The sequence below is a fragment of the Streptomyces sp. cg40 genome, from assembly GCF_050320165.1.
Lineage (GTDB): Bacteria > Actinomycetota > Actinomycetes > Streptomycetales > Streptomycetaceae > Streptomyces > Streptomyces hokutonensis.
On sequence record NZ_CP190128.1, the window covers coordinates 2690765 to 2921450 of the forward strand.

Below are 230686 nucleotides of genomic sequence, written 5' to 3' on the forward strand. Positions count from 1 at the left end.
GGCCATCCGGCGCACCATCCGCCGTACCTTGTCGCGGTCGAAGGCCTCCGGGGGCCCGCTCTGGAGAACGGCCCGGCGGACGAGTCCCTGGGCCTGCGGGGCGGCGAGCAGGGCGCCGGTGCTGATCGCGCCGGCGGACTGGCCGAAGAGGGTGATCCGGTCCGGGTCGCCGCCGAACGCCGCGATCGACTCGTGCACCCAGCGCAGCGCGGCGAGCTGGTCGCGCAGACCGGGGTTGGCGGGGGCGTCCGGGAAGAGGCCGTAACCCTCCACGCCCAGGCGGTAGTTGACCGAGACGAACACGACCCCGTCGCGGGCGAAGGCGTGGCCGTCGTAGACGGGGACGGCCGAGGAGCCCCGGGTGAGCGCGCCGCCGTGCAGCCAGACCATGACCGGCAGCCGGGCGCCCGGGCCGGGTTCCGGGGTCCACACGTTCAGGTTGAGGCAGTCGTCGCCGGGCACGACGGGGTCGGAGAGCAGTTTGGCGAAAGCCTCGGAGTACGGCGGTTTCGGCGGGGTCGGGCCGAAGGCGAGCGCGTCACGCACCCCGGTCCAGGGCTCGGGCGGGACGGGCGGGCGGAATCTGCGCGACCCGAAGGGGGGCGCCGCGTAGGGGATGCCCCGGAAGACCGCGACCCCCTTCTCGTACCGGCCTCGTACCGCCCCGTAGGGCGTGCCGACCACGGGGTTCGTCCGCTCTGCCGTCATCTGCCCACCAGCTCCTCACCGCGCTCGTGAACCATGCTCATCAGAGCATCACATCGCGGCCCGCTATTCCGGCGGACGAACTGCGCCGGCCGGGTCACGCGAAGATTGCGTCCTCCGTGCCCCCTCCCACCGATTGACCCCCGCTCCTCGGCAGATCTACGGTAGAAGACGCTTTCAGAAAACGTTTCCCAGCCCGTACTGGAGGGTCATGCCCAGCGCCCAGCCGCCGAGGGCCGTGTTCGCCATGGATCCGGTGCACCTGCCCCTGCTCTTCCCCCCACCCCTGATGGCACGGCTCCGGCAGACGGCCGAGATCGACCCCGGGCTCGTCGTACGCGACTTCGCCGACCCCGGGGCCGCCGGCGCCCTGGCCGGGGCCGAGGTCCTGATCACCGGCTGGGGCTGCCCGCACCTCGACGCCGACGCCCTCGCGGCGGCACCCCGGGTCCGTGCCGTGCTGCACGCGGCGGGCTCGGTCCGCTCGCTGGTCGGCGAGGCCCTGTGGGAACGCGGGGTGACCGTGTCCAGCGCGGTCACCGGCAACGCGCTGCCGGTCGCCGAGTACACCCTCGCGATGATCCTGCTCGCGGGGAAGGACACCTTCGCGCAGCGGGAGCGCTTCCGGCACGCGCACGCGTACCCGGCGCCCGCCGAGACCGCCGCGATCGGCAACCTCGGCCGCCGGATCGGCGTCATCGGCGCCTCCCGGGTGGGCCGCCGACTGCTCGAACTGCTGCGGCCCTACGACTTCGAGGTCCTGCTGCACGATCCCTACGTCAGCGTCACGGAGGCGGCCGTGCTCGGTGCCGAACTCCTGCCGCTGGACCACCTGTTGAGCAACAGCGACATCGTCAGCCTGCACGCCCCCGACATCCCCGAGACACAGCGCATGCTCGACCGGGGGCGGCTCGCCCTGATCCGGGACGGCGGGGTGCTGATCAACACCTCCCGGGGCGCCCTGATCGACCACGCCGCCCTCACCGACGAGCTGCTGTCCGGCCGGCTGACCGCGATCCTGGACGTCACCGAGCCCGAGCCGCTGCCCCCCACGTCCCCGCTCTACCAGCTGCCGAACGTCTTCCTCACCCCGCACATCGCGGGCTCGCTCGGCAACGAGCTGGCGCGGCTCGGCTCCATCGTCGTCGACGAGCTGGAACGGCTGGCCGCGGGCCTGCCGCCGGCCCACGAGGTGCGCCACGCGGACCTGGCCCGTGTCGCCTGACCCGGGCCGTCCACAGGGCCTCCTGCCTGGAACAACGATGGGATACGGTTTCCGGACCGGCGCGGGAGCAGGGCCTCGCGCGCCCGGTGGGGAAGCCGATACCGCGAAGGAGTCGCCACGGTGAGTCAGCGCAGGACGTCGGGCGACGTCGGCCGGGCCACGATCCGGGACGTGGCGGAGCGCGCCGGGGTCTCGGTGGCGAGCGTCTCGCGCGTACTGTCCGGCAACTATCCGGTGTCGGAGGAGCTGCGCCGCCGGGTGATGAAGGTCGTCGGCGACCTCGACTACGTCACCAACGCGCACGCCCGCTCCCTGGCCGGCGGCGGCACACCGACCGTGGCGATCCTCATCAACAACATCACCGGCGCGGCATTCGCCCATGTGGCCAAGGGAGTCGAGGGCGCGGCCACGCTGCGCGGCTGGCTCTCCCTGGTCGGCACCACCGGCGACGACCCGGAGCGCGAACTCGCGCTGGTCAACCTCATGCGCCAACAGGGCGTCGCCGCCGTGGTGTTGCTCGGCGGCGCCTACGACGTCGACGAGTACCAGCTGCGCATGGCCCGCTTCGCCCGCTCCCTCGACGCGGCCGGCTCGCACCTCGTGCTCGTCGGCCGCCCGCCGCTGGAGGGCGACGTACCGGCCACGACGGTCGACTACGACAACGAGGGCGGCGCCTACGCCATGGCCAGCCACCTCCTCTCGGCCGGCCACCGCCGGGTCCTGCTGCTGCCCGGACACGCCGAACTCACCACGGCACAGGGCCGGTTGAGGGGCGCGCAACGGGCCTTCGAGGCGTACGGCGTGCCGTTCGACCCGGGGATGGTGCGGCACGGTCCGTACGACTACGAGCACGGGTTCGAGGCGGTGGCGGAGAGCCTGAAGGCGGGGGTGGACTTCACGGCGGTGCTCGCGGGCACGGACGTGGTCGCCGCGGGTGCGATGCAGGCGTTGCGCGCGGGCGGTCTCCGGGTCCCCGAGGACGTGTCGATCGTCGGCTACGACGACATCCCGCTGGCCTCCCAGCTCACCCCTCAGCTGACCACCGTGCACGTCCCGTACGAGGAGATGGGCCGGGTCGCGCTGCGTGCGGTGGCGGACCGGCGCGAGGGCGGCGGCACGGGCCGGCGCAGGGGAAGCGACGGCGACCATCTGGTGCTGGGCACCCATGTCGTCGTACGGAACTCGGTGCGACCGCCCGCACGGCGGGACTAGTTCGACACACGGAAAGCACACGAAAAGCACACGGAACCAGGGCGTTACGTAACCGGTTTCTCTTCAAAATCCCAGGCCGGACGGGGTCTGTCCTGGGCTGTCGAAACAAGTCGCTGCACACCTCTTGCTCCGAACAGCGCCCGATGTCTACCTTCCAAGCAACCGGTTTCTACCTCTTCTCTTGCGAAGGAACACGGTCTGATGAACTTCACCAGCCCCCGGAGAAGGTTCGCTCGGGCAGCCGTCGCGGGCCTCGCACTGACAGGTCTGCTCTCCGCCTGCGGCGGATCCGGCTCGGGAGACAAGACGTCCTCCGGCCCGGTCACCCTCCCCTTCTGGGGCTGGGCCAACGGGCAGGACGCCGTAGTGAAGGCGTTCAACGCCGCACACAAGGACATCAAGCTCAAGTACACCAAGGTCACCGACCAGTTGACGATGCAGAAGCAGCTCACCAACGCGGTCAAGGCCGGCAACGCGCCCTGCCTGGTGCAGAACACGGCGGAGTACGTGACGACCTGGGTCTCGCAGGGCGCGCTCGCCGACATCACCAAGTACGTCTCCGCCGACAAGGACAAGTTCAACGCGGGTTCATGGGCCAGCGCGCAGGTGCAGGGCAAGTCCTATGGCGTGCCGACCAGTTCGGCCCCCGCCTTCACGATCTACCGCACCGACATCTTCCAGAAGTACAGCCTGAAGGCGCCCACGACCTGGGACGAGTTCATCGCCGCGGGCAAGGTGCTGAAGAAGCACGGCATCAAGATCACCAACTACGCCGGTGAGGACCCGAGCACCCTGGAAGTCCTCGCGATGCAGGCGGGCGCCCACTGGTACGCCATCGACGGCAACTCCTGGAAGGTCGACTTCCAGGACGCGGGCAGCCTCAAGGCCGCCAAGGTAATCCAGCAGATCATCGACAACGACCTCAACTCCAAGCTCTCTTTCGCCGACTACGCGGCCGTACAGCGCAACTACGACAACGGCGGCACCGCGACCCGGCAGATCTCCACCTGGCAGATGGCGGGCATGGTGCAGAACTTCACCAAGTCCGACGGGAAGTGGGCGCTGTCGCCCTGGCCGGCCTTCGCCGGCGAAGCCGCCAAGACGCCGGCCGGGACCAACCAGAGCGGTGGCGTCACCCTGGTGACCAAGCAGTGCGCGCACCAACAGCAGGCCGCCGAGGCCGCGTTGTGGATGTCGACGAACACCGGTGCGGTGAAGACGATGGCGAGCCCGACCACCGGCAACGGTGTGATGCCGGCCCTCGCGGACAGCAACGCGTATGTCGCCGAGGCGATCTCCGACAAGCTGCTCGGCACGAACTACGAGCCCGCGAAGAAGGTCGTCACCGACAGCCTGGGCACGGTCACCTCGGACTGGGTGTTCGGCCCGGACTGGACCGCCATGTTCACCGAACTCCAGACGGGCTGGGCGAAGGTGATGAACAAGGAGGAGAAGGTCACCGATCTGCTGGCGCACATGCAGGAGTGGACGGTCAAGGACCTGAAGTCCCGCGGTATCAGCGTCAAGGGCTGAGGCAGCACAGATGATTCGCTCCCAGCGCTGGAAGGGTGCCGCGTTCACGGTGCCCTTCCAGCTCGGTTTCGTGTTCCTCTACCTGATACCGATCGGGTACGCCGTCTACGAGTCGCTGTTCGTGGAGCACCAGTCGGGGCTCGGCCTCGGCGGCTCCACGGAGAGGTTCTCGGGTCTCCACAACTACCAACAGGGCCTGACCGACTCGGCGTTCATGAACTCGGTACTGCGCGTGGTGCTGTTCGCGTGCGTGCAGATCCCGGTGATGCTGCTCGTCAGCCTGCTCCTCGCGCTGTTCCTGGACGCGCTGTCCTCGAAGGTCGCGGGCCGCTTCCGCATCCTGCTCCTGGTGCCGTACATGATCCCCGGAGTGGTCGCGGCGATCGTGTGGATCAACCTGTACAGCCCGGACGTGGGCCCGTTGACCCCGCTGGGCAAGGTGTTCGGCCTGTCCTGGAACTTCTTCGCGCCCTCGATGGTGTGGCCGTCCATCGGCAACCTGCTGACCTGGCACGGCATCGGCTACAACATGGTCATCATCTACTCGGCGCTCCAGGGCGTGCCCCGCGACCTCTTCGAGGCCGCCCGGCTCGACGGCGCCTCCGAGTTCCGGGTCGCCCTCAGCATCAAAATCCCTTACGTACGCGGGGCGTTGGTGCTGACCGGGATGCTCTCGATCATCCAGATGCTGCAGATCTTCAACGAGCCGGCGCTGTTCCGCAACGTCACCCCGCAGACCGTCAACGACAGCTTCACCCCCATCATGATCATCTACAACCAGGCGTTCAACGCGGGCAACTACCACTACGCGGCAGCCCTTTCAGTCCTCCTCGCCCTCATCCTCGGCCTCGCCTCCTTCCTCTTCTACCGCCTCACCGCGAAGGAGGCCGACTGATGACTCTGACCGAAGAGCGCCGGAAGGCACAGCAGATCCGGCGCCTCAACAAGCCCGATCCGGCGGCCCGTTCACGCGGCGGCCAGCGTTTCCTGCTCGTCGGGCTGGTCCTTGCGAGCGCCTACAGCCTGTTCCCGGTGTGGTGGCTGATCGTCGCCGCCACCAAGAACCGCACCGGCCTCTACCAGAGCAACGGCCTGTGGTTCTCCGGCATGCACCTGTGGACCAACCTGCGCCAGGTCTTCACCTACGAGAACGGCATCTTCCTGCGCTGGACCGCCAACTCGTTCCTCTACGCGGGCGTCGGCTCCCTGGGCGGCACGCTCATCGCGCTCGCCACCGGCTACGGCCTCGCGCGCTTCGAATTCCCGGGCCGCAGCGCGGTGTTCGCGTGCGTGGTGGGTTCGTTCCTGATCCCGATCGCGCTGCTTACGCTGCCGCTCTACCTGATGTTCTCGAAGATCGGCCTGGTCGACACCCCCTGGGCGATGCTCATCCCCTGTCTGATCAACCCGTTCAGCGTCTACCTCGCCAAGGTCTACACCGAGGCCACGATCCCCTTCGAACTCCTGGAGGCCGCCCGCCTGGACGGCGCGGGCGAACTCCGCATCTTCTTCAGCATCGTGCTGCGGATGATGACCACGGGTGGCGCGACAGTGTTCCTGCTCGCGTTCGTGAACACCTGGAACGCCTTCTTCCTCCCGCTCACCGTCCTGCGCGGCGAGAACAACTGGACGCTCAACATCGGCCTCTACAACTGGTCCGGCAAACGCCTGGAGTCGGGCGTCGACCTCACCAGCCTGGTCCTGACCGGCGCACTCCTGTCCATCGTGCCGATGGCCGTGATGATGGTGGCGATGCGCCGGTACTGGCGCACGGGCGTCACCCTGGGAGCCCTCAAGTGACCGTGCTGCACAACCCCGTTGTCCGCGGCTTCGCCCCCGACCCCTCGATGGTCAGGGTCGGCGACTGGTACTACGTGGCGACCAGCTCCTTCGAGTGGTTCCCTACGATCCCGATCCACCGCTCGCGGGATCTCGCGCGCTGGGAGTACGCGGGCCATGTCCGGGGAGCGGTCCCCGGCGACTCCCTGGCCGGTGTCCCCGACTCGGGCGGCATCTGGGCGCCCTCGCTGAGCTGGGACGGCGAGCGCTTCTGGATGACGTACTCGATCGTCCGCTCGGTCGGCACGCCGTACTTCGACGCCGACACCTACGTCACCACGGCCTCGGACATCGGCGGAAAGTGGACCGTTCCACAACGGGTCGTGAGCCACGGTTTCGACCCGGCGCTGTTCCACGACGAGGGCAGGCTGTGGCTGCTCAACCTCCAGAACGACCACCGCCCCGGCGGCCGGCGCTTCGCGGGGATCGTCGCGACCGAGTTGGACCGCTCCACACTCGCCCCGGCCGGCTCGACCCATCTCCTGCTCCAGCACGAACGGCTCGTAGAGGGACCGAAGTTGGTGCGGCGTGGCGACTGGTACTACCTGCTGCTCGCAGAGGGCGGCACCGGGTTCGAGCACGGAGTGCTGGTGGCGCGCGGCCGTACGGTCACCGGACCGTACGAGGTCGACGACCGTCCCCTGCTGACGTCCCGGGACGATCCTTCGGTGCCCTTGCAGAAGGCGGGCCACGGCGAGCTGGTCGAACTGCCGGGCGGTGACTGGGTGTTAAGCCACTTGGCGGCACGGCCGGTCCAGACGCCCGCCGGACCTCGGTGCACCCTGGGCCGGGAGACGGCGGTCCAGGCGGTGACCTGGGACGCGGAGGGCTGGCCGAGGCTGCGGGACGGGGGCCGGCACCCGGCGGTGGAGGTGACCATGCCGACGCGTCCCGCCGCACCACCCGATCAAGTCGCTTACCCCGAAGGGCCGTTGGGGTGGCCTTGGAACGGTCCACGCGGATACCCCGACCCGACCTGGGCCGACGCCACCACCCGCCCCGGCTGGATCCGGCTGCGCGGGCGGCACGGGCCGGAGTCGCGGTGGGCGCACAGTCTGCTCGCCCGGCGGATCACGGAGCATCGGGCGGAGGCCGAAGTCACCGTGGAGGCCAGGCCGTCGACGTTCACGCAGGCGGCGGGGCTGGTGCTCTGGTACGGCGCCGACGCGTATCTGAGCCTGGACCTGACCTGGGCGGAGCCCGAGGGTGAGGGGCAGCGGGGGCAGCAGTGGCGGGACAGCGGCGGGCGTACGGTGTTGAGGCTCGTGGAGCGGGACGAGGACGTCACGCGTGAAGTGGCCGTCGTCGAGGCCGAGTTCGGGGCGCCGGTGACGCTGGGGGCGACGGTCGACGGAGCCGACGCGCGGTTCTGGCACGTCCGTGACGGTGAACGCGTGCCGGTGGGACCGGTGTTGGACTTCGGCCGGCTCTCGGACGACCACGGCTCGCGGTTGCGCTTCACCGGGTCGATGGCCGGGATCCATGCCGTGGATCTCGTCGGCGCGGAGTTCACCGCCGACTTCGGCGGCTTTCGCCTGGAGTGCACCCCGCCCCGCTGACCTGTTCGGGGTTTCGAAAGGTGAGGTCGCCGCCATCACGTGAATTCCCTGGTCTTCCCGCCGTGTTGACGCGCACCTATCGTAGGAAGCGCTTTCTGATCGGTTGGTGGCCGGGCCGTGGAACAGCGCTGGTCGAAACTTTCGATGGCCCTCGGGCGAGCTGGAGAGGTGGTTCCCGATGGTCCGTGCGGGGAGCGCGAGCGTGACGGCAGGGCCGACGCTGGCGGTGGTGGCCCGTGAGGCCGGGGTGTCCGTGCCGACGGCGTCGAAGGTGGTCAACGGCCGGGAGGACGTGGCGCCGGAGACCCGGCGCCGGGTGACGGAGGCGCTGGAGCGGCTCGGTTATGTGCGCAGGCCGCGCTTCGACGCGAACAAGGCGCCGGGGCTTGTCGATCTGGTCGTGCACTCGCTGGAGAGCTCCTGGTCGGGGGCGGTGCTGCACGGGGTGGAGGAGGCGGCGTACGAGGCCGGTCTCGAGGTGGTGGTGTCGGCCGGGCTGACCCGGACGCGGGCCGACCGGCCCGAACGGGGCTGGCTGGACAAGCTGGTTGGCAGAGGTTCCTCCGGAGTCCTGTTCAATCTGGCCGAGTTGACGCCGTCGCAGTACGCGTGGCTCGACCAGCACCGCATTCCGTTCGTGATGATCGACCCGGTGCAGGAGCCGCCGCCGGGTGTGGTGTCGGTGGGCGCGGCCAACTGGCACGGCGGGGTGACGGCGACCGAGCATCTGCTGTCCCTGGGCCACGAACGGATCGCCGTGATCGCCGGTCACCGGCACAAGATGTGCAGCAGCGCCCGCGTCGCCGGTTACCGCTCCGCGCTCGCCTCCGCCGGGGTACCCGTGCGCGCGGACTACATCCGCCACGGCGGCTTCGACCAGGCCATGGCCCGCACGCGGATGCGCGAACTCCTCGACCTGCCCGAGCCGCCGACGGCGGTCTTCGTCTGCTCGGACCGTATGGCGCTCGGCGTCTACGAGGCCCTGGCGGAACGGGAGTTGAGCGTCCCGGGCGACATCAGCGTGGTCGGTTTCGACGACCTTCCCGAGTCCCGCTGGGTGACTCCGGCGCTGACCACGGTCCGCCAGCCGCTGTCGGAGATGGCGGCCACGGCACTGCGGTTGCTGCTGCGGCTGATGGCCGGTGACCGTCCGGAGGGGACGCGGACGGAGTTGTCGACGCGGTTGGTGGAGCGGGCGAGTACGGGGGTGCCGCGGTGACCCACGAGGTGCTGGATCGTCGAGGTCATCTCTGGGTCACCGGCCAGACCGCCGCCGGGTCACAGTGGGCCGGGCACGCCAGCAGGTAGCCATCGATGCCGAGAAACAGCTGGTAGGTGCCGGAGGATGACGTACCGCCCACCTTGAAGGTCCGGGCTCCGACCCCTTCCTCATCGCCCGGTCGTCCCTGGCCGCGCCGCCCAGTCGATCCCGCCCAGCAGATGCGCGCGGAAGTCGGGGTCCTCGTACGCCTCCGCCGCGTGGCCGAGGGCCGTGTAGAAGACCCGGCCCGCGCCCTTGTCGTGGCACCACGCCAGGGGGTGGTCGGTGCCCATTCCGCCGCCGTCGTAGGAGGATTCGTCGGCGGTGAGGAGGACGTGGGTCGAACTCCGCGGGTTGGTGCGGAAGTCGTACCACTCGTCGGTGAACTGCCATACGGCGGGCAGGTGTCGGGTGGCCGGGTGGGTGCGGTCCTCGGTCACGGCCTTGCCGGGCTGGTGGGCGGGGTGCCGGTCGAAGCGGGCACCGAGGAGGTCGCCGTAGTACGGCCAGTCGTACTCCGTGCAGGCCGCCGCGTGGACGCCGACGAAGCCGCCGCCCGACTCGACGTAGGCCGTGAGGTGTTCGCGGCCCGCCGGGGTAAGTACCTCGCCGCTGGTGGAGAGGAAGACCACGGCCGCGTAGCCGTCCAGGGGGTGTTCGAAGGCGGCCGGGTCCTCCGTGGCGGTGACCTCGAAGGGGCCGAGGGTGCGCAGGGCGGTCACCGCGGCCGGGATGGAGTCGTGGCGGTAGGCGGTGGTGCGGGTGTACACGAGGAGGCGGGGTGCGGCGGCCATACGGGGCAGCCTATTTCACTCCTTGGGCTCAGCCTCCGTTCCCCGCACCGCGTAGCCTCGGTGGGGATGAACGCCGTTCCCGCACGCCTGGACCATCTCGTCCTCGCGACCCCCGAACTGGCGGCCACGGTCGCCGACTTCACCCTGCGCACGGGCATCGCACCGGTGGCCGGCGGTGCCCATGTCGGGCTCGGTACCCGCAACTACCTGGTGTCTCTTGGTGGTTCGCGTTACCTGGAGATCCTCGGGCCCGATCCGGAACAGGACGACCCGTCGGGGCCACGCCCGTTCGGCGTCGACGGGCTGTCCGTCGCCCGGACCGTGACCTGGGCGATCAGTCCGCCCGATCTGGACGCGGCGGTCGCCGCGGCCCGCGCCCAGGGGTACGACCCCGGGTCCGTGCGCGCGATGAGCCGCCGCCGGCCCGACGGCACGCTGCTGGAGTGGCGGCTCACGGACGGGAGCACGGCACACCCGTCCGGTCTGGTGCCGTTTCTGATCGACTGGAGCTCTTCGCCCCATCCCACGACCGCCTCGGGTCTGCCCGTCGCGCCCCTGCTGAAGCTGACCGCGACGGCTCCGACGCCCGACGAACTCCGCCCGCTGCTGTCCGCCGTGGGCGTGGAACTGCCGCTGGCCCAGGGGCCGGTGGGCCTCTCCTTCACGGTGAACACGCCTCGTGGAGCGGTGACGTTCTCATGAAGGGTTCCGGTGCTCCTTTCTCCGTAGGCACTCTCGACGAGGTGCGGCGGATGCCCTGGCGGGCCAGGAGGCGCCTGCTCGGAGTGCGGAGGAGCGGCGGGACGGGGGTTCTGCTGATCGCCGAGATCAGGGAGCCGGTTCGCAGCTTCACCGACAGGGCAGGTGTCGTTTCCCTTCGCGAGAACGGCCTGGAGATCTGCTCTCGGAGCCGCTTTGCCACGGCACCGAAGTTCGTCGAACTCGCGCCCGGTCCGCACGACATGGAGTTCACGGTCAGGCGTTGGAGGGCGAGCAGGACCAGCTCGTTCCGCAGAGCCGTGGAGCTGCGGGAGGGTGACGTCCTGGTCGCCCTGTGCGATCCGGTGCAGCCGAACACGTTCTACCGGAAGAGCCCGGTCGCGGACTCGTGGTTCGTCGGCATCCTTTCACCGGGCGATGACGTGTCCGATTCGTTCAAGACCCGCCGCCCGCCCCCGCCTACCGTGGCCCCATGACTCCACGATTCGACGCGATCGGCCTGGTCGTCTCCGACATGGCCGCCTCTGTCGCCTTCTACCGTCGGCTCGGCTTCGGTTTCCCCGAGGGTGCCGAGGACCAGCCACACGCCGAGTCCCAACTCCCCGGCGGGCTGCGGCTGTTGCTGGACACGGAGGACACCGTCCGCTCGTTCCACACGGGTTGGCAGCCGCCCACCGGAGGCAGTGGCAGGGCCGCACTCGCCCTGCTCTGCGACGATGCCGCCGAAGTCGACCGGGTGTATGAGGAGTTGGTCGGCGCCGGGCACCACGGCGAGCTCAAGCCGTGGGACGCGTTCTGGGGGCAGCGGTATGCCGTCGTGCACGACCCGGACGGCAACGGCGTCGATCTCTTCGCCCCGCTAAACCCTGCCTAGCCGGTCCGGCCGAGCAGCTCCCCCAGCGGCATCCCCGCGAACTCCTTGACGTCCCGGGCGAGATGGGCCTGGTCCGCGTAGCCGGACCGGGCCGCGGTCTCCGCGAAGGGGACTCCGGTGCGGGCCAGTGCGAGGGCGCGCTGGAGACGCAGCACACGGGCGAGCGTCTTGGGGCCGTAGCCGAAGGCGGTCAGTGAGCGGCGGTGCAACTGGCGGGCGCCCAGGCCGAGTTCGTCGGCGGTGGCGGCGACGGTGCGGCCGGTGTCGAGGGCCGCCACGAGGTGTCGTAGGAGTGGATCGGGTGCGGGGGTCTCTGTGGCGCGGTGCAGGGCCAGGTCCTCCAGTGCGGTCGCCGGGTCGGGGGCCGTGGCGAGGCGGGCGTGCAGGCGTCGTACCGTCGCGGCGGGCCAGAGGTCGGTGAGGTCGACTCGGCGGTCGCGGAGTTCGTGTGCGGGGACGCCCAGGTAGGTGGGGGCGGTGCCGGGGGCGAAGCGGAGGCCTGCCCAGCGGGCGGGCGCGGTCCCGGGGACGTACGCGCGGGTGTCGGGGCCGGCGACCAGCAGGCGGCCCTCGTTCCAGAGGAGGTCCATGCAGCCGTCGGGCAGGACGGGGTGGACCGGGCCTGCGACCGGGTCCTCGACGGTCCGGCTCCAGATCACCGCGCCGGGCAGCCGGGACGCCCTCTCCACGTACACACCGGAAAGGCTACGCCGACCGCGCGCGGGAGGCCGCGGCGGCGGGCGTCCGGAAGCCGTAGCGGAGCGTTACTTCACCGGCCCCGGTGTGTCCTCGCCGCTCTTGTGGGTGCTCTTGGCGTGGGTGCTCTTGGCGTGCGTGCGCAGCCTGGACGTGACGTCCTCGGGAGGCAGGAAGCGGGACCAGCGTTCCGGGAACTCGGAGGGCATGTCGCCGTCCTCGGGGTCGTCGAAGTCGTCGTCGTCCTCGCCGCCGTGGGTGCGGGCGGCGGCCATGCGGGCGACGTACTCGGCGGCCTGCTCCTCGTGCCGGCGTTCGTTGGCGGCGCGGGCGGCGGCGGTCGCGGCGGCCGGCCAGACCCGGTCGATGGCCGCGTTGACGGCGGCCCCGACGAGTACGGCGAACGCGGACACGCCGATCCACAGCAGGACGGCGACGGGCGCGGCGAGGGAGCCGTAGATGGTGGGGCCCTCGACCGTGCCGGTGAGGTAGATGCGCAGCAGGTAGCTGCCGAGGACCCACATGGCGAGGGCGACCAGGGAGCCGGGCACGTCCTCGATCCACGGGGAGCGGACGGGGACGGAGACGTGGTACAGCGTCGTGAGGAAGACGACGGACAGGACGATGACCACGGGCCAGTACAGGACCTGCACGACCGTCTCCGACCAGGGCACGACCTTCACCACGGCGTCCGGTCCGGCGACCATGAGGGGCAGCGCGACCGAGCCGATCAGCAGGGCCGCGATGAACAGCGCGAAGGACACGATCCGGGTCTTGACGATGCCGCGCACACCGTCGAGGCCGTACATCACGGTGATGGTGTCGATGAAGACGTTGACCGCGCGGGAGCCCGACCAGAGGGCGAACAGGAAGCCGATGGAGATGACGTCGGGCCGGCCGCCCTTCATCACGTCGTGCAGGATCGGCTGGGCGATCTCGTGGACGCCCTTGTCGGTGAGGACGGTGCGGGACGCCTCCAGGATGTTGTTCTCCAGGCCGGCGATGCTGTGGGCGCCGGTCCAGCTGTCGACGTAGCCGAGCAGGCCGATGAGGCTCAGCAGGAGCGGCGGGACGGACAGCAGCGTGAAGAACGCGGCCTCGGCCGCGAGGCCCAGGATGCGGTACTCCATGCAGGAGTTGACGGTGTCCTTGACCAGCAGCCAGGCGGTCCTGCGCTTGGAGACGTTCCGGTAGAGGGCACGCGCCCGGTGGAACCGGCCGGTGGGCCGCTCGGGGGTTTCACTTGCTGACTGCACGCCCTAAAGGTATCCGCCGTGCCGGGATGCACTCATCCCCCGGGGGCGTCGGCCGGGACGGGGTGCCTGCTGGAGCACCGTGTCATGCCCGCGCTGGCCGAAACTTTTCGGTCCGGAATTCGAATTGGCATTCGAGATTTTAATGGTCGTTTTGGAGAGCTTCCCGGTGAGGACTCCGTACGTCAATCCTGATTGACCTTGCCCGTACCCCGCGAAGTCGAAAAAGCGCCATTGACCAGAACGGCCTTGACCCGTTCCGGAATGTCCAGAAATAATCCGGACTGCATTCGTTGCGCGCGTTGGGACGACGTCAGCGCACACGACTCGGGGGAAAACACATTGGGTCCATGACCGGGACCCCGTCCCAGAAATTCACTTTCACCCCACCCGTTTCGCGTGTGCCGTTTTCGTCTTTGGCGATTTTGGCGTTTTTGGCAATTCAAAGACAATGATCAGCACCAAGGAGCCACGTGGTGGGAAAACCCGGCACCGGCACCGAGACCGTTCTCGCAGAGGTCCTGGCCGGTGTCGTACGCAAGGAAGCAATACCGCTCGACAGTCACTTCTTCGACGACCTGGGCGCCAACTCGCTGGTGATGGCGCACTTCTGCGCCCGGGTCCGGAAACGTGACGACCTGCCGTCGGTCTCGATGCGGGACGTCTACGGCAATCCGACGATCCGTAGTCTCGCGGCGGCACTCGCCGACACCGACGAGCCTTCCCCGCCGGCCGTCGCCGATCCCCCGCCGCCCGGCAGCACGGCCCGCTATCTGTTGTGCGGGCTGCTCCAGTTCCTCGTATTCGCGCTCTACTGCGCACTCGCCGGACTTGTCACCGGGCGCGGCTACGAATGGGTTTCCGGCGGTTCCGGAGTGGTACAGGTCTATCTGCGTTCCGCGATATTCGGCGGCGCGGTGTTCATCGGCGTGTGCACGGTGCCGGTGGTGGCCAAGTGGGTACTCGTCGGCCGCTGGAAGGAGACCGAGTTCCCGGTCTGGAGCCTCGCCTATGTCCGGTTCTGGACGGTCAAGGCGCTGCTGCACGCCAACCCGATGATCCTGTTCGCCGGCAACCCGCTGTACGTCCTCTACCTGCGCCTCCTCGGCGCCCGGATCGGCAGGGGCGTCACGATCCTGTCCCACTCCGTCCCGGTCTGCACCGACCTGCTGACCGTCGGAGACGGAACGGTCATCCGCAAGGACTCCTTCTTCCTCTGCTACCAGGCGCACGCCGGCCGTATCCGCACCGGCCGGGTCACGCTCGGCAGCGGTGTGTACGTCGGCGAGAAGACGGTCCTCGACATCGGCACGGTCATGGGCGACGGCGCCCAACTCGGCCACTCCTCCGCCCTGTACGACGAGGCGCGGGTCCCGGCGGGCGGCCGTGTGCACGGTTCGCCGGCCGTTGCCACGGACGTCGACTACGTCCGTGTCCCGGCGGCGGACTGTTCCACGGCCCGCCGCTTCGGCTACGGCCTGGCCGCGCTGCTCCAGATGGTGCTCGTCTACGTCCCGCTCGCGGTCGGCGGCACCTACATGGTGCTGACCGTGGTGCCGGCCCTCGACCACCTGCTCGACCCGAACAAGAAGGACCTCAACTCGGCCCGCTTCTACGGCGAGGCGCTGGGTCTGTCGCTGGTGGCGCTCGTCGCCTTCGTCGTGCTCGGCTTCGCCTCCGTGTCCCTGCTGCCGAGGCTGCTGCGTCCGCTGCTGCGCCCGGACCGGGTGTATCCGCTGTACGGCTTCCACTACTCGGTGCAGCGCGCGGTGGCCCGGCTGACCAACCTGAAGTTCTTCAAGTGGCTGTTCGGCGACAGCTCGTACATCGTCGGCTACCTGAAGGCCATCGGCTACGACCTCGGCGAGGTGGAGCAGACCGGCTCCAACTTCGGTACGGAGGTGCAGCACGAGACGCCTTATCTGGCCAGTGTGGGAAGCGGCACGATGGTCGCGGACGGGCTGTCGATCGTCAACGCGGACTTCTCCAGTACGTCGTTCCGGCTGTCGCGCACGACGATCGGGCCGCGCAACTTCCTGGGCAACAACATCGCCTACCCCTCGGGGGGCCGTACCGGCGACAACTGTCTGCTGGCGACGAAGGTGATGGTGCCGATCGACGGCGAACTCCGTGAGGGCGTCGGCCTGTTGGGCTCGCCCTGCTTCGAGATCCCGCGCTCGGTGGAGCGCGACAGCCGTTTCGACCATCTGCGCGAGGGCAACGAGCTGAAGCGCCGGCTGACCCTGAAGAACCGCGCCAACCTGCGCTCGATGGGCCTGTATCTGTTCGTGCGCTGGCTGCACTGGTTCGTGCTGACCGTGCTCGGCTTCGCCGCCGTCGACCTGTACGGGGGCGAGGGGATCGGCGGGGGGCTGCTGATCGGCGCGTCCCTGATGCTGGGGCTCGGCTTCACCGCCGGGTACTACGTGCTGGTGGAGCGCCTGGTCGGCGGATTCCGGCCGCTGGAAGCCAAGTTGTGCTCGATCTACGACCCGTACTTCTGGTGGCACGAGCGGCTGTGGAAGGTGCCGGACCACTACATCCAGGTGTTCAACGGAACGCCGTTCAAGAACCTGATCTGGCGGCTGCTGGGCGTGCGCATGGGCCGGCGGGTCTTCGACGACGGCGCCTACATCACCGAGCGCACGCTCACCGCGATCGGCGACGACTGCACGCTGTCGGCGCACACCAAGGTGCAGTCGCACTCGCAGGAGGACGGCACGTTCAAGTCCGAACTCATCACCATCGGCAACGGCTGCACCCTCGGGGTGGGTGCGCTCGTGCACTACGGGGTGTCGATGGGTGACGGGGCCGTACTCGCCGCCGACTCGTTCCTGATGAAGGGCGAGGAGATGCCCGCGCTGTCGCGGTGGGGCGGCAATCCGGCGGTGGCCCAGCGCGGCGCCGCCTCGCACATGACTCCCTGACGGCGTGGCCGCAGGGGGAAGGAAACAGGGGGGAAGAGAACGATGGAGATCATTCCGCGGTGGACGCTCGCTCCGGTGCCCGGTGTGGCGGAGTACGAAGTGTCCCTGCCCGACGGGCTGTTGATCGAGCCCGCCGATGTGAAGGCCGCCCATGCGACGGTGCTCGCCGCGCTCTCGGGGGAGAGTGTCGAGGAGGACCCTGCGCTGCAGGTGAGCGTCACGGGCCGCACGCTGCGTCTGCGGTACCGCACCGACGTCCTGGACGCCGAGGCCGCCGCCCGTGTCGCGGGCTATCACGTCACGGTCCTCACCGATCCGAAGCGGACGAGCCTGCTGTCCGAGGCCGAAGTCCGTTTCCAGCTGGAGGAGTTGGCGGGCCCGCGGCGGGAACTGCCGGACCGGCGGGTGCACGAGCTGTTCGAGGACATGGTGGAGGTGTGCCCGGACGCGGTAGCCGCCGCCCAGGGCGACCGGAGCTGGACCTATCGGGAACTCAACTCCCGGGCGAACCGGCTGAGTCGGGCACTGCTGGCCCGCGGCCTGACCCGCGAGGGTGTCGTCGCCGTGGTGCTGGAGCGGAACCTCGACTGGATGGCCGCCGTACTGGCCGTGTTCAAGGCGGGCGGGGTCTATCTGCCCGTCGAGCCGCACTTCCCGGCCGACCGGGTGGCGCGCGTCCTGGAGCGCGCCGGGTGCGAGCTGGTGCTGACCGAGCACGGCAGCGACGGTTCGCTGGACGCGTCGGACCACACTCTCTACGTCGACGAGGCCTACGCCGAGGGGCATCCGGACGGGAATCCCGGGATCGAGGTCACCCCGGGTCAACTCGCCTACATCTACTTCACGTCGGGCTCCACGGGTGAGCCCAAGGGCGCGATGTGCGAGCACGCGGGTTTCGTCAACCACGTCTTCGCCAAGCTCGACGACCTGGGGATCGGGGCCGGGCAGGTGGTCGCGCAGACCGCGCCCCAGTGCTTCGACATCTCGCTGTGGCAGCTGGTCTGCGCGCCGCTCGTGGGCGGGCGGACGCTGCTGGTGGAGCAGGACGTGATCCTGGACGTGCCGCGGTTCGTCGACACGGTCGAGGCGGGGCGGGTCAACGTGCTCCAGGTCGTGCCGTCGTATCTGGAGGCCGTACTGGCCGAGTTGGAGCGGCAGCCGCGTCAACTCCCGGACCTGCGCTGTGTGTCGGTCACCGGGGAGGCGGTGAAGAAGGAGCTCGTGGAGCGTTGGTTCGCGGCGCGGCCCGGGGTGCGGCTGGTCAACGCCTATGGCCTGACCGAGACTTCGGACGACACCAACCACGAGGTGATGGACCGGGCGCCGGACGGGCCCCGGGTGCCGCTCGGCCGGCCGGTGGGCAATGTGCGGGTGTACGTCGTCGACGAGGACCTGGTGCCGGTGCCGCTGGGGGCGCCGGGCGAGATCGTGTTCTCCGGAGTGTGCGTGGGCCGGGGGTACGTCAACGATCCCGAGCGGACGGCGGCGGCCTTCACCGAGGACCCGTACCGGCCCGGTGAGCGGCTGTACCGCAGCGGCGACCACGGGCGCTGGCGTCCCGACGGGAAGCTGGAGTTCCTGGGGCGCCGGGACAGCCAGGTGAAGATCCGCGGCTTCCGCATCGAGATCGGCGAGATCGAGAACGCGCTGCTGCGGGTGGACGGGGTCAGGGACGGCGCGGTGGTCGTCGTACGCGGGACGCAGCTGGTGGCGTTCTGCACGGGTGCGCGGCCGGTGACGGCCGACGCCGTGCGGGCCCGGCTCGCCGAGTCGCTGCCCGCCTACATGGTGCCGTCGGTCGTGCACTGGCGGGCTTCGCTGCCGCTGACCGCCAACGGCAAGACCGACCGCCGGACGCTCACCGCGCTCGCCGGGGACCTGGACGCGGTCGGCGAGGGGCCCGGCACGCCGGCCGAGCGCCGACTCGCCGACGCCTGGGCGGTGGTGCTGGGCATCCCGGCCGACCGGATCGGCCGCCAGGACCACTTCTTCGACCGCGGCGGCACCTCGCTGGCCGCGGTGAAGCTCGCGGTCGCCCTCGACCGGGCGATCAGCCTCAAGGACGTCACCCGACACCCGGTCCTCGCGGACCTGGCCGGACTGCTGGAACGGCCGGTCTCCTCCTGAGACCCGCCGCACCCCCGGCCGAACGATCGACAGCACCACCGAAAGGAACACCGAGATGTCGCTCTCATCCGCGACCCTTCTCCACGCCGTCACCCTGAGCCCGGACGGTCCGCCGCTGCTGCACGCCGACGCCGGCGCGGACCCGGTGGGCTGGGCCGACCGGCACCGTACGGCGCTGCGGGCCGTCGTCGCCGAGCACGGCTGCGTCCTGGTCCGCGGGCTCGGCCTCACCGACCCGGCCGGGACCGAGACCGTCTTCCGGCGGCTCACCGACTCCCTGATGGCCGACCGGGAGCCGTTCGCGCCGCGCCGCACCTACGCGGAGGGCGTGTACTCCGCCACCAAGTGGCCGACCGACCAGCCGATGTGCCTGCACCACGAGTCCAGTTACGCGCTGGACTTCCCCGGGCTGCTGCTCTTCGCCTGCCTCGACGCGCCGACCGAGGGCGGCGCGACCCCGGTCGCCGACGCCGAGGCCGTCCTGACCTCGCTGCCCACCACACTGGTGGACCGCTTCGAGCGCGAGGGCTGGCTGCTGACCCGGACCTACCACGAGGAGATCGGGGCGTCGGTCGCCGAGGCCTTCGGCACCGAGGACCGCAGTGTCGTGGAGCGCTACTGCCGGGCCCAGGGCATCGACTTCGCCTGGCAGTCCGACGGTTCGCTGCACACCCGGCAGCACCGCGCGGCCGTGCTCCGCCACCCGGTCACCGGCCGCCGCTGCTGGTTCAACCAGATCGCGTTCCTGAACGAGTGGACGATGGAGCCCGAGGTCCGCGAGTACCTGATCGACGTCTACGGCGCCGACGCGCTGCCCTTCAACACCCGCTTCGGGAACGGCGATCCGGTCGACGCGGACATCGTGTCGGCCGTCAACGGGGCCTACGACGCACACGTGAGGCGCACGCCGTGGCGCTCCGGTGACCTGCTGCTGGTGGACAACATCCGTACCGCGCACGGCCGGGACCCCTTCGAGGGCCCGCGCGAGGTGCTCGCCGGACTCGGCGACCCGGTACGGCTCACGGACTGCGCGCCGACAGGAGGGGTGAGGGCGGCATGAGCGGATTCACCAGGGACTTCGACACACCCTCGTTCGCGGTCGTCAGCGGCGAACAGGTCCAACAGGCCCTCGCCGGGCGGGAGTCGGAGATCGGCGAGCTGGTGGAGGCCACCTACCGGCTGCACGGCGCGGGCGACTCCGTGAACCCGCCGTCGTACTTCCTGCGCTTCCCGGACCGCCCCTCGTCCCGGATCATCGCGCTGCCCGCGTCGCTGGGCGGGCCGCTGCGGGTGGACGGTCTGAAGTGGATCTCCAGCTTCCCGGGGAACACCGGCTCGGGGCTGCCCAGGGCCTCGGCGGTGCTGATCCTCAACGACCCCGACACCGGCTATCCGTACGCCTGCCTGGAGAGTTCGGTGATCAGCGCGACGCGTACGGCGAGTTCGGCGGCGCTCGCGGCCGAGAAGCTCAGCCGGGGACGGACGCGTCCGCTGCGGGTCGGGTTCGTCGGGACGGGTCTGATCGCCCGCTACATCCACACCCATCTCCGGGCCACCGGCTGGGAGTTCGAGGAGACGGGCGTGTACGACCTGTCCGCGGACAGCGCGGAGGGGTTCCGGGGATATCTGGAGCGGTCGGGCGCGCAGGGGCGCATCACCGTGCACGACAAGGCCGAAGGCCTCGTCCGCTCCAGCGACCTGCTCGTCTTCGCGACGATCGCCGGCTCCCCGCACGTCCACGACCCGGCCTGGTTCGACCACCATCCGCTGGTCCTGCACGTGTCGTTGCGGGATCTCGACCCGGCGATCCTGCTCGCGTCCGCGAACTTCGTGGACGACGTCGAGCACTGTCTGAAGGCCGACACCTCACCGCACCTGGCCGAACAGGCCACCGGTGGGCGGGAGTTCATCGACGGCACGCTGGACGACGTGCTGACCGGGCGGGTGGCCGTACCGGCGGACCGCACGGTGGTGTTCTCGCCGTTCGGCCTGGGGGTGCTCGACCTCGCGGTCGGCAGGTTCGTCCACGACGAAGTGGCTCGGCGGGGCGAACTGCGCGTCGTCGACGGGTTCTTCCACGAGCTGCGCCGGTACGGCTGACGGCGATCGTGGCGCACCACAAGGGGGGAAATACATGGCTGTGATCTCCGATCCCTCGGAGTTCAACGAGGACGAGCTCTACGTCGACCTGCGGGCCTCGCTGGGCCTGCCGCTCTATCTGAAATGTGAGGGGTTCAACTTCGCCGGCTCGATCAAACTGAAGGCCGCCACCGAGATGGTGGACGCCGCCGAGCGGGACGGCGTCCTGCGGCCCGGCTCGGTGCTGGTCGAGTCGTCGTCCGGGAACCTGGGGGTGGCCCTGAGCGTGATCGCGGCGAGCCGCGGCTACGGGTTCCTGTGTGTGACCGACAGACGGTGCAACCTGCCGACGGTGCGGCTGATGGAGACGCTGGGCAGCCGGGTGCACATCATCGACCAGCCGGACGGGCACGGCGGTTTCCTGGGCGCCCGGATCGCGTACGTGCGCGCGCTGTGCGCGTCGGACGAGCGGTACGTATGGCTCAACCAGTACACCAACCAGGGGAATTGGCGGGCGCACTACCGCACCACGGCACCCGCCATCGCCCGCCGGTTCCCGCAGCTGGACGTGCTGTTCGTGGGGGCCGGCACCACCGGGACCCTGATGGGCTGCGCGCGCTGGTTCTGGCAGTGGCGGCGCCGGGTGCGGATCGTCGCCGTGGACGCGGTCGGCTCGGTCACCTTCGGCGGGGAGGCGGGCACTCGGTTGATCCCGGGGCTCGGCACCAGCGTGGGCTCGCCGTTCCTCGACGAGTCGTACGTCGACGACGTGATCCATGTCGAGGAGACCGACACCGTGCAGACCTGCCGCCGGCTGGCCGCGCGGGGCTTCCTGTTCGGCGGGTCCACCGGCACGGTCGTCAGCGGGGCCGGGCAGTGGCTCGCCCGGAACGGCTGGCCGGACCGACGGCACGGCCCGACCGCCGTGGCGATCGCCCCTGACCTGGGCGAACGCTATCTGGACACCGTGTACCGCGCGGGCTGGCTGGAGGAGGAGGCGGCGGGGACCGAGATACTGGCGGCCATGTCCCAGTCGGCCTGACGGCGGCGGCGGTGGCCGTTTCACCGCGGAGATCCGGACCACCGCCGTCCGCACGGGTAGGTTCCAGCCATGGCACGCACCACCCACACCGTGACGAACCAGCCTCCCCCACTGGTCGGCTACGACGTCTTCACCGCCGACCGCGTCCTGGCCTCGGCGGTCGAGCGGCACACGCCGCCCGGACTGTTCACCGAGGTACGGGACGACCTCTCCGCCCTGGGCCGGGCCGTCGGCTCGGCCCAGGTGCAGGAGTGGGGTGCGCAGGCCAACGACAACCCCCCGGGCCTGCGCACCCACGACCGTTTCGGCAACCGGATCGACGAGGTCGTGTTCCATCCGGCCTGGCACCGGCTGCTCGGCAAGGGCGTGGCGGCGGGGCTGACCAATGCCTGGCACCGCCCGGCCGGGCATGTGCGGCGGGCCGCCGGTTTCCTGGTCTGGACGCAGGTCGAGGCCGGCAACGGCTGCCCCCTGTCGATGACCCACGCGGCGGTGCCCGCCCTGCGCGCCGACCCCGCGCTCGCCGCCGAGTGGGAGCCCCGGCTGACGTCCATGGTCTACGACCGTGAGCTGCGGCCCGCCCACCTCAAGGCCGGGGCGGTCTTCGGGATGGGCATGACGGAGAAGCAGGGCGGCAGCGACGTCCGCGCCAACACCACGGCCGCGACACCGCTCGCCGAGGACGGGACGTACGGGCTGACCGGCCACAAGTGGTTCTGCTCGGCGCCCATGTCCGACGGTTTCCTGGTGCTGGCCCAGGCGCCCGGCGGGCTCACCTGCTTCCTCGTGCCCCGCGTGCTGGCGGACGGCACCCGCAACGTGTTCCTGCTCCAACGCCTCAAGGACAAGCTGGGGAACCGGTCGAACGCCTCCGCCGAGGTCGAGTTCGACGGGACCTGGGCGCGCCGGGTCGGGGACGAGGGGGACGGGGTGCGGACCATCATCGGGATGGTCGCGGCGACCCGGCTCGACTGTGTGCTCGGCTCGGCGGGACTGATGCGGCAGGCCGTCGCGCAGGCCGTCCACCACACCGCCCACCGCGAGGCGTTCGGCGGCAGGCTCCTCGACAAACCGCTGATGCGCAATGTGCTGGCCGACCTCGCCCTGGAGTCGGAGGCCGCCACCACGCTCGGGCTCAGACTCGCCGCCGCCTACGACGACGGCGGTGAACAGGAGCTGGCGTTCCTGCGGTTGGCAGTGCCGGCCGCCAAGTACTGGGTGACCAAGCGCTGTTCGACGGTCGCGGTCGAGGCGGCCGAGTGCCTGGGCGGCAACGGCTACGTGGAGGAGTCCGGACTCCCGCGCCTGGTACGGGAGTCACCGCTCAATTCGGTCTGGGAGGGCGCCGGGAACATCCAGGCCCTGGACGTACTGCGGGCGTTGCGGCGCGAGCCACGGGCACTGAACGCCTTCCTCGTCGAGGTCGGCGGGGTGCGCGGCGCCGATCACCGGCTGGACGGCGCGATGAAGAACCTGCTCGTCGAACTCGCCGACCTGGACGGCATCGAGGGCCGCGCCCGGCGCCTGGTCGAACGGATCGCCCTCGTGCTCCAGGGATCACTGCTCGTCCGGTACGCCCCTCCCGAGGTCGCCGACGCGTTCTGCGCGTCGCGGCTGGGCGGCGACTGGGGTGCCGCCTTCGGCACCCTGCCGCCGAGCCTGGATCTGACGTCGATCGTGGAACGCGCCCGGCCGACGGCCTGAACGGCACCGGCACAACGCGAGGGTGGTGCTGCGCCGACACGGCACCACCCTCGCAGCGTGGGACAAGTTTCAGACACCGTACGGCCGTTCACCAGGGTTGCAGAGGGTTGCAACTTGGTGGCCACTGTGTCCGGAGTGTCTCCCTCCGTCACCGAGGGGCGGCACTATGAGAACAACAGTCGATACGGGACCGGAGAGAAGGACCCATGGTGAACCCGCCGGCCGCCCCGACACAGCAGGCCACCGCCGACGCGGCGCGGACGGCACGGATGCTCGGCGACGCCCGGCACAGCACGCTCTCCGGACAGCGCGCCCGCACCCCTCCGCGCCCGGTGATCGAGGAGTCCTGGGAGCGCGCGTTACGCGGCGGGACGCACCCCGACCGCGATCTGCGCACCGGACTGCTCTCCCGCGAGGAGGTCGAACGGCGGCGCGGGGCAAGCCCGTTGCGGCACGTCCTGCCGGTGCTGCGGGAGGGCCTGGTGTCGGTCGCGGACGCCGCCCACCACATCGTGCTGATCGCGGACGACGAGGGCCGGGCGCTGTGGCGCGAGGGCAGCACGGCGGTGCTGCGCAAGGCCGACGAGGTCGGCATCGAGGTCGGCACGGACTGGCGCGAGGACGTCATCGGCCCGAACGGCGTGGGCACCCCGGCGGTCGTCCGGCGGCCCGTGCAGGTCTTCGCCGCCGAGCATCTCTCGCGCGCGCTGGCCGCGTTCACCTGCGCGGGCGCCCCGATCACCGACCCCAGGGACGGCCGGCTGATCGGTGTCGTCGATGTCAGCGGTCCACTGGAGACCCTGCATCCGGCGACCCTCGCCTGGGTCGACTCGGTGGCGAAACTCGCCGAGGCCCGGCTGCGCGAACTGCATCTGACCTCGCTGGAGCGGCTGCGCGCGGTGGCCGCGCCGATCCTGCCCAGGCTGGCCGGCCAGGCCCTGGTGGTGGACCGGGACGGCTGGACCGCGGCGGTCATCGGAATGCCGTATGCGAAGCGGATCGCGCTGCCCAAGTCGCCGTCGGCGGGACGTCGTTGGCTGCCCTCGCTCGGGCTGTGCTCGCTGGAGCCGCTGGCCGGGGGCTGGTTGGTGCGGGTCGCCGACGAACCGGGGCCGCGCGCCGCCACCCGGATCGTCCTCGATCTCGCGCTGCCGCGCCGCTGGTCGGTGACGGTGTCCGGCTGCGCCGGCTCCTGGACCCATGAACTGAGCCCCCGGCACGCCGAGTTGCTCTACCTCCTGGCCCTGCACCGCACCGGCCGCAGCGCGGCGGGCCTGGCCGAGGACATGTTCGGCGACCCGGGCCGCACGGTGACGGTACGCGCCGAGATGTCGCGGGTACGGCGCTATCTGGGGGCGTTCCTGGAGCACCGGCCGTACCGCTTCTGCGAGGACGCGGAGGTCGAGGTGGTGCTGCCGGACGACCCGCGGGAGTTGCTGCCGTACTCGACGGCACCGGCGGTGACCCGGGGGCGTGGGCCGGTCCCGACGCCGTAGCGGACAGGTGGCGCAAAAGACACGTCGAGCGGCATCTTCCGCATAATTGCAGGGTCTTGCCCATGGGGCGGCCTTGACTGCCGTAGCATCCCTCTACGGGCCACCCCACCTGCTCCCTGGTCAACGCACGGATCACCAGGCGCAGTTGGCTCGCTCCGGGAGGACACTTATGGGTGCACGTGGGCGACATCGCCGGCGCAAGCGGGGCAGGGCGCTGCGAGCGGCGCTGGCCGGGGCCGCGCTCGGCCTGACCGCAGCCGCGACGATGATCAGTGCCTCGCAGGCGACGGTCGGTTCCGATCCCGGGGCGCTGAAGCCGCTGACCTCGGCTTCCGAGCTGGGGAAGCTGGAGCTGCGGGAGACGCTGGAGCCGCAGCGTTCGCTGGACCGGCTGGCCTCCGCGATGGGACGTCCGGTGGGCGTCGACACGGTGCTGAAGAGCGCCGACCACACACTCCGCGACGCCGCCGACTGCACGGCGGACGAGAAGGCGGCGCTGCCGGTCGAACCGGAGGCGACCCGCGCGTACTGCTGGGACAGCGGCGACGCGGCCGACCCGGCCTGGACTCCCCGCTCGGTGACGACCTCGGGCGACGCCGACGAGGACGGCTGGTGGGGCTCGAACCGGGTGATCCTCTCCGGCTGGAGCGCGAACAGCAGCGGCCTGGCCAAGGTCGCCTTCGTGAACGCGGGCGACCCCGCGCATCTCACCTACACCTGGGCCCTCCTCGCCGTACCGACCGACGGCGGGCGCGACTACCGCGGGCTCGTCTCCAAGGTCTCCGGCATGGTCTGGTACCAGGACAAGCTCCTGGTCACGACCGGCAGCGGGAACCGCGAAGCGCTGTACGTGTACGACATGAACCGCATCCAGCGCGCCACGGTGACGGCCTCCGCGGTCGGCCGGGTGCGCGAGGGCTGGTCGGCCGCCGGGTACCGGTATCTGCTGCCGGCGATCGGGTCGTACCGGCTGACCGGTGGCAGCTCCGCCACCGGGCCCGTAGGACTCTCGCTGGACCGCAGCACGGTTCCGGACAGTCTGGTCGCGAGCGGCGGGAAGGTTCTGTGGCGCTATCCGTTCAGCCTCGATCCGGCGCGGCCGGGGCTGCTCGCCACGGACTCGGCGGGGCGCGCGGTGCCCGAGGAGGCGTACGCGACGAAGGTCACCGGCGTCGGGGCCGTGCTCGCGAACGGCACCTCCTGGTACCTGGGCGGCGCGGCCGGCGAGCAGAGCGGGCACGGCTCGCTCTGGCGGCAGGACGCGAAGGACGCGCAGGCCACCGAGTGCGGGGCCGACGAGACGCACCAGTGCTGGAGCGCGGGGACCGACTCGCTCTCGTACTGGCAGGAAACGGGCGAGGTCTGGTCGGTCTCCGGCCGGATGCTGTTCGCACTGCCACTGACCTCGATCGACCGCTCCCTCGACTGATCCACTGATCGACAGATCACCCGGCCGGATGATTCCCTGACGGGCATGACGAACACCCCCGTGACCACCTGGTCCCTGGAGCAGACCGACCCGCGCGACCTCCTCCCGGCCATCGCGCCGGACGGAGACGTGCGGATCGTCCGCTCCGAGGTGCCCTCCCCCGAGTTCAGCCGCTTTCTGTACGCCTCCGTGGGCGGGGACATCCTCTGGATCGACCGGCTCGGCTGGACGTTCGCCCGGTGGCGGGAGCACCTGGACCGGCCGGGCGTGGAGACCTGGGTCGTGTACGACCGGGGCACGCCGGCCGGGTACGTGGAACTGGAGCCGCAGGACGACGGTGTCGTCGAGATCGTGTACTTCGGACTGATCCCCGCCTTCCGCGGCCGGCGCCTCGGCGGCCACCTCCTCTCCCACGGCGCCGCCCGCGCCTGGGACCTGGCGGACCGCTGGCCGGGACGGGCGCCCACCAAGCGGGTCTGGGTGCATACGTGCAGCCTGGACGGGGTGCACGCGATGGACAACTACCAGCGCCGGGGCTTCAGGCTCTTCGACACGCAGGTCGAGGAAGTGGCGCTGGTGACCACGCCGGGCCCGTGGCCGGGGGCCTATCCGGTCTGACCTGCGCCGACAAGACCGCGCGCACGTCATGTGACTGACGACACCCTCGTCTCACATAGCGGGACCAGGGTGTCCGCATGGCGGACGAAGCTGGACTGTGTCCAGATCGCCGTGACACGCTTCCGTCATGTCTGGAACTGGGATTGCCTTGGTGAGTCGGCGGCACGTCGACCTCGGCCGCATGTCCAGCGCCATCTGTCCGGCGGGCTAGCCGAGCCGCAACCCCCCGGAATTCCCGTATCTGCCCCACCCTGCGCAAAGACGCGCACGTATGCCCGCATGCGCCCGTACGCGCAGGTCAGAGCCGATCACCCGCCTGTCCCGGAGGACGTAGAACCATGGCCGCCACCCCCGAGAACCCTGCATCCGCAGCGCCCCGCCGCAAGGTGAGCCGTCACCGCGGTGAGGGTCAGTGGGCCGCCGGACACTTCACTCCGCTCAACGGCAACGAGCAGTTCAAGAAGGACGACGACGGTCTCAATGTACGGACACGCATTGAGACGATCTACTCCAAGCGCGGCTTCGACTCCATCGACCCGAACGACCTGCGCGGCCGTATGCGCTGGTGGGGGCTGTACACCCAGCGCAAGCCCGGGATCGACGGCGGCAAGACCGCGATCCTGGAGCCGGAGGAGCTGGACGACAAGTACTTCATGCTGCGCGTCCGTATCGACGGCGGCCGGCTCACCACGGACCAGCTGCGGGTGATCGGCGAGATCTCGCAGGAGTTCGCGCGCGGCACGGCCGACCTCACCGACCGGCAGAACGTGCAGTACCACTGGATCCGCATCGAGGACGTGCCCGAGATCTGGAACCGCCTGGAAGCGGTCGGTCTCTCCACCACCGAGGCCTGCGGCGACACGCCCCGCGTGATCCTCGGCTCGCCCGTCGCGGGCATCGCCGAGGACGAGATCATCGACGGCACCCCCGCGATCGAGGAGATCCACCGCCGGATCATCGGCAACAAGGACTTCTCGAACCTGCCCCGCAAGTTCAAGTCCGCGATCTCCGGCTCGCCGCTGCTGGACGTGGCGCACGAGATCAACGACATCGCCTTCGTCGGCGTGAACCACCCCGAGCACGGCCCCGGCTTCGACGTCTGGGTCGGCGGCGGCCTCTCCACCAACCCGAAGATCGGCCAGCGCCTCGGTGCCTGGGTCCCGCTCGACGAGGTCCCCGACGTCTACGAGGGCGTCATCTCGATCTTCCGCGACCACGGCTACCGGCGGCTGCGCACCCGCGCCCGCCTCAAGTTCCTGGTCGCCGACTGGGGCATCGAGAAGTTCCGCCAGATCCTCGAGGACGACTACCTCGGGCGCAAGCTGATCGACGGCCCCGCCCCCGACCAGCCGGTCGCCCGCTGGCGCGACCACGTCGGCGTCCACCGCCAGCGGGACGGCCTGTTCTACGTCGGTTTCGCCCCGCGTGTCGGCCGCGTCGACGGCACCACGCTCACCAAGATCGCCGAACTGGCGCAGGCGCACGGCTCGGGCCGGCTGCGTACGACCGTCGAGCAGAAGATGATCGTGCTCGACGTCGAGGAGAGCCGGATCGACTCGCTGGTGGAGGGCCTGGAGGCACTGGGTCTCACCGCGAAGCCGTCCCCGTTCCGGCGCGGCACCATGGCCTGCACCGGCATCGAGTACTGCAAGCTCGCGATCGTCGAGACCAAGCAGCGCGGCATCACGCTCATCGACGAACTGGAGGGCCGCATCCCGGAGTTCGACGAGCCGATCACCATCAACATCAACGGCTGCCCGAACGCCTGCGCCCGTATCCAGGTCGCGGACATCGGTCTCAAGGGCCAGTTGGTCCTCAACGACCAGGGCGAGCAGGTCGAGGGCTTCCAGGTGCACCTCGGCGGTGCCCTCGGTCTGGAGGCCGGTTTCGGCCGCAAGGTCCGTGGCCTGAAGGTCACTTCGGAGGAACTGCCCGACTACGTCGAGCGGGTCCTCACCCGGTTCCAGCAGGAGCGCGAGGACGGCGAGCGCTTCGCCGCCTGGGCCACGCGAGCCAGCGAGGAGGCGTTGTCGTGAGCGAGCGCGCCGCCCCCTTCTACTGCCCCTACTGCGGTGACGAGGACCTGCGTCCCAATGAGCAGGGCCATGGCGCATGGGAATGCGCGGCATGCAATCGGGCCTTTCAGCTGAAGTTCCTCGGGCTCCTCGCCCGGGGTCTGAAGCAGACCGACGCAGGGGGAGAACAGATATGACGACGACTCAGAAAGCGCGCCCCACCGACGACTTGAAGGCCCTCGCCGAGCAGGCGGGGAAGGATCTTGAGGACGCCTCCGCCCTTGAGATCCTCCAGTGGGCGGTGCAGACCTTCGGCAAGCAGTTCTGTGTGACCTCCTCGATGGAGGACGCGGTGGTCGCCCACCTCGCCTCCCGCGCGATGCCCGGCGTCGACGTGGTGTTCCTCGACACCGGCTACCACTTCCCCGAGACCATCGGCACCCGTGACGCGGTCGAGGCCGTGATGGACGTCAACGTCATCACCCTCACCCCGCGCCAGTCGGTCGCCGAGCAGGACGCCGAGTACGGCCCGCAACTGCACGACCGCGACCCCGACCTGTGCTGCAAGCTCCGCAAGGTGCAGCCGTTGGAACAGGGCCTCACCAAGTACGCGGCCTGGGCGACCGGACTGCGCCGCGACGAGTCCCCGACCCGGGCGAACACCCCGGTCGTCGGCTGGGACGAGAAGCGCCAGAAGGTCAAGATCTCGCCCATCGCCCGCTGGACCCAGGACGACGTGGACGCGTACGTGGCCGAACACGGCGTTCTGACCAACCCGTTGCTGATGGACGGCTACGCGTCCGTCGGCTGCGCCCCCTGCACCCGCCGGGTCCTCGCGGGCGAGGACGCGCGCGCCGGCCGCTGGGCGGGGCGCGGGAAGACCGAGTGCGGGCTGCACGAATGACCATCACCGAGAAGGAGTCGCACGTGACGACCGGAGCCACCGTCTGGCTCACGGGTCTGCCGAGTGCCGGCAAGACCACCATCGCGTACGAGCTGGCAGGCCGGCTGCGCGAGGAGGGCCACCTCGTCGAGGTGCTCGACGGCGACGAGATCCGCGAGTTCATCTCGGCGGGCCTCGGCTTCAGCCGCGAGGACCGGCACACCAACGTGCAGCGCATCGGCTTCCTCGCCGAACTGCTCGCCCGCAACGGCGTCAAGGCGCTCGTCCCGGTGATCGCGCCGTACGCCGACAGCCGCGAGGCCGTCCGCAAGCGGCACCAGGAGAGCGGCGCCGCGTACATCGAGGTGCATGTGGCGACCCCGGTCGACGTGTGCTCCGTACGCGATGTGAAGGGTCTCTACGCCAAGCAGGCCGCCGGTGAACTCACCGGGCTCACCGGGGTCGACGACCCGTACGAGGAGCCCGAGTCGCCGGACCTGCGGATCGAGTCGCAGCACCAGACCGTGCAGGAGTCGGCAGCGGCACTCCACGCGCTGCTCACCGAGAGGGGACTGGCATGACGGCGACCGTCGCCAAGACCGACGAGGGTACGGACACGCCGTACGCCCTCTCGCACCTGGACGCTCTGGAGTCCGAGGCGGTGCACATCTTCCGTGAGGTGGCGGGTGAGTTCGAGCGGCCGGTGATTCTCTTCTCCGGCGGCAAGGACTCGATCGTCATGCTGCACCTGGCGCTGAAGGCGTTCGCGCCCGCGCCCGTTCCCTTCTCCCTGCTGCATGTGGACACCGGACACAACTTCCCCGAGGTCCTTGAGTACCGGGACCGTGTGGTCGCCGCACATGGGCTGCGCCTCCATGTGGCCTCCGTACAGGACTACATCGACCGCGGTGTGCTGCGCGAACGGCCGGACGGGACCCGCAACCCGCTCCAGACCCTGCCGCTGACCGAGAAGATCCAGGCCGAGAAGTTCGACGCGGTCTTCGGTGGCGGTCGTCGGGACGAGGAGAAGGCCCGCGCGAAGGAGCGGGTGTTCAGCCTTCGTGACGAGTTCTCGCAGTGGGATCCGCGCAGGCAGCGGCCCGAGCTGTGGAACCTCTACAACGGGCGGCACGCGGCCGGTGAGCACGTCCGCGTGTTCCCGCTGTCCAACTGGACCGAGCTGGACGTCTGGCAGTACATCGCCCGCGAGGGCATCGAGCTCCCGGACATCTACTTCGCGCACGAGCGTGAGGTGTTCAGTCGCGGTGGCATGTGGCTGACCGCCGGTGAGTGGGGCGGGCCGAAGGCGGACGAGACCGTGGAGAAGCGGCTCATCCGGTACCGGACCGTCGGTGACATGTCGTGCACCGGTGCCGTGGACTCCGACGCGGTGACGCTGGAGCAGGTCATCACCGAGATCGCGGCCTCCCGGCTGACCGAGCGGGGCGCCACGCGTGCCGACGACAAGCTGTCCGAGGCCGCGATGGAAGACCGCAAGCGCGAGGGGTACTTCTAACCATGAGCACCATCACGGAACTCACCGAGACGACCCTCCTGCGGTTCGCGACGGCCGGTTCGGTCGACGACGGCAAGTCCACGCTCGTAGGACGGCTGCTGCACGACTCCAAGTCGGTGCTGACCGATCAACTCGAAGCCGTACAGCGGGTGTCGGCCGACCGCGGCCAGGACGCCCCCGACCTCGCCCTCCTCACCGACGGCCTGCGCGCCGAACGCGAACAGGGCATCACCATCGACGTGGCGTACCGCTACTTCGCCACCCCCCGCAGGCGGTTCATCCTCGCCGACACGCCCGGCCACGTGCAGTACACCCGCAACATGGTGACGGGTGCCTCCACGGCCGAGCTGACGGTGATCCTCGTCGACGCGCGCAACGGAGTCGTCGAGCAGACCCGGCGGCACGCGGCGATCGCCGCGCTGCTGCGGGTGCCGCACGTGGTGCTCGCGGTCAACAAGATGGACCTCGTCGAGTACAAGGAGTCCGTGTTCGCCTCCATCGCCGAGGAGTTCACGGCGTACGCGAGCGAGCTGGGCGTCCCGGAGATCACCGCGATCCCGATCTCGGCGCTGGCCGGGGACAACGTGGTGGACCCGTCCGCGAACATGGACTGGTACGGCGGGCCGACCTTCCTGGAGCACCTGGAGTCGGTGCCGGTCGCCCACGACCTGAGTCACTGCCACGCGCGGCTGCCCGTGCAGTACGTGATCCGGCCGCAGAGCGCCGACCTGCCGGACTACCGGGGGTACGCGGGCCAGATCGCGGCCGGTACGTTCCGGGTGGGCGAGGCGGTGACGGTGCTGCCGTCGGGGCGGGCCACGAGGATCTCGGGCATCGACCTGCTCGGCAAGCCGGTGCGGACCGCCTGGACCACGCAGTCGGTGACCGTCCTCCTGGAGGACGACATCGACATCTCGCGCGGCGACCTGATCGTGCCCAGCAAGGACGCCCCGGCGACCACGCAGGACATCGAGGCGACCGTCTGCCATGTCGCCGACCAGCCGCTGACCGTGGGCCACCGGGTGCTCCTCAAGCACGGCACCCGCACGGTCAAGGCGATCGTGAAGGACATCCCGTCCCGCCTCACACTCGACGACCTGTCCCTGCACCCGCATCCGGGACAGCTCGTCGCCAACGACATCGGCCGCGTGAAGATCCGCACCGCGGAGCCGCTGCCGGTGGACTCGTACGCGGACTCGCGCCGTACGGGGTCGTTCATCCTGATCGACCCGGCGGACGGCACGACGCTGACCGCCGGCATGGTCGGCGAGTCGTTCGCGGCGCCGGAGCCCGTCAAGGACGGTACGGACGACGACGGTTGGGACTTCTGACATGACGTCGAGGGACTTCTACTCCACGTTCGCGAAGGAGGGCGGCCGGGTCGGCAGCGGCGCCCTCGGCAGCGGGCAGGGCGGAGTGGCGCGATGTGCGGGCTGACGTACGCGCACCGCTTGCGCGCCCCGTCCCCCCACCCGCCGTCCCGGACGCGACGAAAACGAAGACCTGCCGACCTCCCGGCCACGACCTGAGACCGTGACCGCCGGGCCAACGAGAGGAAACCCTCCCGTGCCTGCCATCCGCTCGACATTCCTGCGCCGCGGCATAGCCGTGGCCGCCGCGCTCCCTCTGCTCACCCTCGCCGCGTGCGGTTACGGGTCGGACTCGAAGAGCACCAACTCCAACGAGAAGGTCGCCGCCGGGTCCTCCAAGATCGACGGTCTCGCCTCCGTGAAGATCGGCTACTTCGGCAACCTGACCCACGCGACCGCGCTGGTCGGCCGTGAGCAGGGCCTGTTCCAGAAGGAACTGGGCGCCACCAAGGCCGAGTACGCGACCTTCAACGCGGGCCCCTCCGAGATCGAGGCCCTCAACTCGGGGTCCATCGACATCGGTTACATCGGTCCCTCCCCGGCGGTGAACGGCTACACCAAGTCCGACGGCAAGAGCCTGAAGATCATCGGCGGTGCGGCGTCGGGCGGCGTGAAACTGGTCGTGAACCCGAAGAAGGTCAAGTCCCTGGCGGACGTCAAGGGCAAGAAGATCGCGACGCCTCAGCTGGGCAACACGCAGGACGTGGCGTTCCTCAACTGGATCGCGGACCAGGGCTGGAAGGTCGACGCGCAGAGCGGCAAGGGTGACGTGACCGTCGTCCGCACCGACAACAAGATCACCCCGGACGCCTTCAAGGCCGGTTCGATCGACGGCGCGTGGGTGCCGGAGCCGACCGCGTCGAAGCTGGTCGCCGAGGGCGGCAAGGTACTGCTCGACGAGTCGACGCTGTGGCCCGACAAGAAGTTCGTGATCACGAACATCATCGTGTCTCAGAAGTTCCTCAAGGCGCACCCGAAGGTCGTCGAGGCCGTGCTGAAGGGCTCGGTCGCGGCCAACAAGTGGATCAACGCCAGCCCGACCGAGGCGAAGGCGGCGGCGAACAAGCAGCTGGAGGCCGACTCCGGCAAGGCGCTGCCCGCCAACGTCCTTGACCCGGCGTGGAGTTCGATCCAGTTCACCAACGACCCGCTGGCCTCGACCCTCAACACCGAGGCGGCGCACGCGGTGAAGGCGGGCCTGCTGGAGAAGCCCGACCTGAGCGGCATCTACGACCTCACGCTCCTCAACAAGGTCCTCAAGGCCGACGGTGAGAGCACGGTCGACGCCGCCGGTCTCGGCACGAGCTGATCGAGGGATCCCGATGACTTCCCAGGAGGTGACGACCATGGCCACGACCCTCGCAAGGGCGACCACCGAGACGGTCGAGCACGCGGCACGCCTTGAGCACGTCTCGAAGTCCTTCGCGACGCCGGGCGGGCAGCAGCTCGTCCTGGACGACATCACCATCGATGTCGCGCCCGGCGAGTTCGTCACCCTCCTGGGGGCCTCGGGCTGCGGCAAGTCCACCCTGCTGAACCTGGTGGCGGGCCTCGACAAACCCACCACCGGGTCCATCACCACGGACGGCCGCCCCGCGCTGATGTTCCAGGAGCACGCCCTGTTCCCCTGGCTCACCGCGGGCAAGAACATCGAACTCGCCCTGCGCCTGCGGGGAGTTCCGAAGGAGGAGCGGCGCGGCCGGACCGAGGAACTGCTCGAACTGGTCCGGCTGCCGGGCGCGTACGGCAAGCGGGTGCACGAGCTGTCCGGCGGTATGCGCCAGCGGGTCGCGATGGCCCGCGCGCTCGCCCAGGAGAGCCGCATCCTGCTGATGGACGAGCCGTTCGCGGCGCTCGACGCCATCACGCGGGACGTCCTGCACGACGAACTGACCCGTATCTGGGGCGAGACGGGCCTGTCCGTCCTGTTCGTCACGCACAACGTGCGGGAGGCGGTACGGCTCGCCCAGCGGGTGATCCTGCTGTCCTCGCGGCCCGGCCGGATCGCCCGCGAGTGGACGGTCGACATCCCGCAGCCGCGCCGCATCGAGGACGCGCCCGTGGCCGAACTGTCCCTTGAGATCACCGATGTACTGCGTGGGGAGATCCGCCGTCATGGCCAGCACTGAGACGACGACGGTCAAGGACGCCGGCAGCGTCGAGGCCGGCCTGGACGCTCTGGAGACCACGGTCACCGGCCGCCCGACCCTCCGGCAGACCTTCGTCAACAAGATCTTCCCGCCGATCGTCGCCCTCGCGGTGGTCATGGTCGTCTGGCTGATCCTGACCCCGATCGTCGACGACCCGAGCAAGCTGCCCTCGCCGGGCGCGGTCGGCACCGAGTTCAAGAACGCCTGGCTCCAGGGCGATCTCCTCGGCTACATCTGGACCAGCGTCTCGCGCGGTCTGCTGGGCTTCTTCTTCGCGCTGCTGATCGGCACCCCGCTGGGGCTGCTGGTGGCGCGGGTGAAGTTCGTGCGCGCGGCGATCGGCCCGATCCTGTCCGGCCTCCAGTCTCTGCCGTCGGTGGCGTGGGTGCCGCCGGCCGTGATCTGGCTGGGTCTGAACAACTCGATGATGTACGCGGTGATCCTGCTCGGCGCGGTCCCCTCGATCGCCAACGGCCTGGTCTCCGGCGTCGACCAGGTGCCACCGCTGTTCCTGCGGGCGGGCCGCACGATGGGCGCGACCGGCGTCAGGGGCATCTGGCACGTCACCCTGCCCGCCGCGCTCCCCGGCTATGTGGCAGGCCTGAAGCAGGGCTGGGCGTTCTCCTGGCGCTCGCTGATGGCGGCCGAGATCATCGCGCAGTTCCCGGACTTGGGCGTGGGCCTCGGCCAGCTGCTGGAGAACGGCCGCACCAACAGCGACATGGCGATGGTCTTCGAGGCCATCATCCTGATCCTGTTCGTCGGTATCGCCATCGACCTGCTGATCTTCAGCCCGCTGGAGCGGTGGGTGCTGCGCAGCCGCGGTCTGCTGGTGAAGAGCTGAGCTGATCCGCATGCACCAGAGGCCGGTCCTCCTCGTCATCGCCCACGGCAGCCGCGATCCGCGGCACGCCGCGACCGTCCACGCCCTCGTGCGGCGGGTACGGTCGCGGCGGCCCGGGCTGCGCGTGGAGACCGGCTTCCTGGACTTCAACGTCCCTTCCGTGCAGGGGGTGTTGGAGTCCCTGGCGGCGGAGGGCGTACGGGACGTCGTGGCCCTCCCCCTCCTCCTCACCCGCGCGTTCCACGCGAAGGCGGACATCCCGGCGGTCCTCGCGGGCGCACCGTCACGGCTCCGCATCCGGCAGGCGGAGGTACTGGGCCCGTCCCCGTTGCTGTTGCGGGCTCTCGAACGGCGTTTGCACGAGGCCGGGTTGACGCCCGCCGACAAGGCGTCGACCGGGGTCGTACTGGCCTCGGCGGGGTCGACCGACCCGGAGGCGATCGCGGTGATCGACGACCTGGCGCGGAAGTGGTGGCGGACGGGTTGGTGCGCCGTGCGGCCCGCGTTCGCGTCGGCGGCCCTGCCCCGCACCGAGGACGCGGTGCGTGAACTGCGGTCCCTGGGCTGCGAACGTGTCGCGGTCGCGCCCTACGTCCTGGCCCCCGGCTTCCTCCCCGACCGCATCGCGCGGGGCGCGGCGGAGGCGGATGTGCTGGCCGAGGTGCTGGGTCCGGCGCCGGAGGTGGCGCGGGTGCTGCTGGAGCGCTACGACGCGGCGGCCCTGGCTCCGGCGCTCGCGGCCGTCGGCGCGTAGCGTCTTCACGGTTCCCACCTGCCCGGATTCCCCGAAAGGGGTCTCCCCCGGCTCCCGGATCTGCTGGGATGGTGCCTCTGAGGGCTAGTGGGGAGCAAGTACAGGTGGCGGGTCAGGAGTTCGGGCATCGTGAAGGGCCTGCGCCGGCCCAGCTGCACTACGCTTCGGCGCCGTCCGGGGCCGAGGATTCCGGCCCCCGGTTCACGGCGGTCGGCGCTGAGGTGCCGCCCGGGGTGCTGCGGGAGGCCGAGCGGCTCCTCGGGTACGAGCCACCGCCCGACAGTCCGCAGCACGCCGACGCCGAGCAGCTCAAGAGATTCCCCACGGTCTTCAGCTTCAGCGAACTCACCGACGGCGAGCGGCTGTTGAGCCGCTCGGTGTGCACCGGCATGGACTGGGCCGGCGGTCCGCTCTCCTTCCACGCGCATGCCCTCCTGCTGCCCGCCGGGACCCGGCTGCCGGACGGTGTGCTGCCCATCTCCACCTGGGAGTCCCCGCGTTGGGCCGAGTCGACTCCCCCGGACGGCGGGGCCGGTCCCGTCGAGCGGGTCGAACCGTCGGGGCTGCTGCGCAAGGAGGCGCTGGTGCCGTTCGCGGTGTCCCGGGCCGAGCGGCTCGCCCCGTTCTTCGCCGATCTGCGGGCGGTGGCCGCCGACCCGGGCGCCGGGCAGATCGTGGTGGTGGAGCAGGACAGCGCCGACGTGGCCCGCTGGATCGCGCTCGCCTGTACGGTCCTGCCGCGCGAACAGGCGCACCGGCTCACCTTCACGACGTACACCCGTGACCCCCGGCAGGTCCGTCACCAGTTGGTCGGCGCGCTGCCGTCCTCCGAGACCGTCACCGACGACGGGCGCTACCGGGTGCACAACTGCACGGGCCGGAAGCCGTCCGGGCCGGTCACGGACACCTGGGCAGAGGTGTGCGCCCGCGTCTGGCGTGCGGGCCGCCCCGACCTGTTCCACAACGACCCCGAAAGCCTTGGCCCGTTGGCAGTGAGCGCCCTCGTCGCGGGGATCGACCTGCGTACGGACGCCCGTGCGGCGGCGGCGAGTTGGGCGGCCGGGCAGGTGGACGCGCTGCCGGACGACACGCTGACGGCGTTGGTCGCCGGGCTGTGCGGCGGACCGGTGCCGCACCTGGGCTCCCCCTCGGAGAGCCTGCCCGGTGCGGCCGAACAGGTCGCGCTGGCCGCGCTGTTGGCCCGGCTGGACGGACGGGTGACGGCTGCGGTGTCGGCGCCGCTCGCCGCGCGGGTGCTGGCGTCTGCGGTCCTCGCGCAGGGGCCGGTGCCCGCGCTGCGCGCCGGGTCCCTCACGGCGCGGGCCCACGACAGCCTGGCCCGCGACCTCGCGCCCGCCCTGCGGGCCGGAATCGCGGACAGGGCCGAGCCGGCCGCCGGACGGCCTCTCGCGCTGCTGCGGGCCGCCGACCTGCTCGACGTCGACTGCCAGGACGAACTGCCGGAGCTGGCCGAGCGGTTGGCGCGGGAGCTGGTGAACGCCCCGGCCGCGTCCCCGTCGAACGGCGGGACTCCTGACGCGAGTTGTCCGCCCGCGCTCCTCGACGCGGTGCACACCCACCCCGGGCTCAGAGTCGCGCTGTTCGGTTCGCTCGACACGCTCGCCGCCGCCGAACCGGCGCCCGCGGCAGGGGTGTTGAAGGGTTCGGGGCTGCCGCTGGACCTCCAGCAGTCCGGCTTCCCGCACTTGCGGATGTGTGTCGCGCCGGACGGGCCGGACGACCGGCTCGACCGGTTCCACGGTCTGCTCCGCACGGCCGGGGTCTCGCCGCACGCCGATCCGGTCGTGCTGCGCACGGCCCTCCGCCTCACCTGGCCCGGCGGTGACCTGCCGACCGGCGCGCAGGCGAGCCTGCTGCTGAAGGAACTGGGTTCCGACACCCACCGAGCCGCCGGCACCCGGGAGTTGCTGATCGAGGCGGCCCTCGCCGCTCCCCCGGACGACCCCGGCATACCGGCGCTCGCCACCGATCTGCTCCGCTGCTTCACCACGGAACTGGGGCCGGGCCGGCGCACCGCCCTGATCCTGCTGGAGTTCACCGGGCGGCTGGGCACCGGGAGCGAGGGCGAGGAGTGGGTCGGCCGGGTGCTCGACCTCACGGCCGGTACGGTCGCCGATCCGGTGCCGGACACCGTCGCCGAACGTGCCTTCCAGGCCCTGGCGTCACGGCTTCTGGCGGGAACGGCACCGGAGAACGAGCTGTACGCGCTGGCCCGTTCGGGCGAGCCGCGGCTGCTCGCGGCTTACGAGCGGGCGGCCCGCTCGGAGCGGGTGGGGGACCGGTTGCGGGCCGACCCGGCATATCTCGCCGACCGGTTCTGTGACTGGAGCGCGTTCCCCGGGACGTATCCCGGCTGGGACGAGACCCGTACCGCCCTGCTGACCAAGGTGCTGCGGCCGGCCGTGCGGGCGCTGTCGGCGCGGGAGCAGGGGGAGGTCGAGGCGGCGCTGGACCGCTCGGGTCGCGGCAAGCTCGACGCGTTCCGTGCCTGGAACCGCCCGGGCACGCTCGGGCGCCTCGCGGGACGGCTGTCGGGGCGGGGCCGGCGCGCGGAACATCCCGGCGGGTGACCGGCCCCGGCGACCGGTAGGGAGGCGCCGCCCGAAGTCCGGCACTCCCCTGTGATGTCGGACCCCGGACGGCCCGTCCGCAGCACGGCCCCCGCCGGCGTGAGCCTTGTCGCGGGGGTCGCTCTCTGTACTGCGTCACCCGCCGCGTTTCTGTCACTGGGCGACTTCAACTCGCCGGGTTCAGTCGAAGGACAGTCCTCCGGTACGCGTCCGCTTCAGCTCGAAGAGGTCGGGGTGGGTGGCCAACACCCGGAAGCTGTCGAAGAGTTCGGCCGCCTTCGCGCCGCGCGGAATGGCCCGCAGCACCGGTCCGAACCACACCGTCCCGTCGACGTGCAGGGTCGGCGTCCCCACGTATCCGCCCGACTCCTCCTCGACGCCCGCCTCGTGACTGCGGCGCACGGCGTCGTCGTAGGACGGATCGTGGGCGGCGTCGGCGAGGGCGGCGGGCAGGCCGAGTTCGGCCAGGGATTCGGCGATCACGGCGTCGAAGTCGTCGTAGCGCCGCTCGTGGATGCGGACGCCGAAGGCGGTGTACAGGTCGCGCAGGACCTTGTCGCCGTGTTGTTCGGCGGCGGCCACGGCGACGCGTACCGGGCCGATCGACTTGTCGACCAGCTCCCGGTACCAGTCCGGGAGTTCGTTGCCGATGTTGTGGAAGTAGAGACTCATCGCGTGGAAGCGGAGGTCGAGCGGGCGCTCGCGCTCGACCTCCAGCAGCCAGCGGGAGGTGATCCAGGCGAAGGGGCAGGCGGGGTCGAAGTAGAAGTCGACGCGGACGGCGGTGTCGGTGCGGACGGCGGGGTCAGTGCTCATACCGAGAACGCTAGCCATCGATTGGGCCGAGGCATCGACCCAATCAGGCGATTTCTCAGTGGTCCACTTTACCGACCGCCGTCTGCCGGGGGTCCCGTCCGCTGGCGGCGAGGGCCCGCTCGAACACCGGGGCGTCGTCCGGGACGGGCACGGGGTCGGCGAAGCCGTCGTACTGGCGGTAGAGCGCGCCGTGCTTGTCGACCACGTCGAGGACGAGGCGGGCGGCGCCGTCCGAGACGCGGTACTCCTGGCCGGTGGCCGTGGCGACGTCCCAGCCGTGCACCGCCAGCTCCTTGATGATCATCGGGGCGAGTTCACCGGCCGGCATCTTCGCCATGCCGAGGTCGATCTCGCCCTCCCACACCGCCGGGTCGGCCCAGGCGGCGACGGCCCGGTCCAGCTGGGCGGCGTAGGCCTTGGCCCAGTCCGGGTCGGCGGTGAAGTCGCGGGCGGTCAGCTCCTCGGAGAGCTGCTTGCGCAGCGCGCGGTGCTCCAGCCCGTGCGAGGTGTAGAGGACCCAGTGGTTGACCATCGCGCGGACGTCCCAGTCGGGACAGTGCGTGGGGTCGTCGAGCTGTGCCGCACGGACACCGCGCGCGACGCGGGCCGCCTCGGCGGCGCATTCGATCATGTACGGGTGCAGGTCGTGGTGGTTCGACCGGTCCAAGTGCAGGTCGTCGTTGCTCATGCACCCCACGCTAGGCAGCGCGCCGTCAGGACTCTTGAACAAACGCGACAGCCTCGTCGGCGAGGCGGACCAGCTCGTCGAGCGGCAGCGAACCGGCCGCCCGGCGCTCGCGCGCGAAGCCGTTCGCGAGCCGTTGCAGGAGGTCGTTGAGGGGGGTCGGTACGCCGTGCAGCCGCCCCAGCAGCGCGATCTCGCCGTTGAGGTAGTCGGCCTCGATGGTGCCGGTGCCCCGGTTCAGCGACTGCCAGGAGGAACCGCCGCCGCGGGCGACGCCGCCGATCTCCACCAGCTGGATCTTGTCGCCGCGGACCTCCTTCTCCTCCTCGGCGCTCGTGTACGCGACCCCGGCCGCGTCGAGCACGGCCACGCCCTCGGCCCGCAGCCGTCCGTAGAACGCGAAGCTCTCCTCACTGCCGAGCGGCCCGGAGACCGCCTCGATCGCGTTGGCGAGGTTGCCGAGCAGCTTGGAGTACTGCCAGCGCGTCACGTCGGGCACGACCGGCGCCTCGAACCTCGACTTCTCCAGGTCGGCCGCGATCAGCCGGGCGGTCTTGTCCGTGCCGTGCGGAAATCGGCCCAGGTGCAGGATGCCGGTGAGGGGAGCGCCCTCGGCGGCGACCACGCCCGGTTCGACGAAGGTCGCGGGCAGCCAGACGCAGACGCCGTACACCCGCCGGAAGCGGCGCAGGGCCAGGCGCTGGCTCTCCACGCCGTTCTGCGCGCAGACGACGGGCAGCCGTTCGGCCGCCGTACCGCCGCCGGCGACCGGTGCGGGTCCCCAGGCCGCGAGCGCGGCCTCGCTGTCCTGCGTCTTGACGGTGAGCAGGAGGACGTCGTCGGGCCTCAACTCGCCGAGTTCCACGGGCTCTTGGACGACCGGCAGCCGGTACGTCGACTCGCCGTCCGGCACCTTGAGCCGCAGCCCGTGCCCGGCCAGCGCCGCCCGGTGCGCACCCCGCGCGACAAGGACGACCTCGCACCCCGCCCCGGCCAGCCGGCCACCGACGGCTCCGCCGACCGCCCCTGCTCCGATGATGATGTAGCGCATGGGGACGAGCCTCGCACAGGGTGGATCTCTCCCTCCAGGAGGGATCTCAACCGCCGGTCAGCTCCACGAGTTTCAGCACGGTGTTCCAGTTGCGGGTGGTGGCGATCAGGCCTTTGTTCAGGCGCGGCCGGGCCAGTTCGACGGCGAGCCTGGAACGGCCGAGGCCCTCGGGGACGTAGAGGTACAGCGCGCGGTCGCCGAGGCGGAACTCCTCGGGGAGGAAGGCGGACCGGTCGAACTCCGCGAAGCGGTCCTCGGCGACCGACTGCGAGTAGTACGTGACGTGGAGCTGCTTGGCCTCCAACTCGGCGGCCGGGAAAGGGCAGTTGTCGGCGACGGCCTTGAGGTAGGCGTGGTCGCGGACGACGACGTCGACCGGGAAGCCGAAGCGCTCCTCGACGGCCCGGGCGATCTCCGCCGCGAGCGACTCCTCGTCGCCGTGGCCGCTCGTGAACACCGCCTGGCCGCTCTGGAGGTAGGTGCGGACGTCGCCGTGTCCGAGGCCTTCGAGGAGCGCGCGCAACTCGGCCATCGGGAGCTTCTTGTTGCCGCCCACGTTGATCCCGCGCAGCAGCGCCGCATACGTCGTCGTCATCCGCACACCATAAAGCGGCCGTCGTGCCCCGTGGGGGTGGGCACGACGGCCGCTTCGTGTGGTGCGCGGGTGCGCGGAAACTCTCGCGGATGAGGTGGCTCCGGATCAACAGTTATGGGCACACCTACAAGCACCTGTGACTTGTTCAACAAGGTTTCTTAATAACAAAGCGGACCCCTGCCGACGCATCGGACACCCTGACCACCACCCCCGAGGCGCCCGGATAGATGTAAGGGGCCGCGGTCCTCCCCAGTGGTGAGGGCCCGGGGTCCGTGCGGAGGAGCCGGGCCGCCGGTACTTCACCGGTCAGCACGAGGGGACGTTCTTATTCCGCGCATACCTTCGATCCATGAGGTGGCGGCAGGGGGCTGTCACCGTGCGCAAGGGGGCAAGCCCGTCATGGGGAACGGAGATTCGCGGGTGCGGGGCATCGCCGCCCGGGCGGGCGGCTGGAGTGCCCGGCACCGGTGGGCCGCGGTCGGCATCTGGGTGCTGTTCGTGGTGCTGGCGATGGGAATCGGTTCGGCGGCGGGCCGGGTGGACGTCGACGAGAACGACCAACTGAAGGGCGAGACGCACACCGCCGCGCAGATCATCGACGACGCCGGGATCAAGGAACCGGCCAGTGAGACGATCCTGATCCAGTCGAAGGACGCGTCGGTCACGTCGACGGACAGCGAGTTCCGCACCGCGGTCACCGCCGTCGTCAAGGCCGTCGAGGGGACCGGCAAGGTCACCGACGTCACCTCGCCGTACGACACGAAGACGATCTCGAAGGACGGCCGGAGCGCGCTCGTCCAGTTCGACATGCGCGGGGACTCGGACACCGCGGGCGACCGGGTGGAGCCGGTGCTGAACGCCGTCGCCGGGGTGCAGAAGGCCCATGACTCGCTGCGGATCGAGGAGATCGGCGGCGCCAGCATGGCGAAGCAGTACAAGGACGCGTTCGGCGACGACTTCAAGAAGGCCGAGTACTCCGCCGTACCCGTGGCCCTCGGCATCCTCCTCATCGCCTTCGGCGCGCTGGTCGCGGCGCTGCTTCCGGTGGCACTTGCCCTCACCGCGATCATCGCGACGATGGGTCTGATGGGCATCGTCAGCCACGTCCAGCCGATGAGCGACACCGCCAACTCCGTGATGCTGCTGGTCGGTCTGGCCGTCGGCGTGGACTACTGCCTGTTCTATCTGCGCCGCGAACGCGAGGAGCGCGAGGCCGGCCGGGACGCCGGGGCCGCGCTGCGGATCGCCGCGGCGACCAGTGGCCGCGCCATCATCGTCTCCGGTGTCACGGTGTGCGTGGCGATGGCGGGCATGCTGTTCACCGGGCTCGCCGAGTTCGAGGCGATGGGCCTGGCCTCGCTGATGGTCGTCGCGGTCGCCATGGTCGGCTCGGTGACTGTACTGCCCGCGCTGCTCTCGCTGTTGGGCGAGCGGGTCGAGAAGGGCCGTATCCCGTTCCTGCGCCGGCGCAGCCGCCGGGGCAACGGCGAGAGCCGGTTCTGGACCGCCGTCCTCAAGGGCGTCCTCGCCAAGCCGCTGGTCTCCGTCCTCGTCGCGGCCGGCGCGCTGCTGGCCATCGCCGCTCCCGCGGTCGGCATGAAGACCGAAAACCTCACCCTGGACCAGGAGTTCGGCAACTCCCTCCCGATCGTGGGGACTTACAACCGCGTCAACGACGCCTTCCCCGGCGGCTCCGAACCGGCCGAGGTCGTCGTCAAGGCGAAGGACATCAACGCGCCGGAGGTCAAGGAGGCTCTCGCCAACTTCAAGGCGGAGGCGGTCAGTTCGGGTGCCTCGCTGGGCCCGGTCGACATCAAGCTGCACGACGCGCAGAACGTCGCCTTCGTCTACGTCCCGCTCGTCGGCGGCTCCGACCAGGACAAGGCCGCGAAGAGCCTGGAGAAACTCCGCGACGACGTACGGCCCGCCACCCTCGGCAAGGTCGACGGGGTCCAGGCGCCGATCACCGGGAACGTCGCGGGATCGAAGGACTTCAACGACCAACTCCTGGGCTCCGTCGTCCCGGTCTTCGCGTTCGTGGTGGTCTTCGCCTTCCTGCTGATGCTGCTCTCGTTCCGCTCGCTGACGGTCGCGATCACCTCGATCGTCCTCAACCTCCTTTCGGTGGGCGCCGCTTACGGCATCCTCGTGGCCGTGTTCCAGCACGGCTGGGGCGCCTCTCTGGTGGGCGCGGAGGGCGTCGGCGCGATCGTCACCTGGCTGCCGCTGTTCCTCTTCGTGATCCTGTTCGGCCTGTCGATGGACTACCACGTGTTCGTCGTCTCCCGCATCCGCGAGGCGCGCCTGCGCGGCCGTACGACCCGCGACGCGATCCAGCACGGCGTGGTCACCACGGCCGGCGTCGTCACCAGCGCCGCGATCATCATGGTCGCCGTCTTCGCGATCTTCGGCACGCTGTCCATGCAGTCCATGAAGCAGATGGGCGTCGGCCTCGCGGCGGCGGTCCTCATCGACGCCACGGTCATCCGCGGCGTCCTGCTCCCCGCGGTGATGGCCCTCCTCGGCGAACGCAACTGGTACTTCCCGAAGTGGCTCCACCGCCTCCCCGACCTCACCCACGACGAGTCGCCGGAGCCGACCCCGTCCGCCGTGGCGGGTGAGGGCGAGCGGGTGCGGGTGTAACTCCTGCTGACTGAGGGCCTGTTGGTATCCCGGGGGAACCAACAGGCCCTCACCCATGTCCTACGACTGTTCTACGGCTCCTTCTACGACGTCAGCTCCTTGTGCAGCCGTAGCCAGTGGCCCGGGGACACCTCGCCGACGAGGACACGCGGGTCGAGGCGTGCCGCGTGGAACGCGGCCTCCACGCGGCGTCTCGGGTGTGCCCGGCGCAGCGAGGCGTGCAGCGAACCTCCCACCCCCGAGAAGCCCAACTCGACCAGGTGCCGCCAGCCGTGCAGTTCGGCGGGTTCGAGAAGTGGGGTCCGGCGCCGCTCGATCCTTACGATCCCGGCGTCGACGCGCGGTACGGGGCTGAAGCGTCTCCGGTCGACCCGTCCGACCAGCCTCCAGTCGTGGCGCGGCCAGCTGCGGACCGTCAGCAGGGTCCAACTCCCGTAGTCCCCGGTACGTTTGCGGGCGTACTCCAGCTGGGTGAGCAGGGTGGCGTCGGTGAGGGCGGGGGCGCGCAGGCACCAGTCGACGATGTCGGCGGTGCGGGAGAAGGGCACGTTTCCGGCTACGGAGAACGGGACGCGCGGGGGCCGGGTGGCCATGAAGTCACCCGCGATGACGCGCACTTGGGGTGTTTCCGCGAAGCGGGTGCGGAGCTTCGGGAGGAGTCGGGGGTCGATCTCGTGGGCGTGGAGTTCGCGGCAGCGGGGTGCGAGCTGCGCGGTCAACGCGCCTTTTCCCGCGCCCACTTCGAGGAGGAGGGGGATCTGGCGCTTGTGCGGGACGGCGAGTCGGGCGACGTATTCGGCGGTGGCGCGATCGGCGAGGAAGTTCTGCGAAAGCGCGCGGGAAACGTGGGTGGGGCGGGCCATGGCCTGCGGTCCTTGTCTTCCGTGAAGGGCATACGGGCAGACGAAGGCCCCGACCGGAAGAACAGGGAGAACCGACCGCGGACCGGACGAGCGTCGAGTCGGGTCGGCGGAGGTGTCAGCGGGCGTGGGCGCCCGGGCCGGTCAGGGCACCGGGGCCGCGGCGCATGCGGATCGCATACGTGCAGCTCCGGCCGAGACCGGAGTTCGTGATCGCGTTGGCGGCTGACATGCGCTCACGCTAAGTGGGGTCGGTGGAGTTGGGCAACGGGATTTTCGCGGTGAGGTGCGCCGTCCGGGGAGGGGGTGCGGGTGTGTGGCGGGTGCGGGTGCGTGGGGGCTGGTCGCGCAGTTCCCCGCGCCCCTGAAAGACCTCACCCTCATCAGCGTTGGTATCTCGCCAGCACCAGGTTCCCGTCGTTCACCAGTCGATTGCGCAGCCCTGTCAGCGTGATCGCGCCGCTGTAATACTCCTGGAAGGCCGGGGTCGCCACCTTGTCCTTCCATTCCGGGTAGCCGCGTACCGACTGCGCGGGCGCCGAGACGAGATCGTCGGCGAGTGCCGCACCGGTGGCCCAGTCGTCCTTCGTGGTGTGCAGGGCCGGGTCCTTGAGTGCCTGCGTGCCGGTGGGGAGCATCCAGTCGCCGAGGGCCAGGCGGACCATGTTCTTGGGCTGGAGCAGGAAGTCGATGAACTCGGCGGCCTCCTTCTTGTGGGGGCTGTCCTGGGCGATGGACAGGGTCTGCGGGCTGACGCCCTGGGTGAGTCCGTCGGCGCCGGCCGGGGCGGGCAGCACCTGCCAGTCGAAGCCCTTCGGCGCCTGCTGCACGATCTGCTGGCGGTAGGAGAAGCCGAGCGGGACCATCGCGTACTTGCCACCGAAGAACCCGGGCAGGGTGTCCGAGCCGCCGCTGCCGAGCGTCGTGGGCGAGGCGCTGTGGTCCACGTCCGCCTGGTCGTGGATCGTGCGCGGCACGACCTCGTCGGCCGCGTCGAAGCGGACCGTCACCTTGCCGTCCGCGCCCCGGTGGAACAGCTCGCCGCCCGCCGAGAGCGACAGATTGAGCGTGGCGGACACCGGCTCCTTGAGCGGCCAGGCCACGCCGTACTTGCCGTCGCCGCTCAGCTGCCGGGTGACGGCCCTGAACTCCGGCCAGCTCCAAGGGTGTTCGGGGGTCGGGATGCGTACGCCAGCCTTCTTCAGCCAGGTCGCGTTGGCGATGATCACCCTCGGTTCCTGGAGGAACGGCACGCCGTAGATCCCGTCCCCGAAGGTCGCCGTCTCCCAACTGCGTTGCGGGATGTCCGACTTGAGGCGCGCGGGCAGCAGGTCCCGGAGGTCGGCGAGGTAGCCGCCGTAGGCGAAGTCCGCGAGGTCGTCGGAGGCGTCGTGGATGATGTCGGGCGCCTCACCGCCTTCGAAGGAGGTGAGCAGCTGGTCGTGGACGCTGTCCCAACTGCCCTGCACGTACTCGACCTTGATGTGTGGATGGGTCGCGTTCCACTCCTTCACCAACTCCTTGTTGGCGGTGACGGACTCCTCCTGCCAGGCGAGGGACTGGAAGCGGAGGGTGATCCTGCCGTTCGCCGAGCCGTTTCCGCCGCCGCCCGTGCAGCCGGCGATGAGCAGGCCTACGACGAGGACGAAGAGCCATCGAGATCGCATCAGTTCTTCACCGCCCCGGTGAGCATGCCGCCCGTGATCCGGCGTTGGATCAGGGCGAAGACGAGCAGGGAGGGCAGGGTCGCGAGGAACGCGGCGGCGGCCAGCGGGCCGAGGTCGGCGACGCCCTCCGCGCCGATGAAGTGGGTGAGGACGACCGGCAGGGTCTGGTGCTCCGGGGTCTTGAGCAGGACCAGCGCGAAGAAGAACTCGTTCCACGAGGTGACGAACGCGAACAGCGCCGTCGCCACGATCCCGGGCGCCAACAGCGGTGCCGTCACCGACACGAGCGTGCGGAGTCTTCCGGCGCCGTCGACCGCCGCCGCCTCCTCCAACTCGGCCGGTACCGCCCGTACATAGCCGACGAGCATCCACAGCGCGAACGGCAGCGACCACACCACGTAGACCAGCACCAGTCCGGCCAGGGAGTCGATCAGCCGCAGGTTCTTCAGCACCAGGAACAGCGGGATGATCACCAGCACGAACGGGAACGCCTGGCTGACCACCACCCACCCGGTCGCGGCCCGCGCGAGCAGGGTCCGGCGCCGGGCCATGACCCACGCCATCGGGGTCGCGATCACCACGGCGATCAGCGCGGCCCCGAGCGCGGCGAGCAGGGAGTTCGACGCGGCGTGCAGCAGGGGCTGTTCGTCGAAGGCCTGGCGGAAGTTGGCGAGGGTGGGGTGCCGGGGGATCCAGGTGGGGTGCAGACTGCCCAGCTCTCGTGGGGACTTGAAGGCGGTGGAGATCAGCCAGAGGAAGGGGAAGGCGAGGAAGACGAGGTACGCGAGCAGGGCGGCGTACTGTCCGGCGCGCGCCCCTGTGCTCGTCCTCATGCCTGTGGTGCCGCTGGTTCTGGTCCTCATGCGTCGTCCCCTCCACGAAGTCGGCCTACGAGGAAGAGGGCGAGGAGCACCGAGATCACCGCGACCATCACGCATCCCATCGCCGCCGCGTACCCGAACTGGCCGTAGCGGAAGGCCTCTTCGTAGGCGAAGAGCATGGGCAGCCGGGTGCGGCCGCCGGGTCCGCCGCCGGTCAGGACGTAGACCAGGGCGAACGAGTTGAAGTTCCAGATCAGGTTGAGCGCCGTGATCGCCAGCGCCACCGGTCTGAGGGCGGGCCAGGTGACCGTGCGGAAGCGGCGCCAGGCTCCGGCGCCGTCGACGGCCGCCGCCTCGTGGAGTTCGCGCGGGGTGTTCTGGAGTCCGGCGAGCAGGGCGACCGTCGTCTGGGGCATGCCCGCCCAGACGCCCACGACGATCACGGCGGGCAGCGCGGTCCCCAGGCTGCTGAGCCAGTCGCGGCCGTCGCCTAGGCCGAGGTCGTGCAGGGTCTCGTTGAGGATGCCCGCGTCCGGGTTGTAGACGATCCGCCACATGATGCCTACGACGACCTCGGGCATCGCCCACGGGACGATCGCCAGCGCGCGGGCGAGCCATCTCAGCCGCAGGTCCTGGTCGAGGAGAAGGGCGAGGCCGAGGGCGAGCAGGAACTGGGGGACCGTGACTCCGACCGCCCACACCAGCCCGATGCGGAACGACTCCCAGAACAGCGTGTCGTGCAGCAGGTCACGGAAGTTGAGGGCGCCGATCCACTGCGTGGGCGCGGTGCGGCCCGACTGGGAGTCGGTGAAGGCCAGCAGGACGCCGTAGAGGAGGGGGCCGACGCTGAGCACGAGGATCGGGATCAGCGCGGGTAACACCAGGAACCAGGCCGCGTGGTCGGAGCCGCGCCGCCGGCGGCCCCTGCCCGGTGCGCGGCTCGGCGGCCTCCTTGTCTGCCTCGCCGATACCCCCGTCACCGATGTCATGGAATCAGCCCCTTTGCACGGCCCGGTCGGGCCCCGTCATGGTCGTGAACGCCGTGTGCCTCGTCAAGGCACCTCGCATGCCGTCCCACCTGTGCGAATGCGACACTGGCCGTCGGATGGCGGGAACCCGACGCCGTACGCACACGCACAGGGAACACGCACAGGGACGACACGGAGGCGGACGATGGACGAGGCACGGGCGCGGGACGTACTGGCCGCGGCGGACGTGCTGCCCGGCCCGGCGCGGGACGCGCGGCTCCTCGCCCTCGGCGAGAACGCGGTGTTCGCCGCCGGTGACCTGGTCGTCAAGGTGGGCCGTGACGCCGAACTCCTCGACCGCGCCCGGCGCGAGCTGGACACCGCGGTGTGGCTGGCCGAGGCGGGCGTCCCGGCGGTGCGGGCCGCCGACCCGAAGGCGCGGCTCGTCGAGGGACATCCGGTGACCGTGTGGCACCGGCTGTCCGAATCCGTACGGCCCGCCGAACCCCGGGATTTGGCCGAACTGCTACGCCTCGTCCACGCCCTTCCCTCTCCCTCCTTCGAGCTCCCGCCCCGCGAGCTGCTGGGCGGTGTGGAGCGCTGGCTGCGGCTCGCGGGTGACGCGATCGATCCGGCGGACGCGGTGTATCTGCGGGAGCGGCGCGACGGGTTCGCGGCTGCGGCCGCTGCGCTCACACCCCAGCTGACGCCGGGGCCGATCCACGGCGACGCGCTGCCGCGGAATGTGCATGTCGGTGCGGAGGGCCCTGTCCTGGTCGACCTGGAGACCTTCTCCGCGGATCTGCGTGAGCACGATCTGGTGGTGATGGCTCTGTCCCGTGACCGATACGGGGTGCCTGCGGCGGCTTATGAGGAGTTCACCGAGGCGTACGGGTGGGATGTGCGGGAGTGGGACGGGTGCGGGGTGCTGCGCGGGGCTCGGGAGACGGCCAGTTGTGCTTGGGTTGCGCAGCATGCGCCTAGCAACCCCGAGGCGTTGGTCGAGTTCGAGCGGCGGGTGCGGTCTTTGCGGGACGGGGACGAGACGGTGCGGTGGTTTCCGTTCTGAGCGCCTATTGATTGGGGGCGACCGGGATTCGGGCGACTGACGGTCCGATGTGGCTGGTCGCGCCCACGCGGCGGAGCCGCATATCGATACAGCCCCGCGCCCCTACGGGGCGCCCCCCGGGTTCACACCGTCTCGTCCTCGAGCTCCCGCAGCGGCCACGTGCCGTCGATCACCGCGTCCTGGTCGCCCTTGCGGCGCAGGAAGCTCTGGAAGTCGGCGGCCCATTCCGCGTACCACTCGATCTGGCGGCGGTGCAGTTCGGCGGGGCCGAGGGCGGCGACCTTGGGGTGGCGGTCGGCTATCGCGCCGGCCAGGCGGGCGGCGGCGAGGGCGTCGGACGAGGCGTCGTGGGCGGTGTCGAGGACCACGCCGTACTCCTGGCAGACGGCTTCGAGGTTGCGCTTGCCGCGGCGGTAGCGGTCGACGGAGCGGTCGATCGTGTACGGGTCGATGACCGGGGCGGGGTCGATGCCGCCGAGGCGGTCACGCAGGGACGGGAGTCCGTGCCGGCGCAGCTCGGCGGAGAGCAGGGTGAGGTCGAAGGCCGCGTTGTAGGCGACGACGGGGACGCCCGTCTTCCAGTAGGTCGCGAGGACGTCCGCGATCGCGTCGGCGACCTCGTCGGCCGGGCGGCCCTCGGCGGTGGCGCGTTCGTTCGTGATGCCGTGCACCGCGACGGCGTCGGCCGGGATCTCCACGCCGGGATCCGCCAGCCACTCACGGCGGCCCGCGGGCCGTCCGCCCCTGACCTCTATGACCGCGCCGGTGACGATGCGCGCCTCGCGCGGCTCCGTGCCGGTCGTCTCGAGGTCGAAGCCGATGAGCAGCTCCTGGTGCCAGGCCATGACGGCCCCCCTTCTCGGTGGTGCTTTCCCCCAGTGGTCTCCACCTTCGCATGAGCCACTGACAATCCGAGGACCGCGTTCCGCTTACCGCCGGACCGGGCCCGGACAGGTCAGGACACCGGTCGCGAATCCGCCCACATCTGCTCGAACTCATCGCGATAGGTGGGGAAAAGACCGATGTCGTCCATTTCGTCCGACTTGACGAGTCGGCTTCCGTTTCGCAGTACCAGCACCGGCGCCTCCATGCCTCGACTGCGGCGCAGATAGGACTGCACGACGGCTATGCCGTCCGAGCCGTCGCCGTCGACGAGGTACGCCGTGAAGCGGGGTGTCTCGTCGAAGACCTGGATCTCGAAGGCGCCCGGGTCGCGCAGCCGGGACCTCACCCGCCGCATGTGCAGGATGTTCATCTCGACGGCGCGGCTCAACTCGCCCCGTTTTATGCCGAGTTCACGCTCGCGCCGCTTCACCGCGCTGGAGGCGGGGTTGAGGAACAGCAGCCGTACCCGGCAGCCCGACTCGGCGAGGCGGATCAGCCGTCGGCCGGAGAAGTTCTGCACGAGGAGGTTGAGGCCGATGCCGATGGCGTCGACACGGCGGGCGCCGCCGAAGATGTCCTCGGCGGGGAACTGGCGCATCAGCCGCACCCGGTCGGGGTGGACGGCGACCACGTCGGCGAAGCGGTCGCCGATCAGTTCCTCGACCGCGTCGACGGGCAGCCGGCGGGCCGAGGGCACGTCGCTGCCGGCGCCGAGGGTCTCCAGGAGCTTCGCGGAGGCCCGCTCGGCCTGGTTGAGGACGGCCTCGGACAGGGCGCGGTTGCGCGAGACGACATTGCGGGTCACCTCCAGCTCGTCCAGGGCGAGTTCGACGTCCCGGCGCTCGTCGAAGTACGGCTCGAAGCACGGCCAGTGCTGCACCATCAGCTCGCGCAGCTGTGGCAGGGTCAGGAAGCTGAGGACGTTGTCGTCGGCCGGGTCGAGCAAGTAGCCCTTGCGGCGGCTGACTTCGCGGACGGCGACCGCGCGCTGCACCCACTCCTGGCCGGCCGGACCGGCCGCGGCGACGACCCACTCGTCGCCGTGGACGGGTTCGTAGATGGGACGCAGAACGGCGGCCACGACGGCGCGCAGCCGCTGTTCGACCAGGTTCAGCCAGATGTAGGCGCGGCCGGCTCGCTGGGCGCGCGTACGCACCTCGCGCCAGGCGTCGGCGTCCCAGTCCAGCTCCGGACCGATGGAACCAGCCGCGTCCATCGGACGTGCCAGGGACACCGCGCCGGGCGGGACTTCTGCGGAGTTCCCCTCGTGACTCTCGTCACCAGGGGGCAACTCCAGCCCTCCCGAGCCCACCCGTGCACCGCCTTCCGCTCCCCCGAGCTCTCCCCAGTCTCAACGATCAAGGAAGGGTACTCCGGGACCGGTCGGCGGTGCAGCCGGATGGACAGGGTCGTTTCTCAACTTCCGCCGTTCACATTGCCGTTCTGGTCGGCGAGGGCGGCGGGAGTGAGCGGATTCATAGCGGTGACGTCGCGCGGGGCGATCGAGAAGCCCTGCCAGTGGACCGGCATCGGCTGCTGGTCCTCGTCGCGGGCGATGTGGTGGAAGCCGACGTTCACCCAGACCACGGGCTGTGTGAGGGTCTGGCCGTTGACCCACTTGTCGACCTGCTTCGGGTGCCCCGCACCGCAGTTGGGCAGGTTGTCGCTGGCGAACTGCTCGCACTTGTTGTACTGGGTGAAGTACACGTCGTGCTGGGTGAAGCTGCGGCCCGGGTACTTGGTGGTGGGGCCGGGGACTATCTCGTAGGACCGGGCGTGGTTGTCCTTGTTCTTGCCGGTCGCGCTGACGATGCGCCACCAGCGCATGTTCTTCGCGTCGCCCGCGAGTTCCTTGGTGACCTTGGTCAACGTGGTCTTGTTCGTGGGGGTGTTGGCGCCGTGGGTGGTGACCGCGGAGTCGTACTGCTCGACGCGGCCCTTGGAGGAGCCGTCGAGGGCGAAGTCCAACTTCCAGAAGACGTCGTGCTGGTGGCTCGTCGCGTACGCCGTGGCGTTCTTGCCGAGCGGCCAGCCGCGGCCGTCGCCCGCGTCGTAGTCGTAGGGCGAAAGGCTGCCGGTGGCACCGACGTTCATGTTGATGGTGCCGTCGTCCTGGAAGCGCCACTCGGTGATGTACTCGTACCAGCCGACCTGGTTGACCGTGTAGACGAGGAAGTCCTTGCCCTGGGTCTGGTAGACCTTGTTGGCGGTGTCGCCCTGCATGCGGAAGGCGTGGCCGCGCGAACGGGTCGTCGTGCAGAGGCCCTTGACGTTCGGGTGGTCCGGGTCGATGGCGTCGGGGACCTTGACGGTCTTGATGGTGCCGCCGGGACACTCGCCGGGCGCCATGTTCATCAGGCCCGTGCCGAAGCCGTACTGCGTGAGGTCGCTGTACTCGTTCTTGCCGTCGTCGTACGGGACATGGATCTGGGCGAGCTTCGCGTCGGCGAGCACCTTGATGGGGGCGGCCTCGCCGGGCGGCTGGTAGGAGATGTTTTCCAGGACGAGGCCGGCCTCGCGCTCGTAGTGCCAGCACATCCGCCAGGTGGTGCCGGTGGAGAGCTTCTGCTCGATGGTGTAGGCGGCGCTGCAGCCGGGTACGGCGGCGCTCGGCGCGGCCTTCGGCTGGGCGACGGCCGGGCCCGCGCCCGCGGTGGCTCCGGCGGCCAGGGCGGCCACCGTGAGGGCAACGGCCCCCCGACTGCGGGCACGGCTGATTCTGTTGACGCGCATGAAGAAGTGACTCCCTTACAGGAGAAGCAAGTTGGGACAGCGGACGAAGGACTGAGCGAAGGAGCGCGGGTTCGGCTCAGCCGGTGAGCTTGCCGACCTTGCGGGCGCTCAGGTCGACGACGAAGTCACGGGCGTCGATCCACGGCCCGTTCTTGACCTTCGGGAACAGCCGCACGCAGCGGTGCGTGCCGCACTGGTCGAGGACGCCGGACTGCCGTCCCGGAGTGGCCTTGTAGATCATGGCGGTCAGCAACAGCTGGTCCGGCGAGGTGAGTTCGTTGCCCGTGGCGTCCTTGTAGTCGGCCTTCAGGCCCGCGCCGAGCGGGTCCGCGAGCAGCAGCTCGGCCGCCTCGACGTCCTCGGCGTGGCTCGCCGGCGGCTGCACTCCGTGCTGGGTGCCGGTCTGCTCGACCTTGCCGGTGTCCAGGTTGACGGTCTTGGTGACGACCGTGTCGTCCTTGTAGTCGTAGAACGTGACGTCCGCGCGGCGCGGCGCGTTCGGGTTGTCCAGCTCGTCGGGGTTCGGGTCGGCGAGTTCGACGTCGAGGCGCTGCGGGCCGCGCTTCCCGTCCACGTTCTCACTGGAGTTGAGGAACTGCTGGTTCACCGCGAGCTGTTCGACGCGCTTGGTCTCGTCGTCGGTGAGCGGGTCGCGGCCCTTGCCCTTCTCGCCCTCGGCCGGGACCTGTTGCACCACACCGGGCGCCGCGCCCAGCACGTCCCCGGCCTGCTGCTGTGTGGACCCGGCGGCCTTTCCGGTGCCCCCCGACTCGTCGGCCCCCGCCGTGCCCGGCAGGGTGACGGCGACCATCACGGCGGTCCCGGCCACCGCTATGGCCGTACCCGCCACCACCTTGCCCAGGTGGCGGTGCACTGTCCTTCGCACATCTCCCCCTACTCCCCCTGGGTCCTTCCCCCCGGACCTCTGGGAGTGGTGTCTGTCCCACTTGGATCGGCGTACGGCATACGTCGTACGCACCGGTCATTTGGTAAGAGGGATGTAAGTCATAGGTGGTTCCCTCACTTTCGGGGAGACTCATGGCCAAGGCGCCCCGGCGGCGGGGCCCGGCTGAAAGAGTCGTGACCATGCAGGTCTGGCCTGGAGAGGCGTACCCACTCGGTGCCACGTACGACGGCGCCGGGACCAACTTCGCGGTCTTCACGGAGGCCGCGGACCGAGTAGAGCTGTGTCTGCTGCACGACGACGGCTCGGAGACGGCGGTGGAACTGCGGGAGAGCGACGCGTTCGTGCGGCACGCGTACGTGCCGGGCGTCATGCCCGGACAGCGCTACGGCTTCCGCGCGCACGGCCCGTACGCCCCCGAGCGCGGCCAGCGGTGCAACTCCGCGAAGCTGCTGCTCGACCCGTACGCGAAGGCGGTCAGCGGATCGATCGCCTGGGGCGAGGAGGTGTACGGCTACCACTTCGACGCGCCCGACAAGCGCAACGACCTGGACTCGGCCCCGCACACGATGTCGTCGGTCGTGGTCAACCCGTACTTCGACTGGGGCGACGACCGGCGGCCACGGCGCGGTTACCACGAAACCGTGCTCTACGAGGCCCACGTCAAGGGCCTGACGATGCTGCACCCGGGGCTGCCGGACGAGCTGCGCGGCACGTACGCGGCGCTCGCGCACCCGGCGGTGATCGAGCACCTGGTGGAGCTCGGGGTGACCGCCCTGGAGCTGATGCCGGTGCACCAGTTCGTGAACGACCACCGGCTGGTCGACATGGGGCTGAACAACTACTGGGGCTACAACACGATCGGCTTCTTCGCCCCGCACAACGCGTACGCCTCCTGGGGCGACCGCGGCCAGCAGGTCCTGGAGTTCAAGTCGGCGGTGCGGGCGCTGCACGAGGCCGGTATCGAGGTCATCCTGGACGTCGTCTACAACCACACCGCCGAGGGCAACCACCTGGGGCCGACGCTGTCCTTCAGGGGCCTCGACAACCCGTCCTACTACCGGCTCGCGGACGATCCCCGCTACTACATGGACACCACGGGGACGGGCAATTCGCTGCTCATGCGGTCCCCGCACGTGCTCCAGCTGATCATGGACTCGCTGCGCTACTGGGTCACCGAGATGCATGTCGACGGCTTCCGCTTCGACCTCGCGGCCACCCTGGCACGGCAGTTCCACGAAGTGGACCGGCTGTCGTCGTTCTTCGACCTCGTGCAGCAGGACCCGGTGGTCTCCCAGGTGAAGCTGATCGCGGAGCCCTGGGACGTCGGCGAGGGCGGCTACCAGGTGGGCAACTTCCCGCCGCTGTGGACCGAGTGGAACGGCAAGTACCGCGACACCGTGCGGGACCTGTGGCGGGGCGAGGGGCGGGCGCTCGCGGAGTTCGCGTCCCGGCTGACCGGCTCCTCCGACCTCTACCAGGACGACGGCCGTCGCCCCCTGGCCTCCATCAACTTCGTGACCTGCCACGACGGGTTCACGCTCAACGACCTGGTGTCGTACAACGACAAGCGCAACCAGGCCAACGGCGAGGACAACCGCGACGGCGAGAGCCACAACCGGTCCTGGAACTGCGGTGCCGAGGGCGAGACCGGCGACCCGGCGGTGCTGGAGCTGCGGGCCCGCCAGATGCGCAACTTCGTGGCGACGCTGATGCTGTCCCAGGGTGTGCCGATGGTCAGCCACGGGGATGAGTTCGCGCGCACCCAGAGGGGCAACAACAACGCGTACTGCCAGGACAGCGAGCTGGCCTGGGTGAACTGGCCCGAGGAGGGCGCCGAGCCGTCCGAGTCGTCGGGGTTGCTGGCCTTCACGCGCGCGTTGGTGTGGCTGCGCAAGGAGCATCCCGTGTTCCGGCGCCGGCGCTTCTTCCACGGGCGGCCGGTGGAGGGCACCCACGACGAGCTGTCGGACATCGCCTGGTTCACCCCGGAGGGCAAGGAGATGGCCCAGCGGGACTGGGACTCGGCGCAGGCGTCCGCGCTGTCGGTGTTCCTGAACGGCAACGCGATCTCGGAGCCCGGGCAGCGCGGGGAGCGCATCGCCGACGACTCCTTCCTGATGATGTTCAACGCCTCCCCCAAGACGCTGGACTTCGTGGTGCCGGTCAATCACGGCCGCCAGTGGGAGGTGATCGTGGACACGGGCCGCCCGGAGGGGGTGCCGGCGGGCACGGGCGCGAAGGTGAAGGCCGGGGACCGGCTGACCCTGGTGGACCGCAGCATGACGGTGCTGCAACGGCCCACCTAGGGGGCACCCGGTGGGTGGACCGGTTGCCGGGGTCGATGACACGAAGGGCGGCCGGGCGGGTACACAGGTCTGCATGACACCTGAACGACCCGACCCGGCAGTGCCCACGGCCACCTACCGGCTGCAGCTGCAGCCCGAGTTCCCGTTCGCGGCGGCCGCGGCGGCGGTGCCGTACCTGGCGTCGCTCGGCGTCTCGCACCTGCACCTGTCCCCCGTCCTGGAGTCCGTCCCGGGTTCGACGCACGGCTACGACGTCGTGGACCACGCGCGCGTGCGGGACGAACTCGGCGGCGAGGACGGTCTGCGGGCCCTCGCGCGCACCGCGCGGGAGCACGGTCTCGGTCTGGTCATGGACATCGTGCCGAACCACATGGCCATGGCCCCGCGCCACAACCACGCCCTGTGGGAGGTGCTCAGGGAGGGCCCCAAGTCGCCGTACGCGCGGTGGTTCGACATCGACTGGGAGGCCCAGGGCGGACGGTTGCTGCTGCCGGTGCTGGGCGGTCCGGTCGGCTCGGAGATCGAGCACCTGGAGGTCGACGGTGACGTGCTGCGCTACTACGACCACGTGTTCCCGCTGCGTGCGGGCACCGGGGAGCTGCCGTTGGAGCGGCTCCTGGACGCGCAGTGGTACCGCCTCGGGTGGTGGCGGCTGGCCCGCACCGAGCTCAACTACCGGCGGTTCTTCAGCATTTCGGAGCTGATCGGGGTGCGCGTGGAGGACCCGGAGGTCTTCGAGGCCACGCACGGCAAGATCCTTCAGCTGCTGCGCGAGGGCGTCGTGGACGGGCTGCGCGTCGACCACCCCGACGGCCTCGCCGACCCGGACGACTACCTCATGCGGCTGCACGAGGCGACCGGGGGCCGCTGGACGGTCGTGGAGAAGATCCTCGCGGACGGGGAGCACCTGCCCGCGTCCTGGCCCGTCGCGGGCACCACCGGCTACGACGCCCTCAGGCACGTCGACGGGCTGTTCACGGACCCGGCGGGGGCAGGGGAACTCCTCGGCCAGTACCGGCGGTTCGCGGCCCCGCAGCCGGACCGCGGCGGGCACTGGGAGGCGACGGTGCGGCGGGCGGCGTACAAGGTGCTCACGCACGAACTGGACACCGAGCTGGACCGGCTCACCCGGGTCGCGAGCCGGCTGTGCGCCGCGTCCCCGGAGCCCGCGCTGCGCGACCGGGCCCCCTGGGCGCTGCGGACCGCGCTGGTGGAGTTCCTGGTGCGCATGGAGGTCTACCGGCCCTACACCTCGGGCGACACCGCGGCCGTCGTCACCGAGGAGGCCGCCGCCGAGGCCCGGCAGGCGTTCGTCGTCGCGGAGGAGGCGGGCGCCGTCGACGTCGTACGGGATCTGCTGCTGGGGCGGTACGGGGACGGGCCCGAGGAGGTCGAGTTCCGGGTCCGGTTCGCGCAGACGGCGTCCGCGCTGCGGGCCAAGTCCGTGGAGGACACGGCGTTCTACCGCTATGTGCCGCTGCTGTCGGCGACCGAGGTGGGCGGCGACCCGGGCAGTCCGGCGGTGTCCCCGGAGGACTTCCACGCGTACTGCGCGCGCGTGCAGCGCGACTGGCCGGTGGCGGGCACCGTGCTGTCGACCCACGACACCAAGCGCAGTGCGGATGTACGGGCCGCGCTGGCCGTGCTCACCGAGGTGCCGGAGCGCTGGGCGGACGTGCTGACCGAGGTGACCCGTACCGGTGGGGGTGTGCCGGACGCTCAACTGGCGTGGGCGGCCTGGCAGACGGTGTTCGGTCTCGGCCCGGCGGACGCGGAGCGGGTCCAGGGGGCCCTGTTGAAGCATGTGCGGGAGGCGGGTCTGCACACGAGCTGGACGGAGCAGCAGCCGTCGTACGAGGAGTCGGTGGCGGCGTTCGTCGCGACGGGCCCGTGCGGGCCGCCCGGTGAGCGCGTGGCCGCCTTGCGCGAGGCTCTGGAGCCGCACATCCGGGCGAACGTCCTGGGCGCCGCGCTGCTCCAGCTGACCATGCCGGGCGTGCCGGACCTCTACCAGGGCACCGAGGCCGAGTACCTGGCCGTGGTCGACCCGGACAACCGTCGGCCCGTGCCGTTCCCGCCCCCGGAGGCGGGCGCCAAGGGTGCGGTGACGGCCGCCGCGCTGCGGCTGCGGGCCCGTCGTCCCGAGGCCTTCGGCGACGCGGCGTCGTACGCCCCGCTGGCGGCTCAGGGCCCGGCGGCGGCGCACTGTGTGGCGTTCGCCCGCTCGGGGGCCGTGGTCACGGCCGTGACGCGGCTGTCGTCGCGCCTCGCGGAGGCGGGCGGCTGGCGCGACACCGTGCTTCCGCTGCCGCCGGGCCGGTGGGCCGATGTGCTCGCTCCGGAGCGGCGGTTCACGGGGCACGCGCGCGTGGCGGAGCTTTTCGAGCTGTCGCCGGTGGTGCTGCTGGAGATCGCGGACTAGGTGTGCACCCGGAGGGTCCGGGGTGAGCGGCGGACCAGGTCGTCGGGCACGTGCGGGGCGCCCGGTGCGCGGCGCAGGCCCGGCAGGGCCGTCAGGAGGGCCCGTAGTCCGTGTTCGGCCGTGAGACGGGCGAGCAGGGCGTCGGGGCCGGTGCCGTGGGCGAGCGGTCCGGGGTCGGTGCGGAAGGCGTCGTAGCGGTCCGGGTCGGTGAAGCGTTCCGGGTCGCGTCCCGCGGCGCCGAGCAGACAGGCGACGGTTGCTCCGGCGGGTATCGCGCCGACGGGTGCGACGGCCCGGCGCAGCACGATGTGCAGCGGCGGATCGCGGCGCAGGGACTCCGCCCAGGCGCCCGGCACGAGGTCGGGGCGGGCGCGGAGCACGTCCAACTGGCGTGGATGGTCCAGGAGGTTGGCGAGGAACGACGCGAGCGCCCGCGCGGTGCTCTCACCGGCCGCGCCGAGCAGCGTGCCCACCAGCCCGGTGACGGTGTCGTCCGGGAGCGGGCCGCCGTCGCTCCGCGCGGTGCACAGCACGGACAGCAGGTCACCGCCCGGGTGGGCGCGCCGCCGGGCCGTCAACGGCCTCAGGAAGGCGCCCAGTTCGGGACGGCCGCCCCCGGAGCGGCCGAGACCCGTCCGGCACCAGCGGTGCACCCGCGCGGTCTCCTCGTACGGCAGCCCGAGCGCGGCCACGGCCGTGGCGGTGGGCAGCCAGTCGCAGAACTCGGCCACCAGGTCGGCGTCCTGGCGCGCGGCGAGCCGGCGGGCGAGGACATGGGCACTGCGTTCGACGGCGGCGGTCAGGGCGGCCAGCGCGGGCCCGCGCAGGGCCCGCTCCAGGAGCCGTCCCTCTTCGAGTGCGGCCGGGTGCTCGGGTACGGCGACGAGCCTGGAGTCGGCGAGAGCCGCGCGGACGTCGTCGTAGCGGCTGAGGAGCCAGGCTCCGAACGGCTCGTCGTACACGAGCGGATGGTGCGTACGGAGGGTGCGGTAGAGCGGATACGGGTCCCGTACGGCGGTCCGCAGGCTCGGCGGTCCCGAGGGACGGGTGGGGGCGCCCGCGGTCCGGGGGACGGTCACGTCCGTGAGACACAGCACCGCCGTCCGCTCCCGTGGTCGCAGCTGCGCCGCACGCGTCCAGGAGGCGCGCGGCCGGTCGTCCGCGTCCTGCGCGCACGCGGCTGCCCCCAGCCGACCACCGCACCGCGCGGACCGCAGCTCCCGTACGGCCGTTCGAGTGAGGCGGCCGCGCTCGTGCCGTACGGCGTGCGGCAGGTCCCCGGCCACCGGCTCGCACCCGCGTACGGACCCGGGGCGCGGGTCGGGCGGCGGGCGTGCGGTGGCGGGCCGGGAGGGCGGTGTCCGTGGTGCGGGGGCACGCGCGTGTGCAGGACGACGACGTCACCGGGGGTGAGCGCGGGCGCCCGGGAAGCCCCCTGGAAATCCCCGGCCCCCTGCTGGCACCAACGCGCCTACCGGCTGCCGGTAAATGCCCCTGGGCGCCCCCTGGAGCCTCCCCCGCGGTCTTCTTGACAGTTCACAGAGGCCATGAAGTACTGCGGTTGCGAAGCCGGGGCGGAGTAGTCGGGGGTGAGTCTCCTGCCGGAGTTGCGATACCCCAGTGTGGCCGAACTGGTCTCGGCGGCCAGGGCGTTGGCCGCTCACCGGCCGGCCCTCTGCAACCTGCGCCAAGTAGGTGTCTCCCGCGCGGGCAGACCACTTCATCTGCTGTCCGTGGGGCACGCCCGGCGCGCCGTCCTGGTGGTCGCCGGCGCCCACGCCAACGAGCCGACCGGCGGCTCCACACTCCTCGCGCTCGCCGAACGGGTGGTCCGCGAAAGGGAGTTGAGGTCGGACACCTCCTGGCACTTCCTGCTCTGCGCGGACCCGGACGGGGCGAGCCTGCACGTCACCCCGGCGCCGCGCAGCCTGTTCGACTACCACCTCGGCTTCTTCCGCCCGGCGGGCCCGGAGCAGCCCGAGTGGTCGCCCTCCGTACTGCCGCCCGATCGACTGCCCCCGGAGACGCGGGCCTTGACCCGGGTGATCGACGAACTGCGGCCCTATCTCCAGGTGACCCTGCACGGCACCGATCTGGGCGGCAGCTGGGTGCAGCTGACGAAGGACATCCCGGGGCTCGCCGAACCGTTCGCCAAGTCGGCGGCGGAGCTGCACATCCCGGTGGAGACGGGCGCCTCGGACGCGGCCGGATGGCCCGCCTCGGGGCCCGGGGTGCATGTGATGCCGGCGCCCGGTTCGGACGCGGCCTACCCGAGCATGCCGGACGACGCCCGGCACAGCACCTGGTACCACGCGCACCGCTACGGCGGCCTGACCGCGGTCGTGGAGGTCCCGATGTGGGCCAGCGACCTGGTGGACGACCCGGCACCGCATCCCGCCCCGGCGGCGGCGTTACGGCGCCTGGCGCGCCGGCTGGTCCGGGACGGGCGGGAGGTGGAGCGGGTGCTCGCCGAGGCGCTGCCGCGACTCCAGGGCGTCGACGGGCCGCTGCTGCGGGCCGCCAAGTGGGCACTGGAGCTGGTGCCCGGCCTGGCCGCGGACTGGACGCACACCTCGCCGGCCGACACCACGATGGCGTACGTCGGCAGTGTGGACGCGTTCGGACGGCGGCTGCCGTTACGGGCGGCGGCGATGCTGCTGCGGGTGCTGCGGGAGACCGACGACCGCGCGGCGCCCTTACTGGAGCATCTCGTCGCGTCCTGGAGCGACGCCTTCGCGGAGCGCTTCCGTGCCCGCTGGGTGCCGTTGGAGCACCAGGTGGAGCACCAGTCCCGCACAGTCGTGGCGGCGGCGCTGTACGCGCGCGAGCAGGCGGGGGAGATCGGCGAGGCCCCACACGCGCGTGCCCGACGTTCGGCCTGACCCCGCCCGCGCCGCTCAGCCGTCCAGCGCGAAGACGTCTCCCGTCCGCGCCGCCAGGACGCACCGGTTCGAGAAGGTCCTCGTGTAGTCGACCTGACGGCCCTTCCACTCCCCGCGCGCGTGGGCGGTCACCGGGGCGTAGACCATCGGACAGAACACGCCGGCGGCCGGGATGGCGTCGATGTCCCCGCCCGCCGCGGCCAGTTCGGCGCAGGCCTCGGCCGCGCGGGCGTGGCCCTGGGGCGGGTCGCACAGGAGCAGGGTTCCGCGTGTGTCACTGGACCGGCTGTCGCCGCGGGTGACGGTGAGGTAGAGCCAGTCGCCCTGGAGGCCGTGCCGGGGCGCCGCCTGGGCGGGTGCCTGGCCGGCGGCGAGGAGCAGGGCCACTGCCAGGAGGGCACCCCGGAGGGTGGTCGTTCGGGAGGTGTACGTCATTCCAGATGCATCGGCACCGTCGCCTCGGTACCCCAGCCCGGCTCACCCGTACGGGAGCGTACGGGCGTGTGCCGCCTGGCCAGTTCGAACGCGCTGAGCACCACGCGCGACTGGTACTCGACCTGGCGTGCGACGGAGATCCAGCGCGCCCCGAAGCCGTCCCGGTAGTCGGCGCACCACTCGTCGATCAGCCGGTCCAGCTCCGGCAGCACACCGGCCGGATCGCTCCCGGAGGCGACGACGAGCTGGTACAGCAGCCCGGCCGTACGCAGCGCGAGACGCCGGCCCGCGATGCGCAGAGCCGCGAGATGCGCGGTGTTGAGCGGCGGCAGCGGGCGCGCGGCGCTGGTGTCGACATCGGGGTCCCACGCGTCGGCGAGCCCCGGGCACACCAGTAAGTAGTCGTCGACCGGCGCGAGCAGCCGCGCGGCGTCGGGCACGAGAAGGGTTCGGGGCAGCACTCCGGGGGTGGCCGCCGGCACGGGAGCGGGTCGGCCGACGTCGTGCCGGGGACGGCTGTCGGCCGTGTTCCCGGCCGACGGTCCCACCGCGCCGGCTCCCGGCCGGGCGGCCGACAGCGGCCCGCCGTTGCGGGAGAGCGTCCCCGGCTCCGTGGCGCCCGCCGCGCCCTGCACGAACGGCCGTATCCGCGCGAGGAATTGCTCCAGGATGCGGGTGTCGTGGCGCAGGGTGTGACTCACGGTGCGCAGGACCGCGTCCGCGTCGGCGGGCGGGCTGCCGTCCTCGACGCCGGCCACGCCCCACATCGGCGCCTCGACGACCGCGGTGACGGTGCCGTGCCGGTGCGGGTGGAACCAGGTCGACTCGACGGCGGCCTCGGTGATGGCGGCGGCCAGATCACCCCGGCGCGGGGGCGGGATGCGGTAGACGGCGGGACCGATGCTGGGCCAGTACAGGGTGTCGTACGGCCCGAGTTCGCGCGGGATGCCGAGGCGGGCCGCGGTGTGCGCGACGCGCTGGGCGAGGCCGGGGAGGTCGCGGGTCAGCTCGACGAAGCCGCCGCCCACGTCGACGCCGTGCAGGGAGCACTGGAGGAAGGGCCGCAGTTCGTCCTGGACCTCCAACAGGGCGCGGGTTTCCGGGAGTCGGGCCCCGGCCGCGCCGTCCGGCAGCCACTCGGGCTGTTCCAGGAAGCCGGGCCGGAAGAAGTTCCGGAAGTACCGGCCGAGGCTGTAGGGGCCGGGCAGCCAGCCCTCGTTGCGGCGCGAGCCGTCGGGGTCGAGGGACAGCAGCAGGTTCCAGGTGGCGTCGGCGCCCTCGCTCAACCGGGGGTCGGCGAGGACCCGTTCGGCCAGGCGCAGCACCGTCGCGCCGCCCACGGGCTCGTTGGCGTGCGGTCCGGCGACCACGAGGGCGTGGCGGCTGCCGTGGCCCACGGAGAGCAGCCACAGGGGCGTACCGGCGCGGGAGGTCCCGACACGGCGCAGCCGGGCGTCCCGGGGGCGGCGGGCGACGAGCGCGGCGGCCTGGGCCCCCAGCTCGTCGACGGACGGGTAGCGGAGGAGTGGTGGCAGGGCACACCTCCACGAAAGTGGTGCCGTCGGTTCACCTGATGTGCATGGTGTACGCACAGTCAGTCACGACCCGGGGGGTACGTCAACACCGCCGTACGCAAAGGGATTTCACGCACACCCAAGATCGCCACATCGGGTAAAGCCCAGGCCAGAGGTGAGGTGGGGCTGAGTTCGGGCCGGGTCCGAAGTCGGTCCGGCTCAGTTCACGGCGAGCCGGAACGCCATCCGTCCGAAGCCGATCTGATCGCCCTCGCGGACGACGGCCGCGCCGATCACCCGACGGCCGTTGACCGTGGTGCCGTTGGTCGAACCGAGGTCGCGCAGCACCCACATGCCGCCCTGGCGGCTGAGTTCGGCGTGCACCCGGGACACCGTCTCGTGGGTCAGCCGCAGCCCGTTGGCGGGGTCGCGGCCGATGCGCAGCGGGTGTCCGTTGCCCGGGTGGGGCAGCAGCAGCTTGGGGAGCCGCTCGGCCTGCCAGGCCCTGCGCAGCCGTACCGTGAACCCGGAGACGGCCTCCACGGTGCCGAACAGGGCGCGCGAGAGGCGGCTTTCGGTGGGCAGGTCGGCGGTGAGCGCCACGAGTTCCTCGGACCGGCGGGCGGCGAGCGCCAGCTCCATGCGCCGGATGAACGTGTCGTGCGAGAGCCGTCCCATGGCGACGCCGTCATGGAGAACCTTGAGCGCCTTGTCGCGCTCCGCGTCGGACAGCCGCGCGGGGTACGTGTGGAACTCGAAGGACGACGTCACGCTCGTGATTGTCGGGCAGTGAACCCCGGGTGTCCAGAAGACGCGGAAACGGCCCGCACGCGCGCGAAGATGACGACACCTGCGCCAAAGGGATGGATTCAAAAGCGGATTGATCTCGTTTGAAGCACGATGGACGGGCTACATCCCGGTGAGCAGACGAAGGGGAACCGTCCGTGCAGTTCGAGGTGTGGGCACCAGAGGCAGACCGTGTGACGCTCCATTACGAGGGCGCCACGCGCGCGTTGGAACGCGATCCCGAGCGCGTGGGGTGGTGGAGCGGCGAGGCGGAGGCGGGCGACGGCACGCGGTACGGGTTCGCGGTCGACGACGGCCCGCCGCTGCCCGACCCGCGCTCGCGCCGCCAGCCGGACGGCCCGGACGGCCTGAGCGCCGTCGTCGAGCACGAGCGGTACGCGTGGCGCACCGCCGCGTGGCCGGGGCGCCCGCTGCCGGGCGCTGTGCTCTACGAGCTGCACGTCGGCACGTACACGCCCGAGGGCACCCTGGACGCGGCGGCCGACCGGCTCGGTCATCTCGCCGAACTGGGCGTCACCCACGTCGAGTTGATGCCCCTGTGCCCGTTCCCCGGCCGGCACGGCTGGGGTTACGAGGGTGTCTCCCTGTGGGCCGTGCACGAGCCCTACGGCGGCCCCGAGGGGCTGAAGCGCTTCGTCGACCGGGCCCACGAGCTCGGTCTGGGCGTCGTGCTCGACGTGGTGCACAACCACCTCGGCCCGTCCGGGAATTACCTGCCCGCGTTCGGCCCGTACTTCACGGACACGCACCAGACCCCGTGGGGCAGCGCCGTGAACCTGGACGCGCCCGGCTCCGACGAGGTGCGTGCCTTCCTCCTGGGGAGCGCGCTGGCGTGGCTGCGGGACTACCGGATCGACGGGCTTCGGCTGGACGCGGTGCACGCGCTGCAGGACACGCGCGCGTGCCACTTCCTGGAGGAACTGTCCGCCGCCGTCGACGCGTTGGCCGCCGAGACGGGCCGGCCGCTCTTCCTGGTCGCCGAGTCCGACCTGAACGACCCGCGAGTGGTCACGCCCCGCGCGGAGGGCGGTCTCGGGCTGCACGCTCAGTGGAACGACGACTTCCACCACTCCCTGCACACCGCGCTGACGGGTGAATCGCAGGGCTACTACGCGGACTTCGCGCGGGCCCCGCTCGCGGCGATCGCCAAGACACTGACCGGTGGCTTCTTCCACGACGGCACCTATTCGAGCTTCCGGAACCGGCACCACGGCCGCCCCCTGGACCGGACGCGCGTGGCCGCGCACCGGCTGCTCGGCTACAGCCAGACCCACGACCAGATCGGCAACCGCGCCCAGGGGGACCGCCTTTCGGCGTCCCTCTCCCCCGGCCTGCTGGCCTGCGCGGCGGCACTGACACTCACCGGCCCCTTCACGCCGATGCTCTTCATGGGCGAGGAATGGGCGGCGGGCACGCCCTGGCAGTTCTTCACCGACCACACCGACCCGGACCTCGCGGAGGCCGTACGGCGGGGCAGGCGGCGGGAGTTCGCGGCACACGGCTGGGCCGAGGAGGACGTGCCCGACCCGCAGGACCCGGCGACCCGCGACCGCTCCTGCCTGGACTGGTCGGAGCCGGAGCGCGAGCCCCACGCGCGCGTGCTGGCCTGGTACCGGCAACTCATCGCCCTCCGGCACGAGCAGCCCGACCTCACCGATCCCGACCTCACCGACACCAAGGTGGCCTACGACGAGGACGCGGGCTGGCTCGCCCTCCGGCGCGGGGACGTACGCGTCGCCGTGAACCTCGGCAAGGAACCGGCCGCGATCCCCCTGGGCACCCGCCCGGCGGAGGTCCTCGCCGCGTGGGACTCCGTGGAGGTACCGGGGGCGGACGGGTTGCTGCGGCTGCCCGGGGAGTCGTGCGTGGTGCTGGCGCAGGGGTAGGCAGAGGCGCCTCCGCGTAAACGTTCGCGTAAGCGTATACGCATACGTTTGCGCGCTACAACTCCCCGTCCCCGTCGCGCAGTTCCGTCACCCGTTCCAGCAGGATCGCCTCCCAGGTGTGGCGCAGTCGGGCTCTCAGGAGTGGGAGAGGGCCGCTGTCGCGGCTGTCGAGCTGCGCCGCGAGGCGGACGACCGTGTCGCAGCGGGCGAGCCAGAGGCCGCGCAGGCAGGGGCGGGCGCCGTAGCCGGCGAGGGTGGCGGCGCGTACCGCGGCGGGGGCGCCGACCGCCAGCGCAAGCCCGGCGATGTCCTCGGCGGGGTCGCCGAGGACCGCGTCGGTCCAGTCCAGGACGCCGCGCACCCGGCCGTCGGCGCTCACCACGAGGTGCTCGCCCCTGAGGTCGTGGTGGACGAGGACCGCGGTGGCGGACTGCGCGGCGAGCTGGACCGCGCCGGGCTGGGTGAGCTGGTGGAGGCGGGCGGCGTCGAACTCGTCGGCGGCGGCCAGCCGTTCGGCCGCCCGCTCGGCGGCGCGGCGCAGGGCCTCCAGGGAGCGTGGGGCGGTGCGCGGGACACCGAGCGCCTCGGCCTGCCGGACGGGCACCTCGCGCAGCCCGGTGAGCAGCCCGGCGAGGTCGGCCTCACCGACCGCGGAGACGTCCTGGTCCTCGCCGGACCGGCCCGGCACCTTGGTGTCCAGTGTGTAGGTGAGCCCGGGCGCCCACTCGCCGTGCGCCACGCTCGTCGGCACGGCGACGGGGAGGTACGGCCGTACGAGGTCGCGCAGGCGCAGTTCGCGGCGCTGCCGCAGGGTGGCCTCGCGGTCGGGGGCGAGGCGCAGGACGTGGCGGGTGCCGACCCACCAGGTGGAGTGCCCGCCGCCCTCGGCGACGGGTAGGACCTCGGGTCCGGTGCTGTCGGCCGCACTGTCCTTGAGCAGGGAACGGACCAGTTGTCGGACGGTGTCCGCGGTGGGTGTCGGTGCCTGGGTCATGGTCGCGCCGTCGCCGTTCGGGGTGTCGGGGCTCCTGGTCGTCGTCAGTCCACCAGGGCCATCTCGCGGGCCGTGTTGTTGAGTCGTCGACCGCCGTCCTCGGTCACCGTGACGATGTCCTCGATGCGCACCCCGAAGCGGCCGGGCAGATAGATGCCGGGCTCCACGGAGAAGCACATCCCGGGCACGAGGGGCTGTTCCTCGCCCTCGATCATGTACGGCGGCTCGTGCGTGGTGACGCCGATGCCGTGGCCGGTGCGGTGGATGAAGCAGGGGCCGTACCCGGCGTCGTCGATGACCGCGCGGGCGGCCCGGTCGACCTCCTGGCAGGCGACTCCGGGGCGCACCGCGCGGAACCCGGCCTCCTGGGCCTCGCGGACGAGGTCGTGGACGCGCTGTTCCTCGTCGTCGGGTTCGCCGACGTGGACCGTGCGCGAGGTGTCGGAGCCGTAGCCGTCCTTGAGGCCGCCGAAGTCGAGGACGACCATGTCGCCCCGCTGGATGACGCGGTCGCCGACCTCGTGGTGCGGGTTGGCGCCGTTGGGGCCCGAGGCGACGATGGTGAAGTCGACCTGGGAGTGCCCGAACTGCCGTAGCAGATCGGCCAGATCGGCGCCGACGTCGGACTCGCGGCGGCCGGCGAAGGGAACCTTCCGGATCTCCTCGTACGCTGCGTCGGCAGCGGCTCCGGCGGCTGCCATGAGCCGCAGTTCGGCCGCGTCCTTCACGGCCCGCAGCATCGGCAGCGCGTCGGTGAGGGAGGCGTAGGTCGTGTCGGGCAGCGTCCTCTGGAGTGCCAGCAGATGCATCGCCCAGGCGTTGTCGCTGACGCCGAAGCGGCCCGTCGCGTCGAGCAGGGCCGCGGTGGCCGCGTAGGGGTCCTTGCCGTCGGTCCAGTCGCGCAGGGTGAGGGCGTCGGCTCCGGGGGCCTTGGCGGCGTCGGGGGCCTCCAGGGTGGGGACGACGAGGACCGGGGAGCGTCCGGGGGCCAGGACGAGGACGGTGAGCCGTTCGGTGATCGCGGTGGGCGCGTAGCCGGTGAGCCACACCAGGTCCGGTCCCGGAGCGACCAGCAGCCCGGCGAGACCGGCGTCGGCGGCGGCCCGCGCGGCGCGGTCCATGCGGGCCCGGTAGTCGGCGGCGGTGAAGGGCGCGGGCGTGCTACCGGTCATTCAGGCCTCCGAGAACGGGCGAAAGGTGGCTACGGGCAGCATCCTGCCCGCACCCGGAGGCCCACGCGAGCCGATCGACGGGAACGGTGCGCCTGCGGCCCGTGCGCTCCCCGGTCCACGCGCGCGTCAGACGACGAAGCCGGGGACCACGGTGAACTGCTGGAAGCCGCCGCTGCGGTGGCGCACCGTGACGGTGACCTCCTTCCCCGGGTGGGCGCGGGCGACGGCACGGGCGAGGTCGGCCGCCGAGTCGATGCGGGCACCGCCGAACGTGAGCAGGACGTCGCCGCGGACCAGGCCCGCCGTGTACCCGGGCCCGGGCAGATGGACGCCGACGATCAGGGCGCCGGCCTGCTCGGCGTCCACGGCCTCCACGCCGAGCGTCGCGGTGGCCGGCGGGGCGGACGTGGGGGACCGGGGCGACGTGGGCGACGACATCGGGCCCGCGGCGGACGCGGACCGGTCGGCCGGGGTGCCCGGGGTGGCCGTCCGCGCGGGCTGCCGGGCTGCCGCCTGGCGCTGCATGTCGGCGAGTTTGCTCATGCCGATCACGGTGGCGCCGACGGTGCCGAGTCCGACTCCCGAGAGCACCAGGACGGTCCCGACGAACACGCTGAACAGCAGGGTGATGAGCCGTCGGCCGCGGCGGCGCGCGGCGTGCGGGCGCCGGGTGGTGCCGGGCTTGGTGCCGTCGCCGGGCTCCTGGCCGGGCATCGGCTTGGGACGCAACGCAGTCTGTTCCATGGATCGCCTCCGGCAGATGCTCTACCCGGCGCACCGGCGCCCGACGTGCCACGAACGAGTGAGACTGACCGACGGTCAGGAGAGGGAAGCCGGCAACGCGTGCAGCACGCGCGCGTGGTGCCTCACTCGCGTAGCCGTTCCCGTTCCCGTTCCCGTTCCACCAGCCGTCCCGCCAACCGCGCCGCCGCCCCGCGCGGCGCACCTCTGTAGACGAGTTCCGTGCGGTGCACGACCCGTGGTTCGGTGAGGGGGACGGCGACCGCGCCCGGTACCCCGGAGGCCGCCGAGCGGGGCAGCAGGGTCAGGCCGTGGCCCGCGGCTGCCAGGGCCGTGAGGACGCGGACGTCGGTGCCGTCGTAGCGGAGAGCAGGGCGGAAGGCGCCGCCGCCGTTCGCCGCGCGGAGCCGTGCGAGGGGCACGCCCGCGTCGGGGGCGTCGAGCCAGCGGGCGGCGGCCAGGTCACCGAGGCGCAGGGCGGAGCGGCCGGCCAGGGGATGTGTGTCGGGGAGGAGGACGCACACGGGTTCCTCGGCGACGCCGTGGGTGGTCAGCGGGGCCACGTCGGGCAGCCGCAGCGGGTCGTTGGGGGCCGCGATCCCGTCGACCAGGCCCAGGTCGGCGGTGCCGGTGGCCACGGCGGCCGGGATCTCGTCGCGGGCGAGCACCCGGAGAGTGACTCCCGCGCGCGGGAGGGCGGCCAGGACGCGTGGTCCGAGTGCGGTCGGCGCGGTGGCGAGGGTCAGTCCGCGCTCGGGTGCGGCGGCCATCCGTACGACGTCCGCGCGGGCCGCGTCCAGGCGCAGCAGCAAGGGGGCGGCGTGTTCGAGGAGCCGTTCACCGGCGGCCGTGGGCGTGACCGGGCGGCGGGTGAGGAGCGGAGCGCCGAGGTCCTGTTCCAGGGCGGCGATGTGCTGGGACACCGCGGACTGGGTGTAGCCCAGCTCGCGCGCCGCCTCCGAGAAGGAGGCGAGCCGGGCCACGGTGACGTAGGTGCGCAGGAGATGCGGATCCATGCCCGACAGGATGCCCGGGCTGCATCAGCTCTGCTTATCGAGGGTGCACACATCATCGTTGGACGTGAACCTCGCCCCGCCCCCACGATGAGGGACATGACGAACACCGCAGCTCAGACGGACCGGACCGCCCGTATCGCTCTGGTCGGCGACCGGTCCCCCAACGTCGTCTCGCACACCCGTCTCCCCCTGATCCTGGACGCCCTCGCCGAACGCGACCGGCTCGTCCTCGACGCCTACTGGATCCCTTCCGAGGACGCCGGGGCCGAGGACGCGGTACGCGGGTTCGACGCCGTGTGGGTGGTGCCGGGCAGCCCGTACCGCAGCGAGGCCGGCGTCCTGTCGGCGATCCGCACCGCGCGCGTGGAGGGCATTCCCTTCCTCGGCACCTGCGGCGGCTTCCAGCACGCGCTCCTGGAGTACGCCCGTGACGTGTGCGGGCTGACCCGGGTCGCGCACGCCGAGAACGACCCCGACGCCGAGGACCTCCTCATCGAACCGCTGGCCTGTTCGCTGGTCGGCCACGAAGCGGTGGTCACCATCGACCCGGGCTCGCTCGCCGAGTCGGTGATCGGCTCCGAGCGCACGGTCGAACGCTACTTCTGCGCCTACGGCCCCACCCGCCACCTCGACACCCTGCGCGCCCACGGGCTGCGCTTCTCCGGTCACGACGAGGACGGCCATGTCCGCATCGCCGAACTCCCCGGCCACCCCTTCTTCCTGGCCACCCTCTTCCAGCCCGAACTGTCCGGCGACGGCACCCGCCCGCACCCGGTGGTCCGCGCCCTGGCCCGGGCGGCGGTCGAGCACGCCGCCCGGACCGAGACGCTGACCGCCTGACCGTCAGTCGGTCCGACCAAGGGTTTCCGCAGTCCGTCAGCCCGTCCGACCAGGCGTTTCCGCAGTGGCCCGGCCCGCTGTCAGTGCCGCCTGTTACGTTCTGTGACATGACCGATCACGCCCTGCGGCTGCTCCAGCAGCACGCCCACCTGGCCGAACTGGCCGCGTTCCCCTTCGACTTCGACCTGGCCCGGACGGACCACGTCGAGGAGGTCCGGCTGGCCTCGGGCGCCCCGCTGCGGCCGGTCGCGGGAGACGGCGCGGGCGGTACGTACTTCGTGTGCGCGGACGGTTCCGTGCTGTACGCCGACTCCGAGGGCTCGGCCGGGATCATCGGCTCCAGCGTCGACGAGACGCTGGAGCTCCTGATCGGTCTGCCGGGCTGGCGGGACCATCTGGACCTGTCCCCGTCCGACGGCCCGGAGAAGATCCTGGCAGCGGTCACGGAGACGGAGGACGAGTTCCGCGAGGACTACGGCCTCGACGAGGCGCGGCCTCGACTCCGCGCCGCCCTGGGCCTGTCCGAGCGTTCTCCGGTCGAGCTGATCGGCATGCTGCACGCGGCCCTGCTGCGCACGGAGCCCGACTTCCTGCTCCTGAACGCGGAGGAGGGCGGCGCCTACGCCCTCCTCGACCGGCACCCCCGTCCCCCGCTGTGGGAACCGGTGCTGGCCCAGGGGCGGGCGGATCTGGCGGCGCTGCGCGCGGGCGACCGTACGGCGTGGGACACGGTGGCCGGAGACCCCGTACGGCGTCGACTCGCCCTGCGGGCCGCGCAGTTCGACCGCGCGGACGGCGATCTGGAACTGCTGCGGCATCTGCTGCGGCGCGAGACGGAGTCGTCGATGACGGACGAACTGCGGCTCGCCGCCATGCTGGTGGGACTGCACGGGCACATCGAGGATCTGCCGTTGCTGAGCGAGGTGCGGGAGACGGACTTCGACACCGCGTGCGGGCTCAGCGAGATGCCGAGGCCGGACGCGGACGGATCAGCCCTCCAGGAGTGGGCCCGGGAGCTCGACGAGTCACTCTTCGGTACGGACCCCGCGGACGAACCCCCGTCCACCTGGACCGAGTTGGCGGCCGACCAGGGACTCACCGAGTTGGCCCGGACGGCCCTGATCCGCAGGCTGGACGAGATCGAGATGGACCAGAGCCTGCTGCGGCGACCGGGCACCCCGAAGGCACTGGACCCGTCTCCCCTGCACGGACTGGCCTACGAGTTCGAGCAGTTGGGCGACCGTGTCCAGGCACTGCGCGCCCAGCGCCTCTACGCAGCCCTCCAGCAGACGGCGTGGGACCGCGTCTCGGCCCGGCTGCGGCAGGCCCGCCTGGAGCGGGAGACGGGTCAACTCGCCGAGGCCGGAGGGACGTTGGCGACCCTCCGGGGCACACTGGCCGACCCCGGGGACGAGTCGCTGAGGCACTGGCAGGGTGTGAACCTCGGCTGTTTCATCGCCGAGGAGCACTACGCCCTGACCCGCGCGCTGGCCGACGCGAACCTCCCCGAGGAGGCCCAAGTGACCCTGGCCGCCGCCGAGTCGATACTCGGCGAGCTCTCGGGCGCCGGCGCGACGGCAGTTCGGGAGCTCGCCGAGGAGGTGGCGGAGCGGGTCCGGGACCTCAGGGATCTCGGTTGACGGGTCGTCAGGCGAAGGGCATCGCCGGTACCCGGTCCGGGACGAAGCCGTGCGAACGGCGGGCCAGGTAGGCGGACTTGTACCGGTCGACCTCGCGGTGCCAGTTCAGGATGCCCGCCATCCAGTGCTGGAGGTCCGTCACATAGCCCCGCATGATCTCGCGGGCCTCGTCCGAGAGGTCGAAGTCGTCGTAGACGACGGGCAGTTCGTTCGCGGCGACGTGTTCGAACTGGCGCATGCGCTGGGTCATCAGGTCATGGACGACGCCCAGCGCGGTCGGGTAGTCGATGCCGAAGAAGTTCTGGACGACAAGGATGGCGTTGTGGACCTCACCCTCGTACTCGATCTCCTTCTGGTAGGAGAAGACGTCGTTGATGAGGCAGCCGTAGTCGATGGCCGCGTTCTCCAGGGCGCGGACCGGGCCGGTGCGGTAGACCTCGGGCGGGACCTTCGGGCCGTGGCCCATGCGGCACATGCTGAGGGTGAGGTCGGAGCCGAAGGTGGCGCGGCGCATCTCCAGGTAGTCGACCGGGTCGGGAATGCGGTGCTGGATCTGGTTGGACAGCTCCCAGACCCAGCTCTCGGTCATCTTGTTGATCGAGTCCTTCAGGGTGTGCCGGTCGTCGACGGGCATCTCGGCGGTGGTGAGGGCCCACAGGTCGATGAGCCCGCGTTCCATGGCGTTGACGGGCACGACGACCGCCGGTCCCTCGACGGGCATGCAGTCGGAGAGCCGGGCGGTGGTGACGCGGGCGGCGGCGAGGTCACCGCGGACGCCGTAGACGAGGGGGTAGTAGTCGTCGCCGTAGGTGCCCCAGGCGAGCCAGCGCGAGCTGAGGTCGAGGGCCTCCTCGGTGGCGTCCGGGTCGATGCCGGCCGCGCAGAGCGGGAGGTCGGCGGCGGCGAGTTTCTCCTCGTCCCAGACGCCCTCCTCCAGCATGCCGACGGCGTGCATCCAGTCGACGAGGCGGTGCCGGGCGCCGTCGAGGTGTGGGCTCAGTTCGACCTGGAACGGCATGTAGAAGTCGGGGAGTCGGGAAGGTCCGACCTTCTGGAAGGGGACGTGGGTGTAGGCGCGCAGCCGTTCGGCGCCGGCGGAGGCGAGCAGGGCGCCGATGTCGGCGGCGGAGGTGCCGAGGCCGGTCGGTCCGTTCAGCGGCGAGTTGTCGAGGGCGCCTTCGTTCATGTAGCGGCTGGAGCGCAAGTGCCACTCATGACCGCCGGACTGCCAGTCCTGGAGGCCCCGGGTGTAGGCGGCGACCGCGCGGACCTCGTCCGGGGTGAGCCCGTTCTCCAGGGCCACGGCGGGCACTTCGGTGAACGCGGTGTGCTCGAACTGGTGGAGCCGGGAGGTGAGGACGTCGTTGACGGTGTCGGCGGCCTCCTGGGTGGTGCAGCCGAAGAAGGTCTCCAGGACGAGCACGCCGTTGCTGTTCTCCCCCTCCTCCTCTACCTCCCGCTGGTAGGAGAAGAGGTCGTTGCGCAGATGGACGCCGTCGGAGAAGGTCTCCATCAGCACCCGCAGCGGCCTCGATCCGGCGACGGACGCGGGCACTTCGGCGGTCGCGTACTCCACCAGCCCCGCCGACCAGGGGGCGCCGCCCACCTTGCGGCGCATCTCGATGTACTCGACGGGGTTGGCGATCCGCCCCTCGTTGATGTTGGACAGCTCCCACAGGGACTCGTTGAGGAGGTGCTCGGTGGCGACGGCGAAGCGGCGGCGCCAGTCGACGGACATCGACGGCACCGTGCGCGCCCACAGGTCGGCGAGCCCCGCCTCGACCGGATTCTCCGGCTCCGGCACGGGAGTCGACAGGTCCAGCGGCATGAACAGCGGCAGCCGGTCCAGGTAGGCCTTGCCACCGGCGCGGTCCTGGCTGCGCTTGAAGATCTCCAGGAAGTGGTCGTCGAAGAAGAACACCCACACGTACCAGTCGGTGATCAGCGACAGGGCGGGCCCGTCGCAGTCGGGGTGGGTGTAGGCGCAGAGCAGGCCGTAGTCGTGCGCGTCGAGGTCGGCCTGCTCCCAGATCCCGGAGCCCTCCAGCATGCCCATCTCGCGCGCCCACGCGGAGGAGTGGGCGCGCGCCTCGCCCAGATGCGGGTTGAGGCGCGCGGGATACGGCATGTAGAAGTGCGGGAGTTCGAACGGCTGGGTCATGGCCGGGGCCCTACCCGCGCCCCTCAACGGCCATCCCGGGCAGGGGACATGATCACACCATCGCGTGAATCGGCGGTGAACCCATGAGTTTCGCCCGCGTCTTGTGGCGTTCACTTCTACGCGCGCAGACTACGGGGGTTCACGTGTCCCCTCCCTCACCGGAGTCCCGATGAACCACTCCTCCAGAGCCTTCTCCCGCCGCACCGCGCTCGCCTCCCTGGCCGGGGCCGCGATGACCGGCACCGCCGCGTTCCCGGCGTCGGCGGCCGGGCGGTACGGGTCCGGGCGGACCGTGCGGTTCGCCACGTTCAACGCCTCGCTGAACCGGGCCACGCAGGGCGCGCTGGTCACCGACCTGTCGACACCCGACAACGCCCAGGCCCGCAATGTCGCCGAGACGATCCAGCGGGTGAACCCGGACATCCTGCTGATCAACGAGTTCGACTACGTCGAGGGCGGCGCGGCGGTCCGGCTGTTCCTCGACAACTACCTGTCCCGGGGGCACAACGGCGCCCGCCCGATCCACTTCCCGTACCACTTCACCGGCCCGGTGAACACGGGCGTCCCCTCGGGTGTGGACCTCGATGGCAAGAACGGCGTGGTGACGACGCCGGGTTCGGACGCGTACGGGCAGGACGCGTTCGGCTACGGCTTCTTCCCGGGGCAGTACGGCATGGTCGTCCTGTCCAAGTTCCCGATCGACACCCGCGCGGTGCGCACCTTCCAGCACTTCCTGTGGAAGGACATGCCGGGCAACGTGATCCCGCCGGGCTACTACAGCGACGCGGCCCGCGCGGTCTTCCGGCTCTCCTCCAAGAGCCACTGGGACGTGCCGGTCCAGCTCGGCCACGAGACCGTGCACTTCCTGGTCTCGCACCCGACGCCGCCCACCTTCGACGGCCCGGAGGACCGCAACGGCCGCCGCAACCACGACGAGATCCGGCTGTGGGCCGACTACATCGGCGGCCACGCGCGCAGTGCCTATCTCTACGACGACAAGGGCGTCCGGGGCGGACTGCGGCCCGGCGCGCGGTTCGTGATCGCGGGCGACCAGAACGCGGATCCGTACGACGGCGACAGCTACGACCACGCCGTACGGCAGTTCCTCGACCACCCGGCGATCAACCTGCCCGCGAAGCCGCCCGCCAGCGCGGGCGGGGTCGAGGCAGCGAAGCTCCAGGGCGGCGCCAACGTCGGCCAGATCGGCAACCCCGCCTACGACACGGGCGACTTCAGCGACACGTCCCCGGGCAATCTGCGCGTGGACCATGTCCTGCCGTCCAAGGGCCTGGTCCCGGGCCGCAACGGCGTGTTCTGGCCGACCTCCGACGACCCGCTGTACCGCCTGGTGGGCGACGGCAGAACGGTCGTCACATCGGACCACCGGATGGTGTGGCAGGACGTGCGGCTGGGCTAGGCGTGCGCACCGCCCTGCCCACCCGCGTGCGCAGCGCCACGAACTCCGGCAGTCCCCGTGTGCCGATCTGGTCGCGGGGACAAGGGAGTTCGACCGGCAGATCCAGCGCCACCTTCGCACCCGGGCCCGGCGTGAGGACGACGACACGATCGCCGACGTAAACGCTTTCGTCGATGTCGTGGGTGACGAAGACGATCGTCGTGCGGTCCGTGCGGTGCACCTCCAGGAGGAGGTCCTCCAGGTCCTCGCGGGTCTGGGCGTCGAGGGAGCCGAAGGGTTCGTCCATCAGCAGCAGGGAGGGACGACACACCAGCGCGCGGGCGATGGCCACGCGCTGCTGCATGCCGCCGGAGAGCTGCCAGGGGTGGCGGCGGGCGGCGCCGGTCAGGCCGACGCGGTCCAGGATGCGTTCCGCCTCGGCGCGCCGCTCGGCCCGGCGCAGACCCTGGCGGCGCAGGGGCAGGGCGACGTTGTCGCGGACGGTGAGCCAGGGCAGCAGCGAGCGGCCGTAGTCCTGGAAGACGACGGCCAGGCGGTCGGGTACGCCGGTGACCGGTGTGCCGTCGAGCGTGATCGTGCCCTCGCGCGCGGGCAGCAGCCCGGCGACGGTGCGCAGCAGGGTGGACTTGCCGCAGCCCGACGGGCCCACCACGGACAGGAGTTGGCCGTCCGGCACGGTGAGGCTGATGTCGTGCAGGACGGGCTGGTCGCCGTAGTGCTGGCTCAGGGAGTCGAGGCGGAGCATCGGGGTCGGTCACCTGGCCCAGGGTTCGGTGTAGAGCGCGCCCTCGCCCGCGGCGACCCGGAGGTGCAGCAGGTGCGGGCCGCTCTCGTCGGGCAAGTGGAGGGTGCGGTCCAGGACTTCGGGGAGCACGGCGGGGTCGTCGACGTAGGTGGCAGGGCAGCCGAAGGACTCGGCCAGCGCCACGAAGTCGACGCCGCCGATGTCCGTGCCGGGCACCGGGGCGATGCCGAGCCGGCGGCCCAGGGCGCGGACGGCCGCGTAGCCGCCGTTGTCGAGGACGAGGTAGGTGACCGGCGCCCGGTGCCGGGCCGCCGTCCACAGGGCCTGCACCGAGTAGAGCGCGGAGCCGTCGCCGAGCACGCAGACCAGGCGGCGCCGGTCGGCGAGCGCGCGGCCGACCGCGAGCGGCAGGCCCCAGCCGAGGGCTCCGCTGCCCGTGGTGAGGAAGCCGCCCGGGTTGTCGACGGGCACGCGCGCGTGGAGGGCGTCCCGGTGGCTGGGGGCCTCTTCGACGAGGACTCGGTCGTGGGGCAGCCGGGTGCGGAGGTGATCGAGGATCAATTCGGCGGTGAGGCCGGTGCCGGGTTCGGGTGGCACGGGTGCCGGGCGGGGCGGGGGCGGCTCGCGGTCCGACTGCCGTAGCAGCGAGGTGAGTTGGGCGAGGGCTGGCTTGAGGGTGGTGACGATGCTCGTGCCCGTGGGCAGCCAGGCCGCCTGTGCGGGGTCGCAGTCCAGGTGGTGGAGTTCGGTGCCGGGGTGCAGGAGGGGTCCGCCGTCGTCGAAGTGGTAGGTGAACACGGGCGCGCCGAGGGCCACGACGACGTCGTACGGCCGTAGCCGCGCGGCCAGTTGGCCGGCGACCGGTGGCAGGAAGCCCTGGAAGAGGGGGTGGGACTCGGGGAAGCCCGAGCGGCCGGAGAGGGGGCTGATCCAGACGTCGGCACGGGTGCGTTCGGCGAGGGCGCGGGCCTCGGGGAGGGCCTCCTCGTCGTCGACGCCGGGGCCGACCACCAGGGCGGGGCGGGCGCAGGCGTCCAGCCGGGCCGCGAGCGCGGTCAGGGCGTGCGGGGCGGCGGTGAAGCCGGTGTGCACGGTGCGCGGTACGACGGGGAGGGCGGGCTGGTCCCAGTCGTCCTCGGGGACGGAGACGAACACCGGTCCGCGCGGGGGTGTCATCGCGACGCGGTGGGCCTCGGCGAGTACGGCGGGCACGTCGGCGGCGCGTTCCGGCTGGTGGGCGAACTTGACGTAGGGGCGCGGGAATTCGACCGGCCGGTCGGCCCCGAGGAAGGGGCGCAGCTGGAGCAGGGAGCGTGCCTGCTGGCCCGCCAGGATCACCAGCGGGACGCGGTCGCGGTGGGCGTTGAAGACGGCGCCGAGCGCGTGGCCGACGCCGCCGGCCGAGTGCAGGCTGACGAACGCGGCGCGGCGAGTGCCGAGCGCGTGGCCCGCGGCCATGGCGACGGCGGTGGACTCCTGGAGGCCGAGGACGTAGGTGAAGTCGTCGGGCCAGTCGCGGAACATGCGCAGTTCGGTGGAGCCCGGGTTGCCGAAGACCGTGGTCATCCCGGTGTCGCGGAGGAACTGGACGACGGCGTCCAGGACGGTGCCCTTCATGTGGTCCTTCCCTTGCGGCTTACTTCGTGGGTCCGGGTCCGGGTCCGCCTGCCGGTGAGCCGCTTCTCGACCGCCAGCAGGCCGGTGTTGAGCAGGTATCCCAGGGCGCCGAGCAGGACCAGGACCGCCCATACGGTCAGCAGGTCGGAGCGCGACTGGGCGTCGGTGAGCGCGAAGCCGATGCCGTTCGCGGTGCCCGGCAGCAGTTCGGAGAAGACCATGAGGATGAGGCAGAGCGAGAGGCTGAGCCGCAGGCCCGCGAAGATGCGGGGCAGCGCGGAGGGCAGCAGCAGGAACCACAGGCGTTCGACCGCGGTCAGGCGCAGTACGGCGGCGACGTCGAGCCGGAGCGGGTCGGTGTCGCGGGCGCCCTCCGCGGTGTTGATCAGCACCGGCCAGACGGCGCTGAACACGATCGACGCGAGCTGCATCGGCGTACCGAAGTCGAACACGACGACGAACACCGGCACGAGCGTGGGCGGTGGCACGGCGCGCGCGAACTGGAGCACCGGGTCGCACAGGGCGTAGGCCCGGGGCGAGCGCCCGACCAGCATGCCGAGGCCGATCCCGGCGCCGGCGGCGAGCACGAACCCCGCGGACATCCGCCCGAGGCTGGGCAGGATGGTGTCGACGGCGTCCGGGGTGAGGAACGCGTGTCCGACCGGCCCCGAGAACCACAGGTCGTAGGCATGGCGTGCGATACGCGCGGGCGTCGGGAAGTAGACACTGCCGTGCGCCCGGGTGGCCAACTGCCAGGCGGCCAGGGCGAGTAGGAGGACCAGCAGGCGCGGGAGGGCACGGCGGGCGGTGCCGCCGACCAGGTGGGCCGTTCGGCTCGCGACACCATGTCCGGCCGGGCGGCGCGACACGGAGGTCGGCACCTCGCTCACGACGACACCTCTCCGTCGACCGCCTCGCCACCGCGCTCCGGCGGACGCCCAGCGGCACCGCCCGGCAGAGCCGCACCGGGTTCGGCCGGTCCGAAGTCGGCCGACGCACCCCGGGGCCCCGCCGTACCCCCGTTCGACACCACCCCGTCAACCGCCTCGCCACCGCGCTCCGGCGGACACCCAGCAGCACCGCCCGGCCAAGCCGCCCCGGGTTCAACCGGCCCGAAGTCCGCCGGCCCACCCCGAGGCTCCGCCGCATACCCGTTCGACAACCCGCCATCGGCCACCTCGCCACCACGCCCCGCCGGACGCCCAGCAGCACCGCCCGGCCAAGCCGCCCCGGGTTCAACCGGCCCGAAGTCCGCCGGCCCACCCCGAGGCTCCGCCGCATACCCGTTCGACAACCCGCCATCGGCCACCTCGCCACCACGCCCCGCCGGACGCCCAGCAGCACCGCCCGGCCAAGCCGCCCCGGGTTCAACCGGCCCGAAGTCCGCCGGCCCACCCCGAGGCTCCGCCGCATACCCGTTCGACAACCCTTCATCGGCCGCCTCGCCGCCACGCTCCGGCAGGCGCCCAGCGGCACCGCCCGGCGGCGCGGTACCGGGTTCGTCCGGTCCGGTGCTGTCCGGCCCGTCCTGGGGCCCCGCAGCGGACCCGGTCGGGCCCGTCCCGCCGGAATCAACTCGCCGCGCGGCGACGCGATCGTCCCGCCGTGCGCCGACCCGGCCGAACCCCCTCCGCGCCCCGCGGTCGCCCGGAGTGCCCGCGCCCGCCGCGCGCGACTTCCCGCGCGTCGCCCCCGCCGCTCCCCGAACCCCCGCCCTCCAGGGAAACGCCCTCCGCTCCCCCCACACCAGCACCCCGTTGACGACCAGGCCCAGCGCACCCGCCCACACCACCCCCGCCAAGACGTCCCGTGTGCCGTCCGTGGCCAGTTGGGCCTGGGCGATGAAGATGCCGAGGCCCTGGCCGAAGCCGGAGAGGAGTTCGGTGGCGGTGGCGAGGACAAGGGCGGTGGCGGCCGAGATGCGGAGGCCGGCGGCGATGAAGGGGGCCGTGGCGGGGAGTTCGACGCGCAGGAGGATCGACAGGCGACCGAAGCCGAAGGTGCGCAGGGTGTCCTTGGCGAGCGGATCGGTCTCGCCCAGGCCGTAGACGGTGTTGAAGAGGATGGGCCAGACCGAGGCGTAGGCGATCAGCGTGACCTCGGTCTCCGTGCCGGAGCCGAGGAGGAGCGAGACGAGGGGGATCAGGGCGACGGACGGGAGCGGACGGAGGAATTCGATCACCGCGCGTACCGCGTCGTCGACCACCGGCACGCTGCCCAGCAGCAGGCCCAGGGGAATCGCGATGGCGCAGGCGATGCCCAGGCCGAGTGCCCAGGCCCGGAGGGTGACCGACACGTCGTCCAGGAAGGTGCGGTCACCCGCCAACTCGACCGCGCGGGCCAGGACTTCGGACGCGGGCGGCAGATAGCTGCGTCGTACGAGGCCCGCTCTGCCGACCGCCTCGCAGGCGCCGAGGGCCAGGAGGACGCCGAGGGCGCCCAGGGTGAGTTCCTGGCGGCGGTTCACTTGACGAGGAGCGTGACCGGGTCGATCTGTTTCTTCAACAGCCCCTGTTTCCGCATGAGTTCGGTGAGCCTACGCAGTTGGGCGGCATCGGCGGTGGCCGGGTAGGCGGGCAGGTTGATGGTCTTGGCCTGGTCCGCGGTCACCTTGGTGTACTTGGGGAGTTCGGCGCGTACGAGCGAAGGGTCCTCGGCCGCGAGCTTCGAGGCGGCCTCGATCGCGCGCCGGAACGCCGCCGCGGCCGAGGCGTGCTTCCCGGCGAAGGCGCGGGTGGTGACGTAGCCGCTGATCGGCAGGGACTGGACGGGCGCGGACCCGCCGTCGAGCAGCACCCGTGCCTTCAACTCGCCCTGGATCGCGCTGTCGAAGGGCTCGACCGCGTGGACGGCGTCGACCTGGCCCTTCTGCAGGGCGGGGCCCATCTGCGGGAAGGCGATCTGGCGGTACACAGGGTGTCCGGCGCCCTGCTGGTCCAGGATCGCGTCGAGGGTGAGCGACTGGATGTTGTTGAGGATGTTGACGGCGACCGTCCTGCCCTTGAGGTCGGCGGCGGTCTTGATGGGCGAGTCCTTCGGGACCAGGACGTCCATCATGTGCGGTGCCGTGCGGACTCCCTCGGCGAGGATACGGAGGTCGAGGGTGCCCTTCTCGTCGGCCTGGAGGAAGGTGACGTAGTTCGCGCTGGCGATCACGTCGACCTGGCCCTTGGACAGGGCGGGCAGGGCCTGGATGCTCTGCTGGACGGGCTGGATGGTGACGTCCAGCCCCTCCTTCACGAACAGTCCGCGGTCCCGCGCGATGTAGAGCGCCGCCGCGTCGGTCAGCGGCAACGCGGCCACCCGGATCTTCTGTTTCCCGTCGCCTGCCGAGCCGGAGTCCCCACCACCCCCGCAGGCGACGAGCACGAGTGCCAGCGCGACCGCGCCCGCCCCCAACCTTCCTGTTCCCACTTGTAATTGACGCGAAGTCGTCATGCGAGCAAGAACTATCAGCGTTTTGACATGATCACCACATGCAGGTCGGACAAACCTTCACGCTTTGGAAAAATGCGAAACGAGTTCCCCGCCGACCCACGCGAGTGCGTCCGGCAGCGCCTCCGTGGCAACTGGTAGCCAAAGGGACGCGGAGACCAACCCGGCGTCGGCCAGCTGCCCCAGCTCGTCGCGGACGCTCTCGGCGCTCGCGTCGGCTCCGCCCAGCGGACGACCGGGCACCTTCACCGCGGCCGTGAACCCGGGCGGCACGAGGAACAGGCCTGCCGTCAGGGCCAGTTCACCGGGATCGCGGCCCACCTCGGCGCCGAGCGCGTCGAGCCGTGCCCGTACTTCCGTGAGTCCTTCCGCGTCGACCCCGGAGCCGTGCCACGCGTCGCCGAACCGCAGGGCCCGGCGCAGTGCCGCGTCGCTCTGCCCGCCGATCCACACCCCGGGTCCGCCCTCGGTGCGGGGCAGCACTCCGAGCCGCGCGGGGCCCTCGCCGCGCCACAACTGCCGTACGACGGCGAGCTGTTCGTCGGTCCGGCGGCCCCGGCCCGCGAACGGGACGCCGACGGCCGCGTACTCCTCGGTGTCCCAGCCGGTGCCGACGCCGAGTGTGAAACGGCCGCCGGAGAGGCGGTCGAGAGTCGCGGTCTGATGGGCCAGGATCAGCGGGTTGTACAGCGGCAGCACCAGCACGCTGGTGACCAGCCCGATCCGCCGTGTCGCCCCGGCCACGGCCGACAGCAGGACCAGCGGATCCGGGGTCACGCCCGTCGGACCGGCCACCGCGTGGCCGCTCGCGAAGACGTGGTCGAGCCCCGACTCCTCTGCCTGGACGGCGACTTGAAGGACCGCGTCCACCTCGTCGTCCCGGTCGGGCCACAGGCGGTGCGGTGCCACTCCGATACGCATCTCGGTCGTACTCCCCTCGTGCGACAAGAAGGTCAGTGAACGACCCAACTACACAACGGGCGTTGGCGGCATCCCCTTCACCTGGATCAGCGCATGGGTGCCACCCGTTCGCCAGCGCTGCCCCTCCGCCGCGACCAACGCCGCCTCCGTGCCGGCGTCGAGGCCGGTGATGACATCGGACTTGAGGGTGCGCAGAGCGGCGACCGGGCCCGGGAAGCAGGCGGTGACGTCCGCGAACGGTGTGGTTGGGGACCAGCGGCAATCCCCTACCAGGCGGCGGTAGTTGAGGTCGCCCTTCACGATCGTCAGCGTGGTCGCGGCGAACTCCGCGCGGAGGTCGGCGGGCATGTCGGCGTACGGCAGCGGGGCGCAGGAGAAGGGGTGGGCGCGCACGGTGAGGCGGCCGTCCGCCATGGCCGACCAGAGGAGGTGGCCGTATGTCGCCGCCGCGCCGGGCGCCCCGGTCAGCCGGTGCAGGGCGTCGACCACGTCGGCGGTGGTGGCGTCGGAGACGTAGTACGGGTGGGGCTTGATGTGCAGGACGGCCCGTTCGACGCGCCCCTCGTCGAGGAGGTGGGCGATCAGCAGCAGGTCGGGGATGAGTTCGCGGCCCGCGTTGTCGGCGACGAGGCAGAGGGTGCCGGAGAGGAGCGACCACAACCGGTCGCTGTCGTCGGCGACCAGGGCCGGGACGGGGGCCCGCGCGGCGGACTCCGCTCCGGCGGCGGAGAGGCGGAAGCCGAGGTCCGCGCGGTTGCCCCAGAGGGAGCCGTGCAGCAGCGCCCGCCCGCGCTCTTCCGGCGACTTGCCCTCCAGAGCGTCGAGGGCGGCGAGTTCCTCGTCCGTCTCGGGAGCGTCGAGTTCGGCGCGCTTGAAAGGGCGGAACGGGTCGATGCCCTGCCAGGCGCCGGGGCCGAAGTAGCCGACGGCGCCCAGGAGTTGGCGGTAGAAGTAGCTCTCGGACCAGAGCCAGGGGACGTCGTACCAGGACTGTCCGGCGTACTCGTCGGTGCCCCAGGCGGCCCACTGCGCGTGGTCGGGCGCGTCGGCGGAGAGGGGCTGGACCCTGCCCTCGGTGCAGTTCTTCAGCAGGGCGTCGAGGGCGCGGTGCTGTGCGGGGCCGTAGGGGAAGGCTTCGCGTACCTGGCGGATGATCGCGGGGTGCCGTTCGGCCAGCACGCTGTGGGGGAACGAGCCGGGCTCATTGCCGAGGATCACGGGCGCGGCGGGGGTTTCGGGCATGCGGCTCACCGTACCGGGCGGGTCAGCCGGCGCCGATCTCCCGCTCCAGTCGCGCGGCGAGGCTGAGATAGCGGGCGCGGCGCGGTACGGGGACCACGCCGCGGATCACCAGGTGCCACATCTCGGCGGTTCTGCGGGGCTGGAGGGCAACCGGTTCCAGGGCGCGCCCGATGACGCGGATGCCGACGAAGAGACCGATGAGGGTGCGGGCGACGGCGTCAACGTCGATGTCGGGGTGCGCGTCGGCCTCCGCGACCGCGCCGGCGAGTTTGCGGGCGGCGATGTCGAGCCACTCCGTGAAGGGGTGCGGCATCGGGGGCCTTACCTCGATCTCCCCCGCGGCGAGCCGGAGTCCGGCCCGCGGGATGGGGCCCTCGACGGCCAGCCGGGTCATGCCGAAAGTGACACGTATCAGTGTCTCCAGTGAGGAGTAGCCCCGGCTGTCCATGTCCCGGGTCATCTGGCGCGAGGCCTTGGCCTGCATCTCCAGGATGGTGTGGGCGAGGTCTTCCTTCGCCGCGAAGTGGAAGTACAGGGCGCCCTTGGTGACTTGGGCGTGGTCGACGATGTCGCTGAGACTGGTGGACTCATAGCCCTGCCGGTCGAACAGCTCGGCGGCGGCCGTGATGATCGTTGTGCGGGTCTGTTCGGCCCGTAGCTGCCTCGCCATCGACTGAAACACTCCCGTGAAGGAAAAAACAACGGCCCATGCCGTTTTTTCTTACCCCCTGTACACAGTAGCTCACCGTCCGACGGCTTCGACCTCGCCCCCGAAGACCACCAAGTCCCCTCACGTTCCCATCACTTGCGTCTCTCTGTCACCCCCACCCCGACTCTTGACCACTTTCGGTATCCGTGGCACGTGTCAGCGACCGTTCTCGGCCATACGAACGACCGGCCGCCCCCCGGGAGGCGCCTGTGGAGGCGCGCCTCTCCGAACGGGTCGGCCGGTCGGTTTCTGTGGATGACCTGTGGGATCAGAAGGTGAGTTTCCAGCTGTTGAGCGTTCCGGCGTCCTGGGCGGCGGTGTCCTGGACCCGCAGCTTCCAGGTGCCGTCGGCGGTCTCGCCGGAGGCGTCCACCGTGTAGGTGGCCTTGACGTCGTCGGCGGAGTCCGAGGTGCTCGCGGACTTCAGACGGTACGTCGAGCCGTCCGGTGCGACCAGGTCCAGGACGAGGTCGCCGCGGTAGGTGTGGGTGATGTCGACGCCGACCTGGAGGGCCGAAGGCGCGTTGCCGCTACGGCCGTTGACGGCGATCGGGGACTCGACGGCCGAGCCCGCGTCGGGGATCGCGACGGCGGTGGTGCTGGAGAAGGTGGTCCCCGTCGTCGTACCGCCGGTGCCGCTCACAGCCTGGACGGTCTTGGCCGCGTCGGCGAGACCGGCGCCGCAGCCGCCCGAGCAACTGCCGGGCAGGGCACGGGCGTTGGTCTTGATGGCCGACTCGATCTGGGCCGGGGTGAGCGCGGGGTTCGCCGACTTCATGAGCGCGACCAGGCCCGCGATGTGCGGGGTGGCCATGCTGGTGCCCTGGTAGTAGGCGTACGACTCGGTGGACGGGGTCTTGGTGCCGGAGTTCAGCGTGGAGTAGATGCCGTTGGCGGTGCCGGTGCCGGTCTGGCCGCCCGGGGCCGAAATGTCGACGCCCGTACCGTAGTTGGAGTAGGACGCCTTGGCGCCGGCGCGGTTGGTGGCGGCGACCGAGATGACGTTCGCGCAGTTGCCGGGCGAGTGGTTGGCGACGTTGTCGTTGTCGTTGCCCGCCGCCACGACGACCGTGGTGCCGCGGTTCACGGCGGCGGTGATCGCGCTCTGGGTGGCGGAGGTGCAGGCGCCGTCGCCGCCCAGGCTCATGTTGATGACCTTGGCGACGTTGCCGTTGGCGGGCACGCCGGAGACGGTGCCGCCGGAGGCCCAGGTGATGGCGTCGATGATGTCGGAGTCGTAGCCGCCGCACTTGCCGAGGACGCGCAGCGGGGAGATCTTCGCGCCGTAGGCGATGCCCGCGATGCCCTTGCCGTTGTTGGTGACGGCAGCGATGGTGCCGGCCACATGGGTGCCGTGCCAGGAGGAGTTGCTCGCCCCGATGCCCGAACCGCACTCGTTCGCGGCGTAGTGGTCGCCGGGGTCGGCCGGGTTGCTGTCGCGGCCGTCACCGTCGACCGAGACGGCGGTGTCGGTGATGAAGTCGTAGCCGGCGACGATGTTCGCGGCGAGGTCGGAGTGGGCGACGTAGCCGGTGTCGATGACGGCGACGGTGACACCGCTGCCGGTCGAAGTCGGCCACGCGGCGGGGACGTTCATACCTGCGGCGGCCTCGAACAGGTCCCACTGCTTGCCGTACTCGGTGTCGTTCGGGTCGGCCTGCGGGGTGTTCAGCCGGTCCGGTACGACGTAGGAGACCTGCGGGTCGGACTTGAACTCGGCGATGACGTCGGCGACTTCAGTGGTGCTCTTCGCGTCGCCGAGGCCGACGAGGGCGGCGCCGGTGCCGAGGCGGCGCTGGAAGTCGACGTCCTCGCCGGTCTCCTTGCCCTTGGCGGTGGCGTCGGCCTCGGCGGCCCGGTTCGAACTCGCCTCCGCGGCACCGGACTTGTAGCCGACGATGAGGCGCTGGGCGAGGGCGCCCGGGGCGGCCTCGGTCTGGCCGGGCAGGGCCGGTGCGGCGGCCCGCTCGGCGGGTTCCTGGGCGACGGCGGCCGAGGTGGCGACCGTGGCGAGGAGGGCCGCGGAGACCGCGGCGACGGATATCAGGGCCCGTCCGGTGGGGAATGCCGTGGGAGTGCGCAAGGGCTTGCCTTTCGTGGCCGGACTCCGAGCAGCGCGGAGCGGCGGTCGATTCGCTTCGTCGTCGAAGCGGCGGGGGGTCGAACCGGAGAGCGCCGGGCACGGAAGCCGCCTCAACAGGGGTCGCCTGTGGGTCAGCTGTGGCAAAACGATAGGCAAAGAGAAGGTCATACGGATACGGGGGAAACCCTCGGTCCGGCCGGAAACCGCCCTCGACATCGACCGGTTGACCGATCTGCCCCGGTTCACGGCGGCGAGGCGGACTGAACGCGTGGGGCCGAGGACGGTGGGGGCGGACCGAGCCCGTGGGCGGGAGGGCTGTAGGGGCGGACTGAACGCGTGGGGTCCGAGGGCCGTATGACACGGACAGACCGTTCCCGCCCCGGCCGAGGAGACGTTCCGGATGTCCCGGATGACCGCACATCGCACCGCCATGGCGGGCGCCGTCATGGCCCCGCTGCTGCTCACCGTCTGGGCGGCGGGTCCGGCGCAGGCGCACGGGGCGCCGACGTATCCGGTCAGCCGGGTGTACGCCTGCTCGCCGGACGGCGGCAGCGCGGCCAGGACGGCGGCCTGCAAGGCGGCCGTGGCGGCGAACGGACAGCCCTTCACGTTCTGGGACAACATCCGGGTCCCGAACATCAACGGACGGGACCGGCAGCTGATCCCCGACGGGAAGCTGTGCAGCGGTGGTCTGTCCGACTACAAGGGGCTCGACCTCGCCCGCAGCGACTTTCCGTCGACGCGGCTGACGCCGGGGGCGAAGCTGACGATGACATACGCGTCGACGATCGCGCACACCGGCACGTTCAAGTTGTATCTGACGAAGGCCGGTTACGACCCGTCGAAGCCGCTCACCTGGTCCGAGCTGCCGACGCAGCCGTTCGCCGAGGTGAAGGACCCGCCGCTGACGGGTGGCGCGTACCGCATCGAGGCGACGCTGCCGACGGGCCGGACGGGGCGCCAGCTGATCTACACGATCTGGCAGAACAGCAGCACCGAGGACACCTACTACTCGTGCTCGGACGTGGTGTTCCCGGGGGGCGCCGCCGCTGCCTCGTCCTCCTCGTCGGCGACCGCCGGCACGAACGACAAGGCGGCGAGTCCGTCCGCCTCGGCCGCCAAGTCGCCCACGGCCGCGGGCACTTCGGCCAAGGCCGAGGAATCCGCCGCGGCGCAGAAGGCGTCCCCCTCGGAGAAGAGCACCGCGCCGGGCAGCAGCCCGGTGGCGGCCGACACGGACGCCTCGTCGGGCGGCCCTTCGGCGCCCATGCTGGCGGGCGGCGCCGCCGCGGTGCTGGTGCTCACCGGGGGCGCCGCCCTGGCCCTGCGACTGCGCCGACGCTGAACTCGGCGCGTACAGGCCCTACTTGCTGATCTCTACTCGCTGATGCCTAGTTGGTGTAGACCGCCGCGCCGTTGTCCGTCACCGGGGCGTACTTCGCGGTGAAGTAGCCCGCGCTGAAGCACAGGGACGAGCCCGAGGTCTTGGTGAAGGCCTGGTTGGTGAAGTTGATGCTGGTGTCGGTGTTGCTCGCCGTGCCGCTCAGGCTGGGCGCCTGGTAGACGCAGGTGATGCTGCCCAGCAGGGTGGTCAGCTTGACCGTGGTCTGGATGGTGGAGCCGCTGGCCGGGGTGACGGTCAGGGTGCCGTCCGAGGCTGCCGCGGTGGTGTACGGCAGGTTGTCGACCGTGATGCTGGAGACACCGAGCACGCCGAGGACGTTGCTGGTGCAGCTGCTGCTGTCGAAGGTCTGCGCGGAGACGGACTCGGTGGCGGTGCCCGGCGCGGTCGGGTTGTCGGTGACGGTCGCGGTGAACTGCGACGAGGTGCACTTGATGCCGCTGGTGCCGGTCGCACTGGAGTACAGGGTGGCGCTGGTGCCGGAGGCCAGGGGCGCGGTCAGCACATCGCCGACGGCGACGGGCGTACCGGCGAGGCTGCCGGTGGTGAGCACCGGGGTGTCGTCCGCGGACGCCGGGACGGTGAAGGGGAGGGTGAGCGCGGCGACGGAGCCGACGAGGGTGAGGACGGTGCGAGTGCGCATGCGGGTGTACCTCTTCTTCCGAAGTGGGGCCGAACCGGGGGGGTTCTGGGGGGTTCTTTGGGGGGTGGGGGAACTGGGGGTTTTCCGAGGGTTGGCAACTGTGGCTCGGGGCGCGCGAGTTCGCCGTCGCCGGCCCGTGACGCCTTCTCCGTACGTGACGGGCCGGCAACGGCGGCCGGCCGGTGACCGGCCGGAGGCCCACGGGGGTTGAAGGCTTCCGGCCGGGCCGGGCGGTGGGGCGGACGGCACGGGCCAGGGGGGGAAGCGGCCGTGCCGGGCCGCGGGGGTTCGGACTCTGCGGGCGTGAAGTGCCCTTGTGGAAAGGGAAGTCCGGGAAACGCGGCTCCTGCCACGTGCCGGATCCGGCGCCACGGATCCGGCAAACAAGGGAGAGTTGTAGACCTGAGTGTCCGTCAACGTCAAGACGTGCAAGCCAAGTTGGTGTGCCGATCGGTGTGCGGTCCGATGCTCCACGAGATCACGGAGAGGCCTTGCCTCACAGGTGGCACATCATCAACACTCTTTTTCCACAACTCCCTTGACCCTCGAATGTAACCCCCGGTAACTTCCTCGACGGCTACTGCTGCGTAACCTGAAAGCCCTTGCACCCGCCGGGAGTTGTGAGGACGGCTGCGCCGCACTCGCTGTCCGCGCCAGGACAACGCGCCACATTGGATACCGATCCGCGTTGACTAGAGCAGCACATGGGAGCAGACATGGCTTCACCCTCGGACGCCAACTCGTCCGCAGGCAACACCCCCGAGAACCCGGAAACCGGTTCCGCACCCGAGACCGCCGAGGTTCCCGAAAGACGCGGTCAGGTCCGACTGCGCCGCGCCGCGGTGATGGCGGTGCCGGCCACCCTGGCGGCCGCCGCCCTCGGGATCCTCACCGCCCAGGGCGCCCTGGGGGTGCAGTTCTCCATCTCGGGCATGCCGTTCACGGTCACCGCCAAGTCGCTCGACGGCACCGGCTTCGAGCAGTTCGGCGACCTGGACAACATGATCCCGAACAGCCCGAACGCGGGTGACACCGGCGGGCAGGTGCTGGTCATGACCTCCGCCATCAAGAGCGCCACGCTCGACAGCCTCTGCCAGAGCGTGGACCTCGGCGGCATCAACCTGCTCATCAAGGCGGGCACCGGCTCGACCAAGGTGACGGCGAGCGACCTCACCACGGACTCGACGGAACTGTCGGGTGACGCCGCCTTCACCAACATGGAGATCGGCAACGACGCCAGCACGCTCACCAAGGCGGGCGTGCAGGGCAAGAAGGGCGTCTTCAGCCAGCAGTCCGACACCGTGCACATCGACAACCTGCGGCAGACCAACTACTCCACCACCGCTGGTGTGTTCAAGCTGCCCGGCCTCAAGCTCAGCTTCAGCGACTCGGGTTGCTGATGTCCGACAACCTGTCACGGCAGGGGACGCGGCCCGCCTTCAGAAGTTGGCGGGCTCGTCGTCCGTTCTGGGGCGGGCTGCTGCTCGCCCTGGGCGGGGCGGAGATCCTGCTCACGGAGAAGGTGTCGCTGAAGGTCGCGATGCACATCGGGATGCAGGGCATGACCGGCTATCTGCTCCCCGTGCTGATGCTGCTGCTCGGCCTGCTGATCCTCTTCAGCCCGAGTCAGCGGCTCTTCTACTCGATCGTCGGGGTCCTGTGCACGCTGGGCACCTGGCTGACCTCGAACCTCGGCGGCTTCTTCATCGGGCTGCTGCTGGGAGTCGTAGGCAGCTGCCTCGCGTTCGGCTGGCTGCCGGACCAGGAACCGCGGTCCGAGCGCAGGCGCCGCAAGCGCGAGGCGAAGTCGGAACTCCAGCACCAGGCCTGACCGTCAGGGCCTTGACGGCGTCACGCCCCGGCAAGCACAGCCGCCGGGGCTCGACGCATGCCCGCCCCGCCGTCAGTGCGCGGCGGCCGGCGGCTCGGTGGAAGCGGAAGTGGGAGCGGTCGCCGGGGACTCGGTCGAGGTGTGCACGGCGGTCGGCTCCACGGGGACCGACTCCGCCACGTTGCTCTCCTCCTTCATCGCCTTCGCCTCGCTCTTGAGGATGCGCATCGACTTGCCCAGCCCGCGCGCCGCCTCGGGGAGCTTCTTCGAGCCGAACAGCAGGATGACCATGATCGCCACGACCAGCAGGTGCCATGGTTCCAGTCCGTTGCGGAGCATGACCTCGCCCTTTCGTCCCTGACAACAGTTGCTATGTTGCGCAACTGTACAACCCACGAGTGGATCGCAGACCCCTCAGGGCCAGGGCGTACAGACCGAGCACGGCCGCCAGCAGCAGGTAGTAGGGAAGCGCGAGCCCCGTCATGCCGAGCGCCGCGCCCAGCGGAGTCGGCGGCAGCAGGAGTCCTACGGCGGCCAGTACGGCCGCGGCCCGCCCGACCGGCCCCGGTCCGCCGCCCTCCGCGAGGCTCCGTCCGGTGCGCAGGAGCAGCATCACCAGGGCCTGGGTGAGCAGGTTCTCGGTGAACCAGGCCGAGTGGAACAGCACCTCGTCGTCCACCGCGTCGGGCCCGCGCAGCGCGAGCGCCAGCACGGCGAAGGTGGCGAGGTCGGCGACCGCGTTGAGAGCCCCGAACCCGGTGATGAACCGCAGGAACGCCCGGGGCCGCAGCTCGGTCGGCCGGCGCAGCGCGGCGGCGCCCGGCCGGTCGTGGGCGAAGGCCAGTTGGGCCACGTCGAAGCAGAGGTTCTGGGCGAGCACCTGGGCCGGGAGCATCGGCAGGAAGGGCAGCAGCAGACCGGCCGCGAGCATCGCGATGACGTTGCCGAGGTTCGAGGAGAACGTGACCCGAAGATACGAGGCGATGTTGGCGCTGCTGTGCCGGCCGGCGGTGACCGCGTGCCGGATCGCGGTGAGGTCCTTCCCGGCGAGCACCACGTCGGCGGCCTCGCGGGCCACGTCGACGGCGGCCCGCGGTGCGATCCCGACGTCGGCGGCGCGCAGCGCGGGCACGTCGTTGAGACCGTCGCCGAGGAAGCCGACGGTGTGTCCGGCCGCGCGGAGGGCGGCGACCGCGCGGGCCTTGTCCTGAGGGGTGCAGCGGGCGGAGACCCGTACCTGCCCGGGGTCAAGGCCCAGTTCCCGGCACACGCGGGCCGCCGTGGCCGGATGGTCGCCGGTGAGGATCCGCACGCCGATGCCCAGCTCGGCCAGGGCTCGCAGGGCCTCGGACGCGGCCGGGTCGACGGCGTCGTGGAAGGTGACCAGTCCCCGGAAGGTCAGGCCCCGTTCGTCGGCGGGGGTGTACGCGCGCGTGCGGGCCGGGAGTTCGGCGGTGGCGACCGCCAGCAGCCGCAGCCCGGACCCGGCCTCACGGGCGGCCAGGGCGAGCAGCCGGTCCCGTTCACCGGGCTCCAGCAGACAGCGCTCCACGACGTCCTCGACCGCGCCCTTGACGATGAGGGTGTGGGTCCCGAGGGCCTCACCGCGCACCACCGCCGAGGCGAGCCGCCGTACCGGGTCGAAGGGGACGGCCGCGACCCCGTCGTACTCCTCCCCCACCGGTCCGGCCGCCGCCAGCAGCGCTTCGTCGAGGGCGTCCGGGACGGGTGCGTCGGCGAGTTGGAGGGTCCACCAGGCGGCGGTGGCGGCCCGGTTCAGGACGTCCGGGTCGTCGCGGCCGTCGGGGCCGAGGGCGCGTTCCACGACCGGGCGGTCCTGGGTGAGGGTGCCGGTCTTGTCGAGGCAGAGGACGTCGACGGCGCCCAGGTCGTGCAGGGCGGGGAGCCGTCTGACGACGACGCCGTGCGTACGGGCCAGCAGCGCGGCCCCGCGCGCGAGGCAGGTCGTGACGATCACCGGGAGCATCTCGGGGGTGAGCCCGACCGCCACCGCGACGGCGAAGGGCAGTGTCTCCAGGCCCCGGCCGCGCAGCGCCGCGTTGGCCATCAGGACCAGCGGGGGCGTCAGCAGCATGAACCGGATCAGCACCCAGGAGACACCGTGCACGGAACGGTCGAAGGCGCTCGGTTCGCGTCGCACCGGCCCGCCGTGCGCGGCGCCGAACCGGGTCCGCGCGCCCGTCTCCAGGACGACCGCCGTGGCACTGCCCGAGACGACTCCGCTGCCCTGGAAGCACAGGTGCGGCTGGGCGAACGGCCCCTCGTCGGCCGCACCCGGCAGTTCCACGGCGTCCTTGGCGACCGGCGCGGACTCGCCGGTCAGCGCGGCCTGGTGCACGGTCAGCCCGCTCGCGCGCAGCAGTCGTAGATCCGCGGGGACGAGGTCGCCGGGGCCGAGCCGGACCACGTCGCCCGGGACCAGTTCGGCGACCGGTATCTCCCGGGCCCGCACCGGGGCGCCGGCGTCCGCGCGGCGCAGTACACAGGCGGTCGAGCCGACCAGCTCGCGCAGGTCGTGCAGGGAGCGGTCGGCCCGGTGCTCGCCGCCGGCGCGCAGCACACAGCTGACCGCGACGAGCGCGAGGATCACGGCGGCGGTGCCCCAGGAGGCGACGAGCGCGGAGACCAGGCCGAGGCAGAGCAGGACGGCGGTGAAGGGGTCGCGCAGACTGCGCAGGAACAGGCGGTACCAGGGTGTCGTACGGCGTTCAGGGAGGGTGTTCTCGCCGGTCGCCGCGAGCCGGGCGGCGGCCTCCGGTTCGGTCAGTCCGCGCGGGCCGGTGTCGAGGTGCCGCAGCGCCTGGAGCGGGGTGTGCCGGTGGGCGGCGGCGTCAGAGTCCACGGAGTCGGGGGGCGGGCACATCGCGGTCGGCGCGGTCGGTGAGGCGGGCGACCGCGAGCCGGACCACGTCGACCACGTCCGGGTCGTCGACGAAGTACACCTGACGGCGACCCTCGCGGCGGGAGCGGACCAGGCCTGCGAGCTTCAGTTTGGTGAGGTGCTGGCTCACGGCGGGCAGCGCGCCGCCGACCCGCTCCGCGAGCCCGGTCACGTCGCTCTCGCCCTGGGCCAGTGCCCACACGATGTGCAGCCGCGCGGGCGAGGCCAGGAGGCCGAAGGCGGCGGCAGCGCCCGCGAGTACGTCGGCGGACGGGTCCTCGAAGCCGCGGCCGGCTGTCTGCACCGTCGTCGCCTCCGTCCTCGCCCTTGCTTCCGTACGAACCGCCCCAGTCTAGGGGGCCGGAACTTCTCTCCGGTCCGGGGAGTTTCCACGGTGTCGCAGACCCGGATCTGTATACGACCGACTACACACATGGAGAGCGCATGGCCCTGTGGGACCGCTTCAAGGAGTCCGCGTCGACGATGCAGACCCAGCTCGTGGCGAAGAAGAACGACCTGAAGAGCGGGGCGTTCCGGGACGCGAGCATGGCGATGTGCGCGCTCGTGGCCGCTGCCGACGGGACCGTGGACCCCTCGGAGCGGCAGCGCGTAGCCCAGCTCATCGCGAGCAACGAGGTGCTGCAGAACTTCGACGCGATGGACCTCCAGCGCCGTTTCGACGCCAACCTGGACAAGCTGACGGCCGACTTCGCCTTCGGCAAGGTCAGCGTGTTGCAGGAGATCGCCAAGGCGAAGAAGAAGCCCGCCGAGGCGCGTGCCGTGATCCAGATCGGCATCGTGATCGGCGGCGCGGACGGCGACTTCGACAAGACCGAGCAGGCCGTGGTCCGCGAGGCCTGCTTCACCCTGGACCTCCCGCCGCACGAGTTCGACCTCTGACCGGCCGTCGGGGGACATGACCGGGAGCACGCCGGACGCCCCGCCCCGGACCGCGGCCTGATCCACGCCCCGCGCCTCGACGGCCGGGCGCACTTCGGCCGGATCGCCGCGGTCCCCGGCGTCCCGGCCCAGACCCTCACGCGGCGCCGGAGCCGGCCGCGTACGCATCCCGCCCGACGCCCCGTCACGCGACTCACCCCCGAGGCGTACGCATCGCGTCCGGCGCCGGGGCGCGCCTCTCACGTACCGCGCCCCGGCATACACGCCATCAGCACCACCACACTCCGGAACGCCATCCCCAAGGTCGCCCCGAGCTGCTGGACCGCCTTGAGCGGCGTCGGCGGTGATCGCGTCGGGCGTGCCGGTGACGAGGATGCCGAGTCCGCCGTAGGTCACGCGGCGCCTCGCTCCAGGGCACCTCCGGCGCGGTCCCCGGGATCGCCGGTTTCTGCCGTCCGGGGCCCCTCGGGGCGATGAAGTCCCTTACGGGAAGCCCGAGTTGCCGATGTAACCATCCGTCCCCCCGTGTGTAACCTCCTCAACCTCCTTACGACGTCGAGATGATCACAATGCGGCAGCAACAACTCACTCCGGGTCGCTGCTCACTTGACTACCAGCGGTCACACACGATTGGCTCCGGCCCAGCGGGAGTCACCCGGTCGGCGCACCTCATACGGCTCCGGGCGCACTCTCCCCGTCCCCCGAGCTCGGCCGCACAGCGAGGTGCCGCACCCCCCATGACCACTCCTCCCTCACCTCACGCCCCCTTCCGTCGCATACGCGGCACGGTGCTGACCGGCACCTTCGCCGTCTGTCTGCTGCTCGCCGGCTGCTCCGGGACCGGTGGTTCCGGGTCCGGTTCGGGCACGGGCGCGGCCGGTGCCGCGGGCACCGGCCGCCTCAAGATCGCCATGGTCACCCACGCGAGCAAGGGCGACGCCTTCTGGGTGCTGGTGAAGAAGGGCGCCGAGGCCGCCGCCGCCAAGGACGGCGTCGAGCTGACGTACACGAGCGACCCGGACGCCACCGGGCAGGCCGAGCTGGTGCGGGACGCGATCCGGGACGGGGTCGACGGCATCGCGCTGACGCTGGCCAAGCCGGACGCGATGAAGGCGCCGATCGCCCAAGCCAAGGCCTCGGACATCCCCGTGGTCGGCCTCAACTCCGGTATCGACTCCTGGCAGTCGGACGGTGTCCTGGAGTTCTTCGGGCAGGACGAGAGTGTCGCGGGCCGCGCCGTCGGCGAGAAACTGGACGCCCTCCAGGCCAAGCACGCCCTGTGCGTGATCCACGAGCGGGGCAATGTCGCCCTGGAGGCGCGCTGCGCGGGCGTGAAGAAGACGTTCACCGGCGAGACCGACATCCTCTACGTGGACGGCACCGACATGAACGCCGTGGGCGCGGGTGTCACGGAACGGCTCAAGCAGGACCCCAGCATCGACGAAGTGGTCATGCTGGGCGCCGACTTCGCGCTGTCCGCGGTCAAGTCCGTGAAGGCGGCGGGCAGCAAGGCCAAGGTCGCGACCTTCGACCTCAACTCGGCCCTGGTCAAGGCCGTGCAGAGCGGGGACGTACAGTTCGCCGTTGATCAACAACCGTATCTGCAGGGCTATCTGGCCGTGGACTCGTTGTGGCTGTACAAGACCAACGGCAACATCAGTGGCGGCGGGGCGGCTCCCGTGCTCACCGGCCCGGCGTTCGTGACGAAGACGAACGTCGGCGCGGTCGCGAAGTACGCGGCCAACGGAACGCGCTGACCGGACACTTCGTACGAGGATGTAGCGAGGACGACCACGATGTCTCCACGGACAGGTGCCCGGCGCCGCGTCGGTTCCATACGTCTTTCCCTGATCCTGCTCGCCCTGGTCCCCAGCGTCACGCTGGCCGCGATGTGGGGCGTGACGACGACCCAGATGTTCACCGAGGGCCTGCGGCTGCGCTCGCAGACCGAGTTGAGCATGTCGACCGGCGCCATGGGCACCGAGGCCGCGCTCGCGCTCCAGCAGGAGCGCAGTCTGTCGGCGGCCTGGCTGGCCTCGCCGCACGGCTCGCGGGCCGCGCTGGACGCGCAGCGGGTCAAGACGGACAAGGCGGTGGCCCGGCTCGTGGGCCAGTCCGGCGCGATCAAGAAGGCACCGGCCCGCATCAGGGACCGGATGTACTCGGTCGTCGCCTCGGTGGACAGCCTGGAGTACTACCGGGACCAGGTGGACAAGCCCTCCGACATCACCGCCCAGCAGGTGCTGGACCAGTACACCTCGATCATCAACGACCAGATGCAGGCGTTCCAGGCGCTGTCCCAGGTCGACGACGGCGACCTCACCTCGCAGGCCGGGCCGCTCATCACGCTGGAGCGCGGCGCCGAGATGGTCTCCGTGGAGGACGCGCAGCTGACGCTGAACTGGCCCTCCGGACACCTCGACGACAAGACGTGGGAGGCGTTCGCGGAGCAGGTGCACGCCCGGCGCTGGCTGGTCGAGAACCAGATCGTCGGCATGTTCACCGGCAGCGCGAAGGACCAGGTCGAACGGGTCCTGCTGAGCCCGCAGTGGAAGACCCTGGAGTCGGTGGAGAACAAGGTGCTCGCGGCCGGCACCACGAGCGGCGGCCCGGACGGCCGGGTCACCCTGCCGAACCTGCAGAAGGAGTGGAACTCCGCGCTGACCGAGGTCGGCGACCAGTACACGGTCATGATCAGGCAGCAGACGGCCGGGCTCCTCGACCGCAGTTCCGACAAGGCGCACAGCCTGCTCGTCACCGCCGCCTCGCTGAGCGCGGGCGGACTCGCCGCCCTGCTGCTGTGCGTGGGCATGTCCTGGCGGATCACCCGCTCGCTGTCGCGGCGCCTGCGCGGTCTGAAGATGGCCACGCTGGGCCTGGCCGAGGACCGGCTGCCGGACGTGGTCGCCCGGTTGAACCGCGGCGAGAAGATCGACGTGGAGTCCGCGACCCCGCCGCTGGACTACGGCGGCGACGAACTCGGCCAGGTGGCCCAGGCGTTCAACACCGCGCAGCGCACCGCCGTGCACACCGCGATCGAACTCGCCGACACCCGGCGGGGGTTCCAGAAGGTCATCCTCGGCATCGCCCGGCAGAGCCAGAACCTGGTCAACCTCCAGCTCACCAAGCTCGACCAGCTGGAACGCCGGCACGACGACCCCGAGGTGCTGCGCGGCCTGTACGAACTGGACTCCACGGCAAGCCAGTTGCGCCGCTACGAGGAGAACCTCGTCGTCATCAGCGGTGAGCAGCCGCGCCGCAGCTGGACCGAGCCGGTCGCGCTGATCGACATCCTGCGCAGTGCCGTCGGCGAGGTCGCCGAGTACCAGCGGGTGGAGGTGCACACCGAGGAGGAGGTGTGCCTCGCGCCGCCCGCGGTCGCCGACGTGATCCATCTGCTGGCCGAGCTGATCGACAACGCGACGGTGTACTCCCCCGCGCCCAGCCCGGTCGGCGTGCGGGCCGCGATGGTCGCCAAGGGTCTGGTGATCGAGGTCGAGGACCGCGGGCTCGGCATGTCCGAGGAGGACTACGCCTCGCTCAACCAACAGCTCGCGATACCCCCGCAGTTCGACGTCGTCGCCCTCGCCGACGACCTGCGCCTGGGCATGTTCGTGATCGCCCGGCTCGCCACCCGGCACGGCATCGCGGTGACGCTGCGCTCCTCGCCGTACGGCGGCACCACCGCGATCGTGCTGATCCCGCACGAGATCGTCGTACCCGAGCCGTTGGAGGAGCCGGCGCCGGTCGCCGCGAAGGGCGCCGACGAGGCCGTCACCGTGGAGCGGGTCGCCGCCGCGGCCGAGCAGGCGGCCGAGCTGCCGGGCCCCGCGGCCGGGGCGCTGCCCGCCATTCCCCCGGCGCGGTCCGCCGAGCCGCCGGTCACCGCCGATCTCGGCGGGCTCGCCCCGTTGCCACGGCGGGTGCCGCAGACCAGTCTGGCCAGTGAGTTGCGGGAGGAGGCAGGACCGGCCGAGGAGGACGGTGAACTGGAAGACTTCACCGCGGAACGTGCGGCTTCCTCGCTGGCCGGGTTCCAGCGCGGCACGTTCCAGGCGCGTGACTCCCTCGACGACGACGCGCCGTCGCAGTACGACCGGGAGGAAGCAGCCGCCTCCTCGAATCCGCCCGCCGACCGCTCATGAAGGACTCCGCCATGACACGTCCCGTGCCCGCCACGCACACCCAACTCGACCAGTTGCTCACCGGACTCGTGGACCGGGTGGCCGAGGTGAACCAGGCCGTCGTGCTGTCCGAGGACGGCCTCGTCGTCAGCAAGTCCACCGGGTTCCTGCGCGACGACGCCGAGCGGCTCGCGGCCACCGCGTCCGGGCTGATGAGCCTCAGCAAGGGGGTCAGCATGGACTTCCGCGGCGGTCCCGTGCGCCAGGCGCTGATCGAGATGGCGAACAGCTATCTGATCCTCACCTCGGCCGGCCCCGGCGCCCACCTGGTCGTGCTGACCGGTCCGGGCGCGGACGTCGGGGTCGTGGCGTACCAGATGAACATGCTGGTGAAGAAGATAGGCGAGCATCTCAGCGCCGCGCCGCGGGCGGGCGTCGGCCCCGCGGCCGGCTCCGGCGAGTGAGGTGAGCGGTGGCGACGCGGCGGGACGGCTGGTACGACCGTTCACGCTGACCGGTGGCAGAACCCGGCCCAGCCGCGCCGATTTCACCCTCATCACCACGGTCACCGCGGTCGACCCGGCGCCCGCGCGGGCGCCCCGGCCGCAGCCGGAACAGTCCCGCATCCTGCGGCTGTGCGCGGAGCCGCTGGCGGTGGCGGAGGTCGCGGCCCTTGTCGACCTTCCGGTGAGCGTGGTAGTGATCATGCTCTGCGACCTGCTGGAGGCGGGCCTGATCACGGCCCGTCCGCCGCACCCGGTCTCCCGTACCAGCCCGGACATGGACCTGCTGCAGAAAGTGAGGGAGGGCCTTGGCCGGCTCTGACACCATCGCTCCGGCACCCGCGCCGCCCGAGACGGTCAAGATCCTGATCGCGGGGGGCTTCGGCGTCGGCAAGACCACCATGGTCGGTTCGGTGAGCGAGATCGCGCCGCTGCGCACCGAGGAACCGCTCACCTCGGCGAGCCTGGCCGTCGACGACCTCGACGGCATCGAGGAGAAACGGGCCACCACCGTGGCCCTGGACTTCGGCCGCATCACCATAGGCCAGGACCTGGTGCTGTACCTGTTCGGCACCCCGGGCCAGCAGCGCTTCTGGTTCATGTGGAACGACCTGGCGCTCGGCGCCCTCGGCGCGGTGGTCCTGATCGACGTGCGCCGCCCGAAGTCCAGCTTCGCGGCCGTCGACTTCTTCGAACGCCGGGGCATCCCCTTCGTGGTGGGCGTGAACGGCTTCTACGGCGAACACCCGTACCCGGCGGAGGCGGTCCGCGACGCGCTGGCGCTCCCTGAGCACGTCCGGGTGCTGCTGTGCGACGCCCGCGAACGCGACTCGTGCCGGAACGTACTGATCGCGCTGCTGGACCAGTTGATCGAGGCGGCCATCGAGGACGGCGGGGGCGGCAGGCTCACTCGTCCGCCCCGCTGAGCGGTTCGTCCGAGGAGGCGATGATCCGGGCCGAGAGGTCCGGCTCGGCCATCTCCCGGTCGAAGGGGAACATCGGCCGCCGGATGCGGTGATGGCCGAGCCGGACCAGGTCCTGGTCGACCCCGCCCGGGGTGAGCGCCATCTTCCAGTCGGCGGCCATGGCGAACAGCTCGGGTTCCAGATAGCCGATCTTCACGAGCACGAGATCGGCCGCGCGCGGCGCCAACTCCAGGTCGGTGAAGTCGTGTTCGTGGTGGTACGGCTTCCGCAGCCGGGTCAGGATCACGTACACGCTGCCCACCTTGAGCACCACCTCGGTCTCGGCGTCCCGGTCGCCGTGGCGGACCGAGTGGACGACACCGGTGAGGGTCAGCGGGGGCGCGTGGCGGTCGTCGACCTCCGCGCCCGCCGTGACGGTCACGGTGGCGCCGACGCCGGCTTTTACGGCCGTGTCCACCGCGGCCGGTCCGGGCAGCGACGCGTAGATGACCGTAGGGCCGTCGTCGTTCTTGAACTCCGGGCGCTCCAGGACCTGTTGGAGGCCCCAGGTGACGTCGCCCGCGCCGCCGGCGGTCGGGTTGTCGCCGGTGTCGCTGATGAAGTACGGGCGGGCGGTCGAGGCGAGGGCCTCGTCCAGGCACTCGGTCAGGGTGCCGGTCGGGGCGACGAACGCGAAGTCGTGCCGGGCGTCCCAGAAGTTGCGCGCCAACTGTTCGGCGCCTGCGGTGACTTGGGGTTCGGACTGGCCGGTGACGACCACCGCGGCGCGGTTGCGGGGTTCGTCGGCCCACGCGTAGCCGACCCAGATCGCCGCGTCGGTGATTCCGTCGGTGGCTTCTACGTCTTCTACGGCCGCGTAGACGCTCCGTGCCGGTTCGATACGGGTGGAGGTCTGCTCGCCCGCGAGGAGTACGGGGACCGGGATCCACGCCTTGACCGGGCGGGGGGCGCCGCTCGCCAGAAGGTCGACGAGGTTGCGGGCGGCGCGTTCCTTGGTGTCCATGGCGTCCTCGTGCGGGGCCATGCGGTAGCAGGTGATCAGGTCGGTGGCGTGGACCAATTCTCGGGAGACGTTGCCGTGGAGGTCCATGGAGGTCGATACGAGGGTGTCCGGGCCGACGGTTTCCCTTATGCGGGTGAGGAGTCGGGCCTCGGCGTCGTCCATGCCCTCTACTGTCATCGCGCCGTGGATGTCGTACCAGAGGCCGTCCAGGGGGCCCAATTCCCTTAGCCGGTCGATGAGTTCGTCGGAGAGGGCGGTGAAGGCGGTGGACGTCACGGTGCCGCCGGGGAGGGCCTTGCCGACCAGGGCGCCTTGCCAGTCGGCGGCTTCCCTGAGCGGGGTGCCGGGGGCGAGGAAGGGGTAGCGGGTGAGGACTTCGGGGCCTCGTTGGGGGTGGAAGGCGGGGGCTTCCGTGCGGGCCGGGGAGAAGGTCGAGGATTCGATGCCGAGGCCTGCGATGGCGATGACAGGACGTGAAGAAGGCAATGGGGGCTCCAGGTTGTGTGTCGGGTGCGGGTGCGTGGGGGCTGGTCGCGCCCACGCGGCGGAGCCGCAAATTGATACAGCCCCGCGCCCCTAAAAGGACAAGTCACCGCGTTTTGTCTGTGACCGTCTGCAATGCCTGCGCCAGGGCCCGTTGCAGTGCGAACTGGCCGGCGCCCACCAGCCCTGCGTCCGCGCCCAGGCTGGCCCGTTCGATCACCAGGTGCTCCGTCACCAACGGGTGGCAGCCTTCGTAGAGTTGGCTGCGGACTGCCGCGACGAAGGGTTCCAGGGTCGAGAGGATGCCGCCCAGATACACGGCGTCCGGGTTGAAGAAGTTGACGTTGGCCGCCAGGACTTGGCCGAGGTAGCGGCCGGCCTGGCGGACGGCTCGGGTTGCCTCGGGGTGGGAGTCGGTGGCGAGGCGTACGACGTCCTCCGTGGTCGTCACGTCGAGGCCGTGGCCGCGCAGGATGCGGACCAGGGCTGCGCCCGAGGCGACCGTTTCCAGGCAGCCGGTGTTGCCGCAGGAGCAGGGGATGTCGTGGGCGGCCTCGACGCGGACGTGGGTGATCTCACCCGCCGCGCCGGTGCCGCCGCGGTAGAGGCGGCCGTCGGCGATGACGCCCGCGCCGATCGCGGTGCCCGTCTTGACCATGATCGACTGGCGGCGCTCGGCGGGCTGCACGGTGTGCTCGCCGACGGCCATGCAGTTGGCGTCGTTCTCGATGGCCGCCGGGACGCCGAACCGGTCCTCCAGCCAGGCCCGGACCGGGAACCGGTTCCAGCCGGGCATCCGGGACGGGAGCGTCACGACGCCGCCGGCGACGTCGACCGGGCCCGGCAGCGAGAGGCCGACCCCGCGCAGCAGTTCCGGGCCGCGTCGCTCGGCGAGGCTCTGGAGGGTGTCGGCGAGGCCCGGCAGCGCCGCCTCGGGACCGTCCGCCGTGGGAAAGGGCACGGTCGACACGTCGGTGAGGCCGCCGCCGGGGAGGACGACCCCCACGTGCGCGTGCTTGCCGCCCAGTTCGGCCGCGACCGCGAAGCCGTCGCTGCCGCCCAGCCGGAGCACCTTGCGCGGCCGGCCGCCGGTGGAGGAGCGGGTGCCGTGCTCGGCGACCAGGCCCAGGGACACCAGCTGACTCACCGCGAGGGAGATCGTCGAGGGCGCGGCGCCCAGCAGTTCGGCGAGGTCGGTGCGGGTCGCGGCCTGCCCGGAGGCGAGGAGTTCGAGGACGTGCTCGGCCAGTGAGGAGACGCCCGAGGTGCTCTTCCGGCGATGGGCACTTTTTTCAGGCATGAAGGAAGTTACTTCCGGATCGGCGGTCGGGGCGACGAGCGTAAGTCACCCGCATGCCCTGTGCGCTTTTTCCAGAACGGCAGTAACAGGCTTTTTACAGCGGCACGCCTGTTTCTTCGCCCACAGGGGTCGTTGACTGTCCTCACTCCCGCCTCCGCCCCTCTTTTTCCGAGGAGAACCATGTCCCCTGTCCGCAAGAGACTCCTCGCCGGCGCCTCCCTGACCTCGGCCGCGCTGCTGCTCGCGGGCTGTTCCGGGTCGAGCGGTACGTCGTCCTCCGGGTCGCACGACTCGATCAACTACGCGCTGCCCGCGAACTTCACCCCGAACTGGATCCTCCCGATCGGCACCGCGGCCCACCTCAACACCAATAACATCTCCATCGCGAACGCCCTGTGGGAACCGCTGATCGCCTACGACGGCTCGACCGGAACGATGGGCTGGAACAAGAAGGGCTCGGTCGCGACCGCGGCGGACTTCGCGGCCGACAACAAGAGCGTCACGATCACCCTCGGCGAGCGGCAGTGGAGCGACGGGAAGCCGATCACCTCCGCCGACGTGAAGTTCTGGTTCGACCTCATCAAGGCGAACAAGGCGCAGTGGGCGGGCTACAACCCCGGCAAGGCGCCGGACAACTGGACGTCCTTCAAGACCGTCGACGCCCGCCATTTCACGATCACCTTCGACAAGGCCTACAACCCGCAGTGGATGCTGGCCAACGAGCTGAGCCTGATCAACCCGCTCCCTCAGCACGTGTGGGACAAGGCCGGGGACGCCAAGAAGGACTGGACGTACCTCAACAGCGCGGCGAAGAACATCAACGGGTACGCCACGAACGCCCTGTGGAAGACGGTCAGCGGCCCGTACACCGTGAAGTCCTTCTCCACGGCGGGCAAGGTCGTCCTGGCCGCCAACCCGAAGTACGACGGCGGCGAGAAGGCCGGCATCCCCACCGTGAACCTCCTCCCCTTCACGACGGCGGACGCCGAGAAGAACGCGCTGCGCTCCGGGAGCGTCGACTACGGCTACATCGAGGCCACCGACCTCGACCAGAAGGACAGCTTCACCGCACAGGGTTACACCGTGAAGCCGTGGTCGGGCTGGGCGATCACCTACATGCCGTACAACTTCAACAACCCTGCCATGGGTGCGGTGTTCAAGCAGCTCTACGCCCGGCAGGCCGTACAGCGGTCGATCGACCAGAGCACTCTGGCGAAGGTCGTCTTCAACGGGACGGCGGTGCCCGGGTACGGGCCGGTCCCGCAGGCGCAGACCTCGTCGTTCCTGTCGGCCACGCAGAAGAGCGACCCGTATCCGTTCTCGACCTCGGCCGCCAAGTCGCTGCTCACCGGCCATGGTTGGAGCGAGCAGGGCGGGGTCATGACCTGCACGAGCCCAGGCACCGGAGCCGCCCAGTGCGGTGCGGGGGTCGCCAAGGGGACGAAGTTCCAGATGCAGGTGCTGTCGCAGTCCGGTTCGACCGTGACCGACAACATGATGAGCGCGATCCAGTCCTCGCTCGCGAAGACCGGCATCAAGTTCTCCATCAAGACCGCGCCGGTCAACTCCGTGCTGTCGCAGACCCCGCAGTGCACGGCCTCGCAGTCGATCTGCAAGTGGCAGCTGTCCTACTTCGGTACGGCGGGCAGCTGGTACTTCCCCGCCTTCCCGACCGGTGACTCGCTCTTCCAGACCAAGGGCGGCGCGAACTTCGGCAACTACTCCAACGCCGACGTCGACCAGCTCATCTCCGCGTCCACGACGTCGAGTTCGACCCAGGCGGTCCAGGACTACAGCGCGGCCCTCGCCAAGGACCTGCCGGTGATCTGGCTGCCCGAGCCCGACTACCAGATCTCCGTCGTCAAGAACGGCCTCGGCGGCTTCTCCCAGGACCCGCTCGCCAACTTCCACCCGGCACAGTGGAAGTGGACCAGCTGAGGCATGGACACCCTCCTGTATCTGACCCGGCGGATCGCCCAGGCGCTGGTCGTCATCCTCATCGTGACGGTCGTGGTCTTCGGTCTGCTGCACGCGCTGCCCGGGGGTCCCGCACGCGGGATCCTCGGGCCGCAGGCCACGCCCCAGCAGATCACGCTCTTCAACCACGACCAGGGGCTCGACCGGCCGCTGCCCGTCCAATACCTGTACTACCTGCGGCAGTTGCTGCACGGCGACCTCGGCACGTCGTACACCCTCAACGAGGCGGTGTCCCAGCTCATCGGGCAACGGCTGCCGAAGACACTGGTGTTGACCGTGCTGTCGGCGGTCGTGGGGCTGGTGCTCGCTCTTCCGCTGGGCATGTGGCAGGCGGTGCGGCGGAACAAGCCGGCCGACTACGTCATCACCACGCTGAGCTTCGTGGCGTACTCGACTCCCGTGTACTTCCTCGGACTTGTGCTGGTGATGGTCTTCACGCAGGTCGTGCGGTGGTTTCCTTCGCAGGCGCCGCAGGGGGACACGGTCGCTCAAGTCTTCGCGGATCCCGTGGCGTTGGTGCTGCCGGTGGTGACGGGGGCGGCCTCGATGGTCGCCGTGTTCAGTCGGTACATGCGGGCGGCGACCTTGGAGAACCTGTCCGAGGACTACGTCCGGACGGCTCGGGCGGGGGGTTCTCGGCAGCGGGCGATCCTCTTCAAGCATGTGTTCCGGAACTCGTTGACTCCGGTGATCGCGATGCTCGGGTACTACGTGCCGGTGCTGTTCGGTGGGGCGCTGGTCGTCGAGCAGCTCTTCAACTACCCGGGGATGGGGCTGTTGTTCTGGAGTGCGGCCCAGTCGTCCGACTATCCGGTGCTGTTGGGGTGTGTGCTGGTGATCTCTGTGGCGACTGTGGTGGGGACGCTGCTCGCCGATGTCGTGCAACGGATCGTGGATCCTCGCGTGAAAGGGGCCACGACATGAGTGTTCAAAGTGCCGGTCGGTGGGGGCTGGTCGCGCAGTTCCCCGCGCCCCTGAGAGCGCGCTTCGCGCGCAACAAGCTTGCCGTTGCCGGGATCGTCCTAGTCGCCCTCTTCTTTCTTTTCTGCTTCCTCGGGCCTCTCCTCTACTCCACCGATCAGACCCATACCGATCTCACCCAGGTCAACCTCTCGCCCAGCGGGGGCCATTGGCTCGGTACCGATGCCGTCGGGCATGACGAGCTGGGGCGGCTCATGTACGGCGGGAAGGTGTCCTTGCTCGTCGGGCTTGCCGCCGGGGTGCTCGCCACCGTCATCGGGACGCTCTGGGGGTCGGTCGCCGGGTATGCCGGTGGATGGGTGGACGCCGTCATGATGCGGGTCGTGGATGCGGGGATCGCGATCCCCGCGCTGTTCATCCTGCTCGTCGTGTCCGCGATCACCACTCCCGGTGTGCCGGGGCTGATCGTCATTCTGGGGCTGGTGTCCTGGCTCGTGCCCTCGCGGCTCGTGCGGGCCGAGACGCTGACCCTGAAGCGGCGGGACTATGTGCTGACCCTGCGGGCCATCGGCGGCAGCCACGGACGGGCCATCGCCCGGCACATCCTGCCCAACTCGGTGTCGACGATCGTCGTCGCGGCCACCTTCCAGGTCGCCGACGCGATCCTGCTCGTGGCCTATGTGTCCTATCTGGGACTGGGAGTCCAGCCGCCGGCGACCGACTGGGGCGGCATGCTCTCGGCCGGGCTGACGGCCGCCTACTCGGGGCGCTGGTGGCTGATCGTGCCGCCGGGTCTCGCGATCATCCTCGTCGTGTGCGCGTTCAACGCGATCGGTGACGGACTGCGGGACGCCTTCGACGTGAAGGGACGCGGATGAACGACATCCTGGAGATGGAGAATCTGGGCGTCACCTTCTCGACCGAGAGCGGTGACGTGCCCGCCGTACGCGGGGTTTCGTTGCGGGTGGCGCCCGGCGAGACGCTGGCCCTGGTGGGTGAGTCCGGGTCGGGGAAGTCGACCGTGGCACTCGCCGCCCTCGGGCTGCTGCCGGGCAACGCCCGTGCGTCCGGGGGCGTTTCGGTCGGCGGTACGGATGTGGTCGGCGCCGGTGAGGCCGAACTCGCGCGACTGCGTGGACGTACGGCCTCGATGGTGTTCCAGGAGCCGGCCACCGCACTCGATCCGCTGACCCGAATCGGCAGGCAGATAGCGGAAGTTGTACGGAATCATCGGGACGTGTCGCGGCAGGAGGCGGCCGGCGAAGCCGTCGAGCTGTTGCGCAGGGTCGGGATTCCCGATCCCGAGCGGCGGGCCTCCGCGTTTCCGTTCCAGTTGTCCGGCGGGCAGCGGCAGCGGGTCGTCATCGCCATGGCCATCGCCAACTCGCCGGGGCTGCTCGTCGCGGACGAGCCGACCACGGCGCTCGATGTCACCGTGCAGGCCGAAATCCTCGATCTGCTGCGGGCGTTGGCCGTCGACTCGGGGACGGGCGTGCTGCTGGTCACGCACAACATGGGGGTCGTCGCCGACTTCGCCGACCGGGTCGCCGTGATGCTGGAGGGGGAGATCGTGGAGACGGGAGCGGTGGAGGACGTGCTGTTGCGGCCCACGCACGAGTACACGCGGAAGTTGTTGGCGGCCGTGCCCCGGCTGGCCGTGAGCGAGCCGGTGGGTGCCGTACGCCGGCAGAGCGAGGGGGCGCCCGTCGTCGAACTCCGGGGCGTGGGCGTGCGGTTCGGGCGGGGGCCGCGTGCCGTGCGGGCGCTGGACGACGTGTCGCTGACCGTGCGGGCCGGGGAGACCGTGGGGCTCGTCGGTGAGTCCGGGTCGGGGAAGTCGACCGCCGCGCGAGTGGCGCTGGGCCTGGTCGCGCCGGAGTCCGGGGACGTCTCGCTCTTCGGGGCCGATCTGCGCAGGACGCGGGGGCGGGCGCGGCGGGCCCTGCTCGCCGGGGTCGGTGTGGTGCTCCAGGATCCGGTGGCCTCGCTGGACGCGCGGATGAGTGTCGCGGAGTGCGTCGCCGAGCCGTTGCGGGTGCACCGGCGTGGCATGGGAGCCGTCGAGCGGCGCGAGCGGGTTGCCGAGGTGCTCGAACTGGTGCGGCTGCCAAGGGAGTTGGCGAGGCGTGGGCCACGTGAGCTGTCCGGTGGGCAGCGGCAGCGGGTGAGTCTTGCCCGGGCCCTCGTGCTCGAACCCCGGCTGCTGGTCGCGGACGAGCCGACGAGCGCGCTGGACGTGAGTGTGCAGCGGACCGTGCTGGAGGTGATCGCCGAGTTGCAGGCGGAGCTCGGGTTCGCGTGTCTCTTCGTGTCGCACGACCTGGCCGTGGTGCAGCGGTTCGCGGGGCGGGTCGTCGTGATGCGGGGCGGGCGGGTCGAGGAACAGGGGGCGACCATGAGCACCTTGCTGCATCCGGAGAGCGCATACACGCGGCGGCTCATCGCCGCCGTGCCGGTGCCCGATCCGGTGGTCCAACGGGAGCGCAGAGAACGCCGGGTGGCGTCGGGGACGGAGGCCGGCGCGTGAGCGGGGCTCACCAGGTGATCGCCGGATTCGACATCGGCGGGACCACCACTCAGGTCGTGCTGTGCACGGACCGGCTCGATGTGCTGGACCGGGTGGAGGTGCCGACCCCGGCGAGCGAGGGCGGGGCGGCGATGGTCGGCGCCGCGCTCTTGGCGCTGCGGCTGCTGCTGGGCCGTACGCCCGCCCGGTTGCTCGGGGTCGGGGTCGGGGCGGCCGGGCTCGTGGACGTACGGGCTGGGCGAATCCTCGTGGCGAGCGACTCGTTCCGTGACTGGGCCGGGTTCGAGGTGACGGCGACTGTCCAACAGGCTCTGGACGTACCGGCGTTCCTCGACAACGACGTCAACGCGTTTCTGCGCGGGGAGGTCGCGAAGGGCGCCGTCGTGGGCGAGGAGAACGTGCTCGCGATGACGCTCGGCACCGGGGTGGGTGGCGCGCTGTGGCTGAATGGCGCCCTTTACGACGGGCCGCGCGGGGCGGCCGGCGAGATCGGTCATGTGCCGGGGTTCGGCGAGCTGCCGTGCACGTGCGGCGGCCGGGGGCATCTGGAGACGCTGGCGTCGGGGCGGTCGATCGCGGCGCGGTACGGGGAGCGGACGGGGGTGGAACGTAGCGCCCGCGCGGTCGCCGAGGCGGCTCTCGGCGGCGATCCGGACGCGCTCGCCGTGTACCGGGAGGCGGGCCGGGGTGTGGCCCGTGCGCTGCTGATCACGGCGGGGCTGCTGGATGTCACGACGTGCGTGATCGGCGGGGGTGTCAGCCGGTCGTGGGCGCTGCTCGGGGCGGCCGTGCGGGAGACGCTGGCGCTGGAGCCGCCGGTGAGCGGTCACCCGGTGCGGGTGCTGCCGGCCCGGCTGGGCGGTGACGCGGTGGCGGTCGGGGCGGCGGCCAGGGCGCGGACGGAACTGCTGATCCACACAGGGGGCTCGTAGCCGACGCCTACGTGAACGACGAGAACCGGCCAAGCACGACCGTGTGATTGACGCGCACGCGCCCCATCTCTACCTTCTGATCGACTTACCGAACCTCGTTCGGTATATCGAACTCCTTTCAGAACGATGGGCCGCTCGCACCCCACTCGCACCCCACTCGCACCCTGGAGAACACATGGCCGTCCCCCCTCTCCCCCACCCCTCCCGCCGCCTGTTCCTCGGCATGGCCGCGACCCTCCCCCTCGCGGCCACCGGCGCGCTCACCCTCGGCGCCGGCAGCGCGGCGGCGGCGACCGACTCGGCCTATGTCATGTGCTACTTCACCGAGTCGCCGACGTTCCTGGGCGCCAACTACGGCCTGCACCTGGCCGTCAGCCTCGACGGTCTGCAATGGACCCCGCTGAACCAGAACGCGCCCGTCGCCACTCCGACCGCGGGCTCCCTCGGTCTGCGCGACCCCTTCATCCTGCGCAAGCAGGACGGCACCTTCGTGGTCCTCGCGACGGACCTCAACGGCACCGACTGGTCGTACGTCAGCCAGTACATCCATGTCTGGGACTCCACCGATCTGCGCACCTTCACCGGCTACCGGCGGATGAAGGTGCACAGCCTGGACACCCACGCGTGGGCGCCGGAGTCGTACTGGGACGCGGGGCGCGGGCAGTACGGGGTGATCTACTCGGCCGTCAACGACAGCGGCCACAACGTGATCATGGTCAACTACACGAGCGACTTCGTGACCGCCGGGGATCCGCAGGTGTTCTTCGACCCCGGTTACGACGTCATCGACGGTGATCTCGCGGTGGGCGTGAACGGGGTCAACTACCTCTACTTCAAGAAGAACTCGACGCTGGTCGGCGCGAAGTCCACGTCACTGGACCCGGGCAGCTTCACCGAGTTCAGCACCGCGGTCTCGCACAACGGCACCGAGGCGCCGACCCTGGTCAAGTCCCTTGCTTCCAGCTCCACTTGGTACCTGTGGGGCGACACCTGGGACCCCAACGGCGTCTTCTACGCCTGGCAGTCCGGCAGTCTGGCCGCCGGCACCTGGACTGCCGTCGACCAGAAGCTCTACACGCAGCCGCTCAATTCCAAGCACTGCGGGATCCAGCCGATCACCGCGGCCGAGTACAACAACCTGGTCGCCAAGTGGGGCACGCCCGCCTGGAACCGTCTCAAGTCCTACAACTACCCGGCCCGTTACGTCCGGCACTCCAACTTCGTCGGGCGGATCGACGAGTACGCCTTCGACCCGTACACCGACTCGCAGTGGACGCTGGTGCCGGGTCTCGCGGACAGCGCGGGAGTGTCCTTCCAGTCGGTCAACTACCCGACCCGGTATCTGCGGCACTACAACTACGCGCTCCAACTCGACGTGAACGACGGCACATCGACGTTCGCCGGGGACGCCACGTTCTACCGGACCGCCGGCCTCGCGGACTCCACGTGGGCGTCCTTCCGGTCGTACAACAACCCGACCCGCTACATCCGGCACTCCAACTACGTGCTGCGCATCGACCCGATCTCGACGAGCACCGAGCAGCAGGACGCGACGTTCCGCGTCGGGTATTGACCGTGCCGGGGGCGGCGAGGGGTTTAGTTCTACTCGCCGCCCCCGAGCGACCCCCCGGCCGCCCCGCCCACGGCCCTGATCAAGGTGGCCGCCTCCCGCTGGATGCGCTGGACGACGTACGAGCCTCCCGTCCGGTCCTCTTCTCCGATCCCGTGGGCGACGAGGCCACCCGCCAGGGCGCCGAGGTAGTCCGCGGCCTCCACCACGTGCGAGTCCACGTTCACGTACTCCCCCGCGCGAAGCCGCTCGCGCACCGCCGACGCCTCGCTCAGGATGCGGCCGACCTGACGCGACACCTCGCCCCTCACCTCTTCGGGGAGTTCGGCTCGCGTGAGCTGTCGCAGGATCCGCTCGCACGACGTCAGGAGGCTCTCCAGCAGGGCGAACTCACGGCCGACGACAAATCCCGCGTCCGGTGAGAACAGCTGGGTGACCTGCTGGGACTCCAGCCGGTAGGCCCGGGCGCGCGGGTTGTAGGGGTGGAGTTCGATGGGGGTGAGCGCGCTGAGAGCCGGCCGGAAGCAGGGATGGATGTGGAACTCCGTCTCGTGCGGCTGGACGGGGAGCTGCGAACCGCCGCCGTACACCACGCCGTTGCCCCTTTTGACGCCCAGGAAGCTCACCGCGAACAGCGTGTCGAGGGTGCCTTCCAGCGTGAGCGCTTCCGCGTACTCGGGGAACTGCCGGTGCAGCGCCTCCTGATGGGCGTCGAAGCGCTGCTGCAGGGCGCTGCGCAGCACCACGAACCCGGCTCCCTCCAGCATGGCGAACAGCCTGCCGAGGAAGGGGTAGTTGACCAGATACTCGCTCGCCAGGTCCTGGAGTTTCCACTGCGAGAACTGCATGGTGGCCAGCACGACGTCGGCCTCGCGGATCCTGCGGTGGCCGCGCTCCTTCGCGGTGTCCCGGCACAAGTTCAGGAACTGGATCGCGTCCCGGGGCCGGGGCAGCGCCCGGGAGAACAGGTAGTCGGCGGTCTTCTCGCCCTCGACGCGGGCCGGGAAGACCTCGCCCCACAGCTGCTCCGGGGTGAGTGGAACCTTGAGCGAGGCGCGGGCCCGGATCAGCGAGACGTCGTACAGGTCCTCGTAGGTCCAGCCGAGGCGGGCCTCGTCCCCGCGGAACTTGTCGGCGTTGCCGAAGGTGAGGCTGTCGTAGATGTCGGAGCGCAGGAACAGCACACACCGCACCGCTTGCCGGAAGGTGACCGCCGCGTGTTTGGAGGCCAACAGCAGGCCCACCACCATGGAATTGCTGTCGGGGTCGAGCGACCACACCTGTTCGACCTGGTCGACGAGGAGCAGCAGCGGTTCGTGCCGGGGCCCGCAGCCCAGCTCCTTGAACGCCGCGAGGACCCCGTTCTCCAGGACCCTGAGCTGCCGGTCGGCCCTGGCCCCCTCCGAGGAACCGGCCAGGTCTACAGATGCCTTCACGCCGAAGGCCTCCAGGGCGAGCGAGGACTGCAGACCCTGTCGGCCGTTCAACAGGCGGTCGTAGAGGCGCAGTTCGTCGCCCTCGCCGCTCGCCCGCAGGAACCTCTTGAGGACGCGCACGCTCGGCGGGGTGATCCGGCGGTGTCGGCCGACGTGCCGTACCAGGTACCGGGCCGCCTGGACCGCGAACACATACCGCCAGATCAGCGACTTGGCGGTGTCGGCGGTCAGGCCCTGGAGCTCGAAGCGGCGGATCTCCTCACCCGCTGCGTCGTCGGGAGTGATCAGCACCGTGGCTCCCGAGTAGACGCCCGGCGCCATCAGCCGCATGCAGATGGCGCTCTTCCCGGAACCCTTGCGCCCGATGATCAGCGACTTACGGCCCGAAAGGGCCGCGTCATAGGCGGAGTTGGGGCGGAAGCCGACCTGGAGTAGTCCGCTCTCGTTGTCGTTCTCCGCGTCGTCACGGCCGAAGAACAGCCGCGCGACAAGATCAGTCTCGGTATCGGTATCCGCCATCACTCCCCCAAGTGACCGTCAGAACACCACGGTACGGCCCCCATCCACGGAAAGCGGCCGAAACCGGATGTCTCACGGATGCGTCCCATCCAGCAAGGGGGACGGGGGTACGGCATGCGACGGGAGCACCTTCTGCCCGGCGACCCGCCGAAGGTGGGCAACTACTGGGTGGCCGGCCGGCTGGGGTCCGGCGGCCAGGGCATCGTGTACGAGGCCTACGACGACTCGGGCGGCCGCGTGGCGGTCAAGGTGCTGCGTCCCGAAGCAGCCGGGGACCCGGAGTCGCGCGGCCGGCTCCTCAAGGAGGCACAGGCCGTCCAACGGGTCGCGCCGTTCTGCACCGCGAGGCTGCTGCACGCCGATGTCGAGGGCGAACAGCCGTACCTGGTGAGCGAGTTCGTGCCGGGCCCGAGCCTGCGCGCAAAGGCGACCGAGGACGGGCCGTTGGTGGGCGACGACGTATGCCGACTCGCCATCGCCATGGCGACCGCGCTGGCGGCGATCCACCAGGCCGGTGTCGTGCACCGGGATCTCAAGCCGGACAACGTCATCCTGGGCCCCGACGGGCCGCGGGTCATCGACTTCGGCATCGCGCGGACGGCGGACATGACCCTCACCGCCGGCGGCCTCACCGGCACCCCTTGTTACATGGCACCCGAAGTACTGAACGGCGGCCAGGCCGGCCCCGAGGCGGACGTCTTCGCCTGGGGCGCCACCATCTTCTTCGCGGCAACGGGCCGGGACGCCTTCTGGGCGGAGACCCTCGGCGAGGTCACCCGGCGAGTCGGCGACCACCATCCTGACCTCACCGCCCTGCCCGATCCGCTGCGCGCCCTCACCGCGGCCGCGCTGAGCAAGGATCCGGACCAACGGCCCGACGCTCTGCGGCTGTTGCACGGACTGGTGATCGAGGGTCTCGACACCGTGCGGGATCTCGCGGCCGACGGCCGGAGCGGCCGGGCGGTCGTGGTCCAGCCCTCCGCGGGCGTCTCCGTCTCCCACCTGCCGCTCGGCACCATCGCGGAGCACACCTACTGCCGGCTGGATCCCCCCGCCCAGGCCGCTGCCCGGTCGGTCTTCCTCCGCCTGGTCCAGCCCGGAGACGATTCGCAGGGCAGGCAGGACTCCGTACGCGCCTGCCGGATCGGGGAGATCCTGGACGCGGGCCACCCCGGCGACTCGGTTCCGGTACGCAGGGCGCTCGACGCCTTCAGCGCGGCGGGCCTGCTCACCCGGGACGGCCCGACCGTCCAGCCGATCAGCGCCGCCCTACTGCGGGCCTGGCCCCGGCTCCGGGGCTGGGTACGCGCCGACCGGGACCGGCTGATCGACCACCGCCGCCTGGGCGCCGCAGCGCTGCGCTGGGAGTCCGAGGGACGGGCCCGCTCCGCGCTGCACCAGGGCGAACAGCTCGCACGGGCGGGAGAGTTGGCCGCCGAGGCCATGCCCCACCTGCAACTGACCCCGCTGGAACGGGAGTTCATCGAGGTCTCGGCACTTCAGCAACAGCGCAGGGCGCGGCGACGGCGGTATCTCACCGGGGTCGTGGCAACCCTGCTGCTCTTCTCACTGGCCGCCGGGGTCCTCACCTGGCAGCAGAGCCGGTCGAACGCCTACCGGGCCCGGGTGATCGCCCAGCAGAAGCGGGACACCACCGCCCGGAACGTGGCGGCCCGCGCGGATTCGCTGCGCAAGTTCGATCCGCAGGCGGCGATGCTGCTGAACGTCGCGGCGTGGCGGGTGTCCTCGGTGTTCGAGGCACGCAGCGGGCTGCTGTCGGCCGCGGCGCAGCAGGACGCCGACACGTTCACGCTGCCGCGGATGAACAGCGTGCTCAGCCGGGACGGATCGACACTGCTCGGGCTCACGGAGAACAGCGTGCTGCGGATCTACGACGCCACAACCCATCGTCTGCGTCAGGAGCGACACCTGACCGAGCCGTCGGGAAAGTTCCCGAGTACGGCTCTGAGCCCCGCCGGGGACGCCGTGGCCGTGTCCACCGTCGACGGGGTCAGAGTCTGGACCGGCGGAGGCGCCGTCCCCGGAGTCTTCGGCACCGAGGAGGACGAAGTGCTGGCTCTGGGCACCGCCGGAAAGACCCTGGTGCTGAAGGACGATCACGATGTCCAGGTGTGGGACGTGCCGACGCACCGACTGCTGGCCCGGATCCCCCGCGGCTACCCTCCGTCCGTCGGGGTCGAGGCCGACCTCTCCCGTACCGGACGCCTGGCCCTATGCGCGTGGGACGGGCCACTGGAAATGTGGGACATCGCATCGGCACGCCGAGTGGGGCGTCCGCTCGTCGCGCACACCGACATCACCGAATGCCACGCCGGTTCCTTCAGGTTCAGCGACGACGGTTCGCGTCTGGCGGGGCTCGTCCACACCGGCCCTTACGGCTTCGGAGACGTCCGGGTCTGGCGTACCGACACCGGTGGACAGGATCCCGCGTACGCAGGTATGCGGTTCACGGCCGACAGGCCGAACGCCTTCTTGGTCACACTGGCCTTCCGGCGGGACGGCAAGGCTCTTGCGGTGGCCGACGACCGGCAGATCCAGTTGTTCGAGGCCGACGCCGTCGAGCAGGGGGCCGTTGCCCGGGCCGTCTACCCCCTGGACAGGGAGGGTGCCGAGGCACTGGCCCTCAGCGACAACGGCCGCACGGTGCGTTTCGTCCGCACTGCGGACGCGGGACCAGCCCTGAGGTCGGTGGACCTGCTGGCCGGCGCCGTCGTGGGCCGACGGAGCACCCCCGCCGGAAGCACCCTGTTGTGCGACGACGGACGGGTCCTGGCCCGGCAGGTCGCCGCCCGGGGGTACACCACCGTACGCATCGAGGATCCCGCGTCCGGCGGACTCCTCGGCCGCCCGATCACCGCCACCGTCCGCCCGGGCAAACGGTCCGGCCCGCCCGAGGCCGTTCCGATGGCCCTCAGCGACGACGGCCGCCTCCTTGCCCTCGCCGATCCCCGGTCCGGGACGGCCGGAGTCTGGGAGACCCGCACTCATCGCTTCCTGCGAACGATCGTGTTCGCCGTCCCGTTCGAAGGGAAGGGACTCCGTCCCGACAGCGGCTTCCTGCTGAGCGGCGACGGCAGTGTCCTTGTGGTGCTGTCCTCGCACCACGCGGTCGAGGCGCGTGCCACGGCGACAGGCCGCCTGGTCTGGGCGTCACCCATCGGCAGCGGAGCCCCATTGGCCCTCTCCCCGGACGGGCGGCGGCTGGTCACGGAGACGGGAGAGGTCATCGACCTCGGCACGGGCCGCACGCGCCATGTCAAGCTCGCTCAGTACGACATCGCGACGCAGGCGGCCTTCAGCCCGGACGGGAAGCTGCTGGCCGCCACCGACTACGCCGGCGGGCTGGCACTGTGGGACGGGACGCTCACCAGGAAGCTCGTCGCTCTGGACGGGGACAACGCCTACTCCCAGGGTTTGGGAACGTTGTCCCAGGGCGGCATGCTTGCGATCTCCCAGGACAGCTCCACTCTGGCCGTCCTGGACCCCCTCGAAACGAGCGTGCAGCTGTGGGATCTCGGGTCCCTGCGCAAACTCGGTCCACCGCTGCCGACGGCATGGCGCTGGGTGCCGTTCGCTACCATGGCCCTGGACCGGACGGGCCGGCATCTCTACAGCACCTATGAAGGCTTCTCCGACAAAGGCCTCGTCAACGCGACCTACCTGGCCACGACCCCGCTCGCCCCCGCCCTGGTCGCCCGCTCCGTCTGTAAGCGCGTAGGACGCGAACTCACCCGCGAGGAATGGTCGTTGTACATCCCCGAGCTGCCGTACCGGCGGGTCTGCGACAGCTGACCGGCGCGGACGCACCCGCGCCGGTCGTCCGTCAAGGTCAGCTCAGGCCGGCCGTCTTCAGCCAGGCCTTCGCGACGTCCAGCGGGTCCTTGTTCTGCGAGCCCACCTGGGTGTCGAGGTCCAGCAGGGTCGCCGTGTCGAGCTTCGCGGAGACCGCGTTGAGGGCGGCCACACCGGCGGCGGAGAGGCCGCTCTTGTAGACCAGGGGCTGCACGTTCTCGAAACCGAAGAGCCGCTTCGGGTCCTGGAGCGTGACGTGCTTCTCCTTGGCGATGGTCGGGTCCGTGCTGAAGAGGTCCGCCGCCTGCACGGTGTTCTTCTTCAGCGCGGCGGCCGTCAGCGGGCCGCCCGCGTCCAGCGCCTTGAAGGACTTGAACTCCAGGCCGTAGACCGACTTCAGGCCCACCAGGCCCTGCTGCCGGGTCTGGAACTCCGGCGAGGCGCCGATGACCAGGTCCTTGGCGATGGACTTGAGGTCGCCGATGCTGGACTCGGACGTGAGGTTGTACTTCTTCGCGGTCTCCGCGTTGAGGGTGACCGTGTCCTTGTCCTCGGCGGCGGCCGGGTCCAGCAGCGTCAGCTTGGAGTCCAGCTTGGCGTTGATCGCGGCCGTGGTCGCGGCGAGGGTCGCCGGGGCGGCCTTCGGGTCGAGGTAGGCCAGCAGGGCGCCGTTGTACTCGGGCAGCACCGTGATGGAGCCGTTCTTGAGCAGGCCGTACGTCGTCTCGCGGCTGCCGATGTTCGGCTTGTAAGTGACCTTGACGCCCTTGGCCTTGAGGGCCTCGCCGTAGATGTCGGCGATCAGGATGCTCTCGGCGAAGTTGTTCGAGCCGACGACGACCGTGTCACCACTGGCCTTGCCGCCCGAGAGGGGGTTGTCGGACTTGCTGTCGGAGGACGAACCACATCCCGTGACAAGCGCAGCCGTGGCGGCGAGGGCGATGGCCGCCGCGCCGGGGTACCTAGTGCTGGACCAGCTGTTCTTCGCTTTAGAAGTCACAATTCCCGTTCCGGGGTTGGATGTTGGCACAGGCGTGCAGGCATGGCTGTGGCGTCCACGCGCGGGGCGTGAATGCCGCACTCCGCTGATCCAATCCAGCCGGTTCTTGGTCAGTCAAGAGAAGTCTGGTCACCGATTGGCCTCAATGAGTGCCCAGTTGTGAAGGCAACGTAAACAGACCGGTCACGAACACGGGCGCTTTGTAATTGATTCTTGACGTAGGGCGACGTACTTGATCGATCGAAGAGGCGGTAGTCTCCCCGGAGTTGGCGTCGGTCACAGCGGTGTGCGGGGGCCGCTTCGATCAAAAACAGTCACGTGTGTCGCTGCGCGTACCGTGACAACACCCCACGAAGGAGGCCTGGTGTCCATACGGGGCTTCGCAGACCGTTGGCCCTTCAGGCGCAAGCTCAATCTGCTCGTCGGCGTGCCGCTCTCGGTGGTCGCGGTGCTGCTGGCGTATCTCATCGCGGATGAGCTCGGGCAGTCGACGGACGCGAGCGACGCGGCCCAGCTGGTGCGGGACAGCGGCCAGGTCGCCGAGCTGGTGAACCTCGTGGAGGCGGAGCACCAGCAGGCCATCCTGCTCTCCGTCCGCTTCGAGGCCACCAACGACGGCGGCACGCCCTCGCAGAGCGCCTACCGCAAGGCCCAGCAGGCCGTGGACCAGCAGGTCGAGAAGGTGCGCGACGCCTTCGGCGACCGGCTGCCGGCCGGCGAGGCACAGGCCCTCAGGGAGATCAACGGCCTGGAGACACTGCGCAAGACGGTCGAGCAGAGCTATCTGCCCGCCGACAACATCGACCCCGCGTACACCAGCGCCTCGGACGGCCTGATCGACGGGCTCGACCTGGAGCACAACGCGAACCTCGCCACCACCTTCACCGGCAACCTGCTGGACTCCGTACTGCGGGCCGATGCCGCCCACAGCTCGTTCGAGACCAGCGTGTTCTCCGCGACGACCGGCGACAGCAACGCGCTCATCGAGTTCACCAACGCGGTCGGCTCCTACGACCTGTACACCTACCAGGCCTCGCGCTTCGCCCGGTTCGCCACCGAGACCCAGGCCGACCAGCTGTCCGGCATCGAGCACACCGCCCCGCAGCGGGAGATCGCCGAGGCCTACGCCGAGCTGCAGATCGACCCCAGCGGGCTCCAGGCCGAGTCGCCCGGCGCGGTCCGCAAGGCGTTCGCGGACGCCATGAGCGACTACCCCAACTACCCGCAGCAGGCCGAGGCCCGGCTGAAGATCACCAACTCGCTGATCGGGCAGATCGCCACCCGCGCCGACGACGCGTCCAGCTCCGCCTCCTGGCGCGCCGGGCTGCTGCTGAACCTCTCGCTCATCGGCTTCGCGCTGTGGCTCTTCTTCGTGGTGGTCGTGCGCCGCTCGGTGGTCCGCCCGGTGCAGGCCCTGACCGGTGCCGCCAAGCAGGTCGCCGAGGTCGCGGGCCGCGAACTGGCCCGCGTGGCCGACGACGACGCCGAGGACGACGGCCCGCCGATGCTGCGGGACATGCCGGTCACCGCGAAGGACGAGATCGGCGACCTCGCCGAGGCCTTCAACCACGTGCAGACCACGGCCGCCGCGCTGCTGGCCCGCCAGGTGATCAGCCGCCGCAACGTCGCCGAGATGTTCGGCAACGTCGGCCGCCGCGTCAGCAACCTGACGACCCGTCAACTCGCGCTGATCGACGCGGTGGAGCGCGGCGAGACCGACCCGGCGCTCCTCGAACGCCTCTACTCCATCGACCACATCGCCGTACGCCTGCGCCGCAACGCGGACAGTCTGATGCTGCTCGCCGGCATCCGCGAGACCGTGCTCGACGGCGGACCCACCGAGCTCACCAACGTGGTGCGGGCCGCGCTCGGCCAGATCGAGGGCTTCCAGCGGGTCTCGCTGCGCGCCGACACCGAGATCATGGTGGAGCCGGACATCATCGGCGACCTCACGCTGATGGTGGCCGAACTCCTGGAGAACGCGGTCTCGTTCTCGCCCGCGGGCAGCCCCGTCGAGGTGGTCGTCCGCACCGACGGCGACGACGCGCTGATCGTCGTGGCGGACCACGGTCTCGGGATGAGCGCCGACCGCATCGCCGAGGAGAACGCCCGGCTGATCCGCCGTGAGCGCCTCGACCTGGTGCCGACGAAGGTGCTCGGTCTGTTCGTGGTCGGTACGCTGGCCCGCCGCTGGGACATCGACGTCACGCTGGCCCGCACACCGGGCGGCGGTGTGACGGCCGAGGTGACCATCCCGGCGACGCTGCTGCTGCGCATGAGCGCGCTGGCCTCCGGCGATGGCGCGGAAGGTCACGCGGAGCCCGACAAGGCGCTCGCGCCCGCCGGTTCGAGGGCTCTCGAGTCCGGGGAGGAGCAGCGCCGTCCGGCTCCCTCCTGGGCCGCCTCGGACTCCGGACCGCGCCCGTCGATCACCCTGAGCAGACCCGAGCCGCCCGTGTCCGAGCACCTGCGCACCGAGGACGAGATCGCCCCGCTGCCGCGCCGGGTCTCCAGGTACGAGACGGTGACGGCCGCCGCCACGGCTCCCCCGCCCCTCACCCACCACGCCCCGGCGGGCGAGTCCGCCGCCCTCGACACCGCCCCCGGAGGCTCCCGCCCCCTGCGCCGGCGGGTCAAGGGCGCCACCCTTCGTACGGGCGCCGACGACGCCGCCCAGCAAGCCGCCAGGCAGGCCCCCCGGCCCGCCGACGCGGACGCCGTCCGCTCGGCCCTCGAAGAGTTCGAGGCCGCCGTGGAGCAGGCCAACCGGGACAGCGACACCCTCTCGGGCCTGCGCCTCACGGACGCGAACCACCCGCACGACCGGAACAATCTCCCGAAAGGAGCGGAGCAGTGAGTACGTCGACAGGTGAAACTCCCAGGGGAGGCACCACGCCGGCCGAACTGCAGGCAGCCGCGGCCGATTTCAACTGGCTGCTCAACCGTTTCGCGACGGAGACCGCGGGTGTCGTCGACGCCATCGCGGTGTCCTCCGACGGTCTGCTGATCGCCGTGGCGGAACTGCGCGAGAAGGCCCACTCCGAGCGGCTCGCGGCCATCGTCTCCGGCATCACCAGCCTGGCCGCCGGCGCCTCGGGCAACTACGGTCTCGGTGCCCTGAACAAGGTCATCATCGACCTGGAGGGCGGCCACGTCCTCGTCTCCGCGATCGGCAGCGGCGCCGTCCTCGGCGTCGTCGCCGACAAGGAGGCCAAACTCGGCAACATCGCCTACGAGATGACGCTGTTCGCCAACCGTGCCGGTTCCGCGCTCAACCCGCAGCTGGTGCTCCAGCTGAAGAACAGCGTCGGCGTCATTTCGGCTCGGTGACCGGTCCCCGACCGGCCGAGAGAGGAACAGCCACTCATGCCCGACGGCCGCACTCCGAGCGGTGCCGGCGCGGACGGGGACACGCCCCCGGGTCGCGATCCGGTGCGCGCTCCCTCCGCCGTACGGCCGTTCCTGGTGACCGCCGGGCGGGTGGCGGGCGCGGGTGCGGCCGACTCCGGGCGGCCGATCCCGGTCGAGACCCAGGTGGTGGCGACGGCCGCCGGGCTCGACGTGCTCGACCGGCTCTCCTTCGAGCAGCACGACATCGTCGCCGCCTGCCGGCAGCCCCAGTCCCTCGCGGAGATCGCGGCCCGGCTGCGGCTGCACCTGAACGTGGTGCGGGTCCTCGCCGAGGACCTGCGGGCCGCCGGACAGCTGACGGTGCATGTGCCGAACACCGACATCACCCATGACGCAACCGTCCTGCGAAGGGTCATCGATGGCCTCCGCGCCATCCCCAACTCCCGGGGAGTACTCCGTGACACCGACTGAACCGGTCGCCCGCGGTGCGGCTGCACAGACCGTCGTACGACCGCCGCTCCCGGTCAAGATGGTCGTCGCGGGCGGCTTCGGCGTGGGCAAGACCACCACCGTGGGCGCGATCTCCGAGATCGAGCCGCTGACCACCGAGGCCGCGATCACCGAGGTCGCGGCGGGCGTGGACGACCTGTCCCACACCCCGCGCAAAACCACCACCACGGTCGCGATGGACTTCGGCTGCATCACCATCGACCCGACCCTGAAGCTGTATCTGTTCGGTACGCCCGGGCAGGACCGGTTCGGCTTCATGTGGGACGACATCGTGGAGGGCGCGGTCGGCGGTCTCGTCATCGTCGACACCCGCCGCCTCGACGACTGCTACGCGGCCGTCGACTACTTCGAGCACAAGCAGATCCCGTTCGCGGTCGCCCTGAACGCCTTCGACGGCAAGATCGAGCACTCCCTCGACGAGGTCCGCTGGGCGCTCGACGTCAACGAACGCGTCCCGGTGATCGCCTTCGACGCGCGGGAGCGCGGCTCGGTGCGGGACGCGCTGCTGGTCGTCCTGGAGCTGGCCCTCGCGCGCACGGAGGGCTGACGGCGGACAAGAGAAGAGGGGGGAGGGCCCGAGCCCTCCCCCCCTTCTCGTTTGCTACAACGCTCAGTTGCTCCTGCGCACCCCCGGCGACACCGCGAGCCGTGCGATGCCCCAGAAGACCGCCAGCGTCACCAGGGCCATCCCGGCGACCAGGGTGGCGCCGCCGACGACCTTCTCGTAGTTCTTCTGGTAGAGGCCGTCGATGATGTAGCGGCCGAGGCCACCGAGGCTGACGTACGCCGCGATGGTGGCCGTGGAGACGATCTGGATGGCGGCCGAGCGCAGGCCGCTGAGGATCAGCGGGAGCGCGACCGGCAGTTCCACCTGGAAGAGGATGTTCGTCTCGTTCATGCCCATGCCGCGGGCGGCGTCCACCGGGGACGGGTCGACGGAGCGCATCGCCTCGTACGTGGTGACGAGGATCGGCGGTACGGCGAGGACGACCAGCGGGATCATCACCGGGACCAGGCCGAAGCCGATCAGCACGAACATCAGCACCAGCAGACCGAAACTGGGCAGCGCGCGGGCCGCGGTGGCGATGAGCGAGAGGGTGTTGCCGCCGCGTCCGGTGTGGCCCGTGAGCAGTCCGACAGGGAGGCCGATGGCGGCGGCGATGGCGAGCGCGATCAGCGAGTACTGGACGTGCTCGCGCAGCCGGGTGGGGATGCCGTCGTAGCCGTGCCAGTGGGTGCTGTCGCTGAAGAACAGGTTGATGTAGTGGAGTACGTTCACCGGGCTGCGTCCTCCAATACGGGTTCGGCCGGTGCGGGCCGGGCCCTGCGGGTGCCGCGCGGCATCCAGGGCGTCAGGAGCAGGCGTACGCCGACCAGCACGGCGTCCACGACGATGGCGAGGACGGCGGTGGTGATCACGGAGAGCCAGATCAGCCGCGGCTGGTGGTAGATCTGGCCGTCGTTGAGCAGGTTGCCCAGCGCGCCCTGGTTGCCGATCAGCATGCCGACGCTGACGAGGGAGATGCTGGAGACCGTCGCGACCCGCAGCCCCGCGATGATCGCGGGCACGGCGATCGGCAACTGCACCTGGAGGTACCGGCGTACGGGCCCGAGGCCCATCGCGGTGGCCGCGTCCAGGGTCTCCTGCGGCACCGAGCGGACGCCGTCGACGATCGCCGGAACGAACACCACGAGGCTGTAGACGCCGAGCGGGATCATCACGGTGGTCTCGGTCTGGCCGGTGTAGTCGATGAGGACGACGAAGAAGGCCAGCGAGGGGATCGCGTACAGCACGGTCGTCACCCACAGCACCGGCGGGTACAACCAGCGCAGCCGCACGCAGAGTTGGGCGATGGGCAGCGCGACCACGAGGCCGACGAGGACCGGGATCACGGCCTCGCGCAGATGCAGCCCGATCAGGCCGAGGTAGCTGTTCTGGAGGTCGCTGGGGATGCGGAACCAGTCGTTCATCCGACGGCCTTCGTGTCCGGCCGCACCGCCGCGTGCGCGCTGCGGATCGCCTCGCCCACGGCCTGCTGCGAGACGACGCCCACGGCCCGGCCGGTGTCGTCCACGCCGACCGCCCAGCCGGTGGGCGAGAGCACGGAGCCGTCGAGGGCGGCGCGCAGCGAGTCCTTGCCGGCCGCGAACGGGCGCCCGTACGCGAGGAGTTGCGCGGTGTCGATGCTTCCGGCGGTGAGCGCGCCGGGCTCGCTCCAGCCGAGCGGCCTGCCGTCCAGGTCGGTGACGAGGAGGTACGGCACACCGGGCGTGGTGCGTTCGGCGATCTGCTCGGCGGTGGAGTCGACGGCGACGATCGGGGAGGTCTTGAGGTCGAGGCCGGCCGAGGAGAAGAAGGACAGACGGCGGATGCCGCGGTCGGCACCGAGGAAGTCCTCGACGAAGGCGTCCGCCGGGTCGGACAACAGCTCGGCGGGCGGGGCGAACTGGGCCAGCTTGCCGCCGGTGCGCAGCACCGCGACCATCGTGCCGAGCTTGATCGCCTCGTCGATGTCGTGGGTGACGAAGACGATCGTCTTGCCCAACTCGTCCTGGAGGCGCAGGAGTTCGTCCTGAAGTCCCTTGCGGACCACCGGGTCGACGGCGGAGAACGGCTCGTCCATCAGCAGTACCGGCGGGTCGGCGGCGAGGGCACGGGCGACGCCGACGCGCTGCTGCTGGCCGCCGGAGAGCTGGTAGGGGTACCGCTTGGCGAGGGAGGCGTCGAGGCCCACCCGCTCCATGAGTTCGGTGGCCCGCGCCCTGGCCTTCTCCTTGCCCCAGCCGAGCATGCGGGGCACGGTGGCGATGTTGTCGACGATCGAGCGGTGCTGGAAGAGTCCGGCGTTCTGGATGACGTAACCCATGGACCGGCGCAGGGTGTTGACCGGCTGCTTGGTGATGTCCGCGCCGTCCAGGGAGATCGTGCCCTCGCTGAGGTCGACCATTCGGTTGATCATGCGCAGGGTCGTCGTCTTGCCACAGCCCGAGGGGCCGACGAGGACGGTGATCGCGCGGTCCGGTATGTCCAAGGACAACCGGTCGACCGCCACCGTGCCGTCCGGGTACCGCTTGGTGACTGAATCTATCCGTATCAAAGCGCCGAATACCCTTCGGATGTGGCAGAAACTGCCCGTTCCTGGCCGCTGTCTCAGGCCGTTGAGGGGAGAGTCTAGACGGCTTGTGTTGCGGGAACCCGGCGGGCGTCCGAGCGGTTTCGGGTGCCGCTTCCTGGGGGTTCGTCGCGGATCGACTGTGCCCTTCCTGTGAGTCCGCTGATTCTCATCGACCGTTCAGCGAAGGCACAGCAACGCCCTAGACAGCGCCCGGATCGTCACCGTCATGAACGAACAGAACGCGGGAGGCGCCCGGCAGCGGTCGGTCGAGATCGTGGTGCCGGTCTACAACGAGGCGCACGTCCTCGCCGGCAGTGTCGGCCGTCTCCACGCATACCTCGAATCGTCCTTCCCGTTCCCGTTCACGATCACCGTGGCGGACAACGCGAGCACCGACGCCACCTGGCAGGCGGCGCTCGACCTGACCCAGCGGCTGCCGCACGTGCACGCCGTGCACCTCGACGCCAAGGGCCGGGGCCGCGCGCTGAAGCACGTGTGGAGCCGCTCCGGGGCGGACGTGGTCGCGTACATGGACGTCGACCTGTCCACCGGCCTCGAAGGCTTCCTCCCCCTGGTCGCACCGCTCCTTTCCGGCCACAGCGACGTGGCGATCGGCAGCCGCCTGCACCGGCAGTCGGCCGTACAGCGGGGCGCCAAGCGGGAGTTCATCTCCCGCTCCTACAACCTCCTCCTCAAGGCAGGCCTCGCGGCCCGCTTCTCGGACGCGCAGTGCGGCTTCAAGGCCGTGCGCACCGAGGTGTTCCTGGCGCTCGCCCCGCACATCGAGGACACCGCCTGGTTCTTCGACACGGAACTCCTCGTCCTCGCCCAGCGCAACAAGCTCCGTATCCACGAGGTCCCGGTCGACTGGATCGACGACCCCGACAGCCGCGTCGACATCGTCCGTACCGCCCTCGACGACCTCAAGGGCATGCGCCGCATGTTCAAGCGGACGATCACCGGCCGCGCCCGCATCGCCGCCGTACCCCACCGCACCCGCACCACCACCCCTGTCCTGCCCACTGGGGCGCCCGCCTCTTCCGCGGAACACCTGGAGTACGCGTCATGACGACCCTCGCCCCGCCCCCCGGTCAGGAGAGCACCCGCCGCTCGCACCGGGCCGGCCCGCCCGCCGACGGCGGCCTCGACTCCCGTGCCAGAAGGCTCTTCACGGGCCCGGAGGACGACCCGCGCTGGGCCCGCCCGGCCCTCTGGGCGATCCTCCTGCTGGCCACCGCGCTCTACGCCTGGAACCTGACCTCGATCACCGGCAACACCTTCTACGACGCGGCCGTCTACAGCGGCACCAAGAGCTGGAAGGCGTTCTTCTTCGGGGCGCTGGACTCCGGCAGCTTCATCACGGTCGACAAACCGCCGTTCGCCCTCTGGGTGATGGGTCTCTCCGCCCGCGTATTCGGTTACGGCACCTGGCAGTTGATGCTCCCGATGGTCGCGGCCGGCACCGGTTCGGTGGCCATTCTGTACCGCAGCGTCAAGCGCGATTTCGGCGCGGTGGCGGGCACCGTCTCCGCACTGGTCCTCACCCTCACCCCGATCACGGTGGCCATCACCCGTGACACCAACCCTGACCCGATCCTCGTCCTGCTGATGATGCTCGGCGCGGTGGCCCTCCTGAAGGCCGTCCGCAACGGGAAGTTGATGCCGCTGGTCTGGTCGGCGGTCGCGATCGGCTTCGCGTTCAACACCAAGATGATGCAGGCGTACGTCGTCCTGCCCGCGTTCTTCCTCGTCTACCTCTGGGCCACCAACGTCTCCCTCGGCAAGCGCATCCGCAACCTCGCCGTCGCCACCGTCGCGCTGGTCGTCTCCAGCGCCTGGTGGATGGTGATCGTCGACCTGATCCCGGCCTCCTCCCGCCCCTACATCGGCGGCTCCACCGACAACACGGTGTGGGACCTGGTCATCGGCTACAACGGCTTCGGCCGGATCTTCGGCGCCAGCTCCTCGGTCGGCTCGCAGGGCAACGGGGCCTCGTTCGGCGGCAGTTCGGGCCTGTACCGGATGTTCAACGAGATCATGGGCGGCCAGATCTCCTGGCTGATCCCGTTCGCGGCGATCGCGCTCGTCGCCGGCCTGGTACTGCGCGGCCGTGCTCCCCGCACCGACCCGAAGCGCGCGGCGCTCATGCTCTGGGGCGGCTGGTTCGTCCTCCACTTCCTGACGTTCTCGCTCGCCGAGGGCACCTTCCACCCGTACTACGTCACCGCCATGGCCCCCGGTATCGCGGCCCTGGCCGGTGCGGGCGGGGTGCTGCTGTACCGCGCCTTCCGTGAGGGCGCTGCGGCCAAGTGGGCCTGGGTGCTGCCGGTCGCCATCGCGGCCAGCACGGTCTGGGCGGTCGTGCTGCTCCAGCGGGTCTCCGGCTCCGGCACGGTCTACACGGTCGCGGAGATCGTGGTCGCGGTGGCGGGCATCGCCTCCGTACTCGGCCTGCTGGTCGGCCGGTTCACCCGGCGCCACCGCCTGATGGGCTTCGCGGCCCTCGCGGCGATCGTCGCCCTGCTCGCCGGCCCCGCGGCCTACTCGGTCTCGGCGGCGACCTCCTCGACCAACGGCACCAACCCGACGGCCGGTCCGAGCACCGGTGGCGGAATGGGCGGCGGCGGTGGCGGTATGGGCGGCGCGCCGAGCGGCGCCAAGTCCGGTACGAAGCCCAGCGGTTCGGCCCCCTCGGGTACGAAGCCCAGCGGTTCCGCACCGTCCGGCACCATGCCCTCGGGCAGCGGCTCGGCGTCTTCGTCCTCCTCCGAGTCCGGTTCCGAGTCCGGTTCCGAGTCCGGTTCCGAGTCCGGTACGCAGTCCACCGGCGGTGGCGGTATGGGCGGCGGCACGCAGGTCTCGTCCGCGATGATCACGTACCTCAAGAAGCACCAGGACGGCGCCACTTGGCTGCTGGCGGTGTCCACCGACCAGACGGCGTCCTCGATCATCCTGGAGTCGGGGCAGCCCGTGATCTCCATGGGCGGCTGGTCCGGCAGCGACAACGCGATGACGCTCGCCAAGCTCAAGTCCCTGGTGAAGTCCGGCAAGTTGCACTACATCATCGTCAGCAGCGACGGCGGCCAGGGCACCAACTCCGAGATCGCCACCTGGGTCAAGGCGCACGGCACGGCGGTCAAGTCCTCGGCGTACAGCTCCAGTTCGTCGACCTCGACCTCGTCGTCGACCAGCAGCGGCCTCTACCGCCTGGACGCCTCCGACGTCAGCTGATCAACTCCCCGAACCACATTTCCCGACAGGAAGGGCCGCCGGTAACCCCGGCGGCCCTTCCGCTTGTCGTATGTGAGGGACAGCCGCTAAGCCGCCACCGTCGCGACCGGAAATCCCGGTGTACGGCGGACTCGTCGGTCGGCGTCGACCGCGAAGATCTCGCAGCCGGGCCGGGCGGCAGCCCAGTCGACGCCCTCCGGGCCCATCGCGAAGGCCGCAGTGGCCGTGGCGTCGGCCTCGGTGAGGGAGGCGGCCACGACAGAGAGGCTGAGCAGTCCCGTCGCGGGGCGGCCGGTGCGGCCGTCGACGATGTGGTCGCCGCGCTCGTAGCGCGCGGAGGTCGCCACCGCCCCGTCGGTCAACTCCAGGACCGTGCACAGCTGGTCGGCGTGCTCGGGGTGCCGTACGCCGACCCGCCACGGGCCGCCGGACACGACCACGTCGCCGCCGGCGTTGAGGATGAAGCGCCGGGCGCCTGCGGCGGTGAGCAGTTCGGCCGCCCGCTGCACCGACCAGCCCTTGACGACCGCGCAGGGGTCGAGGGGCCGGCCGGGCAGCCGGACGTCGAAGGCGCCGCCGGTCGCGAGCCGGTACTGCTCGCAGAGGTCCAGGACCTCGGTCAAGTCAGCGCCGAGGTCAGGGAGTTGGAGTTCGCCCCGGTCGTAGCGGCAGACCTCGCTGTCCGGGCGGAACGGGCTGAAGCGGGTGTCGACCTCGCGCAGCCAGGCGAACACCGCGTCCGCGGTCTCGTCCAGGCGGGAACCGCCGCCCTCGTCGTCGATCCGCAACGACACCGGGAACCCCATCACATGCTCGACGCGGTTCATCTCAGGCGCCCTTGGCGTCGATGGCGGCCTGGAGCGACTGGACGTAGGCGTCGCTGGTGATCGTGGCGCCCGAGACCGTGTCGATCTTCGAGCTCTGCGCCTTGAGGGTCTCCTCGATCAGCACCGGGACGGCCGCGGTGGTCTGCGGGTGGTCCGGCTGCTGGAGCATGCCGACGGCACTGATCCTGTCGCCCTCGAAGGTCACCTGCACCTGCACGGTGCCCTTGGAGGTGTTGATCGCGGTGCCCTGGACGACCTTCTTCGCGGAAGCGGCGGAGGACTCGGAGGGAGACGCCGATGAGGAGGTGGCCGTAGAGGAGGGCGTCGGAGTCGGCGTCGAGGCCGCCTCGGTGGTGGTCGTGGTGGTCGTCGTCCCGATGGACGGCTCATAGCGCCACACGGGGATCAACCCCGCGACGGACAGCACCAGGACAGGTATGACTCGCTTCACGATATGTCTCTCATCCCGCCAGGCTGAAGCGTTCGAAGTGGACCTGCTGCTTGGGCACGCCCAGGTCGCCGAGGGTGCGCAGCACCGCGTTCATCATCGGTGGGGGGCCGCAGAGGAAGACGTCGCGGTCGGCGATGTCCGGTACCAGGCGGGCGAGTTCGCGCGGGGCGAGCTTGTCGGGGACGGGCGGGCCGGTGAGCAGGTGGAGTTCGGCGCCCTTGGCCCGGGCCAGCTCGGCGAGTTCGCCGTAGAGGACGGCGTCGCGTTCGGCGGAGACGCGGTAGATGACGACCGCGTGGCCCTCCAGGTCCTCCAGCAGGGCGCGGATGGGGGTGACGCCGACGCCGCCCGCGATGAGGAGGGACTCGGTCTTCCTGCGGTGCAGGGTGGTGAAGGCGCCGTAGGGGCCCTCGGCGAAGACGCGGGTGCCGACCTTGAGGTGGCGCAGGGCGGCCGTGCCGGCGCCGGCGGTCTTGGCGGTGAGGCGGAGGCCGTTGCCGTCGGGGGCGGCCGAGAGGGAGAAGGGGTTGGCCTGCCACCAGCGGTCCTTGGTGAGGAAGCGCCAGAGGAAGAACTGGCCGGCCTGGGCGGGGAGCCGGTCGAGGTCGCGGCCGGTGATGTGGATCGACACGACGTTGTCGGACTCGGGGACGACCGCGGAGACCCGGAACTGGTGGCGGAGGTTGCGCCACAGGGGCAGGACCAGGCGGCCGAGGGCGACCGAGCCGAGGGCCGTGCCCCAGACCGCGTACCAGTACGTCTTCACGGCGGAGGACGCCGTGAACGTCGTACCGACCGCGACCTGGTGGGTGAAGGCGAGGACCACCGCGACGTAGGTGTAGAGGTGGATGAAGTGCCAGGTCTCGTAGGCGAGGCGACGGCGGGCGTAGCGGGCGGAGGTCGCGCCGACGACGAGGATCAGGGCGAAGGCGACGAGTGCGCGCAGGATGCCCTCGGTGGTCTCGGCCAGGTCGACGACCTCGCCGACGGGACCGGTGTCGGTGCCCTCCGCGTAGCCGAAGGCGATGAAGACGAGGTGCCCGAGCAGCGTCCAGAGCAGGGCGAAGCCCGTCCAGCGGTGCCAGGAGGTCATCCGGTCCATGCCGATGCGGCGGTCGAGCCAGGGCAGGCGGGCCACGAGCAGCAGCTGGAAGGCCATGACGAGCGCGCCGTAGAGGCCGAGGAGGCGGCCGATGACGATCAGCGCGTTGGAGGCGAATCCGGCCTGGGCGAAGAAGACGGTCACCACGGCGACGTTCGCGGCCAGCACGGCGTACAGGCCGGTGCGGGCCACCACCCTGGGGCGTATCGCCGTGGGGGGCGCAGGGGGTGATTGGACGGTCGTCACGGACAGCAGCTCCTTGATCGGGTCCTGGGAGACGAGCTTGACCTCGGGGTGCTGTCGTTTTCCTGTCGAACAACTTTCAAGTACTTATCGATGCGGGTGCGGCGGGGCCGCGGGTCTGGCGCCGATCGGCGGGTGGCGCAGTATGAGCGGGTGGACAAAGTTCGACTCCTCGTCGTGGACGACGACCCGCCGATCGCCGACCTCGTCGCGACGGTCGCCCGCTACGAGGGCTGGGAGGCCGCGTGCGCGTACTCCGGTGAGGAGGCGCTGACCGTCGCCGCCGAGTTCCAGCCGGACATCGTGGTGCTCGACCTGATGCTGCCCGGCCTGGACGGCTTCGGTGTGCTGGACCGGCTGCGGCACTCGGGGACGATGGTGCCCGTGGTGTTCCTGACGGCGCGGGACGCGGTCGCCGACCGGGTCGCCGGGCTGACGCGCGGGGGTGACGACTACCTGGTCAAGCCGTTCGCGGTGGAGGAGCTGATGGCCCGGCTGCGGACGGTGCTGCGGCGCAGCGCCGGGCCCGGTTTCCCGCGCTCGGTGCTGCGGGTCGCGGACCTGACGATGGACGAGGACACCCGGGAGGTGCGGCGCGGGGACCAGCTCCTCACGCTCACGCCGACCGAGTACGAGGTGCTGCGCTATCTGATGCGCAAGTCGCCGACCGTGCTCACCAAGGCGCAGATCCTCGACCATGTGTGGGAGTACGGCTTCGGCGGCCGGTCCAATGTGGTCGAACTGGTGGTCAGCCGGCTGCGCCGGAAGCTCGACGAGGGGCACGATCCGCTGATCCACACCGTGCGCGGCTTCGGCTACGTGATCCGGCAGGCCGCCGAGTGATCGCGCGGCTGCGGCGGACGTACCGGCGGCTGCGGCTCGGCACCCGGCTGGCGCTGGGGCTCGGGGCGCTGGCCCTGGTGGCCTTCGCCGTCGTCGGCACGGCCCTGACGACGTACATGCGGGACTATCTGTCGGCCCAGCTCGACGACCAGCTCGGGCTCGCCCAGAGCGCCCAGTCCAAGTCCATCGCGGCGAGCGGCACCCTCCAGGGCAAGAAGTACTACCGCTGGTACTACGCCGTGTACGACGTCACGGACGGCAAGCCGGTACTCCGCAAACCGGAAGAGAGTTCGGACCTGCCCGCGGACATCGGCGATCTCACCGCGGTGGCCCGGTCCCAGATCGCCAAGGGCACCGAGGTCCTGCGCACCAGCGACCTCAGCGGCGAGGGCGAGTACCGGCTGCGCGGCTGCGAGGTCGAGCCCGGTGTGGTGCTGGTCAGCGGCGCGCCGATGGACGCGATCGACGACACGGTACGACAGCTGGTGATCATCCAGGTCGTCGCCTTCGGTCTTGCCCTGCTGGCGCTGGTGGTGCTCGGCCGCAGACTGCTGCGGCGCGGGCTTCAGCCGCTGAGCGACATGGCGCACACCGCGCACGGCATCGCCTCGCACGATCTGACCGACTCGGCGGCCCGGCTGCCGCTGCGCGCGGAGAACCGCGACGGCGGGCCCGAGGTGGAGGAGCTGCGCACCGCGTTCAACACGATGCTGGAGCACATCGACGACTCCCTCGCGGTGCGCGCGGAGGCGGAGCAGCGGCTGCGCCGGTTCGTCGCGGACGCCTCGCACGAGCTGCGGACGCCGCTGATGTCGGTGCGCGGCTACGCGGACCTGTTCCAGTACGCGGCGGCGAACGTGCCCGAGGAGCGGGACAAGCACCTGGCCCGGCTGCGCGCCGAGGCGGCCCGCATGGGCATCCTCCTCGACGACCTGCTTCTGCTGGCCCGTCTCGACGCGGCGGACGTGGAGACGCCGATACGGCTGAAGGACGCGGAGCTGGTGGAGCTGGTGGCGCAGGCGGCGGACGCGTTCCGCGCCGGGCATCCGGACCGTCCGCTGACGGTGGCGGTTCCGCGGGCCCCGGTCCCGCTGCGCGTCGACCCGGTCCGGATCCGGCAGGTGCTGGACAACCTCCTCACCAACGCGGCCGTGCACACCCCGCCCGGCACCGAGGTGTCGGTGACGGTCTCGGTCGGCACCGGTACGGCGTCGGTGCGCATCGCCGACGCGGGTCCCGGCATCCCCGAGGCCGACCGGGACCAGGTCTTCGACCGCTTCTACCGCGTCGACAAGGCCCGCAGCCGCGACCGGGGCGGCAGCGGGCTCGGCCTCGCGGTGGCCCGCTCGCTGGCACAGGCCCACGGCGGCACGGTCGAACTGACGGCGGAGCCGGGGACGACGGTGTTCACGGTGACGATTCCGCTCGGGGACGGATCGGCCTGGACCTAGGCTCGGCGCACACCATGCGACTACCATGGGTGACGTGGCGTCACTTGAGGCTCAGAACCATCAACTGGCTCTGTTCGTCCGGCAGTTACCACGCCGCGCCACAGCGAAAGCGCTGTCACATACCGCGCCACACATTGTCGTAGGCCGCGTCCTCGACGCTCTTCCGCTGCCGGACGGCCTCCAGTTCCGTCACCGCGTCGTGGACGGTGGCGAGAACGGTGTCCAGGGCCTCGTCGGTGACCTTCGCGGAGTCCTCGTCCGACACCTCGCGGATGCCGACGGCCGCGGCGAGCTGGGCGAGGACGGGTTCGCCCGTGGCCCAGCGGTCCGCCGCCCGGCTGCGCGCCGGGGAGTCGACCAGGGCCGCCTTGCCGCTGCGGACCGGGATCCAGCGACCGCGCTGCCGGGCCACCAGCCCCTCCTTCTCCAGCGCGGCGAGATAGGCCGAGGACAGCCCCCGCCCCCGCCGCCACAGCCAGTCCTCGACCGACTCGTACGGCGTCTCCCGTACGACGGCACCCGCGGCCTCGTCCAACAGCCCGTCCGGCAGAGGTACTTGGAGATTCGGCACGATCAGTTCGCCGTCCAGCGCGACGGCCTCGGCGGCGAGAAGGTCGACCAACTCCGCTCCCGCGAGCGCGAGCGAGAGATCACCCGACTCGACGGGGCGGTCGGGGGCGACATCCATGGCGACGATCAGCAGGTCCCGGGGTGTGCTCATGGGTGCCAACCTAGCGCGGCTCGTGCGAGGAGGCATCGACACCCAACGTTTACATAATTCTGTTCCGTAGTCCTTCATGTTTCGGGACCATGAGCCTCGGATGAATACCGGGGGCTTTTGGACCGCTTGCGCCACTGCGGTCCGAATGGCGTGCCCTCTGAAGGAAATTGGCGGGGTTTCCGGTTGTTTGGGGGCCCGTTCGCGCTGGCCGGATCATTTCCCTGCACCTGGCCCTCACCTTTCCGTTGTTGACCGCCGAGTAACAGTGGCGCTAGCTTTCAACCAGCCATCTCGCGTCTCTGCGATTCCGTTCGGCGCCTACAGGCCGAAACCCCCCACCGTGCAGTTTCACCGTTTATTCGGAGAATCATGACGTCTGTCGCGCGCGCCGCAGAAATGATCATTGGAATCACGCCGTTCCATGAACCGGATGCCAGACTCGCGGCGGCCGTGAGCCGCGCCGGCGGGCTCGGTGTACTGGATCTGGGAATTGGCGACCGAAGATCCAGAGAGGCTCTGGCACGAATCCGGCGCTGGTCCCCCGGCCCTTTCGGGGTACGGATCGGCGCCCACTGCCGGATCGCCCCCGAGGAACTCGCCACGGCCGCCGACGGCGGCCCGGGCACCGTCGTCCTGGCCGTGGACGCCCCGTGGCGGGTCGAGGAGGTCGTCGACTCCTTCCGGGTGCTGGTCGAGGTCACTGATCCCGACCAGGCTCTGGCGGCAATCGGCTCCGGTGCGCACGGGCTGATCGCGCGGGGTGCCGAAAGCGGCGGCCGCATCGGCGAGTTGAGCACGTTCGTGCTGCTCCAGCGGCTGCTCGCCGATACCGGCGTGACCGTCCCGGTCTGGGCGTGCGGCGGCATCGGCCCGCGTACGGCCGCCGCGGCGATGGCCGGTGGCGCGGCCGGGGTCGTGCTGGACAGCCAGCTGGCGCTGCTCGCCGAGTCGGCGCTGCCGGAGACGGCGGCTGCGGCGCTGCGCTCGATGGACGGTTCCGAGACCACGGTGATCGCCGGTCACCGGGTGCTGCTGCGCCGCGGCCCGGACGCCCCGCAGGTGCCCGCCGAACGCGTCTCCGAACTGCTCGGCGCCCGCGACCCGCTCACCCAGCTGCTGCCGGTCGGCCAGGACGGCTTCCTCGCCGCCCGGTTCGCGGAACGCTGGGGCGACGTGGGCCGGACGGTGCGTGAACTGACGGCCGCCGTAAGGGAGTCGACACGGGACGAGGGACCGGCCGGGGCGTTGCGCGACGGCTCCCCGATGAGCCGACGGCTCGGCACCCGACTCCCCCTCGCGCAGGGCCCGATGACCCGGGTCAGCGACCAGGCGGAGTTCGCCGCGGCCGTCGCCGGGGGCGGTGCCCTGCCGTTCGTGGCGCTGGCGCTGGCGAGCGGCGAGCAGTCGCGGACGGTGCTGGCCGAGACCCACGCCGCCGTGGGCGACCGGCCCTGGGGTGTCGGGGTGCTCGGCTTCGCGCCCGAGGAGATGCGCACCGCCCAGCTCGAAGCGGTAAGGGAGTTGAGGCCCACCCACGCGATCGTCGCGGGCGGCCGCCCCTCCCAGGCCGAGGCGTTGGAACGGTCCGGGATCGCCACCTTCCTCCACGTGCCCTCGCCGGGACTGCTGCGGCAGTTCCTGGACGCCGGTGTCCGCAGGTTCGTGTTCGAGGGCTCCGAGTGCGGCGGCCACGTCGGACCGCGCGGCAGCTTCCCGCTGTGGGAGGCCCAACTCGCCGTCCTGGACGACTTCTTGGAGACAGCGCCAGCGGGCACGGCCGAACACGTCGAGGTCTTCTTCGCGGGCGGCGTCCACGACGAGCGCTCGGCGGCGATGGTGGCCGCGCTCGCCGCACCGCTCACCGCACGCGGCGCCGCCGTCGGCGTGCTGATGGGAACCGCCTACCTGTTCACGGAGGAGGCGGTGACGCGTGGAGCGGTCCAACCCCTCTTCCAGGAGCAGGTGGTCCGGGCCACACGGACCGCGTTGCTGGAGACCGCGCCCGGTCACGCCACCCGCTGCGTACCCAGCCCGTTCAGCGACAACTACCTGCTCTTCGAAGCCGAGTTGCGCGAGCAGGGCGTCCCGGACCGGCAGATCTGGGAGAAGTTGGAACGGCTCAACGTCGGTCGGCTCCGCATCGCGAGCAAGGGCGTGGAGCGGGACGCGGCCGGTGCCCTGACCTCCGTGGACGAAGAACGCCAGCTCGCCGAGGGGATGTTCATGGCCGGCGAGGTCGCCGTGCTGCGTTCGGCGACCACCACGATCGACGCCCTGCACCGCTCGGTGACCGAAGGGGCCGCCGCCTTCCTGGCCGACAGCGCGCGAACCACCCGCGCCCTCCTGGGAATCGAGGAGCAGACCGAGCCGGAGCCGCCCGCCCCGCTGGACATCGCTGTCATCGGCATGGCCTGCATGTTCCCCGAGGCCCCCGACCTGCCCACCTTCTGGGCGAACATCCTCGGCGGACGCGACGCGGTGACCGAGGTCCCGGCCGACCGCTGGGACCCCGCCGTGCACTACGCGGACGACAAGAGCGGCGCCACCCCGTCGAAGTGGGGCGGTTTCCTGCCCCGCATCCCCTTCGACCCGCTGCGCTACGGCATCCCGCCGACCTCCCTCGGCAGCATCGAACCGGTCCAACTTCTGGCCCTCGAAGCCGCCAGGCGCTCCCTGGAGGACGCCGGATACGGCGACCGAGGAAGGGAGTTCGACCGCGCGCGCACCTCCGTGGTGTTCGGCGCGGAAGCGGGCAGCGACCTCTCCAACGCGACCACGCTGCGCGCCGTACTCCCCTCCTACTACGGGAAGATCCCACAGGGCATCGAGGAGCAACTCCCCACCCTCACCGAGGACTCCTTCCCCGGGATGCTCTCCAACGTCATCTCGGGCCGGATCGCCAACCGGCTCGACCTCGGCGGGGCCAACTTCACGGTCGACGCGGCCTGCGCGTCCTCGCTGGCCGCCGTCGACGTCGCCTGCAAGGAACTCGTGGGCGGCACCAGCGACATCGTGCTGTGCGGGGGCGCCGACCTGCACAACGGCATCAACGACTACGTCCTCTTCTCCTCCGTGCACGCCCTGTCGCCGACCGGCCGCTCGCGCGCCTTCGACAACTCGGCGGACGGCATCGCCCTGGGCGAGGGTGTCGCCTGCGTGGTCCTCAAGCGGCTCGCGGACGCGGAGCGGGACGGCGACCGGATCTACGGCGTCATCAAGGGAGTCGGCAGTTCCAGCGACGGCCGCTCGCTCGGCCTGACGGCACCCCGGCCCGAGGGCCAACGGGCAGCGCTGGAGCGGGCGTACCGCAACGCGGGCGTCTCCCCCGCCGCCGTCGGCCTGGTCGAGGCGCACGGCACCGGCACGGTCGTCGGCGACCGCACCGAACTCTCCATCCTCAGCGAGGTGTTCACCGAGTCCGGTGCGGAGACGGGCAGTTGTGCGCTCGGTTCGGTCAAGTCGCAGATCGGGCACACCAAGTGCGCCGCCGGTCTGGCCGGCCTGATCAAGACCGTGCTGTCCCTCTACACCGGGGTCAAGCCGCCCACCCTGCACATGAAGCAGCCCAACTCCGCCTGGAAGGACGACAGCCCGTTCGTCTTCCACGCCCGGCCACGCCCCTGGGCGGCCCCCGCCGAGGAACGCGTCGCGGGCCTGAGCGCGTTCGGCTTCGGCGGCACCAACTTCCATACGGTGATCCAGGCCTACGGCGATGCCGTACCGCCCGCCCACGGCCTGGACGCGTGGCCCGCCGAGCTGTTCACCTTCCGGGCAGCGGACCGGGCCGCGGCGCGCCGGGGCATCGAGGAGACCCTGAAGCTCGCCGAGTCGGGTTCCTGGAAGCTGCGCGACCTCGCGCTCAGCGCGTCCCGCCGCTCCGACGCCCGGCACGAGCCGGTGCAGGTGGCGGTCGTGGCGACGGATGTCGAGGAACTGGCCGGACAGTTGCGGCGGGCGGTCGCCGGCGACCACGATCCCGGCGCGGGCATCTACGCGGCCGATCCCCAGGAGGACACCGGCCAGGTCGCCTTCCTCTTCCCCGGTCAGGGCAGTCAGCGCCCGGGGATGCTCGCCGACGTGTTCATCGCCTTCCCCGAGTTGCAGCACTATCTGCACCTCGGCCGCGACCAAGCCGACGCGCTCTACCCGCCGGCCGCCTTCGACGACACCGCCCGCGACCGCCAGCAGGCCGGTCTGACCGACACCCGGGTCGCGCAGCCCGCGCTGGGCATCGCCGGGCTCGCCGCCCACGCGCTGCTCACCGAGGCTGGCGTACGGCCCGACATGGCGGCCGGGCATAGTTACGGCGAACTGGTCGCCCTGTGCGCGGCCGGTGCCATCGCCCCGGAAGCGCTGCTGGAGCTGAGCGCCGAGCGCGCGGCGGCGATCCTCGAAGCCACCGGCGCCGACGACCCGGGCACCATGGCCGCGGTCGCGGCCGGAGCCGAGGAGGTCGGGCAGGCCCTGAAGACGGCGGGCGCACCGGACTCGGTGGTCCTCGCGAACCACAACTCGCCTCGCCAGACGGTGATTTCGGGCCCGACGGAGGCGGTCGCGGAAGCCGTACGACTGCTGCGCGAGGCCGGTCTCGGCGCCAAGCGCATTCCCGTCGCCTGCGCCTTCCACAGCCCGCTGGTGGCGGGCGCGGGCGAACGGTTCGCCCAGGCCCTCGCCCAACAGCCTGTGCTCACACCCGAGTTCCCCGTGTGGTCCAACCGCACGGCGGCCCCGTACGGCGAGGGCGCCGACGCGGTCCGGGCCGAACTCGCCGCGCAGATCGGGGCGCCGGTCGGCTTCGTCGCGCAGATCGAGGCGATGTACGAGGCGGGGGCGCGGGTCTTCGTCGAGGCCGGTCCCGGCTCGGTGCTGACCCGGCTGGTCACCCAGATCCTCGGGGAGCGTCCGCACCGCACGGTCGCGTGCGAGCCCCGGCAGGACAGCGGGCTGCGCGGCTGGCTCGACGCGCTGGCCCAACTCGCCGTCGCGGGGCTGCCGGTGCGCACCGGATGGCTCTTCAACGGGCGCGACGCCGTCGACGCGGCCCGGACCCCCGTGCCCAAGCGACCCGGCTGGACGGTCGACGGACAACTGGTCCGCACCGCCGCCGGAGAACTCCTCCCCGGTGCCCTCGCACCGGCCCGACGCGTTGTGGAGACGACTGTGACGACGAACCCTCAGGGCGGCGCCCCCGTCGAGACGAACAGGGACGCGCTCATCTCCGAATTCCTGCGCACCAGCCGGGAGATGGTGGCCGCGCAACGGGACGTGCTGCTGACCTACTTCGGCGCGACGCAGGCGACGGTGCCCCAGGGAACCTGGATTCCCGCACCGGCGCCCGCCGTGATCGAGGCGCTCCCGCAGACACTCGCCCTGCCCGCCGCCGTCGAGACTCCGCTCGCCCAACAGCCCGCCGTTCAGCCGGAGTCGGCGCCCGAAGCCGTCACCGAGGACGATGTTCTGCGGGTCGTACTGGAGATCATCAGCGAACGCACCGGCTATCCCGTCGACATGATCGAGCCCGACCTCGACCTGGAGGCGGACCTCAGCATCGACTCCATCAAACGGGCCGAGATCGCCGGTGAGTTGGCGCAGCGGCTGGGCATCGGCGGCGGCGCGGACATCGCCTCACTTGACGACGCCGAGCTGGAGGACCTGGCGAAGGCCCGTACGGCGGCGTCCGTCACGGGTTGGCTGTCGGCACGGCTGACCGAGCCCGCCGCCCCGGCGGCCGACGCCTCCCCGCAGGACGAGGTCACGGGCTCCGCGCCCAAGCGCCTCCAGTTGCGACCCGCACTGCTGCCGCACCAGGACAGCGACAACCCGGCGGACCCGACGTCCGTCCTGAGCGGCCAACGGTTCGTCCTCTACGGCGACGGCGACGTCCCGGAGGCGGTCGCCGCGCGCCTCTCCTCATACGGAGCCGACACGGTGACCGTCGCTCCCGAGCACCAACTCACCGCAGCGGACGGCCAGGTGGACGGGGTTCTCTACCTCGCACCGCTCACCGCGTCGGCGCCGGTGCTGCCCGAGGCGTTCCCCGTGTTCCAGGCCGCGCTCGCCCGCAACCCGCGCCAACTGATCGCCGTACAAGGGGCGGAGGGCGGATCGGCGGGCCTGCACGGGCTGTTCCGTACGGTGGCGCGCGAGTACCCGGACACCGTGGCCCGCCTCGTCGAGGTGGCGGACACCGCACCGGCCGCCGTCGCGGACGCCCTGCTCGCCGAACTGCCGGCGCCCGGCGCGGAGCCGGTCGTACTCCGAACTGCCGCCGGACGGCACGGACTTGAGCTGACCGAGACACCGCTCGGCGCGCTGGCGACGAACGGTGCCGGTCCTGCCGGTGACGGGGTCGCCGAGGCCGCCGCGATCGGCCTCGACCGCGACTCCGTGGTGCTGCTGGTGGGTGGCGCGCGGGGCATCACCGCCAAGTTCGCCGTCGCGCTCGCCGCGGCCTCCCGGTGCCGTATCGAACTCCTCGGCAGGACGGCCGCGCCGACCGGACCCGAGGACCCGGCGACCGTCGGTGCCCGCACCCCGGCCGAGCTGCGCGCGGCCCTCGCGGGCCAGGGCGGACGCACCCCGGCCGAGATCAACCGCACCGCCGAACTCCTGCTCGCCCAGCGGGAGATCACCGCGACCCTGGACGAACTCGCAGCCCTCGGCAGCGAGGCCCGCTACCACTCCGTCGACTTCCGCGAACCGGACGCGGCGCTCCAGGCGGTCAAGGAGATCCACGCCGAGCACGGCCGTCTCGACGGTGTCGTCTACGCGGCCGGGGTCATCGAGGACCGGCTGATCGCCGAGAAGACCACAGAGTCCTTCCAGCGGGTCTACGGCACGAAGACGCACGGCGCCGGGACGCTGCTGTCCGCGCTGGAGGAACTGCCCAACGGCCCTGCTTTCGCCGTCCTGTTCGGCTCCATCTCGGCCGTGCTCGGCAACCGCGGCCAGGTCGACTACGCGGCGGCCAACGACGCTCTGGAGAGCCTCGGCACCGCCTGGTCGGCGCGCACGGGGAACCGGGCGCTGACCGTGCACTGGGGCCCGTGGGCGCCCACCGGCGGTCACCACGGCATGGTCACCCCGGAGTTGGGACGCGAGTACGCGCGGCGCGGTATCTCGCTGATCGACCCCGAGGAGGGCACGGCTGCCCTGCTGCGCGAGCTCGCCTTCGGCGACGAGTCGGCCGGAGCCGTCGTCTACACCGCTTCGGGCTGGTGACATGACCGACCGTCAAGTGCCGGTCGCCATCGTGGGAATGGCGGTGCTGCTGCCCGGCGCCGCCGACCTCGACGCGTACTGGCGGAATCTGCTCGCAGGCACCGACGCCATCAGCGAGGTACCGGACGGGCGTTGGGACGCGGACTACTACCGGCCGGACTCCGCGAGCGGTCCGGCCGTGGCCGACCAGGTGTACTGCCGGCGCGGCGGCTTCGTCGACGAGGTGGCCGAGGTCGAGGTCACCCGGTTCGGCATCATGCCGAACTCGGTGCCCGGCACCGAACCCGACCAGCTCATCGCCCTCCATGTGGCCGCCGCCGCCCTCGCCGACGCGGGCGGGGAGAGCCGGCTGCCCGACCGGCACCGGGTCGGCGTGGTGCTCGGCCGGGGCGGCTATCTCACCCCCGGGCTGGTCCGCCTCGACCAGCGGGTCCGCACGGCGGGCCAACTCGTCCGCACCCTGGGCGAGTTGCTGCCCGACCTGGACACCGGTCAACTCGACCGGATCCGCACGGCGTTCACCGACAGCCTCGGCCCCGACAGTCCCGAGTCCGTCATCGGCCTCGTACCGAACCTCGCGGCCTCCCGCGTCGCCAACCGCCTCGACCTGCGCGGCCCGGCCTACACGGTGGACGCGGCCTGCGCGTCCTCGCTCATCGCCGTCGACCAGGCGGTGACCGAACTCGCCGCCGGACGCTGCGACTTGATGCTCGCCGGGGGCGTCCACCACTGCCACGACATCACCCTGTGGAGCGTGTTCTCCCAACTCCGCGCGCTCTCCCCGAGCCAGCGGATCCGCCCCTTCCACCGGGACGCCGACGGCATCCTGATCGGCGAGGGCACGGGGGTCGTCGTCCTCAAGCGCCTCGCCGACGCCGAACACGACGGCGACCGGATCTACGCCGTCATCCGGGGCACCGGTGTCTCCAGCGACGGCCGCGCCGCGAGTCTCGTCAATCCGGACTCGGCCGGTCAGACCCACGCCGTACGACAGGCCTGGGAGGCGGCGGGACTTGACCCGTCACGCCCCGATTCGATCGGCCTGCTGGAGGCGCACGGCACGGCGACGCCCGCCGGAGACGGGGCCGAACTCGCCACGCTGGCAGAGGTGTTCGGACCCGACGGGGATGCGGTCATCGGTTCCGTGAAGTCGATGATCGGCCACACGATGCCGGCCGCCGGGGTGGCCGGTCTGGTCAAGGCTGCCCTCGCCGTGCACCACGGGACGCTGCTGCCGACCCTGCACTGCGACGACCCGCATCCGGCGCTCGCGGCCACCCGGTTCCGTCCGCTGGAGAAGGCGGCGCCCTGGGAGACGACGCCCGAACAGCCGGTGCGGCGGGCGGCGGTGAACGCGTTCGGGTTCGGAGGCATCAACGCGCATGTGGTGCTGGAGGAGGCGCCGAATGCGCGGATCCCACGTCCGGCCGTCGTCACCGAACCGGAACGCGTGCTGACGCTCGCCGCCGACAGCCCGGAGGCGCTGGCCGCGCTGCTGGACGCGGACGACTCCGCACTACTGGCCACAGCCACTGTGGCGGCCAACTCCCTCTCCGGCCACTCCCGGCTCGGCATCGTCGCCCCGGACGCCAAGCGGCTCGCGCTCGCTCGGCGCGCGGTCGCCAAGGGTCGGGCGTGGCAGGGCCGTAGCGATGTGTGGTTCACGCCGAGCCCGCTGCTCGGGCCCGGCGGAGGCAAGCTGGCGTTCGTCTTCCCGGGCCTGGAGGGCGACTTCGCGCCCCGGGTCGAGGACGTCGCCGCGCACTTCGGACTGCGCGAGAACAAGTCCTCGACTCCCGCGCAGGTGGGCGATGTCGGCCGCCACGGCTTCGATGTGGTCGGCGTGGGGCGGCTGTTGGACGCAGCGCTGCGCCGGATGGGTGTCGTGCCCGACGCGGTCGCCGGGCACAGTGTCGGCGAGTGGACGGCGATGACGGCCGCCGGGGTGTACTCGCCGGACGAGGTGAGCGACTTCATGGAGTCGTTCGACCCGGACTCGGTGACGGTGCCGGGACTGGCCTTCGGCGCGATCGGGGCACCCGCCGAGCGTGTGCTGGCGGCACTCGCCGACGAGTGGCCGGACTCCGGGATCGTCCTCTCCCACGACAACGCGCCGGGCCAGTCGATGGTGTGTGGACCGGACCAAGCGGTGGACGCGTTCGTGCGGTCCTTCCGCGCGCAGGGTGTCCTGAGTCAGGTGCTGCCGTTCCAATCCGGTTTCCACACACCGATGTTGAGGCCCTACCTCGCACCGATCGAGGAGGCCACGAACCGCTTCCGGCTGTATCCGCCCAAGGTCCCGCTGTGGTCGGGGACGACCGCCTCGCCGTTCCCCACGGACGAGTCGGCGGTCCGCGCGCTCTTCATCCGGCATCTGCTGGAGCCCGTGCGGTTCCGGCAGCTGGTCGAGGCCATGTACGAGGCCAGGCATCGCGCGTTCGTCCAGGTCGGCACGGGCCAGCTGGGTTCTCTCATCGACGTGACGCTCGGCGGACGCGATCACCTGGTCGTGGCCGCCAACTCGCCCCACCGCTCCGGGCTCGCCCAACTCCGGCGCGTGGCCGTGGCGTTGTGGGCGGCGGGCGGAGCGGTCGACCCGGCGGCTCCCATGTCGGAGAACAAGCCGCTACGGCAGGAACGCCCGCCCGTGCGGCTCGACCTGGACGGGGCACTCGTGTCGCTCGACGGCCCGAGCCTGGTGAAACTGCGGGCCGAACTACGCCCGCCGCTCGCGACGAGCGCCGCCGCATCCCCCCTGGACGCACTCACCGACCGCTTCCCGGCAGCCGCCGAACTGCACGCCCTGATGCGCGAAACCGCCGACACGGCCGCCCAACTCCTCGGCGCGGGCGGTCGTGGGGCGGTGGCGACCATCCCCGCTCCACCCCGGCAACAGCCGCCCGCGCCGCCCCGCGAGTGGCAGACCACGGTCCATGTCTCCCCCGAGTCCATGCCCTACCTCATGGACCACTGCTTCTTCCCGCAGCGCCCCAACTGGCCCGATGTGGCGGACCGTTGGCCGGTGGTCCCGGCAACGACGATCGTGCAGCACATCATCGACGCGGCCGAGCGGACCGCGCCCGGCATGCGCGCGGTCGCCGTGCACGACGCGCGGTTCGACCGCTGGCTGACGGCGACGCCCCCGGTCGACGTACCGGTGCGGGTGGTCACCGAGGCCTCCGGCCGGCTCGCCGTCTCCTTCGGCCCGCACGCCCGCGGAGTGGTCGAACTGGCCCCCGTCCACGCCCCGTCGCCCCCACCCCACCCCCGCCCGGACCCCACCACCGAGCGCGTCCCCGACCACACCGCGTCCCATCTCTACGACGAGCGCTGGATGTTCCACGGCCCGGCGTTCCAGGGCGTCACCGAACTCACCGCGATCGGCGACCGCCACGTGCGCGGCACGATCACCACCCCGCCCGCCCCGGGTTCCCTGCTCGACAACGTGGGCCAGATCCTCGGCTACTGGATCATGTCGACCCGCACGGACCGCACCGTCGTCTTCCCGGTCGGCATGCGCGAGATGCGCTTCTACGGCCCGCATCCGCGCCCCGGCACGGAAGTCGACTGCCTCGTGCGGATCACCTCGCTCACCGACACCGCGCTCGAATGCGACGTGCAGCTCACGGTCGACGGAGTGGTCTGGGCGGAGCTGTCCGGCTGGCAGGACCGGCGGTTCGACAACGATCCGCAGACCAGGCCGGTCGAGCGTTTCCCGGAACGCAACACGCTCTCCGAGGCCCGCCCCGGCGGCCGGACCCTGCTGCACGAACGCTGGCCCGACCTCGCCTCCCGCGACCTCATCATGCGCAACTCGCTGAGCAGCGTGGAGCGTTCGCAGTACGAGGAGCATCCGCCGCGCGGTCGCCGGCAGTGGCTGCTGGGCCGGATCGCGTTGAAGGACGCGGTACGGCAGTGGCTGTGGGGTCATGGCGAGGGGCCCGTCTTCCCGGCCGAGATCCGGGTCCACAACGACGAGTCGGGCCGCCCGTACGTCACCGGCCTGCACGGCCGCACCCTGCCCCCGCTGGACGTCTCGCTGGCCCACGCCGCCGAGGCCGCCGTCGCGATCGTACGGCCGCACTCCCCCGAACCCGGGCCCGGAATCGACATCGAGGAAGTCGTCGAACGCGACCCCGCCACCCTCGCCACCGCTCTCGGCGCGGAGGAACTCGTCCTGCTGCGAGCCCAGTTGACTGCGTCCGGTGAGTCGGAGGCGTTGTGGTTCACCCGCTTCTGGGCGGCGAAGGAGGCGGTCGCCAAGGCGGAGGGCACCGGCTTCGGTGGCCGGCCGCGCGACTTCGCCGTCTTCCAAGTGGTCTCCGGATCACGGCTGTTGGTGTCCGGGCGGCTGGAACGCGCCTACACCGTGCACTGCGAGCCGGCCGGCAATCCCCCCAATCTGCCGGACAGGACCTATGTCGTGGCCTGGACGACGGGACCCGCGCACGAAGAGGAGTACGACCGATGACCCCCACCACCGAGGACACCGTCCTCGCCGACCTCACCGGCATGCTGACCGCGCTCCTGGAGGACGAGTACGGCGTCGACGACGTCGAGATCACCATGACGACGACCTTCAACCGTGACCTGGAGCTGGAGAGCATCGACCTGGTGACCCTGGCCGGGCTGCTCCAGGAGCACTACGGCACGAAGGTCAACTTCGCCGAGTTCCTGGCCGGGATGGAGTTCGACGAGATCATCGAACTCACCGTCGGCCGGCTCGTCGAGTACGTCGTGCAGAGCCTCAAGGCAGCCGAGGCGGGCTGAGCCATGGCGATGGTCGACACCGGTCAACTCCGGTTGCACGTACAGCGAATGAGCCCGCCCGACGGCCGCCCGGTGACCGCCACGGCGGTGCTCGTGCACGGTCTGCTCACCGACAGCCTGGCCAGCTACTACTTCACCCTCGCCCCGCCCTTCGCGCTCGCCGGCGTCGACGTCGTCATGTACGACCTTCGCGGTCACGGCCGCAGCGCGCGCCCGGCGACCGGCTACACCCTGGACGACAACATCGACGACCTGGAGGCGCTGCTCGACCGTCTGGAGGTGACTGGACCGGTCCATCTGGTCGGCAACTCCTACGGCGGGACAGTCGCGTTCGGCTACGCGGCCCGCCATCCGGAACGGGCCGCCAGTGTCTCCCTCATCGAGTCGGAACCGGCGACCGACGCCTGGGCGCCGAAGCTCGGCACCATCCTGGACCGGGTGCTGCACGAACTGGCGCACAACGAGGACGACGCGATCGCCTGGATCAGCGCGAACCGCGGCCACAACACGGCCCGCCTCGCGAAGGGCGCGGCCAAGCTCGCCCGGGAGACCTCCCTGTCCCAGGACATACCGGCCAGCAAGGTGTTGACGGAGGATCAGATCGGAGCGGTCCACTGCCCGGTGCTCGGCGTCTACGGCGGCGATTCGGACCTCGCCCTGCTCGCCCCCTGGTTGGAGTCCGTGTTGCCGGACTGCCGGACCGTCGTCGTCCCCGGCCACGAGCACTCGGTGCTGGTGGAGGCGGCGGGCACGGTCGGCGGCCACATCCTCTCCCTGATCCAGGAGGCGAGCGCGGCCGAGGTGGCCGCCCGGTGAGCCGGTTCCTCTTCGTCGTACCGCCGCTGGTCGGCCACATCAACCCGGCGGCGGGCGTGGCGGCCGAACTCGCCGCGCGCGGTCACGAGTTGGCGTGGGCCTGCGCCGACCCCGATCTCGTGCGGCGGCTCGCGGGCGAGTCGGCGCGGGTGTTCCCGTGCGCTGGACCGGTCCCGGGCACGGGCGAGGGCGTACGGCCGCCGGACATCCGTGGGCCGGAGGCGCTGAAGTTCCTGTGGGAGGCGTTCCTCGCGCCGCTCGCCGAGCAGATGGCGCCCGGAGTCGCCTCCGCCGTCGAGGAGTTCGGGCCCGATGTGATCGTCGCCGACCAACAGGCCCTGGCCGGCGGTCTGGTGGCGGAACGTCTCGGGGTGCCGTGGGCGACCTCGGCCACCACCTCGGCGGAGTTCACCGACGTGTTCGCGGGCATCCCCAAAGTCGGGCTCTGGCTGGACGAGTTGCTGCACCGGCTCCGCACCGACCTCGGCGACCCGTCCGGCACCGGCGACCCGCGCTTCTCGCCGCACCTGGTGCTCGCGTTCAGTACCCCGGAGCTCGTCGGCCCCGAGGCGCGGCAGGGCGAGCAGATCCGCTGGGTCGGCCCGTCGATCGCGCCCCGCCCGGCCGCGCCGGACTTTCCCTGGGACTGGTTGGACCGGTCCCGTTCCCTGGTCCTGGTCAGTCTCGGCACCGCCAACGCCGATGTGGGCGCCCGTTTCCTCACCGAGTGCGTCACGGCGCTGCGGGCGCGAACGGACCGCGTCCAGGCGGTGATCGCGGACCCGGGCGGCGCATTGGACCGGTCCGACGAAGAGGACAAGGACCTCCTTGTCCTGCCCTCCATCCCCCAACTCCCGCTCCTCGAAAGGGCGGACGCGGTGGTCTCGCACGCCGGGCACAACACGGTCTGCGAGGCGCTGTGGCACGGCGTCCCGCTCGTCGTGGCACCGATCCGCGACGACCAGCCGGTGATCGCCGGGCAGGTCACCGGCGCGGGCGCGGGCGTCCGGGTCCGCTTCGGCCGGGTCACCGCACCGAAGCTGGGCGCGGCGATCGACGCCGTACTCCATGAACCCGGCCACCGCGCCGCGGCCGACCGCGTCCGTACGGCGTTCCGCGCGGCCGGCGGCAGCCGCGCGGCGGCCACCCACCTGGAACTGCTGGCCACCGGCGCGTCCCCGAAGGAGACCCCGTGAGCACCGAGGACGACCCGCAACCACCGAGCCGCAACGACCAGGTGGCGGCGCTGCGGCCCGGCTACCAGGCCGACCTGGCCGACGGCCTGGACCGGTTCTTCGAGCCCCGGCGCGAGACCTGCCCCTGGTGCGACTCGTCACGGCTCAAGACCCGGCTACGCACGAAGGACCTGATCCAGCACAAGCCGGGCACCTTCGTCCTGGACCGCTGCGAGGACTGCCGGCACACGTTCCAGAATCCCCGACTGAGCCCGGCGGGGCTGGAGTTCTACTACCGGGACTTCTACGACGGCCTGGGCGAGAAGCAGTTGGGCAACACGTTCGCGGCCCGTACCAAGATGTACGAGCAGCGCGCGCAGTCACTGCTCCCGCATTCCCCGACTCCCAAGAACTGGCTGGACGTCGGCACCGGACACGGCCACTTCTGCGAGTCGGCCCGCACGGTGTACCCGGACACCACCTTCGACGGCCTCGACTTCACGGACGGCGCCGAACTCGCCGAGCAGGCGGGCCGGGTGGAGCGCGGCTATCGGGGCAGCTTCCCCGAGCTGGCCCCGAATCTCGCGGGCCACTACGACGTCGTCAGCATGTTCCACTACCTGGAGCACAGCACGGAGCCCGAGCGCGAACTGGCCGCCGCTCACACGGCCGTTCGTCCCGGCGGGCATCTGCTGATCGAGGTCCCGGACCCCGACAGCCGCTACTCCCGGCTGCTGGGCCGCTGGTGGCTGCCGTGGCTCCAGCCCCAGCACCTGCACTTCGTTCCGGTCGAGAACCTGCGCCGCCGGCTCACCGACCTGGGCTTCACGGTCGTGGCGGAACAGCACGCGGAGCCGCACGACCCGGTCGACCTCCTGGCCGGCACCTGGCTGGCGCTGGACACGGCCGCGCCGCGCGACAACCTCCCGTGGCTGCCGAAGCCGCCGACCGGCCTGGCCCGTACGGGCCGAGCGGCCGTGCTCATCGCGGGGATCCCGGCACTGATCCTGGGCACGCTCCTGGACCGGTTCGTGGTGAAGCGGCTGTCGCACCGGCTGGGGGTGTCGAACGCGTATCGGCTGGTGGCACGGCGGGACTGAGCCGCGGCGCGAGCCAGGCGTCGAGCGCCCGGCGCCACCGTAGCCGAGCCGTGGCGCGAGCGAGCCGTCAAGGGCGCCGCGCCACCGTGCCGTCAGGGACTGGACCGGTCCAAGCCCGCCAGCGCGCGGGCGACCTCGTCCGCCGTGAGGCCGTCGGCCCGGTTGTCGAAGACCAGCCGGCGGCCGTCGCTCCAGCGGCACTCGTTGGCCTCGGCCGCCTTCCAGAACGTGTCCCAGTCGGCGAGTTTGGACCGGTCCCGGGCACAGCCGCGGGCGCGCACGCGTTCGCGGGCCGTTTCGGAGTCGACCTGGACCCGGACGACGACCAACTCGACGTCGGCGGGCCAGTTGTGACGGTACGTCACCTCCGCGAGGTAGTCCGGCTGGAAGAAGTAGCGGCCGAACGGGGCATCCAGTACGACCGGGCGGCCGACCCGCAGGTTGTCGGCGGCCAGGTCGAGGATCGTCGCGTATTCGAGGTCCATCACCACCGACTGGTAGTACGGGTTGAGGTCGCGCTCCGAGGGGTCCGTGCCGGCGAGGTCGAGGAGCGCCTCGGTGAGGCGGGTGCAGGCGGTGTCCTTGTCGATGTACGCGGCACCGCTCAGCCCGGCGATCAGCCGGGCCACGCCGGTCTTGCCCGACCCGGCCGGGCCGATCACGATGTACACCCGTGGAGCGAGGGTCATGCGCGGCGGTCCTTCACGAAGAAGAGGTACGACATGCCGCCGAGCAGCAGCAGCGCGCCGCCGACGAGGAAGACGTCCGTGTAGTTGTTGCCGGTCGCGTCCAGGATCGCACCGGTGACGATGGGTGCCATGGCCGCGCCGAGGAAGCCGCCGAAGTTCTGGATCGCGCCCAGCGAGGCGACTTGGTGGGACTCGGCGATGTCGGAGGCGAGCGTCCACAGGCAGCCCATCGGGACCTGGGCGGCGAAGTAGCCGAGGGACAGCAGGGCGAGCGCGAGCGGGGTGCTGTGGACGTACGCCACGGGCAGGACCGCGGCCGCCGCGAGCACGGCGCCGCCGACGATGGGGACCTTGCGGGAGACGACGGCGGGGACGCCCCGGCGGATCAGCCGGCCGGAGAGCCAGCCGCCGAAGAGGACACCGAGGATGCCGCAGAGGTAGGGCAGCGAGGACAGCCAGCCCGTCTCGGAGAGGCTGAGGCCGCGGGAGGTCTGGAGGTAGCTGGGCAGCCAGGTGAGGTAGACCCACACGGTGTAGAAGATGCCGAAGGCACCGAGGATCATGAAGTAGGTGTTGCGCTGCTTGAACAGGGCGCCCCAACTCGCGGGCTTGGCCCGCTCGTCGGCGCGGGCCGCCGCCAACTCCGCGCCCCTGATGAGCGCCTGCTCGCGCAGGGTGGGGTCCCGGTAGACGCGCAGCCAGACCAGCATGACGACGATGCCGAGCGCGCCCACGGCGACGAACATGCCGCGCCAACCGACCGTCAGGAGAAGGCCGGTGAGGATCGGCGGGGCGATGGCGTTGGCGATCTGCGAGCCTGTGTTGACGATCGAGATGGGCAGCGCGCGCTCGTCCTTGTTGAACCAGCGTTCGTTGACCTTGAGGCTGGCCGTGAAGAACGGGGACTCGGCGACGCCGAGGGCGACCCGGGCGGCGTAGAGCAGGCCGAAGGAGTGGGCGGCTGCGGTGACCATCGTCATCAGGGACCAGAGTCCGGCGGCCCAGGCGTACATCCGCTTGGGGCCGAAGCGGTCGACGAGGTAGCCGGCGGGGAGGTTGGCGATGGCGTACGGCCAGGAGAAGGCGGCGATCAGCAGCCCCATCTCGGTGGCGTTCAGGCCGAATTCACCGGCGACGGTGGTGTTGGCGACGCTCAGCGTGGCGCGGTCGAGGTAGTTGACGACCCCGCCGATCACCAGGAGGGCCACCAGGACCCAGCGGATGCGGAGCGAGGTCCGGCGGGCGGTGTCGCCCGGGTCGAGGGATGCGGGGGTTTCGGGGGTGAGGGACTGCTGAGCCATGGAGAGCTCCTCGGGGAACCACCGTGCGGGTGATGGGGAGTTGGGGACGAAGGGGCGAAGGGGCGAAGGCGGGCACTTTCCCCTGACGGGTTGTCAGGCCCTGGCGCCTTCGATGGCGCGCAGCATCGTGGCGGCGGCCTCCGTGACGTTGCGGTAATTGCCGTCGGCGCGGGCGGCCTTGGTGACGAAGCTGCCGACGCCGACCGCGACGACACCGGCGTCGAACCATTCCTTGACGTTGTCGGCCGTGACGCCACCCGCGGGCATGAGCGGTGCCTGCGGGAGCGGGGCGCGGACCGTGCGGACGTACTCGGGGCCGACGAACTCCGCGGGGAAGAGCTTCACGATGTCGGCGCCGGCCTGCATGGTGTCGACGATCTCGGTCGGGGTGTGGGCCCCGCTGACCGTGACGGCCTGGTAGCGGTTGGCGGTGGTCAGCATGGCCGGGTTGAGGTTGGGGCTGACCAGCAGACGGGCACCGGCGGAGACGCACTCGTACGCGGAGTGCTCGTCCAGGACGGTGCCGGCGCCGACGAGGATGCCGTCGTCGCCGTAGCGCTCGGAGAGCTTTGCGATGACGTCCAGCGCGCCCGGGACGGAGAGGGTGATCTCCAGGGCCCGGATGCCGCCCTCGATCGCCGCTTCGGAGACGGCGAGGGCCTCCTCGGCGCTGTCGAGGCGGACGATGAGCAGGGCGCCCGTATGGGTGATTGATGCCAGGGCGTTAAACTTTGTTACCATGGGAGCACACGCTAGAACATGAATTCACATCTTGTCACGCCCCTTGTCACACGAAGTTAGGCTGATCCCGGCGAGCCGCCGCTCCACCCACCGCTCCACCCCGGCTTCGAGGAGACGCATTGAGCAGGGCACCCCTGATCCCAGAGCAACGCCATCAGGAGTTGTTGCGCCTGCTGAGGAGCAGCGGGGTGCTGAGCATCCACGACCTCACCGCGGCGCTGAACGTCTCGCACATGACGGTCCGCCGGGACATCACCGCGCTGGAGAAGAGCGGACAGGTGGTCTCGGTGCAGGGCGGGGTCAGGCTCGCCGACTGGACCGGGCACGCGCCGCCGCGCGAGCGGGCCTCACGTGCGGCGCTGGAGATGCCCCGGAAGCAGGCCATCGCCGGGCGGGCCGCGGAACTCGTCGAGGACGGCATGGTCCTCTTCCTCGACGCGGGGACGACCTGTCAGTCGGTCGTTCCGTTCCTGGCCGGCCGCAAGGACCTCACCGTGGTCACCAACGACTTCCACGCGGTGCTGGCGCTGTGCGAACTGCCGTCCGTGCACACGGTCCACACCGGCGGCGAGGTCGATGTGTCGAGCGGTTCGAGCAGCGGACCCCTGGCCGCCAGGACGGTCGGCGCGATCAATCTCGACCTCGCGTTCCTGAGCGCCGGGTCCTGGGACCTGTCCCACGGCGTGACGAGTTTCTCGACGGACAAGGTGCTGCTCAAGCAGGCGGTGATGGCGGCGGCCGGCTCGGTCGCGCTGCTCGCCGACAGCACCAAGTGGGGCACGGTGGAACGGTTCAACGTGACCACGCTGGACCGGCTCGACACCGTGGTGACCGACGCGGGCCTGCCGGAGGCCGTGGTCGACCGCATCTCGGAAGAGGGACCGACGGTGCTGCGGACGGCCTGAGTTCCCGCCCACCCCTGCTGGCCCCCATTGAATGATGCATTCACCGCGCCTAGCATCACCTGGTGATTGCATCACTTCCTGTATGACTCTCGTCGAGCAGCGCAGGTGACGACGAGCGGTCGCGGCCCGGTTCCGGGGGCTCCGGCCGCTCGTCCTCGCTCCTGCGGCGGTTCGGCTCGGCTGCTACGACGGCTCAGCTCGCGGTACGCCGGATCCGCCCCTCGTAGCGCTTCTCCAGCTCCAGGTTGCCCTCGAAGCCGCCCGGCACATTGGCCGAGACGTACACGGGCGGCCGGTCCCCCGAGGCGAGGAGCTGGGCCGCCGCCTCCGCGACCGTCAGCTGCACGAGCATCGCGCCGGTGAGCGTGGAGAGGGCGCAAACGGCACCCCCGCCCGGGAGTTCGAGGAGCGCGTCGCCGCGCGGGGCCGCGTTGTCGAGGACGACGTCCGCGAGGTCGACGAGTTTCCTGCCGCTCGGGTGACCGGCGGGGACGGCGTGGGTGTGGGCGAGCGAGGTGATGGCGAGGAGGCGGTGGCCGCGCTCCTTCACCCGCAGGGCCATTTCCACGATCACCTTGTTGACACCGGAGTTGGAGACGATGACGAAGAGGTCCTGCGGGTGGGGCGCCGCCAAGTCGTAGAGCCGGTCGGCGACTCCGGCCTGCCGCTCCAGCAGCGGGTCGTCGAGCACGCTCGGGGCGTCGCCGCCGTAGAGGACGAGGTCGGCGATGCTCAGGCGGTTGGTGGGCACCAAACCCCCGGCGCGGCCCGCGAGTTCGAGGACCATGGCCTGGGAGTGGCCGGTGCCGAAGGCCTGGACGACGCCGTCGGTGCGGACGCAGTCCGCGATCAGTGCGGCGGCGCGGGACACACTCTCGCGGCCGGATTCGGTGATGTGCTGGAGAACGGCCAGGCTCTCGCGCGCGAAGATCTCGGCGCTCACGGACTCGGCGGACACGCGACACTCCCCACCGGTGGATCAAACCACCTATTCTTTCCCGATCAATGAATCAATAAATCACACGTGGTCCTGGTATTCAATCGATGGCCTCTGGGGTGGCTGATACCTTCTCCACATGCCCCCGACAGACGTCACCACCCTCATCCGCACGGAGCTGCCCCGGCTGGCGGGCTCGTTGCGGAAGGTCGGCGAGCTGATCCTGGAGGATCCGGCCGCCGTCACCCACTGCTCGGCCGCCGAGCTGGGCCGCCGCACCGGCACCTCGCAGGCGACGGTGACCCGGTTCTGCCGCGCGGTGGGCCTCGACTCGTATCAGCATCTGCTGATCGAACTGGCCCAGGAGCGCGGGCGCGGCGAGGTGTCCGACTGGGGCACCGCCGAGATCGGCCCGGACATCTCCCCGGACGACGATCTGGAGCGGGTCGTGCAGGTCGTGGGCAGTGCGGACCTCAGAGCGGTCCAACAGACGATCGACCGGATCGACCTCGACGCGGTGGAGCGCGCGGCCACGGCCGCCGCCCGCGCCCGTCGCATCGACGTCTACGGCATCGGCGGCAGCGGGGCGGTCGCGCAGGAGACCGAGACCCGGCTGTTCCGCATCGGCTGCGCGGTGCGCGGCTGGACCGAGGTGCACGCCGCCGCCACCTCCGCGGCCCTGCTCACCCCGGCGGACGTCGCCATCGGCATCTCCCACTCGGGTTCGACGCGCGAGACCATCGAGCCGTTCGAGCTGGCCAAGGAGCGTGGCGCCACCACCATCGCCCTGACCTCCGACCCGCGCTCCCCGCTCGCCCGCGCCGCCGACATCAGGCTCATCTCCTCGTCCTCCGCGACCAGTTTCCCCACCGGCATCATCGGCGCCCGCCACTCCGTGCTGGTCCTCATCGACTGCCTCTACGTCCGCATCGCGCAGCTCTCCTACCAGCGCGCGAGCGCCTCGCTGGCCCTCACCGACCACATCGCCGGGGAGCACACGGTGAAGGCCAGAAGAGGCCGGTGATCTGAACCGGGACCGGCCGCGATCACGGCCGAGCCTGTATGGATGAACCACCGAAGTTACGCAGAGATGGTTGTTTGAATCATCTTCGCGGTGTCAGGATGGGCGCTCCGCCGAGCCTCTGGTAGGAGACCCATGCGCGTCACCGCTGCCCAGTCGACCGAGCTGTTCGTCGGCACCGCCGAGCATCCGCTCCAGGTGGTGACCGCCGAACTCGCCCATGTCCCCGGCCGGCCGGTGCGCCTCACGGTCGAGGGCCCGGGCGTGCGCGGCAGCTCGGAGACGGTCGTCGGCGAGGACGGCACCGCACGGGCCGAGATACCCGTGACGGCGGACCTCGCGCCCGGCGAGGGGTGCGCGATCGAGGTGACGGCGGCCGACGGCGGCCAACTGGCCACGCTCACCACCGAGTTCACGGCCGCCGAGCCCGGCTGGACCATGTTCATGGTCAGCCACTTCCACTACGACCCCGTCTGGTGGAACACCCAGGGCGCCTACACCGAGACCTGGGACACGGCCGACGACCCCGCCTCCACCGGTCTCCCGGCCCGTACCTTCGACTCGCGCGGCCAGTCCGGCATGAGTCTCGTCCGCGCCCACTGCGACCTGGCCCGCCGCGATCCGGCGTACACCTTCGTCCTCGCCGAGGTCGACTACCTCAAGCCGTACTGGGACGCCTTCCCCGAAGAGCGCGCCTTTCTGCGGGAGTTGATCCGCACCGGCCGCGTCGAGATCATGGGCGGCACCTACAACGAGCCGAACACCAACCTCACCGGCGCCGAGGCCACCGTACGCAACGCCCTGTACGGGGACGGATTCCAGCGCGGCATCCTCGGTGCCTCGCCCGAAACCGCCTGGCAGCTCGACGCGTTCGGGCACGATCCGCAGTTCCCCGGGCTGATGGCGGATGCGGGAGTCTCCTCCAGCTCGTGGGCGCGTGGACCGTTCCACCAGTGGGGACCGACGCTCTCGGTCTTCGGCGAGGAACCGCGCGATCCCCAACGCATGCAGTTCCCGGCCGAGTTCAGCTGGATCGCCCCCTCCGGACGCGGCCTGCTCACCGCCTACATGGTCAACCACTACGGCGCCGGCTGGGCCATCGACAACGCGCCCACGCTCCCCGAGGCCGAAGCAGCGGCGCTCAAGCTCTTCCGGGGCCTGAAGAAGGTCGCGCTCACCCGCAATGTGCTGCTCCCGGTCGGCGGTGACTACGCTCCGCCGTGCCGCTGGGTGATGGACATCCACCGCGACTGGAACGCCCGTTACGTCTGGCCGCGCTTCGTCAGCGGAATCCCCCGGGACTTCTTCGCCGCCGCCCGCGCCGAGTTGGACCAGGAGGGCCGCAAGGCGTCCCCGCAGACCCGGGACATGAACCCGATCTACACCGGCAAGGACGTCTCCTACATCGACACCAAGCAGGCCCAGCGCTACGGCGAGACACTCCTCGCCGACGCGGAGGCCTGGGCCACCCTGGCCTCGCTCACAGCCGAACACCCCTACCCGGACGCGGCGTTGGACAAGGCCTGGCGGCAGCTGATCTACGGCGCCCACCACGACGCGATCACCGGCTCCGAGTCGGACCAGGTGTACATCGACCTGATGACCGGCTGGCGCGAGCTGTACGACCTGGCGGAGACGGTGCACGCCGACGCGACGGACGCGATAGCCGCCAAGGTCGCCCAACTTCCCGGCGCCACACATGACTTGATGGTGTTCAACGCGGCGACCTGGGAGCGCCGGGACGTCCTTGCGGTCCCGGATCCCGGCCTCGTCCCCCTCGACGACACCGGTCTGCCCCTCCCGGCCGTTCGCGAGGGCGACCAACTCCGGCTCGTCGTACCGGAAGTTCCCGGCATGGGGCTCAAGGCCCTGCCGCTCGCCGAGGGTTCGGTACCGGAGTGGGCACCCGGCGAAGGCCTCACCATCCGCAACGAGTTCTACGAGGTGACGGTCGATCCCGCGCGCGGCGGCGCCGTCAGCAGCCTGCGCGAACTCGCCGAGGACGGACGGGAGTTGCTGCGCGCCGGCGACATCGGCAACGAGCTCGTCATACAGGAGGAGTATGCGCGCCACCCGCGCTTCGGCGAGGGCCCCTGGCACCTCACCCCGACCGGGACCACCGCCGCACGCAGCCGGGACGTCACCGCCGACATCGATGTCCAGCACTCCCCCGCCGGTTCACGGATCACCGTCAGCGCCGACCTCGGACTGTTCCGGTACACGCAGCGGCTGACGCTGTGGACCGGGGTACCGCGCCTCGACGTGACGACCACGATCGACGGTTACGACGGCGCCGACCGGCTGATCCGGGTGCGCTGGCCGTCCGACGTGACCGGCGGACTGCCCGTGCACGAGGTGGCGGACGCGGTGATCGGGCGCGGGTTCGGGTTCGTGGAGGTGGACAGCGAGGAGTTCCCGTGGACGCTCGACAACCCGGCGAACACGTGGTTCGGGCTCGGCTCCACCGCGCGGGTCGCGGTGCACGACGAGTCGGGCCGGCTGCTCGGGCACCGGTCGATCGGGGTCGCCGAACTCATTTACACCGACTGGGACTTGGCCGGTGAACTCGGTGCCCCGCTCGCGGCGGCGCTCGTCCGCGTCGGGGTCACCGCGACCTCCACGATCGCGGGCGGTCCACGCTACGGCGACCTCGAGGTCGACTCCAATCTGCCGGACTTCCGGATCGCGGTGGGCGCGCCCGAGCGCAATTCGGTGGTCGCGGAGGCCCTCGGCTGGGACCCGGCCGCCGGGCGGGAGCTGCGCCGGCAGCTGGCCGAGCGGGGTGTGGCCGCGGTGTGGGTCGCGCCGCGTGCCGGGCTGCGCGAGGAGTGGGTGCCCGGGGCCGATCTGCGCGACCTGGAACGGTTGCCGCTGCTCGTGGTGGCGGGCGCCCGTCCCGAGGACGACGCCAAGGCGGTCGACGCGCTGATCGCCGACCTCGACGACGCGGTCGTCACGGCCACGGCGGCGGGCGGTTGCGAGGCGCTGCCGCCGGGTGACGCCTGGGACGGCCGCAGCTTCGCGGTCCTCAACCGGGGCACGCCCGGCTGTGTCGTGACCTCCTCCGGCGACCTCTACATGTCCCTGATGCGCTCCTGCACCGGCTGGCCCTCCGGCATCTGGGTCGACCCGCCCCGCCGCACCGCCCCCGACGGCTCCGCCTTCCAACTCCAGCGCTGGACGCACGAGTTCGAGTACGCGGTCGTCGCGGGCGCGGGTGACTGGCGGGACGTCCGGCTCCCCCAGGCCGGGCACGAGTTCAACCACCCGTTGACGGCCCGCCTGCGGACATCGCCCGAACAGGGCGTCCTGCCACGGAAGTTCACCCTGCTCGCCCTGGAACCTGCGGGCGAGGTGGTCCTCGACGCCCTCAAGCCGCTCGGCTCGCCGCTGGCCCGGGGCAGCGCGGTACCGGTCGACCCGGGGCTCGGCGTCGTCGTGCGGATGCACGAGGTGAACGGGCGGCCGGTGCGGGCGCGGATCCGCGGGCCGCACGACTGGATCGAGGGTGCCCGGGCCGACGTACTGGAGTCGCCCGGCGAGGAGTTGGCGCCGGAGCGGGACGGCGGGCTCGCCGTCGACCTCACCGGCTTCGAGGTCGCGACGGTGTTGGCGACCGCTGCCGACGAGTCCCCGACCGGGCCCGGAATCGCGGCACACGAACCCGCGCAACCCGTCCACACCCGCTACTGGCTGCACAACTCCGGCCCCGCGCCACGCGGGAACATGCCGGTGTCGGTGTACCTCTCCCCGGGCACCCTCACCGCCGCCGGTCCGGTGACCGCGACCGTCCGGGTCGGCTCGGAACTCACCGACGCGCCGGCGTCGGGCGCGGTGGCCTTCGAGGTGCCGGACGGGTGGACCGCCGAACCCGCCGAACTGCCCTACGCGTTGGGCCCCGGCGGGTTCACGCTGGCCGAGGTGACCGTGACCCCGCCGCCGGAACCGGTACCCGGCCGACACTGGCTCGCGGCGCGGTTGGAGCACGGCGGGCAGACGTACGAGGACGTCGTGGCGCTGGATGTGGCAGACGGGCAGTACGGGCCAACCCTGCTGTCCAGTATGGGCGTTGAACGGATCAGCGTGCGCGGCGGCGAGCAGGTCCAGGTACCCGTGAACCTCCGCAACACCACCCGTGGACCGGTCCACGGCACCCTCTGGGCCGTCTCCTCGTGGGGCACCTGGGCCGGAGTCGGGCCGGGCTGCCAGGGGTTCACGGTCGCAGGGGGCGCGGAAGAACGGTCCTTCATCAAGGTGGACGGCTCGGTGGTGCCGCCTGGGTCGTACTGGCTGCTCGCGAAGGTCGCCTGGCACGGGTGTGTCGCCTACACGGAGGCCGTCGCGCTGGAGGTGACGCCGTGACGGCGGAGCACGCGGCCATGGTGTGGGGCGAGATGATCGCCAAGAGAAAAGTGGACGCACTGCTCCACGGCGGTTGCGCAACGCCCCAAAGGGGCGCGGGGAACTGCGCGACCAGCCACGACGGCGCCGCAGACGACCGACATCATGCCGCGGGCCTCCCAGCGGAGCGCCTCGCGCGGGCCGAGCGGCAACGACGGCGTTGGGCCACCCAGGTCGTCGTCATCGACGAGCTGGCCCAACGAACGTGCGCGGAGCGGGGGTTGAAGCCCCCTGCCGAAGTGTCGCCGGACCGGGTGCTCGCCGTCGCCGAGACCGATGTCGCGGATCTCGGCAGCATCGTCGCGGCGGCCCTCGCGCACTCCCCGGCCGCCCGGCTGCTGCTGGCCGAGCTGGAGGGTGAGCAGGAGGTCGCGGAGGCCGCCGTGCGGGACTACTACGACCGCAACCGGGACCGCTTCCTGACGGCGGAGGCGCTACGGCGTGGTGTCGACCCGTTCGGCCGGGTGTCATCGGAGGACTTCGTGCCGTACGAGCAGGCCCGTGAGGGGGTCGCGCGGGAGTTGCGGCAGGCGGCGGGGCGACGGGCCTTCTTCGGCTGGTTGGACCAGTCCAAGGCCGGAGTCGTGTATACCGCCGGGCACGAGCACCCCGGCGATCCGGCGCACCCGGACCACGAGCACCGGCACTGATCTCCGCCGGAACCTAAAAGCAACACGAGAACCATTGACCTCCGATGAATTCTGGTCCACCTTTTCATCAATCGGAGTCGAAGTTGGTTAATTGAACCAACTGTTGGCTGATGCTCAGGAGGGCAGCGATGCGCACAGGAAGACTGACCGGATCGATGGTGGGGATCATCGTCCTGACCCTGACGGCCGCGGGCTGCGGGCTGTCCGGCAGCTCGGGCGACAGCGACTCCACCGCGGGCGGCTGCAAGGTCGACAAGGGCAATGTGGGGTCGGGGAAACTGACCGGTGAGGTGAAGGGCAGCATCACCTTCCAGACCACCAACCTGAAGAAGGACTTCGGCAGCTTCTTCAACGGGGTCATCAAGTCCTTCGAGAAGGCGCACCCCGGTACGTCGGTGAAGTGGATCGACGATCCGGGCGACAGCACCTTCACCCAGCGCAACGTGGCCGACGCCCAGGCCTGCACGCTGCCGGACGTCATCAACCTCAACGCGGAGACGGCGACGGCTCTCACGAAGGCCGGGTATCTGCTCAACCTCGGCGTGAAGGACCCGGACGCGGGCAAGCCGTTCGTCCCCGCGTTCTGGAAGTCCAGTACGTTCAAGGACAGTTCGGGCTCCGCGCTGCACACCGTGCTGCCCTGGTACACCGGTGGCATCGTTCTGACGTACAACACCGACCTGTTGAAGAAGGCAGGCATCGACCCGGCGAAGCCGCCGACGACGATCTTCGGGCTGTTCGCCGACTACGAGAAGATCGCCAAGTCGGCCAAGGGCAAGTACTACGCGACGATGGCCAACCCGATCTGGCGCATCCCCGCGGACTTCGACCAGATGAACATCAAGACCCTCTCCAGCGACGGGAAGTCGGCCGTGTTCGCGGACGATCCGCGCACCACCCAGTGGGTCGCGTGGATGGCGAAGCTGTACAAGGAGGGCGCGATGCCGAAGGACTCGCTGTCCTCCAGCAACGACCCGTCCACGCCCTACACGCAGGGCAAGGTCGCCTACGGTTCGACGAACCCGAGCTATGTGCGGTTCGTGAAGCAGAACAGCCCCTCGATCTACGCCAAGACGGCGGTCGGGCAGCAGCCCTTCGACGCGCTCGGGCACACCACCGGCGCCCCGCAGTACGTCTCGGTCGCCGCGACCAGCAAGCACGCCCCCGTGGCGCTGGCGTTCGCCGAGTTCCTCACCAACGCCGAGAACCAGACCGCCTGGGCGAAGGACCCGGACGTGGTGATCTTCCCGACCACGACCACCTCGCTCAACGACCCGTTCTTCCAGAACGTGAGCGGCAGCGACCAGTTCGCGCAGGCCCGCAAGCTCGTCGCCGACCAGCTCAAGACGACCACGGCCTACCAGACCAACCTCTCGCCGGCCGTGCAGAACGCGATCGTGTCCCAGGTGCAGCTGGCCATGCAGGGCAAGAAGACCCCGGCGCAGGCCGTGAAGGACGCCCAGGCGAAGGCCAACGAGCTGCTGAAGCAGGCTGGTTGATGGTGGCGACGCAGACCGCGAAGCCGGTGACCGTGCCCGGTGCGGAGGCCGTCGTCTCCGCACCGGGCACGTCCCGCATACGCCGACTCGCCCGGGCGGTTCTCCCCGGTCCCGCCCCCGGCGCCAACGGGGCTGCGCTGTACCGCCGTTGGTGGCTGCCCTGGCTTTGGACCGCTCCAGCGATCGTCTGCGCGGCGGTGTTCGGGGTGTTCCCGTTCCTCAACACCGTGCTGCTGTCCTTCACGAACGCCAAGCCGCTCGGCGGCGCCGCGAACTTCGTCGGCCTCTCCAACTACACCCGCATGTTGGATGATTCGGACTTCTGGCTGGCGACCCGCAACAGCGTGCTGTACGCGATCATCGTCGTCCCCCTGATGGTGCTGCTCCCGCTGCTGCTCGCCATCCTGGTGGAGAAGAACCTCCCCGGCATCGGCTTCTTCCGCTCCGCCTTCTACACCCCGGTGCTCGCCTCCAGCGTCGTCGTCGGCCTGAGCTGGCAGTGGCTGCTGGCGGACGACGGACTGGTCAACACCTGGCTGGAGAAGGCCCACGTGATCCGGTCGGCGATCCCCTTCCTCTCCGACTCGTGGCTGATCCTGCTCTCCGCGATGGGCCTCACCCTGTGGAAGGGCCTCGGCTGGTACATGGTCTTCTACCTGGCGGCCCTCGGGAACGTTCCAAAAGAGCTCCACGAGGCCGCCTCCATGGACGGCGCCGGCGCCGCCCGCCGCTTCTGGCACATCACCGTGCCCGGCGTACGGCAGGCGATGATGCTGGTCGGCACCCTCACCGGCATCGGCTCACTGCGCGTGTTCACCGAGATCTACATGCTCGGCAGCTCCACCGGCGGCCCCGGCGGCGCGGACCGCACGCTGCCCTTCTACATCCGGGACGTCGGCCTCGACCCCATCACCGGAAACGCCGGCTACGGCTCGGCGGTGAGCGTGGCGCTGTTCGTCCTCACCCTGGGTCTGACCCTGCTGGCACAGCGCCTCACGAAGGAGGACGAGTCATGACGGCGACCGCAGTGCGGCCCAAGTCCCGGCGCCTGAACCCGCGTTGGCGGGACTACGGCCGCCCCCGCGAACTCGTCCTCCGCTACCTCCTGTTGCTCCTCGTCCTGGGCCTCACCGTCGGCCCGCTGATCTGGCAGTTCCTGGCCTCGCTCAAAGGCACCGGCGAGGACGTCTTCGGCGCGAACGCCTCCCTGCTGCCGCACCACCCGACCCTCCACGCCTACCGCGAGGTCTTCAGCCAGGTCCCGGTGGTGACGTACATCAGGAACAGCCTGATCGTCGTACTCCTGTCGGTGGCAAGCCAGTTGCTGTTCTCCACGACGGCCGGCTACATGCTGTCCAAGCCCGCCTGGAAGGGTCGCCGGGCGGTCTGGATCCTCCTCGTCGCCTCCATGATGTTCCCCTTCGAGTCGATCATGGTGTCGCTCTTCCTGAGCATCCGCGACCTCGGATTGGTCGACAGCGTGGTGGGCGTGTGGCTGCCCGGCTTCGTCGGCGCGATCAACGTCCTGCTGATGCGCGGCGCGTTCCTCGCCGTACCGCGCGAGATCGAGGACTCCGGGATGCTGGACGGCGCGAGCGAGTGGCAGCGCTTCCGCTACCTCTACCTCCCGTCCGCGTGGGGCGCGATCCTCGTGGTCACCATCAACACCTTCATCAGCGCCTGGGACGACTTCCTCTGGCCGCTGATCGTGCTGCGCTCCGAGGACCACATGACGCTGACGCTGGGCCTTTCGCGGTTGCAGAGTTCGTCGTTCGGCTACGACCAGCGCGTGGTGATGGCCGGTTCGGTGATCTCCGTGATCCCGGTCCTGGTGCTGTTCGTCATCACCCAACGCTGGTTCTACAAGGGCGTGTCGGCGGGAGCGGTCAAGCTCTGAGGCGTACGACGAGGGGTGCTACGGCGAGCGCGGCCCGCGCGGACCGGGCGACCCGGATCTCGACGGCACCGACCTGATCCAACTGGTCGGTGCCGAAGGGCATTTCGACCCTACGGCACTCCCCCGGGGCCAACTCGACTCCCTGGAAGGCATGCAGTTCGAGCGTGCGCGGCCACACCGGGGTGAGCAGCCGACGGATGTACACCTGGACGACCGAACGCCCGTACCGCTTCCCGGTGTTGGTGACGTCGACCTCGATCACGTCCCCCGCGAGGCGCGGCGGACCGTACTCGAAGCTCGTGTACGACAGCCCGTGCCCGAAGGAGTAGAGCGGTTCGGCCTCGGCGTCCACGTAACCGCCGTACTCGATGTCCTTGTGGTTGTAGTAGACGGGGAGTTGGGCCACCGAGCGCGGGACGGAGACGGGAAGGCGGCCGGTCGGTTCGGTTCGGCCGAGCAGGACCTCGGCGATGGCCTCGCCGCCCCACGGGCCGGGGTACCAGGCGGTGAGCAGCGCGCCCGCCCGTTCGGGGACGACGTGCGGGCGACCTTGGATCAGGACGACTGCGGTGGGTGTCCCGGTCGCGGTGACCGCGTCGAGGAGGGCGTGCTGGGCATGGCCGAGGCTCAGGCCCGCGAGGTCGACGCCCTCGCCGCAGGTCATCTCCGACACGGCGTTCCGTGCCGCTCCGTTGGCGTCGAAGTCCGTGTCGGGGGTACGGGCGCTGCTGCCGCCCAGCACCAGGACGGCCAGGTCGGAGGCGGCGGCAGCGGCGACGGCCTCGGGGATGCCGGCAAGGTCGTCGCCGGTGAGGGCGCAGCCGGGGGCGTGGCGGATGTCGGTGCCGGGTGGGGCGAGACGCCGTAGGCCGTCCAGGACGCTGACGCCGGAGCGTTGTGGTGCCGTGTAGTCGCCCAACTGGTGTACATAGGTGGCCGATTGGGGTCCGAGGACCGCGACGCGGGAGGCGGTCGGCGGGATGGGCAGGACTCCGCCGTTGTTGTGCAGCAGTGTCACCGCGGCCCGCGCCAATGCGGTACTCAGGTCTCGGCCCTGCCCGGCCGGAGGCAACTCGCCTGTGCTGTAGGGGCGTTCGAAGAGACCCAGACGGAACTTCAGGCGGAGCACGCGCGACACGGCCGCGTCGACCGTGGCCTCGCTCACCGATCCCCGTTCGACCGCCTCCTCCAAGTGCGTGAAGCCCTCGTCCCAGAGGCTCAGGTCGACACCGGCGTTGAGCGCGAGGGCGCCTGCCGAGACCGTGTCGCCGGTGATGCGGGCCAGTCGGTCCACGGCGAGGCCGTCGGCCATGACCAGGCCCTCGAAACCCCAGTCCTCGCGCAGGAGTTGATGGAGGAGGGCGTGGTTGCCCGAACAGGGGAGGCCGTCGACCTCGTTGTAGGCGGACATGACGGCGGCGGCCCCGGCGCGGACTCCGGCGCGGGCGGCGGGGAGGTGGATGTCGTGGAGTTCGCGGAGGCCGAGCTCGGACTCGGCGGAGTTGCGGCCGCCGACCGTGGCGCCCTGGCCTGCGAAGTGCTTGAGGACGACGGGGGCCTTGTCGGCGGCGAAGCCGTCAGCGGGCTCGCCCTGCATCCCGCGCACGAGCGCCTCGGTGAGGCGCGCGGCGAGGTGCGGGTCCTCGCCGAAGCACTCCTCCGTGCGCCCCCAGCGGGGGTCGCGGGCGATGTCCAGGGCGGAGACCAGGGCCAAGTGGGCGCCACGGGCGCGGAGTTCGGCGGCGGCGTGGGCGGCGGCGCGCTCGTACAGGTCGGGGTCCCAGGTGGCGCCGACGGCCAGGTTGACCGGGAGGACCGTGCCGTCCAGGGCCATGTGGCCGTGCGGCACCTCCTCGACGAACAGGGCCGGGATGCCGAGGCGGCTGCTGTCGATCACATGGCGCTGCACCAACTCGGCCAGGGCGGCGCTGTCTTGGGCTCCGGGTCCGTTGGAGTGGTCGACGCCGGACCAGGCGTCGGCGCGGAACAGGCCGTAGAGCGCGCCGAGTCCGGCGAAGCGGGTGGTCTCGGCGCGTAGGGCGTCCGTGAGGTGGAACCCCTCGGGCGTGCGGCGGTAGGCGTCCCAGCCGTACATCCGCTGGTTGAGCTGGCCGACCTTCTCTCGCAGGGTCATGCGGGCCAGGAGGTCGCGGACCCGGGTGTCGACGGGGGTGTTGGGGTCGCGGTAGAGGGGCGTGGTGGTGTCGGTCATCGGTCGTCACCGTCGTAGGCGATGCGGGCGAGGGCGACCGCGCCGCGGCAGCCGTCGGGTACCCAGTCGAGGGTGAGGCCGAGGGTGTGGAGGCGGGCGGCGAGGGGGGCCGTCAGGGGGCCTTCGGGGCCGAGCAGTCCGCCGGTGGCGACGATTCGTTCACCGTGGACTGGGTTCAACGCCCGTACGGTGTGTGCCAGTTGGTCCGCCGCCTCGTCGAGGATTCCTTCCGCCACGGGGTCCTTCTCCTCCGCCGCCTCGACGACCAGCGGGGCGAACCGGGCGAGGCTGATGGGGAGTTCGGCCATGACGGCGGGGAGCACGTGCATGCGGTAGGCCTCGCGGTGACCGCGTGACCAGTCGCCGTCACCGGGGAGCGCGTCACTGGGCACCCCCAGCGCCCGACCGACCGACACGGCCAGTGCCGTCGCCGTCCCCCTGCCGTCCGCCATCCGCAGCGCCGCCCGTACCGCGCTGCGGCCGATCCAGAAGCCGCTGCCGTCGTCGCCGAGGAGCCAGCCGTCGCCGTCCACGGTGGCGGTGGAGCGGCGGTCGGTGATGCGCAGGGCGACCGCGCCGGTGCCGGCGACCAGGGCCAGGCCGTCGGCGGGGGTGCCGGGGGCGGAGGCGAAGGCCGCCTCGATGTCGCTGACGACGCGGATCCGGTCGGTGGGGATACCGAGGCGGCGCAGCGCTGCCGTGAGGGCGGTGCGGGCGTTGACGTGGCCCGGTTCCTCGGTGGAGGCCGCCGTGGCGCCCGCGAAACCGCCGGCGACGGCGACCACTCGGGCGCGCGCCGCCTCCGGTACGGCCTGCCCGATCGCCTCGACCAGGTGCTCGGTGAGTCGCGGTACCGGGACGGTCAGGGCGTTGCCGGGTCCGGCCGCGCCTTCGCCGAACACGCGCCCGCCCTCGGCGGCGGCGGACACGGCACGAGTGCGGGTGCCTCCGGCATCAAGGCCGACGACCGCATCACCGACGAATTCCTGGTTCAAATCATTGCTCATTACTGACTATGGTGGTTGATACATTCACGGAGGGCAAGACCGGACCCGGGGAGGATCCCATTCCTACGCTTCGCTTCGGCGTCAACTACACGCCGCGCCGCGGCTGGTTCCACTCCTGGCACGACTTCGACCCGGCGCACGCCCGTGAGGACCTGGCCCAGATAGCGGGGCTCGGCCTCGATCACGTCCGGATCTTCCATCTCTGGCCGCTGCTCCAGCCCAACCGCACGCTGATCCGCCGGAGCGCGGTGGACCAGCTGGTGCACCTGGTCGACCTGGCGGGCGAGGCGGGCCTCGACGTCCTCGTGGACGGCGTTCAGGGACATCTCTCCAGCTTCGACTTCTACCCGGAGTGGACCCGCAGCTGGCATCACCGCAACGTGTTCACCGACCCGGACGCGATCACGGCCCAGGCGGAGCTGCTGCGCACCCTGGGCGGCGCCCTCGCCGACCGCCCGAACCTGATCGGGCTCCAACTCGGCAATGAGCTCAACAACTTGGTGGAGCACAACCCGGTGACGGCGGACGAGGTGGACCACTATCTCGACACCCTGCTGGCCGCCGCCCGCGAGCAGTTGCCGCCGGACCGGCTGGTCACGCACTCCGCGTACGACGCCGCCTGGTACGGCGACGACCATCCGTTCACCCCGGAGGCCTCGGCACGCAAGGGCGATCTGACCACCGTGCATCCGTGGGTGTTCTCGGGCGACTGCGCCCGCCGCTACGGTCCGCGTTCCCCGCAGGTGCTCCATCTCGCCGAGTACGGAACGGAGTTGGCGAAGGCGTACGCGACCGACCCGGCCCGGCCGGTCTGGGTCCAGGAGACGGGTGCGCCGGAGCCGCACATCCCGGCGGCCGACGCCCCGGAGTTCGCGCGCGCGACCGTGCGCAACGCGGCCGAGTGCGAGGGGCTGTGGGGTGTGACGTGGTGGTGCTCGCACGACGTGGACCGTTCGCTGGCCGACTATCCCGAACTCGAGTACACGCTGGGCCTGTTCGACTCGGCGGGCCGCGCCAAGCCGATCGCCGAGGCCTTCGCCGCCGCCGTCGCCGAGCCGCACACCGTCCGACTCCGGGACACCGCGCTGGTGTTGGACTGCACCCCGGGCACCAGGTCGGTGTCCGGTCCGGGCGGCGCGTACTTCGAGGAGTGGATGCGGCTGCGCGCGGAGGGCCTGCGTCCGGCGGTCGTGCCGGCCGAACGGGCCGAGGACCAGGGGTACTTGGCGGCACGCGGGATCAAGGAAGTCGTACACCTGTCGTGACGCTCACGCGTCGGCCAGTACCTCCGCGACCGCCCGCAGGTTGACCCGGCCGCGGCCGTAGGAGCAGAGGGTGCCGCCCTCCGGCAGGCCGGTGTCGACGAGTATCGCGCCGGGCCGCCGGGCCACCAGGGTGTCGCGCAGCCGGGCCTGCCAGGGGTGCAGGACGGCGTCGGACGTGGCGATGACCAGCGGTGCGCCGCGGTCACCGATCGCGTCGGCGAGGGCGGTGGGGTCGGCCGGTTCCTCGTTGAGTGCGGTGCCGGTGGCCGTGGGATCGATGGCGCGGAGTTCGGTGAGAAGGTCCTCGCCGCCCCAGTTCAGGGCGGGGTGCGGGGCCGGGAACAGGTCGACGACATGGGCGCCGCGCACGGGCGGCGGCAGCGGCCGGGTGCGTACGGCGCGGCGGGCGGCCTCAAGGCCGGCGTCCGCGTCCCAGGGAGCGACCTCCCGGCGGGGCGTCGCGTACCGCTCGGCGAGCCGCCGCACCCGGCCGGCCGCCTCCCAGACCCGCTCCTCCGCGAGCATGCGGGCGTGCAGTGCGTCGAGGACGGCGTCCCGGCAGGCCAGGGTGACCGCCAAGTCCGGTACGGCGACGATGACTTGGTCCGCTCCGGCGGCGAGCGCGATCCGGGCACCGGCCGCCTCGCCGTACTCGTCGGCGATCGCCTTCATCTCCAGCGCGTCGCTGACGAGGACGCCGTCGAAGCCGAGGTCGAGGCGGAGCAGATCGCCCAGGATGCGGCGGCTGAGGGTGGCGGGGCGGTTGGCGTCCAGGGCCGGGAAGACGACATGGGCGCTCATCAGCATGGGGACGCCCGCGGCGACGGCGGCGCGGAACGGTTCGAGGTCGACGAGGAGTTCGTCGTAGGGCCGGGGGTCGATCGCCAGGCCGTGGTGGCTGTCGGTGATCGTGCCGCCGTGGCCGGGGAAGTGCTTGGCGCAGGAGGCGATGCCGCGTCCGTCGGTGGCGGTGATCCAGGCGCGCAGGTGGCGGGCTGCCAGTTCGGGGTCGGCGCCGAAGGAGCGGGTGCGCACGATCGGGTTGCGCGGCTGGTGCTGGAGGTCGGCGACGGGGGCGTACGAGGCGGTGATGCCGAGGGTCGCGAGGTGGCCGGCGAGGGCGTCGGCGCACCGGGCGGTCAGGGCCGGGTCGTCGACGACGCCTAGGGCGTAGGAGCCGGGGACGTCCGGGGCGCCCGCCTTCACCAAATGGCCGATGCCGCCGCCCTCGTTGTCGATGGCCACGAGCAGGTCGGGGCGCAGGGCGCGGAGTTCGTCGGTGAGCCGGCGCACCTGCCCGGCGTCCCGGATGTTGCGGGTGAAGAGGATGACCCCGCCGAGGCCGCGGTCGATGAGGCGCTTGAGGGTGTCCGGAACCGTCGTCGCGCCGTCGAAGCCCGCGACCAGACAGCGGTGGGCCGCCTCGTCGAGGTCGACGGGGAGGGCGATGGCTGCGGACGAACGCTCGGCGTGGGTCATACTGGAATTCAAATGGCTCGCTCAACCTAAAGTCAACAAACCGATGGATTGTTGATTCAGGCAATGATCCGGGTGACCGGAAGCCGGCGGGGACGCCGGGGGCGGTACGAATGACGCGCGTCGTCAAGCCGCCCGCGCCCCTTCCGCTTCCGGTCACCACCGCGTCATACCGGATGGGAACGTTTCGCCTCGTGTCCCTGCTTCCGCTCGAAGAGATCCCCGGGCCGCTCCCCGCCTCCACCACCGGCCCCACTCCCGCCCCCGTCCCCTTCCGACTCCCCTCCGCCGCGCGCCTCGCCACCAAGGTCCTGACCCTGCTGCCCCTGCTGCTGATCGTGGTGTGGGCGGCGGTCGACTGGCGTGCCATGTACGAGGGCACCGCCCGGCTCGCCTCAGCCGACCCCTGGTGGCTGCTGGCCGCGTTCTTCTTCACCTGCCTCGGCTGGGGCACCGCCGCCCTGGTCCGCCAGGGTGCCGTGCCGGACCGGCTGCCGACCGGTCTGCTGATCGCCTCGCAGTTCGCGGCCGGCGCTGCGAACCACGCCCTGCCGGCCAGCATCGGCGCCCACGCCGTCACGCTGCGCTTCCTCCAGGGCCAGGGCATCCCCCTCCCCCGCGCCACCGCCTCGCTCGCCCTCTACTCACTCGTCCGGCCGATCGCGAAGACACTCGTGCTGCTGGTCTTCCTCGTCTCCTTCCCCGAGATGCTGCGCTTCGGCCAACTCGCCCCCAGAGGCTGGTCGTTGCTCCTCGCCGTCGGCGGCCTGACGACCGCTCTCGCCACGGTCACCGTCCTGCTGTGCGCCGTACGACGCCTGCGCAGCCCGGTCCTCCGCTGCGTCCGCACCGCCCTGACGGACGTACGGCAGCTGCACACCATGCCCAGCCGGATCCTCGCCCTGTGGGGCGGAGCCGCCGCCGCTCCCGTATTGCAGGCGACGGTGATCTTCGCCGTCGGGGCCTCGCTCGGCATGCCGCTGTCCTGGGCGCAGGTGGTGCTCGCGTTCCTCGCCGCCAGCACCGCGGTCGGCGCCGTGCCCGCACCCGGCGGGATCGGTCCCGTGGACGCGGCGACGGTGTTCACGATGGTCGCGTTCGGCGCCCCCATGGACCTGGCCACGGCGAGCGTCATCGGCTACCGCGTCCTGACGGTGTGGGTACCGTTGCTGCCTGGGGCGTTGATGCTGTCGGCGCTGGTCCACCGGAAGGTGCTGTGAAGCTGCCGTGGAGCTGCCGTGGAGCTGCCGTGACCGAAATCCACTTGTACGTCCGCCTGTTCCACCTCTAACGTCGCTGCTCATCGGCGTGTAGCTCAGTCAGGAGAGCACCGGGCTCTGGACCCGGAGGGCGCGGGGGCGGAACCCGCCACGTCGGCTTATGGATGACGACGCTGAGCAGCAGCACCTCACCGCGGCCCCCGGCTACGCCCTGGGCCAGTTGGCCAAGGCCTTCACGACCGCGCTGACCCACGAGGACGCCGACACCCGCCGCCGCGCGGAGGGCCGCGCCCAGCGCTGGCGTGCCGTGCTCGCGGGGATGGCGGGCGGGCGGCTGACGATCGGTTCCCGCACCCCGGTGGCCGGGTTTCCCGCCTGGATCACCCCCGAGGTGGTACGCGGCGGCTTCGCCACCGGTGCCCCGGGCGCGGGCGGCCCGCTCCAGCCGTACGAGATCAGGCTCGCGGAGCGGTTCGGTGTGCCGGCGGACCGGCGGGCGCTGTTCGCGCACTGTCTCACCGACACCGGACTCACCTGGCTGTGGGGGCGGTTGAACAGCGGGCGGTACGAGGTGACCGTGCCGGAGGAGGGCGCGCTGCTCACCATGGCGTGGCTGGTGCGGCACGGGGAGACGGCCGCCGCGCTGGATCTGGTCGCGGAGTTGGAGCCGTTCGCGGGTCAACTGCGTTTCCTGCCGCGCCCGTCGACGGGCCGGCCCGCGCCGGACGACACCGACGCACTGCACCGCCGTACCGTCGACGACACCGTGAACAGGCTGGTCCGGCGCCGCCCGAACCCGGCCGTGGAGGCGCAGCGCGAGGCACTCGCCGTATGGCAGCCGTTCGGGGACGAACTGCTCGCGCACTGGCTGGAGACGGCGGACGGGGAGGGCCGACAGGCGCTCGAACTCGCCCCCGACGCGGCCTGGTTGGTGCGGGGTGCCGCCCTGCTGAGCCGCTACCGGCTGCTGGCCGAGGAGCACACCCGCTGCGGAAAGCACCGTAATCCGAAGTGCAACCTGGGCATTCTGCGTGGCGCGCTCGAAGAGGCCGTCGCCGGGCGGGAGTTGGACGCGCGGCGGCTCGGGCTGCTACGGCACGCCGTCGCGTCGATGGTGCGGCGGCGCGGTCTGCCGGGATCGCCCGCGCACACCGAACTGCGGCGCGCGCAGGGGGTCCAGGCCGCCATCCCCTCCCATCACGCCCTGGCACAGGTGGTGTTGGGCCGGCTCGCCACGCTGCCCCAGGAGTCGGGCATCGCCGATCTCACCCCCGTACTGGCCCCCGTGTCCGCACCGGAGGAGCGGGAGACCGGCGTCCCCGCCGGCGCCCAACTCCCGCCCGCGATCGGCAGGGTGGTCGAGGGCGCGCTGAGTGGACCGGTCCAAGTCCTGGTGGAGCGGGGAGTTGTCCCGTCGTCCGAGGTACTCGCCGAGCTCGTACCGCAGCTGGTCGCCGTCACCAGCGCACGGGCCTACGACGACGATGCGCTGCGGACCCTGATGGCCGCGAACTACCGCGCGTTCCGCAACCGCCGTTCACTGCTGCTGCTCAACCTGGAGCGGCAGGTCCGCATCGAGGAACTGCCGTGGGTGCGGGCGGTGGCCGCACAGCGGGGCGACGGCTCGGCCGAAGCGGCCCTGGTACTGCGGCAGTTGGGCGAGCTGGCCGTGCAGGGGTTCCCGGGGACGATCCTGCCCAACCCGCTCGTACGCGAACTCGGCGTGCTCGCCCGCCAGTCGGGCCTGGGCGCTCCGCTGGTGGAGGAGCTGGCCGCGGACATCTTCATGGACACCTTCGGGCCGAAGTTCCTGGTGGCGGCCGGGATCGCGGGCGAGTTGCTCGGCGGTTCGCTGTACGAGCGGTACTACGGCATCGACTACGCGGCGATCGGTGAGCTGGCGATCGCCGAGGCGGCCGGCGGCTCGAACAGGTCCCGGACCTCTCCGGGATTCGCGCGGCTGTGCGCGGAGCGGGCCGGGGCGGCGTCCTCGGCACCGGTCGCCGGATCGAAGTCCGGTGCCTCGCAAGGGTCCTGGGTGGCGGAGAACGGCAAGGTGATCGAGCAGTCGCAGATCCTGACCACGCACAATCTGGCCACGCTGGTCCACCGGGTGGGCATCGCTCCCGAGCCGGGCTGGGCCGAGTTGGCGCGGCGCTGTTTCGAGACCGTGTGCCGGCTGGCGGGCCGGGTGCACGGCAACCCGCGGCCGTACGCCACGATCAAGGACGCGGCGTACGCCTGGCGGCAGTTGGTGTTCCATCTGTCGCTCTGCCCGCCGGTCGAACAGGGGCGGGTGCTCGGCGGCCTGGACGCGGAGACGGGCCGTCACCCCCCGCAGGTGGCAGCGCGTCTCGCGCCCGCCCTGGCGGGGCTGCGGCTGGTCGTGGACGGCGGCGGCTTCGGCCCGGACGGTACGGCGGACGGCGGCCGGGCCCGTCGGCTGCTCGGCTGGACCACGGACGGCCACTGGCTGGCGAGCGACCCAACCGGGCGGGCGGCGAAGGACAGTTGAGTGGTCTCGGGCCCGGCGGCGCTAGCCCGCCGTCGCCGTGCGCACCGCCGCCTCCGTCAAGGTCTTCGCGGTGCGTACGGCGCTGGCGACGGCCTCGTCGGGGGTGAGCCCCAACTGGTCGGTGAGGGTGAACAGGGCGTCCGCGCCGACGACCACGGCGAGGCCCCGCTTGAGCTGGGTGAACGCGTCCGGGTCGGTCGCGCCGAGGGTGCCGTCCAGGGGTGCGAGGGCGTGGTCGATGAGGCCGAAACGGATCCCGGGCCGCATGCTCTCCGCGTCGGGGCGGACGATGGTCGCGGCCATCATGGCGCGCACCCCGCCCTGGCGGGCCAGGATGCCGCGCAGCAGGAACTCGCAGGCGTAGGCGACCCGTTCGACCGGATCGCGGGAGTCGGCGACCGGCTGGAGCGCCTCGGCCGGGTCGGGCCAGACTCCGGCCAGGGCCTCGCCGATCAAGGACGGCAGGTCGGGGAAGTACCGGTAGGCGGTGGCCTCCGAGACCAGGGCGGCGCGGGCGACCTCGGGCATGGTCACCTCGCTGCCCGCGCCGATCAGCACCCGGGCCGCGTCGACGATCGCCGTACGGGTGCGCTTCTTCTGATTGCTGCGGCCCGTGTCCGTCTGGGTTGTCGCCATCGGTGCGTCACATCCCCGTCTTCGCTCGTCGCTGCCGTCCGTCCCTTCCGGACTTTATCACGACCGACTCTCGTCATGAGAGTGCACTTGCACGATGGGGATTGCCAGCCTACTGTCCTACTGTCCTGAGGGCGCACAACGCGCGGCGAGCACAAGGGAGTTCGAGATGAACGAGGTTTCCGTGGTCGGTCCGGACGACGGTGAGAGGATCCGTCTTGGACCGGTCCAGATGCGCATCCTGGAGGACGGCAGCACCACTGGCCACCGCCTGGGCATCGGCGAGATCACCCTCGCCCCGCACACCCAGGGCCCGCCGCAGCACCGCCACGGCCAGCACGACGAGGGCTTCTACGTCGTCTCCGGCACCGTGCACTTCACCATCGGCGAGACCGTCCACGTCGCCCCGGCGGGCACCCTCGCGATGATCCCGCCCGGCGCCCCGCACACCTTCGCCAACCCCGGCGACGAACCCGCCGTGATGATCAACACCTTCACGCCCGACCTGTTCGTGCAGTACTTCCGTGACCTGCGGGACATGATCGCCGGCGGCCGGGAGTTCAACACGGAGTCGACCATCGAGATGATGAGCCACTACGCCACCGTCCCCGCGACCGACTACGCCTGAGGCTCCCGCCGCCGTAGGTCAGGAGCCGCCCGAGTTCGACGGGCCGAAGAACTCGATCTCGGCGATGGCCACTTGCTTGCTTCCCGAGGTTCCGTAGGCGGACTCGAGGGTGAAGCGCACCGAGGTGACGTCACCGACCCGGAAGGCCCGGCGCTGCGCTCCGGCCCCCTGGTCGAGGTTGAGTTCGCGGGTGGTCGTCTTTCCGTCGGCCGTGGTGATCCGGGCCTCGATACGGTGCGGAAGCGCCGACTGGCTGAGCTGGTCGGCGCGGGTGGAGACACCCGGGGTGATCAGTACGTCCAGCAGCCGCGTCGGCTCGTCGAACTTCGCCTCCAGCCACTGACCCTCGCCGGACTGCGACAGACCCGGCCCCCACCAGGTGTTGTTCAGCTTGTCGAAGGCCAACTCCGGCTTGTGGCCCGGGAACGAGCGGGATGCGGTGACGCGGTCCGGGGAGACGGGGGCGCGCTTGGCGAAGTGGTCCTTCGCGGCCTGGACACCGCGGGGGATGTTGACGGCCAGCACGATCAGCAGGGTCAGCACGACCGCGGCACCGATCCAGGTCAGCACGCGGTCGAAGGTGCGGCGCAGCCGGGGCCGGTCCCCCGCCCACGGGATCTCGCCGTTCCGGAAGGTGAGCAGCCGCCGCCACCAGGGCAGCCGGCCGGGGGCCTGCTCGTCGCCGGCCATGGGCATCGCGCACCGCGCGCAGTAGTGCCGGTCCGGCCGGTTCGCCGTCGCGCACCAGGGGCAGGGCACCCCGCCGACCGCGCCGGGTTCGACACCGGGTGCCCGCACGGTCTGCGGACGCGCCGCCACCGGGCGGCCGGGCAGCACCGGCGCCACGGAGGGCGCCTGCCGGGGCTCGGGGTCGTCGACCGGGACGAGCAGCCGCCGGGCCCGCTCGGCCTCGGACTCCGGCGGGGTGGCGGGCACCGGCTGAGTTGGAACGGTCCCGTCGTGGGGAAGGTGGGGCTCGGGGGTCGGGGAGGGCTGGGGGTACGGCGTCTGGGGCGGCGCCGCGGCGACCACCGGGTCCGTGTCCAGGCGGGTCGCGGGGTGGGACGCGTCGCCGTTCTCCGGTTCCGGCACGGTGCCCGAGCCGGCGGAGTCGTACGAGCCGGCGGCCATCGCGTCCAGCCGCAGGGACAGTGCGTCGAGTCGGGCCGCCGGGTCGTCCTCGGCCGAACTCCGTTGCGCCGGAACGCTGTTGCGCTCACCGCGTTCGGCCGCCGCCCCGGCGCGGGCGCCCGCGCGGTCCGTCCAGCTCAGGACGGCCCCGCAGGCGTCGCAGAACGACTGGCCCGGTTCCGCGCGGGTTCCGCATTCGGCGCAGCTCTGGGTGGTCGTCATCTCTCGGGGTTCCTTTCGGCGGGCACGGTGGTGGTGACCTGGACCGTGTACGGCATATGGGCGGGGCGGGCCGCCGCCACGAGGGCGTCGAGGCGGTGGCTGTCCAGGGTGGTGGGCGCGGGCAGACGCAGGTGGACGTGCAGCCGGGGGCTGCGTTCGCCGGGTACCGGGCCGAGCGGCCGGGCACTCCAGTCGGCGGCGCCGCTCTCGGTGATCTCGGGTTCGACCCCGAAGGCGAGCCGGACGGCCTCGGCCAGACCGCGCCGGGTGCCGCGGATACGGTGCAGGTACGTGGCCGCGGCTACGGCGGCCCGCAGCCGCGCCTCCGGCTCACTGCCGTCGGTCTCCGCACCGACCCAACCGCCCAGCCACTGAACGAAGTCGAGCGGTGCGAGCGACGGCCGGAAGTACGTGTCCAGGCAGTCCAGCACACTCAGGATCGGCGCTACGACCTCGTCGAGCCCGGCGACGAAACGCTGGGCGAGGTCGTCGTCGGCGAACACGGCGGGCAGCATCGCGCCGATCGGCGCGGACGAGCCGAGGCCGTCCACTGATCCCCTCAACGCACGCCTCCTCGACGGGAGTCGACGATGTTCACGCGCCGTCTCCGATCACGCGGACACGATGGTCGAAGGAGAACACCAGGGACGGCCGTTCCAGGTCGATGCGGTCGGTGGGGTCGCCGCGCTTGCCGGTGAGCGGGTCGGCGGGGTGCAGGACGACCTCGTCGACCAGCTCGACTCCGGGCACACGTTGGAGCACCGCGAAGACCTCTCCGGACTGCACGGGACGCCCGAACGGCCAGCCCTTGCCGTCCGCTCCGCCGGTGAGCGGGTCGAGGTGGCGGTAGAGGGCGTCGTGGGCCTGGCGGCGCACCCGGTCGGTGTCGACGCCCCGGAAGGCGTGGACCGTGGCGACCACGGTGACGCCCTGGTAGAAGGGCGGCCCGACCGCCAACCGGGTCCCGATCAGCCGCCGTTCGTCGAGGTGCCGGGTGATGCGCTCCAACAGGGCGTCGCCGGGCACGAGTTGCTCGAAGCGGAGCCGTCCGCCCGGGTCGGGTACGGCCTGCGGCACCACCAACACCCGTACGGCATAGGCCCCGTGCTCGCCCTCGTCGCCCTCCAGGCAGGTGATGCGGGCGGTCTCGGGAGCGGCGCGGCGGGACAGCTCCTCGTAGTCGCGGAGGGTGACCGCCCGTTCCTGGGCGCGCAGGGTGATCGGGGCGCGGGTCTTGGCCTCCTGGACGGTCTCGCCGTCCACTCCCCCGCGCGCCGCCTCGCGGTTGATCACCTCGGAGACGTACGGGATGGAGCTGCGCAGGATCTGCACCGCGCCACGGGCCACGTTGCCGGCCCGGCCGCCTCCGGTGCGATAGCGGCGGGCGCGGATCACCGAGCCCTTGGGGGCGACCGTGCCGTACTGGCGCAGGGTGCCGTCGGGTTCGCGAACGGCGGGGCCGAAGGCGAGTTCGCCGGTGGCCGCGTCGAGGGTGATGTGGCGGTCCTGCGGGCCGGAGGCGGCGAAGTGCGGGACGACCTGCCAGTCCGTCCAGCCCTCGTGCTCGGCGGTCTGGAGGAGGAGTGGCGGGTTGTCGCCGACGACCGGCGTGTGGGCGAGCCGCAGCCGCTGCCCCGGCAGGCCGGTGGACTCGCCGAGTGCCTCGTCGTAGACCGTGTCGGCGTGGACGACGGTGGTGGTGCCGCCGATGGTGAAGGCCTCGGCGGAGCGGACGGTCGGTGACGTGGTGTAGAAGGGCTGGTCGGGGTGGGGTTCGGTGACGCGGCAGCGCAGCCAGCCGGCCTCCTGGCCGCCGTTGCGGGACAGGGTGTGGCCGCCGGGGATGTGCAGGACCACCGCGCCGGGGCGGTTGAGGCCGCCGGTGCCGTCACGGTCCACCTCGCAGACCTGCCAGCCGTCGGCGGTCCACGCCTCCCACACCAGGGGCGGTTGACGGGGATCGACGCCAACTCCGTCGACTCGGCTGTCGAGTTCGAGGGCGAGGGCGCAGTGCGGAACGGCGGCGGTGAGGCCGAACAGCATGGAGTCGCCGGGGTCGGGCGACTCGGCGAAGCACATCACGTGGTTGCCCTCGGCCAGGTCGTGGGTCCGGTCGACGACCTGCTTGCCCCGGTGCTGCACGACGAGATGCCGCAACGCGGTGGGTACGACGGCGAGTTCGCGCTCGGTGGCGAAGACGACCGCCTCCTCGCCCTCGGTGCGCATCGTCGCCACCTCGGTGCCGAGCGGCACTTGGACCGGTTCCTCCTGGGGCGCCGACAGCCAGAACGTGACGTCGGTGCGGGCCGCCGACGGCGGGAAGAGGGTGATGCCGACCAGGTCCAGGAACGCCAAGTGGTTCTTGTCCGGTACCCGGTTGAGGCGGTAGACGATCTGGTCGGCCATGTGCGCGACCGTCTCGACGAGGGTGACGCCGGGGTCGGAGACGTTGTGGTCGGTCCACTCCGGGGCGCGCTGCTGGATGTAGCGCTTGGCGTCGTCGACGAACTGCTGGAAGCGGCGGTCGTCGAGGTTCGGGGAGGGCAGAGCCATCGGTCAGTAGTCGCTTTCAGCAGCCGTGCCGGGCGTACCGGGGGTGTCGTCCGGCTCGTCGTGGGACGGGATGACGTAGAAGGGGAAGACGAGGCTGCGCGGGTTGTTGGTGCCGCGGATCGAGTAGCGCACGTCGATGTAGAGCACGCTCTGCTCGGTGCCGGCGGTGACCTCGACGTCCTCGACCTCGATGCGCGGCTCCCAGCGGTCGAGGCTGACGTGCACCTCGTGCTGGATACGGCCCGCGGTCTGCTCGTTGACCGGTGCGAACACCAGGTCGTGGATGGCGCAGCCGAAGTCGGGCCGCATCGGGCGCTCGCCCGGCGCCGTGGACAGCACGAGCCGGATCGCCTCCTCGACCTCGCGCTCCCCGCTGACCAGCGCGATCCCGCCGGTCGGCCCGATGCGCAGCGGGAACGACCAGCCGGAGCCAACGAATTGTTCGGCCATCAGCCAACACCCGCCTGTTCCATGACTGTTGGGCCGTTCATGCCGGAATCACCATCGGTACCAGGCCGTTGAGGGTGACCACGCCCATGATCGGCACGGTGACGGCCCGAATGCCCACATTGGCGATGGAGTTGATCTGGACACTCGCGCCCGCGGAAAGCATCGCGTTGCCGATCGCCTTCATGTTGAGGGCACCCATCGCGTCCAACGTGACAGCTCCGGTGGTCGACTTGACGTTGACCAGCCCCCGCCCCTCCATCGTCAGCGGCCCGCCGCTCTTGATGGTGAGACTGCGTCGGGCGCTCAGGGTGAGATCGGTACCGGCCTCGACCGACACGGACCGGCTGCCCTTGATGGTGACCGTGCCCTTGCTGTCGACGACGATCTCGGTGTTCGTACGGTCCAGGTTGATGGTCAACTTCTCGTCCCCGGAGACCAGTCGAACCCCCTGCTTACGGCCGCCGGTCTTCTGGCTGAGCAGGTCCAGCCGGTTGCCGTCCCGGTCGGAGAGAGTGTGCCGGCTCGCCTTCTTGCGTACGGCGTCGTGCAAGGGCACATCGCTCACGACGGTCGGCTTGTCCTTGCCGTTGTAGAGCCCGCCGATCACGAACGGATGGTCAAGTGCCCCTCGGTCGAAGGCGACCAGCACCTCGTCGTTGACGTCCATGGGGAACACCCCGCCGCCGTCGAGCCCGCCCAGCTGTACGGTCCGCGTCCAGTCGCTGACGTAGGTGTCGTCGAGCCACGGGAACTGGAGCTTGACCCGCCCCTGTTTGAGCGGGTCGTTCACATCCGTCACCAGGGCGTTGGCGACACCGGGCAGCCGGGGCGCGGTCTCCGAGCCGCCCGAGGCGAGCCCGTACAGCGAGCGCCACTGCCGTCCGCTGACCGTCACCCAGGTCTCGTAGTGCTTGCCGTCGCCGAAGACGTGCCGTACCGAGGTGGCCGTGTACTTGCCCTCGAAGGGCGTGCCCACGTCCGAGAGCGCGACCGGAACTCCCGGGCGCAGCTTGGGATTTCCGCGGGCGACGACCTCCAGCTCGGCGAACGAGGACGTCACGTCGTCGGCGAGGGCGTCGGCGGCGAACTTGACCTCGTTCTGCTTGTCGTAGGGCGTGCCCGTCTCGACCAGCTTGGCGGTCTTGAACTTGCCGGCCGCCGCGCCCGGGGTGGTGCCGATGCCGATGGCCGGGTTGGAGGTGCCGGGCGAGGTGGCGGTGAGCTTCTTCTTGGTGGTGACGTCCCACCCGCGCGCCTCTACGCTGCCGACCTGATCGGCGGCGGTCACGGCGGCGCGCAGCCGCAGGATGTCGTGCCCGGCCTGGAGCACGAACGGGCTCTTGTCACCGTCGGTGTCCGGGGACGGCGCACCCGACGACGGCTTCGGCTCCACGAACTGGAACTTGCCGTCGGCGTCGACCGACATGACCATCTCGTTCTCGTCCGCGAGCCGGGCGAGGAAGTCCCAATCGGTCACGTTGGACTGGGAGATGAACTCGTAGACCGTGCGCGTGGAGGTGATCCGTCCGATCGGGACGCCGTCCTGGGCGGCGAGTTTGCGGGCGATGTCGGAGGCGCTCTGGTTGCGGTAGGCGGCGACGCGGCGCTGGCGCAGCAGCCGGTGCCCGAAGTCGTAACCGCGGACGACGGTGAAGGTGCCGGTGCCGTCGTAGTCGGCCTCAAGTCCGGTGACTTCACCGGTGAGCAGCGGATCGGAGGCGCCCTGTCCGTCGGCGACCGGCGCGATGACGACCTTCGTCCCGAAGGTGATCCCGAGCTTGCCGAGGATCAGCCGGTACGGATCCCGGAAGGTGAGCCGGAACGCGGCAGGCACTCCAACCCCCTGGTCGACGTAGCTGTCGACGAGGCAACGGGCGTACTCGGACGGCAGTTTGGCCCCGCCGATCTTCACCTCGACGACGTTGGAGAACGCGGACTTCACCATCAGGCACGCACCTCCTCGGCGGCGGGCAGCACGAGTTCGACACCGTTCGCGAGCCGTGTCGGGTCGTCGATCCCGTTGGCCTCGGCGATCGCCCGCCAGGCGGCGGAGTCGCCGTACTCCCGCCAGGCCAGCGACTGCAACGAGTCCCCGGCTACGACCCGGTGGACGCGCCGCGCGGTGAGCGCGCCCGAAGTCGGGTTCTGGCCCTTGGTGTTGCTCGGGATCTCGTGCAGTTGCAGCCGGCAGGTGGCGCGGATGGGCACGCCGGTCGTGCCGAAGAGCGAGTAGGCGGCCTCGACGGAGGAGACGTAGGCGGTGAAGCGGGCGGTGGAGAAGGACCCCCACTGGAACACCACCCAGGGTGGTGAAGGCTGCTTGGCGGCAATGGACTTGGTGGTCACATCGCAGCAGGCGAGCAGCGACTCGACCTTCTTCAGCACGGAGTTGCTGGACGGCTCGTCGGAGGAGTCGAGGAAGATGTCGACGCTCATCTCGCGCGGCTCGGAACCCATGAACTCCGGTAGTGAGCCGTCCCGTTCGATCTGTGCGGGGGTCGTCTTCCACTGGGCGCGGCGGGTGAGCGAGAGCTGTGCCGGGTTGAAGTCGAAGGAGAAGGTCTTGATGAGCCCGCCCGGGGTGGTACTCCCGCCGACGGGCGGCTCATGAATCGCGAGGCTGGCACGGACGAGGCTCTTGCCCGCGCCTTTGCTGGTGGCCATGGTGTGTCTCCCGCCCGCGCCGTCTAGTCCGTGAACCCGTGGTGGGCGATCTCCAGCACCTCGGTGGCGACGGCGGGCCCCGCCGGGTCGAGGGACGGCCCCTGCCAGCTCACCGGCAGCACGTCGATGAGTCCCCAGTGCGCGACCTCCGAGCCGTCCGCCCGCAGCGCCGCGATCTGCCCCGTGGGACGCCTGATCCCGGTCTGCACGGAGGAGATCCACTTGGCGACCTTGGAGGTGTCCGGGGTGAGCGGGCGGGTCAGCCGGATGGTGGAGAAGGTGACGCGGGTGGGGAGTTGCCATACGAAGCCGTTGTTGCCGCCCTCCTGCCGGTGCTCGATCTCCACCTGCGACGACAGCCCTTCGCACCCGTTGAAGTAGCCGAGGCTCTCGCCGTCGATGCTGAGGGTGAACCAGATGGTGGAGCCCGGGTCGAGGCGGGACATCGGGGGTGGGCCTTTCTCTCGTTGCGGGGCGGTGATGCGGTGGCGCGGGGCGGGGTCGTGCCTTGCCGTGCCGGTCAGTCAGTCAGTGGCGGGGGTCGCGGAGTTTGCCGATCCGTTCGCGGTCCAGGCGGAGTTCCGTGCGGATCAGGCGGGTGATGCGGCCGATGATCCGGTGCACGAGTTCGTCGAGCTGGAAGTCGGTGAGCTCACGGGGGTCGAACTGGCCGGCGGGGATGGCTTCGTAGGCGGGGGGAGGGGAGGCGGGGGTGGTGCTCGTGGTGGCGGTGGTTGAGGAGTAGGGAGGTGGGGGTGCGGCGGGCGGTGGAGTGGCGGCGGGAACGGCAGGGGCGATGGAGGGGGCGAGGGTGGCGCCGATGCCGGCGGTGATGCCGGTACCGGTGGTGCGAGCGCCGGGTGCCTTCCTGGTGGCTGGGAGGACTCGGTTGAGGGTGGAGGAGACGGCTGAGGAGAAGCTGCGTTGGACCGGGAGGGGGTGGGGTGGGGCGGCGGGGGTGGGGGTGCGGTGGCCGGGGGCGGCTGGTCGGTGGGTGGGGGTTGCTGATCGGTGGGTGGGTGAGGTGGAGAGGGGGGTGGAGGCTGGGAGGGCGGTGTGAGGTACAGGGGTGGCGGGGCGTAGGGGTACTACGGGGACTACGGGTATTACGGGGGTGGCGGGGCTGTCGGGGGTTGCACGGCGGTGACGTTGTACGGGGGTGGGGGTGGAGGACGACAAGGGTGAGAGGCGCTGCGGCGGGGGTGCGATGCGGAGCTGAGCGGTAGGGGGTGCCGGTGTGGCGGCGGTGTGTGTCGCGGGTGCCTGTGGAGTGAGGCGGGGTGCGGGGAAAGAGCGTGCGATGGGGGAGGTCGCGTTGAGCGGGGGTGCGGTGGGGGACGTCGCGTGGGGAAGCGTGGGGTCGGACGTGGTCGGGTCGGGCTGTGTCGGCTTCGTGGTGCGGGGCGTGGCTGAGTTCGGGGATATGGCCGAGGAGGAGAGCGTGGGCCTGGCCGGGGACACCGCCGTGGCTGGAGGTGGCGCCAGGGCCGAGGGCTGGGCTCCGGCCGTGGACTGGCTCGTGGCCGAGGGCGACGTCGCTGCCGAGGTCGGAGTCACAACTGGGGGCCGTGGCCCGACGCCGGACGGAGTCAGGGCCGAGGCCGAGGGCGAGAACAGGGACGGGGACTGGGCCACGGTCGACGACGGAAGCGGGGCTGGGGCTGGGGATGGGGATGGGCTAACCGCTGGAGCTGCGGTCGGCCGGGGCGCAGCGCTTCGGCGCGCGGTCGGTGAGGGGGCGGAGGCCGAGGGAGTGTGCATGGGCGGCACAGGCGTGTTGGGGGCCATGCTTCGCTGGACCGTCGGCCTCTGCCCCGATGCCGACGGGGGTGTCGAGCCGGCCGGGGTTTCGGTCAGTCGGTCTGCGGTGGCCGGGCGCACGGCAGACGGGTGCGCGGCACCTGGACGCATCGCGGCCGACGGAACCTGCACAGCTCGCACAACAGGCGTGCCGAGGCCCGCACTTCGCTGAATCGAAGGATCCGACCCCGGTGTCCGCGAGGCGCCCGGCGGAGGCGCGGTGCTCGGCGGAGGCGCGGCGCCCGGCGGAGGCGCGGTGCTCGGGCGAACGGAAGGCGAATGCGTGACACCCGGACCCGCGATGGCCAACGGAGCCAACGGAGCCAACGGAGCCTGCGGAGCAGGCACAACAGGCGTGCTCGGCACCGCACTTCGCTGCACCACCGGCCCTGGACCCGGTGTCGGCACGGCAGTTGAGCCATCCGGTCCTCCGGCCGACTGCGGCGCGTTGCTCATGGGCACAACAGGCGTGCGGGGGACCGCACTTCGCTGAACCGCCAGGTCCGAGGCCGCTGTCGGCGAGGGAGTCGAGTCGGCCGGGGCTCCGGTCGGCCGGTGCGCGGTGCTCGGGTGCGCGGTTTCCGAGGAGGCCCGCGCTGACGGTACGGGCGTGCTCGGGGCCACGCCTCGTTGAGTCGTCGGCCCCTGTGTCGCCGAGACCGCGGCGGGCCGGTGCGTGCCGGGTGGGTGTGCGGTGGTCGGGAACGTGGTGGTGGCTGAAGGAGCGGTGGTTGAGGGTGCCTGCGGAGGCGGTGCAGGCGTGCTCGGGGCGACGCTGCGTTGGATCGCCGGGCCCTGAACCTGGCCCTGGGCCTGACTCGATGTCGGCCTCGAACCAGATTCCGTACGGCGACCAGTGCCCGCCGGCGGAAACGGCGAACCGGTAAGGGGCTTGGCGTCTGCGGGTGTCGTGGTGACCGGAGCACCGAGAGGTGAGCGGCGCCGGGCAGCCGTGATCGCCGCAGGAGGCGGGGCAGGTGATTCCGAACCCGTGGCCGAATCGCCTTGCGGAGAAAGGGTGTTGGTCGTCCCGGCCGGTGTGGAGTGAGCGGGCGAGTGTGTAGTGAGCGGGGCGCCGAGGGGTACGCGGGGCGCGGGGCCGCGTTGGATCCGGGGCACGGGCGGGGTCGTAGGACCAGGGGTTGGGATGTTGCCCGATTCCACAGGAGTCGCCGCGGCCGCCGCGGCCGTCGGGGCGTGGAGGCGGGGCTCGGGGGTGCCGCCGTCGCGCACGGCGGAAGCGGTCACCGCGCGTTGCACGGGCGTCGGGGCCGCAACCGCCGTGTCCGGCGCAGTGTTCGTCCCGTGTCCACCCCCGGAATCGGGAGCCGGGCCACGACCCGCGCCGGGGCCGACGGGTTCGTCACCGCCCCCTGCCGGACGCGCCTGCGGAGCCGCAGAACGGAGCGAAGGACCTTGCGGCGCACCCGAGTTGGCAGCCGCTCGGCGTTGCACGGCGGGCTTTGCCGCACCGGTGCCTACGACCGGCGACCCACTCCCATCACCAGAACCACCCGACGTTTCCGAAGCCACGGACGGCACGGGTGACGCGCCGCCCGCAACAACTCCCCCGCCCTTGTCCTCACCCGAACCGTGCCCCGAGCCGTACCCAGAACCACCCCCGACAGCAGCCGAGTTCCGCCGGGCAGCGAGCCGCCGCTCCACCGCAGCCGCACCCGCACCCTCTCCGGCGCGCGTCAGCGACCCCGACCGAGGAGGCTCCGACGCCACCGGAGTCACGCGCACACCCGAGGCCGGACGCACCACGCCGGCCACTGAATCCGCTCTACCCGGCCGCGCTGCCTCCGGCCGCACACCGGAGGAACCACCCCGCGCGAGAGGCACCGCCCGCCCCGCAGGGTCACTCCCACTCGTACCGGCCCGCAACGGAACCGCCGCCACCGGCTCGGCCCGACCCGCCACCGGCAACTCCCCCGCAGGCCGCCCCAGGCTCGGCACCGCCCGCGCCGGCGCCGCCGTGGGCGTGGACCCCGCGATCCCGGCACTGCGCTCCGCGTCCAGCACCGCGCGGAACCCCGTGCCGGTGAAGGACGGGTTCTGCCAGGTGGGCAGGCGTGCGCCGAACCCGGCGTCGGCCACCCCGGTACCGCCCGCCGCGGAGGCCCGCCGGATCGGCGCCAGCCCCGGCCAGGCGGCCACCCTCACAGCAGGCCCCGTAGAACCCGTAGAACCCGTAGGCCCAGTAGAACCCGCAGGTTCCGTAGGTCGCGCAGGTCCCGTAAAGCCATCGAGGTCGGAGCCCGCACCGCCGACCCCGGGCCCCTCGGCCCGCTGTCCCCGCAACCGGTCCAAGAACCCCACCGCTCAGCCCTCCGACCCGGCCCGCGTCACCAGGGACGCGATCTCTCCGGTGTAGCGGCGGCGGTCGTGGTGTTCGAGGTCCAGGATGTCCTCCAGGCTCCAGTGGAAGTGGTAGGCGACGTACGCGATCTCCTCGTGCAGCCGGTCGGTCGCGTACGTCACGATTCCCCCAGGCGGCTCCCGCCGAGCTCCACCTCGAAGGGCTCCGCGCAGTGCGGGCACTGAACCGCCGCGCGGGTGTGGCCCTCCGCGTTGATCTGGCGGTAGAAGTCCTGGAGGAACGCGAGGTCGGAGGCGAACATGTTCTCCACGATCCCGTCGTGGACCATGGGGACCGACCCCAGCCGGGTGATCACCCGGCCGAGCAGCACAACGGACAGATACGCCGGGTTCTCCTGCACCCGGACGTCCCGCAGCGGCACCAACTCGTCGCGCGCGGTGGCCAGTCGCATCACACCGTCCTGATGGACCGTTCCAGACTCGTCGACGTACCCGCGCGGCAGCTGGAAGGGGAACTCGGTCCGCAGCGTCTGCCGTACGGCCGGAGCGGCGGCCGGGGCAGGAACCGGCACCGGGCCCGCTCCCACCTCGGCCGAAGACTCCGCACCCGGCATCGCCACAGCCGACGCCCCGGCCACCGCCCCCGCCCCCGCCCCCGAACGCCGCATTATTCGATGACCAGTTCTTCGAACACGATGGTCACGGACTCGGTGAGCGCGGCGGCCTCGCCCGCCTTCACCGTGCTGGCGTCGATCTTGCTGCACCAGGCGTTGCGCAGGTGGTAGCGCTTCACGGGGTTGTTCTGGAAGTCCATCATGATGATCGACGCGTTCTTGCGGGCGGTGGTCATCTGGCCGGAGATCGACTCGTTGATCCACTGGGTGAACGAGGCGGACTGGGTCATGCCGCGGATGACGGTGCAGGTGCCGTTCTTCTTCACGCCCGGCAGGTTCTTGACCACGTTCTGGCCGTTGGGGGTGTTCTGCTGGTAGGTGATGACGTCCTGCTCGATGCTGAGGCCGCTGACCTCGGCGAGGTACTCGACCATGACGCCGTCGATCTGCAGGCCGAAATTGTGTGAGGTGAGGGCGTCACCCGGCTGGAGACTCATGAATTCGCTGTCCTTCTAAGGGTGTTGAGAACTACCTGGAGCGGCGATGGACGCGCCGGGTCCGCCTACTCCTCCAACTCCCCGCTGCCGCTGGAGAACTGAGCCAGTCGGAAGATCACGAACTCGGCCGGCTTGACCGGTGCGATGCCGATCTCGCAGACGACCCGGCCGACGTCGACCGACTCCGGCGGGTTGGTCTCCTCGTCGCACTTGACGTAGTACGCCTCTTCGGGCCGCTGGCCGAACAGGGCGCCGCTGCGCCACTCGTTGACCAGGAAGGCCGAGATGTTGCGCCGGATGCGCGCCCACAGGGCGTGGTCGTTCGGCTCGAACACCACCCACTGGGTGCCGATCAGGATCGACTCCTCCAGGTAGTTGAAGTACCGGCGGATGTTGAGGTAGCGCCAGGCCGGGTCGGAGGACATCGTGCGGGCGCCCCAGACGCGGATGCCACGACCGGGGAAGGCGCGGATGCAGTTGACGCCGATCGGGTTGAGCAGGTCCTGCTCACCACGCGTGATCTGGGTCTCCAGGTCGACCGCGCCGCGTACGACCTCGTTGGCGGGCGCCTTGTGCACACCGCGCTCGGAGTCGTTGCGGGCCCAGATGCCGGCGATGTGGCCGCTCGGCGGGATCAGCCGGGACTGTCCGCTGGACGGGTCGAAGGTCTTGATCCACGGGTAGTACAGGGCCGCGTACTTGGAGTCGTAGCCCGCGGTCTCCTGTCGCCAGACGCGGATCTGACGGGCGTTCAGGCTCGGCGGCGGGTCGATGACGGCGACGCGGTCGCCCATCAGCTCGCAGTGCGCGATCAGGCCCAACTGGACGGCCTTGACGGCCTCCAGGTCGATCGCGCCGCGCTGGTAGGCGGCCATCAGGTCGGGCACCGCGACCATGGAGATCTCGTCCACGGCCTCCAGGCCGCCGAAGCCGGTGCGGTCGGCGGAGTCGCCGAGGTAGGTGGCGGGACCGGGATGTGACGTCGTGTCACTTCCCTTGCCGGGTACGGCGGGTGCGGCCGGTGCGGCGGCGGGCGCCCTGAGCGCGACCGTCTGGTTGTCCGGGCGGGCCAGCTGCGCGGCGGGCGCGGCCTCGGTCACCGCGATGAGCTTGGAGCGCTCCTTGACCTGGGTGACGACGTAGTTGCGGCCGCCCTTCTTGGCGGTCACGTCGAAGCTCTCGACGTCCCGGCCGGCGTCCTTGACGATCAGCCGGAACCGTTCGGCGGGTCCCTCGCCCTCGGCGTCGGCCACCTCGACGGTCAGGTCGCCGGGGGCCACGGCCGTCACCGCGAAGGTGCCGAGCTGGGCCGGTTCGCCGGGCGGCAGTGCGGCCGGCGTGGCCGAACCTTCCACGGCGGACGGGGACTTGGCCTCGGCGCCGGTGCCCTCCGCGGTGCCACCGACACGGACGACGTAGGCGGCCGAACCGCCGTTGTTGAAGAAGCCGTAGACGGAGTGGGCGAGGAAGTACCCGTCGGTGAACTCACCGAAGGCAGCCACGTACTGCGTCCAGTTGGTCACCAGGGTCGGCTCGTTCAGCGGACCGGTCGGGGCCAGACCCACGAAGGCCGCCACCGAGGTGCCCACTCCCTCGATGGGGCGCGAGCCGCTGGCCACCTCCTCGACGTAGACGCCGGGCGACAGGTAGGACGGCATGCTCTGCTCTCCTCGGGGTACGAGATAAGACGCTCTTAACCCTCACGCGCGTGCCCCGGCCGCCGAAACGTCCTCGGGTTCCTTTCTCGGGGCAACTTCCGTGCCCTCAGGGGCAGTCGGCGCGACGGCCGAGACCTCCCCGGTGGTGCCCTTCGGGGCCCGCCGCGGCCGATGTCCTCAGCGCCGGTGCGGCAACCGCGTTTACGCAGGCGCCCCTTTGGGCAACCCCCCTTGCCCCGGCGACTCCTGACGCCCCTTCACCATCCGTCGTAGCGTCGGCACATGAGTCTGTGGACCTCCCTGGAGCCCGCGTCCGCGACCGTCGATCCCGGTGGCAGTACCCGAGTGCGGCTACGGCTGCGCAACACCGGCGACGTCGTGGACGAGTACCGCTTCGAGCCGGTCGGGGGCATCGCGCCCTGGACCACCGTGGAGCCGCAGACGCTGCGGCTCTACCCGGGTACGACGGGCACGGTCGACCTGACGTTCGCGCCGCCGCGCACCCCGGACGCGACGGCCGGCCCGAACCCCTACGCCGTACGGATCACGCCGACCGAGCACCCGGAGGCGGTCACCGTCCCCGAGGGCAATCTGACGATCACCCCGTTCACGGAGGTACGGGCGGAGCTGGTGCCGCCCACCGTCAAGGGCCGGTTCCGGGGCCGACCCCAGCTGGCCGTGGACAACCTCGGCAACACCAAGCTGACGGCGTCGATCAGCGGCAGCGACAACGGCGACCAGCTGTCGTACGACATCCATCCGGGCAATGTGCAGATCGAGCCGGGCCGGGCCGCGTTCGTCAAGGCGTCCCTGAAGCCCCGGAAGATCATCTGGTTCGGGCCGAAGGAGCAGCGGCCGTACACGCTGAACGTGCTGCGGTCCGGCGCCAACCCCCTTCCCGTGGAGGGGACTTACCTCCAGCGGGGGTTTCTGCCGCGCTGGCTCGCCACCTTCCTCGGGGCCGTCCTCGCGCTCTCGCTCACCTTCCTGATGCTGTGGATCGCGTACAAGCCGCAGGTGAAGACGACCGCCACAGAGCAGCTCAAGGACGCGGGCGTCAGCACCCTCGCGCCCGCTCCCTCCCCGACCGCGAGCGTGCCGGCGCCGCCCTCCGCGACGGCCACGGCTCCCCCGCCGGTCGCCGTGACCTCGACCGCCGCGGCGGAAGGCGGAGGCGGCGGCGGCGGATCCACGGCATCCGCCAAGCCGAAGCCGAAACCGGCCACGGCGGCGACCGCGGTGAAGAAGCTGGCCGCGAAGGACGCGGGCCGGCACATCTGCTACCGCGCCTTCATCGCGGGCGACGGCTGGACGGACGCGGTCTGCGACGGGGCCGCGACCGGTACGGTCGACGACGCCAAGCAGATCACGGCCCTGAACATCGCGGTGTCCGGCTCCCTCGGCTCGGCCGCGAACGCCTTCGTCCACAACCCCGCCTCGACCGACGGCAACGGCATGTGGATACCGAAGTGGACGGCGATCATCGCGGACAACAAGGACAACTACATCGGCAGTTCGAAGGCCGACGCCCCGTACATGACGGGCTTCGCCATCAACATCGGCAGCGGCCAGGTCTGCGAGACGACCCGCAACACGGGCTACGACTGGGGCGGTCAGGGATGCGTGGACGCGCGCCCCGGGTACATCTTCGGCGGCGCGCTCGAGAACTCCCGCTGGCTGGTGGCCGTCAAGTTCACGGTGTAGTCGGGCAGTTCGGCGGCTACCAGGTGCCCTCGCCTGGCACCAGCCGCCCCGCCTTGCGGTACTCGCGGCGGGCCCCCTCCAGGAGGTCCGCCGCGCCGACCGTGTCGCCGCGTCCGGCGGCGAGGTAGGCGGCGGTGACGACTGCGCTGCGGATGGAGCCGCCCGCCAGCTCGAACTCCTGCGCCAGCGAGGCGAGTTCGAGGTCCGGCGCGCTCGGCACATGGGTCAGGCCGTGCCGCCACAGCGCGAGCCGCTGCGCCGGGTCGGGGAACGGGAAATCGACGACCAGGTCGAGCCGGCGCGTGAACGCCTCGTCGATGTTGGCGCGCAGGTTGGTGGTGAGCAGCGCGATCCCGTCGAAGGACTCCAGGCGTTGGAGCAGATAGGCGCTCTCCATGTTGGCGTAGCGGTCGTGCGAGTCCTTCACCTCGGACCGCTTGCCGAAGACCGCGTCGGCCTCGTCGAAGAGGAGCACGGCGTCGGTGCGGTCCGCCTCCGTGAAGATCCGTTCGAGGTTCTTCTCGGTCTCGCCGATGTACTTGTCGACCACCGACGACAGCTGAACCACATAGAGATCCAGGCCGAGTTCGGCCGCGACGACCTCCGCCGACAGCGTCTTTCCGGTCCCGGACTCCCCCGCGAACAGCCCGAGCACGCCCCGCCCCCGGCCGCCGCCCGCGCTGAGCCGCCAGTCGCCGAGGACCCGGTCGCGGTGCCGGGCACGCAGGGCGAGTTCGTGGAGCTGGGCGAGCGAACGGTCGGGCAGGACCAAGTCCCGCCAGTCCACCGCGGGTTGGATGCGGCGCGCGTGCTGTTCGAGCCCCGACGCCGACTGCTGGCGGGCGGCGAGCCGAAGATGGGCGGCGGTCAGCGGGGTGCCGTCGAACGCGGCGAGCCCCCGGGCCGCCCGGGCAGCGCGCGCGATACGGTCCGCGCCGAGATGGTACGGCGCGACGGTGGCCCGTACGTCGAAGCCGACGCCCTCGCCGACGGCCTCCGTCCAGGCACGTACCGCCGCGGCTCGCTGCCGGGGCGCCTCCAGGATCAGCGGGTCGCTCTCGCACCACAGCGGGTCGTACGGGCGCGTACCGGCGAACACCACGGAGACGTCCGGGGCGGCGGCCAACGCCCTTACCAACGGCCCGGGTTGGTCCGGCAGCCCGCTCACCACGACCGTACGGCCGCCGAGCCGCGCCTCGCGCAGCAGCTCCGGCACCCGCTCGACGGGGCCGGAGAAGCGGACTGCGGGCACCCGCGCAGCCGCCAGCGCGGCCGACACGCACACCAGCCCGTCGCCTTCATGACGCTCCCTCAGATACACGGCGAGGGGTGGCCCTCCGGCGAGCAGCACGGTCAGCCGGTCCACGAAGTGGCCGAACTCGACGTCCCCGACCGGGTCTTGACCGTCGTACGACACTCTCGGCGTCGGCAGTGGGTGGAGATGGCCGGCGAGGGCCGCGTCCGGGGTGTCGTCGCCGAGCAGGTGGGCCAGGATCCGGTCCGGTACCCGCAACGAGCGGCTGAGGAAGGGGCGTTCGGGTTCCTCCACGGTGAGGAGGCCGAGGGCGGAGAGCGGGGCCGCGGGATGGAAGCGTGCCCGTCCTTCCGCGTCGTGGGCGGGGAAGCCGCACAGGTCGAGGGCGAGTCCCACGGTGGCCCGGCGGCGGCTGACGTCGTCGTTGAGGTAGCCGTAGAGGGGCTCGAAGGTGCGGTCCAGGTCGGGGGCGAGGGCGATGAGGAGGAGGGCGGTGTCGAGGTCGGTGAGGCGCAGGGCGGTGAGGCGGTCGGGTGCCGACTCCCGTACGGGCGGAGCCGGTTCGGGCGAGCGCAGGAGCAGGTACTCCACCGCCTCCCCGGACAGGTAGAGGCCGCGCAGCGGGTCCGTGGCCGTGGGATCGGTCGCGGAGCGCTGGGCGACAAGCAGGGCGACACGCTCACGGAGGCGGCCCAGCCGGGCGAGGAGAGCGTCTGCCTCCGGCCGGGCGCCAACAATCACACCTGTCACGTCCCCGACGTCCTCCTGCGCCGCGCCACCTCGCGAGCCTCCCGCGCCGCCGCCACCTGGCGCGGGCGGTGGGCGCGTTCCTCCGGTCCCGGCGGGGTGCCGTCGAGGCCGTGGACGCGGACCGCGGCGCCCTCGGTGACCGGTGGGCCCGCGTCGTACTCGGGGTAGGCCGGGAAGGGTGCGGTGACGACGAGATCGAGGGAGGGCTTGAGTTCGCCGCCGAGGGCGGACCAGATCTCCGCGAGGGAACGCGACTCGGTCTGGATGCCGGCCACCGAGATCGGCACTGACAGGCCCAACGCACCCAGGGAGCCCGGGAGTTCGGTGGGGGCGAGCAGTTCGCGCGGGATCAGGGTGGCCAACACGGCGGACAGCAGCCGGTGTTCGTCTTGCGGGCGTTTCGTCCATGCCGTCACCAGGTACGACAGCCGGAACCAGCGCGGCGGCTGGCGGCGCTTGACGACCACGTCCCGCTCGTCGCGCACCGTGACATGCCCGCGCTGGCGCCGGTGCACGTCCTCCCTGATGTCGTACAAGTAGGTGTTGATCGTGGGGGTGTTGCGCCGGGCCGCCCAGTCGCGGGTCGGTGCGTCGAAGGAGACCTCGATGCCCGAACCGGCCAGTGCGCCACCGCCGATCAGGTCCCCCAGGACCTCGTCCACCTCGTGGATCACCGCCGCGCTCCCGCCCTGCCGTGCTGTCGTGCCCCGCCGTACGCGTCGGCGCCCGCTACGCCCCTGTCGGCCGTACTCCGATCGTGCCGTTCCAACCTGCCGTGCCCGCAAGCACGTTGGGGACATGAGGAGGGCACGGCAGGTTGCCCGCGTGTCCGGCTTCGAGTGCCCGTTCGGTCAGATGTAGCCTTCCCGGAGGGCATGGGCCACGGCGTGTGCCCGATTGCGCAGATGGAGGCGGGTGGTGAGCCCGTGCATCACGTTCTTGACGGTGCGTTCGGAATAGGAGAGCTTGCTGGCGATCTCTCCGGTGTCGAGTCCCTCGGCGACCAGCCGCAGGACGTCCACCTCACGCGGCACGAGCCCCGCCGTCTGGACTCCGGACCGGCCCGCCGCGCTGCGGTGCAGCGTCCCGACCTGTTCGACGAGCCGGCCGATCAGATCGGCCGGCAGGTCGCCGTCGCCGCGGGCCGCCGCGATCACGGCCTGCACCAGGCGCTGCGCGGTCGCCTCCTGGCGCCAGACGATCGCGCCGACCCCGCACTCGATCACATCGAGCAACTCCGCCTCGCGCAGGGCCCCTACGACGAGTACGGCCCGCCCGCCCTCGCTGCGTACGAGTCTGCGCAGTCGGGTGAGCGCGGCTTCGTCGAGTGTCTCGACGATGAACAGGGCCACCCTGCCGGGGCCTGTGTCGCTCTCCTCGCGGAGGTCGATCTCCGGGTATCTGCGCAGCTGGCTGAGGGCTCCCTCGCGCGAGATCGGGTCCGGGGCGTGGACCGCCACGGGTATCCGGTCGCCGGAGTCGGCCGTACCGGGATGTGCGGTCCGCGATGAGCTGAGCAACGTTCTCCCTCGAATCCACATACGTGCCACCCCAGTTGTGCCGGTGGCGGCCGTGTACTCCTCACCCTCGTGGGGCTGGTGGGACGCGGGCAATCGTGGAGCACCACGAGCAGCACCACGAGATCGGACGGACGAGGGACCACGACGGACCACTACGGATACGAGGAGGCCGCGATGACGGGGACCACACCTGACGCCGGAGAGTCCGTGATGCCCTGCGAACACCGGGACGCGGCACGGCTGTTGGCAGCCGAGGCCGCGCACGCCCGCGCCGGTTCGGGGCGCCTCGTGCTGCTGCGCGGGGCCACCGGGACGGGCCGTACCACCGTGCTGGAGTCGGCCGCCGAGGACGCGGCGGCGCACGGCATGCGGGTGCTGCGGGCCCGCTGTTCACCCCGCGACCGGGCGGTCCCGTACGCCGCCGTCCTGCAACTCCTCGGCCCGGTAACGGAGTTCGCGGATCCCGCCGTCGACGGCGACGAGCGGGCCAGCGCCGCCCGGCTGGGGCGGGTGCTGCGCTCGTACGCCGACCGGGCACCGCTGCTGATCGCCGTGGACGACGTCCATCTGGCCGACGCCGCCTCGCACCGGTGGCTGGTGGAGGCGGCACGGCACGTGGACCGATTAAGGATCCTGCTGGTGGTCACCGAGCGCAGCCAGTACGACATCGAACCGGCCGAGCCGGGCCTGACCCACACTCTGTCGCCCGCACTGGTCCGCACCCACACGCTGGCCCCGCTGACCCCCGAGTCGGCCGCCGGGCTGGTCCGTTCGGTACGCGCCGACGCGCCCGGGCCCTGGGTGGACGACTGTGTCCGGGCCGGCGCCGGCAACCCCCTGCTGCTGCGCGCCCTGCTCGACGACCTCGGCGCCGGCCGGCACCCGAAGGTGCCGGAGACGTCCGCCGCGCTGTATCCGGGGGCGTATCCGGCGGCCGTGTCCTGGTGGCTGGAGTGCGCGGGCCCGGCCACCGGCGAGGTCGCGCGGATCCTGGCCGCACTGGACGAGGGCTGGACCGGGAACCCGCCCGCAGCACTGCCCGCCGATCGCACCGCCCCCGCTCCCGTCGACGAACTGGCCGCCCTGATCGCCGAGTTGGCGGGTGCCGACGCGGCGCGAGTGGCCGGCTGGCTCACCGCGATGACCGGGCTCGGGGTGTTGCGCCCGGACCCCGACGGGCGCCCGCGCTACGCGCATCCACTTCTGCGCGACGCCGTGCTCACCGGCGTACCGGCGGCCAGACGGCGGGCCGCGCACGCGGCGGCGGCCGAGACGATGCAGCGCCACGGCGGCTCCCCCGACACGGTCGCCCGGCAGTTGCTGCTGGCCGACCCGGTGGGCGCGCCCTGGACGTCGGCCGTGCTCCAGGAGGCGGCCTCGCTCGCGCTGCGGGACGGGCGCGCGGACGACGCCGTCGCCTTCTTGCGCCGGGTCCTGGACGAACCGCTGCCGGACGGCCGCAGACAGCGGCTGCTGACCGAACTGGGCTCCCTGGAGTACACCCGGACCTCCTCGGCCGGCATCCCCCGGCTCAGCGAGGCGCTACGGCTGTCCGGGGCGCCGCAGGACACGATGCGCGCGGCCGTCGCGCTCGGCACGGCACTGGCCGGCCGGGGCAGGACCGAGGCCGCGGTGGACGTACTGCGCACGGCGGAGGACGAGTTGACGGACCGTCCGCAACTGGTACGTACCCTCCAGACGGCTTCGGTGCTGCTGGCCGAGCAGGACCAGTCGGTGCGGCAGGACGTGTACCGGTGGCTCCACGACGCCGCCGAGGATTCGCCGGAGCTGGTCGGCCCGGCCGGTGAGGCGTTGATCGTGCGCCATTCGGCGACGGCCGGGCTGATCTCGGCGGCGGAGGCGATGCGGCGGCTGCGTGCTCTGCTGGCCCAGCCCGCCGACCCGCTGACCGAGCCGTTCCTGCTCGGCACGGCCGCCGCCGTGGCCCAGTGGGCCGACGAACTCCCGGAAGCTGAGCGGCTGGTGGAGCGCGGGCTGGTCGGGCAGCGTCCCGACCTGCTGCATCCGATGCGCGACGCGCTGACCAACGTACGGGCCGACATCCTGTCCGCGCGGGGCGAGCACGGGCGGCTGCTGACGGAGGCGTGGGCGCGGGACTGGGCGCGGAGCACGCCGTCGAACGGGCACGCCACCGTCCTGCTGGCGCTGCTGGCGACCGGGCAGGGGACGCGGGCGCTGCGGCTCGCGGACGGTTTCGACCTGCGATCGGCGCCCGACTCCTGGGAGTTGAACCGTTTCCTGTACGCGCGGGGTGTACTGCGCGCGGCCTGCGGCGATCCGGCGGGCGGGCTGCACGACTTCCTGGAGTGCGGACGCAGGCAGTCGGCCCGTGACGTGGTCAGTCCGGTCGTCACGCCGTGGCGTTCGGCCGCCGCCGAGTGCCGGCTCGCCCTCGGCCGTCCCCGGGAGGCGATCGCGCTGGCGGAGGAGGAGCTGCGGCTGGCCCGGGTGTGGAACACGCCCCGCACGGTGGGCCGTTCGCTGCGGGTGCTGGCCGCGGCGACCGGCGGGCGGCGTGGTCTGGAGCTGGCTCAGGAGGCCGTGGGGCTGCTGCGGGACGCGCCGGAGGGGACGGAGACCGAGCTGGTCCCGGCGCTGATCGCGCAGGGCCGGGCGCTGACCGCGGCCGGGGACCGGCGGCGCGCCCGCGGGTGTCTGCGGGAGGCCGCGGAGCGCGCCGAGCGGCTCGGCGCGACCCGGCTACGGGCCCTGGCGGAGGGGGCGTTGGGCGAGAGCGGGGCCCGGCGCACCGCCCCGGCCCGCACCGGTTCGGGGTCTCTCACCAACAGTGAGCGGCGGATCGCCGAGCTGGCTGCGGACGGCCGTACGAACACCGAGATCGCCAATCTGCTGCACCTGGCCCGCCGGACGGTGGAGACCCATCTCACCAGTTCCTACCGGAAGTTGGGCATCCAACGCCGGGGCCAGCTGCCCCGGACGCTGGGGCGGGGCCAACGCCCTTGAGGCGGGGGCTACTTGTGGGTGCGGGCCGTCGGGGTGGGCTCGGTGCCCTCCGCGCGGACGGTGCTGTGGGCCGTCTTCTTGGGGAGGTGCCGGGGCACGACGTCCTGGGGGAAGGTGAGTTGCTGGTTCATCCACTTCAGGGCGGCGGGCATCTCCCGTACCCAGGTGGGGAAGTTGTGGCTGCCCGACTCGGGCAGGATGGACACGACGCGCATGGGCGCCTTGACGGCCTTGATGAACGCGAGGGTCTGCGGATAGCCGCGCTCGCCGTGCTTGCTCTCGGCGACCAGGACGGAGACCTGGGGTGCGGGCAGGTGCTTCAGCCGCCACATCAGGTCGTGTCCGTTGACCCGGTTGACACGGCCCAGGCCGCTGCCGAAGAGGTTGCCGGTGGTGGGGTCGTCCTTGACCCGGTAGTCGGGCGAGAGCGCCGCGGCCGTGGTGTAGACGTGCGGGTTGCGCATCGTCAGCTGCAAAGCGCAACTGCCGCCGGAGGAGTAGCCCATGACGCCCCAGGCGCTGGCGTCGTGGCCGACCCGGTAGGCGGACTTGAGGGCCTGCGGGAGGTCCTTGGCGAGGAAGGTCTCGGTCTGCGGTCCGCCGGGGACGTTGACGCACTCGGTGTCGCGCGGCGGGGCGATGGTGGGCCGGATCATCACCATGATGGTCGGCTGCATCTGGTTGTTCTTCTGGAGCTGCCCGGCGGTCTGGGAGACGCGCAGGTACTGGGCGAGGTTGAAGATGCTGCCGGGGTAGCCGCTGAGCGCGACGACGACCGGGAAGCGCTGCCTGGCGTACGCCTTCTGGAAGTACTGCGGGGGCAGGTAGACGAAGGCCGGGTCGACGACGCCGGTACGGCGGCCGATGACCTTGACGGACTCCACCTTGCCGTTGACCGCGGGATTGCCGGTGGGCAGTCCGCTGACCCGGTTCAGCTGCTCGTCGGAGGCGGGCTGCACCAGCGCGCCCTTCACGGAGACGCCGGTCGCGCTGTCGCCGTTGTGGTCGGCCGCCTGGGTCACGCCGACGGGCGCGGTGTCGGTGTTGCCGAAGAGCTCGTCCCACGATCCGAAGAACTGGTACGAGGAGTTCAGCCAGCACGCGAATGCGGCGATAATCGTGACCTGTGTCACCCCGATGGCCGTCAGCCGCCCGAGCACCTGCCCCACCCCGGGCTTGGCGAGCCGCGGCCACAGCCAGACAAGCAGCGCCACGCAGACGACGGCGACGGCCGCCATCACATAAACGGTAGTCTCGCTGGTCAAACCCATGCCACTCAGTCCCCGGTTCCTTGCCTGTGCTCGTCGCTTCACACAGAAGGAGGGCTACGGACCCCTTCGCGTTCCTCAACGAGTGCGAATAGGACAAAGAAGCGGGTCTCTTACCGTTTCCACGGACGACCCCTTCCAAGATTTCGTAACGTCCCTCTTGCGTCCTTCCCGCGGTCGGTCCAACCGCCCGTAAGACCCACGTAAGGTCCGGCCCGTCCCGTCGTCCGGCCCGAGCCGGTAGGTTTCGCAGCGGCCCGAAGAGGTCGGCTCCGGGGAAAGGAACGCCATGGCGAAGGAGGGCTCCGCCGTGCTGGCCGACAGACTGGCGTCCGCCCGGTTGCAGTACTTCGTCGGCAGGCAGCGCGAACTGGCCCTGTTCCGCCGCGCGGCGGCCGGCGAGCCGGGTGCGCCCACGGTCGTCGTGCTGCACGGACCGGGCGGCATCGGCAAGAGCGCCCTGCTCCAGCGGTTCGCCGCGGAGGCACGCGCCATGGGCCGGCCGGTCGTGAGCGTCGACGCCCGTACGGTCGACCGCTCCCCGTCGGCCTTCGAGGCGGCGACCGCCGAGGTCTTCGTCCAGGACAACGCTGTCCTGCTGGTCGACGACTTCGAGCGCTACCGGGACATGGAGGAGTGGATACGCGAGCGCTTCCTCCCCCGCTTACCGGCCGGAGCCCTGGTCGTCGTCGCCGGACGCCTCGCCCCCGACCCGCTGTGGAAGGCGGACCTCGGATGGAGCGAACTCCTCCAGGTCGTGCCGCTAAGGGAGTTGGGGCCGGCGGACTCGGCGGCTCTGCTCACCTCGCAGGGCGTCGACCCGTCCTCGCACGCGGCCCTGCTCCGGTTCGCCGCGGGCCATCCCCTCGCCCTGCGCCTGGCCGCGGAGGCCGCGTCGCACGACGACACGTCGACGGACGAGGTCTTCTGGGCACCCTTGCGCACGGTCGTCGACCGGCTGCTGACGCACCTGGTCGGCAGGCCGCCGTCGTCCGCGCACCGGCGGGCGCTGGAGGTGTGCGGCCATGTCGCCGACACCACCGAGGAGTTGCTGCGGGTGGCGCTCCCCGACGAGGACGCCACCGAACTCTTCGCCTGGCTGCGGCAGTTGTCGTTCATGAAGTCGGGCCCCTTCGGAGTGCGCCCGTACGACGCGGTCCGGGACGCCCTCGACAGCGACTTCCGCTGGCGCGACCCGGAGCGCTACAAGGCCATGCACCGCACGGTGCGCCGGCATCTGGTGGAGCGCGTCCGCGAGGCGCCGGAGAAGGAAGCCCTGCGCGCCGCCCGCGAGTTCAACCACATCGTCTCCAGGGCCCAGTGGCTGCGCGAGTTCCAGGGCGACCGCGCCGAGGGGGCCGTCCATGAGCAGCCGATGCGGCCGGAGGACGCCCCGGCGCTGATCGAGCTGACCCGCAGGGTCGAGGGCGAACACAACGCCCGTGTCGTCGCCCACTGGTTGACGCGTCAGCCCGAGGCGTTCCACGTCCACCGCCGCTGCGACACGGGCCGACTGCTGGGTTTCATGGCCTGGTTGAGGATCGACGAGCTGGACGAGGAGACCCGGGCGGCGGACCCCGTGACGGCCGAGGCGTGGAACCTGGTGTCCGCGATGACACCCCCGCGCCAGGGCGAACACCTCGGCGTGGCCCGGTTCATGGTGCACGAGGAGAACCATCACCGGCCCTCGCGGTCGTGGGACCTGGTGCGCATGCGGATCGTCTTCGAGCTGCTGCGCGCCAAGCACTGCGCCTGGTCCTGTTTCGTCAGTGCCGAACCGAAGTTCTGGGCGCCGCTGATGACCTACATGGGCATGTTCCAGCCGCCCCGCCAGGCCGTCCACGCCGATCGCGGGTACGGCCTGTTCTGCCACGACTGGCGGGCCGCGCGGGTGGAGGAGTGGGCCGAGGGGATCGATGCCCGCCTGCTCGGCGGGGCACCGGCGGTGGCGGCCGGAAAGCCCAAGTCCCGTCTGACGTCGCTGAGTCGGGAGGAGTCGGACGCCGCGGTCCGCGAGGCGCTGCGCGGCTGGCTCGACCCGGGCGGGCTCGCCGACAACCCGCTGCTGCGCAGCCGGCTGGTGGAGGACCTCAGCGAGGGCGATCCGGTGACCGCGCTGCGCGACCTGATCCGCAAGGCCGTACAGCGGCTGAGCGCCCATCCCCGCACCCGGCATCTGTACGAGGTGCTGACGGCGACGTACTACTCGACGTCCACCCAGGAGGCCGTGGCGCGGAAGCTGAACCTGGCGTTCAGCACCTATCGCAGGCATCTGGCCCGCGCGCTGGACGAGGTGCGCGAGACGGTGTGGGACTGGGAGGTGCACGGCCGGATCAGGGCCGAACAGGGGCCACCGCAAGGGAGTTGACGGATTGCGCGCCCAGCGGCGCGAGGCAGCGGCGCGGGACGGTGGCGCGAGGCAGCGGCCCCGGTCGCCCGGAGAGCCACTGCCCCTGTCCTCGTACCGACTGCCGTACTACTTGGCGGGCTTGTAGAACGCGTACGTGGCGGTGTACCGGACGCTGACCTGGTCCGTGCCCGTGCAGGCACCGGCCGGGGCGACGCCGCCGTCCGTGCCCAGGCGCTGGATGTAGGAGACGCCGCCGAAGACGCCCGCGCCGCGCGTGGCGGTGGCCTTCAGCAGCAGCTCCGGAATGGTGCCGGTCTTGGGCGAGTTGGCGATCGCGGAGCCGTTGACGGCGCTGCCGTCCACGGTGGACACCCACACCGGGCCGCGGGAGTGGAGGGCGACGGAGCGGTGCGTGCGGTCGTTCTTAGCCCAGAGGGTGGCGGCGGGCTCCAGCAGGGTCCAGGCGCCGTTGGTGCAGGTGTAGGTCTGGACGCCGGCGGCGGAGAAGACGCCGGTGAGCTTGTTGCCGTCGGGGACCTTCAGCGCGTCGGGCACGGTGACACCGAGGCGGACGGGCGGCTTCGGGGTGGCGGCCTGGCCGACGGTCGCGGTGGCGAGCGTGGCGCCGGCCACGGCGGTGAGGGCCACGGCGGTGAGGACGAGACGTTTGGCGATCTTCATCGGTGTGTCTCCAGAGCACTTTCTGAACATGGTCGCGATTCCTGCGACAAGGTCGCGGGTATCCGGACTTCCGGGCCGATCAGATGATCTTCGGCCCCGCTGACGCAATGTACGGCCGTTCAATCGCGGCCGGGTTGCCAACTTCTGATCGACTTGTGGCCAGCACTGCTCATCCGCGGCGGACTCGTCCGAAACAGGTATCGCCGTCCTGTTTTCCGTTGTCCGGCACGCCGGCCGCCGGTCTCCTCTACGGAAGCTCCGCCGGCCGCGTCGGCACACGGCGGAGACGTGGGTACGGACAGGAGTGTTGAGAGATGCCTCGCAGACAGGCCGCCATGATCGCCGCCGCGGTCCTCACCTGCCTCGCGGTGATGACCGGCGTACTGCTGGCCCGCGCGCAGACCGGACCGCCGCCGGGAGGCCGTACCGTCGCGGACCCGTCGTCCACGCACGCCACGGCGACCGCCAACTCCCCGTCCGTTCCCCGCACTTCGCCTACGACGACCTCGTCACCGCGAACCACGTCCTCGCCCACTCCCCGCGCGCCCAAGTCGCCCCACGGCACCGCCTCGCCGTCCCGTACGACCGCCGCCGGACAGCCGAAGACCGTCGGCAAGCGGACCGTCACGCTGGTCAACCGGCTCGACCGGACGATCTGGCCGGCGATCGCCGCGGACCCCAAACACCCTGTGGAGGCGACGGGTTGGGTACTCAAGCCCGGGGCCAGCCTCAGCTTCGCCGTCCCCGACCACTGGGACGTCCGGGTGTGGGCGCGCACCGGCTGCTCCTTCGACGCGGCGGGCAACGGCCACTGCGCGACCGGGGACTGCGGCCACTTCCAGTGCCGTTCGACCTGGGGTGAATTCCCTTCCACACTGGCCGAGTTCAACCTGAACGCCTGGAACGGCATGGACTTCTACGACGTCAGCCTGGTCGAGGGCAACAACCTGCCGATGTGGATCAACAGTTACGGCGGCTCGTCCCAGGACAGGATCGACGCGAACGGCTGCTCCGCCGCCGGGTGCACCCGGGACGCCAACGCGACCTGCCCCGCCGAGTTGCGGCGGATCAGGGGCGGTCGCGTCGTCGCGTGCCTCAGCGCCTGCCTGGTGTTCAACACGGACAAGACCTGTTGCACGGGCGCCTACGCGGCGCGCCCCCAGTGCGTCCCCTCCTCGTGGCCGGTCGACTCGGCCGCCGTGTTCAAGAATGCCGAGCCCTTCGCCTACTCCTACGTCGACGACGACGCGACCAGCGTCCTCACCTGTTCGGGAGAGTGCGGCTACCGCATCACCTGGGGAGTGAGCCCCTGACCGTGCGCGCGGCCGGGCCGGTCAGTCCGCGGACTGGAAGGCCCGGCCCGCCGCGGTCGTCGTCGTACCGTTGGTGAAGAGCCCGCTGCTCGGCTTCGACGGGTCCGCGCCCAGCCCGAACCACGCGTAACGCTGCACGTAGGACAAGCCGTCGAGCGCCTTGGTGGACGCGGTGACGAAGTCCGCCTGCTGCTGCGCGGACGGGAAGCGGGTGCCCTGGGAGAAGTCGATCAGCGCGTACTCGGTGAGCCAGATCGGCTTGTGGTAGCGCGCGTACACGGCGGCCAGGTACGACGTCAGCTGCTGCACGGCCTGCGGGGTGCGGAAGTCGCCGCCGTACCAGTGCAGGGTGATGAAGTCGACGCGGTAGCCCTTCGTCCCGGCCCCGGACATGAAGCGGTCCAGCCAGCCGCCCGCCGTGTCCCCGCCGTAGGCGACCGCGGGGCTGCCCAGGATCCTGCCCGCCGCCATGAGCTTGGGCCACAGCTCCAGCGCCTGCTCGACCGTCATGTTCGACTGCTGCGCCATGTCCGGTTCGTTGAACCCCAGCAGATACGGGCCGTACGACCGGGCCTGGGCGAGCGAGGCGTCGGTGACGGACTTCGCGCCCCAGATCATCGGCACGAAGGAGCCCGAGGAGGGTGTCGTGATGCCGGAGTGCTGGGTGTTCCAGGTGTAGTACCAGCTCGCCCCGCTCGCGGCGAGCGCCTGGCTCACCCCGCCGAACGTCCAGACCCCGACGCCCTTCTTGGCGCCGGAGGACATGTGCGCGGGGGCGGCGGGGGTGTGCTTCGAGGGCGAGGGGCTCGGCTTGGCCTTCGGTGAAGCTGAAGGGGAGGGGGACTTGCTGGGAGTCGGCGAGGGCGTGGGGCTCGGCGTGACACCGACCACGGGAGTGGGCGACGGCGATGCCACCGCCGTCGTAGGAGAGGAACCGCCCGTCAGCCGGGGCGCGACCAGCGCGGCCACGACGGCGACGGCGACCGCCGCCGAACCGCCCACGAGCTGCTTGCCGCCGATACGGGCGGAGCGGCTCCCGGGCCTTCGATGTCCGCCACTGCGCCCCGAGGGAGCGGCAGTTGGGGCGGCGTCCAGCAGCCGGGACACGTCGAAGTGGGCCGGTACGGCCAGCAGCGGCAGTCCGCTGAGCAGCCGGTCCATCGGGAGCAGGCCCTCGTCCAGCCCCCGGCACACCCCGCAGCCGCGGATGTGCCGGGCAAACCGCTTGCGCCACAGGGCACTTGGCGCGCCGTCCCACGTCGAGGCCGTCTCGTCCAGTTCCGCGCAGCGCGGTGCGGCGACCAGCGCCCGTACGACGACGCGGGAGACCTCCATCTGCTTCTTCATGCGCTGCACCCGGACCGAGGCATGCCGGTCGGAGAGCCCCAACGCACCGGCCAGATCGGCCCGTTCGAGTTCGCCGGTCTCCTCCAGCCACCACAGGGACAGCAGTTCCTGGTCGTCCGGATCGAGCCAGCGGGTGGCCTCGGCGACCTCGCGGCGCTGCTCGGTCAGCCCGAGACGCAGGATGGTCAGCCCGGCGAAGTCGAGGGCGGGGTCGGTGATCGCCTCCGCGTCCTCCAGATGCGCCCTGCGGTCGCGGTCCGTGGCCCGCGCCTGCTCACGGTCCCGCACCTGCCTGATCGTGATGGCCACCAGCCAGGACCGGAACGCGGAGGGATCCCGCAGCTTCGGCAGCCCCCGCACCATGCGCAACAGCGTCTCCTGTACGACGTCATCGATGTCGGCGTGACCGTTCAGGGCCCGGCCGACGATGTTGTAGACCAGCGGCAGGCACTGCGTCAGCAGGTGATCCAGGGCCTGCCGGTCGCCCGCGCACGCGGCCGTCACCACGCCCGCGTCGGGGCCGCTTCTGGGCTTCTTGCGCATCTGGGTTCGTTCCTCCGCGTGTGGTCCGGCCGTGGCATCTCTCTGCTTCGGAGACCGCCGACGCGCGCGAGGACTACAGAAAACGGGACAACAGAAGAAATCAGCCGGTCGGGTCCGAATTTATGTTGTCGGGCCGCCGCCGAACAGGTCACCGATGGGCAGGACCGCATCTGGACCGCATCCGAAGAGCATCAGGAAGGCCCGAGGACGATGGCACGAGGACGCAGAAGACACAGCGCGAGCCCACGGCGGGACGGCCGCCGCTGGTGGTACGTGGCGGCAGCCGCCTTCGCCACGGCCGCCACCGTGCTGATCGCCTACAGCGTGTGGACGCCGTCCGGAACGGGCGGCACGCGCACGACGGTCCACCAGGACACGGCCGCGCGCCCGGCCACGTCCCGCAGCGCCTCGTCCTCCCCCTCGGCGAGCGCCAGCGCCTCGGCCTCTCCGTCGCCTTCGGTCTCCCCCTCTCCCTCCCCCAGGGCCAGTACGTCGAAGAAGAGCACGCCCGAGCCGACCGCCAAGGCGAACGCACCCGCGGCGAACCAGCCTTCGACCGCCCCCGCCGGCAAGCGGCTGATCACGGTCGTCAACCGCACCGCGAAGACGGTCTGGGCGATCGTCACCAACACCCCCGTCTATCCGAAGGGCCGCGAACTCGCCCCGGGCCAGAGCCTGTCGGTGACCGTGGCGAACAACTGGGGCGGACGGATCTGGGGTCGGACGGGCTGCACCTCGACGGCCGCCGGTCACTGTGCGACGGGCGACTGCACGAGCGTGTGCGAGGGCGCCAACCCGCCCACCACACTGGGCGAGTTCACGTTCGACGCGTACGCGGGGATGGACTTCTACGACGTGAGCATGGTCGACGGTTCGAACCTGCCGATGTGGATCAACATCTCGCACACCACGACCACCGATCCGGTCAGCGCCGGCGGCTGCTACAAGGGCGTGTGCACCTCGGACGTCAACTGCCCCACCGCGATGCGGGCGGTGTCGGGCGGGCAGGTCGTCGGCTGCAAGCCGCCCTGCGCCGCGTTCGGCGGAGACACGTACTGCTGTCGTGGTGCCTGGGCCGGCCGCGAGAACTGCGTCCCCTCGAAGTGGCCGGTCGACTACACCCAGGTCTTCAAGAAGGCGGCCCCCTACGCCTATTCGTACGCCTTCGACGACGGGGCGACGATGCCGTGCAAGGGGGCCTGCTACTACCGGATCACGTTCGGGACGACCGGGTCGTAGGCCGGTGAACGTTTCGGGCCACCGACCTCGTGTTCAGGGCGGACACCACACGTTGGACGGCGGAACGGGCGCAAGCCGACCGATGAACACCGCACAGCGCTTTCTGCCGGACGTCCCGGACTCCTGGGAGCCGGTCGACCTGAGCGGCGAGGGACCGGCCAGGACCCGTGCGCAGGCCCTGGCCTCGACCGACGACGATGTACACCGAGGGCCTCTTCATGACGTACGGCATGGTCTTCGCCGTCAGCCCGCCCAAGGGTGAGGAACTCGCCCTCCCCGTGCTGTCCGCGCGGCTCGGTGTCTCCTCGGCGAACGGGGTGGCGCCCAAGGACCGGGTCATGCCGGAGACGTCCGTGATCCGCGACGGCCCTCCCCTTCCCGTACTCGGCTACCGTGCGCCCAGTACGAGAAGGGGAGGGCGATGCACGCGGAGAGAGCGCCGACGGGCACGGACGGGTTGAAGCGGCGCCTGGGCCTGTCCGACGCCGTGGTGATCGGCCTGGGGTCGATGATCGGCGCCGGGATCTTCGCCGCCCTCGGCCCGGCGGCCGACGCGGCCGGTTCCGGACTGCTGCTCGCCCTGGCCCTGGCCGCCGTCGTGGCCTACTGCAACGCGACGTCCTCGGCCCGGCTGGCCGCCCTGTACCCCCGGTCCGGCGGCACCTACGTCTACGGCCGCGAACGCCTCGGCGCCTTCTGGGGCCACCTGGCCGGCTGGGCCTTCGTCGTCGGCAAGACGGCCTCCTGCGCGGCCATGGCCCTCACCGTCGGCGCCTACCTCTGGCCCGGCCAGACCCACGCGGTGGCCGTGGCCGCCGTAGTGGCGCTGACCGCGGTGAACTACACCGGCGTGCAGAAGTCCGCGCTCCTCACCCGGGCCGTCGTCGCCGTCGTCCTCGCCGTGCTCTGCGCCGTCGTCGTCACCGCCCTGACCTCCGCCCACGCGGACACCGCACGGCTGGCCATCGGTTCGGACACCACCGCCGGCGGACTCCTCCGGGCCGCGGGCCTGCTCTTCTTCGCCTTCGCCGGTTACGCCCGGATCGCCACCCTCGGCGAGGAGGTCCGCGACCCCGCCCGCACCATCCCGCGCGCGATCCCGATCGCACTCGGGATCACCCTCGCCGTCTACGCCCTCGTCGCCGTCGCCGCCCTGACGCTGCTGGGCCCGCACGGCCTGGCGCACGCCACCGCCCCGCTGACGGACGCCGTGCGCGCGGCGGGCGCCGACCGGCTGGTGCCGGCCGTCCGCGCCGCCGGTGCCGTCGCCGCGCTCGGCTCCCTGCTCGCGCTGATCCTCGGGGTCTCCCGCACCACCCTCGCCATGGCCCGGGACCGGCACCTGCCGCACGCCCTGGCCGCCGTCCACCCCCGCTCCGGTGTCCCCCACCGCGCCGAACTCGCGGTCGGCGCGGTGGTCGCCGTCCTCGCCGCGACCACGGACGTACGCGGCACGATCGGCTTCTCCTCCTTCGGCGTCCTGGCCTACTACGCCATCGCCAACGCCTCCGCCTGGACCCTCACGGAGGAAGAGGGCCGACCGGGCCGCCTCGTCCCCGTCGTCGGCCTGACCGGCTGCGCGGCTCTCGCCTTCGCCCTGCCCGCGAGCACCGTCGTCTCCGGCACCGCGGTTCTCGCCCTCGGGGCCGCCTTCTACGGCCTCCGGAAGTCACGACGCACTGAACACGGGGGATCCAGGCGGCTGATGAACAGTTCCGCGGACGACGACATCCGCGCGGTGGTCGACGCCCTGAAGCGACGAGCCGCGGCCCGGGGAGAGCGAGTCCCAGCCCTCGATTCGGTCCTCCACCTGGTCGCCAACGACGAGGCGGAAATCGCGATCGACCACCTCGTCCACACGGCCAACGCCTTCCGGCTCCCCCTGCGGCAGCGCGAGTACGACCGGCTCATGACGGCGGCCGCCCGACTGGAATACACGGACGGCGTGACCGACATCGACCCGGACCTGCTGCGCCCGGACTCCGACGACATCTGAGGGTGTCGCTCCGGTTCGGGTGTGACCGGGGGCCGCCTTCCCCGCCCCGGGCGGCTGGACGGAAGATGGTGTCCTGCCAAGTCGTGCCCTCGCGCAACTCCCCGCGGGGCCAAGCTCGTTGGAGCTCGTTGAGCGAAAGGTGACTCCGCATGGCCGACGAGCCGCCCCCGCCAGGGACCACCCCGCCCGGCATCGAGCCCGACGTGCCCAACGTGGCCCGGATCTACGACTACTTCCTCGGCGGCCACACCCACTACCCCGCCGACCGCGCGGCCGCCCGGCGCATCACCGCCGCCAACCCCCAGGCACCCCTGCTGGCCCGCGCCATGCGCCGCTGGCTCGTACGCGTCGTGGCCGCCATGTCCGCCGAGGGCATCACCCAGTTCCTCGACCTGGGCGCCGGTCTGCCCACCCAGGACAACGTCCACGAGGTCGCCGCCCGCCACCACCCCGGCACGACGGTCGTCTACGTCGACAACGACCCGACCGTCCTGGCCCACGGCAGACCCCTGCTGCACCCCGGACGATCCCTCCTGCTCCTGGGCGACGTACAGGACATGGCATCCGTCCTCGACCACCCGGACCTGCACACCCTGATCGACCTCACCGCCCCGCTCGGCGTGATCGTCTCCGGCGTCGTCCACTTCCTGCCCCAAACACCCGCCACCGCGGCCCAGTTCACCACCCTCCGCCACCGCCTGGCCCCCGGCAGCGCCCTCGCCCTCAACTCCCTTGTCTCCGACGCCGATCCCACCGGCGCCACCACACTCTTCCGCCTCTACCAGGGCGAGACCGGCCGCGGCCAACTGCGCACAGCCCACCAACTCCGGCAGTTCTACGGCGACTTCGACCTCCAGCAACCGGGCCTCGTCCCCCTCGACGACTGGCGACCCGACGTCCCCGTCCCGCCGTCCGAGCTCCCCGAACCACTGATCTGGGGCGGCATGGCCCGCAAGCCGTGAGCCCCGCCACCGGCCCCTCAGCCGTGGGGCCAGTTCCTCCCACGCCCGCCGCTCCACCGGACGGAGCCGGTGCCCGCCCACCGTCATCCACGGTGGACGGGCACCGGCCCACTCACTCGTGCTCACGGCACGGTCGGGTCCGGAGCGCTCAGCCCTCCTCGGGCGTCAGCCGCAGCGAGATGCTGTTGATGCAGTACCGCTGGTCGGTCGGCGTCGCATATCCCTCGCCCTCGAAGACGTGCCCAAGATGCGACCCGCACCGGGCGCACCGCACCTCGGTGCGCACCATGCCGTGCGAGCGGTCCTGGATCAGTTCGACCGCGTCGGTGTCCTTCGGGTCGTAGAAGGACGGCCAGCCGCAGTGGGACTCGAACTTCTCGTTCGAGGTGAAGAGTTCGGCGCCGCAGGCGCGACAGGAGTAGACGCCCTTCGTCTTGGTGTCGGTGTACTCACCGACGAAGGCGGGCTCCGTGCCGGCCTGCCGCAGTACCGCGTACTCGGCCGGGTTCAGCTCCGCGCGCCATTCCTCGTCCGGCTTTTCGACGTCGTACGACATGCAGCTCAGCCCCTTACTTCGCGAGACGGTCCAGGATCCGCGGGCCGAGGTCGGTGACATCGCCCGCTCCCATGGTGAGAACCAGATCACCGGGCTTCGCCATTCCCGCGACGACCTCGGGGACGTCCGCCTTGTCGTGGACGGGCGTCACGTCGGCGCCCGCCGCGCGCGCGGCCTCGATGATCAGGTCGCTGGTGACCCCGGGGATCGGGTCCTCGCGGGCCGGGTAGATGTCCATGACCAGCGAGACGTCCGCGAGGGCCAGGGACTGGCCCATCTCCTTGCCGAGCTCCTGGGTGCGGGAGAACAGGTGGGGCTGGAAGACCACCAGCAACCGCGAGGTGGAGGCCACCGCGCGCATCGCCTCCAGGTCCGCCGTCATCTCCGTGGGGTGGTGGGCGTAGGAGTCGATCACCTGGACGCCGGCCGCCTCGCCCTTGAGCTGGAGGCGCCGCTTCACGCCCGTGTACGCGGCCAGCGCGGGCGCCAGTTCCACCGCCGGGATGCCGAGCGCGGCGCCCGCGGCGAGGGCGGCGACCGCGTTGCTCGCGTAGTGGCGGCCGGGGACGGAGACGGTGAAGGTGAGTTCCTCGCCGCCGAGGACCACCGTCACCTCGCTCTTCAGGCCCTGCGCGACCACGGAGAGGATGCGTACGTCGGCGTCCTCCGCCTCGCCGTACGTCACCGTCTTCACTGAAACGGAACCGGAGTCGGCCACCCGCCGGGTCAGCTCGCGCGCGCCCTCGTGGTCCGCCGAGATCACCAGGGTCCCGCCGGGCACGATCCGGTCGGCGAAGGTCCGGAAGGAGTCGTAGATCTCTTCCATGGACGCGTAGTTGGCGTGGTGGTCGAGCTCCACGTTGAGGACGATCGCGACCTCGGGGGCGTACTTGTGGAAGCTGCGGTCGGATTCGTCGGCCTCGGCGACGAAGATGTCGCCGTCGCCGTGCAGCGCGTTCGAACCGGGGGCGTCCAGGTCGCCGCCGATCGCGTACGAGGGCTTCAGGCCCAGCTCGGTCAGGGAGACCGCGAGCATCGACGTCGTGGTCGTCTTGCCGTGCGTGCCGGCCACGGCGATCGGGCGCAGGCCGTCCATCAGGCGGGCCAGGGCGTCCGAGCGGTGGACCACCGGGATGCCCAGCTCGGCCGCGCGGGCCAGCTCGGGGTTGTCCGCGCGGATCGCCGACGACACGACCACACAGCTGGCGTCGTCGGCGAGGTGCTCCGCCGCGTGCCCGATGTGGACGGTGGCGCCCAGGGCGCGCAGCGCGTCGGCGGTCGCGGAGTCCTTGGCGTCGCTGCCCGCGACCTTCGCGCCGCGCTGCGCGAGGATCTTGGCGATCCCCGACATCCCGGCCCCGCCGATGCCGATGAAGTGCGGTCGGTCCATGGCGGTGGGAAGGCCGGGTGCCATGTGTGTCTCCCTGTGCGTGCTGGTTCCGTACGGATACGGCGGACGTTCGGCGGCCAGCCTATTCGGTGCCACCGACAATCACGGACACCCGCCCGCCGCTCCCCGCCCGCTACTCCTTGCTGTGCGAGAACAGCTTCAGCACCGGTACGCCGACCTTGTGACGGGCCCGCGAGGCCCAGTCGCGGTGGAAGAACTCCTCCACGTAGTGGGGGTCGGTCAGCACGATGACCTCGTCGGCGCCGATCTCGTCCACCAGGGTCTTGAGGGCGTCCAGCGGGTGGTCCTCGATGAGCCGCCCCTCGGCCGCGCTGCCGGCCGCGCGCAGGGCGTCCAGGGACACCGACAGGGCCTGTTCGCCGAGTTCCGCCGCGTCCTTGCCCTCGGGGGTCTCCCGCTCGTGCGCCGCCTCGTCGAGTTCGCCGAGGGCGACGTCGTCGATGGCCCGCAGCAGGCGGTCCGCCTGGTCGCCGCGGGGCTGGAGCAATACGTGGAAGGAGACGGTCTCGTCACCGTGCAAGGTGGTGACGAACTCCACGTCGGCGGACGTAAGGGCCTTCTCGATCATCAGTACGCTTGTGAACACCAGGCGCCCTTTCTCCTTCGAGGACCCTCGGGCCCTCTCTCCTCCGTGGGCCTGCCAGGCCCTGCGGAAACCATCCTGCCCCGTGATCGCACGGGTACTGCCGGATTTAGTGTGCCCGCCGAAAGCCAAACGGAACGGATCATTCCGCCCCGTTTTCAGGTCCGACGGTAGCGACCGAACAGGAACCCGGCCTCTTCCAGCAGGGACACCAGTTCGAAGCGCTGAGGAACCTTAACCGACGGCCCCCCGGCGATCCGTTGCGCCTCTCCCGCCACGAGCATCGGCGAGAGGGCCAGACACAGTTCGTCGAGCACCCCGGCGGCCACGAACTGCCCCAGCAGCCGCGGCCCGCCCTCGGTCAGCAGCCGGGTGTGCCCGAGGTCCGCGAGCGCCTGTACGGCCCGTGCGGGGTCCACACCGGCGCCGTCACCGGCGACCACCACCCGGGCGCCCGCCTTCTCGGCCGCCGCGACCCTCTCCGGGGCGGCCGCGGCGCCCGTCAGGACCAGCGTCGGCACCAGGGGCGAGACGAAAAGCGGAAGCGAGAAGTCCAGGTCGAGGCTCGCGGTGACGACCGCGATCACCGGGGCGGGCCCCTGTCCAGCCGCCGCCCGCGCCGCAGCGAACTCTTCACGCGCGCGTGCGGGCCGGTAACCCTCCTGGCGTACCGTTTCCGCACCGACGACCACGACATCCGCCAGCGCCCGCAGGGTGCCGAAGATCCGCATGTCGGCGTCGCTGGAGATGGGCTGCGAGCGGCCGTCGTGCTGACCGGCCCCGTCGAGCGTGGACACCATGTTGGCGCGCAGCCAGGGGCCCTCCCCTACGGGGTAGGCGTACGCCTCCGCGAGTTCCGGCAGCCCCCACTCCCGGCTCGTCCCACGCGCATCAGGGGCCCCGTCCGAGGCCTGGGCTGCTGTTTCGTCGGTCACAGGGAACAGGCGTCGCATGTCGTGCAGTGTGGCACGGCCTTTAGAGTGGTGAACCGTGTCGTCCTCCTCCGCCGCCTCCGGGATCAGCCCGATAGCAGACGCGGCCCCGCTGTCCCTGTGCGCCCGTGAGCCGTTCGTCCCCGCGGACCGGCTGGTCGCCGAGATGGTGCCGCCGCCGCGCTTCGACTCGGTGCGCTTCGCCACGTACATCCCGGACCCGAACCAGCCGAGCCAGACCGCGGCGGTCGGCGTCCTGGAGACCTTCGCCGCCGGACTCGGCGGGGCGCACGCCGCCACCGCGAAGCGCGGCTTCCTCGGCTTCGGCAGGGGCAGGGCGGCCAAGACCCCGGCGGGCCCCCGTGGCGTCTACCTGGACGGCGGCTACGGCGTCGGCAAGACCCACCTGCTGGCCTCCCTGTGGCACGCGACCCCGGCCGAGCCCGCGCTCAAGGCCTTCGGCACCTTCGTCGAGCTGACGAACCTGGTCGGCGCCCTCGGCTTCCAGAAGACGGTCCAGACGCTGTCGGGCCACCGCCTGCTGTGCATAGACGAGTTCGAGCTGGACGACCCGGGCGACACCGTCCTGGTGTCGACCCTGCTCGGCAGGCTGGTCGACGCGGGCGTCGCGCTCGCCGCCACCTCCAACACACTGCCGGGCAAGCTCGGCGAGGGCCGCTTCGCGTCGGTCGACTTCCTGCGCGAGATCCAGGGCCTGTCCGCGCACTTCCGCTCGCTGCGCATCGACGGCGACGACTACCGCCACCGCGGGCTGCCCGAGGCCCCGAAGCCGTTCACCGACGAACAGGTCACGAAGGCGGCGTACGCCACCGCCGGCGCCTCCCTCGACGACTTCCCGCACCTTCTCGCCCACCTCGCCAAGGTCCACCCCAGCCGCTACGGCGCCCTGACCGACGGCCTCAGGGCCGTCTGCCTCACCGACGTCCAGCCGATACCCGACCAGTCGACGGCGCTACGGCTCGTCGTCCTCGCGGACCGGCTCTACGACCGTGAAGTGCCCGTCCTGGCCTCGGGGTTGCCCTTCGACAAGCTGTTCAGCGAGGAGATGCTGAACGGCGGCTACCGCAAGAAGTACTTCCGCGCGATTTCCCGCCTCACCGCACTCGCCCGGGACGCCAAGAGCCTCGTCGAAACCGCCTAGTTCACGCCAGCCCAGGCACGCTTTTCACGCTCTCTTCCATCGGAAACGCTCCGTTAACCCTGCAAACAACTTCACTGGGCTACCGTTCTTCTTGACCAGCCGTTGACCTGGCCTTGGTCTGCACGAGAAGCACGGACCAGCTGGAGGGGGGCGCATGTTCCGAGGTAGGACGGCTCGTACCGTCATGACGCTCCTCACCGCCGTCCTGCTCGCCCTGCCGTTCTTCGCGCCCATGGAAACCTTCGCACCCGCGCACACAGCGCGTCATGCGGAGGCCAAAGCACAACCCGGTCTCAAGCTCAGCGGCAAGGCCCTGCGCTCCGAGACCATCACGTTCCGCGACTGCGGCGCCTCCGCGACCCCCACCGTCCCGCTGCGGCTGCGCGACCGCTTCCGCACCGTCGACTGCGGGCCCGAGACGCCCGAACGCCCCCTGCTGACGCAGGACCCGGCAGCCGTACGAACACAGGTGGCGCCCGGCGCGGCGCACCAGCGCACATCGAGATCCTCGACAGCGCACTCTCCGGCGGCACTTCAGGTCTTCCGCTGCTGAGAGCCGAGCAGGCAGTCGGTTCCCCCACGCACACTGTCATGCAAGCCCGACGCGCCCAGAGGGCGCGCCAGGAGGAGTACTCACGCCATGCAGCCCCTCATCGACAACGCCCGTACGTTCGGACAACGCCCTGAGGAGTTCGCCAAACTCGCCGAAGGCCAGTCCCCGCAGGTGCTGTTCATCACCTGCTCCGACTCCAGGGTCGTACCGGCCCTGATCACGGGCGCCCGCCCCGGCCAGCTCTTCGAACTGCGCACCGCCGGCAACATCGTTCCGCCGTACGCCTCTCAACACCCCACGAGCGAGGCGTGCACCATCGAGTACGCCGTCGAGGTCCTCGGCGTCCGCGACATCGTGGTCTGCGGCCACTCGCACTGCGGCGCGGTCGGCGCCCTGGTGCGCGGCGACGACCTGACCGCCGTACCGGCCGTGCGCGACTGGCTCACGCACGCGACCCCGAAGCCGGAGGGGACGGTCGACGACCCGGCCGTGTCCGAGGGCGTGCAGAGCCATGTCCTGACGCAGCTGCTGCGGCTGCGCTCGTACCCGTACATCGAGAAGAAGCTGAAGGACCGTCAACTCACCCTGCACGCCTGGTTCTACGAGGTCCACACCGGTGCGGTCCTGGTGCACGACCCGGCCTCCGACGCCTTCAAGTCCCTGTGAGCGCGCCGATGTCGACCAAATTCCCCCATCTGCGGGAGGACTTCGCCGCCTCCCTCGTCGTGTTCCTGGTCGCGCTCCCGCTCTGCGTGGGCGTGGCCGTCGCTTCCGGTGTGCCGGCCGAACTCGGCCTGGTCACCGGCATCGTGGGCGGGATCGTCACCGGACTCATGCGGGGCAGCAGCCTCCAGGTGTCCGGTCCCGCCGCCGGTCTGACCGTGCTGGTCTTCGAGGCGGTGCGGGAGTACGGACTGCCCGCCCTCGGGGTCATCGTGCTCACCACCGGTGTGCTCCAAGTCCTCATGGGCGTCCTGAAGTTGGGGCGCTACTTCCGGGCCATCTCGGTCTCGGTCGTGGAGGGCATGCTGGCCGGTATCGGACTGGTGCTGATCGCCGGGCAGTTGTACTCGGTGGCGGGGGCGAAGGCCCCCGCCTCGGGGCTGGACAAGATAGCCCAGCTGCCCGGCGCGCTGATCGACGCCGCCGGGAACACGAAGGCACTGGCCTCGCTCACGCTCGGCGCCGCCACCATCGCCGTCCTGGTGCTGTGGAAGCGGCTGCCGGCCAAGGTCCGTACGGTCCCGGGTCCGCTGGCCGCCGTAGGACTCGCGACCCTCGCCGCGCTCGCCTTCGGGCTGCCGGTGGCAACGGTCGAGGTGCAGGGGCTGCTCGGCTCGCTCCAGCCGCCGCCACTCGGCGAGTTCGGTGAACTGGCGCAGATCGGGCTGCTCGGCACAGTGGTCGCGTTCACGCTGATCGCGTCCGCGGAGTCACTGTTCAGCGCGGCGGCGGTGGACCGGCTGCACTCCGGGCCGCGCACCGAGTACGACAAGGAACTGGTCGCGCAGGGCGCGGGCAACGCGATCTGCGGGCTGCTCGGCGCGCTGCCGATGACCGCGGTGATCGTGCGCAGCGCGGCGAACGTACAGGCCGGCGCCCGGACGAAGGCGTCCCGGGTCATGCACGGCGTCTGGCTGCTGCTGTTCGCGGCACTGCTGCCCGACGTCCTCGCGTACATCCCGATCCCGGCCCTGGCGGGCATCCTGGTGCACGCCGGAGCCAAGCTGATCCCCGTCCGGGAGATCGTGTCACTGTGGCGCGAGCACCGGGGCGAGGCGCTGATCCTGGTCGTGACGGCGCTGTCGATCGTCGCGGTCAGCATGTTCGAGGGCGTGCTCATCGGGCTCGCGCTGGCCATCGGCAAGACGGCGTGGGAGGCCTCGCACATCAAGCTGGAGGTCGTCGACAAGGGCGCGGGCCCGGTGCAGGCGTATCTCTCGGGCAACGCGACCTTCCTGCGGCTGCCGAAGATCCTCGACAGCCTGGAGGCACTCCCCCAGGACCGGCCGGTCGAACTCCACCTCTCCGGCCTGCACCACCTGGACCACGCCTGCCGTACGGCCCTGGAGAACTGGGCCGAGCGGCACAGCGCGGCCGGCACCGAGCCGGTGAAGATGACGCCGGTGGAGGTCACGGCGGTGAAGTAGCGGTGCCGGTGCCCGCTCCGGGGATCGTGGCCCCGGAGCGGGCACCGGGCATACCCTTGCAGGAGCAGACAAAAGGGCCTCTCGGCAAGGGGGTCGGAATGCTCCAGGAACTGCTGGTGGCGGGCGTGGCGGCCGGCTCCGCGGGCGTGGTCTACGTCGCCGCGGCGGCCAGGGTCGTCAAGCAGTACGAGCGCGGGGTGGTGTTCCGCCTCGGGCGGGTGGTCGGCGAGGTACGGGGGCCCGGCTTCACCACGGTCGTCCCGTTCGTGGACAAGCTCCGCAAGGTCAACATGCAGATCGTGACGATGCCCGTGCCCGCGCAGGAGGGCATCACGCGTGACAACGTCACCGTGCGCGTGGACGCGGTCGTCTACTTCAAGGTCGTCGACGCGGCCGACGCGATCATCAAGGTCGAGGACTACCGCTTCGCCGTCTCCCAGATGGCCCAGACGTCCCTGCGCTCGATCATCGGCAAGAGCGACCTGGACGATCTCCTCTCCAACCGCGAAAAGCTCAACCAGGGCCTGGAGTTGATGATCGACAGCCCGTCCATCGGCTGGGGTGTGCAGATCGACCGCGTCGAGATCAAGGACGTGTCCCTGCCCGAGACGATGAAGCGCTCGATGGCCCGCCAGGCCGAGGCCGACCGCGAACGCCGGGCCCGGATCATCAACGCGGACGCCGAGTTGCAGGCCTCCAAGAAACTCGCCGAGGCCGCCGAGCAGATGTCGGAGCAACCCGCGGCACTCCAACTCCGGCTCCTGCAAACGGTGGTTGCGGTCGCGGCGGAAAAGAACTCGACCCTTGTGCTCCCCTTCCCGGTGGAGCTGCTGCGCTTCCTGGAGCGGGCGCAGCCGCAACCCCCGCAGCCCCCTCCCCCGCCCGCAGTGGAGCAGTAGCGTGGCGGCATGCGCCCGAGGTTCGCGATCGTCGCGGTGGCCGCCGTACTGGGGAGCGTCGCCGGATGCGGTGGCGACGGAGGCGGTCCGTCCGTGCCCACGCCCAGCGCCTCGCAGCGGATCGCGGTGACGAGTACGGCGTTCACCGAGAACGGCACTGTCCCGCGCCGCTACACCTGCGACGGCGCGGACGTGTCCCCGCCCCTGGCCTTCGCGGGCGTCCCGGCCGGCGCGGCCGAACTCGTCGTGGTCCTGGAGGACCCGGACGCTCCGCACGGCACGTTCACGCACTGGCTGATGTGGGGAGTGCCCCCGAGGGACACCCGCCTGACGGCCGGGGAGTCGCCGCCGGGAGCGGTCCAGGGCCGCAACAGCTTCAAGAAGACCGGCTACGGCGGCCCGTGCCCACCCAAGGGAGCCGCGCCCCACCGCTACGTCCTCTCGGTCTACGCCGCCGACAGCAAGCTCTCCCTCGCCGCCAACGCCTCACTCGACGACGTACGTGGCGCCCTGACCGCCCACACCCTGGCCTCGGGCACACTGACCGGCCGCTACGGGCGCTGACTGGCGGGCCCCGCCCCCGCCCCGCAGGATCGAGGGAGCCGACCGTCGACCGGAAGGGGTGCCCCCATGGCCAAGAAGGGCACGAAGCGCGAGCCCGGAAAGAAGGCCCTCACGGACCTGCTGCGCATCCCCGCCGACAGCCCGGTCGACCTCTCCTCCCACGACGCCGCAGGCACCCCCGGCGGCCCCGCCGACAAGACCGCCGGCCTCAAGGACACCGCCCGGATGGGCGAACACCTGGCCGACCTCCAGGAACGCCTGTGGGCGGCGAGCACAGCAGGTGACCGGCGCCGTCTCCTCCTGGTCCTCCAGGGCATGGACACCAGCGGCAAGGGCGGCACGGTCAAGCACGTCATCGGCCTGTTCAACCCCAGCGGCTGCCGTATCCGGGCCTTCAAGGCGCCCACACCCGAGGAGCGGAAGCACGACTTCCTCTGGCGCATCAAACGCGCCCTCCCCGAGCCCGGCGAGATCGGCATCTTCGACCGCTCGCACTACGAGGACGTCCTCATCGCCCGCGTCCGCGAACTCGCCCCGCACCGCGAGCTCAACGACCGCTACGGCAGCATCAACCGCTTCGAGAAGTCCCTGACCGACGACGGCGTGACGGTCGTCAAGTGCTTCCTCCACATCTCCTACGACCAGCAGCGCCGCCGCCTGCTCGAACGCCTCGACAACCCGGACAAACACTGGAAGTTCAACCCGGGCGACATCGAGGAACGCGCCCTGTGGCCCGCGTACCAGCAGGCCTACGAAACCGCCCTCACCCGCTGCTCCACCCCGGACTCCCCCTGGTACCTGATCCCCGCCGACCGCAAGTGGTACCGCAACTGGGCCATCAGTCGCCTGCTCCTCGACCACCTGACGGCCCTGGATCCGCGGTATCCACAGGCGGACTTCGATGTGGCGGCGTGCCGGGAGCGGCTGCTGGCCTCCGACTGACGGCCCGTTCCGTACCGACCCGTGTCGATGGCCGATTAGTCACTTTTATTCACCTATGTTCCTACGGTGATCATTCGAGTACGACGAGTCGCCGCCGCCTGTGCACTCGGCGCCGCGCTCACCGCCTGCGGGGCCCCTTCCGCGCCCCACGCCAGCCGTCCGGCGCCCAGCGCGCCCACTGCCGCGACCTCGCGGCCTCCCACGCTCGCGCCCGGCCCCGCCGGACTCACCCCCGTCTTCAAGAACGGTCCGCGCGTGGACGGCAAGACCGTCGCGCTGACCTTCGACGCCGACATGACCGCCGATCAGGGGCCGCGTGCGGCGGCGGGCGAGCACTTCGACAATCCGCAGCTCATCGCGACGCTGCGGGCGCTGAAGGTGCCGGCGACCGTGTTCATGACCGGCCGGTGGGCCGACGAGTATCCGGCCGAGGCGCGCGACATCGGGCGGGACCCGCAGTTCGAGATCGCCAACCACTCCTACAGCCACTACGCCTTCACCGGCGACTGCTACGGCCTGCCGACCGTCTCCCGGGACCGGATGAAGGCCGATGTGGAGCGGGCGTACACGGCCTTCAAGAAGGCGGGCGTGCCGAACGCGATGCCGTACTTCCGCTTCCCCGGCGGGTGTTACGACCGGCAGGCGCTGAAGACGCTGAGCGCGGTCGGTGTCACGGCCGTCCAGTGGGACGTGGTGAGCGGGGACGCCTTCGCGACGGACTCCGATGCCGTGGCCCAGCAGGTGCTGGAGGGTGTGCGGCCCGGGTCGGTCGTCGTCATGCACTGCACGCGCAGTGCCGCCCCGGCGACCGAGAAGGCCGTCCGCATGATCGTGCCCGAGCTGCGGAAGAAGGGGTACCGGTTCGTGAAGGTCTCCGAGCTGATCGGGGCGGCGGACCGGCGCCGCTGAGGGGCGCGCACTCCTCTTACTCTGGTCGCATGAGCGACGAGGAAGACGAGGCATCGGCACCCGCGTACGCGGAGTGCGTGCTGTGCCGGGAGCCCACCGAGTACCCGGCGTCGCAGAAGGGGATCACGCTGTGCCCTGTCTGCGAGTGGCAGGAGGCGCAGCGGACCGCCTGTTCAGGGTGAGCGGCGGGAGGTGAGGGCGCAGGTCGCGGCGGTCACGGCCGCCGTGACCAGGGCCGCCCCGGCCAGCGGGAGCAGCGGAACCGGGACCGTGCCCGACCGCGAGCCGGTCACCAGGCAGCTGACCGCCGCCTGCGCCGGGGAACCGGTCACCACCACCGGCAGCATCGCGGGCACCGCCCGGCCGGGCGAGTGCAGCACCGGCCAGTTGGTGAACGCGCCGACCGCCGTGCCGAGCGGCGCGCAGACCAGGACCGCGAGCAGACCGGCCGTCCCGGCGGCGACCAGCGGGACCCGGGTGCGGTGATCGGCGCTCGCCGGTTCGCTGATCAGCGTGCCGACGAGGGTGGCCGCCGTGCCGAACGCCGCCGCGGTGCCCAGCGCGACCAGCAGACGGGCGAGGTGCGCCCGCGCGGGTCGGACCGCCGCCGCGACACAACTCCGCGCGCGGGCGGCTCGTTGGTCGTGCAGATCCGCACCAGCCAGGCGGCGACCGGCAGCAGGGCCGCGGCGGTGTAGCCCAGCGAGTCGAACACCGGCTGCCCGCCCTGGACACCGATGCCCAGGAACGCGGCGTACAGGATGACCGGCGGCAACCAGCGTTGCGAGCGCAGGAGCAGGGCGGCCTGGTAGCGGAGGAGGGCCGTCATCGCGGTTATCGGGAGCTTTCGCTTTCGTCGTCAGGGGGAAGGCCCCCGCGCCGGTTCACGCTGACAACGCGCCAGGGCGGGCGGGCCGTCAACAGGACGCGGAGCAGGACGTCCGAGTGGGAGGCGGGGACGGTGAGGCGGTGGGTACCGGGGGGTGAGTTGCGTCGACGCGGTAAGGAACTGGGCTGCCCCTGAAGGGAGTTGTGCTCCCGGCGGGCCCTGGACGTCCACCGACACCTGCGGTCCGGACGGTGAAGTGGCCCTTGGGTAGGTCCTCTGAGCGGTGCTCCTACGGGCCCCTGGCAGACTGGACCGCGTGACCAGTGATTCCACCGTTCCCGGCGACGATGTCGACCCCTTCCGTAATGAGCGCACCTCGCGCGACGAGGCTCCGCAGTTCGTGCTGCCCCTGGTCGTGCGGATCGAGCGGGATGCTCCTCCGGCACGGACGGACGCGTTGGAGACGGCGGCCCGGGCCGTGCTGACGATCCTGAGTGACGAGCGGGCACTCGGCGACGGGGAGTGGGCGCAGGTCATGCGGGACTGGCAGGACGCGCGGATCCGGAAGGTGGTGCGGAGGGCGCGCGGTGCCGAGTGGCGGCGGGCCGAGGCGCTGCCGGGCATCACGGTGGCCGGGAAGTCGGCGGAGGTACGGGTCTTCCCACCCGTCCCGCTCGACGGCTGGCCCAAGGACCTCGCCCGGCTCCAGGTCTCCGGCACCGACCTCGACGACCCCGAACCGCCGGCCGACGCGGACCCGACGGCGCCGGTGCTCTGGCTGAACCCCGAGCTCGACATGTCCGCCGGCAAGACGATGGCCCAGACCGGCCACGGTGCCCAACTCGCCTGGTGGGAGCTGTCGGACGAGGAGCGGATCGCCTGGCGTCAGGCCGGCTTCCCACTATCCGTGCGCACCGCCGCCCCCGCCCAGTGGACCGAACTCATCAGCAACGAGCGGCCGTTGGTCCGGGACGCGGGCTTCACGGAGATCGCCCCCGGGCTCACCGTCGCGGTCGAGGGACACCACCGGGTCGGCGAGCTGGGCGACGAGGGGCGGGGACCGGTCGGCTGAGGTCTCGGGACCCGGGGCCCCCTCCCCCTCCCCTCCCCCCTTTCCCCCTACCCCTGCCGGCTGCCGGCAGCCCCGCGCCCCACCAGCGCAGGTCGCGTCCACGGGATCAGCGCCGGAACGCGGGCGCGGTAGGCCTCGTAGGACGCACCGAACCGGTCGGCCATCATGCCGTCCTCTATTCGGACCCGGCGCAGCAGCCAGGGCACGGCGACGGCCAGGAACACGATCCAGACGCCGAAGCCGCAGGCCAGCATTCCGCCGAGGACCAAGCCGAGAAGGCCGGTGTAGATGGGGTGCCGGACTATTCGGTACGGCCCCTCCGTGCGCAGTTCGTGGTGTTCGTGGACCAGCGGGATGCTGGCCCACATGACGCCCAGCACCCAACGGGCCCAGAACAGCAGAGACGTGGAGGCGACGGCGATCAGGGCGCCCAGGAGGGCGAGTTCGGGCTGCCAGTACCGGAGGCGGTGCCAGAAGGAGTCCGGGGTGTGTCTGACGAGCAGGGAGAACGCGTAGGCGCCCGCGACCAGGAGGAGGCGCCGGGGCAGGGTGCGGCGCAGGCCGCGGGCCCAACCGGCAAGGCCTGCCTCGCTCTTCACGCCGAAGTACACCGCGCCCGCGATCCACGCCACGACGAAGATCGCGACGCAGACGCCGGTGAGAGCGACGAGTGCGGAATGTAGTGATCCCATGGCACAAGGCTGCGCTCCGACCTGCGTAGTTCACCACCACCCACGGGCTGATTCAGCGGCTCCACCCTCGGGTGGAGATCCCTCATGGATCCGTATGGATCCATACGGATCCGTCACAGATCCACTACTCACGGTCGAGGTGACGTAGATCACGACGGATCAGGGCATCGGACGGCAGGTGCCACGGCGTCCCCCTCCTGAAAGTCCGAATGGGGGGAACCGACCGTGCGCCGTGGCTACAAGTGGGTCGACCGCGAACTGGCCGGGATGGACCCGGACACCGACTGGGAGCGCATGATCTCGCTCTACGTCGGCCACCGCGTCCCCGAGTTCGCGCTGGCGATGATGGTCTATCCGGGCACCATGCGCATGATGCAGCCGGGTTTCGGAGCCGCCACCTTGGCCCACACCGGGAAGCTGGAGAAGCGGCCCCGGCGGCGATTCGAGGACGGCAACACGTTCCTGATGGCGTGGATGGTGGACGGGCTGTCCAGCCCGTCGGGTCGCGCCGCCGCCGAACGGCTCAACCGCATCCACCTGTCCATCGCCCGCGCGACCCCACACCTGCCCGGCAACTTCGACGACGTCGACGACTTCGTCTATCCCCTGGTTCTGCTGGCCACGTTCGCGGACCGGCTCCAGACCTCTCTCGGGCTGCCCGGTACGAGCGAGTGCATGAAGGTCGCCTGGCATCGCTGGGCGCGGACCCTCTTCCGGCTCCTTCAACGCGAGTCCGGGCCGCTGGCCGACGAGGCGTTCCCCGAGGACTGGGACGCGATGACCGAGTTCGCCCTGAAATTCGAGGCGCGGCCCTACGAGGGGACGGAGGCCGGTCATCGGGTGGCGACCGCGATGATGGAGTTCTTCGCCGAGCGCTGGTTCCCGTTCCCCTTACGGGAGTTCGGCAGAGACCTGACCCGCTGTCTCGCCGGCGAGCGGGTCTGCCGGCTGCACCGGATCGGCACGCTCACCCCGCGCCGCGAGCGCGCCGTCCGTCTGTTCCTGAAGTCCGCGTTCCTCGCCCAGCGCCTTCTCCCCGACTACCGCAGACCGCTTCCCCAGCGCCTGCGGCAGACCCGTCGCCGCACCGGCCCGGCGCTCAACTCCCCAGCATCTTGAGGGTCCTTCGGTGCCACACCAGCGGACTCCGCTCGTCGTCTGACCTCATCGCCAGCACCCGCAGCACGATGATGTCGTGGTCGCCGGCCGGATAACTGTGCTCGACGGTGCACTCCAGCCACACCGGCGCCCCGTCGAGGAAGATCGCACCGGACTCCGCCTCCACCGTGCGCAGGTCGGCGAACCGGGATTCCCTGCTGCGGGAGGCGAGTTGGCGGGCCTTGTCGCTGTGGGCCTCGCCCAGGACGGAGATCCCGATCGCCCGCGCGCGGGACAGCACGGGCCAGGTCGTCGAGGTGTGCTGTGCGGCGAAGGAGACCATGGGCGGGTTGTGGGAGACACCGACCGCGAACGACGAGACGATCATGACGGTCGGGTCGCCGTGGACGCGCGCGGACAGGGCCGCGACCCCCGCCGGGAACCCGGAGAACGCCCTCGTCATCTCCCCGGGGTCGGAGGTGATACCCGCCAGATTCCGCAGGCCTTCCATGCCTTCCGCTCCCTCCGTCTCCTCCATTCCTTCCGACGCCGTCATCGTGAGACCCCCGTCTGCGTCAGGCTTCATCAGGTGACTCCTGTGGGTAGCTGTGGCGCGGCGGGCACGACGGGGCGCCCGCTCCCGGGAGGCTCTGCTCGCAGAAGGGCGCACGCGAGAAGGCACAGCACCCCGGCCGCCGCGAGCCCGCCGAGCGTGACCGCGTAGCCGTGACCGGCCAGCAGAACGGCGCAGACCGCGCTGCCCAGTACCGCGCCGAGTTGCTTCATCGCGTTGAAGGTTCCGGAGGCCGCCCCGACCTGGTCCGGGCCGACCGAGGTGACCGCCGCGATCGAAAGGGGCGACCAGACAAAGGAGTTGGCGACCCCATACACGGCAAACGTGGCGGTCAGCGCGGCGATCGGGGCGTCGGTCGCGACGAGCGCCGCCGACGTGCCGATGGACAGGACGAGCGCCCCGGAGCCGATGACGGCGACCGCGCGGGAGCCGATTCCGTTGTTGAGCCGGGCCGACACCGGCGCCCCCAACAGGCAGACCACGCCCATCGGTACGAGGGTGAGGGCCGCCGCGCCCGCGTCGAGCCCGCGCTCCCGCTGGAGGTACAGCATCAGCGGGATCATGGCCGACCCGGAGCAGAAGGCGGCGGCGGCACCGGCCCAGGCCGCGACGACGAACCCACGGCTGTGCAGCAACCCGACCGGCACGAGGGCGCGTTGGCCGTCCCGGCGCTGAAGCCACACGACAGCCACCACGACCAGCACACCCACTCCGGCGAGCAACCACCTTGGCACGCCCAGCACTTCCGCCCGTGTGCCGTCCGTGCCCTGGATGCCGATCACCAGCGCGCCCAGCCCGGCCGCGTTCGCGCAGATCGCCCACACCGGAATGCGCGCCGACTGCCTTGGCAGGACGGGCACGAACACCGTCACGGCGACCAACGCGGCGACGCCGACCGGGACGTTGACCCAGAACACCGCGGGCCAACCCCCGGCCGCCACGAGGAATCCGCCCAGCAGCGGCCCGACCGCCACCGCCGCTCCGCCGACCGCGCCCCACACCCCGAGCGCGACGGCGAGACGCGGCGGCCGGAACAGCGCCTTGATGAGGGTCAGGCACTGCGGGGTCATCAACGCGGCGCCGATGCCCTGCGCCACCCGCCAGACGACAAGTACCGTGATGGTGGCAGCGGTTGCGCACAGCAGCGACCCGAGCGTGAACGCGGCCAGGCCGACCAGGTGGACGCGTCGATGGCCGTAGCGATCGCCGAGCCGTCCCGCGACGACCAACGGCACCGCGTACGCGATGAGATAGGCGCTGTTGACCCACATCGCGGCGGTCTCGCCGGCGTGCAGCCCGCTGATCAGTGACGGCAGTGCGACCGAGGTGATCGTGCTGTCCAGCAGCAGCATGAAGAACCCGGTGCAGAGACTGCCGAGGGCGAACCAGTCGCGCCGAGCACCCACACTCTCCGCCGACACCTCAAACTGCCAGGTTCTCGCGGAGAGTCGAGCCGGGGTAGGCCGGTGCGAGCGCGCCGCGGCGGCGCAGTTCGGGCAGCAGCAGTTCGCTGATCGCGGCGAAGCCGGCGGGCATGGCCAGCGGGCTGGAGAACATGAAGCCGCCGCGTGCTCCGGTGGCGGCGAAGTTCTCCTCCAACGCGTCGGCCACGGCGGCCGGATCGCCGACGAGGCTGTGGTCCAGGCCCGTCGCCCGCCCCCGGCCGTGCGCGAAGAACTCGCTACGGCTCATGGTGCGGTCCGCGCCGAACTCCGCGACGAGTGAGCCGACGAGCCCCGCCGGACTCGCGTTGGCTGCGGCCAACTCGTCTCGCAGCTCGCCGAGTTGGAAGGAGGTCGGGAGCGTCGAGAAGTCGTAGCCGGCGTTGTGCGAGAGGTAGGTGGCGACCGCCTCCTCGTTCCAGAACTCGTGCACCGCCTCGCAGCGGGCCAAGGCCTCGGCCTTCGTGCGGCCGACGATCACCTGGGTCGCCCAGAGGATGCCGACGTGCTCCGGATCCCGCCCCTCGGCGAGCAACGACTCGTCGAGCAGCTTGCGATGGCGCTGCTGGCCCGCGAGATTGCCGCCGAAGCCGAAGACCAGGTCGGCGAAGCGGGCCGAAGCGGCAATGCCCCGGGGGGAGTTGCCCGCCTGCACGATGAGCGGGTGGTACTGCGGACCGGGTACGGAGGCGAGCGGTCCCTTGACCGTGAAGAAGCGCCCCTCGTGGTCGATGGGGTGGACTTTCTCGGGGTCGGCGAACCGGCCTGTGCTCCGGTCGCGGACGATGGCGTCCTGCGCGACGGAGTCCCACAACGCCCGGCAGACGTCGACGAATTCCTCCATCCGCTCGTAGCGCAGGTCGTGGTCCATCAGCTCGGCGAACCCGTAGTTGGCCGCGTCGGCGCCACGTGTGGAGGCGACCACGTTGAAGGCGATACGGCCGCCGGTCACATGGTCGAGCGAGTTCAACAGCCGGGCGACGTAGAAGGGATGCATGAAGGTGGAGGAGTACGTCAGCCCGAAGCCGACCTTCTCCGTCACCGTGGACATCGCGGCGATGACCGGTGCCATGTCGTGGCGCGGCCACTGGATGCCCCACTCGACGGCCGGTGCGATGCTGCCGCGCCAGGTGCTGGGGATGCCGCTGCCGTCGCCGAAGAACAGCAGGCCCACGCCCGCGCGTTCGGCGGTCTGCGCGAGTTCCATGAACATGCGGACGTCGGGGAAGTCCCGCCCGATCCAGGAGCCCTGGCGTGCCCAGGCGCCCTCGGTGTGGGTGAAGGAGAGGTCGTAGCCGATGTGCATTCCGGTCATCGCTCGGCCTTCTTCCACAGCTCGACGACCTCGTCGGCGTCGCTCAACACGGCAACGTTCAGGCCGAGTTGGAACAGGGCGGCGGCGTTGACGTGAGGGTCGTACGCGTTCGTCGTGTCCTGGGGCACGACGACGGGCCAGTCGAGTTGGGCGGCGTCCTGGGCGGTCGCGTACACACAGCACTCGCTCGTGAGGCCGACGACGGTGAGCCAGTCGTAGCCGGCCGCGCGCAGCCGTGTGTCGAGACCGGTGCCGAGGAAGCCGCTGTAGCCGCGCTTGACCACCCGCAACTCGCCCTCGGCGGGCTGCATTCGATACCACTCGGCGCCGGGCGTCCCGATCCGGCACGGTTCGTCCGGGCTCATGGGTGCGTCGTAGTCGCCTTCGCGCAGCCAGTTGCTCGACCGCCAGGGCCGTGCCGGGTCGCTGCCCAACTCGATCCAGACGACGGGTACTTCGGCGGCGCGTGCGGCGTCGACGAGTTTGGCGATACGGGTGACCGTCCGGTCCAGTGTCGCGAGCGCGGCCTCCGTGAGGCCGTACGCCCCGAGCCGGTCCGGGTCGGCGAAGTCCCGTTGCACGTCGACCACGACGAGCGCGGGCCTGCTCTCCGGCCTTGCCAGGCGGGCGAGTTGTCTGTCGCGCAGGTCGGACATCAGGCCGCCACCTCGTCGCGGGCGCGCAGCGCGGGCAGCACGGTGTCGCCGAAGAGCAGCATGTCCTCGTCGTACTCCGGGAAGATCAGCATGAGTCCGTCGAGGTCGGCCTCCCGCACGATGTACTCGATGTGCTCGGTGACGGTACGGGCGCTGCCGGCCACGTACGGCGTCTGGAAGGCGGCCTCCCCGTCGGCGCCGGCGGCCCAGGCGCGGGCCTGGTCCTCGGGCACGCCCCAGGTGTGCCGCATATGGGCGAGGGCCTCGCGGTCGACGCCGACGCCCCACTCCTTGACCTTCTTGACTGCCAGTTCGTCGGTGTCGTCCTGGACGACGGTGAGCATCGAATAGGTCTTGCAGACACGGCCGTTGGCCTTCGCGCGGGCGTGCACGTCGGCGGAGAGCGACCGCATGTCGTCGAGGCTGTCGGCGGCGAGGAAGGCGCCGTCGGCGTACTTGGCCTGGAAGCGGCGGGCGTCCTCGGAGCGGCCCGCGCTGATGACGGTCGGCCGGGTCGCCGGGTGCGGGCGGGACTCGCAGTCGACGAGGTCGAAGTACGGGGTGCGCATGGTGACCGAGTCCTCGGTCCACAGCCGGGTGACGGCCTCCGTCCAGAGCTCCGTCATCCGGTAGCGGTCCGCGTGGCTCAACTCCGGGTCCCAGTCGCCGAATTGCTCGAACTCCCCCGCGTACGAGCCGTTGACGATGTTCATCCCGGCCCGGCCGCCGGAGATGTCCTGGAGGGTGGTGAGCATCTTCGCCGCGACGGCGGGGTTGTGGATGTTGGCGTGCAGGGTCGCCCAGATCCTGACCCGGCTGGTCGCCTCGGCGAGCGCCGCCATCATCGTCATCGACTCCAGCGAGCGGCCCCAGTGGTCCGTACTCCCGCCGAAACCACGCCACTTGGCCATCGACATCACGAAGTCGAGACCGATGTTCTCCGCGTGCAGGGCGGCACGCCTGTTGTACGCGTAGGTCGCCTCGGGATGCGGCGCGGTGGTGGACAGCATCCAGCCTCCGTTCCCGATGGGAAGGAAGATTCCGTACTCTTTCGCGGGCACGTCACGGGCCTTTCTACGGCTCTGCGGGTTGCTTGCGTTCTTACGGCGCGGGCCAGACGAGCTTGTCGCCGGTGTAGATGTCCTTGACGAACGAGGTGTCGAACCACGTCTCGGCCTTGGCGGCGGTCACACTGCTCGGCACGATCTTGAACTGGTGCAGCATGGCGACGAGTTGGGTGACATTGTCGGTGTCGATGCCGCCGAGTGGCTGTCCGGGCGTCGGGTTCTCCTTGACGACCTGTGTCTCGGTCTTCCAGATCGTCGCGTTGAGCTTCTTGTCGTAGGTCGGGCCGGACAACTTGGCCGCGTAACCGACGCATTCGGTGATGTGCGCCTCGCTGGAGGAGCAGTACGCGTACGCGTGCAGGGCGGCGCGCAGGATGTCCTCGACGGCGTGCGGATGCGCCTTGGCGAACGCCGGGTTGACCGCCATCGCGCCGATGGAACTGGGGATCTTGTAGTCGACCGGCTTCCACACGGTGACGTCCTTGCCGGCCGCCTTGAGCTGGTTGGGCTCGTTCGAGATAAACCCGGTGAGCGCTTCGAGGCCGCCCTGCTTTCGGGGCAGTACGGAGGGGTCGTAGCCCTCCTTGACCAGCTTGAGCGAGTCCCACTTGACGCCGGCCTTGACCAGCATCGCCTCGACTGCGGCGGGCACATATCCCTTGTGTCCGACGACCTTGCCGTCGAGCTGGGTCAGGTCGGTGATGTCCTTGTTGGTCATCAGGATGTCGAGCCCGGCGTTCGAGTACGAGGAAATGCCCTTGATGTCAATGCCGTTGGCCTGCGCCTGGATCAGATCCTGCTCGGAGATCGCGGACACGGTGGCCTGTCCGCCCGCAAGCAGTTTGGTGTTCTGCGCGGTGTCACCACTGCCGGGCTTGAGGTCGACGGTGAGGCAAAGGTCCTTGAAATAGCCCAACTTGGCGGCGGCGATGTATTCGAGGATCGAGACGGAGGACTGGAACTGGTACCCGGAGAGATACGTGATCTTCCCGGCGGCCTTGTTCTCGGCACACCGCTTCGCGGATATCGCGGAACCGGCAGCACCGGCGGAGGTGCTGTCGCCCGAGCCGGAGCCGCATCCGGCGACTCCGAGGGTCAGGACGGTGGCGATGAGGGCGGATCTGGTGAGGCGATGGTGCGACATGGGTGACTCCAAACTGGCGTAGACGCCGGTGAGTTGAGTGCCCCGATAGGGGCGCGGGACTGTATCGATTTGCGGCTCCGCCGCGTGGGCGCGACCAGCCCCCACCGGGTCCGCAGTCAAAAACCGTGCTGTCGGGCTCAGTTCACGCTGTCGTGCCAATGCAGCACGCGACGCTCCACAACGGTCACGGCCAGCAGCAACAACACGCCCATCACCGCAAGGACGAGAATCGAGGCGTAAACAACGGGGAGTTGGTTCATCGAGGAGGCCACACTGATCGCGGTCCCCAATCCCCCCGTGGATCCAGATGCCGACATCTCGGCGACAACCGCCCCGATGATCGACAGCGGAAACACGATCCGCAGCGCGGCGAAGAGATACGGCAGCGCGTTGGGGACACGCACATGCCACAACAGCTCGACCCGGCTCGCATCCATCGTCCGATAGACCTGCAACACCTGCTGCGGCACGGACCGCAACCCCGTCGCCGTATTGATGAGGATCGGGAAGAAACAGATCAGCCCGGTGATGATGAGTTTGGGCATCGGCCCGAACCCGAAGGCGACGACCAGCGCCGGCGCGACCGCCACCAGCGGCGTGACGTTGAGGACGACCGCGACGGGCATCACCGCTCGTCGCACCAGCGGGAGTTCACTGGTCAGCACCGCGAGGACGAACGCCCCCACGAACCCCATCCCCAGCCCCGCCGTCGCCTCCCCCAGCGTGACAAGGGCGTTGTGGACGTAGTAGCCGAAGTTCCCGGAGAGCGAGCTACCGACCTCGGACAACGGCGGGAGCAGATACGGAAGTTGCCGCGCACCCCACTGCCACAACCCGCCGAGGATCCCCAGCATCACGACGAGGGGCAGCCAGACGGCCGGACGGATCCAACCGATCCGGGACCGCGGATGCTTGAGGCTGAAGCGGGACGGTTCGGTGGGCGGTCGGGTCCCGGCCGGTGCCGGTGCTGTGGTGCGTTCGTCGGCCACGGTCATGTCGTCACGCCCCCACTCACGCGGCTTCGCTGTGCCAGGCACACCGCAGCCGTTCTCTCACCAGGTCCTCGTACTCGTGGAACCGCCGTTCCCCGAAGAGCCGTTCACCGCGTGGGCGGGGCAGATCGACGTCGATGCTCTCGACGATGCGGCCGGGGTTCGGCGCCATGACGACGACGGTGTCGGAGAGCCGTACGGCCTCGGACACGGAGTGGGTGACGAAGAGGACGGTGGTCCGCAACTCCTCCCACAGGTCCAGGAGTTGGTCCTGAAGGCTTTCGCGGGTGAACTCGTCGAGCGCAGAGAAGGGTTCGTCCATCACGAGCACGTCGGGTTGCAGGCCGAACGCCCGGACGATGGCGGCGCGTTGGCGCATCCCGCCGGAGAGCTGGGCCGGGAGCTTGTGCAGGGCGTCGCCGAGGCCGGCCTTGACGAGAAGTTCCCTCATGTCGGGGGCCGTTCGGCGTTCGGCGAAGTCGGCGATGCGTTCCCGGCGCCCGGCCGCGCCCCGGTTGATCTTCCGGGGCAGCGTGACGTTCCGCAGGACGGACAGCCAGGGCAGCAGTGCGGGGCTCTGCGGTACGAGTCCGATCAGTTTGGCCGCGCAGGCCTGTGCCGGTGTCACCCCGTGCACCAACACCTCGCCGCCGTCCGGCTGTTCGAGCCCGGCGACGAGCCTCAGCAGCGTCGACTTTCCGCAGCCGCTGGGGCCGATGAGACTGACGAAGCGGCCCGACGGCACCGTCAGGTGGACGTCGTCGAGGGCCGTGGTCGCGGCC

187 protein-coding genes, 1 tRNA gene and 2 pseudogenes (2 of these 190 cut by a window edge) are annotated in these 230686 nt (G+C 71.1%); 101 read left to right on the top strand and 89 right to left on the bottom strand.

Features of this window, described 5'->3' with window-relative positions; translation table 11 throughout:
- A protein-coding gene (locus tag ACQHII_RS11875) for a carboxylesterase/lipase family protein (RefSeq protein WP_427919271.1) crosses the window boundary here: on the bottom strand, positions 1 to 708 show its 5' portion. Its footprint begins 870 nt before the window's first position; 708 of the gene's 1578 nt are visible here — the first part of the coding sequence; the start codon lies at positions 706 to 708; its stop codon lies off the left edge, out of view.
- A gap of 208 nt (positions 709 to 916) precedes the next feature.
- On the opposite strand from ACQHII_RS11875, the gene ACQHII_RS11880 reads away from it, so the two are divergent.
- The 7 genes from ACQHII_RS11880 (at position 917) to ACQHII_RS11910 (ending at position 9292) form a co-directional block, all read left to right on the top strand.
- A complete protein-coding gene (locus tag ACQHII_RS11880) occupies positions 917 to 1930 on the top strand; it encodes a hydroxyacid dehydrogenase (RefSeq protein ID WP_427919272.1) in 1014 nt (337 codons plus the stop codon).
- A gap of 120 nt (positions 1931 to 2050) precedes the next feature.
- The gene (locus tag ACQHII_RS11885; protein ID WP_427919273.1) at positions 2051 to 3142 is read left to right on the top strand and encodes a LacI family DNA-binding transcriptional regulator; all 1092 of its coding nucleotides are present in this window, start codon (positions 2051 to 2053) and stop codon (positions 3140 to 3142) included.
- 201 nt (positions 3143 to 3343) lie between these two features.
- Positions 3344 to 4675 (top strand): ABC transporter substrate-binding protein, encoded by a 1332-nt coding sequence (locus tag ACQHII_RS11890; RefSeq protein WP_427919274.1) that lies wholly within the window; start codon positions 3344 to 3346, stop codon positions 4673 to 4675.
- A 10-nt stretch (positions 4676 to 4685) separates the two neighbouring features.
- A complete protein-coding gene (locus tag ACQHII_RS11895; protein ID WP_427919275.1) occupies positions 4686 to 5570 on the top strand; it encodes a carbohydrate ABC transporter permease in 885 nt (294 codons plus the stop codon).
- The gene (locus tag ACQHII_RS11900; protein WP_427919276.1) at positions 5570 to 6475 is read left to right on the top strand and encodes a carbohydrate ABC transporter permease; all 906 of its coding nucleotides are present in this window, start codon (positions 5570 to 5572) and stop codon (positions 6473 to 6475) included. Before ACQHII_RS11895 ends, ACQHII_RS11900 begins: the two co-directional genes overlap by 1 nt.
- Positions 6472 to 8073: a family 43 glycosylhydrolase gene (locus ACQHII_RS11905; RefSeq protein ID WP_427919277.1), complete on the top strand. Its 1602-nt coding sequence runs from the start codon at positions 6472 to 6474 to the stop codon at positions 8071 to 8073. The genes ACQHII_RS11900 and ACQHII_RS11905 overlap by 4 nt, the downstream gene beginning before the upstream one ends.
- A gap of 178 nt (positions 8074 to 8251) precedes the next feature.
- Positions 8252 to 9292 (top strand): LacI family DNA-binding transcriptional regulator, encoded by a 1041-nt coding sequence (locus ACQHII_RS11910; RefSeq protein WP_427919278.1) that lies wholly within the window; start codon positions 8252 to 8254, stop codon positions 9290 to 9292.
- A 170-nt stretch (positions 9293 to 9462) separates the two neighbouring features.
- On the opposite strand, the gene ACQHII_RS11915 is transcribed toward ACQHII_RS11910, so the two are convergent.
- Entirely contained in the window at positions 9463 to 10128 is a 666-nt protein-coding gene (locus ACQHII_RS11915; protein WP_427919279.1) for a ThuA domain-containing protein, read from the bottom strand.
- A 66-nt stretch (positions 10129 to 10194) separates the two neighbouring features.
- On the opposite strand from ACQHII_RS11915, the gene ACQHII_RS11920 reads away from it, so the two are divergent.
- Genes ACQHII_RS11920 through ACQHII_RS11930 form a run of 3 tightly spaced genes read left to right on the top strand, consistent with a single transcriptional unit; the run spans position 10195 to position 11722 of the window.
- A complete protein-coding gene (locus ACQHII_RS11920; RefSeq protein WP_427919280.1) occupies positions 10195 to 10830 on the top strand; it encodes a VOC family protein in 636 nt (211 codons plus the stop codon).
- Positions 10827 to 11324, top strand: coding sequence for a hypothetical protein (locus tag ACQHII_RS11925; protein WP_427919281.1), 498 nt, complete (start codon positions 10827 to 10829; stop codon positions 11322 to 11324). The genes ACQHII_RS11920 and ACQHII_RS11925 overlap by 4 nt, the downstream gene beginning before the upstream one ends.
- Entirely contained in the window at positions 11321 to 11722 is a 402-nt protein-coding gene (locus ACQHII_RS11930; protein WP_427919282.1) for a VOC family protein, read from the top strand. Before ACQHII_RS11925 ends, ACQHII_RS11930 begins: the two co-directional genes overlap by 4 nt.
- On the opposite strand, the gene ACQHII_RS11935 is transcribed toward ACQHII_RS11930, so the two are convergent.
- Positions 11719 to 12417, bottom strand: coding sequence for a helix-turn-helix domain-containing protein (locus ACQHII_RS11935; protein WP_427919283.1), 699 nt, complete (start codon positions 12415 to 12417; stop codon positions 11719 to 11721). The two genes, ACQHII_RS11930 and ACQHII_RS11935, sit on opposite strands and share 4 nt — an antisense overlap.
- A 69-nt stretch (positions 12418 to 12486) precedes the next feature.
- Positions 12487 to 13674 (bottom strand): YihY/virulence factor BrkB family protein, encoded by a 1188-nt coding sequence (locus ACQHII_RS11940; protein WP_427919284.1) that lies wholly within the window; start codon positions 13672 to 13674, stop codon positions 12487 to 12489.
- A gap of 473 nt (positions 13675 to 14147) precedes the next feature.
- On the opposite strand from ACQHII_RS11940, the gene ACQHII_RS11945 reads away from it, so the two are divergent.
- The 21 genes from ACQHII_RS11945 (at position 14148) to ACQHII_RS12045 (ending at position 39216) form a co-directional block, all read left to right on the top strand.
- Positions 14148 to 16598, top strand: coding sequence for a Pls/PosA family non-ribosomal peptide synthetase (locus ACQHII_RS11945; RefSeq protein ID WP_427919285.1), 2451 nt, complete (start codon positions 14148 to 14150; stop codon positions 16596 to 16598).
- Positions 16599 to 16640: 42 nt separating this feature from the next.
- Positions 16641 to 18725 (top strand): non-ribosomal peptide synthetase, encoded by a 2085-nt coding sequence (locus tag ACQHII_RS11950; RefSeq protein WP_427919286.1) that lies wholly within the window; start codon positions 16641 to 16643, stop codon positions 18723 to 18725.
- A 55-nt stretch (positions 18726 to 18780) separates the two neighbouring features.
- Positions 18781 to 19785 (top strand): TauD/TfdA family dioxygenase, encoded by a 1005-nt coding sequence (locus ACQHII_RS11955; protein WP_427919287.1) that lies wholly within the window; start codon positions 18781 to 18783, stop codon positions 19783 to 19785.
- Positions 19782 to 20825 carry a 2,3-diaminopropionate biosynthesis protein SbnB gene (sbnB, locus tag ACQHII_RS11960; RefSeq protein ID WP_427919288.1) on the top strand — a complete coding sequence of 348 codons (1044 nt, stop codon included), beginning with the start codon at positions 19782 to 19784 and terminating at the stop codon, positions 20823 to 20825. The genes ACQHII_RS11955 and sbnB overlap by 4 nt, the downstream gene beginning before the upstream one ends.
- Before the next feature lie 34 nt (positions 20826 to 20859).
- Entirely contained in the window at positions 20860 to 21846 is a 987-nt protein-coding gene (sbnA, locus tag ACQHII_RS11965; protein ID WP_427919289.1) for a 2,3-diaminopropionate biosynthesis protein SbnA, read from the top strand.
- A gap of 69 nt (positions 21847 to 21915) precedes the next feature.
- Positions 21916 to 23550 (top strand): acyl-CoA dehydrogenase family protein, encoded by a 1635-nt coding sequence (locus ACQHII_RS11970; protein WP_427919290.1) that lies wholly within the window; start codon positions 21916 to 21918, stop codon positions 23548 to 23550.
- A gap of 206 nt (positions 23551 to 23756) precedes the next feature.
- Positions 23757 to 25046, top strand: a complete 1290-nt coding sequence (locus ACQHII_RS11975; RefSeq protein ID WP_427919291.1) for a GAF domain-containing protein — start codon at positions 23757 to 23759, stop codon at positions 25044 to 25046.
- A 169-nt stretch (positions 25047 to 25215) separates the two neighbouring features.
- On the top strand, positions 25216 to 26475 hold the full coding sequence (locus tag ACQHII_RS11980; RefSeq protein ID WP_427919292.1) for a hypothetical protein: 1260 nt from the start codon (positions 25216 to 25218) through the stop codon (positions 26473 to 26475).
- A 45-nt stretch (positions 26476 to 26520) separates the two neighbouring features.
- On the top strand, positions 26521 to 27093 hold the full coding sequence (locus ACQHII_RS11985; RefSeq protein ID WP_427919293.1) for a GNAT family N-acetyltransferase: 573 nt from the start codon (positions 26521 to 26523) through the stop codon (positions 27091 to 27093).
- 127 nt (positions 27094 to 27220) lie between these two features.
- The gene (locus tag ACQHII_RS11990; RefSeq protein WP_309500612.1) at positions 27221 to 27304 is read left to right on the top strand and encodes a putative leader peptide; all 84 of its coding nucleotides are present in this window, start codon (positions 27221 to 27223) and stop codon (positions 27302 to 27304) included.
- Positions 27305 to 27431: 127 nt separating this feature from the next.
- Positions 27432 to 29129 (top strand): nitrite/sulfite reductase, encoded by a 1698-nt coding sequence (locus ACQHII_RS11995; protein WP_427919294.1) that lies wholly within the window; start codon positions 27432 to 27434, stop codon positions 29127 to 29129.
- Positions 29126 to 29305, top strand: a complete 180-nt coding sequence (locus ACQHII_RS12000; RefSeq protein WP_427919295.1) for a hypothetical protein — start codon at positions 29126 to 29128, stop codon at positions 29303 to 29305. The genes ACQHII_RS11995 and ACQHII_RS12000 overlap by 4 nt, the downstream gene beginning before the upstream one ends.
- Positions 29302 to 30012 carry a phosphoadenylyl-sulfate reductase gene (locus ACQHII_RS12005; RefSeq protein ID WP_427919296.1) on the top strand — a complete coding sequence of 237 codons (711 nt, stop codon included), beginning with the start codon at positions 29302 to 29304 and terminating at the stop codon, positions 30010 to 30012. Before ACQHII_RS12000 ends, ACQHII_RS12005 begins: the two co-directional genes overlap by 4 nt.
- The gene (cysC, locus tag ACQHII_RS12010) at positions 30009 to 30572 is read left to right on the top strand and encodes an adenylyl-sulfate kinase (protein WP_427919297.1); all 564 of its coding nucleotides are present in this window, start codon (positions 30009 to 30011) and stop codon (positions 30570 to 30572) included. Before ACQHII_RS12005 ends, cysC begins: the two co-directional genes overlap by 4 nt.
- Complete coding sequence (gene cysD, locus ACQHII_RS12015; RefSeq protein WP_427919298.1) at positions 30569 to 31507, top strand: sulfate adenylyltransferase subunit CysD; 939 nt, start codon at positions 30569 to 30571, stop codon at positions 31505 to 31507. The genes cysC and cysD overlap by 4 nt, the downstream gene beginning before the upstream one ends.
- 2 nt (positions 31508 to 31509) lie before the next feature.
- Positions 31510 to 32838 carry a sulfate adenylyltransferase subunit 1 gene (locus ACQHII_RS12020; RefSeq protein ID WP_427919299.1) on the top strand — a complete coding sequence of 443 codons (1329 nt, stop codon included), beginning with the start codon at positions 31510 to 31512 and terminating at the stop codon, positions 32836 to 32838.
- A 235-nt stretch (positions 32839 to 33073) separates the two neighbouring features.
- Positions 33074 to 34186: an aliphatic sulfonate ABC transporter substrate-binding protein gene (locus ACQHII_RS12025; protein WP_427919300.1), complete on the top strand. Its 1113-nt coding sequence runs from the start codon at positions 33074 to 33076 to the stop codon at positions 34184 to 34186.
- 13 nt (positions 34187 to 34199) lie between these two features.
- The gene (locus ACQHII_RS12030; protein WP_427919301.1) at positions 34200 to 35006 is read left to right on the top strand and encodes an ABC transporter ATP-binding protein; all 807 of its coding nucleotides are present in this window, start codon (positions 34200 to 34202) and stop codon (positions 35004 to 35006) included.
- Complete coding sequence (locus tag ACQHII_RS12035) at positions 34993 to 35871, top strand: ABC transporter permease (protein ID WP_427919302.1); 879 nt, start codon at positions 34993 to 34995, stop codon at positions 35869 to 35871. Before ACQHII_RS12030 ends, ACQHII_RS12035 begins: the two co-directional genes overlap by 14 nt.
- 10 nt (positions 35872 to 35881) lie before the next feature.
- On the top strand, positions 35882 to 36625 hold the full coding sequence (locus ACQHII_RS12040) for a sirohydrochlorin chelatase (RefSeq protein WP_427919303.1): 744 nt from the start codon (positions 35882 to 35884) through the stop codon (positions 36623 to 36625).
- Between the two features lie 104 nt (positions 36626 to 36729).
- Entirely contained in the window at positions 36730 to 39216 is a 2487-nt protein-coding gene (locus ACQHII_RS12045; RefSeq protein ID WP_427919304.1) for a GTPase-associated protein 1-related protein, read from the top strand.
- Positions 39217 to 39396: 180 nt separating this feature from the next.
- Here the strand turns inward: ACQHII_RS12045 and ACQHII_RS12050 are convergent, their stop codons facing one another.
- From ACQHII_RS12050 to ACQHII_RS12065, 4 genes are read right to left on the bottom strand one after another with little or no spacing between them, the layout of a single operon-like run.
- Positions 39397 to 40032 (bottom strand): DsbA family protein, encoded by a 636-nt coding sequence (locus ACQHII_RS12050; RefSeq protein ID WP_427919305.1) that lies wholly within the window; start codon positions 40030 to 40032, stop codon positions 39397 to 39399.
- A gap of 55 nt (positions 40033 to 40087) precedes the next feature.
- A complete protein-coding gene (locus ACQHII_RS12055) occupies positions 40088 to 40720 on the bottom strand; it encodes a TIGR03086 family metal-binding protein (RefSeq protein ID WP_427919306.1) in 633 nt (210 codons plus the stop codon).
- 25 nt (positions 40721 to 40745) lie between these two features.
- The gene (locus ACQHII_RS12060) at positions 40746 to 41768 is read right to left on the bottom strand and encodes a ketopantoate reductase family protein (RefSeq protein ID WP_427919307.1); all 1023 of its coding nucleotides are present in this window, start codon (positions 41766 to 41768) and stop codon (positions 40746 to 40748) included.
- Between the two features lie 46 nt (positions 41769 to 41814).
- Complete coding sequence (locus ACQHII_RS12065) at positions 41815 to 42363, bottom strand: DUF1697 domain-containing protein (protein WP_427919308.1); 549 nt, start codon at positions 42361 to 42363, stop codon at positions 41815 to 41817.
- Between the two features lie 399 nt (positions 42364 to 42762).
- Between ACQHII_RS12065 and ACQHII_RS12070 the strand changes: the two genes are divergently transcribed.
- Positions 42763 to 45006 (top strand): MMPL family transporter, encoded by a 2244-nt coding sequence (locus ACQHII_RS12070; protein WP_427919309.1) that lies wholly within the window; start codon positions 42763 to 42765, stop codon positions 45004 to 45006.
- Positions 45007 to 45089: 83 nt separating this feature from the next.
- Here ACQHII_RS12070 and erm(O) read toward each other — a convergent pair whose 3' ends face one another.
- The 4 genes from erm(O) to ACQHII_RS12090 form a co-directional block, all read right to left on the bottom strand.
- Positions 45090 to 45869: a 23S rRNA (adenine(2058)-N(6))-methyltransferase Erm(O) gene (gene erm(O) / locus ACQHII_RS12075; RefSeq protein ID WP_427919310.1), complete on the bottom strand. Its 780-nt coding sequence runs from the start codon at positions 45867 to 45869 to the stop codon at positions 45090 to 45092.
- A gap of 380 nt (positions 45870 to 46249) precedes the next feature.
- Complete coding sequence (locus ACQHII_RS12080; protein ID WP_427919311.1) at positions 46250 to 47533, bottom strand: ABC transporter substrate-binding protein; 1284 nt, start codon at positions 47531 to 47533, stop codon at positions 46250 to 46252.
- Entirely contained in the window at positions 47533 to 48366 is an 834-nt protein-coding gene (locus ACQHII_RS12085) for a carbohydrate ABC transporter permease (RefSeq protein WP_427925295.1), read from the bottom strand. The genes ACQHII_RS12080 and ACQHII_RS12085 overlap by 1 nt, the downstream gene beginning before the upstream one ends.
- 26 nt (positions 48367 to 48392) lie before the next feature.
- Positions 48393 to 49343 (bottom strand): carbohydrate ABC transporter permease, encoded by a 951-nt coding sequence (locus ACQHII_RS12090; RefSeq protein WP_427919312.1) that lies wholly within the window; start codon positions 49341 to 49343, stop codon positions 48393 to 48395.
- Between the two features lie 184 nt (positions 49344 to 49527).
- On the opposite strand from ACQHII_RS12090, the gene ACQHII_RS12095 reads away from it, so the two are divergent.
- Entirely contained in the window at positions 49528 to 50391 is an 864-nt protein-coding gene (locus ACQHII_RS12095) for a phosphotransferase enzyme family protein (protein ID WP_427919313.1), read from the top strand.
- Between the two features lie 122 nt (positions 50392 to 50513).
- On the opposite strand, the gene ACQHII_RS12100 is transcribed toward ACQHII_RS12095, so the two are convergent.
- The 4 genes from ACQHII_RS12100 to ACQHII_RS12115 form a co-directional block, all read right to left on the bottom strand.
- Positions 50514 to 51236, bottom strand: coding sequence for a 3'-5' exonuclease (locus ACQHII_RS12100; RefSeq protein ID WP_427919314.1), 723 nt, complete (start codon positions 51234 to 51236; stop codon positions 50514 to 50516).
- 110 nt (positions 51237 to 51346) lie between these two features.
- Positions 51347 to 52588 (bottom strand): SAV2148 family HEPN domain-containing protein, encoded by a 1242-nt coding sequence (locus ACQHII_RS12105; RefSeq protein ID WP_427919315.1) that lies wholly within the window; start codon positions 52586 to 52588, stop codon positions 51347 to 51349.
- 104 nt (positions 52589 to 52692) lie between these two features.
- On the bottom strand, positions 52693 to 54009 hold the full coding sequence (locus ACQHII_RS12110; protein ID WP_427919316.1) for a copper amine oxidase: 1317 nt from the start codon (positions 54007 to 54009) through the stop codon (positions 52693 to 52695).
- A 76-nt stretch (positions 54010 to 54085) separates the two neighbouring features.
- Positions 54086 to 54895 (bottom strand): Tat pathway signal sequence domain protein, encoded by an 810-nt coding sequence (locus ACQHII_RS12115; RefSeq protein ID WP_427919317.1) that lies wholly within the window; start codon positions 54893 to 54895, stop codon positions 54086 to 54088.
- Positions 54896 to 55095: 200 nt separating this feature from the next.
- Between ACQHII_RS12115 and glgX the strand changes: the two genes are divergently transcribed.
- Entirely contained in the window at positions 55096 to 57222 is a 2127-nt protein-coding gene (gene glgX / locus ACQHII_RS12120; RefSeq protein ID WP_427919318.1) for a glycogen debranching protein GlgX, read from the top strand.
- Between the two features lie 73 nt (positions 57223 to 57295).
- Complete coding sequence (gene treY / locus ACQHII_RS12125; protein WP_427919319.1) at positions 57296 to 59644, top strand: malto-oligosyltrehalose synthase; 2349 nt, start codon at positions 57296 to 57298, stop codon at positions 59642 to 59644.
- Here treY and ACQHII_RS12130 read toward each other — a convergent pair.
- Positions 59641 to 60930 (bottom strand): cytochrome P450, encoded by a 1290-nt coding sequence (locus ACQHII_RS12130; protein ID WP_427919320.1) that lies wholly within the window; start codon positions 60928 to 60930, stop codon positions 59641 to 59643. The genes treY and ACQHII_RS12130 overlap by 4 nt on opposite strands.
- A 303-nt stretch (positions 60931 to 61233) precedes the next feature.
- On the opposite strand from ACQHII_RS12130, the gene ACQHII_RS12135 reads away from it, so the two are divergent.
- Positions 61234 to 62526 carry a M14 family zinc carboxypeptidase gene (locus ACQHII_RS12135; RefSeq protein ID WP_051106012.1) on the top strand — a complete coding sequence of 431 codons (1293 nt, stop codon included), beginning with the start codon at positions 61234 to 61236 and terminating at the stop codon, positions 62524 to 62526.
- A 15-nt stretch (positions 62527 to 62541) separates the two neighbouring features.
- Here ACQHII_RS12135 and ACQHII_RS12140 read toward each other — a convergent pair whose 3' ends face one another.
- From ACQHII_RS12140 to ACQHII_RS12150, 3 genes are all read right to left on the bottom strand, one after another.
- Positions 62542 to 62961, bottom strand: coding sequence for an SSI family serine proteinase inhibitor (locus ACQHII_RS12140; protein ID WP_019071457.1), 420 nt, complete (start codon positions 62959 to 62961; stop codon positions 62542 to 62544).
- Positions 62958 to 64553, bottom strand: a complete 1596-nt coding sequence (locus tag ACQHII_RS12145) for a M14 family zinc carboxypeptidase (protein ID WP_427919321.1) — start codon at positions 64551 to 64553, stop codon at positions 62958 to 62960. The genes ACQHII_RS12140 and ACQHII_RS12145 overlap by 4 nt, the downstream gene beginning before the upstream one ends.
- 141 nt (positions 64554 to 64694) lie before the next feature.
- Positions 64695 to 65246: a DUF1707 and FHA domain-containing protein gene (locus ACQHII_RS12150; protein WP_019071455.1), complete on the bottom strand. Its 552-nt coding sequence runs from the start codon at positions 65244 to 65246 to the stop codon at positions 64695 to 64697.
- Positions 65247 to 65419: 173 nt separating this feature from the next.
- On the opposite strand from ACQHII_RS12150, the gene treZ reads away from it, so the two are divergent.
- Positions 65420 to 67168 carry a malto-oligosyltrehalose trehalohydrolase gene (gene treZ, locus ACQHII_RS12155; RefSeq protein WP_427919322.1) on the top strand — a complete coding sequence of 583 codons (1749 nt, stop codon included), beginning with the start codon at positions 65420 to 65422 and terminating at the stop codon, positions 67166 to 67168.
- Between the two features lie 55 nt (positions 67169 to 67223).
- On the opposite strand, the gene ACQHII_RS12160 is transcribed toward treZ, so the two are convergent.
- The 4 genes from ACQHII_RS12160 to ACQHII_RS12175 all read right to left on the bottom strand — a co-directional run bounded on the left by ACQHII_RS12160 (position 67224) and on the right by ACQHII_RS12175 (position 71091).
- The gene (locus tag ACQHII_RS12160) at positions 67224 to 68162 is read right to left on the bottom strand and encodes a phosphotransferase family protein (protein ID WP_427919323.1); all 939 of its coding nucleotides are present in this window, start codon (positions 68160 to 68162) and stop codon (positions 67224 to 67226) included.
- Positions 68163 to 68206: 44 nt separating this feature from the next.
- The gene (locus ACQHII_RS12165; RefSeq protein ID WP_427919324.1) at positions 68207 to 69334 is read right to left on the bottom strand and encodes a M24 family metallopeptidase; all 1128 of its coding nucleotides are present in this window, start codon (positions 69332 to 69334) and stop codon (positions 68207 to 68209) included.
- Positions 69335 to 69460: 126 nt separating this feature from the next.
- Entirely contained in the window at positions 69461 to 70078 is a 618-nt protein-coding gene (locus ACQHII_RS12170) for a PDZ domain-containing protein (RefSeq protein WP_427919325.1), read from the bottom strand.
- 122 nt (positions 70079 to 70200) lie between these two features.
- A complete protein-coding gene (locus ACQHII_RS12175) occupies positions 70201 to 71091 on the bottom strand; it encodes a LysR family transcriptional regulator (RefSeq protein ID WP_427919326.1) in 891 nt (296 codons plus the stop codon).
- 96 nt (positions 71092 to 71187) lie between these two features.
- On the opposite strand from ACQHII_RS12175, the gene ACQHII_RS12180 reads away from it, so the two are divergent.
- Positions 71188 to 71931, top strand: a complete 744-nt coding sequence (locus tag ACQHII_RS12180) for a CTP synthase C-terminal region-related (seleno)protein (protein WP_427919327.1) — start codon at positions 71188 to 71190, stop codon at positions 71929 to 71931.
- A 107-nt stretch (positions 71932 to 72038) separates the two neighbouring features.
- Positions 72039 to 73571 carry a hypothetical protein gene (locus ACQHII_RS12185; RefSeq protein ID WP_427919328.1) on the top strand — a complete coding sequence of 511 codons (1533 nt, stop codon included), beginning with the start codon at positions 72039 to 72041 and terminating at the stop codon, positions 73569 to 73571.
- A 7-nt stretch (positions 73572 to 73578) separates the two neighbouring features.
- On the opposite strand, the gene cyc2 is transcribed toward ACQHII_RS12185, so the two are convergent.
- Positions 73579 to 75732, bottom strand: a complete 2154-nt coding sequence (gene cyc2, locus ACQHII_RS12190; RefSeq protein WP_427919329.1) for a germacradienol/geosmin synthase Cyc2 — start codon at positions 75730 to 75732, stop codon at positions 73579 to 73581.
- Positions 75733 to 75901: 169 nt separating this feature from the next.
- Here cyc2 and ACQHII_RS12195 point away from each other — a divergent pair, with 169 nt between their 5' ends.
- Complete coding sequence (locus ACQHII_RS12195; protein WP_427919330.1) at positions 75902 to 77149, top strand: endonuclease/exonuclease/phosphatase family protein; 1248 nt, start codon at positions 75902 to 75904, stop codon at positions 77147 to 77149.
- Here the strand turns inward: ACQHII_RS12195 and ACQHII_RS12200 are convergent.
- The 9 genes from ACQHII_RS12200 to ACQHII_RS12240 all read right to left on the bottom strand — a co-directional run bounded on the left by ACQHII_RS12200 (position 77103) and on the right by ACQHII_RS12240 (position 87901).
- On the bottom strand, positions 77103 to 77894 hold the full coding sequence (locus ACQHII_RS12200; RefSeq protein WP_427919331.1) for an ABC transporter ATP-binding protein: 792 nt from the start codon (positions 77892 to 77894) through the stop codon (positions 77103 to 77105). The two genes, ACQHII_RS12195 and ACQHII_RS12200, sit on opposite strands and share 47 nt — an antisense overlap.
- 9 nt (positions 77895 to 77903) lie before the next feature.
- Positions 77904 to 79511, bottom strand: a complete 1608-nt coding sequence (mdlC, locus tag ACQHII_RS12205; protein WP_427919332.1) for a benzoylformate decarboxylase — start codon at positions 79509 to 79511, stop codon at positions 77904 to 77906.
- Positions 79508 to 80401, bottom strand: coding sequence for an ABC transporter permease (locus ACQHII_RS12210; RefSeq protein WP_427919333.1), 894 nt, complete (start codon positions 80399 to 80401; stop codon positions 79508 to 79510). Before ACQHII_RS12210 ends, mdlC begins: the two co-directional genes overlap by 4 nt.
- Positions 80398 to 81978, bottom strand: coding sequence for an ABC transporter permease subunit (locus ACQHII_RS12215; RefSeq protein WP_427919334.1), 1581 nt, complete (start codon positions 81976 to 81978; stop codon positions 80398 to 80400). The genes ACQHII_RS12210 and ACQHII_RS12215 overlap by 4 nt, the downstream gene beginning before the upstream one ends.
- On the bottom strand, positions 81975 to 82925 hold the full coding sequence (locus ACQHII_RS12220) for an ABC transporter substrate-binding protein (RefSeq protein WP_427919335.1): 951 nt from the start codon (positions 82923 to 82925) through the stop codon (positions 81975 to 81977). Before ACQHII_RS12220 ends, ACQHII_RS12215 begins: the two co-directional genes overlap by 4 nt.
- 81 nt (positions 82926 to 83006) lie before the next feature.
- Positions 83007 to 83867: an LLM class flavin-dependent oxidoreductase gene (locus ACQHII_RS12225; RefSeq protein ID WP_427919336.1), complete on the bottom strand. Its 861-nt coding sequence runs from the start codon at positions 83865 to 83867 to the stop codon at positions 83007 to 83009.
- Positions 83868 to 83915: 48 nt separating this feature from the next.
- Positions 83916 to 85109 (bottom strand): damage-control phosphatase ARMT1 family protein, encoded by a 1194-nt coding sequence (locus tag ACQHII_RS12230; RefSeq protein WP_427919337.1) that lies wholly within the window; start codon positions 85107 to 85109, stop codon positions 83916 to 83918.
- Between the two features lie 22 nt (positions 85110 to 85131).
- Positions 85132 to 85779, bottom strand: a complete 648-nt coding sequence (locus tag ACQHII_RS12235) for a ScbR family autoregulator-binding transcription factor (protein ID WP_019071438.1) — start codon at positions 85777 to 85779, stop codon at positions 85132 to 85134.
- A 307-nt stretch (positions 85780 to 86086) separates the two neighbouring features.
- Positions 86087 to 87901 carry a S8 family peptidase gene (locus ACQHII_RS12240; RefSeq protein WP_427919338.1) on the bottom strand — a complete coding sequence of 605 codons (1815 nt, stop codon included), beginning with the start codon at positions 87899 to 87901 and terminating at the stop codon, positions 86087 to 86089.
- 400 nt (positions 87902 to 88301) lie between these two features.
- Here ACQHII_RS12240 and ACQHII_RS12245 point away from each other — a divergent pair, with 400 nt between their 5' ends.
- Complete coding sequence (locus tag ACQHII_RS12245; protein WP_427919339.1) at positions 88302 to 89246, top strand: lytic polysaccharide monooxygenase auxiliary activity family 9 protein; 945 nt, start codon at positions 88302 to 88304, stop codon at positions 89244 to 89246.
- 46 nt (positions 89247 to 89292) lie between these two features.
- Here ACQHII_RS12245 and ACQHII_RS12250 read toward each other — a convergent pair whose 3' ends face one another.
- On the bottom strand, positions 89293 to 89946 hold the full coding sequence (locus tag ACQHII_RS12250; protein WP_427919340.1) for a Tat pathway signal sequence domain protein: 654 nt from the start codon (positions 89944 to 89946) through the stop codon (positions 89293 to 89295).
- A 716-nt stretch (positions 89947 to 90662) separates the two neighbouring features.
- Between ACQHII_RS12250 and ACQHII_RS12255 the strand changes: the two genes are divergently transcribed.
- Both ACQHII_RS12255 and ACQHII_RS12260 read left to right on the top strand, forming a co-directional pair.
- Entirely contained in the window at positions 90663 to 91346 is a 684-nt protein-coding gene (locus ACQHII_RS12255; protein ID WP_427919341.1) for a DUF6230 family protein, read from the top strand.
- Positions 91346 to 91777 (top strand): DUF6114 domain-containing protein, encoded by a 432-nt coding sequence (locus ACQHII_RS12260; protein WP_427919342.1) that lies wholly within the window; start codon positions 91346 to 91348, stop codon positions 91775 to 91777. The genes ACQHII_RS12255 and ACQHII_RS12260 overlap by 1 nt, the downstream gene beginning before the upstream one ends.
- 72 nt (positions 91778 to 91849) lie before the next feature.
- Here the strand turns inward: ACQHII_RS12260 and tatA are convergent, their stop codons facing one another.
- Genes tatA through ACQHII_RS12275 form a run of 3 tightly spaced genes read right to left on the bottom strand, consistent with a single transcriptional unit; the run spans position 91850 to position 94983 of the window.
- Positions 91850 to 92116, bottom strand: a complete 267-nt coding sequence (gene tatA / locus ACQHII_RS12265) for a Sec-independent protein translocase subunit TatA (protein ID WP_427919343.1) — start codon at positions 92114 to 92116, stop codon at positions 91850 to 91852.
- A 31-nt stretch (positions 92117 to 92147) separates the two neighbouring features.
- Positions 92148 to 94661, bottom strand: coding sequence for a magnesium-translocating P-type ATPase (mgtA, locus tag ACQHII_RS12270; protein ID WP_427919344.1), 2514 nt, complete (start codon positions 94659 to 94661; stop codon positions 92148 to 92150).
- Entirely contained in the window at positions 94630 to 94983 is a 354-nt protein-coding gene (locus ACQHII_RS12275; RefSeq protein WP_019071430.1) for an ArsR/SmtB family transcription factor, read from the bottom strand. The genes mgtA and ACQHII_RS12275 overlap by 32 nt, the downstream gene beginning before the upstream one ends.
- A 140-nt stretch (positions 94984 to 95123) precedes the next feature.
- Between ACQHII_RS12275 and ACQHII_RS12280 the strand changes: the two genes are divergently transcribed.
- The 6 genes from ACQHII_RS12280 to ACQHII_RS12305 all read left to right on the top strand — a co-directional run bounded on the left by ACQHII_RS12280 (position 95124) and on the right by ACQHII_RS12305 (position 101132).
- A complete protein-coding gene (locus ACQHII_RS12280; protein WP_019071429.1) occupies positions 95124 to 95579 on the top strand; it encodes a tellurite resistance TerB family protein in 456 nt (151 codons plus the stop codon).
- A 737-nt stretch (positions 95580 to 96316) separates the two neighbouring features.
- Entirely contained in the window at positions 96317 to 97336 is a 1020-nt protein-coding gene (locus ACQHII_RS12285) for a substrate-binding domain-containing protein (RefSeq protein WP_427919345.1), read from the top strand.
- A gap of 39 nt (positions 97337 to 97375) precedes the next feature.
- Positions 97376 to 99724 carry a nitrate- and nitrite sensing domain-containing protein gene (locus tag ACQHII_RS12290; protein ID WP_427919346.1) on the top strand — a complete coding sequence of 783 codons (2349 nt, stop codon included), beginning with the start codon at positions 97376 to 97378 and terminating at the stop codon, positions 99722 to 99724.
- A gap of 11 nt (positions 99725 to 99735) precedes the next feature.
- The gene (locus ACQHII_RS12295; RefSeq protein WP_266773724.1) at positions 99736 to 100167 is read left to right on the top strand and encodes a roadblock/LC7 domain-containing protein; all 432 of its coding nucleotides are present in this window, start codon (positions 99736 to 99738) and stop codon (positions 100165 to 100167) included.
- 1 nt (position 100168) lies between these two features.
- Complete coding sequence (locus ACQHII_RS12300) at positions 100169 to 100528, top strand: DUF742 domain-containing protein (protein ID WP_019071425.1); 360 nt, start codon at positions 100169 to 100171, stop codon at positions 100526 to 100528.
- A complete protein-coding gene (locus ACQHII_RS12305) occupies positions 100515 to 101132 on the top strand; it encodes a GTP-binding protein (RefSeq protein WP_427919347.1) in 618 nt (205 codons plus the stop codon). The genes ACQHII_RS12300 and ACQHII_RS12305 overlap by 14 nt, the downstream gene beginning before the upstream one ends.
- On the opposite strand, the gene ACQHII_RS12310 is transcribed toward ACQHII_RS12305, so the two are convergent.
- Together ACQHII_RS12310 and ACQHII_RS12315 are read right to left on the bottom strand one after the other, a co-directional pair.
- Complete coding sequence (locus ACQHII_RS12310) at positions 101113 to 102621, bottom strand: M81 family metallopeptidase (RefSeq protein WP_427919348.1); 1509 nt, start codon at positions 102619 to 102621, stop codon at positions 101113 to 101115. The genes ACQHII_RS12305 and ACQHII_RS12310 overlap by 20 nt on opposite strands.
- A 103-nt stretch (positions 102622 to 102724) precedes the next feature.
- Positions 102725 to 103918, bottom strand: a complete 1194-nt coding sequence (locus tag ACQHII_RS12315) for an ROK family protein (RefSeq protein WP_427919349.1) — start codon at positions 103916 to 103918, stop codon at positions 102725 to 102727.
- Positions 103919 to 104098: 180 nt separating this feature from the next.
- Between ACQHII_RS12315 and ACQHII_RS12320 the strand changes: the two genes are divergently transcribed.
- The 6 genes from ACQHII_RS12320 to ACQHII_RS12345 all read left to right on the top strand — a co-directional run bounded on the left by ACQHII_RS12320 (position 104099) and on the right by ACQHII_RS12345 (position 111848).
- On the top strand, positions 104099 to 105856 hold the full coding sequence (locus ACQHII_RS12320) for a peptide ABC transporter substrate-binding protein (RefSeq protein WP_427919350.1): 1758 nt from the start codon (positions 104099 to 104101) through the stop codon (positions 105854 to 105856).
- 3 nt (positions 105857 to 105859) lie between these two features.
- Entirely contained in the window at positions 105860 to 106819 is a 960-nt protein-coding gene (locus ACQHII_RS12325) for an ABC transporter permease (RefSeq protein WP_427919351.1), read from the top strand.
- The gene (locus tag ACQHII_RS12330; RefSeq protein ID WP_427919352.1) at positions 106816 to 107694 is read left to right on the top strand and encodes an ABC transporter permease; all 879 of its coding nucleotides are present in this window, start codon (positions 106816 to 106818) and stop codon (positions 107692 to 107694) included. The genes ACQHII_RS12325 and ACQHII_RS12330 overlap by 4 nt, the downstream gene beginning before the upstream one ends.
- Positions 107691 to 109343, top strand: coding sequence for a dipeptide ABC transporter ATP-binding protein (locus tag ACQHII_RS12335; RefSeq protein ID WP_427919353.1), 1653 nt, complete (start codon positions 107691 to 107693; stop codon positions 109341 to 109343). The genes ACQHII_RS12330 and ACQHII_RS12335 overlap by 4 nt, the downstream gene beginning before the upstream one ends.
- Complete coding sequence (locus tag ACQHII_RS12340; RefSeq protein WP_427919354.1) at positions 109340 to 110275, top strand: ROK family protein; 936 nt, start codon at positions 109340 to 109342, stop codon at positions 110273 to 110275. The genes ACQHII_RS12335 and ACQHII_RS12340 overlap by 4 nt, the downstream gene beginning before the upstream one ends.
- Before the next feature lie 175 nt (positions 110276 to 110450).
- Positions 110451 to 111848 (top strand): glycoside hydrolase family 43 protein, encoded by a 1398-nt coding sequence (locus ACQHII_RS12345; protein WP_427919355.1) that lies wholly within the window; start codon positions 110451 to 110453, stop codon positions 111846 to 111848.
- A 29-nt stretch (positions 111849 to 111877) separates the two neighbouring features.
- Here the strand turns inward: ACQHII_RS12345 and ACQHII_RS12350 are convergent, their stop codons facing one another.
- Positions 111878 to 113800, bottom strand: coding sequence for a P-loop ATPase, Sll1717 family (locus tag ACQHII_RS12350; protein ID WP_427919356.1), 1923 nt, complete (start codon positions 113798 to 113800; stop codon positions 111878 to 111880).
- A 114-nt stretch (positions 113801 to 113914) separates the two neighbouring features.
- On the opposite strand from ACQHII_RS12350, the gene ACQHII_RS12355 reads away from it, so the two are divergent.
- Positions 113915 to 117613, top strand: coding sequence for a protein kinase domain-containing protein (locus ACQHII_RS12355; protein ID WP_427919357.1), 3699 nt, complete (start codon positions 113915 to 113917; stop codon positions 117611 to 117613).
- Positions 117614 to 117650: 37 nt separating this feature from the next.
- On the opposite strand, the gene ACQHII_RS12360 is transcribed toward ACQHII_RS12355, so the two are convergent.
- Positions 117651 to 118613 carry an ABC transporter substrate-binding protein gene (locus ACQHII_RS12360; RefSeq protein WP_427919358.1) on the bottom strand — a complete coding sequence of 321 codons (963 nt, stop codon included), beginning with the start codon at positions 118611 to 118613 and terminating at the stop codon, positions 117651 to 117653.
- Positions 118614 to 118977: 364 nt separating this feature from the next.
- Between ACQHII_RS12360 and ACQHII_RS12365 the strand changes: the two genes are divergently transcribed.
- The 4 genes from ACQHII_RS12365 to ACQHII_RS12380 are packed head-to-tail and all read left to right on the top strand — an operon-like array spanning position 118978 to position 123021.
- Positions 118978 to 121470 carry an ATP-binding protein gene (locus tag ACQHII_RS12365; protein WP_427919359.1) on the top strand — a complete coding sequence of 831 codons (2493 nt, stop codon included), beginning with the start codon at positions 118978 to 118980 and terminating at the stop codon, positions 121468 to 121470.
- Positions 121467 to 121943: a roadblock/LC7 domain-containing protein gene (locus tag ACQHII_RS12370; protein ID WP_381241660.1), complete on the top strand. Its 477-nt coding sequence runs from the start codon at positions 121467 to 121469 to the stop codon at positions 121941 to 121943. The genes ACQHII_RS12365 and ACQHII_RS12370 overlap by 4 nt, the downstream gene beginning before the upstream one ends.
- Positions 121944 to 121979: 36 nt before the next feature.
- Entirely contained in the window at positions 121980 to 122435 is a 456-nt protein-coding gene (locus tag ACQHII_RS12375; protein ID WP_019071412.1) for a DUF742 domain-containing protein, read from the top strand.
- Positions 122422 to 123021, top strand: a complete 600-nt coding sequence (locus ACQHII_RS12380; RefSeq protein WP_019071411.1) for a GTP-binding protein — start codon at positions 122422 to 122424, stop codon at positions 123019 to 123021. The genes ACQHII_RS12375 and ACQHII_RS12380 overlap by 14 nt, the downstream gene beginning before the upstream one ends.
- 63 nt (positions 123022 to 123084) lie before the next feature.
- Here ACQHII_RS12380 and ACQHII_RS12385 read toward each other — a convergent pair whose 3' ends face one another.
- Genes ACQHII_RS12385 through ACQHII_RS12395 form a run of 3 tightly spaced genes read right to left on the bottom strand, consistent with a single transcriptional unit; the run spans position 123085 to position 125572 of the window.
- Positions 123085 to 123753 carry an ABC transporter permease gene (locus ACQHII_RS12385; protein WP_200715197.1) on the bottom strand — a complete coding sequence of 223 codons (669 nt, stop codon included), beginning with the start codon at positions 123751 to 123753 and terminating at the stop codon, positions 123085 to 123087.
- The gene (locus ACQHII_RS12390; protein ID WP_427919360.1) at positions 123750 to 124445 is read right to left on the bottom strand and encodes an ABC transporter permease; all 696 of its coding nucleotides are present in this window, start codon (positions 124443 to 124445) and stop codon (positions 123750 to 123752) included. Before ACQHII_RS12390 ends, ACQHII_RS12385 begins: the two co-directional genes overlap by 4 nt.
- Positions 124442 to 125572 carry an ABC transporter ATP-binding protein gene (locus ACQHII_RS12395; RefSeq protein ID WP_427919361.1) on the bottom strand — a complete coding sequence of 377 codons (1131 nt, stop codon included), beginning with the start codon at positions 125570 to 125572 and terminating at the stop codon, positions 124442 to 124444. Before ACQHII_RS12395 ends, ACQHII_RS12390 begins: the two co-directional genes overlap by 4 nt.
- A gap of 244 nt (positions 125573 to 125816) precedes the next feature.
- Here ACQHII_RS12395 and ACQHII_RS12400 point away from each other — a divergent pair, with 244 nt between their 5' ends.
- A complete protein-coding gene (locus ACQHII_RS12400) occupies positions 125817 to 126659 on the top strand; it encodes a dolichyl-phosphate beta-glucosyltransferase (RefSeq protein ID WP_427919362.1) in 843 nt (280 codons plus the stop codon).
- On the top strand, positions 126656 to 128821 hold the full coding sequence (locus ACQHII_RS12405) for an ArnT family glycosyltransferase (protein ID WP_427919363.1): 2166 nt from the start codon (positions 126656 to 126658) through the stop codon (positions 128819 to 128821). Before ACQHII_RS12400 ends, ACQHII_RS12405 begins: the two co-directional genes overlap by 4 nt.
- Before the next feature lie 86 nt (positions 128822 to 128907).
- On the opposite strand, the gene ACQHII_RS12410 is transcribed toward ACQHII_RS12405, so the two are convergent.
- From ACQHII_RS12410 to ACQHII_RS12420, 3 genes are read right to left on the bottom strand one after another with little or no spacing between them, the layout of a single operon-like run.
- On the bottom strand, positions 128908 to 129648 hold the full coding sequence (locus ACQHII_RS12410; RefSeq protein ID WP_427919364.1) for an FAD:protein FMN transferase: 741 nt from the start codon (positions 129646 to 129648) through the stop codon (positions 128908 to 128910).
- 1 nt (position 129649) lies between these two features.
- Positions 129650 to 130099 (bottom strand): FMN-binding protein, encoded by a 450-nt coding sequence (locus tag ACQHII_RS12415; protein WP_427919365.1) that lies wholly within the window; start codon positions 130097 to 130099, stop codon positions 129650 to 129652.
- Positions 130100 to 130109: 10 nt separating this feature from the next.
- A complete protein-coding gene (locus tag ACQHII_RS12420; protein ID WP_427919366.1) occupies positions 130110 to 131447 on the bottom strand; it encodes a ferredoxin reductase family protein in 1338 nt (445 codons plus the stop codon).
- Between the two features lie 150 nt (positions 131448 to 131597).
- Between ACQHII_RS12420 and ACQHII_RS12425 the strand changes: the two genes are divergently transcribed.
- Together ACQHII_RS12425 and ACQHII_RS12430 are read left to right on the top strand one after the other, a co-directional pair.
- The gene (locus ACQHII_RS12425; RefSeq protein ID WP_427919367.1) at positions 131598 to 132287 is read left to right on the top strand and encodes a response regulator transcription factor; all 690 of its coding nucleotides are present in this window, start codon (positions 131598 to 131600) and stop codon (positions 132285 to 132287) included.
- Positions 132284 to 133738, top strand: a complete 1455-nt coding sequence (locus ACQHII_RS12430; RefSeq protein ID WP_427919368.1) for a sensor histidine kinase — start codon at positions 132284 to 132286, stop codon at positions 133736 to 133738. Before ACQHII_RS12425 ends, ACQHII_RS12430 begins: the two co-directional genes overlap by 4 nt.
- A 115-nt stretch (positions 133739 to 133853) precedes the next feature.
- On the opposite strand, the gene ACQHII_RS12435 is transcribed toward ACQHII_RS12430, so the two are convergent.
- Positions 133854 to 134459 (bottom strand): GOLPH3/VPS74 family protein, encoded by a 606-nt coding sequence (locus ACQHII_RS12435; protein ID WP_427919369.1) that lies wholly within the window; start codon positions 134457 to 134459, stop codon positions 133854 to 133856.
- Positions 134460 to 134828: 369 nt separating this feature from the next.
- Between ACQHII_RS12435 and ACQHII_RS12440 the strand changes: the two genes are divergently transcribed.
- Genes ACQHII_RS12440 through ACQHII_RS12465 form a run of 6 tightly spaced genes read left to right on the top strand, consistent with a single transcriptional unit; the run spans position 134829 to position 149541 of the window.
- Positions 134829 to 141680: an SDR family oxidoreductase gene (locus ACQHII_RS12440; RefSeq protein WP_427919370.1), complete on the top strand. Its 6852-nt coding sequence runs from the start codon at positions 134829 to 134831 to the stop codon at positions 141678 to 141680.
- 1 nt (position 141681) lies between these two features.
- On the top strand, positions 141682 to 146151 hold the full coding sequence (locus ACQHII_RS12445; protein WP_427919371.1) for a beta-ketoacyl synthase N-terminal-like domain-containing protein: 4470 nt from the start codon (positions 141682 to 141684) through the stop codon (positions 146149 to 146151).
- Positions 146148 to 146450 (top strand): acyl carrier protein, encoded by a 303-nt coding sequence (locus ACQHII_RS12450; RefSeq protein WP_019071397.1) that lies wholly within the window; start codon positions 146148 to 146150, stop codon positions 146448 to 146450. Before ACQHII_RS12445 ends, ACQHII_RS12450 begins: the two co-directional genes overlap by 4 nt.
- Before the next feature lie 3 nt (positions 146451 to 146453).
- Positions 146454 to 147266 carry an alpha/beta fold hydrolase gene (locus ACQHII_RS12455; protein WP_427919372.1) on the top strand — a complete coding sequence of 271 codons (813 nt, stop codon included), beginning with the start codon at positions 146454 to 146456 and terminating at the stop codon, positions 147264 to 147266.
- On the top strand, positions 147263 to 148462 hold the full coding sequence (locus tag ACQHII_RS12460; protein WP_427919373.1) for a glycosyltransferase: 1200 nt from the start codon (positions 147263 to 147265) through the stop codon (positions 148460 to 148462). The genes ACQHII_RS12455 and ACQHII_RS12460 overlap by 4 nt, the downstream gene beginning before the upstream one ends.
- A complete protein-coding gene (locus ACQHII_RS12465) occupies positions 148459 to 149541 on the top strand; it encodes a class I SAM-dependent methyltransferase (protein WP_427919374.1) in 1083 nt (360 codons plus the stop codon). The genes ACQHII_RS12460 and ACQHII_RS12465 overlap by 4 nt, the downstream gene beginning before the upstream one ends.
- A gap of 92 nt (positions 149542 to 149633) precedes the next feature.
- Here the strand turns inward: ACQHII_RS12465 and ACQHII_RS12470 are convergent, their stop codons facing one another.
- From ACQHII_RS12470 to ACQHII_RS12480, 3 genes are all read right to left on the bottom strand, one after another.
- Entirely contained in the window at positions 149634 to 150230 is a 597-nt protein-coding gene (locus ACQHII_RS12470) for an AAA family ATPase (RefSeq protein WP_427919375.1), read from the bottom strand.
- Positions 150227 to 151531 carry an MFS transporter gene (locus tag ACQHII_RS12475; protein WP_427919376.1) on the bottom strand — a complete coding sequence of 435 codons (1305 nt, stop codon included), beginning with the start codon at positions 151529 to 151531 and terminating at the stop codon, positions 150227 to 150229. Before ACQHII_RS12475 ends, ACQHII_RS12470 begins: the two co-directional genes overlap by 4 nt.
- A gap of 93 nt (positions 151532 to 151624) precedes the next feature.
- Positions 151625 to 152272, bottom strand: coding sequence for a bifunctional 4-hydroxy-2-oxoglutarate aldolase/2-dehydro-3-deoxy-phosphogluconate aldolase (locus ACQHII_RS12480; protein WP_427919377.1), 648 nt, complete (start codon positions 152270 to 152272; stop codon positions 151625 to 151627).
- A 119-nt stretch (positions 152273 to 152391) separates the two neighbouring features.
- On the opposite strand from ACQHII_RS12480, the gene ACQHII_RS12485 reads away from it, so the two are divergent.
- Positions 152392 to 153177: a DeoR/GlpR family DNA-binding transcription regulator gene (locus tag ACQHII_RS12485; protein WP_427919378.1), complete on the top strand. Its 786-nt coding sequence runs from the start codon at positions 152392 to 152394 to the stop codon at positions 153175 to 153177.
- A gap of 193 nt (positions 153178 to 153370) precedes the next feature.
- Here the strand turns inward: ACQHII_RS12485 and ACQHII_RS12490 are convergent, their stop codons facing one another.
- Positions 153371 to 154135 carry a sugar isomerase domain-containing protein gene (locus tag ACQHII_RS12490; protein WP_427919379.1) on the bottom strand — a complete coding sequence of 255 codons (765 nt, stop codon included), beginning with the start codon at positions 154133 to 154135 and terminating at the stop codon, positions 153371 to 153373.
- Positions 154136 to 154253: 118 nt separating this feature from the next.
- Here ACQHII_RS12490 and ACQHII_RS12495 point away from each other — a divergent pair, with 118 nt between their 5' ends.
- The 6 genes from ACQHII_RS12495 to ACQHII_RS12520 all read left to right on the top strand — a co-directional run bounded on the left by ACQHII_RS12495 (position 154254) and on the right by ACQHII_RS12520 (position 163582).
- Complete coding sequence (locus tag ACQHII_RS12495) at positions 154254 to 155138, top strand: MurR/RpiR family transcriptional regulator (RefSeq protein WP_043678512.1); 885 nt, start codon at positions 154254 to 154256, stop codon at positions 155136 to 155138.
- A gap of 132 nt (positions 155139 to 155270) precedes the next feature.
- Positions 155271 to 159497, top strand: a complete 4227-nt coding sequence (locus tag ACQHII_RS12500; RefSeq protein ID WP_427919380.1) for an NEW3 domain-containing protein — start codon at positions 155271 to 155273, stop codon at positions 159495 to 159497.
- Between the two features lie 17 nt (positions 159498 to 159514).
- On the top strand, positions 159515 to 160186 hold the full coding sequence (locus tag ACQHII_RS12505) for a peptidyl-prolyl cis-trans isomerase (protein WP_427925296.1): 672 nt from the start codon (positions 159515 to 159517) through the stop codon (positions 160184 to 160186).
- A gap of 128 nt (positions 160187 to 160314) precedes the next feature.
- The gene (locus tag ACQHII_RS12510; protein WP_427919381.1) at positions 160315 to 161685 is read left to right on the top strand and encodes an extracellular solute-binding protein; all 1371 of its coding nucleotides are present in this window, start codon (positions 160315 to 160317) and stop codon (positions 161683 to 161685) included.
- The gene (locus ACQHII_RS12515; protein WP_427919382.1) at positions 161685 to 162701 is read left to right on the top strand and encodes a carbohydrate ABC transporter permease; all 1017 of its coding nucleotides are present in this window, start codon (positions 161685 to 161687) and stop codon (positions 162699 to 162701) included. The genes ACQHII_RS12510 and ACQHII_RS12515 overlap by 1 nt, the downstream gene beginning before the upstream one ends.
- A complete protein-coding gene (locus ACQHII_RS12520) occupies positions 162698 to 163582 on the top strand; it encodes a carbohydrate ABC transporter permease (protein ID WP_427919383.1) in 885 nt (294 codons plus the stop codon). Before ACQHII_RS12515 ends, ACQHII_RS12520 begins: the two co-directional genes overlap by 4 nt.
- On the opposite strand, the gene ACQHII_RS12525 is transcribed toward ACQHII_RS12520, so the two are convergent.
- Both ACQHII_RS12525 and ACQHII_RS12530 read right to left on the bottom strand, forming a co-directional pair.
- A complete protein-coding gene (locus ACQHII_RS12525; RefSeq protein WP_427919384.1) occupies positions 163572 to 165794 on the bottom strand; it encodes a glycoside hydrolase family 3 N-terminal domain-containing protein in 2223 nt (740 codons plus the stop codon). The genes ACQHII_RS12520 and ACQHII_RS12525 overlap by 11 nt on opposite strands.
- Positions 165791 to 166801: an N-acetylglucosamine kinase gene (locus tag ACQHII_RS12530; RefSeq protein ID WP_427919385.1), complete on the bottom strand. Its 1011-nt coding sequence runs from the start codon at positions 166799 to 166801 to the stop codon at positions 165791 to 165793. The genes ACQHII_RS12525 and ACQHII_RS12530 overlap by 4 nt, the downstream gene beginning before the upstream one ends.
- Positions 166802 to 166809: 8 nt before the next feature.
- Here ACQHII_RS12530 and ACQHII_RS12535 point away from each other — a divergent pair, with 8 nt between their 5' ends.
- Entirely contained in the window at positions 166810 to 168066 is a 1257-nt protein-coding gene (locus tag ACQHII_RS12535; RefSeq protein WP_427919386.1) for a glycoside hydrolase 5 family protein, read from the top strand.
- 3 nt (positions 168067 to 168069) lie between these two features.
- Here ACQHII_RS12535 and ACQHII_RS12540 read toward each other — a convergent pair whose 3' ends face one another.
- Positions 168070 to 169545 carry a glycoside hydrolase family 3 N-terminal domain-containing protein gene (locus tag ACQHII_RS12540; RefSeq protein WP_427919387.1) on the bottom strand — a complete coding sequence of 492 codons (1476 nt, stop codon included), beginning with the start codon at positions 169543 to 169545 and terminating at the stop codon, positions 168070 to 168072.
- Between the two features lie 191 nt (positions 169546 to 169736).
- Here ACQHII_RS12540 and ACQHII_RS12545 point away from each other — a divergent pair, with 191 nt between their 5' ends.
- The 3 genes from ACQHII_RS12545 to ACQHII_RS12555 all read left to right on the top strand — a co-directional run bounded on the left by ACQHII_RS12545 (position 169737) and on the right by ACQHII_RS12555 (position 173277).
- Positions 169737 to 170762, top strand: a complete 1026-nt coding sequence (locus ACQHII_RS12545) for a lysylphosphatidylglycerol synthase transmembrane domain-containing protein (protein ID WP_427919388.1) — start codon at positions 169737 to 169739, stop codon at positions 170760 to 170762.
- A gap of 84 nt (positions 170763 to 170846) precedes the next feature.
- Positions 170847 to 170919: transfer RNA gene (locus tag ACQHII_RS12550), tRNA-Gln, on the top strand.
- A gap of 3 nt (positions 170920 to 170922) precedes the next feature.
- The gene (locus tag ACQHII_RS12555) at positions 170923 to 173277 is read left to right on the top strand and encodes a hypothetical protein (protein WP_427919389.1); all 2355 of its coding nucleotides are present in this window, start codon (positions 170923 to 170925) and stop codon (positions 173275 to 173277) included.
- A 21-nt stretch (positions 173278 to 173298) separates the two neighbouring features.
- On the opposite strand, the gene ACQHII_RS12560 is transcribed toward ACQHII_RS12555, so the two are convergent.
- Entirely contained in the window at positions 173299 to 173913 is a 615-nt protein-coding gene (locus tag ACQHII_RS12560) for a TetR/AcrR family transcriptional regulator (RefSeq protein ID WP_427919390.1), read from the bottom strand.
- A gap of 166 nt (positions 173914 to 174079) precedes the next feature.
- Between ACQHII_RS12560 and ACQHII_RS12565 the strand changes: the two genes are divergently transcribed.
- Positions 174080 to 174538 (top strand): cupin domain-containing protein, encoded by a 459-nt coding sequence (locus ACQHII_RS12565; protein ID WP_427919391.1) that lies wholly within the window; start codon positions 174080 to 174082, stop codon positions 174536 to 174538.
- 18 nt (positions 174539 to 174556) lie between these two features.
- On the opposite strand, the gene ACQHII_RS12570 is transcribed toward ACQHII_RS12565, so the two are convergent.
- The 12 genes from ACQHII_RS12570 to ACQHII_RS12625 all read right to left on the bottom strand — a co-directional run bounded on the left by ACQHII_RS12570 (position 174557) and on the right by ACQHII_RS12625 (position 188449).
- A complete protein-coding gene (locus ACQHII_RS12570; RefSeq protein ID WP_427919392.1) occupies positions 174557 to 175891 on the bottom strand; it encodes an NADase-type glycan-binding domain-containing protein in 1335 nt (444 codons plus the stop codon).
- Positions 175888 to 176454, bottom strand: a complete 567-nt coding sequence (locus ACQHII_RS12575) for a phage tail protein (RefSeq protein ID WP_427919393.1) — start codon at positions 176452 to 176454, stop codon at positions 175888 to 175890. Before ACQHII_RS12575 ends, ACQHII_RS12570 begins: the two co-directional genes overlap by 4 nt.
- A gap of 31 nt (positions 176455 to 176485) precedes the next feature.
- Positions 176486 to 178444, bottom strand: coding sequence for a putative baseplate assembly protein (locus ACQHII_RS12580; RefSeq protein WP_427919394.1), 1959 nt, complete (start codon positions 178442 to 178444; stop codon positions 176486 to 176488).
- Positions 178445 to 178447: 3 nt separating this feature from the next.
- Positions 178448 to 178894 (bottom strand): GPW/gp25 family protein, encoded by a 447-nt coding sequence (locus tag ACQHII_RS12585; protein ID WP_362974273.1) that lies wholly within the window; start codon positions 178892 to 178894, stop codon positions 178448 to 178450.
- Between the two features lie 37 nt (positions 178895 to 178931).
- Positions 178932 to 180839, bottom strand: a complete 1908-nt coding sequence (locus ACQHII_RS12590) for a VgrG-related protein (RefSeq protein ID WP_427919395.1) — start codon at positions 180837 to 180839, stop codon at positions 178932 to 178934.
- Complete coding sequence (locus tag ACQHII_RS12595) at positions 180839 to 181558, bottom strand: peptidase M23 (protein ID WP_427919396.1); 720 nt, start codon at positions 181556 to 181558, stop codon at positions 180839 to 180841. Before ACQHII_RS12595 ends, ACQHII_RS12590 begins: the two co-directional genes overlap by 1 nt.
- Before the next feature lie 23 nt (positions 181559 to 181581).
- Positions 181582 to 182004 (bottom strand): phage tail protein, encoded by a 423-nt coding sequence (locus tag ACQHII_RS12600; RefSeq protein ID WP_019071368.1) that lies wholly within the window; start codon positions 182002 to 182004, stop codon positions 181582 to 181584.
- 82 nt (positions 182005 to 182086) lie between these two features.
- Positions 182087 to 182737: an extensin gene (locus ACQHII_RS12605; protein WP_427919397.1), complete on the bottom strand. Its 651-nt coding sequence runs from the start codon at positions 182735 to 182737 to the stop codon at positions 182087 to 182089.
- A gap of 2946 nt (positions 182738 to 185683) precedes the next feature.
- Positions 185684 to 185842: a DUF6760 family protein gene (locus ACQHII_RS12610; protein ID WP_427919398.1), complete on the bottom strand. Its 159-nt coding sequence runs from the start codon at positions 185840 to 185842 to the stop codon at positions 185684 to 185686.
- Positions 185839 to 186348, bottom strand: a complete 510-nt coding sequence (locus ACQHII_RS12615) for a hypothetical protein (RefSeq protein WP_427919399.1) — start codon at positions 186346 to 186348, stop codon at positions 185839 to 185841. The genes ACQHII_RS12610 and ACQHII_RS12615 overlap by 4 nt, the downstream gene beginning before the upstream one ends.
- The gene (locus ACQHII_RS12620; RefSeq protein ID WP_019063375.1) at positions 186348 to 186791 is read right to left on the bottom strand and encodes a phage tail protein; all 444 of its coding nucleotides are present in this window, start codon (positions 186789 to 186791) and stop codon (positions 186348 to 186350) included. The genes ACQHII_RS12615 and ACQHII_RS12620 overlap by 1 nt, the downstream gene beginning before the upstream one ends.
- Before the next feature lie 65 nt (positions 186792 to 186856).
- A complete protein-coding gene (locus ACQHII_RS12625; RefSeq protein WP_427919400.1) occupies positions 186857 to 188449 on the bottom strand; it encodes a phage tail sheath family protein in 1593 nt (530 codons plus the stop codon).
- 282 nt (positions 188450 to 188731) lie between these two features.
- Here ACQHII_RS12625 and ACQHII_RS12630 point away from each other — a divergent pair, with 282 nt between their 5' ends.
- Positions 188732 to 190153 (top strand): hydrolase, encoded by a 1422-nt coding sequence (locus ACQHII_RS12630; RefSeq protein ID WP_427919401.1) that lies wholly within the window; start codon positions 188732 to 188734, stop codon positions 190151 to 190153.
- A 16-nt stretch (positions 190154 to 190169) separates the two neighbouring features.
- Here ACQHII_RS12630 and ACQHII_RS12635 read toward each other — a convergent pair whose 3' ends face one another.
- From ACQHII_RS12635 to ACQHII_RS12645, 3 genes are all read right to left on the bottom strand, one after another.
- On the bottom strand, positions 190170 to 192158 hold the full coding sequence (locus tag ACQHII_RS12635) for an ATP-binding protein (RefSeq protein WP_427919402.1): 1989 nt from the start codon (positions 192156 to 192158) through the stop codon (positions 190170 to 190172).
- Positions 192155 to 192832, bottom strand: coding sequence for a DUF4255 domain-containing protein (locus tag ACQHII_RS12640; RefSeq protein ID WP_427919403.1), 678 nt, complete (start codon positions 192830 to 192832; stop codon positions 192155 to 192157). Before ACQHII_RS12640 ends, ACQHII_RS12635 begins: the two co-directional genes overlap by 4 nt.
- Positions 192833 to 193009: 177 nt before the next feature.
- Entirely contained in the window at positions 193010 to 193678 is a 669-nt protein-coding gene (locus ACQHII_RS12645) for a helix-turn-helix transcriptional regulator (protein WP_427919404.1), read from the bottom strand.
- 174 nt (positions 193679 to 193852) lie between these two features.
- On the opposite strand from ACQHII_RS12645, the gene ACQHII_RS12650 reads away from it, so the two are divergent.
- Positions 193853 to 196663 (top strand): AAA family ATPase, encoded by a 2811-nt coding sequence (locus ACQHII_RS12650; RefSeq protein WP_427919405.1) that lies wholly within the window; start codon positions 193853 to 193855, stop codon positions 196661 to 196663.
- An 8-nt stretch (positions 196664 to 196671) separates the two neighbouring features.
- Here the strand turns inward: ACQHII_RS12650 and ACQHII_RS12655 are convergent, their stop codons facing one another.
- On the bottom strand, positions 196672 to 197934 hold the full coding sequence (locus ACQHII_RS12655; protein WP_427919406.1) for an alpha/beta hydrolase: 1263 nt from the start codon (positions 197932 to 197934) through the stop codon (positions 196672 to 196674).
- A 286-nt stretch (positions 197935 to 198220) separates the two neighbouring features.
- On the opposite strand from ACQHII_RS12655, the gene ACQHII_RS12660 reads away from it, so the two are divergent.
- A complete protein-coding gene (locus ACQHII_RS12660; protein WP_427919407.1) occupies positions 198221 to 200299 on the top strand; it encodes an AAA family ATPase in 2079 nt (692 codons plus the stop codon).
- A gap of 108 nt (positions 200300 to 200407) precedes the next feature.
- On the opposite strand, the gene ACQHII_RS12665 is transcribed toward ACQHII_RS12660, so the two are convergent.
- Complete coding sequence (locus ACQHII_RS12665; protein ID WP_427919408.1) at positions 200408 to 200962, bottom strand: DUF3455 domain-containing protein; 555 nt, start codon at positions 200960 to 200962, stop codon at positions 200408 to 200410.
- Between the two features lie 314 nt (positions 200963 to 201276).
- Here ACQHII_RS12665 and ACQHII_RS12670 point away from each other — a divergent pair, with 314 nt between their 5' ends.
- Complete coding sequence (locus ACQHII_RS12670) at positions 201277 to 202275, top strand: thaumatin family protein (protein WP_427919409.1); 999 nt, start codon at positions 201277 to 201279, stop codon at positions 202273 to 202275.
- Positions 202276 to 202296: 21 nt separating this feature from the next.
- On the opposite strand, the gene ACQHII_RS12675 is transcribed toward ACQHII_RS12670, so the two are convergent.
- Positions 202297 to 204165 carry a sigma-70 family RNA polymerase sigma factor gene (locus tag ACQHII_RS12675; RefSeq protein WP_427919410.1) on the bottom strand — a complete coding sequence of 623 codons (1869 nt, stop codon included), beginning with the start codon at positions 204163 to 204165 and terminating at the stop codon, positions 202297 to 202299.
- Positions 204166 to 204375: 210 nt separating this feature from the next.
- Here ACQHII_RS12675 and ACQHII_RS12680 point away from each other — a divergent pair, with 210 nt between their 5' ends.
- From ACQHII_RS12680 to ACQHII_RS12695, 4 genes and pseudogenes are all read left to right on the top strand, one after another.
- Positions 204376 to 205404, top strand: coding sequence for a thaumatin family protein (locus ACQHII_RS12680; RefSeq protein WP_427919411.1), 1029 nt, complete (start codon positions 204376 to 204378; stop codon positions 205402 to 205404).
- Between the two features lie 167 nt (positions 205405 to 205571).
- Positions 205572 to 205865: a hypothetical protein gene (locus tag ACQHII_RS12685; protein ID WP_427919412.1), complete on the top strand. Its 294-nt coding sequence runs from the start codon at positions 205572 to 205574 to the stop codon at positions 205863 to 205865.
- Positions 205826 to 207076 (top strand): annotated as a pseudogene (locus ACQHII_RS12690) (APC family permease); the annotation flags it as partial. The gene ACQHII_RS12685 and the pseudogene ACQHII_RS12690, both read left to right, overlap by 40 nt.
- A gap of 473 nt (positions 207077 to 207549) precedes the next feature.
- Positions 207550 to 208362 carry an SAM-dependent methyltransferase gene (locus ACQHII_RS12695; protein ID WP_427919413.1) on the top strand — a complete coding sequence of 271 codons (813 nt, stop codon included), beginning with the start codon at positions 207550 to 207552 and terminating at the stop codon, positions 208360 to 208362.
- Between the two features lie 148 nt (positions 208363 to 208510).
- On the opposite strand, the gene msrB is transcribed toward ACQHII_RS12695, so the two are convergent.
- From msrB to ACQHII_RS12715, 4 genes are all read right to left on the bottom strand, one after another.
- Positions 208511 to 208918: a peptide-methionine (R)-S-oxide reductase MsrB gene (msrB, locus tag ACQHII_RS12700; RefSeq protein WP_362974237.1), complete on the bottom strand. Its 408-nt coding sequence runs from the start codon at positions 208916 to 208918 to the stop codon at positions 208511 to 208513.
- Positions 208919 to 208931: 13 nt separating this feature from the next.
- Positions 208932 to 210332, bottom strand: a complete 1401-nt coding sequence (murC, locus tag ACQHII_RS12705) for a UDP-N-acetylmuramate--L-alanine ligase (protein ID WP_427919414.1) — start codon at positions 210330 to 210332, stop codon at positions 208932 to 208934.
- Between the two features lie 109 nt (positions 210333 to 210441).
- A complete protein-coding gene (locus ACQHII_RS12710; RefSeq protein ID WP_427919415.1) occupies positions 210442 to 210915 on the bottom strand; it encodes an indole-3-glycerol phosphate synthase in 474 nt (157 codons plus the stop codon).
- Positions 210916 to 211070: 155 nt separating this feature from the next.
- A complete protein-coding gene (locus ACQHII_RS12715; RefSeq protein ID WP_427919416.1) occupies positions 211071 to 211865 on the bottom strand; it encodes a pyrimidine reductase family protein in 795 nt (264 codons plus the stop codon).
- Positions 211866 to 211902: 37 nt separating this feature from the next.
- Between ACQHII_RS12715 and zapE the strand changes: the two genes are divergently transcribed.
- The 9 genes from zapE to ACQHII_RS12760 all read left to right on the top strand — a co-directional run bounded on the left by zapE (position 211903) and on the right by ACQHII_RS12760 (position 219205).
- On the top strand, positions 211903 to 213006 hold the full coding sequence (gene zapE / locus ACQHII_RS12720) for a cell division protein ZapE (protein ID WP_427919417.1): 1104 nt from the start codon (positions 211903 to 211905) through the stop codon (positions 213004 to 213006).
- Between the two features lie 154 nt (positions 213007 to 213160).
- Entirely contained in the window at positions 213161 to 213559 is a 399-nt protein-coding gene (locus ACQHII_RS12725; protein WP_427919418.1) for a hypothetical protein, read from the top strand.
- A gap of 87 nt (positions 213560 to 213646) precedes the next feature.
- Complete coding sequence (locus ACQHII_RS12730) at positions 213647 to 214225, top strand: carbonic anhydrase (protein ID WP_427919419.1); 579 nt, start codon at positions 213647 to 213649, stop codon at positions 214223 to 214225.
- Positions 214226 to 214233: 8 nt separating this feature from the next.
- Positions 214234 to 215709, top strand: coding sequence for a SulP family inorganic anion transporter (locus ACQHII_RS12735; RefSeq protein ID WP_427919420.1), 1476 nt, complete (start codon positions 214234 to 214236; stop codon positions 215707 to 215709).
- Positions 215710 to 215807: 98 nt separating this feature from the next.
- Complete coding sequence (locus tag ACQHII_RS12740; RefSeq protein WP_427919421.1) at positions 215808 to 216608, top strand: slipin family protein; 801 nt, start codon at positions 215808 to 215810, stop codon at positions 216606 to 216608.
- Positions 216609 to 216617: 9 nt separating this feature from the next.
- On the top strand, positions 216618 to 217172 hold the full coding sequence (locus tag ACQHII_RS12745) for a YbhB/YbcL family Raf kinase inhibitor-like protein (protein WP_427919422.1): 555 nt from the start codon (positions 216618 to 216620) through the stop codon (positions 217170 to 217172).
- Between the two features lie 66 nt (positions 217173 to 217238).
- On the top strand, positions 217239 to 218114 hold the full coding sequence (locus ACQHII_RS12750; protein WP_427919423.1) for a PPK2 family polyphosphate kinase: 876 nt from the start codon (positions 217239 to 217241) through the stop codon (positions 218112 to 218114).
- A gap of 66 nt (positions 218115 to 218180) precedes the next feature.
- Positions 218181 to 219023, top strand: a complete 843-nt coding sequence (locus ACQHII_RS12755; RefSeq protein ID WP_427919424.1) for a polysaccharide deacetylase family protein — start codon at positions 218181 to 218183, stop codon at positions 219021 to 219023.
- Positions 219024 to 219052: 29 nt separating this feature from the next.
- The gene (locus tag ACQHII_RS12760; protein WP_427919425.1) at positions 219053 to 219205 is read left to right on the top strand and encodes a hypothetical protein; all 153 of its coding nucleotides are present in this window, start codon (positions 219053 to 219055) and stop codon (positions 219203 to 219205) included.
- Here ACQHII_RS12760 and ACQHII_RS12765 read toward each other — a convergent pair.
- A pseudogene (locus ACQHII_RS12765) lies at positions 219197 to 219852 on the bottom strand (ABC transporter). The gene ACQHII_RS12760 and the pseudogene ACQHII_RS12765 sit on opposite strands and share 9 nt — an antisense overlap.
- Before the next feature lie 316 nt (positions 219853 to 220168).
- On the opposite strand from ACQHII_RS12765, the gene ACQHII_RS12770 reads away from it, so the two are divergent.
- Positions 220169 to 220924, top strand: coding sequence for a peptidyl-tRNA hydrolase (locus ACQHII_RS12770; RefSeq protein ID WP_427919426.1), 756 nt, complete (start codon positions 220169 to 220171; stop codon positions 220922 to 220924).
- Between the two features lie 47 nt (positions 220925 to 220971).
- Here ACQHII_RS12770 and ACQHII_RS12775 read toward each other — a convergent pair whose 3' ends face one another.
- Positions 220972 to 221616, bottom strand: coding sequence for a methyltransferase family protein (locus ACQHII_RS12775; RefSeq protein WP_427919427.1), 645 nt, complete (start codon positions 221614 to 221616; stop codon positions 220972 to 220974).
- Between the two features lie 225 nt (positions 221617 to 221841).
- Between ACQHII_RS12775 and ACQHII_RS12780 the strand changes: the two genes are divergently transcribed.
- A complete protein-coding gene (locus tag ACQHII_RS12780) occupies positions 221842 to 222735 on the top strand; it encodes a DUF2236 domain-containing protein (RefSeq protein WP_427919428.1) in 894 nt (297 codons plus the stop codon).
- On the opposite strand, the gene ACQHII_RS12785 is transcribed toward ACQHII_RS12780, so the two are convergent.
- From ACQHII_RS12785 to ACQHII_RS12820, 8 genes are all read right to left on the bottom strand, one after another.
- On the bottom strand, positions 222716 to 223300 hold the full coding sequence (locus ACQHII_RS12785; RefSeq protein WP_427919429.1) for a flavin reductase family protein: 585 nt from the start codon (positions 223298 to 223300) through the stop codon (positions 222716 to 222718). The two genes, ACQHII_RS12780 and ACQHII_RS12785, sit on opposite strands and share 20 nt — an antisense overlap.
- Positions 223300 to 224694, bottom strand: coding sequence for an MFS transporter (locus ACQHII_RS12790; protein ID WP_427919430.1), 1395 nt, complete (start codon positions 224692 to 224694; stop codon positions 223300 to 223302). Before ACQHII_RS12790 ends, ACQHII_RS12785 begins: the two co-directional genes overlap by 1 nt.
- A gap of 16 nt (positions 224695 to 224710) precedes the next feature.
- Positions 224711 to 226045, bottom strand: a complete 1335-nt coding sequence (locus ACQHII_RS12795) for an NtaA/DmoA family FMN-dependent monooxygenase (protein ID WP_427919431.1) — start codon at positions 226043 to 226045, stop codon at positions 224711 to 224713.
- The gene (locus ACQHII_RS12800; protein ID WP_427919432.1) at positions 226042 to 226701 is read right to left on the bottom strand and encodes a cysteine hydrolase family protein; all 660 of its coding nucleotides are present in this window, start codon (positions 226699 to 226701) and stop codon (positions 226042 to 226044) included. Before ACQHII_RS12800 ends, ACQHII_RS12795 begins: the two co-directional genes overlap by 4 nt.
- A complete protein-coding gene (locus ACQHII_RS12805; RefSeq protein ID WP_427919433.1) occupies positions 226701 to 227762 on the bottom strand; it encodes an LLM class flavin-dependent oxidoreductase in 1062 nt (353 codons plus the stop codon). Before ACQHII_RS12805 ends, ACQHII_RS12800 begins: the two co-directional genes overlap by 1 nt.
- 40 nt (positions 227763 to 227802) lie before the next feature.
- Complete coding sequence (locus tag ACQHII_RS12810) at positions 227803 to 228912, bottom strand: ABC transporter substrate-binding protein (RefSeq protein ID WP_427919434.1); 1110 nt, start codon at positions 228910 to 228912, stop codon at positions 227803 to 227805.
- 137 nt (positions 228913 to 229049) lie between these two features.
- Positions 229050 to 229766 carry an ABC transporter permease gene (locus ACQHII_RS12815; protein ID WP_427919435.1) on the bottom strand — a complete coding sequence of 239 codons (717 nt, stop codon included), beginning with the start codon at positions 229764 to 229766 and terminating at the stop codon, positions 229050 to 229052.
- 157 nt (positions 229767 to 229923) lie between these two features.
- Positions 229924 to 230686, bottom strand: the 3' portion of a protein-coding gene (locus ACQHII_RS12820) for an ABC transporter ATP-binding protein (protein ID WP_427919436.1). It continues 59 nt past the right edge of the window; the window shows 763 of its 822 coding nt (coding positions 60-822); its start codon lies off the right edge, out of view; it ends in the stop codon at positions 229924 to 229926.

Excerpts from the sequence above, each read along its gene's own strand:
- ACQHII_RS11880 (WP_427919272.1), top strand. The coding sequence starts at position 917 with ATGCCCAGCGCCCAGCCGCCGAGGGCCGTGTTCGCCATGGATCCGGTG.
- ACQHII_RS11890 (WP_427919274.1), top strand. The coding sequence starts at position 3,344 with ATGAACTTCACCAGCCCCCGGAGAAGGTTCGCTCGGGCAGCCGTCGCG.
- ACQHII_RS11895 (WP_427919275.1), top strand. The coding sequence starts at position 4,686 with ATGATTCGCTCCCAGCGCTGGAAGGGTGCCGCGTTCACGGTGCCCTTC.
- ACQHII_RS11900 (WP_427919276.1), top strand. The coding sequence starts at position 5,570 with ATGACTCTGACCGAAGAGCGCCGGAAGGCACAGCAGATCCGGCGCCTC.
- ACQHII_RS11910 (WP_427919278.1), top strand. The coding sequence starts at position 8,252 with ATGGTCCGTGCGGGGAGCGCGAGCGTGACGGCAGGGCCGACGCTGGCG.
- ACQHII_RS11915 (WP_427919279.1), bottom strand. The coding sequence starts at position 10,128 with ATGGCCGCCGCACCCCGCCTCCTCGTGTACACCCGCACCACCGCCTAC.
- ACQHII_RS11920 (WP_427919280.1), top strand. The coding sequence starts at position 10,195 with ATGAACGCCGTTCCCGCACGCCTGGACCATCTCGTCCTCGCGACCCCC.
- ACQHII_RS11925 (WP_427919281.1), top strand. The coding sequence starts at position 10,827 with ATGAAGGGTTCCGGTGCTCCTTTCTCCGTAGGCACTCTCGACGAGGTG.
- ACQHII_RS11930 (WP_427919282.1), top strand. The coding sequence starts at position 11,321 with ATGACTCCACGATTCGACGCGATCGGCCTGGTCGTCTCCGACATGGCC.
- ACQHII_RS11950 (WP_427919286.1), top strand. The coding sequence starts at position 16,641 with ATGGAGATCATTCCGCGGTGGACGCTCGCTCCGGTGCCCGGTGTGGCG.
- ACQHII_RS11955 (WP_427919287.1), top strand. The coding sequence starts at position 18,781 with ATGTCGCTCTCATCCGCGACCCTTCTCCACGCCGTCACCCTGAGCCCG.
- sbnB (WP_427919288.1), top strand. The coding sequence starts at position 19,782 with ATGAGCGGATTCACCAGGGACTTCGACACACCCTCGTTCGCGGTCGTC.
- sbnA (WP_427919289.1), top strand. The coding sequence starts at position 20,860 with ATGGCTGTGATCTCCGATCCCTCGGAGTTCAACGAGGACGAGCTCTAC.
- ACQHII_RS11970 (WP_427919290.1), top strand. The coding sequence starts at position 21,916 with ATGGCACGCACCACCCACACCGTGACGAACCAGCCTCCCCCACTGGTC.
- ACQHII_RS11975 (WP_427919291.1), top strand. The coding sequence starts at position 23,757 with ATGGTGAACCCGCCGGCCGCCCCGACACAGCAGGCCACCGCCGACGCG.
- ACQHII_RS11980 (WP_427919292.1), top strand. The coding sequence starts at position 25,216 with ATGGGTGCACGTGGGCGACATCGCCGGCGCAAGCGGGGCAGGGCGCTG.
- ACQHII_RS11985 (WP_427919293.1), top strand. The coding sequence starts at position 26,521 with ATGACGAACACCCCCGTGACCACCTGGTCCCTGGAGCAGACCGACCCG.
- ACQHII_RS11990 (WP_309500612.1), top strand. The coding sequence starts at position 27,221 with ATGTCTGGAACTGGGATTGCCTTGGTGAGTCGGCGGCACGTCGACCTC.
- ACQHII_RS11995 (WP_427919294.1), top strand. The coding sequence starts at position 27,432 with ATGGCCGCCACCCCCGAGAACCCTGCATCCGCAGCGCCCCGCCGCAAG.
- ACQHII_RS12005 (WP_427919296.1), top strand. The coding sequence starts at position 29,302 with ATGACGACGACTCAGAAAGCGCGCCCCACCGACGACTTGAAGGCCCTC.
- cysC (WP_427919297.1), top strand. The coding sequence starts at position 30,009 with ATGACCATCACCGAGAAGGAGTCGCACGTGACGACCGGAGCCACCGTC.
- cysD (WP_427919298.1), top strand. The coding sequence starts at position 30,569 with ATGACGGCGACCGTCGCCAAGACCGACGAGGGTACGGACACGCCGTAC.
- ACQHII_RS12020 (WP_427919299.1), top strand. The coding sequence starts at position 31,510 with ATGAGCACCATCACGGAACTCACCGAGACGACCCTCCTGCGGTTCGCG.
- ACQHII_RS12030 (WP_427919301.1), top strand. The coding sequence starts at position 34,200 with ATGACTTCCCAGGAGGTGACGACCATGGCCACGACCCTCGCAAGGGCG.
- ACQHII_RS12035 (WP_427919302.1), top strand. The coding sequence starts at position 34,993 with ATGGCCAGCACTGAGACGACGACGGTCAAGGACGCCGGCAGCGTCGAG.
- ACQHII_RS12040 (WP_427919303.1), top strand. The coding sequence starts at position 35,882 with ATGCACCAGAGGCCGGTCCTCCTCGTCATCGCCCACGGCAGCCGCGAT.
- ACQHII_RS12050 (WP_427919305.1), bottom strand. The coding sequence starts at position 40,032 with ATGAGCACTGACCCCGCCGTCCGCACCGACACCGCCGTCCGCGTCGAC.
- ACQHII_RS12055 (WP_427919306.1), bottom strand. The coding sequence starts at position 40,720 with ATGAGCAACGACGACCTGCACTTGGACCGGTCGAACCACCACGACCTG.
- ACQHII_RS12060 (WP_427919307.1), bottom strand. The coding sequence starts at position 41,768 with ATGCGCTACATCATCATCGGAGCAGGGGCGGTCGGCGGAGCCGTCGGT.
- ACQHII_RS12065 (WP_427919308.1), bottom strand. The coding sequence starts at position 42,363 with ATGACGACGACGTATGCGGCGCTGCTGCGCGGGATCAACGTGGGCGGC.
- ACQHII_RS12070 (WP_427919309.1), top strand. The coding sequence starts at position 42,763 with ATGGGGAACGGAGATTCGCGGGTGCGGGGCATCGCCGCCCGGGCGGGC.
- ACQHII_RS12080 (WP_427919311.1), bottom strand. The coding sequence starts at position 47,533 with ATGCGATCTCGATGGCTCTTCGTCCTCGTCGTAGGCCTGCTCATCGCC.
- ACQHII_RS12085 (WP_427925295.1), bottom strand. The coding sequence starts at position 48,366 with ATGAGGACGAGCACAGGGGCGCGCGCCGGACAGTACGCCGCCCTGCTC.
- ACQHII_RS12090 (WP_427919312.1), bottom strand. The coding sequence starts at position 49,343 with ATGACATCGGTGACGGGGGTATCGGCGAGGCAGACAAGGAGGCCGCCG.
- ACQHII_RS12095 (WP_427919313.1), top strand. The coding sequence starts at position 49,528 with ATGGACGAGGCACGGGCGCGGGACGTACTGGCCGCGGCGGACGTGCTG.
- ACQHII_RS12100 (WP_427919314.1), bottom strand. The coding sequence starts at position 51,236 with ATGGCCTGGCACCAGGAGCTGCTCATCGGCTTCGACCTCGAGACGACC.
- ACQHII_RS12110 (WP_427919316.1), bottom strand. The coding sequence starts at position 54,009 with ATGCGCGTCAACAGAATCAGCCGTGCCCGCAGTCGGGGGGCCGTTGCC.
- glgX (WP_427919318.1), top strand. The coding sequence starts at position 55,096 with ATGCAGGTCTGGCCTGGAGAGGCGTACCCACTCGGTGCCACGTACGAC.
- treY (WP_427919319.1), top strand. The coding sequence starts at position 57,296 with ATGACACCTGAACGACCCGACCCGGCAGTGCCCACGGCCACCTACCGG.
- ACQHII_RS12140 (WP_019071457.1), bottom strand. The coding sequence starts at position 62,961 with ATGACGTACACCTCCCGAACGACCACCCTCCGGGGTGCCCTCCTGGCA.
- ACQHII_RS12160 (WP_427919323.1), bottom strand. The coding sequence starts at position 68,162 with ATGACCCAGGCACCGACACCCACCGCGGACACCGTCCGACAACTGGTC.
- ACQHII_RS12165 (WP_427919324.1), bottom strand. The coding sequence starts at position 69,334 with ATGACCGGTAGCACGCCCGCGCCCTTCACCGCCGCCGACTACCGGGCC.
- ACQHII_RS12170 (WP_427919325.1), bottom strand. The coding sequence starts at position 70,078 with ATGGAACAGACTGCGTTGCGTCCCAAGCCGATGCCCGGCCAGGAGCCC.
- ACQHII_RS12175 (WP_427919326.1), bottom strand. The coding sequence starts at position 71,091 with ATGGATCCGCATCTCCTGCGCACCTACGTCACCGTGGCCCGGCTCGCC.
- ACQHII_RS12180 (WP_427919327.1), top strand. The coding sequence starts at position 71,188 with ATGACGAACACCGCAGCTCAGACGGACCGGACCGCCCGTATCGCTCTG.
- ACQHII_RS12185 (WP_427919328.1), top strand. The coding sequence starts at position 72,039 with ATGACCGATCACGCCCTGCGGCTGCTCCAGCAGCACGCCCACCTGGCC.
- cyc2 (WP_427919329.1), bottom strand. The coding sequence starts at position 75,732 with ATGACCCAGCCGTTCGAACTCCCGCACTTCTACATGCCGTATCCCGCG.
- ACQHII_RS12195 (WP_427919330.1), top strand. The coding sequence starts at position 75,902 with ATGAACCACTCCTCCAGAGCCTTCTCCCGCCGCACCGCGCTCGCCTCC.
- ACQHII_RS12200 (WP_427919331.1), bottom strand. The coding sequence starts at position 77,894 with ATGCTCCGCCTCGACTCCCTGAGCCAGCACTACGGCGACCAGCCCGTC.
- mdlC (WP_427919332.1), bottom strand. The coding sequence starts at position 79,511 with ATGAAGGGCACCGTCCTGGACGCCGTCGTCCAGTTCCTCCGCGACACC.
- ACQHII_RS12225 (WP_427919336.1), bottom strand. The coding sequence starts at position 83,867 with ATGCGTATCGGAGTGGCACCGCACCGCCTGTGGCCCGACCGGGACGAC.
- ACQHII_RS12230 (WP_427919337.1), bottom strand. The coding sequence starts at position 85,109 with ATGCCCGAAACCCCCGCCGCGCCCGTGATCCTCGGCAATGAGCCCGGC.
- ACQHII_RS12235 (WP_019071438.1), bottom strand. The coding sequence starts at position 85,779 with ATGGCGAGGCAGCTACGGGCCGAACAGACCCGCACAACGATCATCACG.
- ACQHII_RS12245 (WP_427919339.1), top strand. The coding sequence starts at position 88,302 with ATGTCCCGGATGACCGCACATCGCACCGCCATGGCGGGCGCCGTCATG.
- ACQHII_RS12250 (WP_427919340.1), bottom strand. The coding sequence starts at position 89,946 with ATGCGCACTCGCACCGTCCTCACCCTCGTCGGCTCCGTCGCCGCGCTC.
- ACQHII_RS12255 (WP_427919341.1), top strand. The coding sequence starts at position 90,663 with ATGGCTTCACCCTCGGACGCCAACTCGTCCGCAGGCAACACCCCCGAG.
- ACQHII_RS12260 (WP_427919342.1), top strand. The coding sequence starts at position 91,346 with ATGTCCGACAACCTGTCACGGCAGGGGACGCGGCCCGCCTTCAGAAGT.
- tatA (WP_427919343.1), bottom strand. The coding sequence starts at position 92,116 with ATGCTCCGCAACGGACTGGAACCATGGCACCTGCTGGTCGTGGCGATC.
- mgtA (WP_427919344.1), bottom strand. The coding sequence starts at position 94,661 with ATGTGCCCGCCCCCCGACTCCGTGGACTCTGACGCCGCCGCCCACCGG.
- ACQHII_RS12280 (WP_019071429.1), top strand. The coding sequence starts at position 95,124 with ATGGCCCTGTGGGACCGCTTCAAGGAGTCCGCGTCGACGATGCAGACC.
- ACQHII_RS12285 (WP_427919345.1), top strand. The coding sequence starts at position 96,317 with ATGACCACTCCTCCCTCACCTCACGCCCCCTTCCGTCGCATACGCGGC.
- ACQHII_RS12290 (WP_427919346.1), top strand. The coding sequence starts at position 97,376 with ATGTCTCCACGGACAGGTGCCCGGCGCCGCGTCGGTTCCATACGTCTT.
- ACQHII_RS12295 (WP_266773724.1), top strand. The coding sequence starts at position 99,736 with ATGACACGTCCCGTGCCCGCCACGCACACCCAACTCGACCAGTTGCTC.
- ACQHII_RS12315 (WP_427919349.1), bottom strand. The coding sequence starts at position 103,918 with ATGCCTGAAAAAAGTGCCCATCGCCGGAAGAGCACCTCGGGCGTCTCC.
- ACQHII_RS12320 (WP_427919350.1), top strand. The coding sequence starts at position 104,099 with ATGTCCCCTGTCCGCAAGAGACTCCTCGCCGGCGCCTCCCTGACCTCG.
- ACQHII_RS12325 (WP_427919351.1), top strand. The coding sequence starts at position 105,860 with ATGGACACCCTCCTGTATCTGACCCGGCGGATCGCCCAGGCGCTGGTC.
- ACQHII_RS12330 (WP_427919352.1), top strand. The coding sequence starts at position 106,816 with ATGAGTGTTCAAAGTGCCGGTCGGTGGGGGCTGGTCGCGCAGTTCCCC.
- ACQHII_RS12335 (WP_427919353.1), top strand. The coding sequence starts at position 107,691 with ATGAACGACATCCTGGAGATGGAGAATCTGGGCGTCACCTTCTCGACC.
- ACQHII_RS12345 (WP_427919355.1), top strand. The coding sequence starts at position 110,451 with ATGGCCGTCCCCCCTCTCCCCCACCCCTCCCGCCGCCTGTTCCTCGGC.
- ACQHII_RS12350 (WP_427919356.1), bottom strand. The coding sequence starts at position 113,800 with ATGGCGGATACCGATACCGAGACTGATCTTGTCGCGCGGCTGTTCTTC.
- ACQHII_RS12355 (WP_427919357.1), top strand. The coding sequence starts at position 113,915 with ATGCGACGGGAGCACCTTCTGCCCGGCGACCCGCCGAAGGTGGGCAAC.
- ACQHII_RS12375 (WP_019071412.1), top strand. The coding sequence starts at position 121,980 with ATGCCCGACGGCCGCACTCCGAGCGGTGCCGGCGCGGACGGGGACACG.
- ACQHII_RS12390 (WP_427919360.1), bottom strand. The coding sequence starts at position 124,445 with ATGAACGACTGGTTCCGCATCCCCAGCGACCTCCAGAACAGCTACCTC.
- ACQHII_RS12400 (WP_427919362.1), top strand. The coding sequence starts at position 125,817 with ATGAACGAACAGAACGCGGGAGGCGCCCGGCAGCGGTCGGTCGAGATC.
- ACQHII_RS12405 (WP_427919363.1), top strand. The coding sequence starts at position 126,656 with ATGACGACCCTCGCCCCGCCCCCCGGTCAGGAGAGCACCCGCCGCTCG.
- ACQHII_RS12410 (WP_427919364.1), bottom strand. The coding sequence starts at position 129,648 with ATGAACCGCGTCGAGCATGTGATGGGGTTCCCGGTGTCGTTGCGGATC.
- ACQHII_RS12435 (WP_427919369.1), bottom strand. The coding sequence starts at position 134,459 with ATGAGCACACCCCGGGACCTGCTGATCGTCGCCATGGATGTCGCCCCC.
- ACQHII_RS12440 (WP_427919370.1), top strand. The coding sequence starts at position 134,829 with ATGACGTCTGTCGCGCGCGCCGCAGAAATGATCATTGGAATCACGCCG.
- ACQHII_RS12445 (WP_427919371.1), top strand. The coding sequence starts at position 141,682 with ATGACCGACCGTCAAGTGCCGGTCGCCATCGTGGGAATGGCGGTGCTG.
- ACQHII_RS12450 (WP_019071397.1), top strand. The coding sequence starts at position 146,148 with ATGACCCCCACCACCGAGGACACCGTCCTCGCCGACCTCACCGGCATG.
- ACQHII_RS12455 (WP_427919372.1), top strand. The coding sequence starts at position 146,454 with ATGGCGATGGTCGACACCGGTCAACTCCGGTTGCACGTACAGCGAATG.
- ACQHII_RS12470 (WP_427919375.1), bottom strand. The coding sequence starts at position 150,230 with ATGACCCTCGCTCCACGGGTGTACATCGTGATCGGCCCGGCCGGGTCG.
- ACQHII_RS12475 (WP_427919376.1), bottom strand. The coding sequence starts at position 151,531 with ATGGCTCAGCAGTCCCTCACCCCCGAAACCCCCGCATCCCTCGACCCG.
- ACQHII_RS12480 (WP_427919377.1), bottom strand. The coding sequence starts at position 152,272 with ATGGTAACAAAGTTTAACGCCCTGGCATCAATCACCCATACGGGCGCC.
- ACQHII_RS12495 (WP_043678512.1), top strand. The coding sequence starts at position 154,254 with ATGCCCCCGACAGACGTCACCACCCTCATCCGCACGGAGCTGCCCCGG.
- ACQHII_RS12500 (WP_427919380.1), top strand. The coding sequence starts at position 155,271 with ATGCGCGTCACCGCTGCCCAGTCGACCGAGCTGTTCGTCGGCACCGCC.
- ACQHII_RS12505 (WP_427925296.1), top strand. The coding sequence starts at position 159,515 with ATGGTGTGGGGCGAGATGATCGCCAAGAGAAAAGTGGACGCACTGCTC.
- ACQHII_RS12510 (WP_427919381.1), top strand. The coding sequence starts at position 160,315 with ATGCGCACAGGAAGACTGACCGGATCGATGGTGGGGATCATCGTCCTG.
- ACQHII_RS12515 (WP_427919382.1), top strand. The coding sequence starts at position 161,685 with ATGGTGGCGACGCAGACCGCGAAGCCGGTGACCGTGCCCGGTGCGGAG.
- ACQHII_RS12520 (WP_427919383.1), top strand. The coding sequence starts at position 162,698 with ATGACGGCGACCGCAGTGCGGCCCAAGTCCCGGCGCCTGAACCCGCGT.
- ACQHII_RS12525 (WP_427919384.1), bottom strand. The coding sequence starts at position 165,794 with ATGACCGACACCACCACGCCCCTCTACCGCGACCCCAACACCCCCGTC.
- ACQHII_RS12530 (WP_427919385.1), bottom strand. The coding sequence starts at position 166,801 with ATGAGCAATGATTTGAACCAGGAATTCGTCGGTGATGCGGTCGTCGGC.
- ACQHII_RS12535 (WP_427919386.1), top strand. The coding sequence starts at position 166,810 with ATGGTGGTTGATACATTCACGGAGGGCAAGACCGGACCCGGGGAGGAT.
- ACQHII_RS12540 (WP_427919387.1), bottom strand. The coding sequence starts at position 169,545 with ATGACCCACGCCGAGCGTTCGTCCGCAGCCATCGCCCTCCCCGTCGAC.
- ACQHII_RS12555 (WP_427919389.1), top strand. The coding sequence starts at position 170,923 with ATGGATGACGACGCTGAGCAGCAGCACCTCACCGCGGCCCCCGGCTAC.
- ACQHII_RS12560 (WP_427919390.1), bottom strand. The coding sequence starts at position 173,913 with ATGGCGACAACCCAGACGGACACGGGCCGCAGCAATCAGAAGAAGCGC.
- ACQHII_RS12565 (WP_427919391.1), top strand. The coding sequence starts at position 174,080 with ATGAACGAGGTTTCCGTGGTCGGTCCGGACGACGGTGAGAGGATCCGT.
- ACQHII_RS12570 (WP_427919392.1), bottom strand. The coding sequence starts at position 175,891 with ATGACGACCACCCAGAGCTGCGCCGAATGCGGAACCCGCGCGGAACCG.
- ACQHII_RS12580 (WP_427919394.1), bottom strand. The coding sequence starts at position 178,444 with ATGGCTCTGCCCTCCCCGAACCTCGACGACCGCCGCTTCCAGCAGTTC.
- ACQHII_RS12585 (WP_362974273.1), bottom strand. The coding sequence starts at position 178,894 with ATGGCCGAACAATTCGTTGGCTCCGGCTGGTCGTTCCCGCTGCGCATC.
- ACQHII_RS12590 (WP_427919395.1), bottom strand. The coding sequence starts at position 180,839 with ATGGTGAAGTCCGCGTTCTCCAACGTCGTCGAGGTGAAGATCGGCGGG.
- ACQHII_RS12595 (WP_427919396.1), bottom strand. The coding sequence starts at position 181,558 with ATGGCCACCAGCAAAGGCGCGGGCAAGAGCCTCGTCCGTGCCAGCCTC.
- ACQHII_RS12600 (WP_019071368.1), bottom strand. The coding sequence starts at position 182,004 with ATGTCCCGCCTCGACCCGGGCTCCACCATCTGGTTCACCCTCAGCATC.
- ACQHII_RS12615 (WP_427919399.1), bottom strand. The coding sequence starts at position 186,348 with ATGCGGCGTTCGGGGGCGGGGGCGGGGGCGGTGGCCGGGGCGTCGGCT.
- ACQHII_RS12620 (WP_019063375.1), bottom strand. The coding sequence starts at position 186,791 with ATGAGTCTCCAGCCGGGTGACGCCCTCACCTCACACAATTTCGGCCTG.
- ACQHII_RS12625 (WP_427919400.1), bottom strand. The coding sequence starts at position 188,449 with ATGCCGTCCTACCTGTCGCCCGGCGTCTACGTCGAGGAGGTGGCCAGC.
- ACQHII_RS12630 (WP_427919401.1), top strand. The coding sequence starts at position 188,732 with ATGAGTCTGTGGACCTCCCTGGAGCCCGCGTCCGCGACCGTCGATCCC.
- ACQHII_RS12650 (WP_427919405.1), top strand. The coding sequence starts at position 193,853 with ATGACGGGGACCACACCTGACGCCGGAGAGTCCGTGATGCCCTGCGAA.
- ACQHII_RS12655 (WP_427919406.1), bottom strand. The coding sequence starts at position 197,934 with ATGGGTTTGACCAGCGAGACTACCGTTTATGTGATGGCGGCCGTCGCC.
- ACQHII_RS12660 (WP_427919407.1), top strand. The coding sequence starts at position 198,221 with ATGGCGAAGGAGGGCTCCGCCGTGCTGGCCGACAGACTGGCGTCCGCC.
- ACQHII_RS12665 (WP_427919408.1), bottom strand. The coding sequence starts at position 200,962 with ATGAAGATCGCCAAACGTCTCGTCCTCACCGCCGTGGCCCTCACCGCC.
- ACQHII_RS12670 (WP_427919409.1), top strand. The coding sequence starts at position 201,277 with ATGCCTCGCAGACAGGCCGCCATGATCGCCGCCGCGGTCCTCACCTGC.
- ACQHII_RS12675 (WP_427919410.1), bottom strand. The coding sequence starts at position 204,165 with ATGCGCAAGAAGCCCAGAAGCGGCCCCGACGCGGGCGTGGTGACGGCC.
- ACQHII_RS12680 (WP_427919411.1), top strand. The coding sequence starts at position 204,376 with ATGGCACGAGGACGCAGAAGACACAGCGCGAGCCCACGGCGGGACGGC.
- ACQHII_RS12695 (WP_427919413.1), top strand. The coding sequence starts at position 207,550 with ATGGCCGACGAGCCGCCCCCGCCAGGGACCACCCCGCCCGGCATCGAG.
- msrB (WP_362974237.1), bottom strand. The coding sequence starts at position 208,918 with ATGTCGTACGACGTCGAAAAGCCGGACGAGGAATGGCGCGCGGAGCTG.
- murC (WP_427919414.1), bottom strand. The coding sequence starts at position 210,332 with ATGGCACCCGGCCTTCCCACCGCCATGGACCGACCGCACTTCATCGGC.
- ACQHII_RS12715 (WP_427919416.1), bottom strand. The coding sequence starts at position 211,865 with ATGCGACGCCTGTTCCCTGTGACCGACGAAACAGCAGCCCAGGCCTCG.
- ACQHII_RS12725 (WP_427919418.1), top strand. The coding sequence starts at position 213,161 with ATGTTCCGAGGTAGGACGGCTCGTACCGTCATGACGCTCCTCACCGCC.
- ACQHII_RS12730 (WP_427919419.1), top strand. The coding sequence starts at position 213,647 with ATGCAGCCCCTCATCGACAACGCCCGTACGTTCGGACAACGCCCTGAG.
- ACQHII_RS12735 (WP_427919420.1), top strand. The coding sequence starts at position 214,234 with ATGTCGACCAAATTCCCCCATCTGCGGGAGGACTTCGCCGCCTCCCTC.
- ACQHII_RS12740 (WP_427919421.1), top strand. The coding sequence starts at position 215,808 with ATGCTCCAGGAACTGCTGGTGGCGGGCGTGGCGGCCGGCTCCGCGGGC.
- ACQHII_RS12745 (WP_427919422.1), top strand. The coding sequence starts at position 216,618 with ATGCGCCCGAGGTTCGCGATCGTCGCGGTGGCCGCCGTACTGGGGAGC.
- ACQHII_RS12750 (WP_427919423.1), top strand. The coding sequence starts at position 217,239 with ATGGCCAAGAAGGGCACGAAGCGCGAGCCCGGAAAGAAGGCCCTCACG.
- ACQHII_RS12760 (WP_427919425.1), top strand. The coding sequence starts at position 219,053 with ATGAGCGACGAGGAAGACGAGGCATCGGCACCCGCGTACGCGGAGTGC.
- ACQHII_RS12775 (WP_427919427.1), bottom strand. The coding sequence starts at position 221,616 with ATGGGATCACTACATTCCGCACTCGTCGCTCTCACCGGCGTCTGCGTC.
- ACQHII_RS12785 (WP_427919429.1), bottom strand. The coding sequence starts at position 223,300 with ATGAAGCCTGACGCAGACGGGGGTCTCACGATGACGGCGTCGGAAGGA.
- ACQHII_RS12795 (WP_427919431.1), bottom strand. The coding sequence starts at position 226,045 with ATGACCGGAATGCACATCGGCTACGACCTCTCCTTCACCCACACCGAG.
- ACQHII_RS12800 (WP_427919432.1), bottom strand. The coding sequence starts at position 226,701 with ATGTCCGACCTGCGCGACAGACAACTCGCCCGCCTGGCAAGGCCGGAG.
- ACQHII_RS12810 (WP_427919434.1), bottom strand. The coding sequence starts at position 228,912 with ATGTCGCACCATCGCCTCACCAGATCCGCCCTCATCGCCACCGTCCTG.
- ACQHII_RS12815 (WP_427919435.1), bottom strand. The coding sequence starts at position 229,766 with ATGCTGGGGATCCTCGGCGGGTTGTGGCAGTGGGGTGCGCGGCAACTT.